Origin of the sequence: Pseudomonas sp. TMW22090, assembly GCF_022496665.1 — a bacterium.
Lineage (GTDB): Bacteria > Pseudomonadota > Gammaproteobacteria > Pseudomonadales > Pseudomonadaceae > Aquipseudomonas > Aquipseudomonas gregormendelii.
This window is the reverse complement of the sequence record NZ_SCFH01000007.1, coordinates 113,585-338,358: the sequence shown is the minus strand read 5'-3', so window position 1 is coordinate 338,358 and position 224,774 is coordinate 113,585. Positions and strand designations below refer to the sequence as shown.

The window sequence follows — 224,774 nt, the reverse complement described above, 5'->3', positions numbered from 1 at the left end:
CAGCTGCTGAGGCCGCTCTGGCTGCCGGCGCTGACCGTGTAGGTATGGACGACCTGGCTGCCGAAATGAAAGGCGGCGACCTGAACTATGACGTTGTTATCGCATCCCCGGATGCAATGCGCGTTGTTGGTCAGTTGGGTCAGATCCTCGGTCCACGTGGCCTGATGCCTAACCCTAAAGTCGGCACCGTGACGCCAGACGTAGCTACCGCGGTTAAAAACGCCAAGGCTGGTCAGGTTCGTTATCGCACCGACAAAAACGGCATCATCCACACTTCCGTTGGCAAAGTCGGCTTCGACGCCGTCAAGCTGAAGGAAAACGTTGAAGCCCTGATCGCTGATCTGAAGCGTATCAAGCCAGCTTCCTCGAAAGGCATTTACGTCAAGCGCGTTACCCTGAGCACCACTATGGGCCCAGGTCTGGTCATCGACCAAGGCTCGCTCGACGCGTAAGACACAGGTTGGCGCAAGTGATTGCGCCAATTGAAAGATTGGGGTCCCTGCCTGGCGGGGGCTATCCAAGACCGTAGGCGACGCAAGTCTTAAACCTCAAGCCTACGCAGATGGTGCTCCCGGTTCCTTACCGAATCAGACACCAAAACGACATCCGGCCTCGGTTGGATGAAACGGTAACAAGCAGGAGTTAAACCCGTGGCAATTAAACTCGAAGACAAGAAGGCCATCGTCGCTGAAGTCAACGAGGCTGCCCAAGTTGCCCTGTCTGCTGTTGTGGCTGATGCCCGCGGCGTGACAGTTGGCGCTATGACCGGACTCCGTAAAGAGGCTCGTGAAGCTGGCGTTTACGTACGTGTTGTACGTAACACCCTGCTCAAGCGCGCCGTTGCTGGCACTCCATATGACGTGCTCAACGACGTGTTCACTGGCCCGACCTTGATTGCATTCTCCAAAGATCATCCGGGCGCTGCTGCTCGTATTTTCAAGGAATTCGCAAAAGGTCAGGATAAGTTCGAGATCAAGGCAGCTGCGTTCGAGGGCAAGTTCCTCGCAGCTAATCAGATCGACGTACTGGCAAGCCTGCCGACCCGTGACGAAGCAATTTCTCAGCTGATGAGCGTGATTCAAGGCGCAACCAGCAAATTGGCTCGTACTCTGGCGGCACTTCGCGACCAGAAAGAAGCAGCTGCAGCCTAAGGCTAAGCGACTCCTTTCAGCGTTTATTGTTTATTTCGATGGCCGCGTAGGCTGTCACCCCAATACAGGAATTTATAGTCATGTCTCTGACTAACGACCAAATCATCGAAGCAATCGGCGAAAAATCCGTTCTGGAAATCGTTGAGCTGATCAAGGCCATGGAAGAGAAGTTCGGCGTTTCCGCTGCCGCTGCTTCCGCTGGTCCAGCTGCTGTTGCTGCCGTTGTTGAAGAACAAACTGAATTCAACGTCATGCTGCTGGAAGCTGGCGAGAAGAAAGTTAACGTGATCAAGGCAGTACGTGAACTGACCGGTCTGGGCCTGAAAGAAGCCAAGGCAGTAGTTGACGGCGCTCCTGGCGTAGTTCTGGAAGCCGTATCGAAAGATGCAGCTGACAAAGCTAAAGCCACTCTGGAAGAAGCAGGCGCTAAAGTCGAGCTGAAGTAAGCATCGACCTTGCGTCTCCAGCCCGAGCGTTAAGCGAAAGGCTGATGGCTGGTGGCTCTTGCCACCGGCCTTTTTCCGTTATTGGCAACCGACTGGGTCGGTGCTGGTAACGAGCTGTAACCACCCGATGCGGTGGCGCAAACCATGGGGTTTGCACGATTTTCTGGCTGCTCCCGTCGGGAGGGGCCAAACAAGCAGGTGACCAAGCTGGGGAACGCTGATGGCTTACTCATATACTGAGAAAAAACGTATCCGCAAGGACTTTAGCAAGTTGCCGGACGTCATGGATGTGCCGTATCTCCTGGCAATCCAGCTGGATTCGTATCGTGAATTCTTGCAGGCGGGAGCGACTAAAGATCAGTTCCGCGACGTGGGCCTGCATGCGGCCTTCAAATCCGTTTTCCCGATCATCAGCTACTCCGGCAATGCTGCGCTGGAGTACGTCGGTTATCGCCTGGGCGAACCGGCATTTGATGTCAAAGAATGCGTATTGCGCGGTGTAACTTACGCCGTACCTTTGCGGGTAAAAGTGCGCCTGATCATTTTCGACAAAGAATCGTCGAACAAAGCGATCAAGGACATCAAAGAGCAAGAAGTCTACATGGGTGAAATCCCCCTGATGACTGAAAACGGTACCTTCGTAATCAACGGTACCGAGCGTGTGATCGTTTCCCAGCTGCACCGTTCCCCGGGCGTGTTCTTCGACCACGACCGCGGCAAGACGCATAGCTCCGGCAAACTGCTGTACTCCGCGCGCATCATTCCTTACCGCGGTTCGTGGCTGGACTTCGAGTTCGACCCGAAAGACTGCGTATTCGTGCGTATCGACCGTCGTCGCAAGCTGCCTGCATCGGTACTGCTGCGCGCGCTCGGCTATACCACTGAAGAAGTGCTCGACGCGTTCTACACCACCAACGTTTTCCACCTGAGCGGCGAAACCCTCAGTCTGGAACTGATTGCTTCGCGTCTGCGTGGTGAAATCGCTGTTCTTGATATTCAGGACGAGAAGGGCAAGGTCATCGTTGAGGCGGGTCGCCGTATTACTGCGCGCCACATCAACCAGATCGAAAAAGCCGGTCTCAAGACCCTGGAAGTGCCTCTGGACTACGTCCTGGGTCGCACTACCGCCAAGGCCATCGTGCATCCGGCAACCGGCGAAATCCTGGCAGAGTGCAACACCGAGCTGAACACCGAGATCCTGGCAAAAATTGCCAAGGCCCAGGTTGTTCGCATCGAAACTCTGTACACCAACGATATCGACTGTGGTCCGTTCGTCTCCGACACCCTGAAGATCGACTCCACCAGCAACCAATTGGAAGCGCTGGTCGAGATCTATCGCATGATGCGTCCAGGCGAGCCGCCAACCAAGGATGCTGCCGAGACCCTGTTCAACAACCTGTTCTTCAGCCCTGAGCGCTATGACCTGTCTGCGGTCGGCCGGATGAAGTTCAACCGTCGTATCGGTCGTACCGAGATCGAAGGTTCGGGCGTGTTGTGCAAGGAAGATATCGTCGCGGTTCTGAAGACTCTGGTCGACATCCGTAACGGTAAAGGCATCGTCGATGACATCGACCACCTGGGTAACCGTCGTGTTCGCTGCGTAGGCGAAATGGCCGAGAACCAGTTCCGCGTTGGCCTGGTACGTGTTGAGCGTGCGGTCAAAGAGCGTCTGTCGATGGCTGAAAGCGAAGGCCTGATGCCGCAAGACCTGATCAACGCCAAGCCTGTGGCTGCGGCGGTGAAAGAGTTCTTCGGTTCCAGCCAGCTGTCCCAGTTCATGGACCAGAACAATCCGCTGTCCGAGATCACCCACAAGCGTCGTGTGTCTGCACTCGGCCCTGGCGGCCTGACTCGTGAGCGTGCCGGCTTTGAAGTTCGTGACGTACACCCGACTCACTACGGTCGTGTATGCCCGATTGAAACGCCGGAAGGTCCGAACATCGGTCTGATCAACTCCCTGGCTGCCTATGCGCGCACCAACCAGTATGGCTTCCTCGAGAGCCCGTACCGTGTGGTGAAAGACGCCCTGGTCACCGACGAGATCGTTTTCCTGTCCGCCATCGAAGAAGCTGATCACGTGATCGCTCAGGCTTCGGCCACGATGAACGACAAGAAAATCCTGATCGACGAGCTGGTAGCTGTTCGTCACTTGAACGAGTTCACCGTCAAGGCGCCGGAAGACGTCACCTTGATGGACGTATCGCCGAAGCAGGTAGTTTCGGTTGCAGCGTCGCTGATCCCGTTCCTCGAGCACGATGACGCCAACCGTGCGTTGATGGGTTCGAACATGCAGCGTCAAGCTGTACCAACCCTGCGCGCTGACAAGCCGCTGGTAGGTACCGGCATGGAGCGTAACGTAGCCCGTGACTCCGGCGTTTGCGTCGTGGCTCGTCGTGGCGGTGTGATCGACTCCGTCGACGCCAGCCGTATCGTGGTTCGTGTTGCTGATGATGAAGTTGAAACCGGCGAAGCTGGTGTCGACATCTACAACCTGACCAAATACACCCGCTCCAACCAGAACACCTGCATCAACCAGCGTCCGCTGGTGCGTAAAGGTGATCGGGTTCAGCGTAGCGACATCATGGCTGACGGCCCGTCCACCGACATGGGTGAACTGGCTCTGGGTCAGAACATGCGCATCGCGTTCATGGCATGGAACGGCTTCAACTTCGAAGACTCCATCTGCCTGTCCGAGCGTGTTGTTCAGGAAGACCGCTTCACCACGATCCACATCCAGGAACTGACCTGTGTGGCGCGTGACACCAAGCTTGGGCCTGAGGAAATCACTGCAGACATCCCGAACGTGGGTGAAGCTGCACTGAACAAGCTGGACGAAGCCGGTATCGTTTACGTAGGTGCTGAAGTAGGCGCAGGCGACATCCTGGTCGGTAAGGTCACTCCGAAGGGCGAGACCCAACTGACCCCGGAAGAAAAACTGCTGCGTGCCATCTTCGGTGAAAAAGCCAGCGACGTTAAAGACACCTCCCTGCGTGTGCCTACCGGCACCAAGGGTACCGTCATCGACGTACAGGTCTTCACTCGTGACGGCGTTGAGCGTGATGCTCGTGCACTGTCCATCGAGAAGACTCAGCTCGACGAGATCCGCAAGGATTTGAACGAAGAGTTCCGTATCGTTGAAGGCGCGACTTTCGAACGTCTGCGCTCCGCCCTGGTAGGCCACAAGGCTGAAGGCGGCGCTGGTCTGAAGAAAGGTCAGGACATCACCGACGAAGTGCTCGACGGTCTTGAGCATGGTCAGTGGTTCAAACTGCGCATGGCTGAAGATGCTCTGAACGAGCAGCTCGAGAAGGCTCAGGCCTACATCGTTGATCGTCGCCGTCTGCTGGACGACAAGTTCGAAGACAAGAAGCGCAAACTGCAGCAGGGCGATGACCTGGCTCCAGGCGTGCTGAAAATCGTCAAGGTTTACCTGGCAATCCGTCGCCGCATCCAGCCGGGCGACAAGATGGCCGGTCGTCACGGTAACAAAGGTGTGGTCTCCGTGATCATGCCGGTTGAAGACATGCCGCACGATGCCAATGGCACCCCGGTCGACGTCGTCCTCAACCCGTTGGGCGTACCTTCGCGTATGAACGTTGGTCAGATCCTCGAAACCCACCTGGGCCTCGCGGCCAAAGGTCTGGGCGAGAAGATCAACCGGATGATCGAAGAGCAGCGTAAAGTTGCTGAACTTCGCACCTTCCTCGACGAGATCTACAACCAGATCGGCGGTCGTAACGAAGACCTGGACAGCTTCTCCGACCAGGAAATCCTGGATCTGGCGAAGAACCTGCGCGGCGGCGTTCCAATGGCCACTCCAGTGTTCGACGGCGCCAAGGAAAGTGAAATCAAGGCCATGCTGAAACTGGCAGACCTGCCAGAAAGCGGCCAGATGCAGCTGACCGACGGCCGTACCGGCAACAAGTTCGAGCGCCCGGTTACTGTTGGCTACATGTACATGCTGAAGCTGAACCACTTGGTAGACGACAAGATGCACGCTCGTTCTACCGGTTCGTACAGCCTGGTTACCCAGCAGCCGCTGGGTGGTAAGGCACAGTTCGGTGGTCAGCGTTTCGGGGAGATGGAGGTCTGGGCACTGGAAGCATACGGTGCTGCTTACACTCTGCAAGAAATGCTCACAGTGAAGTCGGACGATGTGAACGGCCGTACCAAGATGTACAAAAACATCGTGGATGGCGATCACCGTATGGAGCCGGGCATGCCCGAGTCCTTCAACGTGTTGATCAAGGAAATTCGTTCCCTCGGCATCGATATCGATCTGGAAACCGAATAACACGTGACGCGAATCGAGAGCGGGGCAGGATTGCCCGCTCTCTGCTCCGCCAGGAGGAAAGGCCTTGAAAGACCTACTGAATTTGCTGAAAAACCAGGGTCAAGTCGAAGAGTTCGACGCCATCCGTATTGGATTGGCATCGCCTGAGATGATCCGTTCGTGGTCGTTCGGTGAAGTTAAAAAGCCGGAAACCATCAACTACCGTACGTTCAAACCTGAACGTGACGGCCTGTTCTGCGCCAAGATCTTTGGCCCGGTAAAGGATTACGAGTGCCTGTGCGGTAAGTACAAGCGCTTGAAGCACCGTGGTGTGATCTGCGAGAAGTGCGGCGTTGAAGTCGCGCTGGCCAAGGTTCGTCGTGAGCGCATGGCGCACATCGAGCTGGCTTCGCCAGTTGCCCACATCTGGTTCCTGAAATCGCTGCCGTCGCGTATCGGTTTGCTGATGGACATGACCCTGCGTGATATCGAACGCGTTCTCTACTTCGAGAGCTATGTCGTTATCGATCCAGGCATGACCACCCTTGAAAAAGGTCAGCTGCTCAACGACGAGCAGTACTTCGAAGCGCTGGAAGAGTTCGGCGACGATTTCGATGCCCGCATGGGTGCTGAAGCTGTCCGTGAACTGCTGCACGCTATCGACCTGGAGCACGAGATTGGCCGCCTGCGTGAAGAAATTCCGCAAACCAACTCCGAAACCAAGATCAAGAAACTGTCCAAGCGTCTGAAGTTGATGGAAGCCTTCCAGGGTTCCGGCAACCTTCCAGAATGGATGGTGCTGACCGTTCTGCCGGTTCTGCCGCCAGATCTGCGTCCACTGGTCCCGCTGGATGGCGGTCGCTTCGCGACTTCCGACCTCAACGATCTGTATCGTCGAGTGATCAACCGTAACAACCGCTTGAAGCGCCTGCTTGATCTGTCCGCTCCGGACATCATCGTGCGCAACGAAAAGCGTATGTTGCAGGAAGCTGTCGATGCTCTGCTCGACAACGGTCGTCGTGGCCGCGCTATCACCGGTTCCAACAAGCGTCCTCTGAAATCCCTGGCTGACATGATCAAGGGTAAGCAGGGTCGTTTCCGTCAGAACTTGCTCGGTAAGCGTGTTGACTACTCGGGTCGTTCGGTAATTACCGTAGGTCCGACCCTGCGTCTGCACCAGTGCGGTCTGCCGAAGAAAATGGCTCTCGAGCTGTTCAAGCCGTTCATTTTCGGCAAGCTGGAAATGCGTGGTCTCGCTACCACCATCAAAGCTGCCAAGAAGATGGTCGAGCGCGAGCTGCCTGAGGTTTGGGACGTTCTCGCTGAAGTGATCCGTGAACACCCGGTTCTCCTCAACCGTGCACCGACCCTTCACCGTCTGGGCATCCAGGCGTTTGAACCGGTACTGATCGAAGGTAAGGCTATCCAGCTGCACCCTCTGGTCTGTGCTGCGTACAACGCCGACTTCGACGGCGACCAAATGGCCGTGCACGTACCGCTGACGCTGGAAGCCCAGTTGGAAGCGCGTGCGTTGATGATGTCGACCAACAACATTCTGTCGCCAGCCAACGGTGAGCCAATCATCGTTCCGTCGCAGGACGTTGTATTGGGTCTGTACTACATGACCCGTGAAGCGATCAACGCCAAGGGCGAAGGTCGTGTGTTCGCGGATCTGCAGGAAGTTGACCGTGTGTTCCGTGCCGGCGAAGCCGCGCTGCACGCCAAGGTCAAAGTGCGGATCAACGAAACCGTCAACGATCGTGACGGTGGCAGCGTCAAGAACACCCGTATCGTCGACACCACTGTCGGCCGTGCGCTGTTGTTCCAGGTTGTTCCACCTGGCCTGTCGTACGACGTCGTCAACCAGCCGATGAAGAAAAAAGCGATCTCCAAGCTGATCAACCAGTGCTACCGCGTGGTTGGTTTGAAAGAGACCGTGATCTTCGCTGACCAGTTGATGTACACCGGTTTTGCCTATTCGACCATTTCCGGCGTTTCCATCGGTGTTAACGACTTTGTTATCCCGGATGAAAAAGCCCGCATCATCAATGCTGCTACTGATGAAGTGAAAGAGATCGAAAGTCAGTACGCCTCCGGCCTGGTAACCCAGGGCGAGAAGTACAACAAAGTGATCGACCTTTGGTCCAAGGCGAACGACGAAGTTTCCAAGGCGATGATGGCCAACCTCTCGAAAGAGAAAGTCATCGACCGTCATGGCGTCGAAGTCGACCAGGAATCTTTCAACTCGATGTACATGATGGCCGACTCGGGCGCACGGGGTTCTGCTGCGCAGATCCGTCAGCTCGCCGGTATGCGTGGCCTGATGGCCAAGCCGGATGGTTCCATCATCGAAACGCCGATTACTGCGAACTTCCGTGAAGGTTTGAGCGTACTTCAGTACTTCATCTCCACTCACGGTGCTCGTAAAGGTTTGGCGGATACCGCGTTGAAAACTGCGAACTCCGGTTACCTGACTCGTCGTCTGGTAGACGTGGCGCAGGATCTGGTTGTAACCGAGATCGATTGCGGCACCGAACATGGCCTGGTAATGACTCCGCACATTGAAGGCGGTGACGTTGTTGAGCCGTTGGGTGAACGCGTATTGGGTCGTGTCATTGCCCGTGACGTATTCAAGCCAGGTACCGAGGAAGTTATCGTTCCTGCCGGCACCCTGGTAGACGAGAAGTGGGTCGAGTTCATCGAGCTCAACAGCATCGACGAAGTGATCGTGCGTTCGCCGATCAGCTGCGAAACCCGCTATGGCATTTGCGCCAAGTGCTACGGCCGTGACCTGGCTCGTGGTCACCAGGTGAACATCGGTGAAGCGGTCGGCGTTATCGCTGCCCAGTCCATCGGTGAGCCGGGTACCCAGCTGACCATGCGTACGTTCCACATCGGTGGTGCGGCAAGCCGGACCTCCGCTGCTGACAGCGTTCAGGTGAAGAATGGCGGTACTGTCCGTCTGCACAACCTGAAGCACGTTGAGCGAGTGGATGGCTGCCTGGTAGCTGTTTCCCGTTCCGGTGAGCTGGCAATCGCTGATGACTTCGGTCGTGAGCGCGAGCGCTACAAGCTGCCGTACGGTGCCGTGATTTCGGTTAAAGAAGGTGACAAGGTCGACGCTGGCGCAATCGTGGCCAAGTGGGATCCGCACACTCACCCAATCGTTACCGAAATGAAAGGTACCGTGACCTACGTGGGCATGGAAGAAGGCATCACGATCAAGCGTCAGACTGACGAATTGACCGGTATGACCAACATTGAAGTACTCGACGCCAAAGACCGTCCAGCTGCCGGTAAAGATATCCGTCCTGCTGTGAAGATGGTTGATGACAACGGCAAGGACTTGTTGCTGCCAGGCACTGACGTTATCGCTCAGTACTTCCTGCCAGCCAACGCCCTGGTCGGTGTGGCGGATGGTGCGAAGATTGCGATCGGTGACGTTATCGCTCGTATCCCGCAAGAGACTTCGAAGACCCGTGACATCACCGGTGGTCTGCCACGTGTTGCCGACTTGTTCGAAGCACGTCGTCCGAAAGAAGCCTCGATCCTGGCTGAAGTCAGCGGCACCATCGCGTTCGGTAAAGAGACCAAAGGCAAGCGCCGTCTGGTCATTACCCCGAACGACGGTACCGATCCGTACGAAGAGCTGATTCCGAAGTGGCGTCACCTGAACGTCTTCGAAGGCGAACAGGTAAACCGCGGCGAAGTTATCTCCGACGGCCCGAGCGATCCACACGACATCCTGCGTCTGCTGGGTGTGAGTGCGCTGGCCAAGTACATCGTGAACGAGATCCAGGACGTTTATCGTCTGCAAGGCGTGAAGATCAACGATAAGCACATCGAGACCATCCTGCGTCAGATGCTGCGTAAAGTTGAAATCGCTGAATCTGGCGACTCGACTTTCATCAAGGGCGACCAGATGGAGTTGACTCACGTTCTGGTAGAGAACGAGCGTCTGGCTGGCGACGAGAAATTCGTTTCCAAGTTCACTCGTGTGTTGCTGGGTATCACCAAGGCGTCGTTGTCCACCGAATCGTTCATCTCGGCGGCTTCCTTCCAGGAAACCACTCGTGTACTGACCGAAGCGGCGGTAACCGGCAAGCGCGATTACCTGCGCGGCCTGAAAGAAAACGTGGTCGTGGGTCGTCTGATCCCGGCGGGTACCGGCCTGGCTTACCACAGCGAGCGCAAGCGTCGTCGTGAAGCTGACAAGCCGTTGCGCGTAAGCGCCAGTGAAGTGGAAGCTGCACTGACCGAAGCGCTGAACTCTAGCGGTAACTGAGTTCTGCGATAAATGAGCGTGAGGCCCTGGTCGCTCCGTTCGTCGAATCGAGACAAATTGTCGAGATTGGATGAGCGGGGAGGTCGGGGCCTTGCCTTGACTGGGGACAAGATCCTCTTTAGACTCTTGTACCCCTAAATTTGGCGGGAATTCGTTCCTGCCATTTTGCTTTTCTTGCAAGACAATAGCGTCGCAAGACAACAGTGGAGCTAGTAGATGGCAACTATCAACCAGCTGGTACGTCAGCCGCGTAAGCGTATCGTCGAGAAATCCGACGTGCCTGCGCTGCAGAACTGCCCGCAACGTCGTGGCGTATGCACCCGTGTGTATACCACCACGCCGAAAAAACCTAACTCGGCACTGCGTAAAGTATGCCGTGTGCGCCTGACCAACGGTTTCGAGGTTTCCTCGTACATCGGCGGTGAAGGCCACAACCTGCAAGAGCACAGCGTGGTACTGATCCGCGGCGGTCGTGTAAAAGACTTGCCAGGTGTTCGTTACCACACCGTACGCGGCTCTCTGGATACTTCCGGCGTTAAAGGTCGTAACCAGGGTCGTTCGAAGTACGGTACCAAGAAGCCTAAGTAGTAGCGGCTTTTTGTAAAACTGATTTTCTATTTTTCTGAGTCGATAAGAGTAAGGTCGGAGGCGTCCCGAAAGGGCACCGATTCCGAGCGAACCTGAAGACCGTTTGAGGGCTTATCCATGCCAAGAAGACGCGTAGCAGCCAAGCGCGAAGTGCTTGACGATCCAAAATACGGAAGCCAAATCCTGGCCAAGTTCATGAACCACGTTATGGAAAGCGGCAAGAAAGCCGTTGCCGAGCGTATCGTTTATGGCGCGCTGGAAAAGGTTAAAGAACGCAAGAACAGCGACCCCCTGGAAATCTTCGAGAAAGCTCTCGACGCCATCGCTCCGCTGGTCGAAGTGAAGTCGCGCCGTGTAGGCGGTGCTACTTACCAGGTTCCGGTTGAAGTTCGTCCGTCCCGTCGTAACGCCCTGGCAATGCGCTGGTTGGTAGACTTCGCCCGCAAGCGCGGCGAGAAGTCTATGGCTCTGCGTTTGGCTGGCGAACTGTTGGACGCTGCCGAAGGTAAAGGTGCTGCAGTTAAGAAGCGTGAAGACGTGCACCGTATGGCTGAAGCTAACAAAGCTTTCTCGCACTACCGCTTCTAATTTTAGCGTCACTAATTTTGCGAGGGCTTTATGGCTCGTACAACACCGATTAATCGCTACCGTAACATTGGTATCGTTGCTCACGTGGATGCTGGTAAAACCACCACCACCGAGCGCGTCCTTTTTTACACTGGCAAAAGTCACAAAATGGGCGAGGTGCATGACGGCGCCGCGACCACAGACTGGATGGTTCAGGAGCAGGAGCGTGGTATTACCATTACTTCTGCTGCCATTACCGCCTTCTGGCAGGGTTCCGAGAAGCAGCACAAGGACCAATACCGCTTCAACGTCATCGACACCCCGGGTCACGTGGACTTCACCATTGAAGTTGAACGTTCCCTGCGTGTTCTCGACGGCGCGGTCGTTGTGTTCTGCGGCACCTCGGGTGTTGAGCCTCAGTCGGAAACCGTATGGCGTCAAGCCAACAAATACGGCGTTCCACGTCTTGTTTACGTAAACAAGATGGACCGTGCTGGTGCCAACTTCCTGCGCGTGATCGGTCAGATCAAGCAGCGTCTGGGTCACACCCCGGTGCCAATCCAGTTGGCCATCGGTTCCGAAGACAACTTCCAGGGCCAGATCGATCTGTTGGCTATGGAAGCTGTTTACTGGAACGACGCTGACAAAGGCATGGTTCCAGTTCGTAAGCCTATCCCTGCTGAACTGCAGGAACTGGCTGACGAGTGGCGCGGCAACATGGTTGAGGCTGCGGCCGAAGCCAGCGAAGAGCTGATGAACAAGTACCTCGAAGGTGAAGAGCTCACCAACGCGGAAATCAAGGCCGCTCTGCGTCAGCGTACTATCGCTGGCGAAATCGTCCTGGCTGTTTGCGGTTCTTCCTTCAAGAACAAGGGCGTTCCCCTGGTTCTCGACGCCGTTATCGATTACCTGCCTGCTCCAACTGATATTCCTGCCATCAAGGGTACTGACCCTGATGACGAGGAAAAGCAGATGGAACGTCACGCAGATGACAGCGAGCCGTTCTCGGCTTTGGCTTTCAAAATCGCTACCGACCCATTCGTGGGTACCTTGACTTTCGTCCGTGTTTACTCGGGCGTGTTGGCATCCGGCGACGGCGTGATCAACTCGGTCAAGGGCAAGAAAGAGCGCGTGGGTCGTATGGTGCAAATGCACGCAAACGCCCGTGAAGAAATCAAGGAAGTACGCGCTGGTGACATCGCGGCCTTGATCGGCATGAAGGACGTCACCACTGGTGAAACCTTGTGCAGCGCTGACAAGCCAATCATCCTGGTTCGCATGGACTTCCCGGAGCCGGTTATTTCGGTTGCCGTTGAGCCTAAGACCAAGGATGACCAGGAAAAAATGGGTATCGCTCTGGGCAAGCTTGCTCAGGAAGATCCATCTTTCCGCGTCAAGACTGATGAAGAGACTGGTCAAACGATCATCTCCGGCATGGGCGAGTTGCACCTGGACATCCTGGTTGACCGGATGCGCCGTGAGTTCAACGTCGAAGCCAACATCGGTAAGCCTCAGGTTTCCTATCGTGAGCGCATCACGAAGAACTGTGAAATCGAAGGCAAGTTCGTTCGTCAGTCCGGCGGTCGTGGTCAGTTCGGCCACTGCTGGATCCGTTTTGCTCCTGCTGACGAAGGTCAGGAAGGTCTGCAATTCGTGAACGAAGTAGTGGGTGGTGTGGTTCCTAAGGAATACATCCCGGCTATCCAGAAGGGCATCGAAGAGCAGATGAAGAACGGCGTTGTTGCCGGCTATCCGCTGATCGGCCTGAAGGCTACTGTGTTTGATGGTTCCTACCACGACGTCGACTCCAACGAGATGGCGTTTAAGGTGGCTGCATCCATGGCGACCAAGCAACTGGCCCAGAAGGGCGGTGGTGAGCTGCTTGAGCCGATCATGGCGGTAGAGGTTGTTACACCTGAAGACTATATGGGTGACGTGATGGGCGACCTTAACCGTCGTCGCGGCATGATCCTGGGTATGGAAGATACGGTTTCCGGCAAAGTTATTCGTGCCGAGGTTCCGTTGGGTGAGATGTTCGGTTACGCAACCGACGTTCGCTCCATGTCCCAAGGTCGCGCAAGCTACTCTATGGAATTCAAAAAATACAATACGGCTCCGTCGCACATCGTCGAAACCGTTACCAAAAAACAAGGCTGATTCAGCCCCTTTAGGCTAGGAGTTAATTGTCGTGGCTAAAGAAAAATTTGACCGTACCCTCCCGCACGTCAACGTTGGCACCATCGGTCACGTCGACCACGGTAAAACCACGCTGACCGCTGCTCTGACTCGCGTCTGCTCCGAAGTTTTCGGTTCGGCCGTTGTTGCTTTCGACAAGATCGACAGCGCTCCGGAAGAAAAGGCTCGTGGTATCACCATCAACACCGCGCACGTTGAATACAACTCGCTGATCCGTCACTACGCTCACGTTGACTGCCCAGGTCACGCTGACTATGTGAAGAACATGATCACCGGTGCTGCGCAGATGGACGGCGCTATCCTGGTTTGCTCGGCCGCTGATGGTCCGATGCCACAAACCCGTGAGCACATCCTGCTGTCCCGTCAGGTTGGCGTTCCGTACATCGTTGTCTTCCTGAACAAGGCTGACATGGTAGACGACGCTGAGCTGCTGGAACTGGTTGAGATGGAAGTGCGCGATCTGCTGAGCACTTACGACTTCCCAGGCGACGACACCCCGATCATCATCGGTTCCGCTCTGATGGCTCTGAACGGCCAAGACGACAACGAAATGGGCACCACTGCCGTTCGTAAACTGGTTGAGACTCTGGACAGCTACATCCCAGATCCAGTCCGTGTTATCGACAAGCCGTTCCTGATGCCAATCGAAGACGTATTCTCGATCTCCGGTCGCGGTACTGTTGTAACTGGCCGTATCGAGCGTGGTATCGTCAAGGTTCAGGATCCACTGGAAATCGTTGGTCTGCGTGACACTACCGTCACCACCTGCACCGGTGTTGAAATGTTCCGTAAGCTGCTCGACGAAGGTCGTGCTGGCGAGAACTGCGGCGTGCTGCTGCGCGGCACCAAGCGTGACGACGTTGAGCGTGGCCAGGTTCTGGTCAAGCCAGGTTCGGTTAAGCCGCACACTACCTTCGAAGCTGAAGTGTACGTGTTGAGCAAAGAAGAAGGCGGTCGTCACACTCCGTTCTTCAAAGGCTACCGTCCACAGTTCTACTTCCGGACCACTGACGTGACCGGTAACTGCGAACTGCCGGAAGGCGTTGAAATGGTAATGCCAGGCGACAACATCAAAATGGTTGTCACCCTGATCAAAACCATCGCAATGGAAGATGGTCTGCGTTTCGCCATTCGTGAAGGCGGTCGTACCGTCGGCGCTGGCGTCGTAGCCAAAATCATCGCTTAATAAGTGATGACTTGAAAAAGCCCCCGCCTAGCGGGGGCTTTTTTATTGGGTTGACACTGTGGTAGCCCGTCTATAGAATTGCGCCTCCTTTTAACGGGCGTATTGCGCTCGCTGGGAATAGCAGCCGGAGTCTGAAATCCAATGCAAAATCAGCAAATCCGTATCAGGTTGAAGGCTTTTGACCATCGCCTGATCGACCAATCCACCCAGGAAATCGTGGAAACCGCGAAACGTACTGGTGCTCAAGTGCGTGGTCCAATTCCACTGCCTACCCGTAAAGAGCGGTTCACCGTTCTGGTCTCCCCGCACGTCAACAAAGACGCGCGTGACCAGTACGAGATCCGTACTCATAAGCGCGTACTGGACATCGTCCAGCCAACGGATAAAACCGTTGATGCTCTTATGAAGCTTGATCTTGCGGCCGGTGTGGAAGTGCAGATCAGCCTCGGCTAAGACTCGGTCTTAGTCGTGTAACGCTCTGAAATGGGCGGCCATAGCGGGTGAAAGCCCCGTACACTCATGAGGTTTACAACATGACTATTGGTGTAGTCGGTCGTAAATGCGGTATGACCCGTATTTTCACCGAAGAAGGTGTCTCCATTCCGGTCACGGTCATTGAGATCGAGCCGAATCGCGTCACCCAGTTCAAAACTGAAGAAACCGATGGCTATCGTGCAGTGCAAGTCACTGTAGGCGAGCGTCGTGCTTCGCGTGTTACAGCTGCTCAGGCTGGCCACTTCGCTAAAGCGAACGTTGCCGCTGGTCGTACCGTAATGGAATTCCGTCTTGAAGAAGGCGAGTACCAGGCCGGCGATCTGATCAACGCTGAAATCTTCGCCGCTGGTCAACTGGTTGATGTAACCGGTCAGTCCAAAGGTAAAGGCTTCCAGGGTACGATCAAGCGTTGGAACTTCCGCGGGCAAGATAATACCCACGGTAACTCCGTGTCCCACCGCGTTCCAGGCTCTATCGGCCAGTGCCAGACTCCTGGTCGTGTATTCAAGGGCAAAAAAATGTCCGGTCATATGGGCGCTGAGCGCGTGACCGTGCAGTCCCTCGAAGTAGTGCGCGTGGACGCTGAACGCAATCTGTTGTTGGTCAAGGGCGCTGTTCCTGGCGCTACTGGCGGCAACTTGGTTGTACGTCCAGCAGCCAAGGCTCGCGGTTAAGGGGAAGCTGACATGCAATTAAATGTAAATGACGCTCAAGCGATCGAAGTTTCCGAACTGACATTTGGCGGCGAATTCAACGAGACGCTGGTTCACCAAGCAGTCGTGGCCTACATGGCCGGCGGCCGTCAAGGTAGCAAGCAGCAAAAGACCCGTTCCGACGTTCGTGGTGGCGGTAAGCGCCCATGGCGTCAGAAAGGTACTGGCCGCGCGCGTGCCGGTACTATCCGTAGCCCAATCTGGCGTGGCGGCGGTACCACTTTCGCAGCTCGTCCTCAGGATCACACCCAGAAGCTGAACAAGAAGATGTATCGCGCAGCAATGCGTTCCATCCTTGCTGAGCTGGTGCGTACTGATCGTCTGGTTGTGGTTCAGGACTTCGCTGTTGATGCACCGAAGACCAAAGATCTGCTGAACAAACTGACCGGCATGGGCCTGACTGACGTCTTGATCGTGTCTGAAGTAGTTGATCAGAACCTGTACCTGGCTGCTCGCAACCTGCCACACGTTGATGTACGTGACGTGCAAGGTTCCGATCCAGTTAGTCTGATCGCATACGACAAGGTGTTGATCACCGTGTCGGCCGTGAAGAAATTCGAGGAGCTGCTGGGATGAACCAGGAACGCGTATTTAAAGTTCTGCTTGGCCCGCACGTTTCCGAGAAGGCTACGGTTCTGGCTGACAAAAAAGGCCAGTTCGTTTTCAAGGTTGCAACTGACGCAACCAAGCTGGAAATCAAGAAGGCCGTCGAAAGCCTGTTCAGCGTGAAAGTAGAGCGTGTTACTACCCTGAATGTTCTGGGTAAGAGCAAGCGCACTGCTCGCGGTCTGGGCAAGCGTAATGACTGGAAGAAGGCAGTTATCTCCCTTCAGCCAGGCCAAGATCTCGATTTCAGCAGCAGTGCTGAGTAAGGAAGGGGTGCATCATGGCAATCGTTAAATGCAAACCGACTTCCCCTGGCCGCCGTCATGTGGTCAAGGTGGTCAACCAGGAGCTGCATAAAGGCGCTCCTCACGCACCGCTGCTCGAGAAGAAATCGAAGTCTGGTGGTCGTAACAACAATGGTCGCATTACCACTCGTCACATCGGTGGTGGCCATAAGCAGCATTATCGTCTGGTCGATTTCCGTCGCAACGACAAAGATGGCATTCCAGCCACTGTCGAGCGTATCGAATACGATCCAAACCGTACTGCTCACATTGCTCTTATGTTGTACGCAGACGGCGAACGCCGTTACATCATCGCCCCTAAAGGCGTGAACGCTGGCGACCAGCTGATTTCGGGTGCTTTGGCTCCGATCAAGCCGGGCAACCAGTTGCAACTGCGCAGCATTCCAGTTGGTAGTACCGTACACGGCATCGAATTGAAGCCAGGTAAAGGCGCGCAAATCGCTCGTTCCGCTGGTGCTTCGGCTCAGCTGATCGCTCGTGAAGGTGTCTACGTGACCCTGCGTCTGCGTTCTGGTGAGATGCGTAAAGTGCTGGCTGAATGCCGCGCGACCCTGGGTGAAGTCTCGAACTCCGAGCACAGCCTGCGTTCGCTGGGTAAAGCTGGTGCCAAACGCTGGCGTGGCGTTCGCCCAACCGTTCGTGGTGTTGCCATGAACCCGGTTGACCACCCACATGGTGGTGGTGAAGGTCGTACCTCTGGTGGTCGTCATCCGGTATCGCCATGGGGCTTCCCGACTAAGGGCGCGAAGACTCGTGGTAATAAGCGTACCGACAAAATGATCGTCCGTCGTCGCAAGTAAATAGAGGGATACGACAGTGCCACGTTCTCTGAAAAAAGGTCCTTTTATTGATCTTCACCTACTGAAGAAGATCGAAGTGGCGGCGGAAAAGAACGATCGCAAACCAGTTAAAACCTGGTCGCGTCGTTCGATGATCCTGCCACAAATGGTCGGCTTGACCATTGCAGTGCATAACGGTCGTCAACATGTTCCAGTTCTCGTGAACGAAGACATGGTCGGCCACAAACTAGGCGAGTTTGCCGGTACCCGCACATATCGTGGGCACGTGGCAGACAAGAAAGCCAAGCGTTAAGGGGTAAGGAACGATGGAAGTAGCCGCTAAGTTGTCGGGCGCTCGAATCTCCGCCCAGAAAGCCCGCTTGGTCGCCGACCAGATCCGCGGGAAGAAGGTGGGCGAAGCGCTCAACCTGTTGGCTTTCAGCAGTAAGAAAGCCGCCGAGATCATGAAGAAAGTGCTGGAGTCGGCCGTAGCCAACGCCGAGCATAACGAAGGCGCAGACGTTGATGACCTTAAAGTCAGCACCGTTTTCGTCAACGAAGGGCGTTCGCTGAAGCGAATCATGCCACGTGCCAAAGGCCGTGCTGATCGCATCGTCAAGCGGTCTTGCCATATCACTGTCAAGGTTGCTGACAAGTAACGGAGTCGAAGAGATGGGTCAGAAAGTACATCCCATTGGCATTCGCCTGGGAATCGTCAAGGAGCACACCTCCGTCTGGTACGCAGACGGTCGGACTTATGCGGACTATTTGTTCGCTGATCTGAAGGTGCGTGAGTATCTCCAAGACAAACTAAAAAGCGCGTCCGTAAGCCGTATCGATATCCATCGTCCGGCTCAAACAGCACGTATCACCATCCACACCGCTCGTCCAGGTATCGTTATCGGGAAGAAAGGTGAAGATGTTGAGAAACTGCGTCAGGACCTGACCAAGCAAATGGGTGTGCCTGTGCACATCAATATCGAAGAAATCCGCAAGCCGGAACTCGACGGTATGTTGGTTGCGCAGAGCGTAGCTCAGCAGCTGGAGCGTCGCGTAATGTTCCGTCGCGCTATGAAGCGCGCTGTACAGAACGCCATGCGCATTGGTGCCAAAGGCATCAAAATCCAAGTGAGCGGTCGTCTCGGCGGTGCTGAAATCGCACGTACTGAATGGTATCGCGAAGGTCGTGTGCCACTGCACACCCTGCGTGCCGACATCGACTATGCCAACTACGAAGCTCACACCACTTACGGTGTGATCGGTGTAAAGGTTTGGATCTTCAAAGGCGAAGTAATTGGTGGTCGCCAAGAAGAACTGAAACCACAAGCACCAGCGCCTCGTAAAAAAGCTGCTAAGTAAGGGGTACGCCAAATGTTGCAACCAAAGCGTACGAAGTTCCGCAAGCAGATGACTGGCCACAACCGTGGCTTGGCTCTGCGCGGTAGCAAAGTCAGCTTCGGCGAATATGCGCTGAAGTCTGTAGCTCGTGGTCGTCTCACCGCTCGTCAGATCGAGTCAGCGCGTCGTGCACTGACCCGTCACGTTAAACGTGGCGGCAAGATCTGGATCCGTGTATTCCCGGACAAGCCGATCTCCAAAAAGCCCCTCGAAGTTCGGATGGGTAAAGGTAAGGGTTCTGTGGAGTACTGGGTTGCCCAGATTCAGCCAGGCAAAGTCCTGTATGAAATCGAGGGCGTTTCTGAAGAGCTGGCGCGTGAGGCTTTTGCCCTGGCTGCTGCAAAGCTGCCGCTCGCCACCGCTTTTGTTAAACGGACGGTGATGTGATGAAAGCGAACGAACTTCGTGAAAAAGACGCGCCGCAGCTTAACGAGCAACTGCTCGGCCTGCTGCGCGACCAGTTCAATCTGCGCATGCAGAAAGCAACTGGCCAGTTGGGGCAGTCTCACCTGCTCCGGCAAGTTAAGCGTGACATCGCTCGCGTGAAGACTGTGCTCAAACAGCAGGCAGGTAAGTAATCATGGCTGAAGCCGAAAAAACCGTCCGTACGCTGACTGGCCGTGTTGTCAGCGACAAAATGGACAAGACCATCACCGTTCTGATCGAGCGTCGCGTAAAGCACCCGATCTACGGTAAATACGTTAAGCGTTCGACTAAGCTGCACGCGCACGACGAAACCAATCAGTGCCACATCGGCGACAAAGTCACTATTCGTGAAACTCGTCCTTTGGCCAAGACCAAGTCTTGGGCGCTGGTTGATGTTCTCGAACGCGCTGTGGAAGTCTAAGGACTAGGGGTCGGAGAAATTATATGATTCAGACTCAATCCATGCTCGATGTGGCCGATAACAGCGGCGCACGCCGCGTTATGTGCATCAAGGTGCTGGGTGGCTCCCATCGTCGTTACGCTGGTATCGGTGACATCATCAAAGTTACCGTGAAGGAAGCAATTCCTCGCGGTAAGGTGAAAAAAGGCCAAGTGATGACTGCTGTTGTAGTCCGCACTCGTCACGGCGTACGCCGTGCTGATGGCTCCATTATCCGCTTTGATGGCAACGCTGCTGTTCTTCTGAACAACAAGCAAGAGCCGATCGGCACCCGTATCTTTGGGCCAGTGACCCGTGAACTTCGTACTGAGAAGTTCATGAAGATCGTCTCGCTCGCCCCAGAAGTGCTGTAAGGAGATCCGACATGCAAAAGATTCGTCGTGACGACGAGATCATCGTGATCGCCGGCAAAGACAAAGGTAAGCGCGGTAAGGTGCTTAAGGTTCTCGCTAACAACCGTCTGGTTATTGGTGGTCTGAACCTGGTTAAGCGTCATACCAAGCCTAACCCGATGTCGGGCGTGCAAGGCGGTATCGTCGAAAAAGAAGCTCCACTGGACGCTTCTAACGTCGCCATTTTCAACGGCGAAACCAACAAGGCTGATCGCGTTGGTTTCAAAGTAGAAGACGGCAAGAAAATTCGTGTCTTCAAGTCGACCCAAAAAGCGGTTGATGCTTGAACACTGCTAGGTAGATGAGACCATGGCACGACTAAAAGAGATTTACTGGAAAGAAATCGCACCGAAGCTTAAGGAAGAACTTAAGCTTTCGAACGTGATGGAAGTTCCACGCGTTACAAAAATCACCCTGAACATGGGTCTGGGCGAAGCGGTCGGTGACAAAAAAGTCATCGAGCACGCTGTTGCCGACCTGGAAAAGATCACCGGTCAGAAAGTCGTTGTGACTTACGCTCGGAAATCCATCGCTGGCTTTAAAGTCCGTGAAGGTTGGCCGATCGGCGTCAAAGTGACCCTGCGCCGTGAGCGTATGTACGAATTCCTGGATCGTCTGCTGTCGATCTCCCTGCCTCGGGTCCGCGACTTCCGCGGCCTGAATGCCAAGTCCTTCGATGGTCGTGGTAACTACAGCATGGGCGTTAAAGAGCAGATCATCTTCCCGGAAATCGACTACGACAAGATCGATGCTCTCCGCGGTCTGGACATTACCCTGACCACCACTGCCAAGAACGATGATGAAGGTCGCGCCCTGTTGCGTGCTTTCAAATTCCCGTTCCGCAACTGATTGGAGTAGGAAAATGGCCAAGATGAGCATGAAAAACCGCGAGCTGAAACGTCAGCTCACGGTTGCCAAGTACGCCAAAAAGCGTGCAGCACTGAAAGCTATCATCGTTGATCTGAACGCAAGTCCAGAAGCGCGTTGGGAAGCTACAGTAGCTCTGCAGAAGCAGCCACGTGACGCAAGCGCCTCGCGCATGCGTAACCGCTGCCGCCTGACCGGTCGTCCACACGGTGTTTACCGCAAGTTCGGCCTCGGCCGTAACAAACTGCGTGAAGCTGCAATGCGTGGTGACGTACCTGGTCTGGTTAAAGCCAGCTGGTAAGTACCTTCGAAGTCCAGGTGGCCAGAATCGCAAGAGACTGACCGCCGGTGACCTAGAATCTGGAACAAGCCCCTTTTGGGGCTTGTTTCATTTCCGGAGTATGTCTAAAATACGCGGCTCGCCTGAGCCCGTGTGTTTTAGGCCCGGAGATTCTCGGCGACATATGTAGCCGCAAGGCTAATTTTTTTGTATTAGGAGCGTCTAGCCCATGAGTATGCAGGACCCGTTAGCGGACATGCTAACTCGAATCCGTAATGCCCAGATGGCTGAAAAGTCCGTCGTAAGCATGCCTTCTTCCACGTTGAAGGTGGCTGTAGCTAAAGTCCTGAAGGACGAAGGTTACATCGCGGGTTATCAGATCAGCAGCGAAACAAAACCACTGCTGTCTATCGAGCTGAAATATTTCGAAGGCCGTCCGGTCATCGAAGAAGTGAAGCGCGTTAGCCGTCCAGGCCTGCGTCAGTACAAGTCCGTCGATGATCTGCCAAAAGTTCGTGGCGGTCTCGGTGTGTCTATCGTCTCCACCAACAAAGGTGTGATGACGGATCGTGCTGCGCGCGCTGCCGGTGTCGGCGGCGAAGTTCTTTGCACTGTGTTCTAAGGGGGGATAAGCATGTCACGCGTCGCTAAGAACCCCGTTAAGCTGCCAGCCGGTGTCGAAGTCAAATTCGCAGGCCAACAGCTTTCGGTGAAGGGTGCCAAGGGCACTCTCGAACTGAACATCCATTCGTCCGTTGAGATCGTTGAAGAAGCTGGTGAGCTGCGTTTCGCTGCTCGCAATGGCGATCAACAAACTCGCGCAATGGCTGGTACCACTCGTGCGTTGGTAAACAACATGGTCCAAGGCGTAAGCCAAGGCTTCGAGCGCAAGCTCCAGCTGGTCGGTGTTGGTTACAAAGCGCAAGCAAAAGGCACAGTGCTGAATCTGGCTCTTGGCTTCTCGCACCCAGTGGATTATGAACTGCCGGAAGGCATCACCGCTGAGACTCCTAGCCAGACCGATATCCTGATCAAGGGCATCGACAAGCAGCTGGTAGGTCAAGTGGCCGCCGAGATCCGCGACTTCCGTCCACCAGAGCCGTACAAAGGCAAAGGTGTGCGCTACGCGGACGAAGTCGTCCGTCGTAAAGAAGCCAAGAAGAAGTAGGGCATAGCAAATGACCGACAAAAAAGTTACTCGACTGCGTCGCGCTCGCAAAGCACGCCTGAAAATGCACGAACTCGAAGTCGTGCGTCTCTGCGTGTTCCGCTCGTCGCAGCACATCTACGCCCAGGTCATTTCGGCCGACGGCGCCAAAGTTCTGGCATCCGCCTCGACTTTGGATAAAGAACTGCGTGATGGTGCCACTGGCAACATCGACGCGGCCACTAAGGTTGGCCAGCTGGTCGCTACGCGTGCTAAGGCCGCTGGCGTCTCGCAAGTGGCTTTCGACCGCTCTGGCTTCAAGTACCACGGCCGCGTTAAAGCGCTGGCTGATGCTGCTCGTGAAGCTGGGCTGGAGTTCTAAGTTATGTCAAATAACGACCAAAAGCGCGACGAAGGCTACATCGAGAAGCTGGTTCAAGTTAACCGCGTAGCCAAAACCGTTAAAGGCGGCCGTATCTTCACTTTCACCGCGTTGACCGTGGTGGGTGATGGTAAAGGGCGCGTTGGCTTCGGCCGTGGCAAGTCGCGTGAAGTGCCTGCTGCGATCCAGAAGGCAATGGAAGCTGCTCGCCGCAACATGATCCAAGTTGACCTGAACGGCACCACTCTGCAGTACGCAATGAAGTCCGCTCACGGTGCTTCGAAGGTGTACATGCAGCCTGCTTCTGAAGGTACCGGTATCATCGCTGGCGGCGCTATGCGTGCTGTCCTCGAGGTTGCTGGCGTTCAGAACGTTCTGGCCAAGTGCTATGGCTCGACTAACCCGGTAAACGTGGTTCACGCCACTTTCAAAGGTTTGAAAGCTATGCAGTCTCCTGAATCCATTGCCGCCAAGCGTGGCAAAAGCGTCAAGGAGATCTTCTGATCATGGCTACCGTTAAAGTAACGCTGATCAAAAGCATGACCGGCCGCATCCCTAACCACAAACTGTGCGTTAAGGGTCTGGGTCTGCGTCGCATCGGTCACACTGTAGAAGTACTTGATACTCCCGAGAATCGCGGGATGATCAACAAGGCTTACTACATGCTGCGTGTCGAGGGTTAATCGATGAAACTCAATGATCTGAGTCCAGCGCCGGGTTCCCGTCGCGAAAAGCATCGTCCGGGCCGTGGTATCGGTAGTGGTTTGGGCAAGACCGGTGGCCGTGGCCACAAAGGTCAGTCCTCCCGCTCCGGTGGCACCATTGCTCCAGGCTTTGAAGGCGGTCAACAGCCGCTGCATCGTCGCCTGCCGAAGTTCGGTTTCGTTTCCCTGAAAGCCATGGACCGCGCAGAAGTGCGTCTGTCCGAGCTGGCTAAAGTGGAAGGCGACATCGTCACCGTGCAGTCCCTGAAAGATGCCAACGTGATCAACGTCAACGTTCAGCGTGTGAAAATCATGCTGTCCGGCGAAGTGACTCGCGCTGTTACCATCGGAAAGGGAATCGGCGCCACCAAAGGTGCGCGTGCGGCTATCGAAGCAGCTGGCGGCAAGTTCGAGGAATAAATGGCTAAGCAAGGTGCTCTCTCTGCGCTCGGCAAAGGCGGTATGTCTGAACTCTGGGCTCGTCTGCGTTTTCTGTTCCTGGCGATTATCGTCTACCGAATAGGCGCACACATCCCGGTTCCAGGTATCAACCCGGACCGACTCGCGGACCTGTTTCGACAGAATGAGGGGACCATTCTTAGCTTGTTCAACATGTTTTCCGGCGGCGCGCTGGAGCGGATGAGCATCTTTGCACTGGGGATCATGCCGTACATTTCGGCATCGATCATCATGCAACTGATGACAGCCGTCAGCCCGCAGCTGGAGCAGTTGAAGAAGGAAGGTGAAGCTGGGCGTCGCAAGATTGCCCAGTACACCCGCTACGGCACTGTCGTCCTCGCTCTCGTTCAGGCAATTGGCATGTCCATTGGTCTGGCGGGGCAGGGCGTATCGTTCACTGGTGACTTTGGCTTCCATTTCGTCGCAGTATCCACTTTTGTGGCTGGTGCGATGTTCATGATGTGGCTGGGTGAGCAGATTACTGAGCGTGGTGTTGGCAACGGTATCTCGATGTTGATTTTCGCAGGTATCGTCGCCGGTCTTCCGAGAGCGATCGGGCAGTCTTTCGAGTCTGCGCGTCAGGGTGATATCAACATTTTCGCCCTGGTTGCGATCGGTTTGCTGGCAGTAGCGATTATCGGTTTTGTGGTGTTCATTGAGCGTGGCCAGCGTCGTATTGCTGTTCACTACGCCAAGCGTCAGCAGGGCCGCAAGGTCTTTGCTGCGCAGACTAGCCACTTGCCGCTGAAGGTGAACATGGCCGGTGTTATTCCGGCTATTTTCGCGAGCAGCATTTTGCTGTTCCCGGCTTCGTTGGGTACCTGGTTCGGTCAGTCTGAAGGTATGGGCTGGTTGCAGGACATCTCGCAGTCGATCGCTCCTGGTCAGCCGTTGAATATTCTGCTGTTTAGTGCAGGGATTATTTTCTTCTGCTTCTTCTATACGGCGTTGATGTTCAATCCGAAAGACGTAGCGGAAAACCTGAAGAAGTCCGGTGCCTTTATTCCGGGCATCCGTCCAGGCGAGCAGTCGGCGCGCTACATTGATGGCGTTCTGACGCGTTTGACCCTGTTCGGTGCTCTATATATGACGGCCGTGTGCCTGCTGCCCCAGTTCCTGGTGGTTGCGGCAAACGTTCCGTTCTACCTTGGCGGGACCTCGTTGCTGATCGTCGTCGTGGTTGTGATGGACTTCATGTCCCAAGTACAATCGCACCTCGTTTCGCACCAGTACGAATCCCTGATGAAGAAAGCCAACCTGAAGGGTTACGGCAGCGGAATGTTGCGCTGAGTACCCATAAGGTTCGAGGAGTTGGTGATGAAAGTTCGTGCATCGGTGAAAAAGCTGTGCCGTAACTGCAAGATTATTCGCCGCGAAGGTGTTGTTCGAGTAATTTGCAGCGCGGAACCGCGTCACAAACAGCGCCAAGGCTGAGTGTGATTGTGCTTCAAGCCCGGTAGCTAGTGCGCTATCGGGTTGATTATTTGTTATTACAGCGATATTATCTCGCGCCCTATTTCTTGGCTTCCGGGGCGTAGGTAGCTGTCAATTGGAGTCCCACTGAATGGCCCGTATTGCAGGCGTTAACATTCCAGATAACAAGCATACTGTTATCTCGCTGACCTACATCTATGGTGTTGGTCGCACTACTGCGCAGAAAATTTGCGCAGTTGCTGGGGTAAACCCAGCCGCTAAGATCAAGGATCTGAGCGACGAGCAGATTGAATTGCTGCGTGGCGAAGTGGCGAAGTTCACCACTGAAGGTGACCTGCGTCGCGAAATCAACATGAAAATCAAGCGTTTGATGGACCTCGGTTGCTATCGCGGTCTGCGTCATCGTCGTGGTCTTCCAGTGCGCGGTCAGCGTACCAAGACTAACGCGCGTACCCGTAAAGGTCCGCGTAAGCCGATCCGCAAGTAATCGCCCCAGCGAATCGACAGGAAAATTATCATGGCAAAACCTGCTGCTCGTCCTCGTAAAAAAGTTAAAAAGACAGTGGTTGATGGCATCGCCCACATCCATGCTTCTTTTAACAACACAATCGTGACCATCACCGACCGTCAAGGTAACGCGCTTTCTTGGGCTACCTCCGGTGGTTCGGGTTTCCGCGGTTCCCGCAAGTCCACGCCGTTTGCTGCTCAAGTAGCTGCTGAACGTGCTGGTCAAGCTGCGCTGGAATACGGCCTGAAAAACCTCGACGTTAACGTCAAGGGTCCAGGTCCAGGTCGTGAGTCTGCTGTCCGTGCTTTGAACGGCTGTGGCTATAAGATCGCCAGCATCACCGACGTGACGCCAATCCCGCACAACGGGTGCCGTCCGCCGAAGAAGCGCCGCGTGTAATCCAGGAGATTGTAAAGAATGGCTCGTTACATTGGTCCAAAATGCAAACTCGCTCGTCGCGAAGGCACCGATCTCTTCCTGAAGAGCGGCGTGCGCGCGATCGAATCGAAGTGCAACATTGAAGCAGCACCTGGTATCCACGGCCAACGCCGCGGTCGCCAGTCCGATTACGGCACCCAACTGCGTGAAAAGCAGAAGGTCCGTCGTATCTACGGCGTTCTCGAGCGTCAATTCAGCGGCTACTACAAAGAAGCTGCTGGCAAGAAAGGTGCAACCGGTGAAAACCTGCTGCAACTGCTCGAATGCCGTCTGGACAACGTTGTATACCGTATGGGCTTTGGTTCGACTCGTGCCGAATCCCGTCAGCTGGTATCGCACAAATCCGTAAGCGTTAACGGTCAGACCGTAAACGTGCCGTCGTACCAGGTTCGTGCTGGTGACGTGGTCGCGATTCGCGAGAAAGCAAAGAACCAACTTCGCATTGTCCAAGCTCTCGATCTGTGTGCCCAACGTGGCCGCGTAGAATGGGTAGAAGTAGACACTGAGAAGAAGTCGGGCGTTTTCAAGAACGTTCCAGCTCGCAGTGATCTGTCCGCCGACATCAACGAAAGCCTGATTGTCGAGCTCTACTCCAAGTAAGGGCTAGAAAATAGGTGCATCCATGCAGATTTCGGTAAATGAGTTCCTGACACCCCGCCATATTGATGTGCAGGTTGTCAGTCCAACCCGCGCCAAGATCACTCTCGAGCCTCTCGAGCGTGGTTTCGGCCACACCCTGGGCAACGCGCTGCGACGCATCCTGTTGTCCTCAATGCCCGGCTGTGCAGTAGTCGAGGCCGAGATTGACGGTGTACTCCATGAGTACAGCGCCATCGAAGGCGTACAGGAAGACGTAATTGAAATCCTGTTGAACCTTAAAGGTCTGGCTATCAAGCTGCACGGTCGTGACGAAGTTACGCTGACCTTGTCGAAGAAGGGTTCGGGGGTGGTTACCGCTGCCGATATTCAGCTGGATCATGATGTCGAGATCGTTAACCCCGATCACGTAATCGCTAACCTGGCGTCTAACGGCGCCCTGAACATGAAGCTCACCGTAGCTCGTGGTCGTGGTTATGAACCGGCAGACTCGCGTCAGAGCGATGAAGACGAAAGCCGCAGCATCGGTCGCTTGCAGCTTGACTCTTCGTTCAGCCCGGTTCGCCGTATCGCATACGTGGTGGAAAACGCCCGTGTCGAGCAGCGTACTAACCTGGACAAGCTGGTTATTGATCTGGAAACCAACGGTACCCTGGATCCTGAAGAGGCTATCCGCCGTGCTGCAACCATCCTGCAACAGCAGTTGGCTGCGTTCGTCGATCTCAAAGGTGACAGTGAGCCAGTGGTTGTCGAGCAGGAAGACGAGATCGATCCGATCCTGCTTCGCCCGGTTGACGATCTGGAACTGACTGTACGTTCGGCTAACTGCCTTAAGGCGGAAAACATCTACTACATCGGTGACCTGATTCAGCGTACCGAAGTAGAGCTGTTGAAGACTCCGAACCTTGGCAAGAAATCCTTGACTGAAATCAAGGACGTTCTGGCCTCCCGCGGTCTGTCCCTCGGCATGCGCCTCGACAACTGGCCGCCTGCAAGTCTTAAGAAGGACGACAAGGCGACTGCCTGATCGTCGTAATCACCGAACGTTGTGTTTGGTAAGGAATGAACCATGCGTCATCGTAAAAGTGGTCGTCACCTGAGCCGCACCAGCTCGCACCGCAAGGCCATGTTTCAAAACATGGCGGTGTCGCTGTTCGAGCACGAGCTGATCAAAACTACACTGCCAAAAGCCAAAGAACTGCGTCGCGTTGCTGAGCCGCTGATCACTTTGGCCAAGACAGACAGCCTGGCTAACCGCCGTCTGGCTTTCGACCGTACTCGTTCGAAAGCTATCGTTGGTAAGCTCTTCAACGACCTGGGCAAGCGTTACGCTACCCGTGAGGGTGGCTACCTGCGCATCCTCAAGTGCGGTTTCCGCACTGGTGACAACGCGCCTATGGCGTACGTTGAGCTGGTTGATCGTCCAGTTGGCGGTGAAGCTGTATCCGCTGAGTAAGACGTCAGTCTGAAACGAAGAACCGGGCCTAGTGCCCGGTTTTTTGTGTCTGCAAGAAATGCATCGCTCGTACAAGCTCCCTGTGGTGGTTCCGGTCATCATTCGGTCGGGACTGTTGTTAGTATTTTTCTATTGATTGTCGCAAATTAATGAATTTGTAGATTAGGCGATCAATGGTAATACTCGTCTCAAGCCGATTAGCCGGCAAGATCCAGACCTGACAGAGGATGAACACCGCATGAGCCAAACCAAAACGCTAACCACCGCCAGTGGCGCTCCTGTCGCTGATAACCAGAATTCCCGCTCTGCAGGCCCTCGCGGCCCGCTGCTGCTCGACGATTTTCATCTGATCGAGAAGCTCGCACATTTCAACCGTGAAAACATTCCGGAACGCCGCGTCCACGCCAAGGGTTCAGGTGCCTATGGCACGTTCACGGTCACGCGTGACATTACCGAGTACACCAGCGCCAAGCTGTTCGAAGCGGTCGGCAAGCAAACCCCGACCTTCCTGCGATTCTCCACCGTAGGTGGTGAGCGTGGTTCGGCCGATACCGAGCGTGATCCACGGGGCTTCGCCCTGAAGTTCTATACCGAGGAAGGTAACTGGGACATCGTCGGTAACAACACGCCAGTGTTCTTCATCCGTGATCCGCTGAAATTTCCTGACTTCATCCACACGCAAAAACGTCTGCCCCAGAGCAATCTCAAAAGCGCGCAGATGATGTGGGACTTCTGGTCGCACTCGCCAGAGGCGCTGCACCAGGTCACCATCCTGTTCTCGGACCGGGGCATCCCTGACGGCTACCGTCACATGCACGGCTTCGGCAGCCACACCTACAGCCTGCTCAATGCCAAGGGCGAGCGTCACTGGGTGAAGTGGCATTACAAAACCCGACAAGGGATCAAGAACCTCGCGCCAGCAGATGCTGCACGCCTGGCCGGTACCGATCCAGATTACGCCCAGCGCGACCTGTTCGAAGCGATCGAGCGCGCAGACTTCCCGAAATGGCGCGTTTGCATTCAGATCATGACTGAAGCCCAAGCGGCTGCTCATTACGAGAATCCTTTCGACGTGACCAAGACCTGGTCGCAGAAAGAGTTTCCTCTGATCGAAGTGGGTGAGCTTGAGCTCAACCGTAATCCGCTGAACTACTTCGCTGAAGTCGAGCAAGCGGCATTCGGGCCAAGCAACATGGTCCCAGGTGTTGGCTTGTCGCCGGACCGCATGCTCCAGGGCCGTGTATTCGCTTATGCGGATGCCCACCGCTACCGCATAGGTACCAATCACCAGCATCTGCCGGTGAATGCACCTCGCAGCCCTGTGAACACTTACCAGCGCGACGGCTCTATGGCATTTGGCAGCAATGGTGGTGCGGCACCCAACTATGAGCCCAACAGCTACGTGGACGCTCCTAAGCAGGCGCCTCGATACGCCGAGCCAGCCCTGCAGCTGAGCGGCGCCGCTGACCGCTTTGATCATCGCGAAGACACCGACTACTACAGTCACGCCGGTGCGCTGTTTCGCCTGATGAGCGACGAGCAGAAGCATTTGCTGGTCAGCAACATTTGCGCGGCGATGTCGGGTGTTTCCAGCGACGTGGTTGATCGTCAGCTGCAACATTTCTTCAAGGCCGATCCGGCGTATGGAGAAGCAATCGCAAAGGCACTCAACGTACAGATTAACGAAGTCTAAACGAGAAGCAGAACCGCCCTCATTTGGGCGGTTTTTGCGTTATTTAAGCCGGTTTTCTCTGAATATCTTCGCTTTTATTGCGTCTGGCGAGTGACGTTCCGGGCATGTTGGTTCAAACTACAGACTTTCAAGCAGGGAGATGTAGGGCGATGCAAGGCCACCCAGATGTTATCGATTACCTCAACACGTTGCTGACCGGCGAACTCGCCGCGCGTGACCAGTATTTTGTTCACTCGCGGATGTATGAGGACTGGGGGTTCACCGAGCTCTACGAACGCATCAACCACGAGATGGAAGAAGAGGCGCAGCACGCTGACGCCCTGATGCGTCGCATCCTGATGCTCGAAGGTACGCCACGCATGCGTCCGGACGACCTGGATGTGGGCACCACCGTGCCTGACATGCTCGCCGCCGACCTGCGCCTGGAATACAAAGTCCGCGCCGCACTCTGCAAGGGCATCGAGCTCTGCGAGTTGCACAAGGACTACGTCAGCCGCGAGATCCTGCGTATTCAGTTGAATGACACCGAAGAAGATCACACCTACTGGCTCGAGAAGCAGTTGGGTCTGATCAAGTTGATCGGTCTGGAGAATTACCTGCAATCGCAGTTCTGATTGCAAAATCTAAAGATCGTCCATACAAAAAAGCCCCTGTCACCGACAAAGTGACAGGGGCTTTTTCATAGGCGCAGATCAGTCCCGGTCGCGAGCCAGCAACGGCTTGAGATAAAAACCGGTGTGAGACTGCTTCATCTCGGACACTTCTTCGGGTGTGCCCACTGCGATGATCTGCCCACCCTTGGAGCCACCCTCGGGGCCAAGATCCACCAGCCAGTCAGCCGTCTTGATCACATCCAGGTTGTGCTCGATCACTACCACGGTATTGCCGTGGTCGCGCAGACGGTGCAACACATCGAGCAGTTGCTGGATATCCGCAAAGTGCAAGCCGGTGGTCGGCTCATCGAGGATGTACAGGGTCTTGCCCGTGTCACGTTTCGACAGCTCGCGGGACAGTTTGACCCGCTGGGCTTCACCGCCGGACAAGGTAGTCGCCGACTGTCCGAGCTTGATGTAGGACAAGCCCACGTCCATCAGGGTCTGAAGCTTTCGCGCCAGAGCCGGAACCGCATCGAAGAATACCCGGGCTTCCTCGATGGTCATCTCGAGGGTTTCGTGAATGTTCTTGCCCTTGTACTTGATCTCCAGGGTTTCGCGGTTGTAGCGCTTGCTCTTGCAGACGTCGCACGGCACGTAGATGTCCGGCAGGAAGTGCATCTCTACCTTGATCAGGCCATCACCCTGGCACGCTTCGCAGCGGCCGCCCTTTACGTTGAAGGAGAAGCGACCCGGGCCGTAACCACGGGATCGGGACTCCGGTACGCCGGCAAACAATTCGCGAATCGGCGTGAACAGTCCGGTGTAGGTCGCCGGGTTGGAGCGCGGCGTACGACCGATCGGGCTCTGATCGATGTCGACAACCTTGTCCAGATGCTCCAGCCCCTTGATGCTGTCGTGTGCGGCAGCTTCGAGTGTGGTTGCACCGTTCAGCGCAGTGGCGCTCAGGGGAAACAGGGTGTTGTTGATCAGCGTCGACTTGCCCGAGCCGGACACGCCGGTCACGCAGGTCAACAGGCCGATCGGAATCTCCAGGTCGACATTGCGCAGGTTGTTGCCGCGAGCGCCCTTGAGAGACAACGACAGCTTCTTGTTGCGTGGGGTGCGCTTGGCGGGCACCGCGATCTTCACTCGTCCGGACAAATACTTGCCGGTCAATGAATCCGGGTGGGCCATGACCTCGGCGGGCGTGCCCTCGGCAACGATATGTCCGCCGTGTACACCGGCGCCTGGGCCGATATCCACTACGTAATCCGCCAGGCGGATCGCGTCTTCATCATGCTCGACCACGATCACCGTGTTACCGATGTCGCGCAGGTGCTTGAGGGTGCCCAGCAGACGGTCGTTGTCACGTTGATGCAGGCCGATTGAAGGCTCGTCGAGGATGTACAGCACGCCCACCAGGCCGGCGCCAATCTGGCTGGCCAGGCGGATTCGCTGGGCTTCACCGCCGGACAAGGTGTCAGCACTACGGTCCAGCGAGAGGTAGTCGAGACCCACGTTAACCAGGAACTGCAGGCGCTCGCGTATTTCCTTGAGGATTTTGTCGGCAATTTCACCGCGACGACCGGTAAGCTTCAGCCCACCGAAATATTCACAGGCGTCGCCAATCGGCAGGTTGGTCACTGCCGGCAGCGTCTTCTCGCCCACCCAGACGTGCCGCGCTTCGCGACGCAGTCGGGTGCCGCGGCAGTCCGGGCAAGGCTGGGTACTCAGGAACTTGGCCAGCTCTTCGCGTACCGACGCCGACTCGGTTTCGCGATAGCGACGTTCCAGGTTAGGCACGATGCCTTCGAATGGGTGCGAGCGTTTGACGATATCGCCACGGTCGTTCAGGTATTTGAAGTCGACGTTCTGCGAGCCACTGCCATGCAGAATGAATTTCTGCTGATCGGCGGGCAATTCGTTGAACGGCACTTCAAGGCTGAATTTGTAATGCGAGGCCAACGACCCGAGCATCTGGAAGTAATAGACGTTGCGCCGATCCCAGCCGCGTATGGCGCCCTCTGCGAGTGTCAGCTCGCCATTGACCAGTCGCTTGATATCGAAAAACTGTTTCACCCCCAGGCCGTCGCAGGTGGGGCAAGCGCCAGCCGGGTTGTTGAAAGAAAACAGCTTTGGCTCAAGCTCGCTGATCGCATGGCCGCAGATCGGGCAGGCAAAGCGCGCGGAGAAGATGATCTCTTCACCAGGCTCGTCGTCCATCGGCGCTATCAGGGCAATGCCGTCGGCCAGTTTCAAGGCGGTCTCGAAAGACTCGGCCAGGCGCTGTTGCAGATCGGCGCGAACCTTGAAGCGGTCGACCACGACATCAATCGAATGCTTTTTCTGCTTGTCCAGCTTCGGCAGTTCATCCAGCTCGCACAGCCGGCCGTTCACCCGGGCGCGCACGAAGCCCTGGGCGCGCAGCTCTTCGAAGACCGAAAGGTGTTCGCCTTTGCGCTCGCGAATGACCGGGGCCAGCAGCATCAGCTTGCTGCCCTCCGGTTGGGCGAGGACCAGGTCGACCATCTGGCTGACGGTTTGCGCTTCCAGCGGGATATCGTGGTCCGGGCAGCGCGGGATACCAACGCGGGCGTACAGCAGGCGCAGGTAATCGTAGATTTCGGTGATGGTGCCGACGGTCGAGCGCGGGTTGTGCGACGTCGACTTCTGCTCGATGGAAATCGCTGGCGACAAGCCTTCAATGGTGTCGACGTCAGGTTTTTCCATCATCGACAGGAACTGCCGCGCATAGGCCGACAGCGATTCGACGTAGCGGCGCTGGCCCTCGGCGTACAAGGTGTCAAAAGCCAGGGAAGACTTGCCGGATCCGGACAGGCCGGTGATGACGATCAGTTTGTCCCGTGGCAGGGTCAGGTCGATGTTCTTCAGGTTGTGGGTTCGGGCCCCACGAATCAGGATCTTGTCCAAAGTGGCCTCGCTTGGCGGGCGTCGAAAACGTAGGAGTATACGGCCAAATACTGGATGGATGCACACTATCAAACGAGCGGGTTATTCTCTTACATGAAGAGTCTGTCAGGTGAGCGCGGCAAAGCGTCGCGATATACCCTGTCAATCGATGGGACTGGTAGAATCGCCGCCGGTTCACATGAGGTTTTTCCATGCACGATCCCCACAGCGAACGCATGAGTGGCAGTGAGACCCGTGCAGCAAGCGGTCTGGCCCTGGTGTTCGCCTTCCGTATGCTTGGCATGTTCATGGTGTTGCCCGTGTTGGCGACCTATGGCATGGACCTGGCTGGCGCCACCCCGGCCCTCATCGGACTGGCGATTGGCGCTTACGGCCTGACCCAGGCGCTCTTCCAGATTCCGTTCGGCTTCATTTCCGATCGCATCGGCCGTCGCCCGGTGATCTACCTGGGGCTGATCATCTTTGCCCTGGGTAGCGTATTGGCCGCCAATGCCGATTCGATCTGGGGTGTGATTGCCGGGCGGATCCTGCAGGGTGCAGGCGCGATTTCCGCTGCGGTGATGGCACTGCTGTCCGACCTGACCCGCGAGCAGCACCGCACGAAAGCCATGGCCATGATCGGCATGACCATCGGTTTGTCATTCGCCGTCGCAATGGTCGTGGGCCCTCTGCTGACACGCGCCTTCGGCCTCTCCGGGTTGTTCCTGGCCACTGGCGCCATGGCGCTGCTTGGCATCGTCATCGTGATGTTCATGGTGCCCCGTGCCACCGGTCCGCTGCAGCATCGAGAATCCGGTGTGGCCCGCCAGGCGCTGCTGCCAACGCTCAAGCATCCGGACCTGTTGCGCCTGGACCTGGGCATTTTTGTGTTGCACGCCATGTTGATGTCCAGCTTCGTCGCCTTGCCCCTGGCACTGGTCGAAAAAGCCGGCCTGCCCAAGGAGCAGCACTGGTGGGTTTACCTCACTGCGCTGCTGATTTCCTTCTTCGCCATGATCCCGTTCATTATCTACGGCGAGAAGAAACGCAAAATGAAACGAGTTTTATTGGGCGCGGTGCTGACGCTGATGCTCACTGAGCTATTCTTCTGGCAGTTCGGCGATAGCTTGCGGGCTCTGGTAATCGGCACGGTGGTGTTCTTTACCGCGTTCAATCTGCTGGAAGCTTCGTTGCCATCGCTGATCAGCAAGGTTTCACCGGCAGGCGGCAAGGGCACGGCCATGGGGGTTTATTCCACCAGTCAGTTCCTCGGTTCGGCGTTGGGCGGGATCATGGGCGGGTGGATGTTCCAGCATGGCGGTTTGTCGGCTGTGTTCCTTGGATGCGCCGGGCTGGCTGCCCTCTGGTTGGCCTTTGCTGTTACCATGCGCGAACCACCCTACGTGACGAGCCTGCGCTTGCCGCTGTCGCCCGAGGCGATCCGCGAAGCGGGTCTGGTCGAGCGCCTGATGGCCGTCGTAGGGGTAACAGACGCAGTCGTGGTTGCTGATGAAGCAGCCATTTACATCAAATTGGACACCGAACTATTGGATCGCACCACCCTCGAGCGCCTGGTGAACAACCCGGCCCCGACAGCGTGCGAAGCCTAGGAGAACGTTATGGCCCGTGGGGTTAACAAAGTCATATTGGTCGGCACTTGCGGCCAGGATCCCGAAGTTCGCTACCTGCCTAACGGTAACGCCGTGACTAACCTGAGTCTGGCGACCAGCGAACAGTGGACCGACAAGCAAACCGGTCAGAAGGTCGAGAAGACCGAATGGCACCGTGTATCGATGTTCGGCAAGGTTGCCGAGATCGCCGGCGAATACCTGCGTAAGGGTTCGCAGGTGTACATCGAAGGCAAGCTGCAGACCCGCGAATGGGAAAAAGACGGTATCAAGCGTTACACCACTGAAATCGTGGTCGACATGCAAGGCACCATGCAGTTGCTGGGCGGCCGTCCACAGCAGGGCGACCAGCAAGGCGGGGGCAACAACTACCAGCAGTCCGCCCCGGCTCCACGCCAGCAGGCTCCGCGCCCGCAATCGGCACCGCAACAGTCTGCACCGCAGCAGTCGCGTCCAGCCCCTCAGCAGGCCGCTGCGCAGCCGGCTCCGGATTTCGACAGCTTTGATGACGATATCCCGTTCTGATCCGCAGCTTGTTCAGAACCGCAAAATAAAAAAAGCGAAGCCATAGGGCTTCGCTTTTTTGTGGGCGCCGTTAAAAGGTTAACGTGACAGAGCAGTCACATTGGCCCGCGCCGAGTGCAGTTTCTTGTAACTGTCGATCAGCCGCAGGTGCCGGTCCAGCCCCTCCAGCTTCATGCTGGTCGGCGTCAAGCCATGGAAGCGCACGCTGCCGTCCACCGAACCAATCGCCGCATCCGTTCGCTCGTCGCCAAACATCCGGCGGAAATTAGCCTCGTAGTCTTCCAGTTCCAGGTCTTCGTCGAGCTTCATTTCCAGCACGACGTTGACTGCCTGATAGAACAGGCCGCGTTCAACGGTGTTGTCGTTGTACTGCAGGAACATTTCCACGGCCTCTTTCGCCTCTTCATATTGCTGCAGGGCGAGATAAATCAGCAGCTTCAACTCCAGGATCGTCAACTGACCCCAAGCGGTGTTGTCATCAAATTCGATGCCGATCAACGAAGTGATGTCGGTGTAGTCGTCCAGCTCACTTTCCACCAGGCGCTCAACCAGTGCCTGCAGTTCCTCGTCGTCCAGGCGATGCAGGTTGAGGATGTCGGCGCGGAAGAACAGCGCTTTGTTGGTATTGTCCCAGATCAGGTCGTCCGCCGGATAGATTTCCGAGTAGTCCGGCACCAGGATGCGGCATGCCTTGGCGCCGATATGCTCGTAAACCGCCATGTACACCTGCTTGCCCATGCCGTCGAGAATGCCGAACAAGGTTTCGGCTTCTTCGGCATTCGAGTTTTCGCCCTGGCCGGAGAAGTCCCACTCGACGAATTCGTAATCCGATTTGGAACTGAAGAAGCGCCACGACACCACGCCGCTCGAGTCGATGAAGTGTTCGACGAAGTTGTTCGGCTCGGTGACCGCGTGCCCTTCAAAAGTCGGCTGGGGCAAGTCGTTGAGGCCTTCGAAGCTGCGACCCTGGAGCAATTCGGTCAGGCTGCGTTCCAGTGCCACTTCCAGGCTTGGGTGGGCGCCGAACGAGGCGAATACGCCGCCGGTGCGCGGGTTCATCAGGGTCACGCACATCACCGGGAATTCACCTCCCAGGGATGCATCCTTGACCAAAACGGGGAACCCTTGCTCTTCCAGGGCCTGAATGCCGGCCAGGATACCCGGGTACTTCGCCAGCACGTCGGCCGGCACATCAGGCAAGGCAAATTCGCCTTCGATGATTTCGCGTTTGACCGCGCGCTCGAAGATCTCCGACAGGCATTGCACCTGGGCTTCGGCCAGGGTGTTGCCGGCGCTCATGCCGTTGCTCAGGAACAGGTTCTCAATCAGGTTGGAAGGGAAGTACACCACTTCACCGTCCGAACGCCGCACGTAAGGCAGCGAGCAGATGCCCCGTTCTTCATTGCCCGAGTTGGTATCGATCAGATGGGAGCCGCGCAGCTCGCCGTCGCGGTTGTAAATCTTCAGACAGTATTCGTCGAGAATTTCAGTCGGCAGCGCGTCTTTGCGGCCAGGCTTGAACCAGCGCTCGTCCGGGTAGTGCACAAACGCGGCGTTGGCGATGTCTTCGCCCCAGAACTGATCGTTGTAGAAGAAGTTGCAGTTGAGTCGCTCGATAAACTCGCCCAGCGCCGACGCCAGCGCGCCTTCCTTGGTCGCACCCTTGCCGTTGGTAAAGCACATTGGCGAGTGCGCATCGCGGATATGCAGCGACCACACATTGGGCACGATATTGCGCCACGAGGCGATTTCGATCTTCATGCCCAGGTTCGCCAGAATGGCCGACATGTTGGCGATGGTTTGCTCCAGCGGCAGGTCCTTGCCGGCAATATAGGTGCTTGCCTGGGCGTTGGAAGCCGGCATCAGCAGCGCCTGGGCATCGGCGTCGAGGTTGTCCACTTCCTCGATCACAAACTCGGGGCCGGCCTGCACCACTTTTTTCACGGTGCAACGGTCGATGGACCGCAGGATGCCCTGGCGGTCTTTGTCGGAAATGTCGGCGGGCAGTTCGACCTGGATCTTGAAGATCTGGTTGTAACGGTTTTCCGGGTCGACAATGTTGTTCTGTGACAGCCGGATGTTGTCGGTAGGGATATTGCGGGTGCTGCAGTACAACTTTACGAAGTACGCCGCGCACAGCGCCGATGAAGCCAGGAAGTAGTCGAACGGGCCCGGTGCCGAGCCATCGCCCTTGTAGCGGATAGGTTGATCGGCCACCACCGTGAAGTCATCGAACTTGGCTTCAAGTCGAAGGTTGTCGAGAAAGTTGACCTTGATTTCCATGGGGGTTACCAGAATAGCGGGCTAGTCGATTTGGCCGCCATTATCCGGCATTTCAACGGTAAGTCTCCCCCGTCGGGCTGTTTTAGCCGGCAAAGCAAGGGCCGGCCGGAGGACTCGGCCTGGCCCTTTTCACGGTCAGCGGCTGGCTGCGAGGAATTCGTCAGTCGAGATCACGCTGGCGTAAGCAAAGCCCAAGGCCGACATGAACGCGGCGTGAACCTGGGCGGCTGGCACTGTCACGCCATTGAACTCCAGGTCGCGTGAGGCGCAAGCGTCGTGAATCACGGTGACGGTGTAGCCGAAGTCGGCAGCGGCGCGGGTAATGCCGTCGATGCACATGTGGCTCATGCTGCCGACCACGACCAGTTCCCTGATACCTTGCTCGTCGAGGATCGACTGCAGTTCGGTTTCACGGAACGAGTTGACGAAGTGCTTGAGCACCACCGGTTCATCGGCGCGGTTCAGAACCTTGGGGTGCAATTTCGCGCCGTCGGAGCCTGGAGTGAAGAAGGGCGCTTCGTCGGAAGTGAACTCATGGCGAATATGCACCACCGAGTCACCGGCATCGCGAAAGGCCTTGAGCAGCCTTACGGCGTTGTCGGCAGCAGCGTCGGCGCCGACCAGCGGCCACTTGCCCTGGGGAAAGTAGTCGTTTTGGATATCGACTACGATGAGTGCTTGCTTGGCCATGACTGTTTCCTCTTGAAGTGTTTGGGTGTGCAATGGAGTATCGGGTGTGGCAGGCATTCCGAGGATTGGCCGCACCGACAATAGAAGGGGGAAAACTGACAATGAGTCTGCAAAGGACCGTCGCCGAGCTGGGTGTGCTGATCTATCCAGGCGCACAGATGGCAGCGGTACATGGCTTGACGGATCTATTCGGGGTGGCCAACCGCATTGCTGCCGAGCATCAGGCTGCACAACTGCCGCTGTTGCGGGTCAGTCATTGGCAGGTGGCCGGCGATCTGCCCCCGACCCGGGTATACGACAGCCATCCCGGACCCGAACAATCCCTGGTGGCGATTTTGATCCCGCCGTCGATTGCCGGTTTTACCGAGGGCCAGGCCCCGCCGTCGTTGTTCCACTGGTTGCGTGAGCAACACGCCAGTGGTGCGACCCTGGGTGGCGTTTGCGTGGGTTCGATTCTGCTGGCCGAGAGCGGTTTGCTCGACGGCCGCAGCGCCACCACACACTGGACCTCCGCCAAGGGTTTCGCCGAGCGCTATCCTGCGATCAAGCTCAAGGCCGACACGCCGATTGTCGATGATGGCGACCTGATTACCACGGCCGGGTTGATGGCCTGGTCAGAGCTGGGCCTGCGGCTCGTCGACCGCCTGCTCGGGCCGAGCATCGCTACCGGCACCGCACGCTTTCTGGTGGTCGAGCACAGCGACAGTGCCAGCGAGTGCGGCAGCAACTTCTCACCTATTCTCAGTCATGGCGACGCGGCGATCCTCAAGGTTCAGCATTGGCTGCAAAGCACAGGCGCGACCGAGGTATCCCTGAGCGTAATGGCGCAACGCGCGGGCCTGGAAGAACGCACTTTCCTGCGTCGTTTTCGTGCCGCTACCGGGCTCAAACCGACCGAGTACTGCCAGCATCTGCGCGTCGGCAAGGCGCGGGAAATGCTTGAATTCACCAACGGCACGATCGATCACATTGCCTGGACGGTGGGGTATCAAGACCCGAGTGCGTTCCGGGCCACGTTCAGGAAAATTACCGGCCTGGCGCCGAGTGATTACCGCAGTCGCTTCGGCGTCGGCGCTGGCCAGAGTTGAACGCTCGAACAGGGGGAATGTCGGAGTGATTAACCGCAAGATTCACTGGCGGCATCCAGCAGGTGGCACCAGGCTTGATCAGAAGCCCTGACCTGCGACATCCACCAAGCGCAGATTGAAGGGGGATACATGACCCCAACAAACCGCAAGAAACTGGTCGTCGCGCACTCCGTGCGGGCCCAGGCACCTCAGCATGAGGTGGAGACCAACCGCGCGCTGGCTCGTTGGCTGGCGCAGATTCTCGGGCTCAAGTTCGGTGGCAGTTACGACGCGAGCGTACACGGCGGTCGCGAGCTGTATCTATTGCCAACCCAGACGCTGGTAGGCGTGGCGGCCGCTCGGGAACTGGGGGTGAGGGGACCGGAGGATTTGTGGGGCGGCTATGTCGACCACGATTTCATCTGCACCAAGGCCATCAGCCATGGTTTATTCAGTCGCGATGCCTATGCGCCTGAAGGCTGGTCACCGTTGTTTTCCGAGCGGGTGCGTAACGTGGTGCTGGACGGTCTGAGTGTCTTTTCCCTGGAAGACGCCCGTCCCGCAGCGGAGCATCTGTTGCAAAGCGGCCCGATCCGGTTAAAACCGGTGCACGCCTGCGCCGGTCGTGGCCAGGAGGTCGTTAAAACCCTCCAGCAATTTGACGCCATTCTCGCCAGACCCGATGCCCAGTCCTTGTTCAGCGAAGGTGTGGTGCTGGAGCAGGATCTGCAAAATGTCATCACCCACAGCGTCGGCCAGAGCTTCATCGGCGACCAGGTGCTCAGCTACTGCGGTGATCAGTACCTGACCGAGGATGCTCACGGCGAGCAGGTCTACGGCGGTTCAAACCTGCTGGTCGTCCGGGGATACTACGAAGACCTGCTCGAGTTGCCGTTGGCAGAAGATGTGCGGCTGGCGATTCGCCAGGCCCAGGTGTTCGATAGCGCCGCCGACGAGGCCTACCCCGGTTTCTACGCTTCGCGGCGCAATTACGATATCGCCCAAGGCCTGGACAGCGAAGGGCAGGTGCGCAGCGGGGTGCTGGAGCAGTCCTGGCGCATGGGCGGCGCCAGCAGCGCCGAGGTGGCGGCCCTGCAGTCCTTCGTCAACGATCCGGGGATGCGCGCGATACGCGTGTCGTCGGTGGAAACCTACGTTGATCAGCCGTTGCCGGCGGACGCTATCGAGGTGTACCGCGGACCCGCGGAAAACAGTGACTTTCTTCTCAAGTACGTAACGGTCAAATCCTATGACGGCTAGAAGCGAAACCATTCAGATCGACATCGACGATGAACAGATGAGCGGGACTTTCCTTAGCCCCAAGTCGAAAGTGCCAGGCGTGCTGTTTGTGCACGGCTGGGGCGGTAGCCAGGAGCGCGACCTGGAAAGGGCCATGGGCATTGCCGGGTTGGGTTGCGTGTGCCTGACCTTTGATTTGCGGGGGCACACCGGCGGCACTGGCATTCCTCTGAGCCGGGTCACCCGTGAGGACAATTTGCGCGACTTGCTGGCCGCCTACGACCGGCTGCTGGCCCATCCGGCCCTGGATACTTCGGCGATTGCGGTGGTCGGCACCAGTTACGGTGGTTACCTGGCGTCGATCCTGACGTCATTGCGCCCAGTGCGCTGGTTGGCCTTGCGAGTGCCGGCGCTGTATCGCGATGAGCAGTGGCACACGCCCAAGCGCGAGCTGGACAAGACTGATTTACGCGACTATCGCAGCACGCTGATCCGCGCCGACAGTAATCGCGCGCTGCACGCGTGTTCACAGTTCACCGGGGATGTCTTGCTGGTGGAGTCGGAGACTGATGATTTTGTCCCCCATGCGACCATCATGAGTTACCGCGCGGCGTGCCAGCAGACTCACTCGTTGACGCATCGGATCATCGATGGTGCGGACCATGCCTTGAGCGAGCCGGTGTCGCAGCAGGCGTACACCTCGATCCTGGTGGACTGGATTACCGAGATGGTGGTGGGTGAGCGTTTGAGTATTATTCAGTCGAAGTGAGAGGTGTGGAGAGGCTTAGATGCCATCGCGGGCAAGCCTTGCACGCGATGGCGTCCGTGATAACGCCATCCAGATCAACCTGGCTTCTTGGCAATGCGCAGCGATTTGGCCTTGGCTTCCACCACCAGGTACATCACCAGCGTAATCAGCAGCGGCAAAATAAAGTAGATCGCCCGATACGCCAGCAACCCCGCCACCAGGCTGCCGCGCGAAGCTTCATGCTGCAGCAGCGCGACAAACACCGCCTCCAGCACCCCAAGACCGGCAGGTATGTGGGTAATCACCCCGGCGATGGCGCTGATCAGCAGTACACCCAGCACCAGTGGATAATCCAGCTTGCTGGGGAGCAAGGTGAAGATCACGGCTGCCATCAGCGACCAGTTCAGCGCGCCCAACGCCAGTTGCAGGACGGCCATGCGCAGCGACGGTAGATTGATTTCCACTCCGCGAATCGACCACTCGCGACGTTTGGAAAACTGACACGCCGCCAGATACCCAGCACTCACCAGCAACAGCAGCACCCCGACGCCCTGCAGGGCCGTGCTGCTCAGCTTCCAGCCCGGCGGCATGCGCACCAGTCCACTGCTGAACACCGCACCGGCAATCACCATATAGCCGAACCAGTTGGTCGCCAGGCTGAGGCCGAGGATCTTGGCAATGTTCGCCTTGCTCACGCCCAGACGCGAATACAGGCGATAGCGCATGGCGATGCCGCCGACCCAGGCGCTGAGATTGAGGTTAAAGGCATAGCTGATGATGCCCACCGGAAGGATCTGTTTCCAGGTCAGGTCCTGGCGTATGTAGGTGCGACCAATCAGGTCGAAACAGGCGTATACCAGAAAGCTCACCAGCGTCAGCCCTGCAGCGATGATCAAGGTGCGTACCTTGAAGTCCGCCAGGGTGTCGAACACTTCATTCCATTCGATGCGGCGGGCGAGCATCGTGAACAGCACGATCAGCGCCAGGAAAAACAGCATCGTCAGTGGTCGTTTCCAGCGACTCCAGCGGGATTTTCCCGGGCTCTCGGCGTGCGGCGCCGACTGTGTTTCAGCGCTGCTCATGGCGATCACTCCCGGTTGAATGGGTAAACAATTTCAGGCGCGGCTTATGGGCCGGTAACCAACCGGCCCATGCAGGGAAGTGGCGCAGAAAGTGGAACACCAGAAAGCCCACGGTCATGTGCCAAACCCGCCCGCGTGGAGATTTCTCTGCGGACATGGCCTTGCAGTGATTGTTGCTCAGGTCTTCAAGACGCTCGAACAGTTGACGATTGAAGGTGCGATCGCGAATCAGCACATTGGCTTCAAGATTCATCGACAGGCTCAGCGGGTCCAGGTTGCTCGAGCCAACGGTGCTCCAGTCCTCATCCACCAGCGCCACTTTGCCGTGCAACGGGCGCTGGCAGTACTCGTGAATCTGCACGCCGGATTTGAGCAGGTAGTCGTACGTCATGCGTGCAGCCAGCTTGGCGACCAGCATGTCCGGCTGGCCTTGCAGGATCAGTTTGACCTCCACGCCCCGGCGGGCCGCATTGCGGATCTCGCGCAGCAGGCGATAGCCCGGGAAAAAATAGGCGTTGGCGATCACCACCCGGCGCTGAGCACTGCGCAGTACCTGCCGATAGACCTCTTCGATATCGGTGCGATGGTCACCGTTATCGCGATACACCAGGCGCACCTGGCCATCGTGGTCGGTGAACGCCAGTTCCGAGCGCCGCTGCCGACGACGCTGCCACCAATACTTGGCGCGGCCAGGGCGACCACTTTGCAGCAGGGCAAAGTGATGGATGTCCGCCACCGCCGGCCCCTGGATCTCCACGGAATAGTCCTGCTTGGCTTCAGGGCCGAAATCGAGCAGGTGATCGCCGGAGAAGTTGATGCCGCCGATAAATGCAACCGTACCGTCCACCACCACGATCTTGCGGTGCAACCGGCGGAACCAGTTGGTGCGCACGCCCAGGCGCTTGGGGGCCGGGTCGAATATCTGCAGGTGCACTCCGGCTTCGCTCAGCGCCGTGAGATAGCCCGTGCTGAGTTCGCCGCAGCCAAAACCATCGAGGCTGGCAGTGACGCGCACCCCGCGTCTGGCGGCGTCGATCAGCACTTCCTGCAACTCGTTACCGACCTTGTCTTCGAAGACGATGAACGTTTCCAGGAGGATTTCCGTCTTGGCCTGGCGCATGGCCTCGAACACCCTGGGGAAATACTCCTCACCGTTTTCCAGCAGTTCCACACGATTATTGCCTTGCCAGCCGTACTCGACATCAACGGCTGCAGGCTCGCGCACCGGGGGGACGGAAACGCTGTCCAGAGTGGTTTTATCCATCGACGGGATACTCATAGCTCGATCTCCACCGATAGCGGTGCGTGGTCGGAAAGATGGGACCAGGGCCGTGCAGCCAATACCTGCGGACGGCTGGCCTTGAGGTTGCGGACATAAATGCGGTCCAGGCGCAGGACCGGCAGGCGAGCCGGAAAGCTGCGCGCGGGCTTGCCATGGTGCTCGGCGAACACTTCGCGCAAACCGCACGGCTTGAGCAGCGCATCGGCGCGCTGGCGCCAGTCATTGAAATCGCCGGCGACTATCACCGGCGCATCCTTGGGCAGCTCCTCCAGACGCCGGGCCAGCAGGCGCAGTTGTTCGTTGCGGTGGGCCTCGTGCAGGCCCAGGTGGACGCAGATCGCATGCACCTCGGGACCTTCGCCCGGCAGGCGTAGCACGCAGTGCAAAATCCCGCGGTTTTCATGGCCGCTGATGGACACGTCGAGATTGTCATGGCGGATGATCTGAAATTTCGACAGCAGCGCATTACCGTGATCGCCCGCCGGGTAGACCGCGTTACGGCCATAGGCAAATTGTGGCCACAGGCTGTCGGCGAGGAATTCGTACTGCGGCATCGTCGGCCAGTTGTCGTAGCGCTGGGGATGTTGCTCGTGGGTGCCGTGTACTTCCTGTAAAAACACCACGTCGGCGGACACGGCGCGCACCGCTTCGCGTAACTCGGGCAGGATGAAACGCCGGTTGAGCGCGGTGAAACCCTTGTGAGTGTTCACCGTCAGCACGGTGAAACGCCGCACGGCCGCGAGGGTTTGCAATTGTTCTGGTGCCTCGGGCTGTTCAGACATGCTCATGACAGCACTCCTTCGGCTGCGGGCTCGCCGGGGGTAGTGGCCAGACTGTCTTCAAGATGGAAGCGCTCCAGCAGCCGGCGCGCATCAAACGGCGCGCGCACCTTGATGTCGTTATCGAAATAGCAGAACACTTCACGGGACTTGCGCGGCTGGGGCTTGAGCCGTGGAGCGATCAGCTGTGGATCCGCGGGTTGCTGGCCATGGTTCCAGGCATCGATCCGGTCGCCCCAGCGTTTCAGCGCCTGGGTGGTGTAGCCGCTGGCATACAGCTCTTCGGCGCCGTGCAGGCGCAAGTAGACAAAATTGCTGGTGATGTCTTCGCGATAGGGCCACTTTCCCGCAGTGTCAGCGATTACCAGTGCCACGTTGTAGCGCTTGAGCAAGCGCACGAACGCCGGGTCGACGAAGCTATCGTTGCGGATTTCCACGGCATGGCGCAGGGGCCGTTTCCTGTAGGCCTTGATACTGGCATGCCCCGGTACATGGGAGTCGTGCTGGCGGGCGAGAGCAGCGGCCTGCTGGGTGTTGTGGGGTAGCTGTTCAAGAAAGCTCTCGAACAGCTCGGCATTAAATGTGAAGTTGGGCGGGAATTGCCAGAGGATCGGCCCCAGCTTTTCCTTGAGTTCCAGCACCCCGGAGGCGAAGAAATTGGCCAGGGGCTTGTGCACGTCGCGCAAGCGTTTGACGTGGGTGATGAACCGTGGAGCTTTGACGCTGAAGACGAAATCCGCCGGGGTTTGGGCGTACCACTCGGCATACCGCTGCGGACGTTGCAACGCGTAGAACGATCCATTGATTTCGATGCTGTTGACCGCCCTCGACGCGAACTGCAACTCGCGTTTCTGGGTCAACCCCTTTGGGTAGAAATCCCCCCTCCAGGGCAAGTAGCGCCAGCCTGAAATACCAATATGAATCCCCGCCATGTCGCCTCCCGTCTTGTGGTCCTCGGTTTACCCCGCTCCATTGCTGACTGCGGGGCGATAGAGAAAGTTTCGAGCGGGCTACGGACGGTATCACCCGTGGATAAGCGGCGAGGAGAGGGTTTTGCCAGTTGTTGATGGGGCACTGCTGCCGTTATCTCGCGGCCAAAACCGAACTTGCACGGGATTTGTCGATCAGTTCCTCACAGATGCGTTTTCGAGGAGCTCCGCGTTTTGCTCAAGTTCAAGACCGCGATACTACTGGGGGCGTTGCTGATTTTTGCCAGCAACGCGTTACAAGCCGCCGCATTGCCAGGCCTTCCAGCCGCTGCTGAAGAGCCGGCCACGCCGGAGCCGCTGGTGCAGGGCGGTTTGCTCGGTGCCATCAGTTCCAGCATCGACAACGTGCAGGACAAACTCGACCTCAACGAAGACCTGGTGGACGCCTGGCGTTTGCGAGCTGATCGGGCTGCGGACGAGGTCGACAAGCTGGTGAACCAGCCTTCGGCGCGCTCGCCCATGAGCGTCGTGGGTGACTTCCTGTTGTTGTCCGGGGTCTGGCTGGGGGCCTTTGCCTTGCTCACGGTGCTCGGTGGCCTGCTGGCCAAGCGGCTGAACCAGGGTCGCTGGCTGGGTACCCGCCAGCGCAGTCAGGACCTGCTCAGCTACGTATTGCCCTACACATTGCCCGCGATTATGTGTCTGCCGCTGACGCTGTCCATCAGCCATTTCCTGCCGGCTTCGGTCGGCCGGGCATTGGCGTTGTGCTTTGCCTACGCCACCAGCAGCGGGATATTTTCCACTTCGATGCTGCTGTGTGTGATCGTCATGTTCAACACCGGGCACAAGCGTGCGGCGGTGCAGATCATCCGCGACTACTGTCCCAAGCCTCTATTCCTGATCGGCTTCCTCGCCGCGCTGAGTGACGCACTGACCAGCCCGCAGATCGCCCGGCAACTGGGCGGCAATATCACCAGCAGCATCGCGGTGTTCACCGGTCTGTTTGCGTCGATCATCTTTGGCTTGCTGGTGATCCGCCTGCGTCGTCCGGTGGCTCACCTGATTCGCAACCGACCCCTGGCGCAACGGCTCAAGCAACCATCGCTGCAGGAGTCCCTGCGAATTTTCTCCGGACTCTGGTACTGGCCGATCCTGCTGATGGTCATGGTGTCGGCGATCAATTTGATCGGGGTGGGGGAGGATAATCAGAAAGCCCTGCGTTGTGCGTTGTTCACCACCATCCTGCTGATCGCCACGGTATTTCTCAGCACGGTATTCCAGCACCTGTTCAAGTCGCGAAAAGCCGAGGCGCTGCAGCGCAGCAGCGCTTACAAGGAGCGTTTTCTCAGCCTGCTGCACGCACTGGTGCGGATTGTGATGGCGGTGGCCTTTATCGAGATTCTGGGCCGGATCTGGGGTGTTTCGCTGTTCGAATTTGCCGAACGCAACTCGATCGGGCGGGCAATCAGTGACTCGCTGAGCCGCATTGGCCTGATTTTCCTGGTGACCTGGCTGTTCTGGGTGGTGCTCGACACGGCCATTCAGGAGGCCCTGAAGCCGCCCGTCAACAAGCGCTCATCGGCGCGTCAGCCCAGCACCCGGGTGAAAACCATCCTGCCGCTGCTGCGCAATGCGATGAAGATCATTCTGGTAGTGATCTGCGCGATTACCACCATGGCCAACCTGGGGATCAACGTGGCGCCACTGCTTGCCGGTGCCGGGGTGGTCGGTCTGGCGATCGGTTTCGGCTCCCAGCAGCTGGTTCAAGACGTGATCACGGGCCTGTTCATTATCATTGAAGACACGCTATCGATCGGCGACTGGGTGGTGCTCGACTCGGGCCACGCCGGCACGGTCGAGGGCCTGACCATCCGCACCTTGCGCCTGCGCGATGGCAAAGGCTTCGTGCACTCGGTGCCGTTCGGCCAGATCAAGGCGGTTACCAATCAATCACGGCAGTTCGCCTATGCGTTTTTCTCGGTGCAGTTCACTTATGACACCGATGTTGATAAGGCCATCGAGCTGATCCGCGAGGCCGGGGAATCAATCCGCGAAGACGCGTTCCTCAAGTACAACCTGCAGGGGCCGCTGGACGTGTTCGGTGTCGACAAGATGGACCTCAATGGTGTGGTGCTGACCGCACAGTTCCGCACGGTATCGGGTGGGCAATATGCGGTGAGCCGGGCGTTCAACCAACGCTTGAAAAAGCTTGTGGATAACAGCCCTTGGGTGCATTTCGCGCAGACTTATCCACAGCAGGTTTTGTTGCCCAAGCGGCAGGGCGATGAGGTTCTGGAGGATGGGCAGGCTCCAGAGCATGGGGCTGTTTTGCTGCCGGATCCGCCGCGTAGTCAGTGATTTGTATGAGGGCTGCTGGCCCCTTCGCGGGCTTGCCCGCGAAGGGGCCAGCAGCCAGCCTCAATGCTGGATCAACCTGCTCCGTACCTCAGCACCCGCCTGGGGATCCAGCTCCAGCCAGATCTGCTGTTTGCCCGCAATCACCGCAGCAGCCGGCACCCCGTCGCGATACACCAGCCGATTGCTCGCCAGTGCCGGCACCTTCGCGCCGGGTAACAGGGTGCCGGCGAGGTTCAGCGGGTCAACCCCGCACACCGCCACCAGGCTCCCGTCATGCGGCCGTCGGCGTACCTCGCGCAACAAGGGTATGGCCTCGGGCAGGGCGAACTGTTCCCCGGCCAATCCGCTGACGAACCGTCCACCGCGAATCTCCCCGCGAGCCTCCAGTCGATGAAAAGTGCGCAGCAACTCACGCCACCCTGGCAACCAGTCTGCCTCTCGTTCCAGCAAGCGCCAGAACACCACCCCGTAGCGTCGAAGCAGCGTCATGGCAATGTGTTCCAGGGTGTCGACGGGTGTCGGCGCCGGACGTTTGTTATCCACAACCGGCGCGGCCAACCCTCGCTTCAGCAACGCCCAGCGCCCGGCATCATCCATGCCGCCAATAAAAGCCCCGCGCCCGCGCCGGCTGCTGCGAGCCTGGCGTCTGCTGGCCGGAGCGATCAGCGCCCGCAGGCCGGCAAAGCTGTCGGCGTTCACCAGGCCCGCGCCCACCAATTCCTGCAGGGCGATTTCCAGCTCGGCGCGCAGAAGATGGGCCTCATGAATCAGCTCATCAAAAAACAACGCGCCGTGTTGGCTGAGGGCGTCGTGGACCTTGCGCGCCTTGGGCGACAGTTGCTCTATTGGCGTCTGCTCTGCGAGGCTGCTCCACAACCCGACGCGGGTGCGCGGCAACAACAGGATCGGCGTGCTGCGCAACGCCGTGCTGGCGCCCTTGCCGCGTGTTGTCAGGCGCGTCCACACCCACTTGCCACTGCGACACAGATCATCCAGCCAACTCGGCGAATAACCCTTGATGCGTGCCGGCAGCAGGTCACTGTCCCAGGCGGAAGCGGCGGCGGGGTAGCCTTCAAACTGACCTACAATCGCGGACAACACGGCGCTGCCCTGGCCTTGAGCGGCGGGGGACAGGTGTTGCCAGTCAAACAGGAACCGCATGAAATCCTGCAAAGCCACCGGCTCGATTTCCCGGCGCAGACGCTTGACCGTGTAGCGATGGATTCGCGCCAGAAGATGGCGTTCGCACCATTCTTCCTCGCAGGCGCCGCTGGAAAAATGCCCGCGCAGAACATAGCCTTCCCGCTCAAGGTGCGCCAGCGCCCCGGTGACCTCAGTGGCGGGCAGGCCGAGGGGGCCGGCAATCGCCGGCAAGGGCAGCGGGCCGAACGCGCCCAGGCGTGCCCGCACCACTTCCAGCACGGCGTCATCGCGGTCCCAGGCTTCATCGAACCCGGGCAATGCGACCATCGGCGGCTGCACGGACGCCTGTGGATAAATCGCCTGCACACAGGTCAGGCGCTCCAGCGCGAACCACAGCGAATCGCCGATCCGGCTGGCCCGGCCGCCTTCGGCCAGTGCATTCAACCATTCTGACCACTGCGGGTTGGCCTGGGCTTCCTCTTCAGTGATACAGGCAAGACTCATCAGCGCCTCATGCATCTCATCGATGCGGGTGGGCGCCGGCCAGGCTTGCTCACGCACGGCCTGAATCGCGTCGGCGTCGAGGGCGCCAAGATCGTCGGTGGATTGCGCCTCGGTCCAGCGTCGATTGAGCACCGCCTGGGTGCGGCGTTCTTCCAGCGGCGCATCGTCGAGAAAACTGTAGGGCCGCGCACTAAGGATTTCCGCCGCCAAGGGCGAGGGCGCAGGCAGGTCGCGGCTGATCAGGCGCACCTCGCCACGCTCCATGCGCCGCAACAGGTTGAGCCAGCCTTCGCTGTCCATGGCCTCATGCAGGCAGTCGTCGAGGGTCTGCTCCACTAGCGGGTGTTCGGGCACTTCACGTTCACCGGCGAGATTTTCCACGCAGGCAATCTGGTCGGGAAACACGCTGGCGATCAGGTCTTCGCTTTTCATGCGCTGGATCTGTGGCGCGACCTTGCGCCCGCCGGTGTAGCGCGGCAATGCCAGCGCGACTCCGGCATTCCAGCGCCAGCGCACACCAAACAGCGGCGCCTCGAGAACGGCTTGAATCAGCAGGTGCTCGGCGCTGTTGCTGTGCAGGTAGCGCCAGACTTCATCGAGTTCGAAACTGTGGCTGCTGGATAGAGAAAGGACGATGGCGTCCTCGCTGGCGGCGGCCTGCAACTCGAAGTTGAACGTACGGCAGAACCGCTTGCGCAGTGCCATGCCCCAGGCACGATTGATCCGACTGCCAAAGGGCGTGTGAATGATCAGCTGGGTGCCGCCGGACTCGTCGAAGAACCGCTCCATCAGCAGCGTGTCCTGGGACGGCAGTGCGCCCAGGGCCAGGCGTGCACGGGCCAGGTAGTCCACCACCTGTTCGGCGCTGGCGAGGTTCAGGCCAAGGGTGTCGGTCAGACAGTCCAGGGCCGGTTGCAGGTTGCCGGGTGTGGCACCCAGCAGGTCGTCGAGTCGGGCTTGCAGGCGAGCCACCGCGAATGACAATTCGGCACTGCGCCCTGGCGCCTCGCCGAGCCAGAACGGGATGGTCGGCGGCTGGCCCTGGGCATCTTCAACCCGGACCTTGCCGGCCTCGACCCGCAGGATTCGATAGGACGTATTGCCCAGCTGGAAGACGTCGCCGGCGATGCTCTCGACCGCGAAGTCTTCGTTGACGCTGCCGATGTTCAGCGCCTGGGGTTCGAGCAACACGCTGTAGTCGGCATTGTCGGGAATCGTCCCGCCGCTGGTGACCGCAGTCAGTTTGCTGCCTCGGCGACCGCGTAATGTGCGGGTCAGAGCGTCGCGGTGCAGGTAGGCACTGCGCATGCCCTGGCTTGAGTTGTAGCCTTCGGCGAGCATTTGCAGCAATGCCTGGTAATGCTTTTCGTCGAGTTCGGCGTAGGGCGACGCTTGGCGGAACAGGTCCAGCAGTGCCTGTTCCTGCCATTCCCGGCAACTGACCTCGGCGATGATCTGCTGCGCCAGCACATCCAGCGGCGCCTTGGGAATGTGCAGGGTATCGAGTTCACCCCGGCGTACACAGTCGAGCAGGGCGGTGCATTCGATCAGGTCATCGCGGGTGGTGGCGAACAGGCGACCCTTGGGTGTGCCGCCGACCTGGTGCCCGGAGCGGCCAACCCGTTGCAGAAAACCGGCGATCGAACGCGGCGAGGCAATCTGGCAGACCAGGTCGACGTCGCCGATATCAATCCCCAATTCCAGAGAAGCGGTGGCGATCAGCACTTGCAGCTCGCCGCGCTTGAGACGTTGCTCGGCATCCAGGCGAAACTCCTTGGCCAGGCTGCCATGGTGCGCAGCTACCGCATCCTTGCCCAGGCGTTCGCTCAAGTGGCGGCTGAGGCGTTCGGCGAGGCGTCGGGTGTTGACGAAGATCAAGGTGGTGCGGTGCTCGCGGGCGAGGGCCGCGAGGCGGTCATAGACCAGTTGCCAGACGTCGTTGGCCATCACAGCCGACAACGGCACTGGCGGCACTTCGATGCCCAGGTCCCGCGGACGGGCATGGCCGATGTCGATGATTTCACAGGGGCGATCACGCCCTGCCAGGTAGCGTGACACCGCCTCGATGGGTTTCTGCGTGGCCGACAGGCCGATACGCGTCAGCGGCTCGCTACACAGGGCCTGCAGACGCTCAAGGCTCAGGGCCAGGTGGCTGCCGCGCTTGCTGGCGGCGATGGCGTGAATTTCATCGACGATCACTGTACGCGTGGAGCCCAGCATCTGCCGGCCCGAGTCTGAACCCAGCAGCACATAAAGGGATTCCGGGGTGGTGACCAGAATATGCGGCGGGGTCCTGCGCATTGCCGCACGGTCTTTTTGCGCGGTATCGCCGGTGCGTACGGCAGTGTTGATCTGCAAGGCCGGCAGCCCCATGAGCTGCAGCTGTTCGGTGATACCGGCCAGCGGGTTTTGCAGGTTGATCCGGATATCGTTGGACAGCGCCTTGAGCGGCGAAACGTAGACCACCAGGGTTTCGTCAGGCAAACCGCCTGGGGTCTCCAACCCTCGATGCACCAGGTCATCGATCACCGCCAGAAAAGCGGTGAGGGTCTTACCCGAGCCGGTGGGCGCCGCGATCAAGGTCGAACGGCGCTGGCGAATCAGCGGCCACGCCCGGGCCTGGGCGGCAGTCACCGTCGCGAACGTGTTACGGAACCAGGCACTGACCGCAGGGTGGAAGCCCGCCAGGGCAGCGTCCGGAGGGATTGGCAAGTTCATACGGCAATTTACACTTTACGGGTGACGGTTGCGTACTAAACCCGCAAAATGCAACGATTCCGGCAATTATCAATGACATCACCCCGGGTGCTGTCTAACAGCCATCGTTCCAATCAGACTGGGCCTGCTGACTCTATGCGAATGCGCCTTATGTTACTGGGCGGCGGAAATGCCCTTGGGCAGGCGCTGATTCGCCTCGGTGCGGAGGAAGACATCGGTTTCCTCGCCCCCCGCCCGCCGCAAGACGGCTGGGATGCCGCGAGCCTGACGCAATTGCTCGACGACACCCGCCCGGACGCGCTAATCAACCTTGCGTACTACTTCGACTGGTTCCAGGCCGAGGCAGTGAGCGAACAGCGTCTGGCCGGGCAGGAGCGCGCAGTCGAGCGCCTGGCCGAATTGTGCCAGCACCACAATATCGTCCTGCTGCAACCGTCGAGCTATCGGGTGTTCGACGGTTCCCGCGCGACGGCCTACAGCGAAAAAGACGAGCCGGTGCCCTTGGGCCTGCGTGGTCAGGCCCTGTGGCGCATCGAGCAAAGCGTGCGGGCCACTTGCCCGCAGCATGTGCTGCTGCGCTTCGGCTGGCTGCTCGATGACAGCGCCGATGGCGCCCTGGGGCGTTTCCTGGCTCGTGCCGAGCAGCCTGAAGAACTGCTGATGGCTGATGATCGCCGAGGCAATCCGACGCCGGTCGACGATGCCGCCCGGGTGATTATTTCGGTGCTCAAGCAACTTGATTGTGCAGCGCCGCTGTGGGGCACCTACCATTACGCAGGACATGAGGCCACTACGCCGCTGGCACTGGGGCAGGCTATCCTGACCGAAGCGCGCAACCTGCACCCGCTGGCCATCGAAGCACCCACCGCCCAGGCTCACGCCGCGCGCCCTGACGCTGCCGACGAGCCGCAGCATGCAGTGCTGGCCTGTAAGAAAATTCTGCACACGTTCGGGATCAAGCCGCGTGCCTGGCGCGCGGCACTCCCGAGCCTACTGGACAGGTTCTATCGCCATGGCTGACGGCCCAATTCTCATCACCGGCGGTGCCGGTTTCATCGGCTCGCACCTGACCGATGCCTTGCTCGCCAAGGGCCATTCGGTGCGCATTCTCGACGACCTGTCCACCGGCAAGCGCAGCAACCTGCCGCTGGACAACCCCAAGGTTGAACTGATTCTCGGTGATGTCGCCGATGCAGCGCTGGTGGCGCGCACGATGGTCGGCTGCAGCGCCGTGGCACACCTGGCGGCGGTCGCTTCGGTCCAGGCCTCGGTGGATGATCCGGTCAGAACCCACCAGAGTAATTTCGTAGCTTCGTTGAATGTGTGCGAAGCCATGCGCCTGGCCGGAGTCAAACGCGTGTTGTTTGCCTCCAGCGCGGCGGTCTACGGCAACAACGGTGAAGGCGAGTCGATCGACGAAGAAACGCCCAAATCGCCGTTGACGCCCTATGCCTCGGACAAACTGGCCAGCGAGCATTATTTTGACTTCTATCGGCGACAGCATGGCCTGGAACCGGTGGTCTTCCGTTTCTTCAACATCTACGGCCCGCGCCAGGATCCGTCCTCGCCGTACTCCGGGGTGATCAGCATCTTCAGCGAGCGGGCGCACAAAGGCCTGCCGATCACCGTGTTTGGCGATGGCGAGCAGACTCGGGATTTTGTTTACGTTGAAGACCTCGTCGACCTGCTGGTGCAGGCCATCGAGAAGCCGCAGGTCGAGGTGGGCGCGATCAATGTTGGCTGGAACCAGGCGACTACACTCAAGCAGATGCTGCAGGCGCTGGAAGTGGTCGTGGGTCAGTTGCCGCCGGTGAGCTACGGACCGGCGCGCTCCGGAGATATTCGTCATTCACGGGCGAACAATCGACGGCTGCTGGAGCGGTTTACCTACCCTGAGCAGACGCCGATGAGCGTGGGGTTGGCGCGGTTGTTGGGGCGCTGAGTCCTGCCGCAATGAAAAAGGCGCCTCAAAGGCGCCTTTATCGTTTCTGGACGGTGTTGACCTTGCTCGCGAAAGCGTTCCAACCCAAGCGGTTTAGAACTTGTAACCCAGGCCAACCATGTAGATGAACGGATCCACATCCACGTCGACCTTGGCCCGGGTGCCTGGTGCCACTGCGTTGTTTTCCACAGTCGCGGTGGTGTCGATGTCGATGTAGCGCACCTGCGCGTTGAGCATGATGTTGTCGGTGATCATGTAGTCGGCACCCACCTGGAACGCCATGCCCCAGGAGTTTTCCGCCTTGAAGTTGCTGAAACCGTTGGCGCTGGCTTCACTGCCCACGTGTTCGTCGTAGATCCAGGTGTAGTTGATGCCGGCACCCACATACGGCTGGAATAGCGACTTGTGATCCAGCGGGTAGTACACCACGCTCAGGGTCGGCGGCAGGTGTTTGAGCGAACCGAGTTTGCCGTTGGCCGCGCCCAGGGCGGTGCCTTTGATCTTCACGTCGTGCTCGAACGGGGAGGCGGCGAGCAATTCGATACCCCAGTGGCTGTCGATCATGTACGCGAAGTTCAAGCCCAGCTGCGTGTCGCTGCTCATGGTCGCCTTGCCACCCAGGTCGGCCCCGGCCAGTGGGCCCTGGTCGACCTTGACGCTGGAGCTGTCGGCTTTCGGGTTGACGGTGATAGCGCCAGCGCGAACGATGATATCGCCAGCGTCGTGGGCATGGGCGAGCGGGGCTGCGAGCGCGAGGGCAAACAGCGAAGCGCAGAGCGCGGACTTGTGCATGAGGGCTCCAAAGGACGTTAAAAGTTTTCGATGTCCAATGGTAAGGCGGCTAACAATCTGCTCTGTTGACTCAGCTCAATGAAACAGCGAAGGGGTGGTTTTTCGTGGAACCTTTGCGGGCCCCATCGCTGGCAAGCAGCTCCCACAGGTTCCGTCGGTGATACAAATAGTGTGAACGACTCGATCACTGTGGGAGCTGGCTTGCCAGCGATGGGGCCATTACAAAAGGCCTAAAATTACCGGGGTTCACTCCGGCAGCTCATACGCATAAATCTTGTCCGCCTCCATCTGATACCCCGCATCCGCCAGTTCGCTGGTTGACGCCTTCACCTGCATCGCACCCTCGATCCAGTAAGGCTGATACAGCTCGTCCAGTTTCACGCCCAACTCGCTTTTCACGTGCACGATCTGGTTCGACGGCGGTGGCGGTACGTGGATGCAGGCGCCGAAATACGGCACCAGCAGAAACTCCGTGGTGCGCCCTTCCTCACTCACTTCCAGTGGCACGATATACCCCGGCAGGCGAATGTTCTGGCCGTCGAGTCCCTGCACCACGGGGGCATTGGGCATGTCCTGCTTCGCCGCTGGTGCCGATTCGGCCGACAGCGCACTGCTCATCTGCGACAGGTCATGCAGCGGCGTCATGTTCGGCACTTCCGGTGCTGCGTCCGGGGGGATCATCTCCGACCAGGTCAGATCCTTGGGCTCGGCTGCCCACAGCGGCAGGGCGAACAGCATCAACAGCGCGAGCAGGACGCGGGGCATCTTCGACTTCCTCATAAACGGATCGACAGGCCATCGGCAAGGGATTGGCGATACGCACGCCAGGCCGGCACGCTGCCCATCAGTAACGCAGCGCACAGGATGCCACCGAGCAGCGTCCATTCATATTCACTTGGCCACGCCAACGGTAAATACAACCCGTAGTTGGCCTGCACGTAACCCTGGGCGCCTGCGATACACACGTACAACAGGGCCACGCCGGCAATCACCCCGGACAACGCCAGGGCAAACGCTTCCAGCACCAGCAACGAGGCTATATGCCACGGACGAGCGCCGACCGAACGCAGAATCGCCATTTCCCGCCGGCGTTCGTTGAGGCTGGTGAGAATCGCCGTGAGCATGCCGATCAACCCGGTCAGCACCACGAACAGCGACACCACGAACAAGGCTTTTTCCGCCGTGCTCATCAGGCTCCACAATTCCTGCAGGGCGACGCCGGGCAGGATGGCAAGCATCGGCTCGCCGCGAAATTCATTGATCTCACGCTGCAGGGCGAAGGTGGAAATCTTGCTGTTCAGGCCCAGCATGAAGGCGGTGATCGCTTGCGGCGTCAGGTCCATGTTGCGTGCCTGATCGGCACTGATGCGCCCATTACCCCGGGCCGGTACGCCGTCGTGCCAGTCCACGTGAATCGCTTCCATGCCACCCAGGCTGATGTGCAGCGTGCGGTCCACGGGCGTACCCGTGCGTTTGAGGATGCCGACCACGGTGAATGGCTTGTCGTCGTGCTTGACCAGGCTGATCACCGCGACGCCGTGGGCCAGGACCAGTTTGTCGCCGAGTTTGTAGTGCAGCGCATCGGCCACCTCGGCGCCGAGCACCACTTCGAACGGATCGGTGGCGAATGGGCGACCGTCGACCAGTTCCAGGTGCTGCTGGCGTGCGTATTGATAGTGCTCGAAATACGCCTCGGTGGTGCCCATCACCCGGTATCCGCGATGGGAGTCGCCGAGGGACATCGGGATGGCCCACTTCACTTTCGGGTTGTTGGCGAAGTGCTCGAAGCTGTCCCAGCGGATGTTGTTGGTGGCATTGCCGATGCGAAACACAGAGTACAGCAGCAGATTCACCGAACCGGAGCGTGCGCCGACGATGAGGTCGGTGCCACTGATGGTGCTGGCGAAACTGGCCTTGGCTTCGGTACGAACGCGTTCCACGGCCAGCAGCAGGCAGACCGACAAGGCGATGGCGAATGCAGTCAGGATCGCAGTAAAGCGACGATTAGCCAGGCTGGCCATGGCTAGACGAAACAGATACATCTCAAACCTCTTCGGACGTGGCGGCGCGGTTGAGTTCGGCCAGGGACAGATGGCGGTCGAACAGCGGCGCCAGGCTCTGGTCGTGGCTGACGAACAACAGGCTCGATCCAGCTTCGCGGCATTCGGCAAACAGCAGGCGGATGAAGTTTTCCCGGGCGTCGTAGTCCAGCGCCGAAGTCGGCTCGTCGGCGATCACCAGTTCAGGCTGGCCGATCAGCGCTCGGGCGGCGGCTACTCGCTGTTGCTGACCGATGGAAAGGGAGTCGGCGCGTCGGCTCAACAGGTTCTGATCTTTCAGGCCCAAGTGGGCAAGCAGGGTGACGGCAGCCTGGTCGACGCTGCCGTGACGCTGGACAGCCCGTTCGGCGCGCAACCTGGAGAAATGGCAGGGCAACTCGACGTTCTCGCGCACCGAGAGGAATGGCAGCAGGTTGAACTGCTGGAAAATGTAGCCGGTGTGATCGACGCGAAACGTGTCGCGCGCACCGGCGGACAGCTCGGTCAGCTCCTGGCCAAGCAGGCGGATGCTGCCGCGATCGGGCTTCTGCACGCCGCCGAGCAGCCCCAGCAGAGTGGTCTTGCCGCTGCCACTGGGCCCCTTGAGAAACAGGCTCTCGCCGGCTTCCAGGCGAAACGCCGGGATGTCGAGCAAGGGCGGATGACCGGGCCAGCTGAAGCCCAGGTTGGACAGTTCGATGAGAGGTTGAGTCATAACACCGGTTTCGTAAGTGAACGCCCCCGTAGGAGCTGCCGAGTGCAACGAGGCTGCGATCTTTTGCTTTTTCAAAGCAAGATCAAAAGATCGCAGCCTCGTTGCACTCGTCAGCGCCTACAGGACTCAGGGTGGATTCAGAATTTCAGGGCAGCCGCCTTGGCCGTCACTTCAACGCCCTGCTGGCCACCAGGGCCGATCAGTTGTACCTGAATTTTCTGGGTGGCCGGGAAGGCATTGAAGATATTCGCCAGGTCCAGGGACTTCAGCGCTGCCGGTGTCGAACAGGTGAAGTGGTAATGGGCGTGAATTTCGCTGTGATCGTGGTGATGCTCGCCCTTGGACGTCGCTTCGTGATCATCATCGGCGTCCGGTTTGTCACCGAACAGCGGGCTTTCCAGCGCTTGACTGGTTGCCACGCAGCCGGCAGCGGTCGGCAGGCTGAACAGGGACAGGGGCTTTTCCAGCTGGGCCCGGGCAGCGGCGACCCTGGCTTTGTCGGCATCGGTGGTGGCCTGGTGTTCGAAACCCACCAGGTTCATTGCCGGGCTTTGCAGTTCCAGCTCCAGCGTCTGACCGTCCAGGGCCGCGTTCAAGCGGCCGACGCCATGCTCATGGGCCTCCAGGCTGACATGCTCTTCGTTATGTTCATGGTCGTGATCATGTTCATGGGCTTGAGCGGCGTAAGCATCGGCCAGCGGCAACAGGGCGAATGGCAAAGCGAGCAACAGACGACGCATGGGGACTCTCCAGGCGGAAGGTAACGAAATGTTATGTGATCTTATAACGTGCGCAGAGTTTGACTGCCTGCTTGGCGTTGCACAAGTCCCGTGGGAGCATGCGCAGAAGAAAAATGCGGGAGCAGACTCATGTTGCGTATACGCGGAAGCATCGGCGCCTGGCCGGTGGATTTGACATTGGAGATGGACGACGCGGATTGGGCGCGGCTTGGCGCGCAGTTGCAGGTCGCTCCGGCTGACGCCAGCGCGACGCCTGTGGCGAAACCGGTCACCCAGGACGATGCGCTGTGGCAGGTCGCCAAGGATCTGTTGCGCCAGGCCGGGCAGTTGAGCGGGCCGGATTTGCTCGAGCAGCTGGAAGGGCTGACTGGCAGCGCGGCAGCGGGCAAGCGCTTGCTGGTGCGCTTGCGCCATTGTGCGGACGTGAAGGTGGTCAGCGGCGCAGATACGCCGATTTACAGCTGGGTCGATTGAAGATCGCCGCCTCCCTTCGCTCGACCGCCCCTGCAAGGAGTCACGTGCACCCCGTAGGCGCTATCGAGTGAAACAAGGCGGCGATCTTTTGCTCTTTTAATAAAGAGCAGCAAACAACTTGCGACGGTACGTGGTCACCAGCGGGTGATCGTTGCCCAGCAGCTCGAAGACTTGCAACAAGGTCTTGTGCGGCAGGCCTTCGTTGTAGCTGCGATTGCGGATGAACAGCTTGAGCAATCCGTCCAGCGCCGCATCGTATTGCTGACGGGCCAATTGCTGGACGGCCAGTTGATAGACGGCCTCATCGTCCAGAGGGTTCTTCGCCAGGCGCGCCTTCAGGTCTGCGGCATCCGGCAGGTCCTTGGCCTGGCCGAGGAACTGGATCTGCGCCTTGGCACCGGCCAGGGCGGCCTTGTGTTCGTCGCTCTTGACCGAGTCGAGTACCGATTGCGCATCAGCCAGCTCGCCGCGCTCAGTCAGGCAGCGGGCGTAGAGAATCAGCGCCTTGGCGTTGGTATTGTCCTCACCCAGCAGCACCTTGAGCACGGCTTCGGCATCGGCGAAGCGGCTGTCGTCGAACAACGCCTGAGCCTGTTCGAACGGATCGGCGGCGGCCGGCGGTGGCATCTGCACATGCGGCTCGAGCATGGTGCGTACGGCTGACTCCGGCTGCGCGCCGGCAAAGCCGTCGACCGGCTGGCCGTCCTTGAACAGCACCACGGTCGGCAGGCTGCGAATGCCAAAGCGGGCGACGATGTCCTGCTCCAGATCGCAGTTGACCTTGGCCAGCAACAGCTCGCCCTGATAGCTCTCGGCGATGGTCTGCAGCATCGGCATCAGCACTTTGCAAGGCGCGCACCATTCGGCCCAGAAGTCCACCAGGACGGGTTTGTGGAATGAGTTCTCGATCACCGACTGGTCGAAATCGGCGGTGGTGGCGTCGAAGATGTACGGCGTTTCCTGACTCATGGGGGATCTCGTAAAAGCGTGAATGGGGCCACTATAAGGCTTGGCGGGGGGTGGCCGGAAGCGGGGTGTGACCGGGAGAGTCGTATCGCCTGATCTGACGCTTCGCCAGCAGGCTGGCTCCCACCATGGAATGCGGTCAACTGTGGGAGCCCGCCTGCTGGCGATGGCGTCAGCCAGGGCGCCGCGCGTGGTAGAGACTCACATGCCGAAACTCTTCCGGTTCGGCCAGATCCGGCAAGGTCATCGCCTCCAGCATCTCGATGCGCCTATACAGCGGATGGCGAAAATCCCTCACCCGCGAATCCGCCACCAGCGCCTCGCGCCCGCGACTCAGGAATTGATCGAGTAACGGCAGGTTCGCCCGGTCGTACAGGACGTCGGCCACCAGGATCAGGTCGAACCGGTCTGCTTCGGCGAAGAAATCTGTCGAGTAGGCAAGTTGCACAGCATTGAGCTCGGCATTCGCCCGGCACGCTGCGATCGCCAGCGGGTCGAGATCGCAGGCCACCACTTCCAGAGCGCCGGCCTTGACCGCAGCAATGCCCGCCACCCCGGAGCCGGCGCCGAAGTCCAGCACCCGTTTGCCGGCGACCCACTGCGGGTGTTCGGCGAGGTAGCGTGCCACCGCCAGGCCACTGGCCCAGCAGAAACTCCAGTACGGCGGCTCATGCAGGATCCGCCGGGTTTCCTCCGGGCTGAAGGCGCGGTCCATGTTGTCGCCGTCGATCAGCCAGAGCTTTAGCTGTGTTCCGGGCAACGCGACAGGCACCAGCTGCGCATCACCCAGCAATTGCCCCAGCGACTGCTGCAGGTCGAGCGGTGCAGTCATGGTGCTTTGACGAATTGCAGCTGACCCATGGCCTGGGTCGTCGGTTGGGTAATGACCTGCGACGGCAGATGCAGTATCAGCTGCCCCGACTGGCTGGCGCGGCCACGCAGTTCAACCCGCTGGCCCGCCGGAAAGGATTCCGGATTGAACCGCAGGTGGAACGGCAGGACCTGATTGGTACCAATCAGGCTGGAACTGGCGAGCAACTGCTGCGGGCGGTCCTTGTCGTCGATTACCAGCAAAGCCAGTTCGACTTCGGCGCCGGCCGGCACGCCTTGCAGCGTGCCGCTCAGTTCGCGCTGGTAAGCGGGCAGTGGACCAAGCTGGGCCGACTCCCGGGCTTTCTTCTGCGCCTGTTGCGGTGCGGGGCCCGGGGTCGGCGGTTGCGGCTTGGGCGCATCAGTGCCGCAGGCCACCAGCAGGCTGAGAAGGCTGAGTAAAACGAGCGGTTTTAGTGGCATTTGCGGCTCCAGCAGGGTGAAATCCATGGATCGTTCGATATAGCCAGTCTGTATACCGCAAACCCTATGGCTTGTCTTGCGACGGGGATGCGCTACCATGGCCCTCCCTTTTTTTGTTGCCTGCCACCATGCACTGTCCCTTCTGCGGTGCCAACGACACCAAGGTCATCGACTCGCGTCTGGTCGCCGAGGGCGAACAGGTGCGCCGCCGGCGTGAATGCCTGGCCTGCGGCGAACGTTTCACGACGTTCGAGACGGCTGAACTGGTGTTGCCGCGCCTGATCAAAACCGACGGCAGTCGTCAGCCGTTCGACGAAGAAAAACTCCGCGCCGGCATGCAGCGTGCCCTCGAAAAGCGTCCGGTGAGTGTCGAACGCCTCGAATCGTCGCTGGTGCACATCAAACACAAATTGCGAGCCACCGGCGAACGTGAGGTCAAGTCTCTCGTGGTCGGTGAACTGGTGATGGCCGAGCTGCAAAAGCTCGACGAAGTCGCCTACATTCGTTTCGCCTCCGTGTATCGACGCTTCCAGGACCTTAATGAGTTCCGTGAAGAGATCGATCGCCTGGCCCGTGAGCCGGTGAAAGAATGAGCACATCCGCAGAGCAAACCGTCCTCGACGCCCACTACATGGCCCGCGCTCTTGAACTGGCGCGCAAAGGTCACTACACCACCCACCCCAACCCGCGGGTCGGCTGTGTGATCGTGCGCGACGGGCAAATTGTCGGCGAAGGCTGGCACGAACGCACCGGCGAGCCTCACGCCGAAGTCCACGCCTTGCGCGCCGCAGGCGACAAGGCCCGAGGCGCCACGGCCTACGTCACGCTCGAACCGTGCAGCCACCACGGCCGTACGCCGCCCTGCGCCGATGCGCTGGTGCATGCAGGCCTGGCCAGGGTCGTTGCGGCCATGCAGGACCCGAACCCGGCGGTTGCCGGTCGCGGCATGCAGCGTCTGTCTCAAGCCGGTATTGCCACTGAAAGCGGCGTGCTCGAAGGCGAGGCGCGCAAGCTCAACGAAGGCTTTCTCAAACGCATGGAACACGGGTTGCCGTTCGTGCGGGTCAAGCTGGCGATGAGCCTCGACGGTCGCACGGCGATGGAAAGCGGCGAAAGCCAATGGATTACCGGCCCGGCAGCGCGTTCGGCGGTACAACGCCTGCGTGCACAGGCCAGCGTGGTGCTGACTGGCGCCGACACGGTGCTGGCCGATAATGCCCGCTTGACCGTGCGCGCCGATGAGCTGGGCCTGGATGCCGAGCAAACCGCGCTGGCCATGAGCCGGCCGCCGTTGCGCGTGTTGATCGACGGGCGGCTGCGAGTGCCGCTGGACGCGCCATTCTTCAAGGCCGGCCCGGCGCTGGTCGCTACGTGCATGGCGATCGAAGAGCAATATGCCAATGGCCCGGAGTGCTTGATCGTCGCGGGCGAGGATGGCTTGGTCGACCTGCGCAAGCTGCTGGTCGAGCTGGCTGCCCGCGGGGTCAACGAAGTGCTGGTCGAAGCGGGGCCGCGTCTGGCCGGTGCTTTCGCGCAACAAGGGCTGGTGGACGAGTTCCAGATTTTCATCGCTGGCAAGTTCCTTGGTTCCTCGGCACGCCCCCTGCTGGATTGGCCACTGGCGCAGATGAAAGACGCGCCAGCACTCAAAATCACCGAAATTCGTGCGGTTGGCGATGACTGGCGGGTCACTGCCATTCCTGTGCCAGCAGCGAGCGTATAATTTCCGGCCATCGCCACAGCGCTGGCCCGTTCTCGAGGAGGACTCCATGTTTACCGGCATCATCGAATCCATCGGCAGTATTCGTGCATTGACCCCAAAAGGCGGAGATGTGCGGGTTCACGTAGAAACCGGCAAGCTCGATCTGAGCGACGTCAAGCTGGGTGACAGCATCGCGGTCAATGGCGTGTGCCTGACCGCGGTTGAATTGCCAGGCAATGGTTTTGCCGCCGACGTCAGTCGCGAAACACTCGACTGCACCGCCATGAACGACCTCAAAAGCGGCAGCCCGGTCAATCTGGAAAAAGCCCTGACCCCGACCACCCGCCTTGGCGGTCATCTGGTCAGCGGTCACGTCGACGGCGTCGGCGAAGTGGTTGCACGCACCGAAAACGCCCGTGCCGTGGAGTTTCGCATCCGCGCCCCGAAGGAGCTGGCCAAGTACATCGCCCATAAAGGCTCGATCACCGTCGACGGCACCAGCCTGACCGTGAACGCGGTCGATGGCGCCGAGTTCATGTTGACGATCATCCCCCACACCCTGAGCGAAACCATCATGGCGTCGTATCAGCCAGGTCGCCGGGTGAACCTGGAAGTGGACTTGCTGGCCCGTTACCTGGAGCGCTTGCTGCTGGGCGACAAGGCCGCGGAGCCAGCCGCCGGCAGCACCATTACTGAAAGCTTCCTGGCCCAAAACGGCTACCTCAAATCCTGAGCTCTAATTTCGAAAGAAGGGGGGTGCCTTGTGGCGCTCAATAGCATCGAAGAACTGGTTGAAGACATCCGCCAAGGCAAGATGGTCATCCTCATGGATGACGAAGACCGCGAGAACGAAGGCGACCTGATCATGGCCGCCGAGTGCTGCCAGCCAGAACACATCAACTTCATGGCCAAGCACGCTCGCGGCCTCATCTGCATGCCGATGAGCCGCGAACGCTGCGAACTGTTGAAGCTGCCCTTGATGGCCCCGCGCAACGGTTCCGGTTTTGGCACCAAGTTCACCGTGTCCATCGAAGCGGCCACCGGCGTGACCACCGGCATCTCTGCCGCAGACCGTGCTCGCACCGTGCAGGCGGCTGCAGCGAAAGACGCCAGGGCTGAAGACATTGTCAGCCCCGGCCACATCTTCCCGCTGATGGCCCAGGCCGGTGGCACCCTGGCCCGTGCTGGCCACACCGAGGCGGCGTGTGATCTGGCGCGCATGGCCGGTTTCGAGCCGAGCGGGGTGATCTGCGAAGTGATGAACGATGACGGCACCATGTCCCGTCGCGCCGAGCTGGAAGCCTTCGCTGCCGAACACAACATCAAGATCGGTACCATCGCCGACCTGATCCACTACCGGATGATCCACGAACGTACCGTTCAGCGGATTGCCGAGCAGCCGCTGGACAGCGAACTGGGCCAATTCAACCTGGTGACCTATCGTGATTCCGTGGAAGGCGACGTGCACATGGCGCTGACCCTGGGCACCGTGTGCGCCGACGAGCCGACGCTGGTTCGCGTGCATAACATGGACCCGCTGCGTGACCTGCTGATGGTCAAGCAACCGGGCCGCTGGAGCCTGCGCGCTGCGATGGCGGCGGTTGCCGAGGCCGGCAGCGGGGTGGTGCTGCTGCTCGGTCATCCGCTCGATGGCGACGTTTTGCTGGCGCACATCCGCGAGACGGCGGACCAGACGCCTGTGAAAAAACCGACCACCTACAGCATCGTCGGTGCCGGTTCGCAGATCCTTCGGGACCTTGGCGTGCGCAAAATGCGCCTGATGAGTGCGCCAATGAAATTTAATGCGATATCCGGTTTCGATCTGGAAGTTGTAGAATACGTGCCCTCCGAATAAAGACCGGTTGTTTCCAGTCCTTGATTCGCGGTTAACACATCACTGAGGGACGCGTAGAAAACGCGTCCCGGCTCTTTAAGAGATCTAACGAATGACCCTGAAGACCATCGAAGGTACCTTCATCGCCCCTAAAGGCCGCTACGCTCTGGTAGTCGGCCGTTTCAACAGCTTTGTCGTTGAAAGCCTGGTCAGCGGTGCAGTTGATGCCCTGGTTCGCCATGGCGTGAGCGAAAGCGACATCACCATCATCCGCGCTCCTGGCGCCTTCGAAATTCCGCTGGTTGCACAGAAAGTCGCCCAGAAGGGTGAGTACGCTGCAATCATCGCACTGGGCGCAGTCATTCGTGGCGGTACCCCGCATTTCGAATACGTCGCTGGCGAATGCACCAAAGGCCTGGCCCAGGTGTCCATGGAGTTCGGCGTACCGGTCGCTTTCGGCGTCCTGACCGTTGATTCCATCGAACAAGCCATCGAGCGTTCCGGCACCAAGGCCGGTAACAAAGGTGCTGAAGCTGCCCTGTCCGCCCTGGAAATGGTCAGCCTGCTGGCGCAGTTGGAGGCCAAGTGATTAGCGACGAAAGCGATCGTTTCAACCCGCGCGATCCAAAGCCTGCGGATGCCGGCAAGCCATCGAAAAGCGTCAAGCGTCGCGAAGCCCGTCAGCTCGCAACCCAGGCGCTGTACCAATGGCACATGGCCAGACAGTCGCTGAACGAGATCGAAGCGCAGTTCCGGGTCGATAACGATTTCAGTGATGTCGACGGTGCCTACTTCCGTGAAATCCTGCACGGCGTTCCGGCACAAAGAGACCGCATCGATGCCGCACTGGCGCCATGCCTGGACATCACCATCGAAGAGCTGGACCCGGTTGAACTGGCCGTGCTGCGCCTGTCCACCTGGGAGCTGCTCGAGCGCGTCGACGTGCCGTACCGCGTTGTGATCAACGAAGGTATCGAGCTGGCGAAAGTCTTCGGTTCCACCGACGGCCACAAGTTCGTCAACGGCGTACTCGACAAGCTGGCTCCGCGTCTGCGTGAAGCTGAAGTGAAGGCGTTCAAGCGCTAACCGGCGTTTGGTATCGCTATGGGCGAGTTTGAGCTGATCCGCAATTTCTTCGCCGCCGCGCCTTGTGCGCAAGGCGGCGAAGGCGTTGCTCTGGGAATCGGCGACGATTGTGCCTTGCTGGCTGTTCCCCCCGGGGAGCAGCTGGCCATTTCCACCGACACCCTGGTTGCAGGTGTGCATTTCGCAGATCCTTGCGACCCTTTTCTGCTCGGCCAGCGTTCGCTGGCGGTGGCTGTGAGTGATCTGGCCGCCATGGGCGCCACGCCGGTTGCCTTTACCCTTGCCCTGACCTTGCCGACGGTGACTGCCGATTGGCTGCAAAGCTATGCCCGTGGGTTGAACCTCATGGCCCAGGGCTGCGGCGTGGCGCTGGTGGGCGGGGATACCACCCGCGGACCGCTGAGCCTGACCATGACCGTGTTTGGCCGAGTGCCCAGCGGTCAGGCCCTGGTGCGAAGCGGCGCGCAGCCAGGTGACCTGGTGTGCGTTGGCGGTGAGCTGGGCAACGCTGCCGGGGCCTTGCCGCTGGTACTCGGCCAGCGAACGGCCGAACCGTCGATTGCCGATCCGTTGCTGGCACATTACTGGTCGCCGCAGCCTCAGCTGGCCCTGGGTCGAGCGCTACGGGGCAAGGCGACCTCGGCGCTGGATATCTCCGACGGCCTGCTGGCGGACTGCGGGCACCTGGCGCTCGCCTCGAAGGTAGGCGTTCAGGTCGAGCAGAGTAAGCTGCCGGTCTCTGCGCCCCTGGTGGCCTTCCTCGGCCAGGCGGGCGCGCAAGAGGCGGCCTTGAGCGGTGGCGACGATTACGTGCTGGCCTTTACCCTACCGTCCGTCGAGTTGCCCGGCCTGTTGGCCGACGGCTGGCCGATCCATGTGGTCGGACGTGTAGTCAGTGGTCAGGGCGTGACCCTGCTGGATGCCGACGGACGAGATATCACCCCGCAAACCCGGGGCTACCAACATTTTCGGGAGACAACGTGACAGATCATCCCAAGCAGGTTCCGGCGGAATTCGTACCGCCGTCGGTCTGGCGCAATCCATGGCATTTCCTGGCGTTCGGCTTTGGCTCGGGCACCTTGCCAAAGGCACCGGGCACCTGGGGGTCATTAGTTGCGCTACCCTTCATCCCCTTATGGCAGATGCTGCCCGATTGGGGTTACTGGCTGATGCTGGGCATCACCATGCTGTTCGGCTTCTGGCTGTGCGGCAAGGTGGCCGATGATTTACGCGTGCACGACCACGAAGGTATCGTCTGGGACGAGATGGTCGGAATGTGGATCACCCTGTGGCTGGTGCCGGAGGGCTGGTACTGGTTACTGGCGGGCTTCCTGGTGTTCCGCTTCTTCGACATTCTCAAGCCGTGGCCGATTCGCTGGATCGACCGGCACGTGCATGGCGGCGTCGGGATCATGCTTGATGACGTACTGGCCGGTGTATTTGCCTGGCTGGCGATGCAGGGGTTGGTGTGGTTATTGGCTTGAGGGACTGACCAGGGGGACAGGGAATGGCTCGGCGTGGTTTGGCGGTAATGATTTTGGCGATGCTGTGCTCGTGGGTGCAAGCGGGTGACCTGGCGCCACCCTCGGTGATTCATCTGGCCAGCGAAGAGTGGGAAGACTATACCGCTGCCGATGGCCATGGCCTGGCCTGGGACGTCTTGCGCGAAGTGTTCGAGCCGGCGGGCGTCAAGCTGGATATCCGTACCGAACCCTATACCCGCTCCATCGGCCTGGCCCAGCGCGGTGAAGTGGATGCCTGTGTCGGCGGCTATCGTGACGAAGTCAGCGACCTGCTTTATCCAAGGTGGAGCTACGACACCGATCACATCTATGCCTTGGGGCTGGCCAGTAATCCCGCGCCTACCCTCGATACCCTGGGCAACTACCGGCTGGCCTGGGTGCGTGGCTACCAGTATCAACTCTACCTGCCCAATATCAGCCGCTACAACGAAGTGGTCCGGCGCACAGGCATCCTGTCGATGCTGCTGCACAACCGTGCCGACTACTACATCGATGCCCTCACCGAGGTGGATTACGTGGTCAGCCGGGCCAAGGATCCTGCGCAGTTTCGCCGTACCCATGTCGCCGAGTTGCCGTTGTACCTGTGCTTTGCCGACAACCCCAGGGCGCGCGGGCTGATGGCGTTGTTTGATCAGCGCATGGAAGTGCTGGTGAAGAACGGCCAGTTGAAGCCGATCTTCGAACGCTGGAAGCAACCCTACCCCTTCTAACGTCCAGCTCCTACGGGGCTGATCGCACGACCGTTGATCAAACATTTTGATTGTTATGCCCCATAATTCTGCCTAAGCGTCCGCTGGAACCTGCTGTTACAATGCCGCGTCTGCGAATCTCCAGTACCTATAGATCAGGAGCACACCGGTGCCTGTCGTTTTTGTCGCCGCTTCCAAGCTGCCAACGCCTTTTGCGCAATTCACCATGCACGGCTTTCTCGACGAAGAGAACGGGCGCGAGCACGTAGTCCTGAGCCTGGGTGAGTTCGATGACGGTGCCCCGGTACTGGGTCGCTTGCATTCCGAATGCCTGACCGGCGATGCCTTGTTCAGTCAGCGCTGCGACTGTGGTTCACAGCTTGAGGCAGCCTTGCAGGCCATCGCCCGTGAAGGCCGTGGCGTGTTGCTGTACCTGCGCCAGGAAGGTCGCGGCATTGGCCTGTTGAACAAGATCCGGGCCTATGAATTGCAGGACGGGGGCGCCGACACCGTCGAAGCCAACGAGCGCCTGGGCTTCGCCGCTGACCAGCGTGACTACGCCATGTGCCTGCCGATGCTGGAACATCTGGGAGTGAAATCCCTGCGCCTGATGACCAACAACCCACGCAAGGTCAAAGCCTTGACCGACATGGGCATCGTGGTCGCCGAGCGCGTGCCGCTGCACACCGGGCATAACCCTCACAACAAACTGTACCTGGCCACCAAGGCCAGCAAGCTCGACCACATGATGGGCAACGAGCATCAGGGCGAGGCGGATCGAGCGTGACCCGAGGTCAGGTGCGGCGGCGACTGTCCGTCAACTGGTGGCAATACCTGGCGCTGGCGCTGGTGCCATTGTTCGTGATCAACGGCGTGTTCGGCCAAATGGAGCCCATCCTGCCGGTGTTGGCGATGCCTTTGTTCATTGCCGGCGTGGCCTCGATGTTTGTCAGCCTGAAATTCTTCGGTGCCTACAAGCACGCGCTGATCGCCACGCAAAAAGCCCTCGATACCCCTGAGGAGCCCGCCGCCTGGATCGCCCTGGCCGCCAAGCGACGCACGGCGTTCCTGGTCGCCGGTTTGCCTGCCTGGATCGGCGCCCTGGCGGTGTTTGTGGGGCTGGAAGCGGTGCCGCTGTTTCTGCTGGCGCTGTCGACCGCCGTGTTGTTCTACCTCTACCGCATCCCGCGTCAGCTTGGCTGATGTGGCGTAATTGGCTGGCGGTGCTGCTGCTGGCCGTGAGCGGCAACGCTGCGGCGGTGGAGCGGGTTGTCAGCCTGGCGCCATCCCTGACTGAAATCGTCGTTGAGTTGAATTGCGCAGATCTCCTCGTGGGCGTTCTGGATGCCGGCGAGCGCCCCGCTGCACTTGATCATCTGGCTTCGGTCGGCCGCTACGGCCAGCTGGACATGGAGCGCCTGCTCAGTCTCAAGCCGGATTTGCTGTTGTTATGGCCCGGCAGCGTCGGCCCGGCCCAGCGCGAACAGCTCAAGCGCCTGAATATCCCCACTTATGTCGCCGAACCGCATGACCTGCAACAACTTGCGGCACAGATCGAAGCGATAGCTCGCCAGCTCGGGCGACCGGAGCGGGGTCTGGCGCTGGCTGCAAGTCTGCGGGCTCGCCTGGCTGAGCTGCGCCAGCGATACCGAAGGGATGAACCGTTGCGGGTGTTTTATCAGGTCTGGGATCGACCGCTGTATACCGTGGGTGGCGGGCAGATCATCAGTGATGCTCTTGAGGTGTGTGGGGCGCGCAATGTGTTTGCCGACCTGCAGCTGCCGGCGCCGCAGGTGAGCGTGGAGGCGGTGCTGCAGCGCAATCCCGAGGTCATTCTGGCCGGGGATCAGGCACAGCTTGAGTCATGGAGGGCCTGGCCCCAGGTCGCGGCCGTGGCGCACGGGCGGTTGTTGCGCGTGGTGGATAAGGGGCTGGAGCGGCCTAGCGGGCAGATGGTCGAGGCGACGGCCGCATTGTGTCGGTTAATTGCGCCGGACCGCTAAACCGAGTCGCCTGCATCGCGGGCAAGCCACGCTCCCACAGGTTTTGTGCATTACCTGAAACCTCTGGGAGCGGCGGTTCGACGGTTCGGCTTGCCCGCGACGAGGCCAATCCAGGCAACGTTGGGTCAGGGCTCTGGGTCAGAGCTCCGGCGTCCAGCTCACCCCGAACATCCACGCTCGGCCTTCCTCGCGATACCCGTATTGACTGCCGTCATAGCTGTACAGCACCCGGCTGTAACCCTTGTCCAGCAGGTTATCCACCTTCAGTTCTAGCCTGATCTCGCGATTCAACTCCCAGCTGCTGCGCAATCCCAGCAGCGCATAACCGCCTAAGGGCTGCTGGTTAGTCTCGTCGTCGTAACTGCTGCTCACGGCCTGCCAGCTGGCGCCGACGCCCAGCCGGTCAAACTGTCGATCCAGGTCCAGGCTCAGGGTGCGTCGAGCGCGGCGGGCCAGGGTATGGCCGGTGTCGCGATCCTGCGGATCAATGATCGCTACGCCCAGGTTGCCTTGCCAGCCGAACAGCTCCTGCTTCAACGCAGCCTCGAACCCGTTGATGCGCGCCGATGCGACGTTCTGCGGGCGTGAATTGCTGCCGAAAATGATCGCGTCTTCCAGGTCGGTGCGATACAGCGACGCCTCCAGGCGACTGGTGTCGCTTAACTGGCTGCGCCACTGCAGTTCGTAGCTCTTCGAGGTTTCCGGCTTGAGATCCGGGTTGCTGAAATCCGGGTAATACAGGTCGTTGAAGGTCGGTGCGCGGAAACCTTCGCTGTAGCTCAGCAACAGGTCATTGTCCGGATTCAGCGGCAAGGTAAAAGTGCCACTCCAACTGTTCTGGCCGCCAAACTGCTGGTTCTGGTCCCGGCGCAAGCCCAGCTCCGTGGAAAAACTCTCCGCCTGGTAGCGGTGCTGAATGAACGCAGCACGGTTCCAGCGACTGTCTTGATCGAACGGCGTGCTGCTGTTGATCCGGTCTTCATACCAGTCGCCCCCAAGGATCAGGCTGTTGCGGTCGTTGAGCGTCAGGTCGTTCTGCCAGTTCACCGAATCGCGGTAGGTGTTGAAGACGCTGCGCTCGTCGCTGAGCTTGTCGAGCGTCTTCTCGCGGTTCTCGCTGTGCCCCAGTTCGACCCGGGTTTTCCAGCGGTCGTTGACCCGGGCATCGACGTAGCTGCTGAAGCTGCTGACGGCAAAGTCGCTGTAGGGTTGCTGTTGAAATGATTCAAACGTGTCCAGGTCGAAGCGGCCAAACGGGTTGTCAAACGCGCTTTTGCCGCGGTTATCCAACAGGTTGGCGCCGACTTCGATGTCATCGGTCAGCGCATGGCTGAGGCTCATGCTCACCGACTTGTTACGGTACTCATCATGGTCGCCATCGCTGGGGTACGACTCGTGGGTGCGATCGATGCCGGCGGTCTCATCAAGACTGGCCCCCAGGTCGAAACGGGTTTTCTCGTCACCGCCAGACAAGCCAAGACTGCGTTCCCAGGTCTGGTTGCTGCCAAAGCCGGCGTGAATGCGTGCCTTCAGGCCCGGCTCGGCGCCGCGGCGGGTGAAAATCTGGATCACCCCGCCAATGGCATCGCTGCCGTAAATCACCGACCGGGAGCCACGCAACACCTCCACTCGCTCAACCTGCTCGATGTTGATGTGCTGCAGGTTGCTGTCGCCGGAAGTCGAGTTGCCGATGCGCTGGCCATCCACCAGCACCAGGCTCTGCGCCGACCGGGTGCCGCGAATGTAGATCCCCGGCAGGCTGCCGCGCCCGCCGGTTTGTCCGACCTGTACCCCCGGCACGCGCCGCAGCAGGTCGGTGACACTGGCCGGTTGCAGGCGGTCGATATCTTCGCGGGTGAACACAGTGTTGGCGGCGCTGCTGTCGTTGCGCGCTTCGACCTGGCGGTTGGCGCTGATCAGCACGTCGGGAAGCTTCAGGGCCTGGTCGCGTTCAAAGGTGTCGGCCAGCAGTTGACCGGCAGGCAGGAGGGTCAGCGCCAGGGCGAGCGGGGAGAGTTTCATGGAGGATCCGAGGTGATGCGGCACAACGCCCTGTAGAAGCTGCCGAAGGCTGCGATCTTTTGATTGTGTTTTGGCAGATCAGGAGCTGGCGAAGGGCAAGATCAAAAGATCGCAGCCTTCGGCAGCTCCTGCGCGGGATGGTTACAAATTGAACAATTGCAGGCGCTCGCGAATCGAAGCTTCGATCCCGGCCTCATCCAGTCCACACTCAGCCAGCATCTGCGCCGGCTTCGCGTGCTCGACGTAAAGGTCCGGCAAGCCCAGGTGCAGCATGGACTTGAGGATATTTTCCCGAGCCAGAAATTCGCTGACCGCGCCGCCAGCGCCGCCCATGATCGCGTTTTCCTCGACGGTCACCAGCAAGTCGTGACGGCCGGCAATTTCACGGACCAGGGCTTCATCCAGTGGCTTGACGAAACGCATGTCGACCACGGTTGCATCCAGCGTCTCGGCGACCTTTAACGCTTCGGCCAGTTGCACGCCAAACACCAGCAGGGCGACCTTGCTGCCCTGGCGGCGAACGATGCCCTTGCCGATGTCGATCGGCTCCAGGGTTTTTTCTATCGCAGCATTCGGGCCAGTGCCGCGTGGGTAGCGCACTGCTGCCGGACCGTTGTACAGGTGGCCGGTGGTGAGCATCTTGCGCAGTTCGTTTTCGTCGCTTGGTGTCATCACCAGCATGCCGGGGATGCAGCGCAGGAACGACAGGTCGAAGCTGCCCGCGTGGGTCGGACCGTCTTCGCCCACCAGGCCGGCACGGTCGATAGCAAACAGTACGTCGAGGTTCTGCACCGCCACATCATGCACGAGCTGGTCGTAGCCACGTTGCAGGAAAGTCGAGTAGATCGCCACCACTGGTTTTGAACCTTCGCAAGCCATGCCTGCCGCCAAGGTCACGGCGTGCTGTTCGGCAATCGCCACGTCGAAATAGCGCTCCGGGAACCGTTCGCTGAACGCCACCAGGTCCGAGCCTTCCTTCATGGCCGGAGTGATGCCGACCAGTCGCGGGTCTTCGGCGGCCATATCGCACAGCCACTCGCCGAATACACCCGAATACTTGGGGCCGCCGGCTTTCTTCGGGGCCGCCGCCGGTGCGTCGACCGGCTCCAGCTTGGTGATCGCGTGATAGCCGATCGGGTCGACTTCTGCCGGAGCGAAGCCTTTGCCTTTCTTGGTGACCACGTGCAGGAACTGCGGGCCCTTGAGGTCGCGCATGTTGCGCAGGGTCGCGATCAGGGTCGGCAGGTCGTGGCCGTCGATCGGTCCGATGTAGTTCCAGCCCAATTCCTCGAACAACGTTCCGGGGACCAGCATGCCCTTGGCATATTCTTCAGTACGACGAGCGATTTCCCAGGCACCGGGCAGGCGCGACAAGACCTTCTTGCTGCCTTCACGCATGCTCGCGTAAGTGCGGCTCGACAGGATCTTCGCCAGGTAATTCGACAGGCCGCCGACGTTGCGCGAAATCGACATGTCGTTGTCGTTAAGAATCACCAGCATGTCGGCGTTCACTTCCGGTGCGTGGTTCAGCGCTTCGAAGGCCATGCCGGCGGTCAGTGCGCCGTCGCCGATCACCGCGATCGCCTTGCGATCACTGTTCTGCAGGCGGGCGGCAATGGCCATGCCCAGCGCGGCACTGATCGAGGTGCTGGAGTGGCCGACGCCAAAGGTGTCGTACTCGCTTTCGGAGCGACGCGGGAACGCAGCAACGCCGTCCTTCTGGCGCAAGGTGGCCATGCGCTCGCGACGGCCGGTGAGGATCTTGTGCGGATAAGCCTGATGACCCACGTCCCACACCAGCCGGTCATCCGGGGTGTCGAATACGTAATGCAACGCGATGGTCAGCTCGATGACGCCCAGGCCGGCACCGAAATGCCCACCGGTCTGTCCGACCGTATAGAGCAATTCCAGGCGCAACTCATCGGCCAGGGTTTCCAGCTCGGCTTCGCCTAACCGGCGCAGGCCGTCCGGCGTGTTGGCACGGTCGAGCAGGGGCGTGGTCGGGCGCTTGCGGGGAATCTCATGAAACGTCGTGGGCATCAGGCGAATCGTTATAGGTATAAAAGATGCGGCAGTTTACCTGATGCATCGCCCCCTGCCCACGCGTTGGTTTTAACTTGGCGGATACGCCGTCAGCTGCGGCGCTCGACAATATAGCGGGCCAGGTCGCGTAACGGCTCCGCGGCCGCGTCAAACGGTCGCAGGGCGTGCAGGGCCTGATCGCGCAATTCCAGGGCGTAGGTCTTGGCTTCATCGAGACCGAGCAGGGCGGGATAGGTCGGCTTGTCGCGGGCGATGTCCGCACCTTGGCGTTTGCCCAGGGTTTCGGTATCGCTTTCGACGTCGAGAATGTCGTCCTGCACCTGGAATGCCAGGCCGATGGCCTGTGCATAAGTCTGCAGGGACTTCAGTTCGTCCTTTTCGGCACGGCCGCTGGCCAGGGCGCCAAGCTTGACGCTGGCTTCGATCAACGCGCCGGTCTTGTGCCGGTGCATGTATTCGAGCGCCTTCTGATCGAGCTTCAGGCCCACCGAGCCGAGGTCGATAGCCTGGCCGCCCACCATGCCGGCCGGGCCTGCGGCCAACGCCAGGGCGCTGACCATCTGCAGGCGGATGTCAGCATCGGCGCTGCTCAGCTGCGGATCGAGCAGGGCGCTGAACGCCAGGCTCTGCAAGCCATCACCGGCCAGAATGGCGCACGCTTCATCGAATTTTTTGTGCGTAGTTGGCTGGCCGCGACGCAGATCGTCGTCGTCCATGGCCGGCAAATCGTCGTGCACCAGGGAGTAGGCGTGGATCAGCTCAACCGCACAGGCCGCACCATTGGCCTGCTCGACCTTGCCACCCAGTGCTTCGCAGGCGGCATAGGCCAGCAATGGGCGAACGCGTTTGCCGCCGTTCATCACGCTGTAACGCATGGCTTCGTACAAACGCCCGAGTTCGGGGCTTGGGGCGATAAACAAGGTCTCCAGTGCCGCGTTGACACGCGCCTGGCTATTGGCCGAATAGGCGGCAATCATTCCGGTTGTTCCGCGTCGAAGGGTTCCTCGGCGAGTTCGCCATCGCGCTCAAGCAGCACCTGAACCTTTTGCTCGGCCTGAGCCAGCGCCGCCTGGCAATCGCGAGTCAGCCCGATGCCCTGCTCGAAAGCCGTCAGCGAATCCTCCAGCGACAACTCGCCGTTCTCCAGTCGCTCGACCAGTGTTTGCAGGTCAGCGAGGGATTGTTCGAAATCCAGTGCAGCTTTTTTGCGGGCCATGGCGGCTATTTCCGGTTGACGTTAAACCGGCGCGACACTAGCAGACATGGGGGTTATGGGCAAATGGACGGGGGTTTTATGACCTGTTTCAGGGGCATTGACACACTCCCACAGGAGTGTGTTGCAACAGGTCATGGTGTTGAAGGGTCTGGAAAATTGATTTGATAGCGAGTGTTACGCCCACCGCCGGGCAGTCGCCTTGGACACCTTCGCCACAGCCTGATTCTGCGCCGCGCTAATCCCGCCTCAACTGTCCTTGCGCCTGAACGCAATCGCGCAGCAAAGGTGCGAGGCGTTCGGATTGCCACTTGAAGTCAGGCCAATCCGACTGTTGCCAGATCCAGTTCGGGGCCATAGTCCGGTCCTTTTAAGATGTGTGAGCCGATTAGAACGTCTATTCGGCTCATCTGATGAGCCGAATATGGCGTTTATTCGGCTCACCGTCCGCCCCTTGGGCGCGATGCCTACTGCAAATCAGCCAGACCTGATTGTTAAAAACCGCCCGACTGTCTAACCTCGCGCCATCCTTGACCCGATATTCGCGGGTCTTTTTTGACGAAACGCAGTATCTGGATCTGTCACGCGCCGAGGATCAGGCGCAAGGTTTCGTTGTGCATGGCAGGAGGCGTTACATGCGTTCATTTCTTCTGGTGATGCTGGGGTGGGTCTGCGCGACTGCCGCCTTGGCCGAGCCGACGGCGCAATTGTCAGAACCGGTCGGTGGCTGGCGCTACAACGGCTTGCTCGATCGCAGCGAATACTCTCAGGTTGCCTATCCGACGCCACCCATCGACCGGGGCGTGCAGCGCAATCGCACCATGATCCAGGGCCAGCTCAAGGCCATCGGCACCCAGCGCGGGCCGCATACCCTGGCGGTCAACGGCAATCCCCTGAATCTGTATACCGACGACCAGGGTCGCTTCGCCCGGCCCTATGCGTTCGGTGCCGGCTCCAACAGTGTCGAAGTGCGCAGCGCCGAAGGCAAATCCCTCAAACGCGTTCAATTCTATGAAGCCAACAGCCTGCGCACCCCGGCGCAGATTCGCGTGGTGCTGGGCTGGGACGATCCGAAAGCCGAGCTCGACCTGCACATCGTCACACCCGATGGCCAGCATGCATTCTGGTCGCATCCGGCGTTATCCAACGGGGGCGGCCTGGACCCGGATGGGGTGGACGGTCCCGGCCCGGAAATGTTCACCATGACCGCGCCGATGCGTGGCACCTATCTGGTTTACGTCAACTATTGGGGCAACTTCGGTAGCGGCGGCTATAACTTCGATGAGGCCAGTAACCAGAACGAGGTCATCACCTCGCAAATCAACCTGGTGCTGAATGAGAACACTGTCAACGAAAAACGCGAAACCTTCATCGTGCCCCTGCGCGCGATTGGTGACCTGCTGCTGGTCAAGACTTTCAACTATTAAGCATCCCGCTCCACGGATGAACAGCTGAGCCTCGGGAACATGAGCGTGAATATGAGCGATAACACCGTACCTGCGTCAGCCAACCTCCCGCGTCGCTGGCCGGCATTGTTGATCGGCCTGTGCGTAGTGGCTGGCGTGGCCGGCGCCATGGGTTGGTTCATGTACAAACCCAAGGCACCCATGGCACTGCTGGCCAGCGACAAGCTGGGAATGAGCCGGCCGGACGGCCTGCTCGAAACCCATTCCCTGAGTCAGTTGCCCAAAGACCTGCTGGCCGTGCCGTTCCTCAAGGAAACCCTGACTGAGGATTTCGTCTTCTATTACGAGACCCATGCCGATCGCCTGGGCTTGATCGGCAGCCTGCGACGGATCATCTACGAGCATGACCTGAAATTACAGGACAGCCTCATCGAGCAGCTGTTCGATCAGCCGGCAGACGTTGCACTGTGGCGCGGGGCAGATGGTCGCCTGAAGGATTTTCTGCTGGTGATGGATCGTGGAGGCCTGGCCAAAGTGCTGGAGCCGCTGGCCAAAGTGGCGCTGGATGATACCCAGTTGAGCAAGGTCGCTGAGGTGAAAGTCGGCGCCGACGACGTCGCGCTGTACCAGCTGACCTATAACGCTACCAAGGCGTTGCTGTTCGCTTCTCATGGCGACAAATTGGTGGTGCTGTCCAATCCGATCCGCCTGCACGACCCCGAAGATGGCGCAGCGCCAGAGCCGGGGAGTGTTTCCAGCCAGGCCATCGCGGCCTTGCTCAATGGCGAAAAACTGTTTCCCGAGGCCTTTGGCCTGCCACCCCGAGCCCCGGGGGTGAAACAGCGGTTGTCGGTGAATTCCAGTGTTTTGGCCATGGGCTACCAGCGATTCATCCCCAGCTTTGCCGGGCTTCGTTTCGACATGGACGACCAGGGCTGGCACGGCTTCCTCGCCATGGACGAACTGGACAATCAGCCAGACTTCGATTTCAAGCCGATCTGGCAGGCCATGCCCATGGGCGCCAGCGCTTGCGTGGCCTTGCCGCTGGCCGCCGAGCAACAGCAACCTTTACTGGTGAAGCTCGGCGCCGATGACAAGGTGGCCCAGGCGCTGACCGGACACATGGCAGGTGCTGCCGGCCTGTGCTGGTACGCCGATTCGCGGCTGTACACACCGTTGATGGTGGCGAGCCTGGACGATGATGACAGTGCCAGGCTCGACGGCGACCTGGGCACTTTGTTCGGCTCGATGGTCGGTGCCTATGAAGGCAAGGTCGATGAGCATGCTTTCCCTGTGGTGGAGAAACAGCAGGGTGACACCCGTCAGTGGCAGCGTCAGGTCAGCTCCAGTTTCGGCCCCTATGCTGCCAGCGAGGCCGAGCAACCGGCGGCGATCACCGGCAAGGCGTTCATGCGCGTGAGTCTGGCGCGCCATGGCTCGACGCTGCTGTTCTCCCTCGACGACAAACTCGTCGACAAAGCCCTCGACACCCTCGACAAGCGTTTTCCGCCGATGGCCGACCTGGTGCCGAAAGACCTGTTGATGCCGGTGTATTTCGGCCCCGATGCCATGGCGCAACTGATGCAGCGCGAAACCCTCGACAGCCTGCCACAGGACATGGAACCGGTGTTTTACAACGCCGCCCAGACTTACCTGATGCCCAAACTGCGCACGCTGGGCGGCTATGGTAAATACGCCCTGACCTTGCCCGAAGGCAGTGAGCCCAACGGCCATTGGCAGTGGCTGCCGTTGCAGTGGAAAGCCCTGTGACCTTGCTTGTCCGCAGCCTTGGCCTGGTGGCGATGCTCTTGGGCACTCGCGTGTTCGCCAGCGACGCGGCCTCGCTCGATCCACAGCAATCCCAAGTGTTTCGCGCCTGGTTCGTACGCATCGCCCAGGAACAGTTGGTGCAGGGCCCAAGCCCGCGCTGGTATCAGCAGGACTGCGCCGGGCTGGTTCGATTTGCCGCCAACGAAGCCCTGAAGGTGCATGACGACAAATGGCTGCGCAGCAATGGCATGTCCAATCGCTACCTGCCGCCGCAATTGCAACTGAGTGAGGCGCAACGTGGCCTGGCCCGGCAGTGGCAGCAAGGTGGCGGCAAGGTCGGGCCCTACGTCAACGCGATCAAGCTGATCCAGTTCAACAGTCATCTGGTTGGCCGTGACGTGGCTCAGGCCCGGCCCGGCGACCTGATGTTTTTTGATCAGGGTGACGACCAGCACTTGATGATCTGGATGGGCCGCAACATTGCCTATCACACTGGCACCACCACCCCCACTGACAACGGCATGCGCTCCGCGAGCCTGCAGCAACTCATGACATGGAAGGACACCCGATGGATACCCGACGCAGCCAATCCCAACTTCATCGGCGTCTATCGACTGAATTTTCTCTCCCAATGATCGGTGCCCGCATGCTGCGTTTTCTGCCTTTGCTGTTGGTTCTGATGCTGCCTTTCTCGGCGGCTGATGCTGAAGACAGCGTCGAGCCAAGTGGCTACACGCCGGTGCCCGGCGAGAGTTTTTTCCTGCTGGCCGACAGCAGCTTTGCCAGCGACGAACCCGCAGTGGTTCGGCTCGAAGCCCCCGGGCGCGATTACCGCCGGTTTCGCATGGAGCCCTATGGCGGCGCGGATATCCGGGTGTATCGCATCGACAAGCCGCTGGACTTTCTCAAGCGCCAGAAGAACCTGCACCGGGTGGTCAGCGATGGCCAGTTCAAGGGCGAAGGCCTGTCGAACACCCTCGCGTACCTGTGGGACAACTGGTACCGCAAGTCCCGTCGAGTGATGCAGCGAGCGTTTTCCTACGAGTCGCGTAAACAGGTCACCGAGCAAGTACCGGAGCTGAAGATGGGCGCCGCCATGGCTGCGCCCACGCCCTACGATGCCCAGCCGCAGTTCGCCCTGATTCCGGGCTTGCCGGTGGTCAGCCAGTTCCGCTATCCGCTGTGGGAGGCCAAGCCGATCCAGCCGCCGCCAGGCGTGAACCTGGCCGGTTCCTCCAGCGATTTTGTCAGCGTCGCTGCGGGCAACGTCTACATCCCGCTGGGTCATTTGAAGCCGGGTCTTTATCTGGTGGAGGCGCTGATCGGCAAGTACCGCGCAACCACCATGGTGTTCGTCTCCAACACCGTGGCGGTGAGCAAAATTGCCGGTGATGAATTGGTGGTCTGGGCGGCGCGCAAACACGAAGGCAGCTCGGTGCCGAAGGTTAATGTGCTGTGGACCGATGGCCTCGGCGTGATGAGCAGCGGCGCTACCGACACGGACGGTTTGCTGCGGCTGAAACACGTCAGCCCCGAGCGTTCGTTCGTGATCGGCGAGGACGAGGAGGGCGGTGTTTTCGTCTCCGAAAACTTCTATTACGACAGCGAAATCTACGACACCAAACTCTACGCGTTCACCGACCGGCCGCTGTACCGGCCAGGGGATTGGGTGTCGCTGAAAATCGTCGGCCGCGAGTTCAAGAACGCGCGGGAATCGATGGCGCCGACTGCTGCCGACGTCAACGTGACCGTGCTCGATGCCACCGGCACGGCGCTGCAATCGCTGGCTCTGAAGCTCGACTCCAAAGCCGGTACCCAGGGCCGTTTCCAGCTGCCGGACAACGCGGTGGCGGGCGGTTATGAAATGCGTTTCAGCTACAAGGATCAGGCCTACAGCAGTGCCTTCCGCGTCGCCGAATACATCAAGCCGCACTTCGAAATTTCGCTGAACCTGGCCAAGCAGGATTTCCGCACGGGCGAGCCGGTGAAGGGCAGCCTCGTGCTGTTGTACCCGGACGGCAAACCGGTGGCCAACGCCAAGTTGACCCTGAGCCTGCGCGCCCAGCAGCTGTCGATGGTCGACAACGAGCTGCAATACCTCGGGCAATTCCCGATCGAGCTGACCAGCACCGAACTGACCACCGATGCCAAGGGCAACGCGCCCCTCGACCTGCCGGCCGCCGACAAACCGAGCCGCTACATGCTGACGGTGTTCGCCAGTGATGGCGCGGCGTATCGGGTCAGGACCACCAAGGAAATCCTCATCGATCGTGGTGCTGCAAGTTTCAGCTTGCGTGCACCGCAGCGCTTCAGCGCAGTCGGCGACAAGGTTGCCTTCGGCTACGCCAACGAAAGTGCTGGCGAGCAAAGCAAAGCCGTGACCCCGAGCAGCTACAGCTGGGTGCGTCTGGAAGACCAGAGCACCGGCGAGGGCAAACTCGGCGCGAAAGACCAAGGCTTCACTATCGCTTTCGACCGTCCGGGCACTTACAACCTGACGCTGAAGGATGAACATGGCCGCGTCGTCGGCGCCACCGGTCATTCGGTCACCGGCGAGGGGGTCAAAGCCGTGCCGGGCACTGTGGAAATTGTCCTCGATAAACCCGAGTACGCGACCGGCGATGAAGCCCTCGCCTTGATCACCTTCCCGGAACCGGTCAGCGATGCACTGCTGTCCCTGGAGCGTGACAAGGTCGAGGCCACCGCGTTGCTGTCCAGGGGCGGTGACTGGCTGAAGATGGAAAAACTCAGCGAGACCCAGTACCGCGCGCGCATCCCGGTGAAGGATAACTTTGCACCGAACCTGACATTCTCCGTGCTCTACACCAAGGGCGGTCAGTACAGCTTCCAGAACGCCGGCATCAAAGTGGTGACGCCGCAAATCGACGTGGCGATTGCCACCGATAAAGAGGCGTACCAGCCGGGCGATACCGTGTCGGTTGACCTGACCACCCAGTTCGCCGGCAAGCCAATTGCGGCGCACCTGACGGTCAGCGTCGTCGATGAAATGATCTACGCGCTGCAACCGGAAGTTGCGCCGACCATCGACCAGTTCTTCTACCACCCGCGCCGCAACAACGTGCGTACCAGCGCCAGCCTGTCGTTCATCAGCTACGACGTGGCATTGCCCGGCAGCCCAGGCGCGCCGGGCAAAGCCAACCGCAGCGAGCGCGGGGTGAAAGTACTGGAGCGCCCGCGTCGTGAAGACGTCGACACTGCCGCCTGGCAGCCGGAATTGGTGACCGATGCCAGCGGCAAAACCCGTTTCACCTTCAAGATGCCGGACTCGCTGACTCGCTGGCGTATCACTGCCCGGGCCATCGCTGATGACGGGCAGGTCGGGCAAAAGAAACAATTCGTGCGCTCGGAAAAACCGCTGTACCTGAAGTGGAGCGGCCCTACCCGATTCCGTACCGGCGACAAACCCGATCTCGGTGTGTTCGCCTTCAGCCAGGCCGAAAAACCGGTCAAGGCTGAGCTGGTGATTCATTACGGCGGCGCCGACCAGCGCGTGCCGGTGACCCTGAACAACGGCATCAACTACATCGCGTTGCCAGCGTTTGCTTTGGCGAGTGGGGACTGGACGGCTGAACTTGTGCAGGACGGTAAGACCGCCGACGCCCTGGCCGTGCGCCTGACTGCGACCGGTGAAGGCTGGCAGGTGACTCAAAGCCAGGTGGTGGATGCGCCCAGCGGTGATACAGCGCTGAACTTGCCGGCGGACGCGACGGATATTCGCCTGCGCCTGGATGACAGTCCGCAAGCGTTGTTCCGCTCGGCGCTCGATGATTTGTTGAGTGACCCGTATGGTGGCGTCGAGCAAACCGCCAGCCAGTTGTTGCCATTGAGCATCGCCTATCCATCGCTGTCGTCGAACCCTCAGGTCCGCGATCGCTTGCGCCTGATCATGCAAAACAGCCGCCTGCGCCTGGTGCATATGGCCGGTCCTACGGCGAGTTTCACCTGGTGGGGCCAGGACGGGGAGCCGGACGCCTTCCTCACCGCTTACGCCTATTACGCCGACTGGTACGCCAGTAAAGCGCTGGAACTGACCCTGCCGCCGGAGCATTGGCAGCGGGTGCTTGAGGTATACGCCAAGCAAGCGAAAAACACGCCACTGCTGCAGCGGGCACTGATTCTGGCTTTCGCCAAGCAGATGCAATTGCCGGTAAACACCTTGCTCAGCGGCTTGCTGGAAGACCTGACACAAGCAGGCGAGGGGCCGGCAGCGAACATGCTCGACGACGCGCAAGACAGCCTGGTCATGGGCGATCCGGATTCGGCGTTGGGCCTGTCGGTGGCCCGCGTGCTGGCGGCGTCCCTGGCCAACCCGTTGAGGGTCAGCCTGCCGGAGGCGTTCAATCGTCAGCTGGCGGACGCCCGGCAGCGCCTGGAGGTCAGTTCACACCCCTTTGTCGAAGCATTAAATCTGTCGCTGCAACCCTTCGAACAGGCCCGGGCGCAAGCCTTGCTGCAACGCCTGCTGCCGCAACAATCCACCCTGGAACGCGCCTTGGCGCTGACCTGGCTGGCGCGCAGCATTGAACAGGCCTCGCCCACCATCGCGCTGGCACCGGGAGACGGCTGGAAGAAACAGCATGGCGCTACCGGTGAGCTGTACTGGACGTGGCAGGGCGCTACGCCAGTGCCGACAGTGCTGGCCTTGTCCGGGGCACAGGAGCGGCCGTTAAAAGCCGCGCTGAGTTTCCAGACACGGCAGCCGCCAGCCGAGCCGTTGGCCGTGACCGTTACCCGCCGTTTGTCACGACTGGTGCCCGGTGACGAAGCCTTCACCTTCAAGCTCGAGCCGGTGAACGGCAAGCCGTTGTCCAGCGACAGCCTGTACCTGGACGAAGTGGTCATCACCAGCAAAGCGCCGAAACCGCTGCGCTACGGCATGATCGAAGTGCCGCTGCCACCGGGCGCCGATGTCGAGCGCACCACCTGGGGCATCAAGTTGATGGGCAAGGCCGGCACCGAACCGACTTCGCTGGAGAAGGCGCGTTTCGAACCGGGGCAAATGGCTTACGCCATTCCAGTGGATGCCTTGAGCGGCGAATTGCGCGTGCGTCACCTGGTGCGCTTCTCGCACAAAGGCCAGTTCAACCTGCCGCCAGTGCGGTTCACCCAGATCTACGCGCCACAGCACCAGGCCCAGGAACAGAAACCGGCGCTTGGCCAGGTCATGGTCCACTGACATGACCCGGCGTCTGGCCTGGCTACTGCTGTGTTTGCTCCCTGCGCTGGCGACAGCGCAGGACGACCCGCTGCGGCTGGGCTTCAAGGGTGAATTGCTGTCGTTGAACCGGACGCAATTGATCTCCCGCGAGCCGTTGCCTTCAGATCTGCAGACGCCGTTAGGCAGTATGTGGAAGCTGTTTGTCTACGCATGGCTGGTGGATACCGGCGCCCATGAACCACCTTATGAATGTCGCGGGCAGTCGAAGGAAGAAGTGTATTGCTGTACGACTGGCGGCAAGATCGGGCGTGATCAGGCGCTGGTAAATTCCTGCGGGTTGTACTTTGAGCCTGCGCGGTTGGGCATTGCGGGCGCTCAATGGCGCACGTATTGGCAGGCACGGCAGGCACCGCAGTGGTTGCTGAACTTGCCGTCGTTGCAGCCTTCGACCCGGGTGCAGGTCGTTGACTTGCTGCGGATGCTGGCCGTAATGCCCGCGCAGGATCAGGCGCGGCAGGTGTTGCTCGATGTGGTGTTGAACGCGGCGGATGGCAATGTCGTCGGTGAACTCGGCGGCCGGCTGCGGGTGAAAACCTGGAGCTGGCTGGGGGATCAGGACCCTGCGTCGCGTCAGGGCGGGTTTGCCGGTTGGACGGTGGATGGCACGCCGATCTGGGCCGGTGGGCGCGGCACCAGTCAGATGGTTCTGCGCAAACATGGCCAGGCCCTGGCGGCAGTGTTGCCGGTGGGTTGGCCGTTGGATGCGGGACGTTGCATTGAGGTTGGTCTGTTTTCACGCTATCCGGTTGAACGGGTTCTGGCGGGGGATCGGGTGGTTGCCGATGGGCCATTGCAGGGCGACTATCGCGTGGAGTTCGCTAATGGCAATCAGCTGGCTATCCACAGCGACGGTGAGCTGTTTCTGCTCAAGGACAAACTCGTTGCGCGCCTGGACCGCGAAGAATACGTCGCCCGTGTCCTGCAGCGAGAAGCCAAATCCGAACCGGTTGAAGCGGCCAAAGCCCTGGCCATCGCGATCCGTACCTACCTGCTGCAAAACGCCACCCGCAGCGGCGACTGCCTGAGCATCGACGACAGCAGCACCCGCCAACGCGTCGCCCCACGCCCGGCCATCGCCCAATCGCGCAACATTGCCGCGTGGACCAGCGACCTGGTCCTGGCCGGCAGCACCGTCACCTATCACTCCGACCAGCCCGGCCCGGACAAACTCTCCTGGCAACACGCCGTCGAACAAGCCAACGCCGGTCAGCGCTACGACGCCATCCTGCTGCATGCCTATCCACGCGCCAGCCTCAGCCGCTGGGACAACCCTGTGGCGTCCTGCGAAGCACTGCCCGCCGCCCAGGACTGGCTGCAAAAACAGCGCCGCAGCTGGCGTGGGCGTTTGGACAGCGAGGTCGGCTACAACGAAGTCAGCACCTTCGCCGTCTGCCGCCTGGCGTTCGGCCGCCCCTATGTCGACCGCGAACGCCAGCGGCTCTATGTGCGCGGCGTGCTGTCGCTGCAGGATCGTCTCGACCTGACCCATGAATACTTGCACCTGGCCTTTGAAGCACATCCCAACGGCCAGGACGAAACCTACATCGAAGGGCTTGCCCGTCACCTGCTGCTGGAATAGGCCATGAAACTCCGTTATTCACCGATCATCCTGTTCCTTTGCCTGTTGCCGACAATGGTGGCGGCCCAGAGCGCCGTGAAACTCGACACCCCCGTCGGCGGCTGGCGCACCGGTGCGCCCGAGGGGGAGGGCGAGCGTTTCCGCCAGACCGTCAACTACCCGGCTTCGTCGGTCAACACGCCAGCCGGGCAGGCCAACACCGCCCGCATCAGCGGCCAGATCAAGGCCACCCCCAAATCCACCGAGCCAGGCCGCCTGATCGTCAACGGCGTCAGCATGCCCCTGAAGATCGACGACGCCGGCCGCTTCGATCGCCCGTTCTCTTTCCCCAACGGCAGCAACAGCGTCGAAGTCCGCAGCCCCGACGGCCAGCAGCGCCACCGCAGCCAATTCCTCAACACCAGCGGCGGCGCCACCCCGGCCAAGCTGCGGGTACTGCTGGCATGGGACAGCGACAACACCGACCTGGACCTGCACCTCATCACCCCGGACGGCGCCCACATCTGGTACGGCGACCGCGCCGTCCCGAACGGCGCGGCGCTCGACGTCGACGTGACCACCGGCTACGGCCCGGAAATCTTCGCCATGCCGGCACCGATCAAGGGGCAATACCTGGTGTACGTGAATTATTTCGGCGGCGGGTACCGCAGCGATGACGAAGGCCAGGAAGATGCCGTGCAGCCGCTGACCACGGCGCAGGTGACGGTGATTACGCAGGAAGGCACGCCGAACGAGAAGATGGAGACGTTTGTGGTGCCGATGCGGGCGGTGGGGGAGTTGACGCTGGTTAAAGGGTTTAGTTATCCGTGAGGGAATTTCGGCAGCATTGCTGGAAGTATTACCTTGACGACGCGGCCGGGTGCACATCTCAAGAAGTAAGCAAAATCCTATAGGTATAAAGAATGTTTACGCTAATGCTCGTCAGGTTTTGCGGGTGCGCAACTCTGCATGGAAATTAAAATACCATCCAGATGTTCGCCACATTTTTTCTACCATCGTTCTAAAAACGTTCCCTATTTGCTTGGAGATTCTCTGATGCTATCGCGCGTCATAACCCTATCATTGCTCGCCGGTCTGGCGTCTCAGGTCAATGCCAGCTGTGACATGCCGGATTCACTGGTCAATCAGACCATGATCAATGTGGCCGATCCACTTTATTCGCCGAGTAATCCCAACGCCGGTAATCAAGTTCGGTTAACGCTCAACGATGGAAGTTATCAACTGGAGGTGCTCGGGACGCCGATCGTGTCCACAGGCGAATATGAATACCGTAAACATGCACGCGACCTGGGGCAGTTGGTCATGCGAGAAACTTATCAGGGTGAGCCGGTGAACTACACATGGACCCTGGTGTGTGAATCCAACCAGCGTGGAACTTTTGTCTTCAGCCAGCAGAACGGCCCCATCAAACCGGATGTTCGTCAAAACACCGGGCGCTATACGCTGGGTGCGGCGAGTCGCTGACACCTTGCCGACAGGCTAAGGGTTGGCTTGTTGTACGCGTTCCCCTGCAGGAGCCAGCTTGCTGGCGATGGTCGTTAACGATAACGCGTGTGGGCTGGCTGAATGCGGCGTACCTGAGTCCATCGCCAGCAAGCTGGCTTCTACAGGTTTTGGGTGAGTTGTGTTTCCCGCGATGGCGTGAACACGTTCCGCGTGCGCACGGTCCCCTGTGGAAGCTGGCTTGCCAGCGAAGGCGGCCTGACTGCCCCCCCCCATTGTCTTTCTGATGTACCCATTCATTACTGCGATCACGGCCGTCTACATGCTTATCAGTGCAGTAGGCCGGTTGGGCATCATTTACATTTAAAAACTGTGTAAGTTTCGGGGTTAAGAATAATCTTATAGATGCAAGTGATATTCTGCGGTAGTCGTCGTTATATTCAGTGCGAGTAAAGCAATAAATATAAAGTAATATGTAATCACTTGCTGTGTTGGTTTCTTCTGTTTTAGTTGTGTATCGTGTTTGGCTGTAGCCACTCCTGTTTTTTTACTGAAAGAGTTTCTGCCTGGGAGCAATGTGATGATCGTCCTGGAACCCATGTCCGCCGCTTCATTCGAGCGCTTCAAGGCTTACAGCGTTGCCGATTTCGCCGCGCAGATGCAGCGCACCGGCGAGTGGGAAACTGATCGGGCGCCGGCACTGGCCGAGGCGTCCTTTGCCCGGTTGCTGCCCGAGGGGTTGCTGACTCCGGACAACTATCTGTTCGATATCAAGGACAGTGCCCTGGGTGAGTGTGTAGGCGCCATCTGGGCTGGGGTGGTCGAAGAGGAACGGCGTGAAGGTTTCATATTCGACCTGATGATCCATGAATCCTGTCGGCGCAAAGGCTATGCAAGATTGGCAATGCAGGAAATCGAAGCATTTTTTGTGACCCTGAACGTGCGCTCCATTGCGCTGGAGGTTTACTTTGATAATGCGGGTGCGCGGCGCCTTTACGATGAGTCGGGCTATCAGGTGACCAGCCAAAGCATGCGTAAAATGTTATGACTTTTTAAGTCTTGATCAAATGTTGTCAATGATAGTGCAGGTGTCCGTGTGAGATTTTTATCCCTATGCTGTTTGCTGTTTGGCCTCTCGGGGTGCGGGACTATCAACAGTGTCTTTGTTCCTGACCCTGTAGTGGTCTCTACGCTCAAATGGTCACAGACCCATTGTGGCGCCTTGCCTCGCGTATTCAGTGGCCTTATTTATGATTTATGTGTGTTGAATGGCCCTCCGCGCGCTGAAGCCAGTGGGCATGCACCACATGTCAATAACACGCCCTTTATACTGCTCGATATCATGGCTTCGACCGTATTTGATGTTGTCTTGTTGCCTTATACGGCTTATTACCAGGTTGCTCATGGCAATCTTGAGCTTGATTAGTTGTTCTGAGTCAGGCGCGCAATTGGCACGGCAGGCCATTCCCCCGGCCGGGCTACCCGGTCGTTCTCTCAGGGTGTTCGTTCCGACTCGGTTACCTCTGCGCGCTGCGCGGTTAGACCTGAATTCCCAACGGTGGTGCAAATCACCCTCGTCCTATAGTCGACGTGATTGTTGGTTTTGTATAAACGCTCTAATTTGTATAAATGCTCTATTTTGTCGCTGTGCTAGCGGATAATAGACGCAGTCTGGATAAGACAAGTACTGGATTTGGTGGGTGTGTAGTACGAGTCTGTCAGACTTAATTGTAAGTAAAAGATCATTTTATTTATTGGTCTGTTTTCTAGGAGTTTTCCTAGAGGCACGATGGTGTGCTCTGATTATCTTGATGGCGTCAAACAGTCAATAGGGCATTTTCGTTATGTCTGCGGTCTGAAATTTTTATATGTCGTGATTACCATCTTGAACATTTTGAAGTTTGCCGTGGATCCGACGTGTCCGTTTCACTTGGCTGGATCGTTTTGACTTGACTAACGATTCTCTCAATCACAGGTAGTGAAAAATGTTAAGAAAACTTGCGTTCTCCCTTTCCTCGGTTGCTGTGCTGATGAGTTCTTCCCTGGCCATGGCCGCGACGGAAGAAGCGATCACCATTCAGCTCAAGGCCAATGTGCCGGGTCCGACTTTCCATGTCCGTCCGCCAGCGAGTGAAGACTGGAGCTCCGTACAGGAAATCCGCTGGGATACCCAGCGCAAGCAACTGATTGACTGGAGCAAAAGACTCGAGGTCCTGAGTACCACGGCCGGCATCAATGCCAAGCTGGTCTCTGAGCCGGAGCTGATCAGCGGCGCCAACAAGATTAAGTTGGACGTGTTTGTTCACGGTAAAAAAGTAGAGACCACTAGCAATGAAGTGGTTAACGCTGCAGAGGCCCAGGCGGGCCGCCAGGTCGCGTTTGAAATCAAGCCAGAGCAGACCACGGGCTCGGCTCGTCATCCCGAAGGCAACTACACCGGCACCGTGGCGCTGATCTTCGAGCCCGCTGCCGTCAATCCTTGAGACGCCGCTAACCAAGCAGTTGTTTAACGGCGGCCTTACGCGGCTGGCGAGTCACCAGGACCCACCAGCCCGTTTTTAACTTTATTTTCGCCAAGAGAATTCCCTGCATGTTCCCGATGACGCCCATCGCGGCGGCGCTTGCATTTTTTTTCTGTGCCAGTGCGCTCGCGGCCCCCACTGCCATCGGCACCACGCCTCGCAGTTTAATGGCCCAGGCCAAGGGCCTGCCCAGTGAATTCGAGGAACACTTTTTCGATGTGCCGCTGGCGGTTCGCGTCGAAGTCGATCAACAATTTCTCGGTGAGGCAATGATCGTGCTGTCGCGCGACGATCGCATCACCCTGCTGGAATTTACCGACGTCGCGGACAGTCGTGTCCCGGCCTATGAACGCGACACCTGGGCCGCCTACCTGCAACAGGGCGTACCGCTGGGGGCCTGTGCCGGCAGTTGCCCGGAGCAGATGCTCGCGGTCCACTACAGCCTGGAAAACTCGCTGGTGTCGATTGCCACCGAGCGCGCCGAACGTGACAGCCAGACGCCGCGTTTCTACGACCAGCCGCGCGCTGGCAGTACCGGCCTGATCGTGCGCAACCAGTTGAACCTCAACGGCGGTCAGCAGCAGGACCTGGGTGGGCGCTACGGCCTGGAGGCCAGCAGCAGCCTGGGCAACTGGACCCAGAGCTTCAACATGCAACTGGCGCGCATGGGCGGTGGCGATGACCAGCTCTATCATTCGGTGCACGAGCTCTACAGCCAGCGTGAGCTGCAGGGCAACTTCCTGCGCCTGGGCTATTTCACCCCCGCCTCCGAAGGCTTGAGCCGCCAGCCGCGGACCTTTGGCAACAGCCCGGACACCGCCCTGGGCGTGATGTACGGCAGTTCCGACAGCCTGGCCATCGACAGCGCGACACCCAGCGTCTACCCGATCTACGTTACCGCCAATCGCCTGGGTTCGGTGGAGATCTACCGCGACGGCCTGTTGATCAACACCCAGCCGGTGCCCGCCGGGTTGCAGACCCTCGATACCCGGCCACTGCCCGGCGGTATCTACGAAGTCGAAGTGCGCCTGATCGAAGACGGGCAGATCACCTCGACCAGCCAGGAACTGGTGTACAAGCCCAACAACTGGCGCAACCCTGACGAACGCTGGCGCTACAACCTGTTCGCCGGGCGCGAGACCAAGCTGCTGAGCAACTGGGAAGACGACAAGAACAACGCCATGACCGCCGGTGTCGCGTTGAACTACCTGCTGCACCCGCGGGTGGTGGTCGGCCTGTCCGGCCGCCAGGTCCGCGACACCCTGCAATATGGCACCTCGGTCGACTGGAGCCTGGCCGACAGCGTCAGCCTCTATGCCAACCTCTATCAAACCCAGGACTACGGCACCGGGGTCGATCTGCAAGGCCTCTACAGCTACGGTTCCGGCAGTCTCATCGCCAGCCATACCCGCAGTTGGCTGGACACCCGCAATACCTACGAGACCCTGCCCGACGGCACGCGCATCCGCCAGCGCAACGTGTTCACCGGCCAGACCAGCAACTCGTCGCTGTCGGTCAACCACCGCGTCAGCCAGAAAAGCTCGCTCAATGCACGGATCTCCCACAGCGACGGCTACACCGAAGGCGTCGGCCTCGATCTGGGCTGGAACCAACGCACTTTTTTGTTCGGCAGCGACGGTAACTGGCGGCTGTCGCTGTTCGACCGCCCCGGCAGTTCCAGCAGCGGCAACCAGCGCAACCGCGGGGTTGACCTGAGCCTCAACCTGTCCCTGGGTGGCCCCGGCCAGCAGATCAGCGGCAGCATCGGCTCACGCACGGCCCGTGACGGCGGCCGCGACAACAATGCTTCGGTCACCTATCGCAAGACCCTGCAGGATCACCTGCTGCAAAGCGTTTCCGCGACCGCCACCCACGATACCTACGGCGTCGGCGTCTCCGGCACCGCCAGCTTCCTCACCGAGGCGGTCAGTGGCGATGCCTTCGCCCAACGCTCGTCTTACAACGGCAACCTCACCGGTGGCCTGAACCTGGACAGCACCTTTGCCTTCAGCGGCGAACAGATGACCCTGACCAGCCAGTCCCGGGGCGATGGCGCCGGCATGATCATCGACGTCGAGTCCGACCTCGAAGGCATCGCCCTGCGCGCCGACGACTTGAGCGGCGGCAGCACCCGGCTGCACACCGGGCGTAATTTCGTGCCGATCACTGCCTACCGTAACAGCACGGTCAGCTTCGACTTCGAGGGCAACCACGTGCCGGCCGCCAATATCCAGCCGGTGCGCACCCGTTATCACCTGAACAAGGGCGGCGTCGAGTACCGCAAGATCACCGTCAGCAAGACCCTGACCGTGCTCGGTCGCCTGCTCGACCCGCAAGGCCGACCGCTCAAGGGCCACCACGTGATCAACCACGCCAGCCGTGGGGTCAGCGAAGTGGATGGCTTCTTCTCGATGGAAATGAGCGCCAGCGCGCCGACCCTGGAAGTGCGTCACAACGACCAGTTGCTGTGCCAGTTCCGCCTCGACCCGGCGGCACAACCGACCGAGCAGGATGTGTTGATGATCGGTGATTTGCGCTGTTCGCCGGATACCCTGGCGGATGCGACTTACAAAGCCGAGAAGGCCGGTTAATGGCGTTCCTCAGTGCTCATGGGCTTGGTCACTACGCAGGCACTGCCCAGGCAACGGTCACGGTTGGCAAGGACCCGACAGTCTGGTCTGGCGACACCTTATGTCTCAAGCAACAAACGAGGTTTTAACCGATGAAACACCTGATGACGCTCTTCGGTCTTTGCTGTTTGCCATTACTCGCGCAAGCCGGCCCCCAAATCAATGTCGGGGTGGTCTACGACTACCTCGACGGCGAAAAAAGCACCTACCTCAAGCGGGTGTTCAATGGCGGCGACGCCACGGCGTTCGTCAAGGTCAATATCCTGGAAATCGTCTACGACGCCGATGGCAAGCCCCAGGAAGTCCCGGTCAAGAACCAGGCCGAGGTGGTGGCCCGCGATGGCCTGATGGCCAGCCCGGCGCGCCTGATCGTGCCGGCCAATGGCATGCAGGGCACGCGCTTGCTGTATATGGGCGAGCGTGAGCACGAGCGTTATTTCCGTGTGCGCTTCCTTCCGGTGGTGCCGGAGCAGGAAGACCAGTTCGCGGTGTCGAGTGAAGAGCGCGAAGAGTACAAAAAGGAGCTGTCGGCCGGGGTCAATATATTGGCCGGCTACGGCACGATCTTTTTCGTACGGCCCAAGCACACACGTTTTGATACCAAGATCGACAACAGCAAGGAGCACTACACCCTGCGCAATAACGGCAACAGCGTGGTGATCGTCGATCAGTTCAAGGACTGTTCGAGCAAGAACGAACGGGAATGCAACCCGGTGACCAAGCACCACATCCTCGCCGGGCGTGAGTTCAAGTTCGACAAACAGGCGGGTCGCGAATACCGCTTCAAGCTGGTGGAAGGCGAGAAGAAAAAGACCATCGAGGTCAAGGGTTGATCCCGGCGCCCCGCACTGGCGAGGGCGCCCTGAAGCCACAGGTATTTGCCATGTTCAAGACACTGACCACCACCGTGCTGCTGTTGACCAGCACCTGGGCGCTGGCCGCTCGCGAGGAACACGTGTTCGAGGTCTCGGTGCGCATCCCGACCCTGCAGTTCTACGTGACTCCCACCGACCCCGGCTGGATGCACAAGGAGCAGGAACTGCAGTGGGACGTGCGCACGTCGACCCTGGGCAGTTTGCGCAAGGAGTTTGACGTGCTTAATGACGGCGGCGCGGTGAGCGCGAAGTTGGTGGCCCCGCCGTATTTATCCAATGGCAATGCGCCGGACAACATCCAGTTGAAAGTGAAGTTCAACGGGGTGGTGCTTGATGCGCAAGCGTACCATCAAGTTGTCTCGGCTCAGGAGGCCAAGGTGGGCAGTCGGGTGCCGCTGGAAATTGTTCCGCAGATGACGGCTGGGGGGTACAAGCCGGGGGCTTATAACGGCAATGTTAATATGATTTTTAATGCGGCTGCGCCGGGTGGGTAAGTTGGATATTTTAAGGTTGGATAGGGGTATTTTAAAGTGCCTGATACAGGTTGTCGTCTGTGTTTGGGTTCCGATGGTCAGCGCAGTTACACAAGAGATTACGGCCATATATCGGCCAGACTCTGCTAAGCCCCTGGAAAACAAGTTCGTCAATACCACGCCGGTGAGTGGTATCTGTGCTGATTATCCTGCGGGGTGTTTGGGGGATATACAGTTCAGTCTCCTGTTGCCCGTGACGTTCGATTCCCGTGCTGCCATTAAACCTGGCCATGGCCTGCGTGAGGGTGCTGTATTCAAGATTCCGTCCGATTGGCGCCGACTTGATGTAGTTGATCCGGGCACGGGGCATCGGGCAACTGTGGAAGTACGCATTTCAGGTTTTGGGGGGTGGTACAGGTTTGATCGGCCGGTTTGGGAACTTACCGGTGGTGATCCAGGCGGCAGCGCTGGCTATGCTGAAATCTGGGGGGGACACCCTTGGGACCCGCCGTCACCGTGTTACGGGTCTCTTGGCGGAGGCTATGATGATGCGGGCTTTGGCGAGGGTTTTATCTGGAGTTTTCCTGTCGGCGCGGTTTGTGCCAAACAAGCCAAATACTTGATACCCGTGCTGAGTTACGACACGTTGAGCTATGTATACGAGTTGCGTACCCCCAAACCATTGTCCATGAAAGCTGGGCAATACACAGGGTCCTTAACTTACAGCATCGGCCCGGGTGGTGATTTCGACATGGGCGATATCATGCAGTCAAGTGACGGAGCCCTGACGTTGAATTTCAACCTTGATGTCGAACATGTCTTGAAAGTCGATATTCCGCCGGGTGGCAATCGTGTGGCGTTGCTCCCCGAAGGTGGCTGGCAAGCCTGGCTGCAAAACCCGGCACGCATACCGAAAAAACTGTTTCGTGACCAGACCTTCCAGATCTCGGCGTCGGGACCTTTTAGCATGCGATTGATTTGCAGCAACATGTATGGACGATGGTGCGGAATAAAAAATGAAAACAACCACCTCATACCCGTAGCGGCCCGGGTCAGTTTGCCGGGCGGGATTGTTGATGGTACGGGACGTCCGGTCGTTCGCCAGGAACTCAGACATGATCTGGAGGTGAAATTTCAGCCAGGCCATTACGTGGACACTAAAGCCGCCACCTTGCACTTCGACGTCGATCGCTTCGTCGACGAGATGTTGCGTGATCATGCGGGCAGCACCTACTCGGGTACGGTCACGGTTGTCTGGGATTCAGATGTTTAACGCCGCGTGGCCCCCATACCGATTTAGGGAATTGTAGGCGCGTACTTGTTGTTCGGTGATTCTGTTAATGGGCGGTGCTGGCTTATGTGTTTATCTAAGAAAATACTCGGTTCGCTGGGTTTGTCTGTTTTTCTATTGGCGCCGCTGGCGGGCGCGCAGGCCTCTGCGGCGAAGGATCAACAGGTCAGTCAGTACCTCGCCTCGCAAAAAGCCGAACAACTCTCACTGCTGGAACGTCTGGTCAACACCCACAGTGGCACCCTGAATATCGAAGGCGTACTCAAGGTCGGCAAGTGGCTGGAGCCCGAGTTCCAGGCTGCCGGTTTCACCACCCGCTGGATCGAGCTGCCAGCGGCGATGCAGCGCGCCGGCACACTGGTGGCGGAGCGCAAGGGCCCCTGGTGGCACAAACCGCCATCGCCAGTGGCGATGTGCGCTACTTGACCACCGAGCAAAAACAACAGGTCGAAGCGCGCATGGCCGCTATCGTCAAAGACAGCCTGCCCGGCACCACCTCGACCCTGCATCTGGAGCAGGTGCTGCCGCCAATGCCGAGCACCGCCAGCAGCCTGCAACTCTTAGAACGTTACAGCCAGATCAGCCAGCGCCTGGGCCATGGCCCTGTGACGTTGCTGCCCGCCGAGTTGCGTGGCGGCGGTGATATTTCCTATGTCGCACTCTATGTCTCAACTGCGCTGGTGGGCATCGGCGCCAGCGGCGATGGCGAGCATTCGGCGCGCGAACGCCTGGACGTCGAGTCGTTGTTCAGCCGTGCGCAACTCGCCGCGTTGCTGATGCTGGAGCTGGTCAAGCCAGCGCCCTGACTAACTGCCAGACAACTGCAGCTGTGCCCTGGCCCGGGCATCCGGGCTGACTTCCAGCGACAGCGACAGGACCTTGACCTGTTGCTGTTCGAGCTCCGCCAGCCAACCGATAAACGGAGCCAAAGGGCCTTCCAGGCTCAGGTCGATGTGCCCCGAGGGCGAGTTGTCCATGCGCTCGAGGTTGAGCTGCGCCTGGCGGCTGGTGCGGGTAATCAGCCCCGGCAGCGCTTCGCCGCTGATGGCCTTGCTGCTGACACGCGGTTGCGCGGGCAGGCTGTGCAGTTGCTGTTGCAAACGGCTCTGTTGATTAAACGCCTGCTCGGCGCGGGCCAGGGCCTGTTGCGGCGGTTGCCAGAGCAGCAGGTAAGCGGCCATCACGCCTATGAACACAGCCAGGCCGCGCACGGCCTGTTGCTCGCGGGTGGCCAGGGCTTGCCAGCGCTGGCGTAAAACGGCAACGGCTGACGGTGCTGCGGTCGGGGTCACGGGGGCGTCGCTCATAGGGCTTGTTCCTTGATCTTGAGGCGCGTGCTGACGCCCTGGCTGTCGCGTACAGACGCCTCGGCGCTGACGCTCAGACCCTGGCTGACCAGGCGTTCACGCAGTTGTTGCAGGTCGGCGAAGTCCGGGGCGCTGACTTGCAGGCTCCAGCCTTCGCCCTGCTGAAAGTTAAGGCGATGGACCACTGCCAGTCCACCGCCGCTGGCGCCCCATTGTTCGGCCAGTTGCGACAGCTGGTGGGTCATCCCGACCTGGCTTTGGCCTTGCTGGCGTAGCTTGGCTTGCACTTGGCGTGGCAGGTCGATGACCGGGCCGTCGTCCGCAAAGCGTTGTTGCCACAGGGCCAGGTTTTCCTGCTTGAGTGCTGTCGTGCGTTGCTCGATCAGCAATCGATGGCCGACAGTCTGCGCCAGGTGTGCGGCGCCACCGATCACCAGCACCAGGGCCAGGGCACGCCACGGCCAGCGGCGTGTGCCAGGGCGCGCGAACGCGCCCTGGCACAGGTCGATGGCACCCGCCGAGCCTTGACTTAACACGGCCCAGGGGGCGTCTTGCGCTTGCCAATGCCCCTGGACGCCGGTCGGTGCCTGCGGGCCGAGCCATTGCAGCGTCGCGGGCAGTAGTGGGGCGAGCTGTGACAGTTCTGCGTCGCCGAGCGCCAGGCGCGCCGGCGCCGCCCCGCCGATCAGCCAGCGATGGTCCCAGGCCAGTGCGCAGGGCTGGTCGGCGGGCAGGCAGTCGGCGTCGATGTGCACGCGAACCGGGTGCAGGCCCTGTTCGGCCAACGTTGCCAGGCACTGGCGCAAGCGCTCGCGGTCGATGGCAAACAGTGCGCAGTGCTTTTTGTCGCGCATTGGGCCGTGGGCCAGATGCAAGTCGTCGAGGTCGTCGACCACCTGCTCTTCCAGGGCTGACTGCAGCGCCTGGCGCAGCCAGCGACCGCTGCGGGCGGGCACGCTGACCTGGTGATAACTGGCCATTTCCATCGGCAGCAGCAGGTTCAGCGGCTGGCCGCGCAGTTGTGCGGCGGCCTGTGCCAGGCTGCCGTGCTGCGCCGGGGTATTGGCCTGCCACCAGGTCAAGGACCACTCGGCGTCGGCGCTTGCAGGGGGGGAAAGGTACAGCCAGTGGCTCATGATCATTACTCGTTTGGCCGGTCGGCTTTGGCGGGGTTGGGGAGCAGGTGGCGTTGCTCGACGCGCAGGGTCTTGCCGTCGATGCTGTGCAGGTCGCTGACCAGGCGCAGGCGTCGTCCGTCGAGTTCGACGTCGATGGTGGCGCGAAACTGCTGGCTGCCCACCGCCAGTCCACGGGCCTTGATGTCGCGGCCGGCGAGCAGGGGGTTGTCGAGGAAGACCTGGACACTGGGGTAGCCGGCCTCGGGTCGGGTTTTCACCAGGTTGCTTGCGGTGGCCAGGTCCAGCCCTTCGAGGCTGGCCAGGACCAGGGCGCTGGCGGTGTTGATGTTCAAGGCACTGGCCGGGCCGCTGGTCAGCACTGGCCGCAGTTTTTCCAGGGTCGGGGCGTCCACTGACGGCAATTGGCGCAATTGGCTGATATCGCTGATAGGCAGGGGTTTGCCGTCGCGCCCGGGCCGGCTTGAGAGTAACGCCGGGTCGTGGGCACGCACCCCCAGCAGCGCCAGCAGGCGCTGGTAGCGGGCGCTGGCGAGCAGGTCATTGGGGCGGCGCAGGCTGTTGAGATTTAGCCGGGCGCCGAGGTCTTCGAGTTCGATGTGGATGCGCCCGCCTTCGATGTCCATGATCGGCGCCGGCTCTGCCCAGGGCTGGCCGGGGTGCACCACTTGCAAGCCGTTTTCGCGGCGTGCCTGCGCCAGTATTTGCTGGCGAGCCCAGCTTTCACCACTGAGCGCCAGTTGCCAGAGTTGCTGGTGCTGCACCAGGTTGGCGCTGCTGTGCAGGCTCAGGCGCTGGCGGGCGAGCATATGGCTGACGATCACCGTCACCAGGGCGGTGATCAGCAGCACACTGAGCAAGGCGACGCCGCGCTGGCGCCCGGGACTACGCATGGGGTGGGGCCGCGCGGCTGTCGCCGACCGGCACACCGCCGGGCATCAGGATCACCCGGCGGATGTCCGGGAAGCCGGGCGCATCGATGACGATTTCCAGGGCTCCCGGCAGACCCAGGGTTTGCCCGTCCGCCGGCCAGCCGGTGTGGGCCTGGCCATGCCCGTCTATGTAGCGCAGGCGGGTCAGGCTTACCCCCTCGAGCAAGACCTGGCGCTGGGGCTGGGCACCGCCCTGCAGCGGCAGGGTCTCGCGCAGCCATTGCTCGTCGCGCCACAGGTGGCGTACCTGCAGCAACTCGCTGCGCGGCTGGTCCAGTGGGTTGCGCCAGCCGCCACGCACCAGGCGCAGTTCGCCGGGTTGGCCGATCATGGCCTGGCTGGCGCTGGTATCGTCGCTCAAGGCGCGGCGGCTGGCCAGTTGCAGGTCACGCTCGAGCAGGCTCATGGCCCGTTGCAGATGCCGCAAGTGCTGTTCGTGACTGGCGATACGCCGGTCACTGTGCAGCACTCGGTCGAGCAACTGCCAGGTGGCCAGGCCCAGCAGGCTGAAAATGGCGATGGCCACCAGCACCTCGAGCAGGGTAAAACCGCGCTGCGTCATGGTTGTGCCTCGATAAAACCGACCAGGTGCGCGCGGCTGTATTGCCGGGCGTCATCCAGGCTGGCCTGGGGGGAAACCCGCACGCTGACTTTGAGCAGGCGCGAGTCGGGCGCCGGTTCGCTATCGGTCAGCAACCACCATTCGCGCCCGCCGAATGCCACCCGTTGTTCCTGGCGTTCCTTGCCGGGCGCGAGCATGCCGGCGCGCAGTTCATTGAGGCGGTTATCGGCGATCCACAGGGCCTGGGTGCGCTCCGACAGCCCGGCACTGTTGCGCGTTATGTGTTGCACGGCGCTGTAGAGGGCGATGGAGGCGGTGGCGAAAATCGCCAGCGCCACCATCACTTCCAGCAGGGTAAAGCCGCGTTCACTCGACAGGTTCAAGGAGCGGCTCCTGGATACCGTCGCTGGACAGGCTTAGCAGCGGCTGGCCGCGGTATTCCAGCCATAGGGTGAAAGGCGTGGTTTCATCGCTGGACAACACCAATAGCTGTGGCAGGTCGCGGCCTTGATACGGCGGGTCGAGCAGGTCGGTGGTCTCCAGGCGCAGGCGGAGGTTCGGCGCCAGGGTCTGGCGCGCAAACTCCTGATTCGGCGCCCAGCGCCCGTGTTCCTCCAGACGCTGCACGGCGTAACCGTCGGGCTCGAAGCGCACGCCATATTCGCTGTTGGTCAGCACCGCTTGCTGGCGCAGCAGTTGCAGCAGGCCGCGCAGGCGCTCGCCTTCACGGCGCACCTGTTGCGTCCCGGAGTCGGGGTTGAGCATGCCGATTAGGCCACTGAACAGGGCAATCACCAGAATCACCAGCAGCACTTCCAGCAGGGTGAAACCCCTGGCGCGTGAAGGGCCCACCGCCTAGCGCTCCCAGTTGCCTATGTCGGCATTCAGGCCTTCGCCGCCGCTCTGGCCGTCGGCGCCAAAGGAAAACAGGTCGTAGCCATCGTTGTAGCTGCCCGGCATCAGGTACTGGTACGGATTGCCCCAGGGGTCCATCGGCAGGCGCTTGAGGTAACCGTCGGGGTTCCAGCTGCGCGCCGGCGGGTAGCCGTCGGGTTTGCTGACCAGTGCCTGCAGGCCCTGCTGGCCGGTGGGGTAGTTGTGATTGTCGAGTTTGTAGATGTCCAGGGCCATGGCGATGGCCTTGATGTCGCTCTGGGCCGCCGTGGCCTTGGCCTGGTCGGGGCGGCTCATGATCTGTGGCACCACCAGGGCGGCGAGCACCCCGAGGATGACCACCACCACCATGATTTCGATCAGGGTAAAACCGCGTTGTCGCTGGATGTTTTGCACGTTCAAGTGTTCCGGATTCAGGTGATCAGTTGGTTGAGGCTGAGGATCGGCATCAGGATCGCCAGGACGATGATCAGTACCGAGGCGCCCATGAACACCAGCATCGCCGGCTCGAACAGGCCGACCAGCAAGGCAATGCGGTTGGCCAGTTGTTCTTCCTGCTGCCGGGCCGCGCGTTCGAGCATGTTGTCCAGCTCGCCGGAGCGTTCGCCGCTGGCGATCATGTACAGCATCATGGGCGGGAAACTGCCGTTGAGTTCCAGCGCCCGCGTCAGGCTCACACCTTCGCGGACCCCGCGAGCGATGTCTTTAAGACCCGTACGAATTTGCTCGTTGGCCACCACTTCGCAGGCGATTTCCAAAGCGTCGACCAGGGGCACGCCACTGCGCCCGAGAATCGCCAGGGTGCTGACAAAACGCGTGCAGTCGCTGGCCCGCAGCAGGCGTCCGATCAGCGGCAATTGCAGCAGCGTGGCATGCCAGCGCTCACGGTGGCGCGGCTGGCGCAGGGCTACCCGCGTGGCCAGCACCAGCAGGCCCAGCAACCCCAGCACCGGCAGGCCGAAATCGCGCAGCAGCGCGCTGCTGGCGATCAGGCCACGGGTCAGCAGCGGCAGCGTTTGTCCGCTGTCGATAAACACTTGCACCACATCCGGGACCACAAAGCCGAGCAGGAAGCCGACGATGCTGAAGGCGGCGACCATCAGGATGCTCGGGTAGAGCATCGCCAGCTGGATCTGCTGGCGTGCGGCCTGGCGCGCCTCGGTGTAATCCGCCAGTTTCAGCAGCACTTGGCCCAGGTGCCCGGAACGCTCGCCGGCGGCGACCGTGGCGCGGTACAGCTGTGGGAAGGCTTTGGGGTAGCCGCCCAGGGCGCTGGCCAGGCTGTAGCCTTCGAGCACCCGCGCCCGTACCGCCAGCAGCATGCTTTTGATCCGTTGTTTTTCGCACTGCGCCGCCACCGCCGCCAGGGTTTCTTCCAGCGGCAGCGCCGCCTGCACCAGGGTCGCCAGTTGCCGGGTCAACAGCGCCAGCTCGGCGCTGTTCAGGCCGCCACCCGAGGAGCGCGCCGGGCCTTCGCCGCGCACGCGCCGGCGTTGGGTGGCGGTGACTTTGAGCGGCACCAGCTGGCGCTCACGCAACAGTTGGCGCACCTGGCGCTCGCTGTCGGCCTCGATCACCCCGCCGGACTTGCGACCGGCGCTGCACATGGCCAGGTATTCGTAGGCGGCCATGCTCAGTCCTCCTGGGTCACGCGCAGCAGTTCTTCAAGGCTGGTCAGGCCTTGCAGCACCAGGGCGCAGCCATCGCCGAACAGGCTCGGGCTGTGCTGCCGGGCCTGGGCCAGCAGCTCGTGCTCGCCGGCGCCGGCATGGATCAACTGGCGCAGGCTGTCGTCGAGCAATACCAGTTCATAGATACCCTGGCGCCCGCGATAGCCGCTCTGTTGGCAGGCGCTGCAACCCTGTGGCTGATACAGCAGCGGCGCGCTGGCCGGGTTTACGCCGAGGCGCTCGCAGGCCGCGGCATCGGCTACGCCGCTGCGCTTGCATTCGGCGCACAGCAGGCGCACCAGGCGCTGGGCCAACACCCCCAGCAGCGAGGTGCAGAGCAGGAAGCGTTCGACGCCCATGTCCGCCAGGCGCGTGACGGCGCCGACGGCGCTGTTGGTGTGCAGGGTCGAGAGCACCAGGTGCCCGGTCAGGGAGGCCTGCACGGCAATTTCGGCGGTCTCGCGGTCGCGGATCTCGCCGACCATCACCACGTCCGGGTCCTGGCGCAGAATCGCCCGCAAGCCACGGGCAAAGGTCATTTCGGCCTTGGCATTGACCTGGGTCTGGCCGATGCCGGTGAGGTGATACTCCACCGGGTCCTCGATGGTCAGGATGTTGCGCTGCGGGCTGTTGAGGCTGGCCAGCCCGGCGTACAGCGTAGTGGTCTTGCCGGAGCCGGTGGGGCCGGTGACCAGCAGGATGCCGTGGGGTTTGTGCAGGGCGCCTTCCAGGCGCTGGCGCACCTCGGCGTTCATCCCCAGGCGGCTCAAATCCAGGCGCCCGGCCTGTTTGTCGAGCAGGCGCATCACCACCCGCTCGCCGTGGCTGGAGGGCAGGGTCGAGACACGTACGTCAACTTCGTGGCCGGCAATGCGCAGGGCGATGCGGCCGTCTTGCGGGACGCGTTTTTCGGCGATGTCGAGCTTGGCCATGACCTTGATCCGCGACACCAGCAGGGTGGCCAGTTCACGCCGTGGCCTGAGCACTTCGCGCAGCAGGCCGTCGACCCGCAGGCGCACCGACAGGTGTTCTTCGAAGGCTTCCAGGTGCACGTCCGAGGCTTTGTTCTTCACCGCTTCGCTGAGGATCGCATTGATCAGGCGGATAATCGGCGCGTCGTCTTCCTGCTCCATCAGGTCGGTGGTGCGGGGCAGTTGCTCGGCCAGGCTGGCCAGGTCGAACTCCTCGATGAACTGTTCGCCCAGGCCCTCGGCCACCAGCTGCGCGCCATCCTGGCCGTCGCGGTAGTGCGCGGCCATCTGCAGGGCGAAGGCGTCGTCGTCCAGTACCTGGCTGAGTAGCGCGGCGCCATGATGACGGCGCACTTCGGCGATGATCGCCAGTGGTGTGTCGGCCCGGCAATACAGGCGCGCACCCTGCTCGCCGGGCTCCAGCAGCACGCCGTGGCGGCGTGCGTAGGCAAAACTCAGGCGCGACATCGCCGGCGCCGTCATGGGCGCTGCAACCTGGCCGGGGTACGGATATCGACCGCGCCCGGGACGTCAATCGGTGCGGCGTCGAACAACTGGTGCGGGCTGTCCGGCAGCACGGCGCGGGCCTTGCCGTCGGGGCTGCGCAGCTCACGCAGGCTGCGGTATTTGCGTGAGCTCAAGGCCTCGGCACTGGCTTCGCTGCGCAGCAGGGTCGGGCGCAGGAACACCATCAGGTTGGTCTTCTCGTTGACTTCCTTGGTGCTGGTGAACAGCTTGCCGATCCAGGGAATGCTGCCGAGCAAGGGCACCTTGCTGACCTGCACCTTGACGTTGTCCTTGATCAACCCGCCGAGCACGATGATCTGCCCGTCGTTGGCCAGGATGGTGGTCTTGACCGAGCGCTTGTTGGTGATGATGTCGCTGGTGCTGATGCCCGCGGGTGCGGCGGCCAGTTCCGAACTTTCCTGCTCGACCTTCAGACGCAGGGAGTTGCCTTCGTTGATGTGCGGGGTGACCTTGAGGGTGATCCCGACATCCTTGCGCTCCACGGTGGTGAACGGGTTGCTCGCACCATCGGTGTTGGTGGTGTAGGAGCCGGTCTGGAACGGCACGTTCTGGCCCACCAGGATCTCTGCTTCCTGGTTATCCAGGGTCAACAGGCTGGGGGTCGACAGCAGGTTGTTGTTGGAATCGCTGGACAAGGCGTTGATCAGGGCGCCGAAATGACGGCTGCCCAGGCCGATGATCGCGCCGTCCGGCAGGGTCGGGGTCTTGCCGTCCTGCAGGCTGCCCAGCAGGGTGCCGATGGCCAGACCGGTACCGCTGAAGTTGGCCGCGCCGCCAAAGTGTGCGCCGCTGCCGGCCCATTGCACGCCCAGGGCTTCGTTGATATCGCCGCTGACTTCGACGATGGCCGCCTCGACCAGCACCTGGGCCCGGGGTTGGTCGAGTTCGTCGATCACGCTGTCGAACATCGCCAGTTGGGCCGGGGAGGCCATCAGCACCAATGCGTTCTGGCTTTCATCGGCGCTGATCAGGATCGGCGCGTTCTGCTTCTGACTGGACCTGCCACTGCCGCCGCCACCATCGCTTCCATTGGCCGACTCCAGGCGTTTGCCGATGCCGCCGAGCAGGGTTTCCAGTTCCTTGGCGTCGCTGTGGTTAAGACGGCGCACGCGGGTGTTGTCGCCGGCGTTTTTCGGTACGTCCAGCACCTGTGCCAGGCGCTGCATCTGTTGGCGCACCGGCGCCGAACCGACCAGGATCAACTGGTTGCTGCGGCTATCGCCGATGGCCTTGGCGCTTTGCTGGGCGCCACCGCCCTGGTTCAGGCTGTCGGTCAGGGTCTTGGCCACATCGGCGGCCCAGGCATGGCGCAGCTGCAGGGTGCTGAAGGCCTTGTTGCCGGGGGAATCGAGCTCGCCGATGACTTCGCGCAGGCGTTTGACGTTGTTGGCGCTGTCGGAGATCACCAGGGCGTTGGCGGTGGTCGACGGCGCCAGGTAGGCATCGGTAGCCACCAGCGGGCGCAGCGCTACGGCCACTTCGTTGGCGGCGGCATGGTGCAGCTCGACCACCTGGGTGACGATTTCCTCACTGCTGCCGGTACGGCTGGAGGTGGCTTTGGTCTTGGCTTCGGCCACCGGCAGGATCAATACCCGATCGCCCTGGTCCAGGGCCGCGAAACCCTGGCTGCGCAACGCGGAAAGGAACAGTGAGTAGATGCCTTGCTGATCCATCGAGGTCGTCGATTGCACCGTGACCTTGCCGTTCAGGCGGGGGTCCAGGACCATGGTCTTGCCGGTGATCTGCCCGACTTCGTTGACCAGGTCGCGCAGTTCGGCGTCCTTCATGTTCAGGGTCCATTGTTGCGCCGCAGGGGGCTTGTCGGCGGCCTGCACGGGGGAGAACACGGTGCCGAGGGTCAGCAGGGACGCGGCCAGTAACGCTAGGTTCATTATTTTTGGCTTCACAAGGACGGTTGAATGAGGGGGCCGGCCGGCGCGGCGGCGATGGTGGTGCCGGCAGGCGTTGCGGGGGTCAGTAGCGAGGGCTTGGCGGTTGCCAGGGTCAGCGTCTGCTGCACCCCATTGCGCAGGATCACCACCTGCGTTGCCCCGATCTGCCGCAGGCTGCCACCGCCCGGAAGGGGCTGGCCGATCTGGTAGAAACGGCTGCCCTGGGGACTGCCGATCAGCGCCCTGGACAGTTGCGGATCGGTTTCCAGCAGGCTGCCCAGCAGGTCCAGCGGCACACGCGGGGTGTTCAGCGTGTCGACGGCGGGCACGGCGCCGAACAGCCGGGCGATGGCTGTGTTGTTCAAGGCCGTCGCGGCGACCGGCGGGGCGCTGGCCGGGTGGTCGGCTGTGCCGGGCGGCGTGGCTTTGCTGAACACCCAACTGCCATGACCCAGCCAGCTCAACCAGGCACATAACAGCAAACAGGCAGCGACGCCCAGCCAGGTATCCACGGCAGCGGTTTTCAGCCAGTGGTGCAAGCGTCTTTCAAGGTCTTTCACGGCGGCTCCCTGGGTGGCCAACAGCAGCGCGCGGGTTCAAGCCCGGCGCAGCGACATGCGCCGAAGCAGCGGTTGCCCGCTGCGGTGATGTACCGCCACGGCGGCGACGTGGCCCATCACCAGCAGGGCCAGGAGTACGCAGCAGGCCTTGTGCACGGTGTTGAAAAAACTGGTCAGCAACGGTTCTGTCAGAGGCTGGGGAATGAGCGCTACGGCAAACACGTTGATCGGGCGTTCCATCATCAGCACCCCGGTGACCAGCACCAACCCGGTCATGACGTACAGGCCCAGGTGGCCGGCCTTGACCAGCACCGGGTGACCGTCCTCCGGCGCATGCGCCATGGGTTGGGCCAGGGCGAAATAGATCCGCAGCGCAAACAGCGGGATCAGCACCGCCGTCAGCGATACGTTAATGAAATTGATGCCATCGCCCAGGGCGGTGGGCAGGTCGAGCATCGCGTTGCCGAAACCACTGACAGTGGCCCAGATGATCACCAGCGCGAAGATCCAGTGGAGCAGCACACGAGGGGTTGAATAAGCGGTTGAGCGCATTGGTCGTACTTCAGAGAAAGGCTTTACGGGACAGGAGGCGTGGCGCTTGCGCGCCACGCCTGGTTCAACTCCAGGATCGCTTATTTGCGGATCCAGGCGTCTTGCCAGTTGGAACCGACGCCGGGTTCAAAACCGGTGGCGGTAGGGCTCCACTGCACGCACCAGCCTGCGACCTGGCCAGGCTTGCACTCATAGGTGTTGCCGTCTTTGGGTTGCAGCACGGTGGTACCAGCCTTGTAGTCTTTCACGCCGTCAGGGAAGACGAAGTCATACGAGCCATCACTTTCTGCCTGCACGGTGAAAGAAACGGTTTCCTGTTTGCTCTCGCCTTTCTTCGGTGCCGCTTCGACCACCAGGTCGAACTTGCCGGCCTCGATGTCCTTCAGGTTGATGGAGAAGTGCGGAGTGTTATCGCCGGCCGCGGCTTGCTGGTGTGCGACGCTTTCCTGCTTGGCGTTGAACACCGTGGCCTTGATGGTGAAATCACCGCCCTTGGCAATCGCGTTGAAGTGCAGGTCGACCTTGCCGTCCTTCAGGGTGTAGCTCGGTTGCATGCCGGTGATGTTCAATTCGATCGGCTGGTTGACCAGCTGTTTTTCCAGCTGGAAGCTGAGGATGTCGCTGCCTTTCTTCACGAAAACGCTGTTCTTGCCGAAGTTCGGCACGATCTCGCCATCGGTGTTGAGCTCGCCCATAACGACGCCCACATTGGCGGCATTGACTTTCTCAGCCAGCGCGTGCGGCCAGATATCGGCCTTGGCTTGTTCGTCCGAGGCGATGGTCAGGCTGATGTTCTTGTCTTGCATTTCGCCGCTTGCACCGAACAGGCGCGCGATGACTTTATCGCCGACTTCCAGGGCTTGCGGTTGCACCACGCCGAGGTTATTCCACGGCGAAGGCACCACTTCCTCACCGTCGATGTTGACGTCGACTACCTGGTAGAAAGTGGCAGAGGTGTCGTCGACTTTCCAGGTGCCCAGCACCACGTGGTAACCGGTGCGGTCGGCTGGGATATTCACCTCATGGGAGGTCTTTTCACCGGTCATCTGCCCGCCCATATCGACGCGCAGCAGAGGCGTCGATTCGAACGATTCGCGAGTCAGCGGCTGGTTGGGATTCCAGTCTTTTTTGGTGATGTAGAACTCCTGGTAGCGGATTGGATGCGCGGCCGAGTAATGCCAGGTGAAGGTATTCACGCCGGGTTGGATGTCGGTTTTTTCCCAGCGAACAGCGTTCTGGGTGTCGATCGTGCCGAAATTGGCCACCATGCCGCCGCTGGCGATGTTGCCGTCAGCAGGGCCGCATTTGGTGAACTCACCTTCACATGCGTTGCCCTTATAGTTTGTGCGGCCGTTAGTGGTGTATTCAACACTCTGTGGTTCGTACGTCACGCTGCCGCAGTCTTTGTTCACATCGGTGCGGCACATGTAGGCACGGGATTTCGGGCTTTCGATGTAGCCGTGCGCACTGGCTTGCTGGATGGCCATGGAGGCCAGGGATGCCATGCCGATGGCGGCAACCAATGGCAGTTTGCGGAACAGACGCGATTGTTTATTGCGGATCATCTATTGACCTTAAATCAGATGAAAATCATGGGGTTCATGCCTCCTGAGAGGTGGGACCGGCACGCCAGTAACCTTTGTCGATACCTGCCACCGGGCCAACTCAGGAAGCAACGACAGGCTACGGCGGGCGTGCAGGGGCGGGTATGGGAGGAGTACGAGAGTGCGTCGGACGTTGATCTTTAGCGGGGGGGCGTTCAGCACAATACGCTTGAGTGCATCGGAGGGAGGTTTTCGAGATTGATGGGGCAGGACAGGGCAGGAGGCGTGGCACTTGCGCGCCACGCCTGGTTCAACGACGGGATCGCTTACTTGCGGATCCAGGCTTCTTGCCAGTGGGCACCGATGCCCGGCTCATAGGCGTTGGCGTGTTCCTTCCACTGCACGCAGTAGCCGGCCGCCTGGCCCTGTTTGCACTCGTAGGTGTGGCCATCTTTTGGTTGCAGTACGGTGGTACCGGCTTTGTATTGTTCAAGGCCTTCTGGAAAGACGAAGTCGGCGTCAGCATGGACGGTGAAAGGCACGTTTTTTTGCAGGAGCTGACCGGTCACCGGTGTCGCAACCACTCTCACGTACCATTCGCCGGGAGTAATTTTAGTTTGTGTCCAAGTAAAGTGCGGGTTTTTTTGCCCCATTTCTGCTTCCCCGCCCTGGCCAACGGACCAGGGCTTTCCGACTTTCCACGTCGAGTACCTGATTTGGTAATCGGTGCGCTCTGTATCGAGAAGGACGTCGATGTCCAGCTCCATTTTGCCGTCTTTCAGGGTGTAGCTCGGCTGCACGCCCGTGACACTCAGTTCGCGAGCAGGAACGTCGAACATCTTCTTTTCGAGGTACACGGTGCGGATTTCACTGTCTTTCTCGACGTAGACGTTGGTCCTGCCGGAGGACGGAACCACCTCGTCATCGCTGTTGAGTACGCCCATCTTGAAACCTAGATCGGCCGCGTTGGCTTTTTCTGCTAGCACACTTGGCCAGGTATCAGGCTTGCCCTGCTCATTGGAGGCAATTGTGATGCTGATCTCTTTATCTTTGACATACCCCTGCGCCCCGTACGGCCGAGCGGTGACCTGATCACCGACTTGCAGCAACCACCTGTCATCCGCCCTATTTACGGCAGTCCATTTGGACGATACTTCGTCGGCGTCAATATTCACGTCAACCACCTGGTAGAACGTTGCATCGGTGTCGGCCGTTCGCCAGGTTGCCAGTACGACGTGGTAACCGCTGCGATCAGCCGGGATATTGACCTGGTGCTTGGAATTTCCCTTGTACGGCACCTTTACGCCGTTGCCTTGCTCGTGAAGCAGCGGCTCGAGTTCAAAGGAGTCCCGGCTCAATGGTTCGTTCGGGTTCCAGTCTTTTTTGGTGATGTAGAATTCCCAATAAGCTGTGGGATGAACGGCGTCATAGCGCCACTCGAAGGTATTCATGCCGGGCTTGATGGTGTTCTTTTCCCAGCGAAAATCCGCTTGCATGTCCAGCTCGGAATAAATGTCTGTCCGGCCGCCGCTGGCGATGGCGCCATCACCCGGGCCACATTGGCTAAAGGCTTCTTTGCAACTTGAGAACTGAGAGGCCACTTCAGGCGTCCATTCGATGCTGAACGGCTCTTTCTCTGCAGCACCGCAATCCTGGTTCATCAAACCCCCGGGCTGGCTACACATGAAAGCCCGGGATTTCGGGCTTTCGATATAGCCATGGGCACTGACTTGCTGGGCGGCCAGGGACGCCAGGCCGATGGCTACGACCATGGGCAGTTTGCGGAACAGGCGGGTGTGTTTGTTACGGATCATCACAAAACCTTGATCAGATAAATAGGAGTTGGGGTTCATTACCTCCCGGGGCGCACCTGAGTGCCCAGACTGGGGGCTGGGCGTGTGAGCGGCACGCAGTGGGAAGCCGTCGCAGGTTAGGCGGCGCGGATGGGGGCGAGTATGGGAGGAGTACGAGAGTGCGGCGGACGTCGATCCCGTCCGCCAGCGTGCCGATCAGGCCACGGTTTCAAGTGCGTGGTGGACGTCGTCGTGCAGCGTTGCCAGGCTCTCGCGCAGTGCCGGCAGGCCGTTGGCAATACCTGACGGATCACCTTCGGCCAACTGTTTGAGGGCATGGCAGGCCCGGGCCAGGTCCTCGGCATCGATCAGGCAGGCGACACCGTTAAGGCGATGCACGAGGTCGTCGACGGCCTTGGTTGTCGCCGGGAGCCGGCACAGTTGCGCGATCTCCTCGCTCAGGTTGTTGCTCAGTTCCAATAGCACGCGCCGGCGCAGATCGGGGCTGTCGGCGAGGGTCTCCAGGTGCTGGAGGTTGAAGCTGCAGGCGCGCTCCTCGCAGGAGGTCGGCGCAGAGGCTAAGCGATGGGTGCTGAGCACCTCCTGCAAACGCTCCAGGGTCACCGGCTTGATCATCAACTGGTTCATGCCGGCTTCCAGGCAGCGCGTCGCTTCGTTGGTCAGGGCGCTGGCGGTGTAGCCGATGATCGTAAGGGGCCAGGCCTGGTGGTTTTTTTCTGCGGTGCGCACCGTGCGGGTGAGCGCGTACCCGTCCATGTCGGGCATGTTGCAGTCGCTGATCAGCACGTCGTACGCCTCGCGCTGCAAGGCCAGCAATGCATCGGCGCCGCTGCACACGTGTGCGGCCTGATGGCCCAGGCGCTCCAGCTGCAAGGCCATGACCAGGCCGTTGGTCGAGACATCGTCGACCACCAGCACGTGCAGCGCGCGGCTCGCCTGCGGGGTGGGCGCCCGGCGCCGGGCGCTCGGTGGGCTTGCGGCCTGCCAGGTCAGTGGCAGTTCGAGACTGACAGCGCAGCCCTGTCCGGCGTGGCTGTCGAGCCAGATCCTGCCTCCCATGAGCTGGACCAGTTGATGGCAAATGCTCAGGCCCAGTCCTGATCCACCGTAGAGGTGCGCGATGCTGGCGTGGGCCTGGCGATAGGGCTCGAAAATTTCGGCCTGCTGTTCTTGTGGAATGCCGATGCCACTGTCGCTGACCGTTAGCTTCAGCAGGCTGGTGTCAGGCCCGGTATCGGTTTCCTGGACACGGATTCGGATGCTCCCGCGATGGGTGAACTTCAGGGCGTTGCTGATCAGGTTGTGCACGATCTGTTGCAGGCGCAGGGCATCCAGATGATGTTGCCGTTGCGGGGGCGCGCAATAGTCGAGGCTTAACTCCAGGTGTTTTTCATGGGCCTGGGCGGCGAACAGGCGCAGGCTGCTCCTGAGCAGCGGCTCCAACGCCGTCGGCGCCGGAGTGAGCTGCATCAGGCCGCTTTCGATCTTGTCGAGATCAAGGATATTCCCAATCAGGTCGATCATCGACATCGCTGATTGCTGGGCGATGCGCAAATTCATGGACGGGGTCGCCTCGGCGCTGGCTTCCAGCTCCAGCAAACCGACCAGGGCATTCAGCGGGGTACGCAGTTCATGGCTCATGGTGGCAAGAAATTCGCTCTTCGCCGCGCTGGCTTTCTGGGCGATCTGCTTGGACTCACGCAGCTTGAGTTCAAGCTGCTTGCGCTCGGATATGTCCAGCCAGCCGCCGAGCAGGCCCTCCAACTCGCCCCGGGCATTATAGAAGGGCACCAGCCATTGATAGAGTTGGCGCAGTTCTCCTTTGAGCTCAAGGCTGGTGTCGACAAAGTGTGGCTGATGGGCCCTTAGCAGGCGACGGTGTTCGTGTTGCAGGTCTTGGGAAAAAACATCCGGCAGGCAGTGCTGCTCGGTGGGTAAACGGCCTTGAATATCTTCCAGTGCCGTGCCGAACAATTGTTCGTAGGCGCGGTTGCAGGTGTTGAGGCGGCCCTGCAGGTCGCAGACATAGAGGGGGGTCGGCAGGCTGTTGATCAGGGAAAACTGAAAGGCCAGCTTGTCCTGCAGTTCGGCTTGCGCCGATTTGCGCTGGCGAACCTGAATCTGCAGGCGCCAGTTCCAGTACAGCGACGACAGGAAGATCACCAGAATCACCAGCGCGATGGCCCAGGCCTGGTCCGACACCAGGGCCCAAGGTGAATGGAGCGGAGCTGGAACACTGGCAGGCAGGTCATCGCAGGCTTGAACCGGGCACCAGGCCCCCTGTCCTGAAAGCAGGAAAATAGCCAATAACAGGCGCAGCAGCCAGCGCCCCATGCGGTAATGGAAAGCGGGAGTTAAAGCGAGCATTGAATAACCGGAATCAGTGAGTGACGGGTGCGGCTCAAGCCAGCCCGCAGGCCTTGATGTGGGTGAACAGACCGGCAGCCGTGTCCACCCCAAGCTTGCGCATGGCACTGATTTTCTGGGTACTGATGGTCTGCTTGCTGCGACACAGGTGCTGGGCAATCATGCTGACGCTGAGCCCCGAACCGATCAGGCGAAGCACTTCCACTTCCCGGGCTGTCAGTTGATTGAGTCGTCGCGAACTGTCGTGGCCAACGCTGAGCAATTGCTGGATCGAGGGCGACATGAATGGTTGCTCGTCACGGTGGTTGATGGCCTTTGGCAAGTCATTGAGCAAGCCGCGCTTGCTCACCAGGCCACTAATGTTCAGTTTCAGCAATTGGGCGGTCAATGTCGGGTTGTCGAGCATGGTGACCACGACTATTGCCATGTCGGGGTAATACCTGCGCACTCGCTGGATCAGTCGCAACCCATCCATCTGGCCGTCGCAAGGCATGTTCAGGTCAGTGACCAACAGCTCGCAGGGTTGCTGGTGCAGCAGGTCAAGCAGCGTTTCCACGCTGTGCGCCTCGCCGACTATCTTGAGTGCACATTGGTTTTTCAGTACGCCGCGAATACCCATCAGGGTGATCGGGTGGTCATCGGCTATCACTACGCGCAGGGGCATGGTCGGGGTGTGCTCTCGGATTCGGGATGGCTGCACACAGGTATAACCGGTGAAGGTTGACGACCTGAAAACAGCGGTAGAAACATTGAGCCGAAAACCTACAGCGATTTTTTGCCGGAGGATGCAAGAAAAGCCTTAAAAAAAGGTGTGGCTCGCGCCATCCATGCCTTGAAAGTGGGGCCGGGCAAGCGGCGTGTATTTGAGAAAATGCCCAAAGTGAATGGACTCAATACCTTGGTTTTTTCGGCTGTTTGGAAGGCTGGCTATCGAGTATGTGTCGTTGTATTTAGGAGTATTCCTATATGCATGCTGCTGAGGGGCGAATATATAGTGATAAGTCCTGCGAGGGTGAACCTGTGCGGGTCGAAGATTGACTGGTTTAATAGTTTATCAAACAGTGAAATATAATAATGATGATAAATCTGCAGTCCCTGATTCTTCCATTTATACGTTCTTTTTATGGCGAGGTGATTTGCTCGCCAAAAAGGCTGGCCGGATTATATTGCGAGGGGTCAGTTTACTATGCGGCCGGCAATGCCCTAAAAGGAACGCCTGAAATCGTTCAGGGGCTCGAGTGGCGAAGCCAGATGACCCACCAGATTCACTCAAGTAATATTCTACCCTATGGAGATGCCCTTCTTGTTGTAGTGATCGGTGAACTGATCGGTGCAGACACAGGGGCAAGGCAATGCTTTTATGAAACATTTGTAATCGTTCAGCAGAGTGAGGGCAGGGTTAATGTCTCGTGTCAGTCATTTCTCGTGGGCGGTGACAAACTCTTGTAAGTTTTTGTGTTCCAGAATTCTCGTTTTTTCATCAGCCAGATGGCCGAACTTCATAAGAATAATCATGAGTTTTTCCGTAGAGAGTGAGTGCATGCATGTTTGATGTTTTTAAACTGAAGGCAGTCCGGATTGTCTGTGGCGTCAGCTTGTCGTTGTTGGCGGGTTTGGTGGGTGCACACAATCAATCCATCGTTGAGTCGCAGACGTTACTTCGTAGTGGTGCATCCTGGGATGGGCTCCCCTATGTGGCATACCCGAGCGGATCACCCGAGCTTACGGTACTCAAAATCACCATCCCGGCACACTCGGCGTTGCCTTGGCATACACATCCAATGCCGAATGCAGCCTATGTTTTGTCCGGAGAGCTCACCGTTGAAAAAAAGGACAGCGGTGAGAAAAAGACGCTGGTAGCGGGGCAGGTGCTGCCGGAGATGGTAGGGGCCTTGCATCGTGGCCAGACGGGCGACTCGCCGGCGGTGTTGATCGTGTTTTATGCCGGGGCCAAAGGTATGCCGTTGTCCCAACCTTGACTCGCTGCATGGCTGACAATCAACAGGTGGTTGTTCGGGCGCGATTGCGCTGTTTGTCATTGCGCTGGCGGCGCTATTCCAACCCCGTACTCATTACAATTTCGCAAACATATTTCATGAAGTGTCTGAATTAAAGAGTCTTACAATAAGTTCCACCCATCGATTCCTATTGGTGGCGGTGTATGAGTCTTTATGACAGGGAATGATGGATGAAGTGGTCAGGTGCGGCCGGTTTGTGGCGCAATCTCGAGGCGCCATGGGCTCATTGTAAACCGGCGTCGGACGAGGGATTGTTGCATGGTTTCCTGCGTGCACTGGTGTTGACGATCGCCGGATTCCAAGGGGAAGCCTGGGGCCAGGCCAGCGACTTGTTTACCGAGCAGGAGCTGGCCTGGATAGCGGCGCATCCGGTGCTCAATATTGGCATCGACCCCGATTGGCGCCCCATCGAATACATCGGGGACGGGGTCTTCAAGGGGCTCAGCGCCGAGTACATGAAGGCGGTCGCCAGAGTGTCCGGGCTGGAATTTCGCCTGGCCCCGCCGGTAGGCTGGGCGAGTGCTACCGAGGCGCTGCTTGAGGGACGTGTCGATCTGCTTCCGGCTGTTTCCGAATGGCTGGCGTCTGCGAAGCTGCGGCAACGGATCGCCTACAGCGAACCGTACTTTGTCGGCTCCACCCTGATCGTCACCCAGGCGAGTTCGCCGGTTATCTTTGATCCGCGCCAACTCAGCGGTAAACGGGTTGCCGTCAAGGGCGGGGGCAGTTACGAACAAAGCTTGCGCGCGAGTTACCCCGACATCGACCTGGTGGTGGTCGATAGCCCTGCTCAAGCGCTGGAACAGGTCGCCATAGGCCACGCATACGCGGCGGTCGATATCGAAGCGGCACTGATTCCGATCCTGCAGAAACGCTACTTCGATACCCTGCACGTGGCGGGCTCTCTTCCGGATATGCTCGCGGTGGTCAGGATTGGTACGCGCATTGAAGATCAGTTGTTGATCTCCATCATCGACAAGTCGCTGGCCTCGCTGACCGCGAAGGAGACCGACCTGATGCTGGCGCAATGGGTAAGCACCACCAATTACAAGCTGCCTTCGTGGTCGACGATGCTGCATTACTACGTGTGGGAGCTGGCACTCGCCGTCATCTTGTTGCTCGCCTTCGTTTTCCTGCTGTTGCGAGCGTACAGGGCGCGACGCCGTGCCGAGCGCAGCGAGCGCGACAAGGCTATGTTCCTTGCGGTCATGAGCCATGAAATCCGTACGCCGATGAATGCCGTCCTGTCGTCCGTGGAGTTACTGGGGCGCAGCAAGTTGTCGCCTGACGACGCATTGCTGGCCAAGGTCGCCGTGACCAGCGCCAATTCCCTGCTGGGTTTGCTGGACGATGTGCTGGACTTTTCCAAGCTCGAAGCCGACAAGCTGGAGTTGCGCTGTCTGCCGACGGATTTGCAGGCTCTGATTCAGGACGCGTTGAGTATCGTCGAGTCGCGGGCCCAGGAAAAACGCCTGCGGTTGAGCATGTCGGTGCGGCTCGAATCGCCACTGTGGCTGGTCATCGACGCCCAGCGGGTGCGTCAGGTGCTGATCAATCTGTTGTCTAATGCGATCAAGTTTACCGAGGCGGGCTTGGTCAACGTCGAGGCTGAAGTGACGGTCGACCCGCTTATCCGCGGAACCGGTCGGCTGCGTTTAGTGGTGTCGGACACCGGGATGGGTATCACCAGGCGCCAACAGCAGCGGCTGTTCCAGGCGTTTTCCCAAGTGGATGAATCCGTCACGCGCAAGTTTGGCGGTTCCGGTTTGGGGCTGACGATCTGTGCCAGCCTGCTGAAGTTGATGGGTGGTTCCATTCGACTGGAGAGTCAGTTCGGGCGTGGTACCCAGGTAGAGGTGCTGTTGAGTGCGCCCTTGGTCCCGCCTTTGAACAACCCGATACACGAGGGGCATACCGCTCCGTTGTCAACGGGGAAGCGACGAGCGCTAAGTGTGCTGGTGGTAGAGGATCATCCGGAAAACCAGTTTGTCATCAAGCGCCAGTTGCAGGCACTGGGGCACTGCGTTACACAGGCAGAAACCGGTGAACTGGGGCTCAGCCTGCATGCCCGTTCGACGTTCGACATCATCCTGCTGGACTGCAATTTGCCAGACATTGATGGCTACGCATTTGCCGCGCGTGTTCGTCGGCGGGAGGTCGAGACCAGGGAGCGTGTACCGATCATAGCGATCTCGGCGCTGGTCGGCCCCGAGCACATGAGTGTTTGTTTCGAGGCTGGTATGGATGGCGTACTGGCCAAGCCATTGAGAATCGACCAGCTGGGGCAAATCATTGACCTGTGGTGTGATGTCACGCCGCTGGCGACGGTCGATGCAGACGAGCCGCCAGGCGTTGAAGTTGATTTGCAACAGGCATTTATTGCGACCTCCAGGGTGGACCTTGGGTATATGTTCCAGGCCCTTGGCGCCGGTGACTGGCTTCAGGTGGCCCGCCTGGCCCATCGTATTTCCGGGGCCGCCATGATGCTCGGGGTAACCGATGTGGCTGCTGCCGCGCGGAAGGTCGAGTACCTGGCAGCAGAGGCAGGGGACCCCACGGGCATTGCCGCGGCTATCGAACACCTGCGAGCAACAGTTGACTGTTTGTCACGCTTCGAGACTGGGTGATTCGCCGTGGCCGGCAAACCAGTGTTGTTGATAACGGCCCTCTGTTCTCCCTTGGGCTCTTTCCCTGAGTGTGATGAAGGTCTTCCATTTGCAGGCGCGGTCTGCAGGTCGGCTTGCACGAATGACAGCACGGCAGTTATTCGTCCTGTCATTCGGGTTTTATTTGAAGCAGATGAGCATGAAGCTTTGAGAGGTATCGCCTGAAGGGCCTGCTTTGCCCATGTGCGATGTGATTACGGTGACGCGATCCTGCCGTGGTGCCGCACCCAGCTTCGCTACCCCATAGAGCAGATCATCTTCGCCTTCGCTGGCGGTCGTGGATGCAGAGCAAAAAGCCGGTGCCTGTTTATAGGTGTCGGGCTTGAAGTTAATTTCGTAGTCTGCAAACCAATCCTGTTGGGAAACGTATTTCACGCTGTCGATCCATTCCGACGACTGACTGATTACCTTTCCTTCTTTGCTGATCGACGCGGTAAAGTACTCATTTCCTGCATGAGCTGACAGTGCTGCGCAACTGATGCTTAGCGCGGCCAGCATGCCCGAATTTCGCAATATTTTACTTGGGTTCATAGTGTGCCTCCAAAAAAATGGGTGCCTGTTAATAATCCACAGGTCAAAGCAAACTAAGTTGGCACGGTTTGGGCGTCAATTGCTGTAAAGTATCTGGATATAACAGTGGTGCATGTTTAGATTCTGTTGGAAGTGCTTTAGTCATGTTTTGCGGTTGATGATGTTTTACAGGGAGGAGTTTTCTGAGTTTGTGGCGCGTTGATTTTTTTAAAGGTAATTACCGCATTTTTCCGACCATGGGATTAATCTGAAATTATGAAAATTTAGGAATTTTCCTATATTGTTTGGGTGCAGGTTCTCTGTATTATTGACTCTGCTTGTTTTAGTCATAGTAACCTTGGGAAACGTATGGGCTTGTGCTCAAGCAATGAGCGGCCATTTTGCTTGTCCCGAGGCAAAGGAATTTTTCATGGTTTCATTGTTTCGTCCCATTCGCCTGATGGTGCTTGATGACCATGCACTTATTCTGCAAGGCATCTCCGAGAATGTCAGGGAAGAGCGGGATATCACTGTGCTTGGGTATTTTACCCAGAGCCAGAAATTGATCGACGCATTGAGTCAACAGGAGGTGGATGTGGTCCTCATGGACTATTCCCTGAGTCCGGGCGAAGTGGACGGACTGAACCTGATTCGCGGCTTGCGGATCAAGTTTCCCAAAGTGAGCCTTCTGGTGATTTCCGCATTGCATGCCCCGGCTACGGTGGCCATGGCGATGCGCTGTGGTGCAAAGGGGTTTCTGGGCAAGGAAACGGCAAAGGAGCAGTTGCTGATAGCGATCCGTCGTGTCGCCAGCGGGCGTGATTACCTGCATCCCATGATGGAAAACGAACTGCGGGAAAATCAGGTGTCAATCGCCAAGGAGAGCCAGGAAGATCTGGCGAACCCTTTGGGGTTGAACACGTTGATCACATCCAGCGAGCTTTCCGTTCGAGAGCGGGAAGTATTGCGTTGTTGCTTGGATGGCTTGTCGGTGACGCAAATCGCCCAGAAATTCACGCGCAGCGTCAAGACCATCAGCACCCAAAAGCATTCTGCCTATCGAAAGCTCGGGATTCGCAACGACAACGAACTGTTCAAGGTGCGTTCGCAGTTTGAGGGTTGGTAGTGCAGCGGGTCATTGTTGTTCAGTCTGCCGGCTTGTCACTGCGGCCTGCGCCATGTATTGACTGATCTGCCTCCACACCAAGTAACTGACGTCTATGTCCTCATGCCTGCATCGGTTTCTCAAAGTCTCACTGGATGGCTGAACGCATACCGAACAATCACATCGTCACATGATTTAAAGATTTGTTTAAATCCAGAAACAACTCCGGCGCACCTGAACTCGTAAACTCAGGCCTCCCCAAAAAGTTGTGGAGAATAAATAATGAAAATGAATTTTATGGGATGGATGTTCTTGACCGTCAGTATCCCGGCCCTGGCAACTCCCACGGCACCGACAATCGACGTCGCGTTCGGTAAACCCACGCATATCCACCACCTCAACTATCAGAAGCTGTACGACGCCAAACCATTCAGAGAGGCGACGCTCTATTACTACGAAAACGGGTTGTACAAAATCATTTCTCCGGGCGAAGAACACTATGGCGTTTATGTAGTGAAAGGCGCCTTCACTGATCAACACTACGCTATCAGTTATATCTCGCTACCCTCAGATGACTGGTATGGAAATGTGGCGTTGCATGACCTGACATTCGACGCCAAGGCCGGCATCTTCGGACAGCAAGCCCACATCCCCAGCGACCAGAACATCCCCAGTCAGGATGGCACGTTCGTGCTTGAGAAAAATCATGAGGCTGACCCTCGCCCCATCAAGTGGCCCGCCACCGCTCAGAGATAAAGGTCATCCTGCGTGCGACCGGGTAGTTGATTTGGCCTCCCGCTTACAAGTCATCTAGCCGGTCCTGGGTCAGCACCCAGATTCGTAGAGACCTCAAGAAACTCAATCACGTCGAGCCTGCGCTCCCCACGCTCATATTTCGACACGTAGGACTGAGGTCGGCCCAGCTTTTCGGACAGCTCTTGCTGAGTCAGCTGCGAGGTCTTGCGTGCCTCGACCAAAAGCGAGAGAAGGTGTTGATAAGGTGCTGTGTGGATCGTCTTCATGCTGATCTGCCGATTTTTTACCAACAGATCAAATAAACCTTTTCAGGTTTATCCCAAATCAGGTTTATTTCAGGCATTAAAAAGCCGGCTTGTGGCCGGCTTCTCGGGGACTGGCTTGATTCATTTTTGGTAAACCGCGCCAGCCTTCAAAACGTACACCCGGCTCTTGCGTCCGGCTGTGGGACCTGGGGAGAAAATCATCTGCCAGGTCGGTGCGATCTGGGCCTCGGAAGGGTCGATGCGCAAATGTGGGGCGCAGCATACTGATTTTTGTGGGGAATTCCCAGTGTGATGTGGCCGGTCGAGCGTTTCGGTGAGTAGCAGCTAACTGCGCAGCTGCTACAGGTCAGTTCGTCAGGTTTACAGGAACGGCACGATCGGCCGGCGTTTGTTGAGGGTGGACCACCAGAAGACCCAGCCGAGCACGCGGATGTTTTCTTCTTCGATTTGCGCCGGGCGAAAGACTTCGTCGGGGTATTGGGCGTTGTTGTGACTGCGCATGCGAATGGCGTTGCCGGGTACGCGGTGCAGGTATTTGATCAGGAGCATGCCATCGTGTTCGACGGCGTAGATCTCGCCGTCGATGATTTGAGTGAGACCGCGATCGATTGCGAGCAGGGAGCCGTCTTCGATTTTCTCGGCCATGCTGTTGCCCATCATTCGTGCGCAAATGGCGTCGGAATATTTGATTTCCAGGGAGTCGAGGTCGCAGCGCGGCAGGCGGATGAAGTTTTCCGGGTCTTTGCCGACGTGAGTTTTGCTGGAGCCGGGTGTAATTAGCATTTCCTTGTAGAAGGGCACTTCGACATCCGTCGGCTCGATCACCTGGTAGGTGCCGCGGATGGCATGGGCGTCGAGGATGTTGCCGGTGTTTTCGATCAGGCGCGCTTCCGCGGCGTCCTTGGGCCCTTCGCCGATTTTCAGCCAGGCGCTGTTGATGGACAGAATCCTGGCGACTTCTTCCATACGGTACTCGGGCACGCCTCGGGTGTACCAGTTATGCACGTTTTGCGCATTGGAGATCTGCAGGAAGTCGGCGAATGCCGTCGTCGTGATCTTCGCTTCCTTGAGGGCTGCCTTGAATCGCTTGCCGCAGGTTTTGTTCTTTTTCATAAACGCGAGTTTAATGCGGCGGGCCAAGGCTTTGAATCAACGAGCCGTTCAAATATCGCGTGATTTTTGCCACGGGATGTAAGACGCTTTGTAGGAAAATTAAACAAAGAAAAACCAATTCGGCTTGTTGTTAAACACATCGTTTAAGGCGCTTTTTCAGCGCCCACAAAAAACCCCGGATCTCCGGGGTTTTTCTTGAAGCTGCAAGCTTGAGGCTTGAAGCGGCTTCTTTAGCCTTTATAGGCCGCAACCGACTTCATGATCTCGGTGCGGGCTGCTTCTGCGTCGCCCCAACCTTCGATCTTCACCCATTTGCCTTTTTCGAGGTCTTTGTAGTTCTCGAAGAAGTGCTTGATCTGTTCCAGCAGCAGGGCTGGCAGATCGGTGTATTCCTTCACGTCGACGTACAGCTGGGACAGCTTGTCGTGCGGGACTGCGATGACTTTGGCATCGCCGCCGCCGTCGTCGGTCATGTGCAGGATGCCGACCGGACGCGCGCGGATCACCGAGCCTGGGGCAACCGGGTAAGGGGTCACGACCAGCACGTCGAGGGGATCACCGTCGTCAGCCAGGGTGTTCGGGATGAAACCGTAGTTGGCCGGGTAGAACATCGGGGTGGCCATGAAACGGTCAACGAACAGGCAATCGCTGTCTTTGTCGATTTCGTACTTGATCGGCGCGTGGTTGGCCGGAATCTCGATCGCGACGTAGATGTCGTTCGGCAGGTCTTTGCCAGCCGGAATCTTGCTGTAGCTCATTGGGCGGTGCCCCCGTTAGTTGACCAAAAACACTTGGCCGGATTGACCAAAAAGTGGCGGCGATTATAGGCATATTCCGCCGTCGATGCCACGTACCAAGGGTCGTAGAGACCTTAGTCGTGTGCCTGATAGACCGGGTCTTCGGCCTGAAGTTGCCGCAGCCGGGCGAGCGGGTCCTGCCGGTAAAACAGCTTCAGCTGCTCGTAGACCTGAGGATACGCCTCGTGCAGCAAATCCGGGGCGCTGAAGAAGTATTCGCTGGTGACGGCAAAAAACTCCGCAGGATTCTCTGCGGCGTACGGGTCAATGGCGGTCTGGGCGTCGGGATCGTGGTCCAGTTGCTGGTCGAGGTCGTCGTACGCCTGCTGCATGACCCGGGCCCAGTCGCTGACCCGCATGTCGGCATGCAGCGGCGGCAGGCCGTTGGCGTCGCCGTTGAGCATGTCGAGTTTGTGCGCGAGTTCGTGGATGACCAGGTTGTAGCCTTCCCAGCCGCCGCTGGCCATCACGCCCGGCCAGGCGAGGATGATCGGGCCTTGCTGCCAGGCTTCACCGCTGTGTTCGCCATCCCATTCGTGCTCGACGCCGCTCGCGTCGCGATGGCGCTGAGGGCTGAGGAAGTCATCCGGGTAGAGAACGATCTCGTGAAAACCCTGATACCAGTTCAGGTCACCCAGGTGCAGCAACGGCAATTGCGCCTGGACGGCCAGCAGCAGGCGCTGTTCCTGGTGCAGTTCGACGCCGGGCAGGGCGCTCAGGTGTTTATCGTCGAGGAACAGCACGCTGGCTTCACGCAGCCACTGGTCTTCCTCGGCGCTGATGCCGTCGAGGAAGCTCAAATGCTGGCGCACCCGTTGCCACAGGTCGTCGGCAATCGGGTGCTTGGCCAGGATGCGCTGGCGCCGCCAGGCGCTCAGGGACCACATGACCGGTCAGTGTTGGGCGGTTTTGGAGCTGGAGCCGCCCATGCGGCTGCGCACGATGCCGATGATCATCGGAATCAGCGACAGCAGGATGATGCCGACCACCAGCAACGACAGGTTGGTCTTGATGAACGGTACGTTGCCGAAGAAGTAGCCCAGCGTCACCAGCCCGCCGACCCAGAGGATGGTGCCCAGTACGCTGAAAAAGAAGAAACGCGGGTAAGGCATCCGGGCAACGCCGGCGACGAACGGAGCGAAGGTGCGGATGATCGGCAGGAAGCGCGCCAGGGTCACCGTTTTGCCACCGTGCTTGTCGTAGAAGTCGTGGGTCTGCTGCAGGTAGTCGCGACGAAAGATTTTCGAGTTCGGGTTGCTGAACAAGCGCTCGCCCGCCGTTCGTCCGATCACGTAGTTGGTGCTGTCGCCGAGGATGGCCGCCAGCATCAACAGGCCTCCCAGCAGTACCGGGTCCATGCCGCCACCGGCGGCTACGGCACCGGCGATGAACAACAGGGAGTCGCCCGGCAGGAACGGCATGACCACCAGGCCGGTCTCGCAGAAGATCACCAGGAACAGAATGGCGTAGATCCATGGCCCGTAGTTGTTGACCAGCAAATCGAGGTAGACGTCGAGATGCAGGATAAGGTCGAGCGGGTTGAAATCCATGGAAAGCACCTGTGGTGACGGCCCGACTCAGCAAGCCTGTGCGAATGACTGCGCGAAAAGGCCTACAGGGGGATGTAGTTTTTCTTACTAGCCGAAAAGGTCGGCATTATACGAGCTGACAACTGAAAAGCCCGTTGAGTTTGTAGCGGGGGATGTCGGGGAGACCGGCGGTGTATTCGGGAGGCTTTTGTGTGGGCTGCTCGCGATCGGGTGTGTCATGCAGCACCTGCGGTATATGCGCCACCGCTATCGCGAGCAAGCTTTGCTCCCACAGTATGAGCTGACCCCCACAGTAGAGGGTGAGCTTGCACCCTCAGTCGCGAGCTCCGGGTGTACCGCTCAGAGTTCGTCGCTGATCGGCAGCACGTAGTTCTTGAACTCGGTGTCTTCCTTGAAGCCAATGGACTCGTAGGTTTTCTGCGCGACTTCGTTATCACTGCTGGTGGAAACGCGCATGCGCACGGCGTTGGTGTCCTTGGCCATCTTCTTCGCAGTGCGGATCAGATTGTCGGCCACCAGTTGGCGCCGGGCATCTTCGGCGACGTAGATGTCGTTAAGGATCCACACGCGTTTGAGCGACAGCGAAGAAAAACTTGGGTACAGCTGGCAAAAGCCCATCAGCTTGGTGCTGTCGTCATCGGACACCGCCAGGTAAATCACCGACTCCTTGCGACGCAGGCGTTTTTCGAGGAACGCCCGGGATGAGTCCGGATAAGGCAGGGAGCCATAGAACTCGCGGTATTTGACGAATAACGGGGTCAGCATGTCCAGGTGTTCGAGGGTCGCTTGGATAATCCGCATCGATAGGTCTCGTCTTCAATTGGCTGTCTTCACGTGCTCTGACGGCGAACGGTTCTCACTCGGCAGCCGTGCGTCGATCCTGCCTGAAACCGCAGGCCAAACGCAATGCGGAAACGGTTCAGGCTTCTGGTGGACCGAGCAGGAAGTTGCCTTTCATTTCAACGCCCGGGTGCGCTTCGAGCGTTTGCACCTGGGCTTCATCCTTCAGATTGACCCCGGACAACTGCCGCCGACAGGCCTCGCGCATCAGGTACAGCAAGCGATGTGCCGCCATGCCGTAGCTCAAGCCCTCGAGACGAACGTTGGAAATACAGTTGCGGTAGGCATCGGTCAGTCCGACCTTGGGGTTGTAGGTAAAGTACACCCCAAGGCTGTCCGGCGAACTGAGGCCGGGGCGTTCACCAATCAGGATGACCACCATCTTTGCGCCCAGCAGCTCGCCGATTTCGTCACCCACCGCGACTCGACCCTGTTCCACCAGGATCACCGGCGACACTGACCAGCCTTCGGCCTGGATCTGTTCTTCCATGCGCTCCAGCAATGGCAGGGTGTGCCGATGCACGGCCAGCGCCGACAGGCCGTCGGCCACCACGATGACCAGGTCAACTCCGCCGGGGTTGGCTTGGGCGTGTTCGCGCAGGCTCTGGGCCGACTCGTCGCTCAATTTCCGGCCCAGATCGGGGCGTTGCAGATAGCTGTGGCGATCAGTGGCGGCACTGCGCAGCAGCAGGCTTTGACGTGCGCGTTGATCGAGTTGTGCGCTGATAGCGGCGTGATCAAACGGCAGATGCACGGCGTCCCGCGCCTGGGCGTGGGCCAGTTGGAAGTCCAACTGGGCACTGGTGGGCATGCTGGTGCCGGTTCGTCCGAGGGCGATCCGCGCCGGCGTCAGGCGGCGCAGTTCCAGCCAGGGGTTTTGCGGATCAACAGGTGGTTTGTCCATATCAACACTCATCCCAATTGCGCCAAGGCCTGGCGGAAGGCCGGGGGCAGGTTGTTGCCGAAGAGGACCTTGCCGTCCGCCTGGGTAAAGATGCCCATCCTGGCCAGCCACTGTTCGAATTCCGGCGCGGGTTTCAGGCCCAGGGTCTGCCGGGCATAGAGCGCGTCATGGAACGAGGTGGTCTGGTAGTTGAGCATGATGTCGTCGGAGCCGGGGATGCCCATGATGAAATTGATCCCGGCCACGCCCAGCAAGGTCAGCAGGGTGTCCATGTCGTCCTGGTCGGCTTCGGCGTGGTTGGTGTAGCAGATGTCGCAGCCCATGGGCACGCCCAGCAGCTTGCCGCAGAAGTGATCCTCGAGGCCGGCGCGGATGATTTGCTTGCCGTTGTACAGGTATTCGGGCCCGATGAACCCGACCACCGTGTTCACCAGAAACGGTTTGAAATGTCGCGCAACGGCGTAGGCCCGGGTTTCACAGGTCTGTTGATCGACCCCGTGGTGGGCGTTGGCGGACAACGCACTGCCCTGGCCGGTCTCGAAATACATCAGGTTCTGCCCCAGAGTGCCGCGATTCAGGCTTAGCCCGGCGTCGTAGCCTTCCTGCAGGACATTGAGGTTGATGCCGAAACTGGCATTGGCCGCTTCGGTGCCGGCGATGGACTGGAACACCAGGTCCAGGGGAACGCCGCGATTGACCGCTTCGATGGAGGTGGTGACATGGGTCAGCACACAAGCCTGGGTCGGGATGTCATAGCGCTGGATGATGGCATCGAGCATTTCCAGCATCGCGCAGATGGAGGCGATGCTGTCGGTGGCCGGGTTGATCCCGATCATGGCATCGCCGTTGCCATACAGCAGGCCATCGAGAATGCTCGCGGCAATGCCGGCGGGTTCGTCGGTGGGGTGATTGGGCTGCAAGCGCGTGGACAGCCGGCCGCGCAAGCCCATCGTGCCGCGGAACCGGGTGACCACGCGGATTTTCTGCGCGACCAGCACCAGGTCCTGGACGCGCATGATCTTCGACACGGCGGCGACCATTTCCGGGATCAGGCCAGGTGCAAGGGCGCGCAGGCTCTGTTCGTCGGCATGGTCGCTGAGCAGCCAGTCGCGGAAACCGCCGACGGTTAAGTGGCTGACCACCGCGAAGGCCTGTTTGTCGTGGGTGTCGATGATCAGCCGGGTGACTTCATCGGCTTCGTAGGGGATCAGTACTTCCTGCAGGAAGTGGGTCAGCGGGATGTCGGCCAGCGCCATTTGCGCGGCCACCCGCTCGCCGTCGTTGAGCGCGGCAACGCCGGCCAGGAAGTCCCCGGAGCGCGCCGGGCTGGCCTTGGCCATGACGTCCTTGAGGCTTTCGAACCGATAGACCTGGGCGCCGACGGTGTGAGCAAAACTAGCCATACAGATTCTCCGTGACGGCGCAGGCCGGGCCTGCGCCGTGGTTTGCGGCGGTCAGTGCAAGGCTTTTTCAGCGGCCTGAATCGCCGCGAACTCTTCTTCGGGCGTGCCTGCTACCAAGTGATGCCGACTGTAGAACGCAAAGTAAGCAATTAACACTCCATAGATGATCGCGGCCCCGATGACCACCCGCGGATCCACCAGGAAGCCCGCCACTACTGCGATGCAGGCCAGTACCAGGGCCACGCCGGAGGTGAAGATACCGCCCGGCGTACGGTATGGCCGATCCATTTTGGGGCGGCGAATGCGCAGGGTGATGTGGGCGGCCATCATCAGGACGTAGGAAATGGTCGCGCCGAACACTGCCACGAGGATGAGCAGGTCACCCTGGCCGGTCAGCGACAGGCCAAAACCGATAATCCCTGGAATGATCAGCGCCAGCACCGGTGCTTTGCTTTTATTGGTTTCAGACAGTTTGCGCGGCAGGTAGCCGGCGCGGGACAGGGCGAAAATCTGCCGCGAATAGGCATAGATGATCGAGAAAAAGCTGGCGATCAGGCCTGCAAGGCCCACCAGGTTGACGAAGCCGCCCATCCAGGTCGAACCGCCATACGCCTTGCTCAAGGCTTCGACCAGCGGGTTGCCCGAGGTCAGCAGCGCGTTGGCACCTGCACCACCGGGCCCGATGACCAGGATCAGCAGGGCAAAGCTCACCAGCACCAGCATCGCGCCGATCAGGCCGCGGGGCAGGTCGCGTTTCGGGTTTTTGGTTTCTTCTGCCGCGAGCGGCACACCTTCGACCGCGAGGAAGAACCAGATCGCGTAGGGAATCGCCGCCCACACGCCGACATAGCCAAAGGGCAAGAAGCTGCTGGCGCCCTTGGCGTCCGTTACGGGAATGTCCAGCAGGTTGGCGACGTTGAAGTGCGGCACCATCGCTACCAGAAATACGCCCAGGGCCAGCGCGGCAACGGCGGTGATGATAAACATCAGTTTCAGGGCCTCACCGACACCGAAGATGTGGATCGCGATGAAGATAATGTAGAACGCCAGGTAGATCATCCAGCCGCCAATGCCGAACAATGACTCGCAATAGGCGCCGATAAACACCGCGATCGCTGCGGGTGCGATGGCGTACTCGATCAGAATCGCTGTCCCGGTCAGGAATCCGCCCCAGGGGCCGAATGCGCTGCGGGCAAAACCGTAACCGCCACCAGCGGTAGGAATCATGGAAGACAGTTCGGCCAGTGAAAAGCACATGCACAGGTACATGGTGGCCATCAGCAATGTGGCGAGGAACATGCCACCCCAGCCACCTTGGGCGAGGCCGAAGTTCCACCCGGCGTAATCGCCGGAAATGACGTAGGCCACGCCGAGGCCGACCAGCAGGACCCAGCCGGCGGCGCCTTTTTTCAGTTCCCGTTGCTGGAAGTATTGCGAGTCGACTTTTTCAAAGTCCACGGAAGAGCCGGTCGCCGGGACGCCCGAAGGGGATTCGCTAGGCATAGGGTTCACCATTGTTATTGTTTTGGGTGGGCCTTGTGGGGTGTGAGCCTGCTCGCGATGGCGGTGGATCATTCAACTGATGCGTTGAAAGGGTGAACCGCTATCGCGAGCAGGCTCGCTCCCACAGGGGGAGCAAGTGCTGCGAGTTTTAGAAGAAGCCCAGCGGATTGATGTCGTAGCTCACCAACAGGTTTTTGGTCTGCTGGTAGTGGTCGAGCATCATTTTGTGGGTTTCACGACCGACGCCGGATTTTTTGTAACCGCCAAACGCGGCGTGCGCCGGGTACAGGTGGTAGCAGTTGGTCCATACGCGACCGGCCTTGATGGCGCGGCCCATGCGGTAGGCGCGATTGATGTCGCGGGTCCAAAGTCCCGCACCCAGGCCGAACTCGGTGTCGTTGGCGATGGCCAGGGCTTCGGCTTCGTCCTTGAAGGTGGTGATGCTCACCACCGGGCCAAAGATTTCTTCCTGGAACACGCGCATTTTGTTGGTGCCCTTGAGCAGGGTCGGCTGGATGTAATAGCCGGTCGCCAGGTTGCCCTCGAGTTTTTCCACCTTGCCGCCGGTCAGCAGCTCCGCGCCTTCGCCCTTGGCAATTTCCAGGTACGACAGAATCTTGTCGAACTGCTGCTCGGACGCCTGTGCGCCGACCATGGTGTCGGTGTCCAGCGGGTCGCCTCGCTTGATCTGCAGGACTTTTTTCATCACCACTTTCATGAAGTCGTCGTAGATCGACTCCTGCACCAGTGCGCGGGACGGGCAGGTGCAGACTTCGCCCTGGTTGAAGAACGCCAGCACCAGGCCCTCAGCGGCCTTTTCAATGAAGGTTTCTTCAGCGTCCATGATGTCGGCGAAGAAGATGTTCGGCGACTTGCCGCCCAGCTCCACGGTGGACGGGATGATATTTTCGGCGGCGCATTTCATGATGTGCGAGCCGACCGGAGTCGAGCCGGTGAAGGCGATCTTGGCGATGCGTTTGCTGGTGGCCAGGGCTTCGCCGGCTTCTTTGCCGAAGCCTTGCACGACGTTCAACACACCGGGCGGCAGCAGATCGCCGATCAGTTCCATCAGCACGGTGATGCCCAGTGGCGTTTGCTCGGCTGGCTTGAGCACTACGCAGTTACCGGCGGCAAGCGCCGGGGCGAGTTTCCAGGCGGCCATCAGGATCGGGAAGTTCCACGGGATGATTTGCCCGACCACGCCCAGGGGCTCATGGATGTGATAAGCCACGGTGTTACCGTCGATCTCGGCAGCGCTGCCTTCCTGGGCGCGCAGGCAACCGGCGAAGTAGCGGAAATGGTCGGCCGCCAGCGGGATGTCGGCATTCAGGGTTTCGCGCACGGCCTTGCCGTTGTCCCACGACTCGGTGATCGCCAGGACTTCCAGGTTCTGCTCGATACGATCGGCAATTTTCAGCAGTACCAGCGAACGGGCCTGGGCAGAAGTGCTGCCCCAGGCGTCAGCGGCGGCGTGTGCAGCGTCCAGCGCCTTGTCGATATCTTCGGCGGTGGAACGCGGGAATTCGGCGATGGGTTGGCCATTGACTGGCGAGGTATTGGTGAAGTACTGACCTTTGACAGGCGCGACGAACTCGCCGCCGATGTAGTTACCGTATTTGCTTTTGAACGAAACGATAGCGCCTTCAGTACCGGGGTGAGCGTAACGCATGATGGTTCTCCTTGGCTTTTATGCTTATTGAGGGAGTGGCGCATGTGCGCTTGCTATAAGCGTAGAGCAAAGGTTGGGCCACTGCCTTGCAGGGCCGGGGAATCAAGGGGTTGCGCGGTTTTTCTCGGACGGGTGGGCGGGCGCTGTGACGGTATCGGTACAGCGTGGGTGACAGTTTGTGCCGGATTTGCCACACCCTGTGACTGGGCGGTCTTGCCAGCATTGCAATGCGCTGGAGCCTGGAGGATGCTCAGTGGGCGTGATGGACCGCGTAGGACCTCTCGGGAGAATAATAAGAGATGCAAGACAACCATTTGAGCCGTCATGCCCAGCAGGTCATGACCGTCACCCAGGGCAAATCACACTTGCATGGCCCTGGCAGTGATCCGTCCATCGCCCGTTCGTGGCTGCGTTGTCTTGAGGACTATCACCTTGACCCTTCGCTGACGATGGCGCCCACGGTGCTGGAGCACGGCCGCGTGCTGGAAAGTCGCGAGCGCTTGCAGCAAGTGCTGCATATCGCCGGTACTGAAATGACCAGCCTGCACCAGCAATTGTCCGGCGCCGGTCATGCCGTGCTGCTGACCGATGCCCGGGGGGTGATTCTCAACTGTGTCACGGCGCCTGCCGAACGCAAGATCTTCGAGCGTGCCGGCCTCTGGCTGGGCGCGGACTGGAGCGAAGCCTGCGAAGGCACTAATGGCATAGGCACATGCCTGGTGGAGCGTCAGTCGCTGACCATCCACCAGGATGAACATTTTCGCGGGCGTCACACCGGCCTGACCTGTTCGGCGAGCCCCGTGTTCGATCCGCATGGCGAGCTGCTGGCGGTGCTCGACGTGTCCTCGGCGCGCCACGATGTATCGCGCCAGAGCCAATTCCACACCATGGCCCTGGTGAACCTATCGGCGAAGATGATCGAGAGCTGTTACTTCCTGCGCTATTTCGACAATCAATGGCTGCTGCGCTTTCACCTGCAGGCCGAATCCGTCGGACTGTTCAGCGAAGGCTTGCTGGCATTTGACGGGGAAGGGCGGATCAGCGCGGTCAACCAGAGCGCCCTGAATCTGTTGGGGCACATTCGCGGCGGGCTGCTGGGCAAGCCCGTCGAGGCATTTTTCGATTGTTCACTGGACGAGCTGCTTGGTCGTGCAAGTATCAATGCCAGCGCCAGTTGGCCACTTCGCACCCGTGACGGGCGCAACCTATTCGCCTTGTTGCGCGGGCAATCGCGCAGTATTGCGGCACCCATAATAAAGAGCCCGGTAACGCCGCAGCAATCGCGTCCTGCCGGCATTTGCCTGGGTGATACGTCGCTGCAGGAGGATTTTCGCAAGGCCTTGCGAGTCTTCGAGCGTGACGTGCCGCTGCTGATCAACGGCGAGACAGGCTCGGGCAAGGAGGCCTTTGCCAAAGCCGTGCACAATGCCAGCCAGCGCTGCGAAAAAGCATTCGTCGCGCTCAATTGTGCGGCCATCCCCGAAAGCCTGATCGAAAGTGAGTTGTTCGGCTATCGCGGCGGCAGTTTCACCGGGGCGCGCAAGGAAGGCATGCGAGGCAAACTACAGCAGGCGGATGGCGGCACCCTGTTCCTGGATGAGATCGGTGACATGCCCCTGGCATTGCAAACCCGTCTGCTCAGGGTGCTGGAAGACCGCCAGGTGGTGCCGATCGGCGGTGAACCGGAGGCGGTGGATGTACGCATCATCAGTGCAACTCACCGTAACTTGCTGGGGCGGGTGCAGGACGGCAGTTTCCGCGAAGACTTGTATTACCGGCTCAATGGACTCGAAGTGGCCTTGCCGGCGCTGCGCGAACGCACCGATAAATCGCAGCTGCTCGATTTCCTGCTGGCCGAGGAGGCCGGCTCGGACGCTGTGCTGATTGAAGAGCCTGCGCGCCAGGCGCTGCTCGGGTTTGCCTGGCCGGGTAATGTGCGCCAACTGCGCAATGTGCTGCGCACCTTGGCGGCGTTGTGCGACGGCGGGCGGATCGGTCTTGCGGACTTGCCGGCAATGATTCGCCAGGCGCTGCCGCAAACGGATATGGCCCCCGCACCATCGGAGCATCCGCTGGAGGATGCCGAGCGGTTGGCCTTGCTCAATGCGCTGGAGCAAACGCGCTGGCACATGACTCACACGGCCGAGCAGCTGGGTGTCAGCCGAAATACCCTGTATCGCAAACTTCGCAAGCACGGCCTAAGCCGATCCCTGTAGGAGCGAGCTTGCTCGCGAAAAACCTGAGAACAATGGGGGCATTCAGAAAACACGCGTCATCGTTGACGTTTTTCGCGAGCAAGCTCGCTCCTGCAGGGCAGGCGGTGATCTTGAAACACAGGGTGCGAATTTTGCCTCCCTAGGCTAACCTGCGGCCATGTTTTACGAGGTCGACTATGCACATTCATATTCTTGGTATCTGCGGCACTTTCATGGGTTCGATGGCGGTCCTGGCCAAAGAGCTGGGCCATCGCGTCACGGGCTCCGATGCCAACGTCTACCCGCCAATGAGCACTCAGCTTGAGGCTCAGGGCATTGAGTTGACCCAGGGTTACGATCCCGCGCAACTGGACCCGGCTCCGGACCTGGTGGTGATTGGCAACGCCATGTCCCGCGGTAACCCGGCAGTCGAATACGTCCTGAACAAAGGCCTGCCGTATGTCTCCGGCCCGCAGTGGCTGGCGGACCATGTGCTGCAAGGCCGCTGGGTGCTGGCTGTCGCCGGGACCCATGGCAAAACCACTACCAGCAGCATGCTCGCCTGGGTGCTGGAACACGCGGGCATGAGCCCGGGCTTCCTGATCGGCGGCGTGCCGCAGAATTTCTCGGTGTCGGCGCGTCTGGGTGATACGCCGTTCTTCGTCATCGAAGCAGACGAATACGACAGTGCCTTTTTCGACAAGCGCTCCAAATTCGTTCATTACCGTCCGCGCACCGCGATCCTGAATAACCTTGAGTTCGATCATGCGGACATCTTCCCGGATCTGCCGGCTATCGAACGGCAGTTTCACCATTTGGTCCGAACCATCCCGAGTGAAGGCCTGGTGATCCATCCGACCACCGAGCCTGCCCTGCACCGGGTGATCGACATGGGTTGCTGGACACCTGTGCAGACCACCGGTGCCGGCGGCCAGTGGCAGGCCAGGCTGCTCAGCGAAGACGGCTCGAAATTCGAAGTGATGTTCGAAGGCAAGGTCCAGGGCGTGGTGGAGTGGGACATGACCGGTCAGCACAACGTTGCCAATGCCTTGGCAACCTTGGCGGCGGCGCGACATGTCGGCGTGGTGCCGTCCATGGGCATCGCAGCCCTGAGCGCCTTCAAAAGCGTGAAGCGGCGAATGGAGAAAGTGGCGGAAGTTCGCGGCATCACCATCTATGACGACTTCGCTCACCACCCGACAGCTATCGCCACGACGCTCGACGGCCTGCGCAAGCGCATCGGTGACGCACCGCTGATTGCGATCATCGAACCGCGTTCCAACTCCATGAAACTTGGCGCACACCGTGATGGCCTTCCGGAAAGCGTGGTCGATGCCGACCAGGTGATCTGGTATGCCCCGGCCAATCTCGGCTGGGACCTGGGCGCCACCGCCGCGCTGTGCACGGTACCGTCGATTGTCAGTGATTCCCTCGAAGGCATCATCGAACGCGTGAAGAGCCAGGCCCGGCCCGGCACTCACGTGGTGATCATGAGCAACGGCGGCTTTGGCGGCCTGCACGGCAAACTCGCCGAGGCGCTGCAATGAACAACGGGCCGGAACGCATCACGCTGGCGATGACCGGCGCTTCGGGCGCCCAATACGGCTTGCGCCTGCTGGACTGCCTGGTGCGCGAAGACCGCGAGGTGCACTTTCTGATCTCGAAGGCGGCGCAATTGGTGATGGCCACCGAGACTGATGTTTCGCTGCCGCCGAAAACCCAGATGATGCAGGCGTTCCTGACCGAATACACCGGCGCTGCCGCCGGGCAGATTCGCGTCTATGGCAAGGAAGACTGGATGTCGCCGGTCGCTTCGGGCTCCGGGGCTCCGGCGGCGATGGTGGTGGTGCCCTGTTCCACCGGGACTTTGTCGGCCATCGCCACCGGGGCCTGCAACAACCTGATCGAACGGGCTGCGGACGTGACCTTGAAAGAGCGTCGCCAGCTGATCCTGGTGCCCCGTGAAGCGCCTTATTCGAGCATTCATCTGGAGCACATGCTCAAGCTGTCGAACATGGGCGTGACCATTCTGCCGGCATCGCCGGGCTTCTATCATCAGCCGCAGACGATTGATGACCTGATCGATTTTGTCGTGGCGCGGATTCTCAACCTGCTGAACATTCCCCAGGACATGCTGCCGCGTTGGGGCGAACACCACCTGACCAGCGATGAATAAGCTGCTGGTGATCGTCCTCGCGCTGCAATTGGCCGGCTGCGCTACTGCACGCACGCTGGATGCTGCCAAGCCTGGGGCCCCCGTGGTTTATGCAGGGACTCGGCTGGATTTGTATGCCCTGAACGGCGGGTGCTGCGCCATGGATCGCTTCGGTGCCGAGGCGCCTGGTTACCCCGGCGCGGACCTGCCGGCGAGTGCGTTGCTGGATACGCTGTTGTTGCCGTTGTCGTTGTTGACGGTGATTGGCGTGGGGTTTCAGGCGACCGGGGGATTGTGAAAGTCAAAAGATCGTCCGATCGGACGATCTTTTGATCTTATTTACCTAACTTACGTAATTCATCCGACTCTACCACCCGAACCCCGTCCTGCTCCTCCAGTGCCAGGCGCCACATCGCCCGCGCCAGTTGGCAGGCTTCAATCCCGTGGTACTTGCCCGGAATCAGCCGGGATAACGGCCCGGCGACTTTTTCAGCCAGGCGTGGCTCAACCCGATCACCCAGCAGTAGAGAAGGGCGGCAGATAGTCAATTGCGGCCAGTCCTGCGCGCGCAAGGCTTGTTCCATCTCGCCTTTGACCCGGTTATAGAACACCGACGACTTTGGATCCGCCCCCAGCGCGCTGACCACGATCAGGTGCCGAGCGCCCATTTCCCGGGCGCATTTGGCGAATGCCACCACCATGTCCAGGTCCACGGCGCGGAACGCCTGTTCCGAGCCGGCCTGCTTGATGGTGGTGCCGAGGCAGCAGTAGGCAATGTCCACGCGGCCGTTGAGTTGGGGTAGAAATACCGCCGGGTCGCCGACAGGGTTTTCCAGGTGGGGATGCTCGGCCAATGGCCGGCGTGAGGGCGCCAATACCCGGGTAATCGTGGGTTCATTAAGCAGGCGGTCAAGCAAGTGTTCACCGGTCAAACCGGTAGCTCCGGCAAGCAATACGTGCTGAGGCGTCAAGTACATAGTGTTTCTCCCTTGATACTGTTCAGCTTAGTTGCTCTTTGCATCCTTGCTGTCGACAGACACACTTTGCAGCGCTTTGCGTGCCTGCTGCTTGCGCAATAATTGCCAGTGCGACAGGACGGTTTTGGGCGCCCAGATCTGCGGTTCGGATGCTTCAAAGTTGTCAGCCAGCTCGCGCTCGGCCACGGTCGCCCTGGCCAGCTTGAAGGCTTGTTCCAGGTCATCGGTCTGGTTCAGCGCCTGGGCGAACAGGGCATCGCCGAAATAGGTGAAGTTGGCTTCCTCGGAGCAGCCGAACGACACGCGATCAGCCCGTGAGGCGGTCATGATCAGGGTGCGTTCATCCTTGAGGGTCGGGATGAAACCACCGGAGTAGCACGCGGAAATCACGATGACCTTGTCGCGATTTTTCAGCGGGGCCAGCACTGCGGCAAGCTCGTCTGCCGGCAGGTCTGACAACTCCATGCGCGGCTGGTCCAGGACCAATTCATGCTCGCTGGTGCCGTGGCTGGTCAGGTAAATGAAAATAAGGTCTTCCGGCCCGCTGCGCTCGGCCAGGGTCGCCGCGGCGCGACGCAGGTTTTCCCGGGTGGCCATCGGTCGATCCACCAGATGGTCGCGATGATTGACCAGGCGGATCTGGCCAAACGCACCGAAACGGCTGCTGAGCATGTTGCTGACATAATCGGACTCGCGCAGGAACACGCTCTGCTTGCCATCACCCCCGAGGGTCAGGGTGTAGAGCTCGACGGCTGGCGTCGAGGCGGGCACGCTTGCCAGCGCGTCGTCCAGTAACCGCCCCTGGGCCAGCAGGCCAAGCTCAAGGCTGTCAGGCAGCAGCTTGCCTTCGGCATCGCGAACCCGCTGGCCAGCGATCCAGGTACCGCTTTGCACGGTGCCGTCAGTCAACACCAGCGTGCCGCGACCCGAGTAGCTGTCATTGTCGAACTGGCCAATATAGAAACTGCCGTCCGCAAGGTTCAATCGCCCCGCGCCGCTGAAGCGCCAATCGCTGAACTGACCCACGTAATGGCTGCCATCGGCGCCAATCAGTTCGCCTTTGCCATTGAGCGACCCTTCCTTGAACTGCCCGAGCCAGACATCGCCATCGGCATTCTCGTAGCGACCCTTGCCGTGCAGCTGGTTGTTCTTGAAGCTGCCGACATAGATATCGCCATCGGCACTGTTGAAGGTCCCGTTACCTTCCAGCTGACCGTCGACGAAATTACCGGTGAACTGGTTGCCACTGGCGTCGCCGCGCTGGCCTTCACCATTAGGTTTGCCATGGGCGAACTGGCCCTGATACGAACTGCCGTCCTCGAGCTCGAGGCGACCCAGTCCTGAATATTGATCGGCCTTGAACTCGCCGCGATAGGTCATGCCGTTTTCTTTGAGGGTGCCTTCGCCGTCCCGTCGACCGGCCTTGAAACCGCCGGTGTAGCTGCTGCCATTGGTGGTCAGCGTCCCCTGGTCGTCGAACAGGCCCTGGTTGAATTGTCCGCGATACACTTCGCCATTGCTGCCGTGCCACTCGCCCTGGCCATGCCATTGGCCTTTGTCGAACTGGCCTGCGTACCAGCTGCCGTTCGGATAATCGACGCGGCCCTGGCCTTGCAGCAATCCGTCTACCAGTTCGCCGCGATAGCGTCCGCCGTCCGGCAGGCGCGCGTCAGGGGGCAGCAGCGATTCGCCGTCTCCGCAAGCGGTCAGCAACAGGGTCAACGCGAGGAGGGCAATCGAGCGCATAGCGGGATCCGGGCAATTAGGCGACCGAGTATGCCGCAGCTCCATGACCTTATATAGCCAGGAAAGCACCAGAAGGCGCGAAACAGCATGAGCTGCTTCGCATCCAGGATCATTTACACGAAGCAGAGCGACAGGGGTTCGGCAATGTAGGCCGGTTTCTCTGAGCCTTCGATTTCCAGCGTGGCGGTGGCCTTGAGGAGCCATTGGCCGGGCTTTTTCTCGGTGACTTCGGCCAGGTCGACCTTGAGGCGGACCCTGGAATTGACCTTGACCGGCTGAATGAACCGCACGCTGTCGAGGCCATAATTGACCACCATCTTCAGGCCTTCAGGCAGTATGAGGATGTCTTCCATCAGCTTCGGGATCAGCGACAGCGACAGGAAGCCGTGGGCGATGGTGCTCCCGAATGGCGTTTGCGCGGCTTTGACCGGGTCGACGTGGATGAACTGGTAATCCCCGGTGGCTTCGGCGAACAGGTTGATGCGCTCCTGGTCGATGGTGAGCCATTCGGAACTTCCAAGTTCCTTGCCGACATAATCTTTGAGCTCTGCAACTGGAACATAGGGCATTGAGACTCTCCTTGGGTTCATCGGTTTTATAGTTTTGAGGTGGGGGGGCTCAGGCCTCCCGAATTACCACTTTAGATCACCATGGCCGTTTACTGCGGTCAACTGACCATGCTTTTGGCGAATGCCGGTCCATAGCGTGGGCATGCTTATAATGCTCGGCCCGCCATTGCGGGTGACGGGATTGGCGGGAGGCCAGGATGTTGCTACGAGGTTTGACATGGCTGGTGCTGTTCCAATTGCTGGGGACAGCGATCAATCACCTGTTTCTGCCAGTGTTGCCGGGGCCCATCGTCGGGCTGCTGCTGTTGCTGGCGTATCTGATCAGTCGCGGGCAAGTGGGCGAGCCACTGAACCTGGCAGCGGGCAGTCTGCTGCGTTACCTGCCGCTGTTGCTGGTGCCGCCAGCCGTGGGCGTGATGGTGTACGCCAAGGATATTGCCGCAGACTTCTGGGCCATTGTTGGCGCGCTGGTGCTGTCGCTGCTGCTGTCGATGGCGTTCGCCGGTGTGCTGATGCAGCGTTTGGTCAAGCGTCATGCGCCGCCTGAGGACAGCCAATGATCTTTGACTGGCAGGGCGCGTGGACGTCCGTGATCCACCATCCATTGTTCGGCATCGGCATTACGCTGGGCGCCTACCAGCTGGTGCTGGCGGCATTCGAGAAAACCCGCTGGGTCTTTTTACAACCGGTGCTGGTCTCCATGCTGTTGGTGATCGCAGTGTTGGCAGGTTGCGGCATCACTTATGCCGAGTATCGCAAGAGCACCGAGATCCTCAGCATCCTCCTGGGGCCGGCGACTGTGGCGCTGGCCGTGCCGCTTTACCTGAACCTGCGACGCATTCGGCAGTTGTTCTGGCCGATATTTACTACGCTGGTGATAGGCGGCGTGGTCGCCACCGGTCTTGGAGTGTTGCTGGGCTGGTCGTTCGGCGCAGAGCACATGATCCTGATGACCATGGCGCCCAAGTCCGTGACCTCGCCGATTGCGATGCTGGTCGCGGAGCAGATTGGTGGGGTGGCCGCGCTGGCGGCGGTATTCGTGCTGATAACCGGCGTGATCGGGGCGATTTTCGGGCCTGGCCTGTTGAATAGGCTGGGCGTGCACAGCCCCGAGGCGCGGGGCATGGCGTTGGGCATGACGGCCCATGCGGTGGGCACTTCGGTAGCCCTGCAGGAAAGTGAAGAGTGCGGCGCCTTTGCGGCGCTGGCAATGAGTCTGATGGGCGTGGCCACGGCGGTGTTCCTGCCGTTGGCGGTGTCGATGGTGGTGTAAGGAAAATGTCTATGAGCTTGCCGCTTTTTCCACTGAACACAGTGCTGTTTCCTGGCTGCATCCTCGACTTGCAGATTTTTGAGGCGCGCTATCTGGACATGATCGGCCGTTGCATGAAGCAGGGCGGCGGGTTCGGCGTGGTGTGCATCCTTGATGGCGAAGAGGTCGGCCTTGCTCCGCAGGGTTATGCGCTGGTGGGCTGTGAAGCGCTGATCACCGACTTCAAGCAGCAGGCCAATGGTTTGCTGGGCATCCGCGTCCAGGGCGGCAGGCGCTTCAATGTGCTGCGCACCGAGGTCCAGCGCGATCAGTTGACGGTGGCCGAGGTCGAGTGGCTGGAAGACGAGCCGGAGCAACCGCTGCAGGACGAAGACGCGGACCTGGTGGCCTTGCTCAAGGCATTGGCCGAGCACCCGATGGTCGAGGCCTTGAACATGGGTACCGAAGCGACCGGGCAGCAGTCGTTGGCCAATCAGCTGGCGTATCTGTTGCCTTTCGCCGAAGTGGACAAGATCGATTTGCTGCAACTCGATGATCCGCAGCAGCGCCTGGATGCCATCCAGGCACTGCTCGATGAACTGCAAGGCGAGTTGTTCGCCTGATCAACACGCCAATGCGCGCTGCGCCTCAGTAGGCGTAGCGCAGCATGGCATGCGGCAAGTGGCGCAGGGCGAAGAAGCCGAACAGCGCCACCATTGCGGGCAATACCAGCCACCAGACCCTGGGTGGCATGGCCTTCAATTCTTCACCGCGCTGTATTGTCCACAGGCTTGCCGCACAGACGCAGGCCGCCAGCATGGCCCCTGCCGTAATGTCGGTCGGCCAGTGCGCACCCAGGTAGACCCGTGATAACGCAATCGCCAGCGCCGGCAGGCATCCCACCAGCAGCCAGGTCAGGCGCATGCGTGGGGGTTGCCCGCGACCGGCCAGCACCGCCAGGGTCAGGAACAGCGCAAACGCCCCGGAGGCATGGCCGCTGGGCATGCTGTAGCTGGTCAGTGGGTCGCTGAGAACTTCCGGACGTACCCGGGCGAAGAACTGTTTGGTCCCGGTATTGGCCAGTGCCGTGATCAACAAGGTTGCGCAGGCGAATATTGCCTGGCGCCACTGACGCATCACCAGCAGCAAGGTCACAAGCAGTGCGCTGAACAACAGCATGTTGCGGAATTCGCCGATAATCGTCAGCGTCACGGCGACTTCATCGAGTGTCGGGCTGCGATGTTCCTGCACCAGCGTCATCACCCCCTGGTCGAGTGCGGTCAGGTGCGGATAGCCGATGAACAACCCGGCCAGAATCAGCAGGCTCATGCTGGCAATCAACACCGTCGCCTTGCGATGGCGACGCATGCTGCTGGTGATGCTCAAGCCGACCATCACCGCAATGCTGCCCGCCACGATGCCGGCTTCCGGCCAGAAACCTTCCGGCAAAGGCAGGCGAATCGCCGCGCCGGTGGCCCAGCCAGGCAGCAGGTAGGCGACGCTCCAGCCAGCCGCAGCCAACAGGCTTACGGCGGCAAAGCGCGGGAAGGGCATGTCGAACATTCCTGCGACCATGGGCAGCATGGGACGTAGCGGGCCGATGAAGCGGCCGACCAGCAAACTGGCAATGCCATAACGCTGGAAGTACGACTCTGCGCCGGCAATCCATTCCGGATGATGGCGCAAGCCGGGCAGGCGGCGGATGTTCTGGTGAAAATGTCGCCCGATGAAGTAGGAAACACAGTCACCCATCACGCCGGCGACGAATCCCAGCAGCAACGTCTCGCTCAGCGACAGGGCGCCGCTGCCCGCCAGCACCGCGACGGCAAACAACAGCACCGTGCCGGGGACGATCAACCCTGCAATCGCCAGGCACTCGACGAAGGCCACGACGAATACAGCCGCGGCCAGCCACTGCGGGTTTGCCGCGAGCCATCCGGTCACGCTATCGAGCCATGGGCCCATAAAAACTACTCCATCGAATTTTTATAAGCGTCCGCAGTGGGCGAACGCAGGCTTCAATACACCAACGAACCCTGTAGGAGCGAGCGTGCTCGCGATGGTCGCTAACGATAGCGAGTGCTGTCTGGATCGACGCGGCGCTCGGGAAAGCATCGCGAGCAAGCTCGCGCCTACAGGGGCTCGATTATTCAATTCAGCAAAATATAATCCCGCCCTTCGACCTGACCGCGTCGCAGCGGGTTCCGCGTGCAATAGGGCGCATAAGCCGCATCGACGAAGCGGTACATCAGGTGTTCATCCCGTCCTTGGGGAATTCCCAGTCGAGTGGTCTGGATCACATGGGCCGGTGCCGCTCCCACGTCTTCCACCAGCAACATCTCGTGGTCAAAGCGCTTGGCGTCCCACATGGGCACTTTCAGGCCCAGCGCCTTGCACAGCAAGGTCTGCCCGGCGCAGAGCTTTTGCGACGGGCGAGGGCGTCCCTGGCCATCGGGGTTGTTCAACAGCATTTGCGCCAGGCTGGCCGGTCCGCTCAGTTCGTCGACCCAGGGATAGGCCGACTTGATCAACACGGCATTGCCCGGCCCCAGAGCGCTGAAATTCAGGGAGTCACCGCCGCGGGCGTAATACATATAGATGTGGCCGCCATCCAGAAACAAAGCCTTACGCTTTTCTGTATAGCCGAGGGAGGCGTGGCTGCCTTTTTCTTCGAAATAATAGGCTTCGGTCTCGATGATCCTGGCGCTGAGCCACAAATTACCGACCCGGTGCCGGATAACTTTGCCCAGCAGATCCCGCGCCAGCGTCTGTGCGTCGCGGTCGAAGAAGGCGTCCGCAAGCCCGTGGGGCTTGAGGTCGGCGGCGGATGGGGCAGTCAGGTTAGTCATGATGAACAGCGTTTGTCAGGGCTGATTGAGCCGTGATGATAACAATGTGCACCTTAATTACGGCTGAACGTCGGCAAATTGAAGTCCATTTCGACCATCCGCCCGTCACCGCTGTTAGTCACGGGTCGCGACAGCTATAATCTGCCGCTTTACTCTTTAACAAGACCAAGCAAAGACCACTCCAGACCATGACCGAGTCCGTTCTTGACTACATGACCCGCCTGGGTCGCGCTGCCCGCGAAGCTTCTCGCGTCATTGGCCGTGCCAGCACCGCGCAGAAAAACCGCGCCCTGCAGGCTGCTGCCAATGCGCTGGACGCGGCACGCGTCGAGCTTGCCGCTGCCAATGAGCTGGATCTGGCGGCCGGTCGTGCCAATGGTCTGGAGCCTGCGCTGCTGGAGCGCCTGGCCCTGACGCCGGAGCGTATCGACGGGATGATCGTCGGCCTGCGGCAGGTCGCCGCCTTGCCCGACCCTGTGGGCGCCATTCGCGACATGAGCTTTCGGCCTTCCGGTATTCAGGTCGGCAAGATGCGTGTGCCCCTGGGGGTGATCGGGATCATCTACGAGTCGCGTCCCAATGTGACCATCGACGCCGCCAGCCTTTGCCTCAAGTCGGGTAATGCGACCATTTTGCGTGGCGGCTCCGAGGCGATTCACTCCAATCGCGCCATCGCTGCGTGCATCCAGCGCGGCCTGGCCGAGGCCGAGTTGCCTGCCGCCGTGGTGCAAGTGGTCGAAACCACCGACCGTGCAGCAGTCGGCGCCCTGATTACCATGCCCGAGTACGTCGATGTCATCGTGCCCCGTGGTGGCCGTGGCCTGATCGAGCGGGTCAGCCGCGATGCGCGGGTGCCCGTGATCAAGCATCTTGACGGTATTTGCCACGTTTACGTCAGCGCTCACGCCGACCTGGCGAAAGCACAGCGCATCGCCTTCAACGCCAAGACCTACCGGTATGGCATCTGTGGTGCGATGGAAACCCTGCTGGTGGATGAAACCGTTGCCAGGGATTTCCTGCCGTCGATGGCCGCCCAGTTCCGCGAGAAAGGCGTTGAACTGCGCGGCTGCGCCCGGACCCGGGCGATCATCGATGCGGCCGTGGCAACCGAAGACGACTGGAACACCGAATACCTGGCGCCGATCCTGTCGATCCGCGTAGTCGATGGGCTGGACCAGGCCATCGAGCATATCAACCAGCACGGTTCCCATCACACCGACTCGATTGTCAGCGAAAGCCTCGCCGACACGCGACGTTTCGTCGCCGAAGTCGATTCGGCATCGGTGATGATCAACACCCCGACCTGCTTCGCCGACGGGTTTGAATATGGATTAGGTGCCGAGATCGGCATTTCTACTGATAAGCTGCACGCCCGCGGACCTGTGGGTCTGGAAGGCCTGACCTGCGAGAAATATATCGTGGTCGGCGATGGCCAGTTGCGCGGCCAGGCGTCGGTCTGACTTGGGCGACCTCGACCTGACAGCGCCGGCCACTCCCGACGAGCCTGCCCCGAGACGCATAGGCGTACTGGGCGGCACGTTCGATCCGGTGCACATCGGCCACTTGCGCGGTGGGCTGGAAGTCGCCGAGTCCCTGGCACTGGACGAATTGCGCCTGACGCCCAGCGCCCGACCGCCTCATCGCGGTACGCCGCAGGTGTCGGCGAAGGACCGGTTGGCAATGGTCGAATGCGCGGTGGCCGGTGTGGCACCGTTGGTGGTGGACGCTCGCGAATTGCAGCGGGACAAACCGTCCTACACTATCGACACCCTGGAGCTGATGCGTGCCGAACTGGCCGCTGAGGACCAGGTTTTTCTACTTTTGGGCTGGGACGCATTTTGCGGCCTGCCCACTTGGCATCGCTGGGAAGAGTTACTCCAGCATTGCCACATCCTGGTGCTGCAACGCCCGGATGCCGACAGCGAACCGCCGGATGCCTTGCGCAACCTGCTGGCAGCGCGCTCGGTGAGCGACCCGCTGGCCCTGAAAGGGCCGAGCGGACAGATTGCATTCGTCTGGCAGACGCCGCTCGCGGTATCCGCCACCCAGATCCGTCAACTGCTGGCCAGCGGTAAGTCGGTACGTTTCCTGGTGCCCGACGCGGTCCTGGCCTACATCGATGCGCACGGACTCTACCGTGCGTCGAACTGAAAAACGGCGAGCTTCAAGGCACGTGATCACGTGTAGCGAAGCGCCCGAACATACGAGCAAAACGAGTTTTATATGACTGACAAAGACGTAGCTAAAGTAAAGCGCAAAGGCACATTCAAGAGCGCCCCTCTGCCAGTAGAGGCGCCAACCGGGCCGGAGTTGCGCGGTGAAGAGCTGGTCAAGGTTGCCGTTGCAGCCCTGGAAGACGTGAAGGGCCAGGACATCCAGGTCATCGACGTTCGTGAAAAGCAGAGCATCACCGATTTCATGATCATCGCCACCGGTACTTCGAACCGCCAGATCGGCGCGATGCTGGACAAGGTCCGCGAAGCCGTCAAAGCCCTGGGCGTCAAGCCGTTGGGTGAAGAAGGCAAGGGCGACAGCGACTGGGTATTGCTGGACATGGACGACGTCATCGTACACATGATGACTGCCTCGGCACGTCAGTTCTATGACCTGGAACGCCTGTGGGCCGGTGCCGAGCAAAGCCGTTCGGCCAGCGCTGCACACCACAGCCCAGAGAACACCCATGAGCACTTCACCAAGCTCAACAAAGACCAGCAATAATAAGGGACCGCTGTGCGACTGCGACTGATCGCCGTCGGTTCACGCATGCCCAAATGGGTGGAAGAAGGCTGGCATGAATATGCCAAGCGTCTTCCATCCGAGCTGGCGCTGGAACTGGTGGAAATACCGCTCAATACCCGTGGCAAGAACGCCGACGTGGCACGCTTCATCCGACAGGAAGGCGAAGCCATGCTGGCTAAAGTCGGCCCGAACGAGCGGATTGTCACTCTCGAAGTCCACGGCAAGCCCTGGAGTACAGAGCAGTTGGCGGTCGAACTCGATCGCTGGCGGCTGGACTCGCGCACGGTGAACTTCATGGTCGGTGGCCCCGAAGGGCTGGCGCCGGAAGTCTGTGCCCGGGCAGATCAGCGCTGGTCGCTCTCGCCGTTGACCCTGCCGCACCCCCTGGTGCGGATCCTGATCGGCGAACAGCTGTACCGTGCCTGGACAGTGCTGTCCGGCCACCCTTACCACAAGTAGCTTTACCCTCATGCCCCAGCCGATCCGCATCAAGGACCACGAAAAAGACGCCCGTCTGGTGCGTGGCCGCGTCGTGTTCGGGGCAATTGCGGTGGTGACGCTGATTTGTGTGCTGATTGCGCGGCTGTATTTCCTGCAGGTGATTCAGTACGAGTATCACTCGACCCTGTCGGAAAACAACCGGGTGCATGTGCAGCCGATCCCTCCGACTCGCGGGTTGATCTTCGACCGCAATGGGGTCGTTGTCGCCGACAACCGACCCAGTTTCAGTCTGAGCATGACCCGCGAGCGTTCCGGCGACTGGCAGCAGGTGCTCGATGTGATCGTCGAAGTCCTGGAGCTGACGCCGGACGATCGGGTGATATTTGAAAAGCGCATGAAACAGGGGCGTCGGCCGTTCGAGCCGGTGCCGATCCTGTTTGAACTCTCGGAAGAACAGATCGCCCGGATCGCGGTCAACCAGTTCCGCCTGGCCGGGGTGGAAGTGGTCGCGCAACTGGTGCGCCACTACCCGCAGGGCGCGCACTTCGCGCACTCGGTGGGATACATGGGGCGAATCAACGAGAAAGAGTTGAAATCCCTCGATCCGGTCAATTACAGCGGCACCCATCACATCGGCAAGACCGGTATCGAACGATTCTACGAACCCGAACTGCACGGCCAGGTGGGTTACGAAGAGGTCGAAACCAACGCGCGAGGCCGTGTACTGCGGGTGCTCAAGCGTACCGATCCGATTCCCGGCAAGGACATTGTCCTGAGCCTGGACATCAAATTGCAGGAAGCTGCCGAAGCGGCACTTGGCGGGCGGCGTGGCGCCGTGGTGGCATTGGACCCGGCCACCGGCGAAGTGCTGGCGATGGTCAGCCAGCCGAGTTTCGACCCTAACCTGTTCGTCACCGGCATCAGCTTCAAGGCCTATGCCGAGTTGCGCGATTCCATTGACCGGCCGCTGTTCAACCGCGTGTTGCGCGGCCTGTACCCGCCGGGCTCGACCATCAAGCCTGCCGTGGCCATTGCCGGCCTGGATTCAGGGGTCGTGACCGCATCGAGCCGTGTGTTCGATCCGGGTTACTACCAGCTGCCGAACTACGACCACAAGTACCGCAACTGGAACCGTTCCGGTGACGGCTTCGTCGATCTGGACACGGCAATCATGCGCTCCAACGACACCTATTTCTACGATCTGGCCCATAAGCTGGGAATTGATCGGCTGTCGGCCTATATGGGCAAGTTCGGCATCGGCCAGAAGGTCTCGCTGGACATGTTCGAAGAATCGCCGGGGCTGATGCCGTCCCGGGAGTGGAAGCGCGCCACCCGACGTCAGGCGTGGTTCCCTGGCGAGACATTGATCCTGGGAATCGGCCAGGGGTACATGCAGTCGACACCGCTGCAACTGGCGCAGGCCACGGCACTGGTGGCGAACAAGGGCGTCTGGAATCGTCCGCACCTGGCCAAGACGGTCGAAGGCGAGAGACCCAAGGACGAAAACCCGATGCCGGATATCATCCTGCGCGATCCGTCGGACTGGGCCAAGGTCAACCACGGCATGCAGCAGGTGATGCACGGTGCCCGGGGCACCGCGCGCAAGGCAGCCATCGGTGCGCAATACCGCATCGCCGGCAAAAGTGGTACGGCCCAGGTGGTCGCGATCAAGCAGGGCGAGAAGTACGACCGCTCCAAGGTTCAGGAACGTCACCGCGACCACGCCCTGTTCGTCGGCTTCGCGCCGGCCGAGAACCCGAAAATCGTCGTGTCGGTAATGGTCGAGAACGGCGAGTCCGGTTCCGGCGTAGCGGCACCAGTGGTCCGTCAGATCATGGATGCCTGGCTCCTTGGCCAGGACGGTCGGCTGAAAGCCGAGTACGCCAGCCCTACCAGTGCGGAGGCTACGGCCCGTGAAGAGTAATTTCGATCGCATCCTCTCCAGTGAAGATGTGATGCGTCGCCGTGCGACGCTGCTGCAACGCATGCATATCGACGGTCCGTTGCTGATCCTGCTGTTGACCCTCGCGGCCGGCAGCCTGTTCGTGCTGTATTCGGCCAGCGGCAAGAGCTGGGATCTGCTGGCCAAGCAGGCCACCTCGTTCGGCATCGGCCTGGTGTCGATGGTCGTCATCGCCCAGTTCGAGCCGCGCTTCATGGCCCGTTGGGTGCCGGTGGGTTACGTGCTGGGCGTGCTGTTGCTGGTGGTGGTTGACATCATGGGCCACAACGCCATGGGTGCCACGCGCTGGATCAACATTCCGGGGGTCATCCGCTTCCAGCCTTCGGAGTTCATGAAGATCCTGATGCCGGCGACCATCGCCTGGTACCTGTCCAAGCGCACCTTGCCGCCGCAGCTCAAGCACGTGGGGGTAAGCCTGTTCCTGATCGGTTTGCCGTTCATCCTGATCGTGCGCCAGCCCGACCTCGGCACTTCGCTGCTGATTCTGGCGGGGGGCGCCTTTGTATTGTTCATGGGTGGCCTGCGCTGGCGCTGGATCCTCAGCGTGCTTGCGGCCGCGGTGCCGGTATCCGTCGCCATGTGGTACTTCGTGATGCACGATTACCAGAAACAGCGCGTGCTGACCTTCCTCGACCCTGAGAGCGATCCACTGGGCACCGGCTGGAACATCATTCAATCCAAAGCCGCCATTGGTTCCGGCGGGGTGTTCGGCAAGGGCTGGCTGTTGGGTACCCAGTCGCACCTGGACTTCCTGCCGGAAAGCCACACCGACTTCATTATTGCGGTGTTGGGCGAAGAGTTTGGCCTGGTGGGCATCTGTGCGCTGCTGCTGATCTACCTGTTGCTGATCGGCCGTGGCCTGGTCATTACCGCCCAGGCCCAGACATTGTTCGGAAAATTGCTCGCCGGTGCCCTGACCATGACGTTTTTTGTTTACGTTTTCGTCAACATCGGTATGGTCAGTGGCCTGTTGCCGGTTGTGGGGGTGCCGTTGCCGTTCATTAGCTACGGAGGAACTTCGCTGGTGACACTGCTGTCAGCGTTTGGGGTTTTGATGTCGATCCATACCCATCGTAAGTGGATCGCGCAAGTTTGAATAAGGTGAAGATGTCAATGCAAGAAATGCGTGGCTGGGCGACTCGATACGCGCCGTGGGTCGGCCTGGTAGGCATCCTTGGCACAGCGCAGCAAGCGCTGGCCGGCGATTACGAAGGCACTGCGCAGGTGGCCGAATTCGTCGGTGAAATGACCCGCGACTACGGTTTCGCCGGTGAGCAGCTGATGGGCGTGTTCCGCGAAGCCGAGCGCAAGCAGTCGATTCTGGACGCGATCTCGAAACCTGCCGAGCGGGTCAAGCAGTGGAATGAGTATCGCCCGATGTTCATCACCGACGCGCGCATTGCCCGCGGTGTGGACTTCTGGCGCCAGCACGAAGCCGTATTGGCGCGTGCCGAACAGGAATACGGGGTGCCGGCCCAGGTGATTGTGTCGATTATCGGCGTTGAGACCTTTTTCGGCCGTAATACCGGTAATTTCCGGGTGATCGACGCCTTGTCCACCCTCGGTTTCGACTATCCTCCCCGTGCCGAATTTTTCCGCAAGGAATTGCGCGAGTTTCTGCTGCTGGCCCGGGAAGAACAGGTCGATCCATTGACCCTCAAGGGTTCATACGCCGGGGCCATGGGCCTGCCGCAGTTCATGCCCAGCAGTTTTCGCGCCTATGCAGTGGATTTCGACGGTGATGGCCACATTAATATCTGGACCAACCCGGACGATGCAATCGGCAGTGTCGCCAGTTATTTCAAGCGTCACGGCTGGGTGGCCGGAGAACCCGTGGTCAGTCGCGCCGATGCGCGTGGCGACCAGGTGGACGAGGGTTTGACCACGGGCATCGAGCCGACTAAAACCGTCGGGGAGTTGCGAGCGTTGGGGTGGTCGAGTCATGATGCGCTGCGCGATGATATGCCGGTCACAGCTTTCCGCCTGGAAGGTGACCAAGGTCCTGAATACTGGATGGGCCTGAAGAATTTTTACGCGATCACGCGTTATAACCGCAGCGTGATGTATGCCATGGCCGTACATCAACTGTCTGAACAGCTGGTCCAAGCACGGGGCGTCAAGTAATGCGGGCATTGCCTATGAATAAACCCCTGAAGCTGATGGCATTCGGTGCCTTGGCGGTGCTGGTCGCCAGTTGTTCGACCAGCCGCTCTCCTACGCAAAAACCTGCGACCACGGCCGTGCGCACCATGCCGGGCCTGGACATCAACCGCGCTCACAAAGACGGCGCGCCGTGGTGGGATGTCGACGTATCGCGCATTCCGGATGCCACGCCAACCCTGCATACCGGTCCTTACAAAGCCAACCCCTACACCGTACTGGGCAAGACCTACTTCCCGATTCAGGAATCGAAGAGCTACGTGGCATCGGGCACGGCGTCCTGGTATGGCACCAAGTTCCATGGCCAGAACACCGCCAACGGCGAAGTCTATGACTTGTACGGCATGAGTGCTGCCCACAAGACCTTGCCACTGCCAAGTTACGTTCGGGTGACCAACCTGGACAACAACAAATCAGTGGTGCTGCGAGTCAACGATCGTGGGCCGTTCTACTCCGACCGGATCATCGACCTGTCCTATGCCGCCGCCAAGAAGCTCGGCTACGCCGAAACCGGGACCGCGCGCGTCAAGGTCGAGGGTATCGACCCGCAACAATGGTGGGCCGCCAAGGGGCGTCCGGCGCCGTTGATGCTCAATGAACCGCAGATCGCCCAGAACAAGGCACCGGTCATCACGGCTTCGGCCGGTACGGTGGAGCAATGGACTCCGCCGCCACAGCAGCACGCGGCGGCCGTAGTGCCAGTGCAGATCGATGCAAAAAAAAACGCTTCTGCACCAGCCTCTGGCCAGTATCTGCAGGTGGGCGCGTTCGCCAACCCGGACGCTGCAGAGCTCCTGAGATCGAAGCTGAGCGGAATGGTGAGCGCTCCGGTGTTCATCAGTTCGATAGTGCGCAATCAGCAAACCCTGCACCGGGTGCGCCTGGGGCCAATGGGCTCGCCGGGTGAAATCCAGCAGGTGCAGAACAGCGTGCGACTGGCCAATCTCGGTTCGCCGAGCCTGGTCACCGCCGAGTAATACGTAGTACTTGATTGAAGGCTCGCTTGCGATTTGGGGGTGAGCCTGGTTGTTGGCTCGATGAAGAACAAAAGCCCGGCAAGGGTTATGAGTGAACAACTGAACACGCGACAGCTCGTTAGAGTGCTGTCTGATTAGTTTTGCCTTTGGGCAGTTCCCATTAGCGATTTCGAGAGACGGATGAACATCACCACCTTTGCCAAACGCCTTTGCCTGCTAGTCCCGCTGCTCATCTCGCCTGCCGCTTTCGCGGTCGAGATGATGCCGTCGCCACCTCAACTGGCGGCTAAATCCTATGTACTCATGGACGCCAGCAGCGGCAACGTGCTGGTCGAGAACAACGGTGACCAGCGTCTGCCTCCGGCCAGCCTGACCAAGCTGATGACCGCGTACATCGCGACCCTGGAAATTCGTCGTGGCCAGATCGGCGAAAACGATCCGGTGACCGTCAGCGAAAACGCCTGGCGCACCGGCGGTTCGCGGATGTTCATCAAGGTCGGCTCCCAGGTAACGGTCAGTGACCTGCTGCACGGCATCATCATCCAGTCGGGTAACGACGCCAGTGTTGCGCTCTCCGAGCACATCGCCGGCAGCGAAGATGCCTTCGCCGACATGATGAACAAAACCGTGGCCGACCTTGGCATGACCAACAGCCACTTCATGAATCCGACTGGCCTGCCGAACCCGGAGCACTACTCGTCGGCTCACGACATGGCCGTGCTGGCTCGCGCAATCATCCACGAAGACCCTGCCCACTATGCGATCTACTCGCAGAAAGAGTTCTTCTGGAACGGCATCAAGCAACCTAACCGCAACCTGCTGCTGTGGCGCGACAAGACCGTGGACGGCCTGAAAACCGGTCACACCGACGAAGCCGGCTACTGCATGGTGTCTTCGGCTGTACGTGACGGCATGCGCCTGATCGCCGTGGTCTTCGGCACCAACAGCGAAGTGGCTCGCGCCTCTGAGACCCAGAAGCTGCTGACTTACGGTTTCCGCTTCTTCGAAACCCAGACCTTCTATCAGAAAGGCGCCGAGCTGGCCCAGGCTCCAGTCTGGAAAGGCACCACCAACCAGGTCAAGGCCGGCCTGGCTCAAGACCTGACCATGACCCTGCCAAAAGGTCAGCTGAAGAAGCTCGCCGCCAGCATGACCATGAACCCGCAACTGATTGCGCCAATCGCCAAAGGCGACGTGATCGGTAAAGCCGAAGTGAAACTGGACGACAAGGTTGTGCACAGCGCAGACCTGATCGCACTGGACGCGGTCGACGAGGGTGGTATCTTCCGTCGCATGTGGGATAGCATCCGTCTATTCTTCTACGGCTTGTTCAACTGATTTAGTGTGGACCTGCATGGCCCCCTTCCAATCCGGTGCGGGGCCATGTTCGTTACCACGGCTTACGCTCACGAGGCCGTTACGCCATGACCGATACCGAAGTAAAGGCGCCAAAGATCGAATTCCCCTGCGCGGATTATCCTATCAAGGTGATCGGCGATACCGGCGTAGGTTTCAAGGACAGGATCATCGCGATCCTTGAGAAGCACGCCACTGTTGACCTCAAGACGTTCGCCGAACGCCAGAGCACCAACGGCAAGTACACGACCATCCAGTTGCACATCATCGCTACCGGTCAAGAGCAGCTGTACGACATCAACAGCGAATTGCGCGCTACCGGTTTTGTGCACATGGTGCTGTGATGTCTGGCACGCTGGGCTTTCGCGAGCTTGGCCAGATGGCTTACGAGCCGGTCTGGCATGCCATGCAACGCTTTACCAACGAACGTGGCAGCAATGCCGCGGACGAGATCTGGCTGGTCGAGCACCCACCGGTGTTCACCCAGGGCCAGGCCGGCAAGGCTGAACATCTGCTGTTGCCGGGTGATATCCCGGTGGTGCAGGTCGACCGTGGTGGCCAGGTGACTTATCACGGCCCCGGCCAGTTGGTCGCCTACCTGTTGCTCGATGTACGCAAACTCGGTTTTGGTGTGCGTGACCTGGTCACCCGCATGGAGCATTGCCTGATCGAGCTGCTGGCGAGCTACGGCGTTACCGCTGCCGCCAAGCCGGATGCACCGGGTGTGTATGTAAACGGGGCAAAAATTGCCTCCCTGGGTTTGCGCATTCGCCATGGCTGTTCCTTTCATGGCCTGGCCCTGAACGTGGACATGAACCTGGAACCGTTTCGACGGATTAATCCCTGCGGCTACGCCGGGCTGGCGATGACCCAGCTGAGCGATCACGCAGGATCGATTGAATTTGCCGAGGTAAGTGCCCGGCTGCGCGCGCAGCTCGTCAAACACCTCGACTATGCTGAGCAGACGACCCTAACGGGCGGAATCGACTGATATGACTACTGATGCAGTGCAAACCATGATCCCGACGCTGGATGTTACCGAGCGTCCGGCCCCGCGTGCCAAGGTTGAAGCCGGCGTCAAGCTGCGCGGCGCCGAGAAGGTTGCACGCATCCCGGTAAAGATCATTCCGACCACCGAACTGCCAAAAAAGCCGGACTGGATCCGTGTGCGCATCCCGGTTTCCCCGGAAGTCGACCGCATCAAGGCGCTGCTGCGTAAACACAAGCTGCACAGCGTGTGCGAAGAGGCATCCTGCCCGAACCTGGGCGAGTGCTTCTCCGGCGGCACGGCGACCTTCATGATCATGGGTGACATCTGCACCCGTCGTTGCCCGTTCTGCGACGTGGGCCACGGTCGTCCGAAGCCACTGGACGTCAATGAGCCGCAAAGCCTGGCCATCGCCATCGCTGATCTGAAACTCAAGTACGTGGTGATCACCTCCGTTGACCGCGATGACCTGCGTGACGGCGGTGCCCAGCACTTCGCCGACTGCATCCGCGAAATTCGCAAGCTGTCGCCAAATGTGCAGCTCGAAACCCTGGTCCCGGATTACCGTGGACGCATGGACGTGGCCCTGGAAATCACTGCGGCCGAGCCGCCTGATGTGTTCAACCACAACCTGGAAACCGTGCCTCGCCTTTACAAGGCTGCGCGTCCGGGCTCGGACTACCAGTGGTCGCTGACCCTGCTGCAACGCTTCAAGCAGATGATGCCGCACATTCCGACCAAGTCCGGCCTGATGCTGGGGCTGGGTGAAACCGATGAAGAAGTCATCGAAGTGATGAAGCGCATGCGCGAACATGACATCGACATGCTGACCCTGGGCCAGTACCTGCAACCTTCGCGCAGCCACTTGCCAGTCCAGCGCTTCGTGCACCCGGACACCTTCGCCTGGTTCGCCGAGGAAGGTTACAAGATGGGCTTCAAGAACGTCGCATCCGGCCCGCTGGTTCGCTCTTCGTATCACGCTGACGAGCAGGCCAAGCTGGTCAAGGCCGAGCTGATGTCGTCCTGATCAACTGCTGGTAAAACAGCCCGCAAGGCCTGTCCGGCTTGCGGGCTGTTTTTTGCCTGGCCTGAGGCACACCGCGATTTTGTCCTGCAGTTGGAGGGCGCTGTCCCTCTTCTGTTTGTGCCCGTTCCTGACTACTGTGGTGCAAGACGCCTTCACACCGGGAGATTCATGGATGACCGTTAAACCAACCCACGTTCTCAGCCCGCACGTTCCTGTGCCGGCGCTGCCTGCCGAGGGCCTGATCGGCGTCATCGCTCCCGCCGGCCCTGCGCCTCTGGACACCGACAAAGCCACCGCCTGGATGCGTGCTCGCGGGTATGCGCTGCGGATTTTTCCCGGGGTCTACGAGAAGGAGGGTTACCTTGCCGGCAGCGACGAAAGGCGGCTGGCAGATTTGCACGCCGCGTTTGCCGATCCGCAAGTCGATGCGATCATTTGCTTGCGTGGCGGTTACGGCACCCCGCGCTTGCTCGATCGCATTGATTTCGACCTGTTGCGCAACAATGCCAAGCCATTCATTGGCTATAGCGACATCACCGCGCTGCATCTGGCGATCAGTCGATATGCGGGGTTTGTGACCTTTCACGGGCCGCTGCTCAATGCCGACCTGCTGGGTGACCGGAAGCGGCCGACCGAGTCCTCGTTTTTCAACATGCTCAGAGGGCAGGTGAAGGCGGGGAGTGTACTGACTCACCCGGTGGCCTACCCCTTGATCACGATCGAGCCAGGTATTGCCCACGGGCGCTTGCTCGGCGGTAACCTGTCGATGATCGCGGCCGTCATGGGCACGCCCTATGCGCTCGATGCCGAGGGCGTCATCCTGTTTATCGAGGACATCAACGAGCCGCTGTACCGTATTGACCGCCTGCTGACCCACCTGCGCCTGGCGGGCACGCTGGGCCAGCTGCGCGGGGTATTGGTAGGCGATGTGGCGGGGGTGGAGACGGCTGCGCTTGAGCGGCTGCTCAAGCAGACTTTCGAGCCTTTACGCATCCCGGTACTGGCCGGTTGGCGCAGCGGGCATTGTGATCCGAACCTGACGCTGCCGATGGGGGCGTTGGTGAAGCTCGATGCGGGGGGCAAGGCGTTGGTGTTGGAGCAGGATGTCGTAATCAAGTCTTAGATCATCACGGACTGATAGTCAGTCATCGCGGGCAAGCCCGCTCCCACAAGTTCCAGGTTGAATGCGATGTTGCGTACGCCCTGGATCCTGTGGGAGCGGCTTGCCCGCGATGCTTTTAGCGGTTACGCAGGCCTTCCAGCAACTTGTGCGTCGGATACCCATCCGCCGGCCAGCCAAACGACTGTTGGGCACTGCGTATCGCCTTGCGCGTGTTGGCGCCTATGATCCCGTCGGCGGTACCGGCGTCGTAGTTCTGTGCGCTCAGCAGGCTTTGCAATTCAATGCGCTCGGTACGACTGAGCGGCATGTCATCTTTGGGCCAGGTACCACTGATCAGGCCGCCACCGCTGAACCGTTCCGACAGCAGGCTGACGGCCAGGGCGTAGGACGACGAGTTGTTGTACTTGAGAATCGCGCGGAAGTTATCCAGCACCAGAAAGGCCGGGCCCCGGTAGCCTGCCGGCAGCAGCAGGGCGGCAGACAGCTGCTCTGACCCTGCTGGAACCTGGGCACCACCGGGCAGTGTTACGCCCAGCTGCCGCCATTCGGCGACACTCTTGCGCAGCGTACCGTCTGCCAGGACGTAGTTAAAACCGTTCGGCAGCTGCACTTCAAAGCCCCAGGGCTGGCCTTTCTGCCATCCCGAGCTTTGCAGGTAGTGCGCGGTGGAGGCCAACGCGTCGGCGGAACTGCCCCAGATGTCACGGCGCCCGTCGCCATCGAAGTCCACGGCGTGGGTGTTGTAGGTCGTCGGGATGAACTGGGTCTGGCCCATGGCCCCGGCCCAGGAGCCGAGCATTTTCTCGGGTTCGATATCACCCTGTTGCAGGATTTGCAGCGCGGCGATCAACTGCGCCTGGGCGAAGCCCGGACGGCGGCCTTCGTAGGCCAGGGTTGCCAGGGAGTTGATGACCGATTTACTGCCCTGGAACTGCCCAAAGTTGCTCTCCATGCCCCAGACCGACACCAGTACCTGCCGGTCAACTCCATAGCGCTGCTCGATGCTTTGCAGGATGTCGGCGTACTGGTTGACCAGCGCCTGGCCCTTGCGCACCCGCAGGGGCGAAAGCGCGCCATCAAGGTATTCCCACACCGGGCGGGAAAACTCCGGCTGGCTGCGGTCGGCGCGAATGACGCTGGGGTCCAGGCTGACATTGGCGAACGCGCGATCGAACAGATCGGCACGGATCCCGGCGGCGAGTGCTTCCTTGCGGAAACCTGCCTGCCAGTCGGCAAACGTCTGCGTGGGCTGGAGATCAAGATTTTCACCGGTCGGGACCACCGGCGGTATGACCGCAGGGGCTGTTGCGACTGGGAGGGTCTGGAGCGGTTGAGCGTCGGCGGCGGTGGGTTTTTCCGCGCAAGCGACAAGCATAACGAGGCTGGAGGCAGCTAGCAGTTGGCGCAGGGGCCAACGACGGGAAAGACTAAGGGGCATGCACAGGTCCAGGGAAAAACGAGTCAGGTGCAGACCTTAACATGTTGAGCGGTTGGTTGCCTTTCAGGGCGCCAGAAAGTAAGCAGCCACTGTAGGCGCTGCCGAAGGCTGCGACCTGTTGATCTTATTCAGCCGGCAACATCAATCGCTGGCCAGCCATTAACAACGACAGGCGGCTCAGGCTCATCCATGGCGAACCCGCTGCCTGACCTTTGATCTGCGCATCAATACGCTGCGCTTCCAGCAACAACTGCGCCCAGCGTTGCGCCGAGTAGCGTTGCAGGGCCTTGCTCATCAGCGGTTTGCGCTTGTCCCAGACCGGTGGTCGGGCCGAGCTGAATGCCTTGTCCAGCGGTACGCCCTGGCTGTATTGCAGCGACAGGTTGGCCAGCAAACGCAGCTCCCGCGCCAGAGCCCAGAGAATGACCGGTGGCTCGACGCCTTCACCGCGCAGGCCTTCAAGCATTCGCAGTGCGTGGGCCGCTTCGCCGTTGAGAATCGCATCGGTCAGGCCAAAAACGTCGAAACGCGCGCTGTCGGCCACCGCCGCTTGCACGGTTTCCACCGTGATCTGCCCACCTTCAGCCATCAGCTTGAGCTTTTCGATTTCCTGGGCGGCAGCCAGCAGGTTGCCTTCGACCCGTGCGGCAATCAGTTCGACCGCGTCCTGGCTGGCGGAGAGCCCGGCCTGCGACAGACGCTGGCGGATCCAGCTGGGCAGCTGGTTGGCATCCACCGGCCAGATCTGCACGAACTGGGTGTGCTGGCCTTCGACCAACGCCTTGCCCCACTTGGTTTTCTGCGCGCTGCCGTCCAGCTTGGGCAGGCTGATCAGCAATACCGTGTCTTCGGCAGGTCGCGAGCAATATTCGATGAAAGCGGCAGCACCCTTGTCGCCGGGTTTGCCCGACGGCAGGCGCAGTTCCAGCAAGCGTTTTTCAGCGAATAACGACATGCTGGCACCCGCTTGCAGCAAGGTGCCCCAGTCGAAACTGGCGTCGGCGGCGAATACCTGGCGCTCGTCAAACCCTTGTTGGCGAGCCGCAGCGCGGATGGCGTCGGCGGCTTCCTGGCACAGCAGCGGGTCGTCGCCGCTGATGATGTAGACCGGCGCGAGGTTGCCTTGCAGGTGTTTGGCGAGTTGGGCGGGGGCGAGTTTCATGGCAAAGGGCGAGCGGGGCGCCTGGGCGCCCCGCAGGTCTTACTGCTGCGGCAGTTCAACGGGCGACTGACGTGGCGTCTCCGCCTCGGCTTTCTGCGCCGCTTCCATGGCGGCGGCCTCAGCCTGGGCCTTGGCGTCAGCAGTCTGCTGCATCTGATCCAGCTGTGCCGGGGTGAGTTGTTGCAGACGCAACATCATGCGCTGGACCAGGTCGCGACGGATTTCCTTGCGTGCATCATCGGCTTCCAGTTCGGAGCCCACCAGGTTGTTGCCGTCGTGGATGAACACCTTCTGCACTTCGATTTTGTCGCTCAGCAGCTCGCGATCACGCTGGCCACGGATATCGTACTCAAGCACGGTCGTCAGCTGGTACTCGCCAGTACGGCCGGCACCTGCATAGCTGAGAATGCGCTGGCTCTCCTGCTCGTTGGTCAGGATCAGCTTGTACGGCGCGCCGGCGATAACCTTGACGCCGCTGCTTTCGAGCACCTGGCGCATCTGGGTCACGGTAGGGCCGTAGGCATTACGTGCGCTCAAGTCGAGTTCCTTGATCGCCAGCTCGGTCGTACCAGTACCACGCAGCTGGAAACCGCAGGCGCTCAACAGGACCGCAAGGCCCATCACCAGCAAATTGCGTTTGATCATCTTGTTGTTCCCCTTGAAACCAGGTGGGCCGACTGTGCGGCCCGAAAGGTTTTACTCGGCGCCAGGCTCACCTGGCGCCTGGTCCAATTAGCTGGCGACGATATTGACCAGTTTCCCGGGCACTACGATCACTTTACGAATAGTCAGGCCGTCAACGAAGCGCAGCACGTTCTCGTTGGTGCGGGCAGCGGCTTCGACTTCTTCGCGAGTCGCGCTGGCCGGCATTTCGATCTGCCCACGCAATTTGCCGTTGACCTGGATAACCAGCGTCAGGCTGTCCTGCACCAGCGCGGTTTCGTCCAGCACCGGCCAGCCGGCGTCGATCACCGCATCCGGGTGGCCGAGCTGATTCCACAGCTCGTGGCAGATGTGCGGAGTGATCGGAGCCAGCAGCAGGGTCACGGCCTCCAGGCCTTCCTGCACCAGCGCGCGATCCTGTTCGGTCACTTGCGGTGCTTTTTCCAACACGTTCATCAGCGTCATCACCTGGGCGATGGCGGTGTTGAATTTGTGGTTCTGGCCGACGTCGTGGCTGGCCTGCTTGATAGCCAGGTGGATCGAGCGGCGAATGGCCTTCTGCTCGTCGTTCAGGCCGGCGACGTCCAGTTTCCCCGGCAAGCCTTGAATGACATGGCCTTGAGCCAGGCGCCAGACGCGCTTGAGGAAGCGATGCGAGCCTTCCACGCCAGAGTCGGACCATTCCGCGCTCATGTCGGGTGGCGAAGCGAACATCATGAACAGACGGCAGGTGTCTGCGCCGAACTGGTCGATCATCGACTGTGGGTCGACGCCGTTGTTCTTCGACTTGGCCATCTTCTCGGTGCCACCGATTTCCACCGGCAGGCCATCGGCGATCAGCTTGGCGCTGACCACCTTGGCCTTGCTGTCGCGCTCGAGTTCGACGTCCGCCGGGTTGAACCAGGTGTAGGCACCATTGGCTTCGCGACGATAGTAAGTCTCGGCGATCACCATGCCCTGGGTCAGCAGGTTCTTGAACGGTTCGTTGGAGCTCACCAGGCCTTCATCACGCATCAACTTGTGGAAGAAGCGCGCGTACAGCAGGTGAAGGATGGCGTGCTCGATGCCGCCGATGTACTGATCCACCGGCAACCAGTGGTCAGCGGCGGATTTCTCCACCAGGCCGCCTTCATAGTGCGGTGAGGCGTAACGGGCGTAGTACCACGAGGACTCGACGAAGGTGTCCATGGTGTCGGTTTCACGCTTGGCCGGCTGGCCGCATTTCGGGCAGTTGCACTCGTAGAACTCGGGCATGCGCGCCAGAGGTGAACCTGCACCATCCGGGACCACGTCTTCGGGCAATACGACAGGCAGTTGATCTTCCGGAACCGGCACGTCACCACAAGACTGGCAGTGGATGATCGGGATCGGGCAGCCCCAGTAGCGCTGACGGCTGATGCCCCAGTCGCGCAGGCGGAACTGGGTGCGCGAGGCGCCAAGGTTTTTCTTGATCAGCGCGACTTCGATGGCGTCAAACGCGCCCGGGAAGTCCAGGCCGTCGAACTCGCCGGAGTTGATCAGCGTGCCGTGCTCGCCGTAGGCGTCCTGCCATGGCGCCGGGTTGGTGTCGCCGGAACTGGTGCGCACCACGGACTTGATAGGCAGGTTGTACTTGGTTGCGAACTCGAAATCACGTTCGTCGTGGGCCGGAACAGCCATGACCGCACCGTCGCCGTAGTGCATCAGCACGTAGTTGGCGACCCATACCGGAAGTTTCTCACCGGTCAGCGGGTGCTCGACGAACAACGAGGTCGGCAGGCCTTTTTTCTCCTGGGTGGCGACGTCGGCTTCAGCCACGCTGCCGCCTTTGCATTCGGCGATGAACGCCTGCAGCTCAGGGTTGTTCTGTGCCGCCAGGGTCGCCAACGGGTGTTCGGCGGCCACGGCCACGTAGGTGGCGCCCATCAGGGTGTCCGGACGGGTGGTGAAGACTTTCAACGCGCCGGTTTCGCCGATGGAGTCGACGTTGTAGGGGAACTGCACTTCCATGCCGCGGGATTTGCCGATCCAGTTGCGCTGCATGGTCTTGACCTGTTCAGGCCAGCCAGTCAGCTCGTCGAGGCTCTCGAGCAGTTCATCCGCGTAGGCGGTGATCTTGAAGTAATACATCGGAATTTCGCGCTTTTCGATCAGCGCGCCGGAACGCCAGCCGCGACCGTCGATCACCTGTTCGTTGGCCAGGACGGTCTGGTCGACCGGGTCCCAGTTCACGGTGCCGCTTTTCTTGTAGATCACGCCTTTTTCGAACAGGCGGGTGAACAGCCATTGTTCCCAGCGGTAGTAATCGGGCTTGCAGGTGGTCACTTCACGCGACCAGTCCACCGCCAGGCCCAGGCTGCGCAACTGGTTCTTCATGTAGGCGATGTTTTCGTAGGTCCACTTGGCGGGAGCCACGTTGTTCTTCATCGCGGCGTTTTCCGCCGGCATGCCGAAGGCGTCCCATCCCATGGGTTGCAGGACGTTCTTGCCTTGCATGCGCTGGTAGCGGGAGATCACGTCGCCGATGGTGTAGTTGCGCACGTGCCCCATGTGTAGCTTGCCGCTAGGGTAAGGGAACATCGACAGGCAGTAGAAAGTCTCCTTGCCTGGCTGTTCACTGACTTCAAAGGACTTTTGCTCGTCCCAGAATGACTGGGCGGCGGCTTCAATTTCACGGGGCTGATATTGTTCGTGCATGGCTACTTTTGAACTGAATAGGGGTGGCCTAATCCTCTTCGTTGCAATGCTGGACGGTGAACGCGCCAATTCGACGTTTCGCTGTCCAGGCGAGCTGGAAGTGGAGTTACAGGAAGCGCCGTAGCATACATGACCGCGCTCTGCCGAGGGAAACCCTGATTGCACGCAGGCGCCGCCCGATTTGCCCGGCGAGGGCCGTTGGTCGCGGCGCTTAGCCGGTTTGGTGATGGAAGCTAAGCTCTAAATGGGGAGCAAGACTTATCTTCAATGAGGTGAGGGATGGTTGAGTCACAGCAAAAAGTCACGAAACCGCAGCTTTATGAACGACTGATCGATCGTCTGGGGATCGCCCTGGACGCTGCTAAAACCGCTGACCGGCTGCGCGATGAGCGCCCCCTCGAGTTGGAACTGCGTGGCCTGAGCCCCGCAGAATTTGCCTTGGTAAAAGCGTATCTGGACCGCAGTGAACGTGAAACACACGGATGCCTGTCAGAAGCAGTGAAGCAGCTTGACGCACCGCGCTCGGCCAAAATCATCTGGCTCAAGGACAAGGTACCTGGCAGGGACGCGGTAAAGGTCCGGTCGCTGCAATTCAAATAAATAAGGCTCCGGCCGCATTTCAGGCAATGAAACAGTTTAGTCCTTTCGATTTAGTTGTCGCATTGCATCAACCCTCTTAGGCTTCGGGCATCTCTGGAGATGCTCGATGCCTTTTCGTTATTTCGTGAAACAACTTCTCTTGCCGCCCGGCATCCTGTTGCTTTTGCTGGCCCTTGGCTGGTGGCTGCGCCGCACCCGGCCACGACTGGCCGGCCTGTGCTTTGCGTTGGGCCTGGGGGGCTTCTGGCTGATGAGCCTGCCGATTGTCGTGCAATGGAGTGCCAATGCCCTGGAGCGCGTGCCGCCGTTGACACGTGAAGAGTGGGCGACACTCGGCCAGCGTGCCGATGCCATCGTGGTGCTGGGTTCAGGGCGCGAACATGGTGACCCGGCATGGGGCGCCGATCAGCCGACAGGTATCGGGCTGGAGCGGCAACGTTATGCCGCGCGCCTGGCCAAGGCGTCGGGGTTGCCGGTGCTCACCAGTGGCGGCTTGCATTACGGTACGCCACCTTCCGAAGCCAGGTTGATGGCGGATTCGATGCTGGACGATTTCGGGGTGACCGTACGCTGGCAGGAAGGACTCAGCCGCACGACCTGGGAGAACGCGCAGATGAGCGCCAGCATGTTGCTGCCCCAGGGGATCAAGCGCGTGGTAGTGGTAACCCAGGCGGCCCACATGCCGCGGGCTGTCTGGAGTTTCCAGAAAGCCGGATTCGAGGTGGTGCCTGCGCCGGTGGGGTTTCTCGGTGGGGATAACGCGCGACCGCTGGGTGGCTGGATGCCCGAGTTCAAGTCGATCTGGCAGAGCGGGCAGTTGATGAACGAGGCGGTAGGACAGGTGGGGTATTCGTTGTTTTACCGTTGAAGATCAAAAGATCGCAGCGGCGTGTCACCCGGTAGGAGCTGTCGAGTGAAACGAGGCTGCGATCTTTTAAGGCATCACAATTAAATTAAACGGTCTTGGCCATCCTGTTCGCCACCAGCGCCCAGCCAAACAACAACACACACACCACGATCAACGGCCACGAACGCCATTGCAGGTAGGGCGTCAGGTTATGCATCGGCACCACTTCCCCATACAAAATGCCGCGCTCGAACTGCGGAATCTGTGCGGTGATCTGGCCGAACGGGTTAATTAGCCCGGTGACGCCATTGTTGGTCGCGCGAATCATCCAGCGACCGGCCTCCAGTGCGCGCATCTGCGCCATCTGCAAGTGTTGCAGCGGGCCGATGGACGTACCAAACCAGGTGTCGTTGCTGATCGTCAGCAACAGGTCGCTGCGCGCCGACAGGTCGGCGGCGAAGTCTGGATACACCACTTCGTAGCAAATGAATGGCGCAATCTGATAACCCTTGGCTTGCAGCAGTGGCTGATCGGCCGGGCCGCGGGCGAAGTCGGACATCGGCAGGTCGAAGAACGCGATCAACCCGCGCAGGATGTCCTGCAGCGGCACGTACTCGCCGAACGGGACGAGTTTCTGCTTGAGGTAGGTCCCGTCGCCTTCACCGACCACGGTAATGCCGTTGTAAAAGCGTTTCTGGTGGTGAACTTCCTGACGGATCGGCACGCCGGTGATCAGCGCAGAATCACGCTCGGCCGCGAACTTGCCCATCATGTTCAGGTAGCCTTCGGCGGATTCCTTGAGCACCGGTACTGCGGTTTCCGGCCAGATCAGCAGGTCGACCCGTTTGGAACTGAGGCTCATGTCGCGATACAGGGCAAGCTGAGCGTTCAACTGCGCCGGGTCCCACTTCATGCTCTGTTCGACGTTGCCCTGGATCGCGGCAACACTCAGTGGCGCGCCTGAGGGGCTGGTCCAGGCGTGTTCCTTCAGCGCGATGCCTGCCACCCATGGGCCGGCCAGCAGTAATACGCCCATCGCCATGAAACCTTTGCGCCCAGTGCGGACCAGGCGCAGGCCGTTACAGATAAGCGCCGCGGTGAGGGCGAGGGCAAAGGAGATCAGCCACATCCCGCCCACAGGCGCGAGCCCGGCCAGAGGCCCGTCGAGCTGGCTGTAACCGGAGTAGAGCCACGGGAAACCGGTAAGGAACCAGCCCCGGAAGGCTTCCTGGGCGACCCACAACGCGGCGAATGCCAGTGCGTCAGCCAACGGCGCCTCATTACGGCGCAGCCAGCGCGCCCAGATCCACGCGGGCAGGGCGAAGAACCAGGCAATCGCCGCCGTGAAGATCAGCATGAGGAAACCGGCGAGCAGCACCGAGGCGCCACCGAAGTGGTGGATGCTGTAATAGATCCAGCTGGTACCGGCACCAAACAGGCCGAAACCGAAACACCAGCCACGGCCCAAGGCCTGGCGTGGAGTCAGTTGGCGTAAGCCGGCGTAGAAAAAACCGACCGCCAGCAATGCCAGCGGCCAGATATCGAACGGCGCCAGGGCCAGGGTGGTGAGTGCACCGGCCGCCACGGCCAGCAGGTTACCGGGCCAGCCGGGGGCGGTCAGACGGCGCATTTCAATCCTTAGCGAGCAATGGGTGTCAGGCGCAGCAAGTGAATTCGACGGCTGTCGGCGTTCAGGATGCGGAAGCGGTAAGGGCCGATTTCAGTGATTTCGTTGCGTTTTGGCAAGTGCCCGAACGCGCTCATCACCAGGCCGCCGACGGTGTCGAACTCGTCATCGGAGAACTCGCTGTCGAAGAACTCGTTGAAGTTCTCGATCGGCGTCAGGGCCTTGATCAGGAAGTCACCGCTGGGCAGTGGCTTGATGTAGCTGTCTTCTTCGACGTCGTGCTCGTCTTCGATGTCGCCAACGATCTGTTCCAGCACGTCTTCGATGGTCACCAGGCCAGCGACACCGCCGTATTCGTCGATCACGATGGCCATGTGATTGTGGTTGGCGCGGAATTCGCGCAGCAGCACATTAAGGCGCTTGGACTCCGGTACGAAAGTGGCCGGGCGCAGCAGATCCTTGATGTTGAAGCTGTCGCCGTTCTCCTTGAGGATCAACGGCAGCAGGTCCTTGGCCAGCAACACGCCCATCACGTCATCGTGGCTTTCGCCGATCACCGGGTAGCGGGAGTGGGCCGAGTCGACCACGGCAGGCAGGAACTCGCGAGGTGTCTGGGTCGCCTTGATGCTGATCATCTGCGAGCGCGGGACCATGATGTCCCGTACCTGCAGGTCAGCGACCTGGATGGCGCCTTCGACAATGGCCAGCGCTTCGCTGTCCAGCAACTTGTTCTGATGGGCATCACGCAGCAGCTCCATGAGCTCCTGGCGGTTTTTCGGCTCGTGGGCAAAAGCCTGGGTGAGCTTACCCAGCCATGACTTCTGCCCGTTGCTCGATCGATCTTCGCTCATAGCGATTACTCTGAATCCTTTGTTGTAACGATAGGGGATGTTTGTGTTTCGTCGTCTGCGTACGGGTCCGGATGACCCAGCTCGGCAAGCAACGTTCGTTCCAGCGCTTCCATTTCTTCGGCTTCGTCGTCATCTATATGGTCGTAACCCAACAGATGCAAGCAGCCATGAATCACCAGATGCGCCCAGTGGGCCTTTAGTTCCTTGCCTTGTTCAGCGGCCTCGCGCTCGACCACCGCCACGCAGATCACCAGATCGCCCAGCAGCGGTATATCGAGGAACTCGTCAGGCACGTCAGCCGGAAACGACAGCACGTTGGTGGCATAGTCTTTCTGCCGCCAGGTGTGGTTCAGCTCGCGCGCTTCATCCTGGTCAACCAGGCGAATGGTCATTTCGGAATCGGCGGTGCGTTGGCGCAGGGCGAGCTCGCACCATTGGCGGAACTCGGCTTCGCTGGGAACAGGCGCCTGGGTAGCCAGTTGCAGATCAAGCTCAAGCATCGCGGCGGCTGTCCTTCGGTGCTTCGTCGGCCACACGGTTTTCAAAGCGCTCGTAGGCTTCGACGATGCGTTGCACCAGCGGATGGCGCACGACGTCCTTGGGCATGAAATGGGTAAAACTGATGCCTGGCACGTCCTTGAGCACCTCGATCACGTGGTGCAGCCCGGACTTGGTGCCCTTTGGCAGGTCGACCTGGGTGATGTCACCGGTGATGACTGCCGTGGAGCCAAAGCCGATCCGGGTCAGGAACATCTTCATCTGCTCGACGGTGGTGTTCTGGCTTTCGTCGAGGATGATGAAGCTGTTATTGAGCGTGCGGCCACGCATGTAGGCCAGCGGTGCGACTTCGATTACCTGGCGTTCGATCAGCTTGGCCACGTATTCGAAGCCGAGCATTTCGTACAGCGCGTCGTACAGCGGGCGCAGGTAGGGGTCGATCTTCTGCGACAGGTCGCCGGGCAGGAAGCCGAGCTTTTCGCCCGCTTCAACCGCCGGACGAACCAGCAGGATGCGGCGGATCTGCTCCCGTTCCAGCGCATCTACTGCGCAGGCAACGGCCAGATAGGTCTTGCCGGTACCGGCGGGGCCGATGCCGAAGTTGATGTCGTTGCCGAGGATTTCCTTCACGTAGCGCAATTGATTCAAGCCGCGAGGGCGAATCATGCCTTTCTTGGTGCGCAGGGCGACGGACGGTTCGGATGGGGACACGTTGTCCAGCTCTGCGACGGCCGATTCCTGCAGGAACAGGTGGACCATGTCCGGCGACAGCTCGGTACCCTTGGTTTCCCGGTACAGGCGGCGCAGCAGGTTTTCCGCTGAGCTGGTGTGTTTAGGGTCGCCGATCAGCTCGAACTGGTTCCCGCGGTTGCGGATCTCGATTGTCAGGCGCTGTTCGATCAAGCGCAGGTGCTCGTCGAATTGCCCGCACAGATTGGCGAAGCGGCGAGCCTCAAAGGGCTCGAGGATAAAGCGATGTGGTTCGATGGGTGCGTTCAAGGTCGTATTTAGCCGCCCTGGGGCAATTAGGATGAAATCAAGGATAACGCCAGTGGGCTGGGTGCGAAAGCTCTTAAATGGATGAGCTCATTCTTATGATCAACTCGGTCCACTGTGGGAGCTGGCTTGCCAGCGGTGAGGCCATCAAGTCCAGCGAAGATGTTGCCAGTTACGCCGCTATCGCTGGCAAGCCAGCTCCCACAAAGTCGTCATTGCCCCGGGTATTTGCTACTGGATCAGCGAGCCCCGCAGCGAGTGCGGCTGGGCGGCATCGATGTGCACGTCGGCAAACTGGCCAATCAGGGTTGGATTGTCGCAACGGAAGTTGACGATACGATTATTCTCGGTGCGGCCTTGCAGTTCGCCAGGGTCCTTTTTCGAATAATCGGTGACCAGGATCCGCTGGATCGAACCGACCATTTGTCGGCTGATTTCGAAACCTTGCTGGTTCAGGCGATGTTGCAAAGCATTCAGGCGCTCTTTTTTCAACGCTTCCGGCGTCTCGTCCGCCAGGTCGGCTGCCGGGGTGCCCGGGCGCTGGCTATAGACGAACGAGTAGGAAAAGTCGAAACCGACGTCCTCGATCAGTTTCATGGTCTGCTCGAAATCTTTTTCGGTTTCGCCCGGGAAACCGACAATAAAGTCCGAACTGATGCAAATTCCCGGAACGGCTGCACGCAGTTTGCGCAGCTTGGATTTGTACTCCAGCGCCGTGTGGTTGCGCTTCATCGCCGAGAGAATCCGATCGGAACCCGACTGCACCGGCAAATGCAGGTGTTTGACCAGTTCCGGTACTTCGGCGTGGGCCTGGATCAGGCTGTCGGAGAACTCCAGCGGGTGTGAAGTGGTGTAGCGGATGCGGTCGATGCCATCGACAGCCGCAACTACGCGGATCAGCTCGGCCAGGTCGGCCAGGCGTCCGTCGTGAGTGGCGCCACGATAGCCGTTGACGTTCTGGCCCAGCAGGGTCACCTCACGCACGCCATTTTCGGCCAGGTGGATGATCTCGGCGATCACGTCGTCGAACGGGCGGCTGACTTCTTCGCCGCGGGTGTAAGGCACCACGCAGAAAGTGCAGTACTTGCTGCACCCTTCCATGACCGACACGTAGGCGCTTGGGCCGTCGATGCGCGGCTCGGGCAGGTGGTCGAATTTTTCGATTTCCGGAAACGAGACGTCGACTTGCGGCAACTTGGTGGCACGCGCGGCGTCGATCATTTCCGGCAGGCGGTGCAGGGTCTGTGGTCCGAATACCACGTCGACATAGGGCGCGCGGTCGCGGATGGCCGCCCCTTCCTGGCTCGCCACGCAACCGCCCACGGCGATCACCATGTCCGGGTTGGCCAGTTTCAATTCGCGCCAGCGGCCGAGCTGGGAGTACACCCGGTCCTGGGCACGTTCGCGGATCGAGCAGGTATTGAGCAGGATCACGTCGGCATCTTCAGCGCGAGCGGTGACTTCCAGGGCCTGGTGTTCACCCAGCAAGTCGACCATGCGCGAGCTGTCGTACTCGTTCATCTGGCAACCGTGGGTTTCGATGTAAAGTTTCTTGGCCATGGACAGAGTCATCACGTGATTCAAAGAACCGCGCATTATAGGGAACATGGCCCCATGTTCCTACCGCTGTGCGTCCGGCGGCTATGCTATAGTTCGCGCCCTCATTTTTATCCCCCGATGTGTTGCTCGCCCACCATGACCAAACGTGAAGCTCCAATCTACAAGGTGATTTTCCTCAACCAGGGCCAGGTGTACGAAATGTATGCCAAACAGATCTATCAAAGTGATCTGTGGGGTTTCCTGGAAGTGGAAGAATTCGTCTTTGGCGAGCGCACGCAAGTGGTCGTCGATCCGAGCGAAGAGAAGCTCAAGGCTCAGTTCGAGGGTGTGGTACGCAGTTTTGTGCCGATGCATTCGATTGTGCGCATCGATGAAGTCGAGCGCCTGGGTACGCCAAAAATCAGCGAAGCCCGTGGCGCGGTCGGCAATGTGATGCCGTTTCCGATGCCGATGCCTGACAAGTAAGCCTTCGAGACCGCGTCGACCCTATCGCTGGCAAGCCAGCTGCCACAGTAGATCTGCGGTGTTCACATTATTTGTGAACGACAGCGCCCCTGTGGGAGCTGGCTTGCCAGCGATGGGGTCGTCAGATCGAAGCAAAAACTAGGGAAGTGGCGAAAACGGCGTACGCCCATCCGCGCTTTGCAATTCCATCAAATACTTGCGGAAAATCTGCCCGAGCACCTGAGTGGCCACCTCAAGTTCTTCACGCGGCATCTTCTCGGCCACCTCGTCGGCAGTGTCCAGCGCATCCTCCGCGCCATTGACCGCCGCCATCTTCAGCACGATATATGCCTGGACATTGTTGGCCGGCACGCCTTCGCCGTGGAAGAACATGGTGCCGAGCTTGAATTGCGCCTGGGCGTGGCCTTGCAGTGAGGCTTTTTCGAAGTAGCTCAGGGCTTGATTGAGGTCGCGCGGCGCATTTTTGCCGTCGTAGTAGAACTCACCCAACTCGTATTGCGCCTGTGCATCCCCTTCATCCGAGGCTTTCTGGCAGGCAGCAAGCGCCTGGGCCAAGTCCTGCGGCTGAGTATTGAGGGTGCAGCGACCCATCGCTGGGATTAACAACGAGTTGCCGCCTGCTTGTACAAGCAAGGGCTGAAGGAGCAACAGGCAGCCCAGTGCAAGGGCGCGGCCGGTGCGGTTCATGGGAATCGACTTACCTCTGAAGGGCGCGCGGACCCATCGAGGGGATCCAATAAGCGCGCATTATGAAATAAGCAGGGCCATCCTTACAAAGTCTTTACTCGTTTTTCTGCTGCGAGGGAAATATATAACCCACTTTGCGGGAAAAACCTGGCAGATGAGCAGGAAAGGGGGCGCGGATGCAGGGATTACTGACGCTGGCAATCGCCAGCGTCAGCGGCACGGCATTACTTCAAGGCAGCGAATGCACGTTCAGCGGCATCCAGCGTCAGTTTCAACTCGGCTTCGCCATGGGCGATCGAGGTGAAACCGGCTTCGAATGCGCTTGGCGCCAGGTACACGCCGCCTTCGAGCATCAGGTGGAAGAAACGCCCGAACAGCTTGGCATCGCTGGCCATCACGTCGTCGAAGGTCACGATGTCATCGGCACCACTGAAGTACAGGCCGAACATGCCGCCGGCCTGGGTGGTCACGAACGGGATACCGGCTGCATCGGCGCGTTGTTGCAGGCCATCGAGCAGGCGACTGGTGTAGTCGGTCAACTCGGCATGGAAGCCAGGACGGCTGATCAGGCGCAAGGTGGTCAGGCCCGCCGCCATTGCCAGCGGGTTACCCGACAGCGTACCAGCCTGGTAAACAGGCCCCAGTGGTGCAATGTGCGACATGATTTCACGCTTGCCGCCGAAGCAGCCAACCGGCATGCCACCACCAATGATCTTGCCGAAGGTGGTCAGGTCCGGGGTCACGCCGTAATGCGCTTGTGCACCGCCCAGTGCCACACGGAAACCGGTCATCACTTCGTCGAAAATCAGCACCACGCCGTGCTTGTCGCACAGGGTCCGCAGGCCTTCGAGAAAGCCCGGTGCCGGAGGAACGCAGTTCATGTTGCCGGCCACCGGCTCGACGATGATGCACGCGACTTCCTGGCCCACTTCAGCCAGCATGGTTTCGACCGCGTCGATGTCGTTGAAGGGCAAAGTCAGCGTGTGTCTGGCGAATGCCGCCGGTACACCTGCCGAACTCGGCACGCCTTGGGTCAGGGCGCCGGAACCGGCCTTGACCAGCAGGCTGTCGGAGTGACCGTGATAGCAGCCTTCGAACTTGATGATGCTGTCGCGCCCGGTAAACCCGCGGGCCAGGCGAATGGCACTCATGGTCGCTTCGGTGCCGGAGCTGACCATGCGCACCATTTCCATTGAAGGCACGAGCGAGCACACCAGATCCGCCATCTGGGTTTCCATCTCGGTCGGTGCGCCGTAGGACAGGCCGTGCTCAAGCTGCTTGCGCACGGCGTCCAGAACGTCCGGGTGGCTGTGGCCGAGGATCATCGGGCCCCACGAGCCGACGTAATCAACGTAGCGCTTATTGTCTTCGTCGGTGACGTAGGCCCCTTCAGCGTGTTTGAAAAACAGCGGCGTACCGCCAACGCTCTTGAACGCGCGCACTGGCGAGTTCACACCGCCGGGGATGTGTTTCTGGGCATTGGCAAATAGCGTTTCGGAACGGGACATGATCGGACTCTCAAATCAGATTTTAAGCGACTTAAATGGAAAGCAGTTCGTTGAACGCGCGGGCGCGGCGTGTGACTTCAGCCGTGCTTTCGGCGCCAAACAGGCCGTGGACCACCGCCAGCAGATCGACCCCGTGGGCCACCAGCGGCTCCGCGTTTTCCAGGGTGATGCCACCGATTGCGCAGATCGGCAAATGCAATGTGCTGCGAGCCCGATCCAGCAGTTCGAGGCTGCAGGTCGGCGCGCCGGGTTTGGTGGTGGAATTGAAGAAGCGACCGAAGGCAACGTAACTGGCGCCTTCTTTGGCGGCCTGCTCGGCAAGGTTGATCTGCGCGTGGCAGGTCGAACCGATGATTGCCTGGCGGCCCAGTAATGCGCGGGCCGGGGTCAACGGGCCGTCGGTCTGGCCGAGGTGTACGCCAACGTTCAGGCGCGCAGCCAGCTCGGCATCGTCATTGATGATCAGCCGGGTCTTGTACCGGTCGCACAGATCCCGCAGGGTTTCGGCCTCGCGCAGGCGCCGGGCTTCGTCCGTACTCTTGTCGCGGTACTGCAGCAGGGTGACGCCACCTTCCAGCGCCGCCTCCACGTACGAGAGGAATTTACCGGCCAGCAACTGGCTGTCGGTGATGGCGTAAAGGCCACGTAGTTTCATCGGACAAGCCTCACCGCATGACTAATGGGAAGTTACGAACAGAAATCCAGCGGCAGGCGGCGTGGCACAAATTGACCTTTACCCAGCTGCTCCGCATCACGCAAGGTGCGCCATGTGTAGTTAAGCGCGGTCTGCACGGCACTGACGAGGTTTTCACCCTGCGCCAGACGACCGGCCAGGGCGCTGGCCAGGGTGCAGCCGGAACCGTGATAACTGCCGGGCAAACGCTGGCAGGTGAAGGTTTCGCGGCGACCGTCGCGGGTGTACAGGCGGTTGTGAATTTCCTGCTCGTCGCCGTGACCGCCGGTGATCAGCAGATGCTTGACGTAGGGCAGCAGTTTTTCCGCGCATTGGTCTGCCGTGCCTTCGGGGAGCTCGGCGAGGATGCGCGCTTCGGGCAGGTTGGGGGTGGCAATGATCGCCAGTGGGAGCAGGCGTTCGCGCATCGCGTAGCCGACTTCGTCCTTGCCCAGGCGTCCGCCGCCGCCCGCGCGCAATACCGGGTCGCAAACCATCGGCAAGTGCGGATGCGCCTGCAGCAGCTCGACCACGGTGTCGACCATTTCCAGCGAACCGAGCATGCCCAGCTTGACGGCGGCGACTTCGGAATCGTTGAGCACGGCGTTGGCCTGGGCCAGCACCCATGCTCGGTCGAGTACGCGGAAATCAGTGACGTTGACCGTGTCTTGCACAGTCAGCGCGGTGACGGCCGGAGCCGCATGACAACCCTGGGCGAGCAGGGCTTCGATATCTGCCTGCAAGCCGGCGCCACCACTGGGGTCGTGGCCGGAGAGACAGAGGACAACGGGGCGGGAGCTGTAGATATTCATGGTGCGCGAGCTTACCACCAGTCACTCGACTCATGACAGTGGACTCTGTAGCAGCAGGGTCGCTCCCACAGTCGGCATGAGGGGGGCAACCGCTCTAGCTCAATAGATAGCGCTGCAAAGCCCGTACTAGAGCCTTTCGAGTATATTTTTCAATGGTGTTCATTGGCCACTAACGGCTATGCTAGAGTGGATCCAAATCAATAACAGGTAATACCGGTTTTACGTCTACTCAAAGGGAATGAGGGGCTTCCTGAGATAACCGGACCGGCCACGCTGGGGCTTAGATGCGCTATTTGCTGATGTTGCTGCTCTGCTTTCCCCTTTTGGCGAGCGCAGTCGAATTCGACGAGAACACTCAAAGCCTGCCATTGGGCCGAACCCTGCAAGTGTTCGAAGACGCGGGCGGGCAAGCGACCATTGCCGACGTCCGTGCCGAGGATGCCGCAGGACGGTTCAAACCCCACGATAATGCCACCCTCAACGCCGGCTATTCGCGTTCAGCGTTCTGGCTGAAAATCGACCTGCACTATCGTCCGAAGAATCCAGCGACGCAAAGAACCTGGCTGCTGGAACTGGCCTATCCGCCCCTCGATCATCTGGATCTGTATTTACCCGACGCTGCGGGCGAATACCGACTGGTGCGCCAGACCGGCGATGCCTTGCCTTTCTCCACCCGCGAAATTCGCCAGAACAATTACCTGTTCGATCTCGATTTCACCCCCGACCAGGCGCAAACCCTGTACCTGCGCCTGCAAAGCGAGGGGTCGATCCAGGCGCCGGTGACCTTGTGGTCCAGTACCGCGTTTCTCGAAGAGCAACCGCTACGCCTGTATGTGCTGGGCCTGATCTACGGTGTGTTGCTGGGGATGCTGGTCTATAACCTGTTCATCTACCTGAGCGTGCGGGACACCAGCTACCTCTATTACATCTTCTATATTGCCTCGTTCGGCCTGTACCAACTGTCGGTGAACGGTGCGGCCGTGCAATATTTCTGGCCGGACAATCCCTGGTGGGCCAACGCCGCCACACCGTTCTTCATCGGCTGTGCCGGGTTGTTTGGCAGTCAGTTCGCCCGCAGCTTCCTGCAGACGGCCACCTACAGTCGCTGGCTCGATCGCTTGCTGCTGGCGCTGGTTGTGTTTGGCGCAGTGGTCATCGGTTTGTCCCTCATGACCAGCTACGCCCTGGCCTTGCGCCTGGCCACGGCCCTGGCGCTGATTTTTACCGTGGTGATTTTTGCCGCAGGGATCTTCGCCTGGCTGCGCGGTTTGCGCGTGGCGCGGTATTTCATCATTGCCTGGTCGGCCTTTTTGCTCGGCGGCATCATCAACACACTGATGGTCCTGGGTTACCTGCCAAACGTATTCCTGACCATGTATTCCAGCCAGATCGGTTCGGCCATCGAAGTGGCACTTCTGTCCCTGGCGCTGGCCGACCGCATCAATGCCATGCGCGAGCAGCAGGCGCAGACCCTGTTTGATGCCGGGCAGAAGCTCGAAGTGCTGAACCAGCAACTGGCGCACAGCAACCGGCTCAAGGACGAATTCCTCGCCACCCTGACCCACGAGTTGCGCACGCCCATGAACGGGGTCATCGGTTCGCTGGAGCTGATGCAAACCGTCGCGATGGATCCGGAGCTGGAGCAGTACCAGCAAACGGCGGCAGGATCTGCCCGGGACATGATGCGCATGGTCAACGGCATCCTCACGTTGACCGAGTTGCAGGCCGGCAGGCTTACGGCCAGCGCGGCGACGTTCAGTCTGCGCAGCGTGATCGAAGCCTTGCGCGTGCAGTTCGAGAGCAATGCCCTGAGCAAGTCGCTGGACTTCAAGGTCGACGTGACACCCGGCCTTCCAGACCGCCTGCACGGTGACAGCGCCAAGCTGATGCAATGCCTGGAATGCCTGCTGGACAATGCGATCAAGTTCACCCGGGTCGGTGGGCTGGCGCTGCGCGTCACAGGCAAACCTGCGCAACCTGGAAGAATGGCGCTGTGTTTTGCGGTGATCGATACCGGTATCGGTTTTACCGACCTGGGGGAGGCGACCATGTATCAGCGCTTCTTCCAGCTCGATGGCTCAATGACCCGCGAGTATGGCGGGCTGGGCGTGGGTCTGGCCATTTGTCGGCAGCTGGTCGAGTTGCTTGGGGGGCGACTGACGCACCGCTCCGAGCCAGGTCGCGGCAGTCGTTTCCAGCTGGACGTCGAATTTGAACTGTCAATAACGCAATCCCCGCCCCGCACTTCACAGCATTACTCGCGCCTGCGCCAGCCGCGAGATTGCAAGGTGCTGCTGGTGGACGGGAACACCGTCAACCAACTGGTTATCCGCGGCATGCTGCTCAAGCTCGGGTACCAGGTGCGCACGGCCGACAGCGGGTCGGCGGCACTCGATTACCTGCAGCGGGAGGCGTTTGATGCGGTATTGCTCGACTGCCAATTGCCGCCATTCAATGGCATGCCTGTCAGTAGCCAGATCCGTACGCTGGCGGGCTGCGCCGAGCTTGCGGTCTTCATGATTGCCTTGAGCATTGATCGCGAGCACTGCACCGGCGCCAGTTTCACCGACTACTTGAGCAAGCCGGTGAAGTTCGAGGATTTGCAGGCGGCACTGCAACGCCGGGTGCTGGGTTTTGAGCAGGGCGAAAGCGCCGCCAATTAGGCAGGTATGACACTTTGAACGCTCAGGGGGCAGTGCTTAACTGAAAACCCCTTGGCCGACCAAAGGAGCCCCGTCATGAACCTGCATCAGTTCGCCGAAACCCACGAAGTCACTAACCAGCCACCGTCGCTGGATGGCGCCAACCTGTACCGCGTCGATTTGCCGCTGCAGCAATGGTCGCGGCATTTTGGCGCCGGCTGGGCCGAATCGCGCATTGATGCCTACGGTGCGCTGGCCGGTGGGCCGCTGATGGCAGCCGGGTTCCTGGCCAACGAGAACAAGCCGGTATTTTCCAGCCACGACCGATACGGCCATCGCATCGACCTGGTGGAATTTCACCCGGCCTATCATGAGTTGATGCGCACGGCGGTCGAGCATGGCCTGACGTCGTTGCCCTGGGCGCAGCCGCAGCCGGGAGCGCACGTTGCCCGCGCCGCCATGACCTATCTGCATAGCCAGGCCGAAGCCGGTAGCGGTTGCCCGCTGACCATGACGTTTGCCAGCGTGCCGGCCCTGCGCCTGCAGCCAAATCTGGCTGACATTTGGCTGCCGAAAATCCTCGCCACCGAATACGATCCGCGCAACATCGGCATGGCGCACAAGGCGGGCGTCACCATCGGCATGGCCATGACCGAGAAACAGGGCGGCACCGATGTTCGGGCCAATACCACCAAGGCTTATCCGGTTGGCGCCAGTGGACCGGGCCAGGCGTACGAACTGGTGGGTCACAAGTGGTTCTGCTCGGCGCCGATGTGCGATGCCTTCCTGACGCTGGCCCAGACCGACAAAGGCTTGACCTGCTTCCTGTTGCCGCGCCATCGCCCGGACGACACTCGCAACCAGTTCTACATCCAGCGCCTCAAAAACAAGCTCGGCAACTGCTCCAATGCCTCCAGCGAAGTAGAGTTTCGCGGCGCGCTGGCGTGGATGGTCGGCGAGGAAGGGCGCGGGGTGCCGACCATCATCGAGATGGTGGCCATGACTCGCTTTGATTGCATGGTCGGTTCCAGTTCGCTGATGCGCCAGGCCTTGACCCAGGCGAGCCATCACTGCGCGCACCGCAGCGTCGGGGGCAGGCTGCTGAGTGAGCAACCGCTGATGCAGAATGTGCTGGCGGACCTGGCCCTGGAAAGCGAAGCCGCCCTGGCCTTGAGCCTGCGCATGGGCCGCGCCCTGGATCATTTGGCTGACGATCATGAAGCAAAATTCGCCCGGCTGGTGACCGCCGTGGGCAAGTACTGGATCTGCAAACGTGCACCGGCCATGATCAACGAAGCCGCCGAATGCATGGGCGGTGCGGGGTATGTCGAGGACAGCATCCTGCCGCGCCTGTACCGCGAGGCGCCGGTGAACTCAACGTGGGAAGGCTCCGGCAACGTGCAGTGCCTGGACGTGCTGCGGGCGTTGTCGAAAGAGCCCGGCGTGCTCGATGTGCTGTTCAGTGAACTGGGCGATGGCCATGGCGACAAGCGCCTGGCGGCGCATATCCACCAGCTGCAGGCAGCATTCAGGGACACGGGCGATATCCAGTACCGAGCCCGCCAGCTCACCGAGGACATCGCCCTGGGTTTGCAGGCCAGGTTGTTGCTGGAGGCGGGTAATGCTGCCGTCAGTGATGCGTTCATCGCCAGCCGACTCGGCTCGAACGGCCGCGTGTATGGTGCGCTGCCACGCGGCCTGGAGGTAGAAGCGATCGTCGCCCGATCAACCCCGCAGATGATTTGAAGGGCAAAAGATCGTCCGAACGCGGCCCGGGCCTTCGGACGATCTTTTTTTCACTGTTCCCGTCCGACGACGATGCAGGCAAGATGAAGCTCTGCAAGTCAGAACACAGGATGCTGATCGTGACCGAAGCTTTTATTGTCGTTCAAACCGCCGAGCAAGCCGTGGATCGGCTTGCGCTCTTGCACGAACGTGCAACCACTGCGCTGAATCAGGCGCTCAAGCGTTACCTCAAGGATCGTATAGAACCGGACGCCGAACAGCGTGCGATGTTTCGTTATCCCGAACTGCGTCTGACCTATCACTGCCAGGGCGAAGTGCCGCAGACCACCCGCGCCTACGCCAAGGTTCAACTGCCGGGCACTTACAGTGTCACCGTCACTCACCCTGCGGCGTTTCGCAAATACCTGCTCGAACAGCTGGTGCCGCTGATGCATGACTTCACCGTGACCGTGGAAGTCGGGATCAGCCAGCAGAACATTCCCTATCCGTACGTGGTCGAGCAAGGCGACGAGCTGGCGGGTTCCGGGGTAACGGCTGCTGTCCTGGCACGCGTCTTCCCCAGTACCGACCTGTCCGCCGCCACCGATGGCATTGCCGACGGCCTGTACGACTGGGAAAACACTGACCCGCTGCCACTGGCCCTGTTCGACGCCGCACGGGTGGATTTCTCCCTGCGTCGCCTGGTGCACTACACCGGCAGCGACTGGCGCCATGTGCAGCCGTGGATCCTGCTGACCAACTACCACCGCTACGTCGACCAGTTCATCGTGCATGGCCTTGAGCAGTTGCGCAGCGACCCGCGTTTCGTGCGCATGGTACTGCCGGGCAACGTGATCATTGAAAAGAGCATGGACCACGGCGAGGCATCGGCCATTGCCGCAGGCGTGGTGTGGCATCGCTACCAGATGCCGGCCTATCACCTGATCGCCAGCGATGGTCATGGCGTGACCCTGGTGAATATCGGCGTCGGCCCCTCCAACGCCAAGAACATCACCGATCACCTGGCGGTACTGCGCCCGCATTGCTGGCTGATGATCGGCCACTGTGGCGGCCTGCGTCAGTCCCAGACCATCGGCGACTACGTGCTGGCTCACGCCTACATGCGGCGCGACGGCATTCTCGACCGGGTGGTGCCACCCAATATCCCGATTCCGGCCCTGGCAGAAGTGCAGATGGCCTTGCAGCAGGCGGCGGCGAACATCACTGGCGAGAAGGGCGACGAGCTGAAGAAGCGCCTGCGCACCGGTACCGTACTGACCTATGACGACCGTAACTGGGAACTGCGCTGGGCCCAGGAGCGTCCGCTGATCAACCTGTCCCGCGCCGTGGCGGTGGACATGGAAAGCGGCACCATTGCCGCCCAGGGCTATCGCTTGCGGGTGCCGTACGGCACGTTGCTGTGCGTTTCGGACAAGCCGCTGCACAGTGAAATCAAGCTGCCGGGCTCGGCGAACGCGTTCTACGAGCGTGCGGTCAGCCAGCACTTGAAGATTGGCATCGAAGCGGTGGACCTGTTGCGCACGGAACTCAACTCGCTGCACTCGCGCAAATTGCGCAGCTTCGACGAACCGCCGTTCCGCTGATTGTTCTCATGGTCATTTGGCGGTCAGGGCACTAGCATTAGCAGCCCTGACCGTTAGATGTTCTCTTCGCCATGTCCCGTCCCCCACGTCCTGCTTCCCGCCGCCCCGGTGCGAACCTTGCGCCATCCGCCTCGGCCCCGCGCCGGGTCGCCAAAGCGCCGCCTGCCGAACCCCGGCTGATCCTGTTCAACAAGCCATTCGATGTGCTGACTCAATTCAGCGACGGCGAAGGGCGGGCGACGCTCAAGGATTACATCGAGATACCCGGCATCTACCCGGCAGGACGTCTGGATCGCGACAGCGAAGGCTTGCTGTTGCTGACCAATGACGGACAGCTGCAGGCGCGCATCGCCGACCCGAAACACAAGCTGGCCAAGACCTACTGGGTGCAAGTGGAAGGCGAGCCGAACGCTGTGCAGCTGCAGCGCTTGCGCGACGGCGTCGAGCTCAATGACGGCATGACCTTGCCCGCCGAGGCGCGGCAGCTGGAAGAACCGCAGCTTTGGCCGCGCAATCCTCCCGTGCGTTTTCGCAAGAGTGTGCCCACCAGTTGGCTGGAACTGGTGATTCGCGAGGGCCGCAACCGCCAGGTGCGGCGCATGACGGCTGCGGTGGGTTTGCCGACCTTGCGTCTGGTGCGCGTCAGAATTGGCGACTGGTCGATCGAAGGGCTCGATCAAGGCCAGTGGAAGGAAGTGCCGGCGCGTTTATAAGGCGCCGGACTCGATCAGGCCGATCACCACGCTCTTGATGATGAACGCGGCCACGCCCAGGCCCAGCACGAAGAACAGAATCATTGAACCGAAGCGACCGGCCTTGGATTTCTTCGCCAGATCCCAGACGATGAAACCCATGAATATGATCAGGATGGTGACCAGTCCGGTCATCATCCACTCTTCGAATACGGCAGGATCCATCGAAACTCTCCGGCGTGGGCGCGGCTAAAATTGCGGGGGGCGAGTATACGCCACGCAAGGTTCGCGCAGCATTGACCTGCGTCGGTGTGCCGCAGTCATTGGTCGCCTTCGCCGACCCTATCGCTGACAAGCCAGCTCCCACAGGGTTTGTGCTCGCTCACAATCGTGAGTTCAACACAAAACCTGTGGGAGCGTGGCTTGCCCGCGATGGCGTCTTCAGCTGCGCAGATGTGTAAGCGGCAACTCGGTACTGTTCAAAACCTGGTTCAATACAAAACTCGAGCGCACACTCGTCACCCCGTCAATCCGGGTCAAGTGCCCCAGCAGCAGCTTCTGGTAGTGATCCATATCCGGCACCACTACCTTGAGCTGATAGTCGGCGTCCATCCCCGTCACCAGGCTGCATTCGAGCACCTGGGGCAAAGTGCGGATCGCCGCCTCGAAGTTCTCGAAGCGTTCCGGCGTGTGCCGGTCCATACCGATCAGCACGTACGCGGTCAGGCTCAGTCCGAGCATCTTGCGATCCAGCAGGGCCACCTGGCGGGTGATGTAGCCGTCGTCCTCCAATTGCTTGACCCGACGTGAGCAAGGGGAAGGCGACAGGCCTATGCGTTCGGCCAGCTCCTGATTGGAGATGCGCGCATCACGCTGCAATTCCGCCAAAATGCTCAAGTCGTATCGGTCGAGTTTGCTCATCATTCAGGCCTTTATCATAACTATTGCGGCAGATTATCTATCCAGGGTTAAAAATTGCGCAAGTGATGTTTAATTCAGCAATCTTCGCAATCCTCTGCCGCAGCCTCAAGCCTATTCTTATTACCAGAATCACTGCTCGGACAAACAGTCCACTGCAGCTCGCCCAATCAGGTCAGCTGCGGCCGCCACCCCCACCGGGGATGTGCCGGCCTCCGAGCTGCACACTGTCCAGAAGACGGCGTGAGGTGAGCCGACGTCATAAGCGTCGAGCACGGACGAAGTTCTCAAGGGGAGGCCGACGGGTCTCCCTTTTTTAATGCCTGCGAAAAATACTGCGCGACTGATAACCTGTTGCAGAACCGGCCTGTGCTTTCCCAGTCTTATGTACAAGCCCTGAGCTCCTGTGAGGAAAAGCATGAAGTCGCGCATCTGGCGTTTGGCCGGTGTTGGTTTGCTGTGCATCAGCGTCACGACCCAGGCGCTGGCTGACGAGCCGCAAAATCGGGGGCCTGGTGGTGGCCCGCAAGGTGATGCTCGCCAGGGCAATAATCCGGGGCGCGGTGGCAACGATCATTCGCAACGCCCGCAGAATGCGCCCCAGCAGAGTAATCAGCCCCGTGGGCAGGGCAACGACATCATTCGCGGTGACAACAGTCGACAGTTCGAGCAGAACGGACCCAATCGCAACGGGCAAAGTCGCCCGCCACCGGATTACAACAGCCCGGTGCGACCACCGCCGCCTCCACCCCAGTTACCCGCCAATGACCTGCCGATCCAGGGTCGCCCCGACAGCGTGCACCAGACCCAGCAACCTCAGCGGGGCTATTATCAGGATGTGCCACGGCGCAACGATGCTAACCCGCAGTGGCAAGTCGGCGGGCCGGGGGCGCGTCCCGATGACCATCGTAATGACAATCGCTGGCCCGGTCGCCCGCCTGGGCACGGTAATGGCTGGGGACCTGGGCCGCAATATCGTCCAGGGCATGTGATCGACCGCTTCCCGGACCGTGATTATCGTGTGCCCTACGGTGGCCGCGATTACTTCTACTCGGGCGGCTACTGGTACCGTCCACAGGGGCCACGTTATGTGGTGGTGCAACCGCCGCGCGGGATCCGGGTGGGCTACCTGCCCGATTACGCACGCGAGGTGTGGATCGGCGGTTCGCTGCTGTTCCTGGCGGCCGGTTCGTACTATGCCTATCAGGAAAGCACCCGGGATTACGTGGTGGTCGAGCCACCGGGACAACCGCTGCCACAGTCGGCCAGCAACGGCTACGACGTTGAAGCTTACCCGGCCAATGGACAGTCGCCGGAGCAGGTCAATCAGGACGGCTACGACTGCTACCGCTATGCAGTCGAGCAGAGTGGTTTCGATCCACGTGCCGACACTTATCAGCCGGACCCCTCGGTGGTGCAGATCTACCGGCAGGCCCAGGGCAACTGCCTTGGCAGTCGCGGTTATCAGGTCAAATTCTGAGCGCGGGCCGCTTGCACCACTTCTTGCGGGTCGGCGTGCACCAACACCTCGGCCCGTGGGTAGGCGGCGTGGATGGCATCGGCGGCCTGGTCGCTGATGCCGTGGGCCACTGCCAGGGTCAGGTCGCCTGGCAGCTCCAGGTGTAACTGCACAAACCACTGGTTGCCCGAGACCCGGGTGCGCAAGTCATGCGCACCCAGCACGCCCGGTACACTGCAGGCCAGTTCAAGCATGTGCTGGCTGACATCCGGTGGCAGCTCTTCATCCATCAGCACGGTAAAACTCTCCCGGGCGATGTGGATTGCGCTCCACAGGATGTAGGCGGCGATGCCCAGCCCGAACCACGCATCTAGCTGATGCCAGCCGAACGCCGCCAGCACCAGTGCCACCAGGATGCTGCCATTGAGCAGCATGTCCGAGCGATAGTGCAGCGAGTCGGCGCGCACTGCATTGGAGCCGGTGGCCTTGACCACACGATGCTGCAGCATCAGCAGCGCCAGGGTCAGTGCCAGGGAGAACAGGATCACCCCGATGCTGATCCAGGCTGCGCCTATCGGTTCCGGATGCTGCAGCCTGTCAAACGCCTGCAGGGCGATCAGCACCGCACTCCCGCCAATGAACAACGCCTGGGCCATACCGGCCAGCGACTCGGCCTTGCCATGGCCGTAGCGGTGATCGTCATCGGCCGGGCGCAGGGCGTAATGCACCGCCAGCAGGTTGAGCATCGAAGTGACGCCGTCCAGCGCCGAATCGGTCAGCCCGGCGAGCATGCTGACCGAGCCGCTCAACCACCAGGCAATGGCTTTGGCGACGATCAGCGTACAGGCCACCGCCACCGAGGCACGGGTCGCCAGCCGCAGCAGGCGGGCGTGTTCGGAGCTTGAGATCATAGGTGCGGCGGTTCCTTGCAACAGGTTTATGCAGCGGGTTGCAGGCCGAACATGGCCAACTGCTGGGTGCTGCCCTTGTGCTGGATCAGGCGTGGATCATCCAGCGGGAAGCTGCGGCCCAGTTCGGTTTCCAGAATGGTCTGCAATTTGCGGTTGTCGACCTTGCCGTCGGCGCCAATCGCTTCCTGGAGTTTTTCCGGAGCCACTTGGGCGGTCTTCCCGGGTTCGAAGTAGATCGCGCCAGTGGCGAAGTCCACGGCGAAGGCGATCAGGCCCGGGACGATGTAGAACAGCAGGCCCACGGCATCGAGCACGGCAATGGCCGGATCGATCTTGCCATCGATCTGACCGCGGCGATCAGGGTAGAAGATCGATCCGCAGGCGGTCACTTGAGTCAGCAGGGTCGCAACTAGAACACCACCAATCAGGCGAAAGGGAGCACGCATTTGAATCTCCTTGAGTCATCTGGAAAACGAAGCGTCGTCGGTATGAATTAGGACCGTGAGAAACGCCAGGCAGTTCGCCGTTATACTCGCGCCTCTGTTTGGGAGCCAGCATGATTTCTTTACCGATCGATGAAGTTTTACCCGCCCTGCGTGAAGCCTTGGCCGCACGTCATGAAGCGGTGCTCGAAGCACCGCCCGGCGCGGGCAAGACCACTCGGGTACCGCTGGCCTTGCTCGACGAGCCCTGGCTGGCCGGGCAGACCATCCTCATGCTCGAACCACGACGTCTGGCCGCGCGAGCGGCGGCGGAGCGCCTGGCCAGTGAGTTGGGCGAGAAGGTCGGGGAAACCGTGGGCTATCGGATTCGCCTGGACAGCCGGGTGGGGCCCAACACCCGTATCGAAGTGGTCACCGAAGGTATCCTCACTCGACGCCTGCAGGATGACCCGGCCCTGGAAGGCGTGGGCCTGTTGATCTTCGACGAATTCCACGAGCGCAGCCTGGATGCCGACCTGGCCCTGGCCCTGAGCCTCAACGGCCGGGAACTGTTCCGGGAAGACCAGCCGCTGAAAATCCTGCTGATGTCGGCCACCCTCGAAGGCGAGCGCCTGGCCGGGTTGCTCGATGATGCGCCGATACTGCGCAGCGAGGGGCGCATGTACCCGGTGGAGATGCGCTGGGGCAGGCCTTTCCAGGCGGGTGAATTCATCGAACCGAGACTGGTGCAGACAATACTTGAAGCCTTGAACGATGAAGCCGGCAGCGTTCTGGTGTTCCTGCCCGGGCAGGCGGAAATTCGGCGGGTGCATCAACAGCTGGCCGATGCGCTGGGCGACAGTTCCCAGGTTCTGCTCTGCCCGCTGCACGGCGAGCTGGACCTTGGCGCCCAGCGCGCGGCTATTGAGCCGGCTCCTGCGGGCAAGCGCAAAGTAGTGCTGGCCACCAACATCGCCGAGACCAGCCTGACCATCGACGGTGTGCGTGTGGTGATCGATGCCGGGCTGGCGCGGGTGCCGCGCTTCGACCCCGGCAGTGGCATGACCCGCCTCGACACCCAGCGAATTTCCCGTGCCAGTGCCACCCAGCGTGCGGGCCGGGCCGGGCGCCTGGAGCCGGGGGTGTGTTATCGCCTGTGGTCCCAGGATCAGCACGAACAGCTGGCGGCCTATGCCAGTGCGGAAATCCTCTCGGCTGACCTTGCCAGCCTGGCCTTGCAACTCGGTCGCTGGGGTGTAACGCCCGGGCAACTGGTCTGGCTCGACATCCCGCCGGCCGCCGCTTATGCGCAGGCGCAGGATCTGCTGCAACGCCTGGGCGCTCTGGATGGCGAGACGCTGACCCGCCACGGCCAGGCCATGGCCGAGCTGCCGGCGCATCCACGTATTGGTCATTTACTGTTGCGCGGCCAGGACCTGGGGTTGGCAGACATGGCCTGCGACGTCGCGGCTCTGCTGGGGGAGCGCGATATCCTGCGCGGCGCCGGTGCCGATCTGCATAGCCGGTTGGTCCTGTTGTCCGGCGCGGAACGCCCCGCGCGTGGCGCCCAGGGCGGCGTCCAGCGTGCGCGGCAACTGGCACGGCAGTATCGCGGCTACCTGCGGGGCAAGGCGACGCAGGCGGTCAGTGATCCCGAACATCCACGCTGGCTGGGCGCGCTGTTAGCGCTGGCCTATCCCGACCGCGTGGCGCAGCAACGCCGTGCCGGTGGCGCCGAGTATCGCCTGGCCAACGGCCGGGCGGCGCTGTTCGCCGAAGCGGACAGCCTGATGAAGCAAGCGTGGCTGGTGATTGCCGACCTGGGCAGTCGCCAGGGCCAGCGAGAGGAACGGATTTACCTGGCGACGGATTTTGATCCGGCGCTGTTCGACTCCGTGCTGTGCGAGCAAGTGCGCGTAGTCGACCAGCTTGACTGGGATGAGCGCGAGGGCGTGTTGCGCGCCGAGCGCCAACGCAAGGTTGGGGAACTGATCCTCAGCCGCGAGCCGTTGACCGGCCTGGATGAAAGCGCCCGGAGTCAGGCGCTGGTCAATCTGGTGCGGCGCAAGGGCCTGGAGCTATTGCCGTGGACCCCGGAGCTGCGCCAGTGGCAAGCCCGAGTGGCGCTGTTGCGCCAGCTGGATCTGGCGGGGAAGGGCCAGAGCGAATGGCCGGACGTCAGCGACGCCGCGTTGCTAAAAAGCCTTGAACACTGGCTGATGCCGTATCTGGGCAAGGTTTCGCGGCTGAGCCATTTCAGCAACCTGGACCTGTCGAGCATCGTCCACAACCTGTTGCCCTGGCCGCTGCCGCAACGCCTGGACGAGCAGGCGCCGCATCACCTGAGCGTGCCGTCGGGCTCTTCGATCCGCCTGGATTACAGCGAGCAGCCACCGATCCTGGCGGTACGCTTGCAGGAACTGTTCGGCCTGTCGGACACCCCGCGCATCGCCGGCGGCAGGCAGGTGGTGAAACTGCACCTGCTATCCCCGGCGCGTCGGCCGGTGCAGGTGACCCAGGACCTGGCGAACTTCTGGCGCAGTACCTACGCCGAGGTGAAGAAGGACTTGAAAGGACGATACCCCAAGCATTACTGGCCGGATGATCCATTGGTGGCGGAGGCGACGGCGCGCATAAAACCGCGCAAAAGCTGAAGATCAACAGATCGCAGGCTATGCCAGCGCCTACGTTGGCTCGCATTCAAATGCAGGAGCCTGCGATCTTTTGACGGTCAAGCGGCCGCCCTGGCCGTCAGCTGCTCCCGACAGTAATCGGCAAACAACTGCGCCGGCTTGGTCAACTGGCCACGCTTTAACCACGCAGCCACCAGCCCGGAGCCGGTGACTGCCTCGGCGATGTCCACGCACACCACCTTCTTGCCGTCATAAGTGCATTCCGAGTGCGGCCGGGTTACCAGGATCGAGAAGCCGAATCCTTGCCCGACCATGCCCCGGACCATCTCGATCGACGGTGAGCTGAAAGCGATGTGCGGTGCCAGGTCGAGCTCTTCGAACAGGCTGACGAAGTAAGTTCGACTGGGCTGCACGTCCAGCAGAATCATCGGCTCCAGGCACAGGTCCCGCAGCGACACCTGCTTGAGCCGGGCGAATCGATGATCCTCGGGCAGCAATGCGTAAGGCCGTTGCGCCGGCATCAGCGGTTCGGTTTCGATGGTCGCATCCAGGTCGTGTTCGTACAGGATCGCCAGGTCGAAAGCGCCCGAGGTCAGACCCTGCACCAGCTCTTGCTGCTCGCCGTCGCGAATGCGGATTTTCACTCCGGGGTACAGTGCCGAGAAGCCGGCGATCAACTGCGGCAGGTACAGCGGTGCAACTGTTTCAAAGCAGCCGATATCGATTTGCCCGGCCACCACGTCGTTGTCGGCCAGGGCGTTCTGTTCGAACTCCTTGGCCATGCGCAGCAGTTCCTGGGCCTTGCGATAGAAGCGTCCACCGCTGGGCGTCAATGACACGCCCTGGGCGTGATGGCGAATCAGCAACTGCACGCCGAAGCTGTCTTCCAGGCCTTTGATCGCGGTGGAAATCGCGGGCTGGGCGATATACAGCTTGCGTGAAGCCTCGGCGACGCTGCCGCATTCGACGGTGGTGATGAAGTATTTCAGTTGACGCAGATTGTACGCAGCCACGGCAAACCTCGGATTGGATGGGTACGACATCCAGGCAATTTTGCGCCGACGGCTTCCGTTCTGACGACGGTGTTGTTGTGCCCGAACAATAACCACATAGGGCGTCACCGGGGAGATGGGTTGCCCAGTTTTTTCATGGTCTGCGAAGACATTTTTACTATTTTGGCTCGACACCGGCCTGGGCCACCATCCAAAGCGCTGGAAAAGCCCATGGAGCATCTGAACCTGCTCCAGACAGCCGCTCATAAGAAAACGGAGAACTGGCGATGACCACACCACGTGAAACCCGCGACTACCAGGCCGCCGACGCTGCGCACCACATCCACGCATTCGTTGATCAGAAGGCGCTCAACGAAGAGGGCCCGCGGGTGATGGTCCGTGGCGAACGCCTGCATCTGTGGGACAACGACGGTCGGCGTTACCTTGATGGCATGTCCGGGTTGTGGTGTACCAACCTTGGGTATGGACGCAAAGATCTGGCGGCTGCCGCATCCCGTCAGCTTGAACAGTTGCCTTACTACAACATGTTTTTCCACACCACCCACCCTCAGGTGATCGAACTCTCCGAGCTGCTGTTCAGCCTGCTGCCCGGGCAGTACAGCCATGCGATCTATACCAACTCCGGCTCCGAAGCCAACGAGGTGCTGATCCGCACCGTTCGCCGTTATTGGCAGGTGCTTGGCAAACCCGAGAAGAAGATCATGATCGGTCGCTGGAACGGCTACCACGGTTCGACCCTGGCGGCGACGGCGCTGGGCGGCATGAAGTTCATGCACGAGATGGGCGGCATGCTCCCGGACATCGAGCACATCGATGAACCGTACTTCTTCGCCCACGAAGGCAACTTGACCCCCGCTGAATTCGGCCTGCGGGCGGCGCAGCAACTGGAAGCGAAAATTCTCGAGCTCGGCGCCGACAAGGTGGCGGGTTTTATTGCCGAGCCGTTCCAGGGCGCGGGCGGCATGATCTTTCCGCCAGAAAGCTACTGGCCAGAGATCCAGCGGATTTGCCGCAAGTACGACGTGCTCTTGTGTGCCGACGAAGTGATCGGCGGCTTTGGCCGCACCGGTGAATGGTTCGCCCATGAGCACTTCGGTTCCGAACCGGACACGCTGTCGATCGCCAAGGGTTTGACCTCGGGTTACATCCCCATGGGCGCTTTGATCCTGTCGAGGAAAATGGCCCGGGTGCTGGTGGAGGAGGGCGGAGTGTTTGCCCACGGCCTGACCTATTCCGGGCACCCGGTAGCGGCGGCGGTGGCGATCGCCAATCTCAAGGCGCTGCGCGATGAAGGCGTGGTGACGCGGGTCAAGGATGACATCGGCCCCTACCTGCAACAGTGCTTGCGTGAAGTATTCGGCAATCATCCGCTGGTGGGGGATATCCAGGGCGTGGGCATGGTGGCGGCATTGCAACTGGCCGAGGACAGAACCAGCCGCAAGCGTTTTGCCAACGAGAACGATATTGCCTGGCGTTGCCGCACCCTTGGCTTTGAGGAAGGGGTCATTATCCGTTCGACCCTGGGCCGGATGATCATGGCGCCGGCGTTGATTGCCAGTCGCGAAGAGGTGGATGAACTGGTGGGCAAAACCCTCAAGGCAGTGGATCGGACTGCCCGGGAGTACGGTGTGCTCTGATACTCCAGGCAGGTCCTGCGAGAGCTATCGCGGGCAAGCCTTGCTCCCACAGAGTCTGTGGTGGTCAGACAATTTTTGGCCGGCACCCCCCTGTGGGGCATGGCTTGCCCGCGATGGCTTAATGCCATTCTGTATCCAGGTTGGATTACGGCGAAGCGGGCAACAGAAACCGCGCAATCACCGGCAAGTGATCGGAGATGCGCAACGTGTCGTCCTGCCTCACCATCGCTTCGACCCGTTTGATTCGTGGGCTGTAGAACAGGTAATCAACCGTGCGGTCCGGCCCGTTCAGGCCCGGATCATTCGGGTAGTGGGTCAGCCAGAGCGCCCGGTCGGCCCCACTGGCTTCATTGTTGGTCGGGATCATCGGGTACTTGTCCCACAGCACGTGCAGGGCGCTGTCGGCTGAGTAGGGGGTACGTTGCTCGTTGGGCAGGCGCTGGAATTGACCCAGCGGCAGCAGGTTGAAATCACCGCCCAACAGCCACGGCGTGCCTCGGCCTTCGTAGCGGTCTAGCACCTTGCCCACGGCGCTGACTTGATTCTGCAGGGTTTCGTCAGGCTGGTTGGCGCGGTCCAGGTGCGTGTTGAGCAGGGCGATCTGACCACCGTCGCTCAGCGGTAGATAAGTGACCAGCAGGGCGTTTTTCGGCTCGAACTGGCGGCTGATGAAATTGGCTGGCGCGATGGGCAGTTGCAGGCGTTCGGCGTGCTCGATCTGATAACGGCTCAGGGTCGCGAGTTGGCGGCCAACGCTGCCGTAAATATGCGGGTCGGGAACAAATTCGGCTTTCCAGTCGAAGGCGTGGGCGCTGCAGGGGTACAAATCGGCAAGTCGTTCCTGCAACAGTTTGAGCTGGTTCTGGTAGTCGCTGGCTTTGGCGCCATCGTCCAGCTCTTGCAGAAGCACCACATCCGGGAGCTCGTCGCGGATCACCCGGGCCACCTCGTCCAGGCTGAAGGCCATGTCTTCCGGCGTCGGGCCTTCGTCCTCGCCTTGGGCCAGGTCGTTCCAGAACACGTAGCGTTTACCTGCCAGGTATTGCACGTTCCACGTCATCACCTTCAGCGCCTGACCGGGCACCAGCGTGGGGGCCTGGGCGTTGCAGCTGACCGGCAACACTTCCTTGGCATCGGGGCGCCAGGTCAGGTTGGCAATCAGGGCGGCCAGGCCAATCAACAGTAGCAGGCCCAGCAGGGTGTAGCGCAGTAGACGGGTCATGGCTCGGCTTTTATCGCGTTACATAAGTTGAGCCCGAGCATAACCGAGCGCAGCAGGTAACCCCAAGGGCCGCGACCGTCAAAGCGGCCCATCGATTTTGTCGGGGGCATCGCTGATCAACATGAACAGGCGGAACAGCACCACGCTGGTGAACAGTTGCAGGAAGCTGTGGGCACTGTCGATCAGCAGTGAGAGCACCGGGTTCTGCGGCTCGGGATAAACCGCCAGGGTCGCGCCCTTGAGGATCCACAACGGGCCCATCACACACAGGATGCACACCAGGATGCGCAGGAAATTGCCGCGGGTCAGGCGCAGGCTTTCCTTCATCGCGGCCAGCGGCGCCAGGCCGCGCAGCACCAGCAGGTACTCGCCGAACGCCAGGGTCACCATCAGCCAGATGCCCGGCAGGAAATACAGCGACAGGCCGAGCAGGATCAACAGGGTGTTTAGTGCGGTGAGCAACGCAAAGCGCGGCCACAAGGTTGCCGACATGGCCAGCAGGTCGCGGGTGCGGGGTGATTCGCCCCGGCTGCGCGCGTCCAGAAACAGGATCAGGGCCGCAGTGTAGAGCGGGTAGATCAACAGGCCGACAATCACGCTGATGCCCGGGAAACTGTCCGGCTCGGTGGAGTGGTCGACCACTTGCTGCAGCAGCGCCTCGAAAATTACCAGGGGCAGGCACAGCTGCACGATCTGGCCCAGATTGCGTTTGAAGAAGTACAGGGAGTCACGCAGTACATCGAAGGCATTCATCAGTCGGTATCGCAGGTTGAAAGCAGTGGCACACTTTAACCGATGATGCGCTTTGCGGCGCAAACGTAAACGTTCGGTAAAGGTCATTGAAACATCCTGCATCAGCCTCCATTACCGTCAGGCACCCCATCCACGGCGGATGAGGACGATGAAATTCCCGGCAATCTACGAGGTCGCCATGAACAACGAAGAACAAACCCTGATCGATGGCCTGTTTTCCCGGCTGCAAGAGGCCCAGGCGCAATCTGCCCCGCGTGATGCCCAGGCCGAGGCGCGGATCAACGAGCACCTGGTTCGCCAGCCTGCGGCGGGTTATTACATGGCCCAGTCGATTCTGGTGCAGGAGGCTGCGATCAAAAGCCTTGACCTGCAGAACAAGGAGTTGACCCGGCAAGTGCAGCAATTGCAGGCTGAACTGCAGTCGGCCAAAGCGCAGCCTCCGGCTCCGGCCAGCGGTGGCTTTTTGTCGAGCATCTTTGGCGGCGGTTCCCGTGATGCGCAGCCGGCGCAATCGGCACCTGCCTCCAGCGGTGGCGGCTGGCGCGAGCCCGCCCGGCCGTCGTTCAACGCGCAACCGCCACAGCAGAACTTCGGTGCGGCCCCGCCCCAGCAGAACTATGGCGCGCAGCAGCCTGCCGGCAACAGTTTTCTCGGCGGCGCCCTGAAAACGGCGGCGGGAGTGGCGGGCGGTGTCATGCTGGCGCAGGGTATCAGCAGCCTGTTTCATCACAACCAGCAGCCTGAAGTGGTTGAAGTGATCAAGGAAGAACCGGCCCAGGTCAACGATCAGGGCGACAGCGGCAATGGCTGGGGCGATGAACAGCGGGTGGCTGACAACAACGACCAGGGCGGCTTCAGCGACGCCGACTACAGTGACGACAGCTCGTCGTTCTTCGGCGACGACGACTCCTTCGTCTGACCCTGCGGTGAGGGGCCGGCTCGCGCTTGACTGCGCAGCCGCCCCCCAAACCAGCCCGAGCGCGACCCTGCACCTTCGCCACATGGCCGATTATTCGCGGAATACGCCTGCGGGCTGGCATACTGGGCCACTTTTCGGGCCAGCTGCCCGATCCAGCCCGCGCCCTTGTGCGCGAACGAGGATGCCCGGTGAAAAAAATCGCAGTGTTCGCCGATGTCCAGAACCTCTACTACACCGTGCGTCAGGCCTATGGTTGCCATTTCAACTACGCCGCGTTGTGGGCTGATATCAGCAAGCAGGGCGAGATCGTCGAAGCCTATGCCTACGCCATCGATCGTGGCGACAGCAAGCAGCAGCAGTTCCAGCAGATCCTGCGCAACCTGGGCTTCACCGTGAAACTAAAGCCTTATATCCAGCGCAGCGATGGCTCTGCCAAGGGCGACTGGGACGTGGGGATCACGCTGGACATCATGGACGCTGCCGATCATGTCGACGAGGTGGTGCTGGCGTCCGGGGACGGTGATTTCGACATGCTGCTGGAGCGCATCATCAGCAAACATGGGGTAAAAGCGGTGGCTTACGGCGTACCGGGACTGACCGCCAACTCGCTGATCCGCGCCGCCAGCCGCTACGTGCCGATCGAAGGCGCGTTGCTGCTCAAGAATTGATTTTTACGGAGTTGAAACAGGTTTGGAACGCATAGCAGTCATCGACTTTGAAACCACCGGGATCTCCCCGAGCAGCAGCTGCCGGGCCACGGAAATTGCCGTGGTGATCCTTGAACAGGGGCGCATCGTCGAGCGTTACCAGAGCCTGATGAATGCCGGCGTACGAGTGCCGCCCTTCATCGAACAACTGACCGGCATCAGCAACGCCATGTTGCGCACTGCGCCCTCGGCGGAAAAAGTGATGAACGAGGTCAACGAGTTCGTTGGCATCACGCCGTTGCTGGCGCACAACGCCGCGTTCGACCAGAAGTTCTGGGATTTCGAGCTGGGGCGCATCAAGCGCACCCGCCTGCAGAACTTCGCCTGCTCGCTGTTGCTGGCCCGCCGCCTGATGCCCGCTGCGCCGAATCATAAGCTGGGCACGCTGACCACCTTCGCCCAACTGCCCCACACCGGCCAGGCTCACCGGGCCATGGCCGACGCCGAGATGGCCGCCAACCTGACGGCGCATCTGGCGCAGGAGTTGCGGCAAAAGCATGGGTTGCGAGAGTTGTCCCATGATTTGCTGGTGAGCTTGCAGAAAGTACCGGCGGCGAAGATCAATGAGCATCTCAAGCGTCATCGCGGGTTCTAGGAACAGAAAGTGTACCGGCGCTAAAAATCGCTTTTGTAACTTATTTTTACCTGCTCGCTTTCCTAGAATGCCTGTTCTCCTGTCCTGCCCGCGAGCCTCCCAATGTCTGCTCCACGTCGCTTTCCCTTACCGTTGATCGCCGCTTTTTTTGCGTTGTACGTGATTTGGGGCTCGACCTACCTGGTGATTCGCATCGGGGTGGAATACTGGCCACCGCTTCTGCTCGCCGGGATCCGCTTCGTCATCGCGGGCTCCTTGATGTACGCCTTTCTACGCTGGCGCGGGGCGCCAGCGCCGACGTGGGCACAGTGGAAGGCGGCGGGAATCATCGGGATTTTGCTGCTGACCTGCGGTAATGGCGCGGTCAGTGTGGCCGAGCACACCGGGGTCGCTTCGGGCGTGGCGGCCCTGGCAGTGGCGACGGTGCCGTTGTTTACCTTGCTCTGCGGCTATTTCTGGGGCGCGCGTAACACGCGTCTCGAATGGGCCGGAATCGTGCTCGGGTTGATCGGCATCGCCATGTTGAATCTGGGTTCCAACCTGCAATCGAGCCCGCTGGGCGCCGCCCTGCTGATCTTCGCGGCAGCGGCCTGGGCCTTCGGCTCGGTGTGGAGCAAGCATCTGCCGCTGCCCCAGGGCGCGATGGCCAGCGCCGTGGAAATGCTGGTCGGCGGCGTGGCGTTGTTAATCGCCAGTGCACTCAGCGGTGAACACCTGGACAGCCTGCCACCGATCGAGGGCTGGGCCGCGCTGGCCTACCTGACGTTCTTCGGCTCGATCATCGCTTTTAACGCCTACATGTACCTGTTGAAAAACGTCCGTCCCGCTGCCGCGACCAGTTATGCCTACGTCAACCCGGCCGTCGCGGTGTTGCTGGGCATCGTGTTTGTCGGCGAGACCATCGGAATAGAGGAGGCGCTGGCGATGGCGGTGATCATCAGTGCGGTGGTATTGATCGGCTTGCCGCAGTGGCGCCGCCCGCCAGTCAAACCCACTGCAGCGGTGCCGACAGAATCCCGAGTGAATTAGGGTAAACTGCGCGGTATTGCACACTCGTTTTGCACAACCGCGCTGAATTTTCCTACGGTAATCCCATGACTTTCGCCTCCCTTGGCCTGATCGAACCCTTGCTGCGCTCTTTAGAGACGCTCGGCTACCAGACTCCTACGCCGGTTCAGGCGCAAGCCATTCCGGCGGTGCTGGCCGGTCGCGACCTGATGGCTGCGGCCCAGACCGGCACTGGCAAAACGGCCGGTTTCGCCCTGCCGCTCCTGCAACTGCTGGCCATGGAAGGGCCGAAAGTCACGGCCAACTCGGTACGCGCGCTGATCCTGGTGCCGACTCGCGAGCTGGCGGAGCAGGTTCACGAGGCCGTGCGTCAGTACGCCGAAAACCTGCCGTTGAGTACGTATGCCGTGTACGGCGGCGTCAGTATCAACCCGCAGATGATGAAGCTGCGCAAAGGCGTGGACCTGTTGGTCGCAACACCGGGCCGTTTGCTGGACCTGTTCCGCCAGAACGCGCTCAAGTTCAACCAGCTGCAAACCCTGGTGCTGGACGAAGCCGATCGCATGCTCGACCTCGGCTTTTCCGAGGAACTGGGCAACATCTACAAAGCGTTGCCGAAGAAGCGCCAGACCCTGCTGTTCTCCGCGACCTTCTCGGATGCAATTCGCACACTGGCCGGGCAAATGCTCAACGACCCGCTGCTCATCGAAGTCAGCCCGCGCAACGTAGCGGCCAACACGGTCAAGCAGTGGGTGGTGACGGTCGACAAGAAGCGCAAGCCGGAGCTGTTCATTCATCTGCTGCGCAAGGGCAAGTGGAAACAGGTGCTGGTGTTCGCCAAGACCCGTAACGGTGTGGACGCGCTGGTGGAGAAACTCCAGGGCCTGGGCGTCAACGCCGACGGTATCCACGGCGACAAGCCGCAAGCGACCCGCCAGCGTGCGCTGGACCGCTTCAAGGCCAGCGAAGTGCAGATCCTGGTGGCCACTGACGTCGCGGCTCGTGGCCTGGACATCGAAGACCTGCCGCTGGTGGTCAACTTCGACCTGCCCATCGTTGCTGAAGACTATATTCACCGCATCGGTCGTACCGGCCGTGCGGGTGCGACCGGGCAGGCTATTTCCCTGGTCTGCGCCGATGAAGTGAATTTGCTGTCGGCCATCGAGACGTTGACGCGTCAGACGCTGCCCCGGCAGATGGAGCATGATTTCGAGCCGGAGCATCGCGTGCCGGACACCGATGCCAGCGGCCAGGTGGTCAAGAAGCCGAAAAAGCCGAAGAAACCCAAGACTTCCGGCGGCGGCAAACGCAATCTGGGCAAGTGGGTCGAGAGCGCAGAAGCATCGACGCCAGAGCCTTCGATCAAGCCTGTGCGCAAGGTGCCGGTGTTTAATACCGGGCCGCGCAAGAAGAAACCTTAACGGGTGCGGTGGTAGCCAGGCCGCCATCGCGAGCAGGCTCGCGATGGACCGCCTCGGTCTTCAATCTTTGCGCTGCAACCACTCCAGCATCCCCAGCCCCGCGGCCCGACCACTGGCGAAGCACGCGGTCAGCAGGTAGCCGCCAGTCGGCGCCTCCCAGTCCAGCATCTCACCGGCGCAAAACACTCCGGGGAGTTGCTTGAGCATCAGTCGCTCATCCATCGCTTCGAATCGCACGCCACCGGCGCTGCTGATCGCCTCGTCCAGCGGACGCGTTTTCACCAGGGTCACGGGCAGCGCCTTGATTGCCCGGGCCAGCCGCACGGTATCGGCAAAATCCGCCGCTGCAACCCGCTCTCGCAGCAACGCCGCTTTCACCCCATCGATCCCCAATTGATTGTGCAAGTGCTTGGACATGGAGCGCGAGCCACGGGGTTTATCCAGTGCTGCCTGGATTTTATCCACAGGCCGTCCCGGCAGCAGATCGATATGCACAGTGGCCGCGCCATCGCGATTGATGGCCTGGCGAATCGGCGCTGACAGGGCGTAGATCAGGCTGCCTTCAATTCCGGTGGCCGTGATCACGCATTCGCCCAGGCGCGGCACGTCGTCATCCAGGCCAATGGCGATGTTTTTCAGCGGCGCGCCGGCGAATTTACTGACCATCAAATCGCTCCAGGCCTGCACCTCGAAGCCGCAATTGCTCGGTTGCAACGGTGCCAGCTGCACCCCGCACTGTTCCAGGGGCAGCATCCAGGCGCCATCCGAGCCGAGTCGCGCCCAGCTGCCACCGCCCATGGCGAGCAGCGTAGCGTCTGGCGTAATGGTTATTTCGCCCTCGGGGCTGTCGATGCGCGATCCACCCTGCGAATCCCAGCCGAGCCAGCGGTGGCGGGTGTGGATAACTACGCCGGCTTCGCGCAGACGTTTGAGCCAGGCGCGCAGCAGCGGGGCGGCTTTCATGTCTGTGGGAAATACTCGGCCGGAGCTGCCGACAAAGGTCTCAATGCCCAGGTCATGTATCCATTGGCACAGCGCGTCGGCGCCAAATGCCCGCAGCAGTGGTGCGATTTGCGGGGCGCGTTCGGCATAGCGCGAGAGAAAGGCCGGATAGGCTTCGGAATGGGTGATGTTCATGCCCCCGACCCCGGCCAGCAGGAATTTGCGCCCCACCGACGGCATGCCGTCGTACAGGTCGACCTTGCAACCGGCCCGGCTCAACACTTCGGCGGCCATCAAGCCGGCGGGGCCGCCGCCGATGATGGCGACTTGCGGGGGGAGGGTGGTCGAGGGTTGGGTCATCTTCAACGCTGCGCAGTGACGGAATAGGGCGGGCATTCTACCAGCCCGACACACTCTCTTGTGGGCCCCGACCAAGCCCGCTTGCACGGACGATTAGTTGTGTGTTCGAGAGTGGTCAAAAAACAACCAGTGCTTCGCACGCCATAGCCAGTATGGCTTGCAGCGCCTTTCTCTCAGGTTATCCACAGGCAGTTCCACAGGCATTGTGGGTAACCAGCCATACCTCAGTGACAACCTGATGACTGCCAGACCCGCTGAGCGCTGTGATGCAGAATCCCGTGGCGCCGCGCCAGGGCCTTGCGGTCTTTGCTGTAGCCCCCACCAATGACTCCGACCACGGGAATGTCCCGGCCAAGGCAGTGGCGCATCACGCTTTCATCGCGGGCGGCGACGCCTTCGTCCGTCAGCTTCAGGTAGCCGAGGGCGTCGTCCTTGTGCACGTCGACCCCGGCGTCATACAGCACCAGGTCCGGCTGGTAGAGCGGCAGCAGATAATTGAGCGCATCGTCCACGACCTTCAGGTAAGCGGCATCGCCCATGCCCATCGGTAATGGAATGTCCCAGTCACTTTCGGCTTTGCGTGCAGGAAAATTCTTTTCGCAGTGCAAGGAAACAGTGACCGCGTCCGGGGTGTTGTGCAGGATGCGTGCAGTCCCGTCGCCCTGGTGTACGTCGCAATCGAAGATTAGCACCCGATTCACCCGGCCACTTTCCAGCAAATAGCGGCTGATAACCGCCAGATCGTTAAAAATGCAGAATCCGGCTGGATAATCGTAATGCGCATGGTGGGTGCCACCGGCCAGGTGGCAGGCGAGCCCGTGTTCCAGCGCTTGCTCCGCTGCCAGCAGCGAGCCGCCGACTGCCCGCACGGTGCGCCGGGCCAGGGCTTCGCTCCAGGGCAGGCCAAGGCGGCGCTGGTCTTCGCGGGACAACTCGCCTTCCATGTAGCGCGCGATGTATCCGGGGTCATGTGCCAGGGCGAGAATCTGCGACGGGCACAGTGGCGGGCGCAGCAGGTCGGCGTCCCGGGTCAGGCCGCTGTCCACCAGGTGGTCACGCAGCAAGCGGAACTTGTCCATGGGGAAGCGGTGGTCCGCCGGGAAGTCGGGACTGTAGTCTTCGTGGTAGATCAACGGCAGCGGCATGGCGGTTTTATCTGGAAGGAACGCAGGAAAGAATCAGGGATCCTACCAGCGATCTAGACTTGCGACATGGAAAGGGGAGCACGATGGAGCCGATACTGGAACTCGAGAGCGCGCGACTGTTGTTGCGACAATGGAGCGATGCGGATTTGCCTGAATTTGCGGCCATGTGCGCCGATCCGCAGGTGATGCGCTATTTTCCGGCGCCGTTGAGCCGCCTGGAAAGCGCGTCGCTGATCGGGCGCATTCGTGGCCACTTTGCCGAGCACGGATTCGGCCTGTGGGCGCTGGAGCGCAAGGACACCGGTGCGTTTATCGGCTTTACCGGCCTGGGCGTGGTGGGTTTTGATGCGCCTTTTACCCCGGCGGTCGAAATCGGCTGGCGCCTGGCGCGTGAGCATTGGGGACTGGGTTACGCCAGCGAAGCGGCCTGGACCGCTCTGCGCTGCGGCTTTGACCGCCTCGGGCTGAACGAGGTGGTGGCGTTTACCGCGCAAGCCAATCTGCCGTCGGAGAAAGTCATGCAAGCCATCGGAATGCACCATGATTCAGCCGATGACTTCGATCATCCCAAGCTCGCCGCCGGACATCCACTGGAGCACCATGTGTTGTATCGCATCAGCCGTGAACAATGGCTGCAAACCCTGCATGGCTAAGCCGGCGCGGACGTTTACAATGGCTCCCATGATGGCGCTGGCCAGAAATTGAATTGTTCGTCGCAGCCAAGACTGCGCGGCATTGTGTTGTGTTAGGAGAGTCTGAATGAGCCAAGTGTTGGATGATCTGGTCGACCTGTTGACCCTGGAACCGATCGAAGAAAACCTGTTTCGCGGCCGCAGCCAGGATTTGGGTTTTCGCCAGTTGTTCGGCGGCCAGGTCATCGGGCAGTCCCTTTCGGCAGCCAGTCAGACAGTGGAAGAGGCGCGCCATGTGCACTCGATGCACGGTTACTTCCTGCGTCCGGGGGACTCTGCGCTGCCGGTGGTGTATCAGGTCGATCGAGTGCGTGATGGCGGCAGTTTCAGCACCCGCCGGGTGACGGCAATCCAGAAGGGCAACCCGATCTTCACCTGCAGCGCTTCGTTCCAGTACGACGAAAAGGGCTTCGAGCACCAGGCACAGATGCCGGTGGTGGTCGGCCCGGAAAACCTGCCGTCGGAGCTCGAACTCACCCAGCAGCGTGCCCACCTGATTCCGCAACACATGCGCGAAAAGCTGCTGTGCCCCAAGCCCATCGAATTCCGTCCGGTGACCGAGGAAGACCCCTACAACCCGCAACCCTCAGATCCCGTCAAGTACGTCTGGTTTCGCGCCGACGGCGCCTTGGCCGATACCCCGGCGCTGCATAAATATCTGATGGCCTATGCTTCGGATTTCGGCCTGTTGACCACCTCGATGCAGCCCCATGGCAAGTCGGTGTGGCATCAGGACATGCAGGTGGCCAGCCTTGATCACGCGCTGTGGTTCCACGCCGACCTGCGTGCCGATGACTGGCTGCTGTACGCGATGGACAGCCCTTGGGCGGGCAATTCCCGCGGTTTCTCCCGGGGCAGCGTGTTCAATCGCGCCGGGCAACTGGTGGCCTCGGTGACCCAAGAAGGCCTGATCCGTCACCGCAAGGACTGGGCATGAGCCTGGCGGCGGTGCGGCACTGGGTGTTCGACATGGACGGCACCCTGACGGTGGCCGTGCATGACTTCGCGGCTATCCGCGTGGCATTGGCCATCCCCGCCGAAGACGACATCCTGACTCATCTCGCGGCCCTGCCGGCGCAGGAAGCCGCCGCCAAGCATGCGTGGTTGCTGGAGCACGAGCGTGACCTGGCCCTGGGTTCGAAACCCGCACCGGGTGCCGTGGAACTGGTGCGCGAGTTGGCCGGACGCGGCTATCGCCTGGGTATCCTGACGCGCAATGCCCGCGAGCTGGCGCACGTCACGCTGGAGGCGATCGGCCTGGCCGACTGCTTTGCGGTCGAGGATGTGCTGGGGCGCGACGAAGCGCCGCCGAAGCCTCATCCAGGAGGCCTGCTCAAATTAGCCGATGCGTGGAAGGTCCCGACAAGCGATATGGTGATGGTTGGCGATTACCGGTTTGACCTGGATTGTGGGAGAGCGGCCGGAGCGCGCACGGTGCTGGTGAACTTGCCGGATAATCCGTGGCCGGAGTTGACCGATTGGCATGCGGTGGATTGTGTGGCGTTGCGCGAAATGCTTTCGGCTTGAGGGCCCCATCGCGGGCAAGCCTTGCTCCCACAGAGTAAGCGGTGCCGCTATTGAAAGGTGGATACGCCAAATCTTGGGAGCAGGCTTGCCCGCGATGGCTGCATTCGCCGCACTGCAAGTGCTACTGACCAAAGAGCGCCCTGCGCCCCTCAGGTGAGGTAAACATCCCATCCCCATCATGCCCGACCCCGGGCACTTCGATCAGTTGCTGATTCAAACCCTGGGGATGGTCGCGCTTCAAATACTCAAAATAATTGCGCCCGCGCGCCAAACGATTCGCACCCTGGGCTTTCGCTTCGCAGCTTTTGTCCAGGGCAGGATGATTCGGATCGATATCCTGCTGGCCCAGCAAGTAAACGACATCGCGTTTGACGTAACTGGCCTCCAGCGCCGCGGGCGTCTGGCCCTCGGCATACGCAGGCAGATCCGCCAGCCCGTATTTCCAGCGATTGTAATCCGCACAGCCGGCATGGCTGAACGCCACCGGCCGACGTTCATCGAAATAGGCGTAGGAGGACGGGTTGGCAATCACATAACGCACCCGAACTCCGGCGGCGTCGAGTTCCGGTTGATCATGACCCAGCAGCGCATAACGCTGGACCACCTGAGCGCCGCCAGAGTGTCCGGCGATCACCACTTCCTTGAGCGCCGGGAACTGTTGCCGGTCAGCGAACCGGCCAATGATCTGGTCCATTGCCCCGTACGAACTGAGGGCAAAAGGCGCCGTGGACAATCCACCGGCCATCCATTCATTGCCTTGCCAACGCAAAACCGTGTCGGCCAATGGATGCAGCGCGACGTCGGTTTCATTGAGAAATTGCGGGGCGATCACCAGCGTGGTCGACGCCTGTCCCGCTTGCTCGGCCGCGTGTTCGGCGGTTTTGCGGTAGGTTTCGGCGTTGCGTAGCCGGCCATGGATAATGATCAGCACCCGTTCGATGGTCGCCGGTGCCGGGCCGATACCGACGGCCATTTCGCCTTCCTTCAACAACAGGCGACCGGGGCTGATGTCCCGCACACCGTGGTCGGCAGCCTGGGAACTGGTGCAGGTGATCAACAGGACCAGCCACCACTTGTTCATCTACAGGTTTTTCGCGGCGAAGGTGTCGCACTGGCTGATCTGGCCCTGGGCGAACCCGGTTTTGAACCAGCGTACCCGTTGCGCCGAAGTGCCATGGGTGAACGAGTCCGGAACCACGCGCCCCTGGCCGCGCTGTTGCAGGCGATCGTCGCCAATGGCGTTGGCCGCATTCAAGGCTTCTTCGATGTCGCCGGGTTCGAGCCAGTTCAGCCGTTGCTGGGCATTATTGGCCCACACGCCGGCCAGGCAATCAGCCTGAAGTTCCTGGCGTACCAGCAAACCGCCATCGCCTTCCATTTGCCGCCCTTGCTGGCGAGCAGCCTGGATTTTTGCCGAGACGCCGAGCAGGGTTTGCACATGGTGGCCAACTTCGTGAGCGATCACATAGGCCTGCGCGAAGTCACCGGCTGCGGAAAAGCGCTGCGACATTTCCTGGAAGAAGCTGGTGTCCAGGTAGACCTTCTGATCCGCCGGGCAGTAGAACGGCCCGGTGGCCGAGGTGGCCATCCCGCAGGCGGAGTTGACCCTGCCGCTGAACATCACCAGGGTCGGGTCCTTGTACTGCCGGCCGGCCTGCTGAAAAATCTGGCCCCAGGTGTCTTCGGTATCTCCGAGAATCGAGCGCACGAATTCTGCGCCTTCGTCATTGGCCGGTGGCGCCTTGCGGCTCTGGGTGGTGGCCGGTGCCGACTGTTCGCTCATCTGCCCGGTCAATTGCCCGAGAATCTGCAGTGGGTCCTGGCCGGTGATCCAGCCTATGCCGACAATCAGAATGATCGCCGTCAGGCTCAACCCTTTGCCGCCACCGAAGCGCATCCCGCCGCCACCACCGCCCACGTCATCTCCACGGGCGTCGACCACGTTGTCGCTGCGTCGGCCTTTTTTCCATAGCATGGGTGAGCCCTCTTTCCTTAATCTGGTGAAGATGCGTGGTGATGAGTGTTGCTGGTGTGCAGGAGCCACGCCAGTCCGGTCGTCTGACAGCTGCGGGGCAGACCGGTTCCAGATTTCGCATTTCCAGCATTGTCTTTTAGAATCGATAAAACCTTTCTCGTGGACCCTCTCATGGCCGGCAGTCAGATTGAACGCGTTTTCAGCGTGCTGGAAACCCTTACCGGTGAACCCAGGGGCGTACCGATGCAGGTATTGTCCGAACAGCTGGGGATTCCCAAGAGTGCCACCCACCGTTTGCTGACCGAGCTGATCCGCCTGGGTTATGTGCGGCAGAATCCGGATAATCTGCGCTATCACTTATCGACCAGGCTGGTCGCCATGGGCTTTCGCTACCTGTCTCGCAGCGGCGGGGATATCGTCCAGCCGGTACTCGATCGGCTGGCCGAGGAAACGGGCGAACTGGTTCGCCTGGGGGTGATCTCGGGGGAGCGACTGACTTGGATCGCCAAATCCCAGGGCGCGCGTTCCGGCTTGCGTTATGACCCCGACATGGGGCGCGATGCCCCGCTGTTCTATACCGCCTCGGGGCATGCGTGGCTGGCGAGCCTGTCCGATGCCGAAGCCTTGGCGCTGGTTGAACGCCAGGCCGGCGACACATTGCCAGCACCCGGGCCGAATGCGCCGCGTTCGAACATTGAACTGCTGGAGCATCTGCGCCAGGGACGCGAACAGGGTTATGCCTGGGTAGAGGAGAGTTCGGCGGTGGGGACCTCGGCCATTGCCGCAGTGGTGCGCCATCCGCTGGATGCACGGGTGATAGGCGTGCTGAGTATTGCCGGCCCCAGCGCTCGGTTGCCGGGTGCGCGGTTACACGATCTGGCGCCGCTGCTGTTGCAGTTCACCGAAGAGCTGTCGGCGGCCAGCCAGGCGTCGGAGTTTTTCAACGGTTGATTGTTCCAGGCGAGCGCAATGGCCGTGATGGAAAATCTGTACGCTGTTCGCACGCTTTCTCGGCTTGTTGGTTTGAAAAAATGGAACAACGTTCTAAAATATTGATCCGTTGGCTTGTTATTCCTTTCAGAGAGCATCGCCTTGACGTCACGTATCAGCACTCCGCTCTCCGGCGTCAACCAACCCTTCAAGGGCATCTTGCTGATCGTTGTCGCGACCTTCCTGTTTTCCAGTCACGACGCGTTGTCAAAATACCTGTCGGGGTTCTATCCAATCGTCATGGTGGTGTGGGCCCGTTATGTGGTGCACACCTTGCTGATGGCGGGGATCTTCCTGCCGCAGTCGGGCTTGCGCGTGCTGCGTACCAAACGCCCGCTGCTGCAGCTGGTCAGGGCCTTGTGCCTGCTCGGCACCAGTCTGTTTTTTACCACCGGCCTGCAGTACATCCCCCTGGCGGAAGCTACGGCAGTCAACTTTCTGGCCCCGGTGCTGGTCACGGCTCTGTCGGTGCCACTGCTGCGCGAGCACGTGACCCGCGGCCAGTGGATCGCGGTGATTTGCGGATTCATCGGCGTGTTGATCATCGTTCACCCGGGTGGTGAGCTGTTCACGCCGGCGGTGCTGCTGCCCTTGTGCTCGGCGCTGTTTTTCTGTTTTTACCAGTTGTTGACCCGCAAGCTCAGCGAGATCGACAGCCCGACCACCAGCAACTTCTTCGCCGGTTTGTGCAACACACTGGTGATGAGCGCGCTGGTACCGTTTTTCTGGCAGGTACCGACCCTGGGTCATGGGTTGCTCATGGTGGCGCTGGGGGCTTGCGGGATGACTGCGCACTTGTTCCTGACCCAGGCATTCCGCTACGCGGCCCCGGCGTTGCTGGCGCCTTTCGGTTATTGCCAGATCGTCTTCGCCGGGTTGCTGGGCTGGCTGCTGTTCTCCCACACGCCGACCCTGACCACGATCATCGGGATTGCGGTGATCTGTTGCAGCGGGTTGGCAGCGGTGTGGCAGCAGAGTCGCCGCTAGAGAGCGTGGGCAGGCCTGGAATCAGGCCTGCCGCAGGAGATTTCAGTCGATAACGGAAGGGATCTTGCGCGGCGCCATGAAGTACATCCAGATCAGCGCGATGAAGTACATCGCCGGAATCATGGTGAACAGTACGGTGTAGTTGTTATTGGTGATGGTCAGGATATGGCCGACCAGCTGGGTCATGAACATCCCGCCAATCGCGGCGCACATGCCGCCGAAACCGAACACGGTACTCATCATGTGCTTGGGCGTGTAGTCCATCACCAGGCTCCAGATATTCGCCGTCCAGGCCTGGTGCGCGCCGATGGCCAGCGAGATCGCGGCTACGGCAACCCACAAACTGCTGGAACCTGCCGCCATGACCACGCCGACGATGCAGCAGGCAAACAGGAACATGGACATCAGTCGCGCCTTGATCGGATTGATCCCGCGGCCAATCAGGAACGAAGACAGGATCCCGCCGCCGACGCTGCCGAAGTCAGCCGTCACATAGATGATGATCAGCGGGATGCCCATCTGGGTCACGTTGATCCCCAGGTTGTATTGCTGGTTAAGGAACGGCGGCAGCCAGTACAGGTAGAACCAGAACACCGGCGCGGTCATCGAGTAAGCGAGGGCGAAGGCCCACGTGCCGCGCATGCGCAGGATTTTCGAGAAAGGCACGCGGGTTTGTTCCGGCTCGACCTCCTGCTGGATGTAGTCCAGTTCCGATTGTCTGACGCTTGGGTGATCTTCCGGGTTGAAGTACTTCAAACCCCAGAACAACAGCCAGATCCCGCCCAGTGCCGACATGCACAGGAATGCGGCCTGCCAGCCCCATACGTGCAGAATCAGCGGCAGCAGCATTGGGGTGAACATCGCGCCGACGTTGGTCCCGGCATTGAAGATCCCGGTGGCCACGGCGCGTTCGCCGGCGGGGAACCACAGCCGGGTGGTCTTGACGCAGGCCGGATAGTTGGCCGCTTCGGTTAGCCCGAGGATGAACCGGCAGACCATGAAACCGACCGCCGAAGTCGCCAGGCCATGCGCGCCGGTCGCCAGGCTCCACAACAGGACGGCGCAGAAAAACACCCGCTTTACGCCGACCCGATCAATCAACCGGCCCTGCAGGACAAAGCCGATGGCGTAGCCGACCTGGAACCAGAAGTTGATGTTGGCGTAATCCATCGCCGTCCAGCTCATCTCCTTGGCCAGGATCGGCTGCATGACGCCCAGCGCGGCGCGGTCGATATAGTTCAGCGTTGTAGCGAAAAACACCAGTGCCAGCATGCCCCAACGGGTCTTGCCGACTGCCATGGCGCCTCGAACTTTGTCGCCAATGCCACCGGTGGCAGGAATCATGGAGGAACGCTCCACGGAAGAGCTTTGAGAAGGAGTCATTTAAGCCACCGATTATTTTTATGTGGTGTTTTGAATCTATGTTCATCGGGCCGACCTGTGACCGCACCCAATGTGGAGTTGATGGTGGGCAGTGGACGAAAAATCGTCAATTCGCCAAGCGGCATTTTGTTCGATAATCGCACATAAAACTAACCGGATAGTACACTTTGAATTGCTGTGCGAGACTGCCAGCCTAATAATTCCCCCAACAGAAAATGCGGTCCCCCTGTAGGAGCTGCCGAGTGAAACGAGGCTGCGATGTTTTGACTTTGTTTTGATCGCAAGATCAAAACATCGCAGCCTCGTGTCAATCGACAGCTCCTACGCTGGGAGCATGCAATACCCCCAATAAGATCTCCACCACCGGGAGTCGAAAGATGCAGCGTTCCATTGCCACCGTTTCCTTGAGCGGTACCCTGCCGGAAAAACTCGAAGCCATTGCCGCCGCCGGCTTTGACGGGGTGGAGATTTTCGAGAACGACCTTCTCTACTACGACGGCAGTCCGCGGGAAATTAAACAGATGTGTGCCGATCTCGGCATCGCCATCACACTGTTCCAGCCTTTTCGCGACTTCGAAGGATGCCGCCGCGACCGCCTGCCGCGCAACCTGGAGCGGGCCGAGCGCAAATTCGACCTGATGCAGGAGCTGGGTACCGACCTGGTGCTGGTGTGCAGCAACGCCTCGGCCGACTCCCTGGGGGATGAACAGATTCTGGTCGACGACTTACGCCTGCTGGCCGAGCGCGCAGGTGCCCGAGGCCTGCGCATCGGCTACGAAGCGCTCGCCTGGGGACGGCACGTCAACACCTGGCAGCAGGTCTGGAACATTGTGCGTCAGGCCGATCATCCGAGTCTCGGCGTGCTGCTCGACAGCTTCCACACCTTGTCACTCAAGGGTGACCCCGCGGCGATCGCCGAGATTCCCGGCGACAAGATCTTCTTTGTGCAGATGGCCGACGCGCCGATCCTGGCCATGGATGTGCTGGAATGGAGCCGGCACTTCCGTTGCTTCCCAGGCCAGGGTGAATTCGATCTTCCCGGCTTCCTCGCACCGATCATCAAGAGCGGTTACACCGGGCCACTCTCGCTGGAGATTTTCAACGACGGCTTCCGCGCCGCGCCACCTCGGGCCAACGCCGCCGATGGCCTGCGCTCGCTGCTGTATCTTGAGGAGAAAACCCGCGAGCGCCTCGCGCAGGAGGCCAAGCCGGTGGCCAGCCCTGAAATTCTGTTCGAAACGCCCAAGGCCAGCGAGTACAACGGCATCGAATTTCTCGAATTCGCCGTTGACGAAAGCCTTGGCGCCAAGCTTTCCCATTGGCTGGAGCGGCTGGGCTTCGTCAAGGCCGGGCAGCATCGCTCCAAGAGCGTGAGCCTGTTGCGTCAAGGCGACATCAACCTGATCCTCAACTCCGAGCCTTACTCCTTCGCCCACAGTTTTTTTGAAGCCCACGGTCCTTCGCTGTGCGCCACCGCCGTGCGGGTGAAAGACAGCGGCAGTGCCCTGGCTCGCGCGGTCGCCTACAAGGGCCAGCCCTATCGTGGGCTGGTAGGCCCCAACGAGCTTGAACTGGCCGCAGTGCGCGCGCCGGATGGCAGCCTGATCTATCTGGTCGACCAGCATGCCGACGTCTATGGCACCGACTTCAACCTGCAACCGGTCGCCCAGGCGAGCGGCGGGCTCAAGCGAATCGACCATATGGCCATGGCGCTGCCGGCTGACAGCCTCGACAGCTGGGTGCTGTTCTACAAGAGCCTGCTGGATTTTGAAGCGGACGACGAAGTGGTGCTGCCCGATCCTTATGGCCTGGTGAAAAGCCGGGCATTGCGCAGCCGCGACAGCTCGATCCGTCTGCCGCTCAATATCTCCGAGAACCGCAACACCGCGATCTCCCACGCGTTGTCGAGTTATCGCGGTTCCGGTGTGCATCACATCGCGTTTGACTGCGATGATATTTTTGCTGAGGTCAGTCGTGCAAAAGAGGCCGGAGTGCCGCTGCTGGATATTCCGCTCAACTATTACGACGACCTGGCTGCGCGCTTCGATTTCGACGACGAATTCCTCAGCGAACTGGCGTACTTCAACGTGCTGTACGACCGTGATGCCCAGGGTGGCGAGCTGTTTCATGTTTACACCGAGCCGTTTGAAGGGCGATTTTTCTTCGAAATCATCCAGCGCAAAAACGGCTATGCCGGATACGGCGCGGCCAACGTCGCCGTGCGCTTGGCGGCCATGGCCAAGTCTCGAAGCGGGGCCGTGCGTCAGGCAAAGTTGTAGGAAATTGGTAAGCTCCTGTGCAAACCCATGCCGCGCGGCTTCCTTCGCCGTGCGGCGCGGCCCATAATCGCCGCCTGTGCAGTGATGGCCGTGAGCCCGCGATGACAATAATTTCAGAACTCTCCGCAGCGCCTGACAAATCCCTTGCCGAGCCGCGCAAGAGCCGCAAGAACAACCCGGAAAAGACCCGCGAGAACATTCTTCAAGAGGCCATTGTCGAGTTCGTGCAGCAGGGGCTTTCCGGTGCGCGGGTCGATGCGATCGCCGAGCGCATCCACACCTCCAAGCGCATGATCTACTACTACTTCGGCAGTAAGGAACAGCTCTACGTCGAGGTGCTGGAAAAGTTGTACGGCGACATCCGCACCACTGAAAACCGCCTGCACCTGACCGAACTGCCCCCGGTGGAAGCGATCCGACGCCTGGTGGAGTTCACGTTCGACCACCATGACCGCAACGTCGATTTCGTGCGCATCGTGTGCATCGAGAACATTCACAACGCCGAATACGTGAAGCGCTCCGATGCGATCAAGACCATGAACACCACGGTGCTCGATTCACTGGGCGTCATTCTGCGTCGTGGTGCCGAGGAGGGGGTGTTCCGTGCGGGTCTCGACCCGCTGGACGTGCATCTGCTGATGAGTTCGTTCTGCTTCTACCGAGTGTCGAACCGCCATACCTTTGGCGAGATTTTCCAGATCGACCTGCCGGATGAAGGCATCAAGCAGCGCCATCGGGAAATGATCTGCGAGTCGGTCCTGCGCTACCTCAAGGCATGAACCCAGGATCGCAGCCCCTGCCGAACGCTGCGATCTGATTTTTCTGTGTTTACCCGACCATCCCCTGGAAATGCGCCAGCATCCGCTGCGCATCGGGCGCCACGCCACTGAACAGCTCAAACGCCTTCACCGCCTGAAACACCGCCATGTTGCCGCCGTCCAGGGTCCGGCATCCCAGGGCGCGGGCCTGGCGCAGCAGTTCAGTCTCCAGCGGGAAGTACACGATCTCCGCCACCCACAATTCCCGGCGCAGCAATTCCACCGGCACCGGCGTGCCCGGCAGTTTTTTCATGCCCATGGGCGTGGTGTTCACCAGGCCGTCGGCCACGGCCAGTGCGCCAGGTAAATCTTGCCCGGCAACCGCGCGGCCAGCACCGAAATGCTGGTTGAGATTATCTGCCAGGGCTTGGGCGCGACGGATCTCCACATCAAAAATGCTCAGCAGCTGTGTGCCTTCGCTCAGCAGCGCGTGGGCCACCGCCGCACCGGCTCCGCCAGCACCCATCTGCACCACGCGTGCCACGCCAACGCCCGGCAAGCCGCGGCGAAAACCTTCGGCAAATCCCAGGCAGTCGGTGTTATGGCCGATGCGTTTACCTTCCTTCAGCACCACTGTATTTACCGCGCCAATTCCCCGGGCTTCCGGCGACAGTTCGTCAAGCAGGGGAATGATGGTTTGCTTGCAGGGGAAGGTGATGTTTAGCCCCGTGAAGTTCATGCGCTCGGCGGCCAGCAGCAAGTCGGGCAGGGCGCCGCTGTCGAGTTGCAACTGGTCGAGATCGATCAGGCGATAGAGGTAGCGCAAGCCTTGGGCATCGCCCTCGTGTTCGTGCAGCGCCGGGGTGCGCGACGCCTGGATGCCAGCGCCGATCAGGCCGGCCAGTACCACGTTATGCGGGTCCATGGTGCTCACCCTTTCAACTGCTGGCGAAAGTGGTCCAGTGCCAGGCGATAACCATGGCTGCCGAAACCGGCCATCACCGCCATGGCCACCGCAGAGACGAACGAGTGGTGACGAAAGGGTTCACGGGCATGAACGTTGGACAGATGAACCTCGATCACTGGCAATTCACTGGCTACCAGGGCATCACGGATCGCGACCGAGGTATGGGTCCAGGCTGCCGGATTGATCACGATGCCTGCGCAGCGCCCGCGGGCGGCGTGAATCCAGTCCAGCAATTCACCTTCATGATTGGTCTGGCGGAATTCCACGCGCAGTCCGAATTCTTCTGCGGCGCGACCGCACAGCGCGGAAATGTCCGCCAGGGTTTCATGGCCATAGTTGGCCGGTTCGCGGGTGCCGAGCAGATTCAGGTTTGGGCCGTTAAGCACCAGGACAATAGGGTCCATGGGTATCTCCACTTATTATTGTTGGCGTTGGCCGATGGTCTCAGCCTGTGGAGATAAAATGTACTAGTTGGTTAATTTGGTCAATTGACGAGGTGCGCCCGTCAGCATTTGTGTGCGGTGATCGGACGATTTTTCATCGCGGCAGCTGCTCCACCAGGAAATCGATGAACGCCCGCAGCCGCAGTGGTACATGGCGACTCTGGGGATAGAGCAGGGTAAACGGCCTTGAACGTCCACCGTAGGGTTTGAGCACTTCCACCAGCGAACCGTCGGCCAACTCCTTTTCAACGATAAAGCGATAAGTCTGAAACAACCCCGCGCCGTGCTTTGCCAGGGTCACGCCGCCCAGCACGTCGTCGGAGCAACTGAGATTGCCTTGGGCCAGAAGCTCGACAGGCGTGCCACCGTCATTGAACAACCAGGCAATGCGCCGGCCGCTGCTGGGTAATTCGTACTGAATGCATTCGTGCCGTGACAGGTCGTCCAGGGTCTGCGGCACGCCCGCCTGCTTGAGGTAGTCGGGGCTGGCAATCATCACCAGGGCGGCATCTTCAAGTGGTCGGGCGATCAGGCCGGAGTCCGGGATGGCCCGCACGCGAATCGCCATGTCATAACCTTCGCCAACGAAATCGATATTGCGGTTACTGATGTGCACTTGCACCTTCACATCGGGAAAGCGCGCCCTGAAGGCTGGCAGTAACGGCAGGATGCGGTGATGGCCATACGTGGTGGGAATGCTGATGCGCAAGGTGCCTGAAGGTTGCTGCTGCTGGCCCATGACCTCGCGCTGCGCCTCCACCAACTGTGCCAGCGCCTGGCGACATTCTTCGTAATAACGCCGGCCGCTGTCGGTGAGCTTGACGCTGCGGGTGGTACGCGCGAACAGCCGCACCCCAAGGCGCTCTTCCATGCGGGACACCGAGCGACTCACCGCCGCCGGCGTGACCCCCGCCACCAGCGCCGCCGCGGTAAAACTGCCAGCCTCGGCAGCCAGGCAAAACAGCTCAATGCTGCCCAACTGAAGATCGTCGAAGAGTCGCTGCATGGTTGATTACACCGTGGATCAAGTGAAGCTGATTCTGTACCGATCATGCAGGGAGGTAAAAGGACTGGCACAAAAAAGCCGTCACAATGACGGCTTGTTTTGATGTTGGCTGTTGAACTCAGCGCCGGGTCAGCATGACGCCGGATTCCATGTGATGGGTCCATGGGAACTGGTCGAACATTGCGCAACGGGTGATGCGGTGCGTGTCATGCAACTGGGCGATGTTGGCTGCCAGGGTTTCCGGGTTGCAGGAAATGTACAGAATGTTGTCGAAACGCCGGGTCAGTTCGCAGGTGTCCGGGTCCATGCCGGCGCGCGGCGGGTCGACGAAGACGCTGCCAAATTCGTAACTCTTGAGGTCAATGCCTTGCAGGCGACGGAATGGCCGCACTTCGTTCAAGGCTTCGGTCAGCTCTTCGGCAGACAGGCGCACCAGGGTGACGTTATCCACCGCATTTTCGCTGAGATTGCTCAGGGCTGCATTGACTGAAGACTTGCTGATTTCGGTCGCCAGTGCCTTGCGCACGCGGGTTGCGAGCGGCAGGGTGAAGTTGCCGTTGCCGCAATACAGCTCGAGCAAATCGTCCGGGCGATCGCCCAGGGATTCATACGCCCAGTTGAGCATCTTCTGGTTCACGGTGCCGTTGGGCTGGGTGAATGCGCCTTCGGGCTGGCGGTAGCTGAAGGTGCGACCGCCCACTTCGAGCTTCTCCACCACGTAGTCGCGACCGATAACTTCGCGCTTACCCTTTGAGCGGCCAATCACACTGACATTCAGGTCGGCTGCCAACTTCGACGCAGCAACGTGCCAGTGCTCGTCCAGCGGACGGTGGTAACACAGGGTGACCATTGCGTCGCCGGCCAGGGTGGTCAAAAACTCCACCTGGAACAACTTGTTACTCAAGGGCGCGCTGGCTTGCCAGGCGGCCTTGAGTTGCGGCATCAGTTGATTGATCCGCAGGCTGGCGATTGGAAAGGCTTCGATCAGGATCGGCGTGCGTTTGTCTTCCGGGGAGAACATGGCGTAATGACGTTCGCCACCTTCGCGCCACAAGCGAAATTCGGCACGCAGCCGGAAGTTTTGCAGCGGCGAGTCGAACACCGTCGGTTCGGGTGCATCGAACGGGGCCAGCAGCTCACGCAGGCGTGTGACCTTGTCTTCGAGCTGAGCGGCGTAGGCCTGGGAATCAAAAGTCATGCGTTGAACCAACCCAACTTGATCACGAACAGAATCGACAGAATCACCAGCGCCGGATTGAGCTCACGGGCGCGGCCGGACAGCAACTTGATCGCGGTCCAGGAGATGAAACCGAAGGCGATGCCGTTGGCGATGGAATAAGTGAACGGCATGGCCAGGGTAGTCACCACGACCGGTGCCGCTACGGTGATGTCGTCCCAGTCTATTTCGGCCAGGCCGGAAGTCATCAGGACTGCGACGAACAGCAGTGCCGGAGCGGTTGCGAACGCCGGAACGCTGGCGGCCAGTGGCGAGAAGAACAGCGCCAGCAGGAACAGGATCGCCACCACCACGGCCGTCAGGCCAGTACGGCCACCAGCACTCACACCGGCTGCGGATTCGATGTAGCTGGTGGTCGTCGAGGTGCCCAGCAGCGAACCGGCCATGGCCGCGGTGCTGTCGGCGATGAGCGCACGGCCCATCTTCGGCATGTGGCCGTCCTTGCCCATCAGGCCGGCGCGCTTGGCGACGCCGATCAGGGTGCCGGAGTTGTCGAACAGATCGACGAACAGGAAGGCGAAAATAACGCTGACCAGACCGATGTCCAGCGCGCCTTTGATATCCAGTTGCAGGAAGGTTGGCGCCAGGGATGGCGGCATCGACATCACGCCACCAAAGGGCGTGAACCCCAGGGCAATGGAGGCGATGGTGACCACCAGGATACCGATCAGCACCGCACCACGGATTTTCAGGGCTTCGAGGGCGACGATCAGGGCAAAGCCCAGGGTCGCGAGAATCGGTGCCGGCTGCTTCAGGTCGCCAAGGCCGACCATGGTCGCCGGGTTGCTGACCACGATGCCGGCGTTATGCAGGGCAATCAACGCCAGGAACAGGCCGATGCCGGCTGCAATAGCCGAACGCAGTGGCAACGGGATGCTGTTGATGATCCATTCGCGGATGCGAAAGATCGACAGCAGGAAGAACAGCACTGCCGAGATGAATACCGCGCCCAACGCCACTTGCCAGGTGTGGCCCATGTGCAGCACGACGGTGTAGGTGAAGAAGGCATTCAGGCCCATGCCTGGTGCCAGTGCGATCGGGTAGTTGGCGATCAGGCCCATCACGGTGGAGCCGATGGCTGCTGCCAGGCAGGTCGCGACGAACACCGCGCCCTTGTCCATGCCGGTCTCGCCGAGAATGCTCGGGTTGACGAACAGGATGTAGGCCATGGCCAGGAAGGTCGTGATGCCCGCAAGAATCTCGGTCCGCACGTTGGTGTTGTGTGCCTTGAGTTGAAACAGCCTTTCCAGCATGTCTGCTCCCCGTGGCGCGCCGGGCGCCGTGAATGTATCGACCTCAACAGCAAAGCACAGACCGTGAAAGGGGCCGTTAATTTTCTGTGGGTCGGAAAAAGCCGCGCATCATACCAGCAGCGTGGGGCTGTGGCTGCTTATGGCTGCGATCGTCGTCGATGTTTTGCGTTCAGGCCAAGTGCGCCATACTGCGTGCTGGCATTCGGGGCAACATGGGACATGCATGAACAGGCGTCTGGTTGGGGTATTTGCGATGGTCATCGCCTCTTTGGCGGGGGGGCAGGCGGTGTGGGCTGCATCGGCACCGGCGCTGAGCCAGGTCAAAGTGGTCAAGGTCGAGTCGCCGGCCTGTGGCTTTGAAGACATCACGCCTGGCCAGGAACAGACCCGCTGTAATCACAGCGGGCCGGGCATCAAGGTGTATGTGCTGGAAGTCGGCTACGGACGCGCGGCGCGGGTCGGTCTGGACGGGTTCGATCTCAACGGTACCCGTACGCCGGTCTGTGCCTTTGATAACGGCAACCTGACAGAATGCACCGTCGGCAGGAAAACCGTCGGCTACCTCTACGTCTTCGATCTGGCGGGCAAGCAGGAGGGAACGTTCACCTTCAGCAATACCTCAATCAACGCGCCGGGCAATACGCTGGCGACGCAGCTTTACATCAAGTAACCGCCCGCCCAGACAACAGGCGCGAAAGCTGACTACGCTCTAAAGATCATTCAGTGGATGTCGCCCATGACCTTTAGAGCCCTGATTACCCTCGCCGAGGGCATCGATGATCTGCAAGCAGTGACGTTGGTCGATGTACTGCGCCGCGCCAAGGTGGAAGTGGTAGTGGCCAGTATCGAAGGCCGGCGCATGTTGACCTGTGCCCGTGGTACCCGCTTGACCGCCGATGCCATGCTGGTGGATTTGCTCGCGCAACCCTTCGACCTCATCGCACTGCCCGGCGGTGCGGTGGGCGCGCAGCATCTGGCAGCCCATCAACCCCTGCAACAACTGATCAAGGATCAGGCGGCCGCCGGTCGCCTGTTCGCCGCGATTGCCGAGTCTCCGGCGCTGGCGCTGCAAAACGCGGGGGTGTTGCGTCAGCGCCGTATGACTTGCCTGCCCTCAGCCAGCCATCAATTGTCGGGCTGCAATTTTGTCGATCAGCCGGTGGTGGTCGACGGTAACTGCATCACCGCCCAGGGGTCGAGCGCGGCGCTGGCATTTGCCCTGGCCCTGGTGGAACAGCTCTGTGGCAAGGCCATACGCACGGCGGTGGCGGCACAATTGCTGGTCTGACACCGCGGATCAATCCCCTTGAACGCTGTTCGCCACGCGAAGTCGTACCCCTTATGACGGCGGTTTGCCAAAACGCCGCGACTAGACGACCAATCGTGAGGTGTACATGAGCGCAACCAATGACGACGCCACGCCAGCGTCATATGCCCGCCATCCACTGGGTTTGACGCTCAATGGCCGGGCGCGTCAGCTTGAGGTCCTGCCCTGGACCACCTTGCTGGATCTGCTGCGGGAACAGCTGGACCTGATCGGCACGAAGAAAGGCTGTGACCACGGCCAATGCGGTGCCTGCACCGTGTTGCTCAACGGCAAGCGGGTGAATGCCTGCCTGACGTTGGCGGTGATGTGCGACGGTGCCGAGTTGACCACTATCGAAGGCCTTGCCGAGGGTGAACAGTTGCATCCGATGCAACAGGCGTTCATCAAGCACGATGCCTTCCAGTGCGGGTATTGCACGCCAGGGCAGATCTGCTCTGCCGTCGGGCTGGCCAACGAAGGACGGGCCAACAGCCAGGCAGACATCAAGGAGTTGATGAGCGGCAACCTGTGCCGCTGCGGTGCCTACAGTAATATTCGCGATGCCATCGAAGAGGCGCTTCCTGCCTGCCGCGCCAACGCCGGGCAAGGGGGTGGCCAATGAATCCCTTTCAGTACAGCAAGCCTGAATCGGTGCAGGACGCGGTGCATCTGGCCGGTCCCGCATCCCGCTTCATTGCCGGCGGCACCAACCTGCTGGACCTGATGAAGGAAAACGTCACTCGTCCCGAGCACCTGATCGACATCACCGGCCTGCCACTGCGCGAAGTGCGCGAAACTGCTGGAGGCGGGCTGATGATTGGCGCGCTGGTCAGCAATGCCGACCTGGCCTGGCACCCGTTGATCGAACAACGTTACCCGCTGTTGTCCCAGGCGATACTGGCCGGCGCATCGCCGCAGTTGCGCAACATGGCCAGCACGGGTGGCAACCTGCTGCAGCGCACGCGCTGTTATTACTTCTACGACGCCAGCGTGCCATGCAACAAGCGCGACCCCGGCAGCGGCTGTCCGGCGCGGGACGGGTTGAACCGTATCCATGCGATCTTCGGTGCCAGTGCCCAGTGCGTCGCTACTCACCCGTCGGATATGTGCGTGGCATTGGCGGCACTGGAAGCCGTGGTGCATGTGCAGGGTCGTGGCGGGCCGCGCACGATCGAATTTGCCGACTTCCACCGCCTGCCAGGTGATGCGCCCGAGCGCGACAATCAACTGGCCGACGATGAATTGATCACGAGCATTGAACTGCCTGCCACCGGATTCGCCGACTGCAGCCATTACCTCAAGATTCGCGATCGCGCCTCCTATGCTTTCGCCCTGGTTTCGGTGGCCGCTGCGCTGGAGCTGGACGGGCCGGTCATTCGTCAGGCACGCCTGGTGCTGGGCGGCGTGGCGCACAAGCCGTGGCGCGACAAGTCAGTGGAAAACGCCCTGGTGGGCAAGACCGTCAGCCGCGAAACCTTCACCGCTGCCGCCGATACGCTGCTGCGAAACGCCGAGCCGCTTGAGCACAACGCTTTCAAAGTCAAACTGGCGCGTCGGGCGATTGTCCGTGCGCTGAGCGACGCCGCGCTGGGAGGGCAAGCCTGATGAATACTTTCACTCAACCGATGGGCCAGCCGCTGGATCGTGTCGATGGCCACCTCAAGGTCACCGGCCAGGCGCGGTATGCCGGGGAGTTTCCCGAGCAGGGCCTGCTGCATGGCAGCGTGGTCTCGAGCCCTGTCGCTTGCGGGCGCGTGCTGACGATTGATGCCTCGGCAGCCCTGGCATTGCCCGGCGTCGTTGCCGTGATCGATCATACGAACCGCCCGCAAATAGCCAGCTATGACAAAGATTATGAGGACGCGGACTCTGCTGAAGGTTCACCGTTTCGTCCGCTCTACAACGATCAAATCCTTTACAGCGGCCAGCCGCTCGCGCTGGTGATAGCCGACAATCTGGAGCTGGCGCGACATGCCGGTTCGCTGGTGCGGATCGAATATGAAAGCGCGGGCCATCAAACCGATCTGCTGTCGATGCAGGGTGAAGCTCATCCTGCGCCCGCCGAGTTGCCCAAGCCCCGCGGGAATTTCCAGGCGGAGTTCGCCGGTGCGGCTCTGAGTCTCGACCTGCACTACAGCACGCCGATAGAGCATCACAACCCGATGGAGCCGCACGCCAGTACCGTGCTCTATCAGGCCGATGGCACCCTGCACATTCACGACAAGACCCAGGGGCCGCAGAACTGTCAGTCCTATGTACAAAAAGTCTTTGGCCTGGACAAAGAGCAGGTGCGGATTTTCGCCGCCTTTGTCGGTGGTGCCTTCGGTTCCGGCTTGCGTCCGCAATACCAATTGCCACTGGCTGTGATGGCCGCGCTCAAACTCAAGCGTTCGGTACGCGTGACCCTGACACGCCAGCAGATGTTCACCTTTGGCTACCGGCCTCGCACCTTGCAGCGCCTGCAACTGGGTGCTGCGGCTAACGGCCGTTTGCTGGCAGTCGGGCACACGGCGATCGGCCAGACCTCGCGCTTTGAAGACTTCACCGAGCACGTAGTGGAGTGGAGCGGCATGCTTTATCACTGCGACAACGTGCAGCTGACTTACCAGCTGGTGCCACTGGATGTCTTCACGCCGCTGGACATGCGCGCCCCAGGCGCGGCACTCGGCTTGATCGGCCTGGAGTGCGCCATGGACGAGCTGGCCTGCGCGCTGGCGATCGACCCGGTACAGCTGCGGTTGATCAACTATGCAGAGCGCAACCAGAACGAAGATAAGCCGTACTCGAGCAAGGAGCTACGGGCCTGCTACGAGCAGGGTGCCGAACGCTTCGGCTGGAACCAGCGCAACCCCGAACCGCGCAGCATGCGTCACGATCGGCAACTGGTCGGCTGGGGCATGGCTGGGGGTGTCTGGGAAGCCATGCAACAGAAAGCCAGCGCCAAGGCCAGTATCGACCAGAACGGCAAGCTGACTGTCAGCAGCGCAACCACTGACATCGGCACCGGGACCTACACCGTCATGACCCAAATCGCCGCCCAGGCCTCAGGTGTGGCGGTGCAGGACGTCACCTTTGTACTCGGTGACTCGTCATTGCCCACCGCGCCACTGCAGGGCGGCTCCTTTACCGTGTCCTCGGTCGGCACAGCGGTCCAGCAGGCGTGCGCTGCACTGCAGGAAAAACTGCTGGCGGTTGCCCGGCAGACCCATCCGGCATTCGCTGCCGTCACTTCGGAACAGGCCGTGTTCGAAGCCGGGCAGTTGCGTTATGGGGACTCGCACACGTCCCTGGCCGAGCTGGTGCGCAGCAGCGGCGAAGCGACTCTGGAGGTCCAGGTGGATGCCGAGCCGGACAAGAAGCGCGAAGCGTACGCCACGGCCACGCATTCGGCGGTGTTCGTCGAAGTACTGGTCGATGAAGACCTGGGTACCGTGAAGGTCAATCGCGTGGTCAGTGCCATCGCCGCCGGCCGGGTGGTGAACCCGAAAATGGCCCGCAGCCAGATCCTCGGCGGCGTGGTCTGGGGGATCGGCATGGCGCTGCACGAGGAAACCCAGACTGATCATGCACTGGGTCGGCACATGAACCACAGCCTCGCCGAATACCACATTCCGGTGAATGCCGACATCGGTGACATCGAAGTACTGTTCGTTGAAGAGCACGACGAGATCGTCAATGCCCTGGGTTCCAAGGGCGTGGGGGAAATCGGCATTGTGGGTGTCGCGGCAGCGGTGGCCAACGCGATTTACCATGCCACGGGCAAAAGGGTGCGGGACTTTCCCATCACCCTCGACAAGCTGCTCTAAACCCTGGCCTCTTGCGCCGGTACATGCATGCGGTCGCGGTTGGCCAGGGTCGGGAACAGTTTGATCCAGACCCCGGTCACCACCAGCGTGCCGATTCCGCCCATGACCACGGCGGGAACGGTGCCGAACCAGTGAGCGGTGAGGCCGGATTCGAACTCGCCCAACTGATTCGAAGCGCCGATGAACAATCCGTTCACGGCGCTCACCCGGCCCCGCATTTCGTCAGGGGTTTCAAGCTGTACGAAGGACGCGCGGATGACCATGCTGATCATGTCCGCTGCGCCGAGCACCACCAGTACAGCCAGGGAAAACCAGAATGACGTCGACAGGCCGAAGGCTATGGTGGCGACGCCAAACACGCCCACCGCCGTAAACATCACCCGGCCAACCTGGCGATCCACGGAAAACCGTGCGAGCCACAGCGACATCAGCAGCGCGCCGACCGCCGGCGCAGAGCGCAACAGGCCCAGGCCCCAGGGCCCGGTCAGCAGGATGTCCTTGGCAAATACCGGTAGCAGGGCGGTCGCACCTCCAAGCAGCACGGCAAACAGATCCAGGGAAATCGCCCCGAGGATGTCCGGTCGACTGCGAATGAAACGAATACCCGCCAACAACGAGTCGAGGGTCGCCTTGCCCTTGTTCAGTGGAGTCTGCCGGGCCGGCAGGTTGAGCATCAGGGCGCAGGCAATGATGTACAGGACGACCGTGGGGCCATAGACCCAGACGCTGCCGAACGCATACAGCAAGCCCCCCAGCGCGGGAGCGACGATGGTTGCCGATTGCTGTGCCGACTGGGCGGCGGCCACCGCGCGGGGAAACAGCGCGCTGGGCACGATGCTTGGCAGCAGCGCCTGGGTCGTGGGCATCTCGAAGGAGCGGGCGGCGCCCAGCAGGAACGCCAGGATGAAGATCATTTCCCGGGTGACATGCCCGGTCGCACTGCTGATCGCCAGCGCCAGGGCGATCATCGCCTGCAACGACTGACAGATTGCGGCCACCTTGCGTCGGTCGTAGCGATCGGCGACGTGCCCGGTGTGCAACATAAACAGCACTCGCGGGGCAAACTCCACCAGGCCCACGAGGCCGAGGTCAAGTACGTTGCCGGTGAGCTGGTAGAGATTCCAGCCGATGGCCACGGTCAGCATCTGGAAGCCGCTGGCGGTGAAGATCCGGGCCAGCCAGAACGCGATGAACGGGCGATGGTGACGTAGCAGCAAGGGCGGTTGGCTGGGCATATGGCGGCGGATCTTGAACGGGGATAACGTCGAGACTACCACCAACCTGTAACCAGAAGTTGCAGGCCCGGAAAAATTAGTTAGCTAGACACCAATCCCTCAGGCAGTCCCATTCATGTGGGGGCGAGCCTGCTCGCGATGACTGTGTGTCAGTAGAAGACAAAGTGCCCTGGCTAACCGCTATCGCGAGCAGGCTCACTCCCACACACGAATGTGTTACGGCAGATTGCCATGCCCGTGAGGCAACCTGTCACGCGGCAAAAGACCACACCGGTTACCTGCAAAAATGGGACTACTCTTTCAATCATGCTTGATCCAGATCAAAACCTTTCGTGGAGATGATCCGGCGGCCAATTGGCCAGACTCCCTACGTGTGATGCAGGTAAAAAAAGAACGAATTTGAATTCGCCACACTCCATATCCGTGGGGGCAGTGGGTGCAGGCCGCAGGCCTTCAGCCGGAATTACCTGACAGAGGAAGACTTATGTTCGGTTTGGAGGCGCTTGATCTCGCCCGAATTCAGTTCGCGTTCACCATTTCATTCCACATCCTGTTCCCGGCCATCACCATCGGCCTGGCGAGTTACCTGGCGGTGCTTGAAGGCTTGTGGCTGAAAACCAAAAACGACACTTACCGCGATCTGTACCACTTCTGGTCGAAGATCTTTGCCGTCAACTTCGGTATGGGCGTGGTCTCCGGGCTGGTCATGGCTTATCAGTTCGGCACCAACTGGAGTCGTTTCTCGGACTTCGCCGGTGCCGTGACGGGCCCGTTGCTGACGTACGAAGTGCTCACCGCGTTCTTTCTGGAAGCCGGCTTCCTCGGGGTCATGCTGTTCGGCTGGAACAAGGTCGGACGCAACCTGCACTTCTTTTCAACGGTGATGGTGGCCATCGGCACGCTGATCTCAACATTCTGGATCCTCGCATCCAACAGCTGGATGCAGACCCCCCAGGGCTTTGAAATCATCAACGGCCAGGTGATTCCCACTGACTGGTTTGCGGTCATCTTCAACCCGTCTTTCCCGTACCGCCTGATGCACATGGCAACGGCAGCGTTCGTCGCGACGGCGTTTTTCGTAGGTTCCTCGGCTGCCTGGCACTTGCTGCGGGGCAAGGACAACCCGGCCATTCGCACCATGCTGTCGATGGCCATGTGGATGGCGTTGATCGTTGCGCCCATCCAGGCCGTGATCGGCGATTTCCATGGCCTGAATACGCTCAAGCACCAGCCGGCGAAAATTGCGGCAATTGAAGGTCACTGGGAAAACCATGGCGATGAGCCGACCCCGCTGATCCTGTTCGGCTGGCCGGACATGAAAGCTGAAAAAACCAAATATGCGGTCGAGATTCCGTATCTGGGCAGCCTGATCCTCACCCATTCGCTGGACAAACAGGTCCCGGCGCTCAAGGATTTTCCGCCTGAAGACCGGCCCAATTCAACCATCGTGTTCTGGTCGTTCCGGATCATGGTTGGCCTGGGTTTCCTGATGATCTTCACCGGTTTGTGGAGCCTGTGGCTGCGCAAGCGCGACAGGCTGTACACCTCGCGTCCGTTCCTCTATTTGGCACTGTGGATGGGGCCTTCGGGTCTGGTCGCGATCCTTGCAGGATGGTTCACCACGGAAATCGGCCGCCAGCCTTGGGTGGTCTACGGATTGATGCGCACGGCGGATGCTTCCTCAAACCACAGTTTCATGCAGATGAGCATTACCCTGATCATGTTCGTCGTGGTGTATTTCGCCCTGTTCGGTGCCGGCCTTGGCTACATGATGCGCCTGGTGCGCAAAGGGCCGAAGATCGACGAAGGCAAGGAAACCAATGACGGTGGTCCTGGCAAGCAGCGCACCCCGGCACGTCCGCTGTCGGCAGCTGACGACAGTGCCGACAACGACCACAGCCTGACCAAGGAGATTTGAGTCATGGGTATTGATCTTCCGCTGATCTGGGCCGTGATCATCATCTTCGGCATCATGATGTACGTGGTCATGGACGGGTTTGACCTGGGAATCGGCATTCTCTTCCCCTTTATCCCGGGCAAGACCGACCGCGATGTCATGATGAACACCGTTGCACCGGTCTGGGACGGCAACGAAACATGGCTGGTCCTGGGCGGGGCCGCCTTGTTCGGCGCCTTTCCGCTGGCGTACTCAGTGGTGTTGTCGGCGCTGTACCTGCCGCTGATGTTCATGTTGATCGGCCTGATCTTCCGCGGCGTGGCGTTCGAGTTTCGCTTCAAGGCCAAGGATGACAAGCGCCACCTGTGGGACAAGGCGTTCATCGGCGGTTCGGTGGCGGCCACATTCTTCCAGGGGGTGGCACTCGGCGCGTTCATTGACGGGTTACCGGTGGTTAACCGGCAATTCGCCGGTGGCTCGCTGGACTGGCTGACTCCGTTCACCCTTTTCTGTGGCGCCGCACTGGTCGTGGCTTATGCGTTGCTCGGTTGCACCTGGCTGATCATGAAGACCGAAGGCAAGTTGCAGGAGCAGATGCATAACCTTGCGCGCCCCTTGGCTTTCGTGCTGCTGGCGGTGATCGGTATCGTCAGTATCTGGACGCCGCTGGCGCATCCGGAAATTGCCTCGCGCTGGTTCACGTTGCCAAACCTGTTCTGGTTCCTGCCGGTGCCGATCCTGGTACTGGTGACGATGTACGGACTGATTCGTGCCGTGGCGCGCAATGCCAACTACATGCCCTTCCTGCTGACGCTGGTCCTGATTTTCCTGGGCTACAGCGGTCTTGGGATCAGCCTGTGGCCGAACATCGTGCCACCGTCGATCTCGATCTGGGACGCTGCCGCACCGCCGCAGAGCCAGGGCTTCATGCTGGTGGGTACGCTGTTCATTATCCCGTTCATCCTGGGGTACACCTTCTGGAGCTATTACGTGTTCCGCGGCAAGGTCACCCACGAGGATGGCTATCACTAGCAGCAGTTGCAAAGACTACTGCAGAGCTTGATGCACAGCCTGTGGGAGCAAAGCTTGCTCGCGATGGCGTCGACACAGGCGCCATCAACCTTGAATAGGAGGGTAGAAGTTCATGGCCAGTAAACGCTCGTTGCAGGAAATCGAGGCCGCAGAGAAGAAACCACTGTGGCAACGCCTTGGCTGGCTGGCAATGATCTGGGTCGGCAGCGTCGGCGCATTGTTCATCGTCGCCAGCCTGATGCGCATGTTCATGAACGCAGCAGGCCTGAGCACGCATTGAGATGGGCGGATAAAAAAACCTCCTGGAAGGGAGGTTTTTTTCGTCTGGATTATTTTCGCGCTTTGAGAATCACGAACTTCGGCGTCGCCGCCACCTGTTCGACGCCGCGGAATAGCCGCGCCAGTTTGCTGTGATAGCCCAGGTGACGGTTGCCCACGATGTACAGCGCACCACCGACCACCAGCGCTTCACGGGCCTGTTGGAACATGCGCCAGGCGAGGAAGTCGCCGACGACTTGCTGCTGGTGGAACGGTGGGTTGCACAGCACCACATCCAGCGACTGCGCGGCCTGTTCGGCCAGGCCATCACCGGCGCGCACCTGGACTTCCCGGTCACCTAGCGCTGCGCGCCAGTTTTCGCTCGCCGATTGCACCGCCATGAACGACTCGTCGACCAGCGTGTAGTGCGCCTCAGGATTCTGCAGCGCGCTGGCGATTGCCAGCACGCCATTGCCACAGCCAAGGTCCGCGACCCGCGCCGTGCCGAGATTGTTGGGCAAGTGCGCCAGAAAAGCCCGGGTGCCGATGTCCAGGCCTTCGCGGCAGAACACGTTGGCGTGGTTGAGCAACTCGATGGCCGGTGCATCCAGCTGATAACGGGTCGGGTAGGGCGACACCGCCGCAGGCTTGGGTTCGGCAGTGGCGATCAGCAACCGGGCCTTTTTGACCGCCAGCGAGGCCTGTACCGGGCCAATGTAACGTTCGAGCAGATCACCCGCAGCGCGGGGCAGATGCTTGATCATGGCGGCGGCCACCACCTGGGCGCCGGGCGCCAGTTGCCCTTGCAGGCGGATCAGTTGCTCTTCCAGCAGGGCCAGGGTTTTCGGGACCCGGATCAACACCTGATCGAACGGGCCGGCAAAAGACTGATGGGCGGGTACTGTCGGCACCGCATCGAAGGCATGGCCATTGCGGACCAGATTTTTTTCCAGGCCCTGGAACGCCAGGAACGAGTCGCCGCTGCTGGTGACCTGAACGTTACTGGCCAGGCTCGCAGCCAGTGCCCCAAAGCTGTCATTAAGCACCAGAACCCGCGTCTGAGCGGCCGGTTGCAGCTGCGCCAGGTGATTGAGCAGGTACTCGTCGGCGGCATCAAATGCCTGCAGCGGTTCATTCGACTGTTCGGGCTGGCGGATCAGGTCGAGCTGGGCGAAGGGTGTTTCGAGCAAAGGCATGGAGTGTGGCTCTTGTTAATCAACGGGGTTCCCGCCGCCAAGGGCCTGTTGCGGGCTAATCCGGCCGAGTGCACTGCGTCATGCGGGAGGGCATGTCATCACTCAGGAAGGACCGTAAATGGTACTTTTTTTTCTTAAGGATTACTCGCGGCATTTTTCAACGAACAGCTCAAGGCGCGAGAGAACCCGCAGTGCTCCCTGCAATCAGTGTCCCATGACCATGGCCTGCGGGAATTATATCGGCGCAATCAGGCATTAATTCAAAACGGTTGGTTCTAAACAATTTGGATTGTGCAGGGGAGGTTTAGATGCTGCGTTTAATACGAGGCGTGACTAACGAACTGGTTAAACATTCTGTTGGTGCTCCGTTTAAAGCCATTACCAATCGTCGGTGTTTAATTCTGCGTTTTTGCGGGAAACTGCAAGCCTCTGTTTAATGGAGCGACCCATGACTGCCAGTGCAGAAAAATTTACCCGCCAGACCTTGCTCGACGTTCAGCCCCTGACGCCGAACCTGTTCACCTTGCGCACTACAAGGGATCCCGGGTTCCGCTTTCGCGCGGGCCAGTTTGCTCGCCTGGGCGTTACCAAAGCCGACGGCAGCACGGTGTGGCGTGCGTATTCGATGGTCTCCTCGCCCCATGACGAGTTTCTCGAATTCTTTTCCATCGTGGTGCCCAATGGCGAATTCACCAGCGAGCTGAGCCGCCTGGTCAAAGGAGACTCGCTGCTGATAGATCGCCAGGCATTCGGTTACCTCACACTCGATCGTTTTGTCGACGGCCGTGACCTTTGGTTACTGGCGACCGGTACCGGCGTCGCGCCGTTCCTGTCGATCCTCCAGGACTTTGAAGTGTGGGAGCGGTTCGAACGCATCATCCTGGTCTACAGCGTGCGAGAAGCTGCAGAGCTGGCCTATCAGGAGCTGATCGCCGGGCTGGCACAGCGAGACTACCTGGCCGAATATGCGCACAAACTGCAATTCATCCCCATTGTCACGCGCGAGTCTCACGCGGGTGCCCTGAATGGACGAATCACCACACTGATGGAAAACGGCGACCTGGAGGGCGCGGCGGGGCTGACTCTCACGCCGGAATATTCGAGGGTGATGCTGTGCGGCAACCCGCAAATGATCGATGACACGCGTCAATTGCTGAAGCGCAGGGACATGCACCTGAGTCTCAGCCGCCGCCCGGGGCAAGTAGCGGTGGAAACCTACTGGTGAGAAAACGGCGCCGAAAAGGCGCCGTTTTTCTGGTTATTCCAGGTTCCGCGGCCGCTCGTTCTGCACCTTCAGGAGGTCACGAATTTCCCCCAGCAACACTTCTTCCTTGGTCGGAACAGGCGGCACGGTCGGGGCAACGGCTTCTTCGCGCTTGAGGCGGTTGATGGCTTTCACACCCATGAAGATCGCGAAGGCGACGATGATGAAGTCGATCACGCTCTGAATGAACTTGCCGTAGGCCAGCATCACGGCGGGGGTGGTCCCCTCTCCAGCCTTCAGGGTGACGGCCAGGTCACTGAAATCAACACCCCCGATCAACAGGCCGAGCGGCGGCATGATCACGTCGCCAACGAACGACGAAACGATCTTGCCAAAGGCCGCACCGATGATGATGCCGACCGCCATGTCGACCACATTTCCCTTGACCGCGAAGGCCTTGAACTCACTGATCACGCCCATTGGTTGATTCCTTGTACGGATTGGTTGGTAGCCGCAGTGTAATTCAGCAATACGGTTCTTGCTCGAAACGGCTGCTTTAAAGCTTGCCAGCAGTCGACCCGGCCGCCGGCGAAAAGTTTACAAAAAACCTCATGATTGTTGGGCGCTCAGCGTGTTTTGGCGAACTACTTTTTCAGTGCGCTACTTCTGAAAGTGCATGTTTGGTTAATGAATTGCCATTTGCTTCGTTGACGGTGGTGCTGATGTTTCGAGTATTAATTTGGAGGCGACAGATAGTAACCAGGAGGTCGGGTACAAGTTAATGGGTTGCAGTTGGATGGCAGTTGGGTAACTTATCCAAAGGCAACTAAGGCTCTCCACTGTTCCGTATTGCTGCGCGCTTATCCGTTCCAGCTGCGCTATCATCCCGGTTTTTGCCGGGAGTCAAGATGGCCAAGGCCAAACGCATGTACGGCTGCACCGAGTGCGGCTCAACTTTCCCCAAGTGGGCCGGACAGTGCGGCGAGTGCGGCGCTTGGAACACCCTGACTGAAACCATGGTCGAGAGCGGTGGGGCGGCACCTCCCAGCGGTCGCACCGGCTGGACTGGCCAGCAAGCGCAAATCAAGACGCTGGCCGAAGTCAGCGTTGAAGAAATCCCGCGGTTCTCCACGGCCTCCAGTGAACTCGATCGAGTCCTGGGCGGTGGTCTGGTCGACGGTTCGGTGGTGCTGATCGGCGGTGACCCGGGGATCGGCAAGTCGACCATCCTCCTGCAGACCCTGTGCAATCTGGCCAAGAGCATGCCGGCGCTGTATGTCACCGGTGAGGAATCGCAGCAGCAAGTGGCCATGCGTGCCCGGCGCCTGGGATTGCCCCAGGACCAGCTACGCGTGATGACCGAGACCTGCATCGAAACCATCATCGCCACGGCGCGGGTGGAAAAGCCCAAGGTCATGGTAATCGACTCGATCCAGACGATTTTCACCGAGCAGCTGCAGTCGGCCCCGGGGGGTGTGTCCCAGGTGCGGGAGAGCGCGGCGTTGCTGGTGCGTTATGCCAAGCAGAGCGGGACGGCTATCTTCCTGGTCGGCCACGTCACCAAGGAAGGCGCTCTGGCGGGTCCGCGGGTGCTTGAGCACATGGTCGACACCGTGCTGTATTTCGAGGGCGAGTCCGATGGCCGCCTGCGGCTGTTGCGTGCAGTGAAGAACCGCTTTGGCGCGGTCAATGAACTGGGCGTGTTCGGCATGACGGACAAAGGGCTCAAGGAAGTCTCCAACCCTTCGGCAATTTTTCTCACCCGTGCCCAGGAAGAAGTGCCAGGCAGCGTGGTCATGGCGACGTGGGAAGGCACTCGGCCGATGCTGGTGGAAGTTCAGGCGCTGGTAGACGACAGCCATCTGGCTAACCCGCGCCGTGTGACCCTGGGCCTGGATCAGAACAGGCTCGCAATGTTGCTCGCCGTGCTGCACCGCCATGGTGGCATTCCAACCCACGACCAGGATGTGTTCCTCAACGTGGTAGGCGGCGTGAAAGTGCTGGAAACCGCGTCGGACCTGGCGCTGATGGCGGCGGTGATGTCCAGCTTGCGCAATCGACCCTTGCCCCATGACCTGCTGGTGTTCGGTGAAGTCGGGTTGTCCGGTGAAGTACGTCCGGTGCCCAGCGGTCAGGAACGCTTGAAGGAAGCGGCCAAGCATGGCTTCAAACGCGCCATCGTGCCCAAGG

At 60.3% G+C, this 224,774-nt stretch carries 216 protein-coding genes and 2 pseudogenes (2 of these 218 running past the window's edge); 132 read left to right on the top strand and 86 right to left on the bottom strand.

The genetic code is table 11. The annotated features are described in order from the left end of the window. The 39 genes from rplA to bfr all read left to right on the top strand — a co-directional run. Nucleotides 1-452: the 3' portion of a 50S ribosomal protein L1 gene (gene rplA / locus EQV97_RS21190; RefSeq protein WP_007896626.1), read on the top strand. It extends 244 nt beyond the left edge of the window; 452 of the gene's 696 nt are visible here — the last part of the coding sequence; its start codon lies beyond the left edge, outside the window; the stop codon is at nt 450-452. Nucleotides 453-650: 198 nt separating this feature from the next. Continuing rightward, nucleotides 651-1,151: a 50S ribosomal protein L10 gene (gene rplJ / locus EQV97_RS21185; protein WP_045057462.1), complete on the top strand. Its 501-nt coding sequence runs from the start codon at nt 651-653 to the stop codon at nt 1,149-1,151. A gap of 80 nt (nt 1,152-1,231) precedes the next feature. Next, complete coding sequence (rplL, locus tag EQV97_RS21180; RefSeq protein ID WP_008145490.1) at nt 1,232-1,597, top strand: 50S ribosomal protein L7/L12; 366 nt, start codon at nt 1,232-1,234, stop codon at nt 1,595-1,597. 220 nt (nt 1,598-1,817) lie between these two features. After that, nucleotides 1,818-5,891: a DNA-directed RNA polymerase subunit beta gene (rpoB, locus tag EQV97_RS21175; protein ID WP_122838842.1), complete on the top strand. Its 4,074-nt coding sequence runs from the start codon at nt 1,818-1,820 to the stop codon at nt 5,889-5,891. Nucleotides 5,892-5,955: 64 nt separating this feature from the next. Continuing rightward, nucleotides 5,956-10,155, top strand: coding sequence for a DNA-directed RNA polymerase subunit beta' (gene rpoC, locus EQV97_RS21170; protein WP_225569703.1), 4,200 nt, complete (start codon nt 5,956-5,958; stop codon nt 10,153-10,155). 216 nt (nt 10,156-10,371) lie between these two features. Further along, nucleotides 10,372-10,743, top strand: coding sequence for a 30S ribosomal protein S12 (gene rpsL, locus EQV97_RS21165; RefSeq protein WP_002555494.1), 372 nt, complete (start codon nt 10,372-10,374; stop codon nt 10,741-10,743). 117 nt (nt 10,744-10,860) lie between these two features. Continuing rightward, nucleotides 10,861-11,331: a 30S ribosomal protein S7 gene (rpsG, locus tag EQV97_RS21160; protein ID WP_002555493.1), complete on the top strand. Its 471-nt coding sequence runs from the start codon at nt 10,861-10,863 to the stop codon at nt 11,329-11,331. Nucleotides 11,332-11,361: 30 nt separating this feature from the next. Then, nucleotides 11,362-13,467: an elongation factor G gene (gene fusA, locus EQV97_RS21155; protein ID WP_122838844.1), complete on the top strand. Its 2,106-nt coding sequence runs from the start codon at nt 11,362-11,364 to the stop codon at nt 13,465-13,467. A gap of 31 nt (nt 13,468-13,498) precedes the next feature. Then, nucleotides 13,499-14,692 carry an elongation factor Tu gene (gene tuf, locus EQV97_RS21150; RefSeq protein ID WP_008145495.1) on the top strand — a complete coding sequence of 398 codons (1,194 nt, stop codon included), beginning with the start codon at nt 13,499-13,501 and terminating at the stop codon, nt 14,690-14,692. A gap of 141 nt (nt 14,693-14,833) precedes the next feature. After that, nucleotides 14,834-15,145: a 30S ribosomal protein S10 gene (gene rpsJ / locus EQV97_RS21145; RefSeq protein ID WP_003186070.1), complete on the top strand. Its 312-nt coding sequence runs from the start codon at nt 14,834-14,836 to the stop codon at nt 15,143-15,145. Nucleotides 15,146-15,225: 80 nt separating this feature from the next. Next, nucleotides 15,226-15,861: a 50S ribosomal protein L3 gene (gene rplC, locus EQV97_RS21140; protein WP_003186059.1), complete on the top strand. Its 636-nt coding sequence runs from the start codon at nt 15,226-15,228 to the stop codon at nt 15,859-15,861. A gap of 12 nt (nt 15,862-15,873) precedes the next feature. Further along, nucleotides 15,874-16,476, top strand: coding sequence for a 50S ribosomal protein L4 (gene rplD / locus EQV97_RS21135; RefSeq protein WP_007896707.1), 603 nt, complete (start codon nt 15,874-15,876; stop codon nt 16,474-16,476). Further along, a complete protein-coding gene (rplW, locus tag EQV97_RS21130; protein ID WP_002555488.1) occupies nt 16,473-16,772 on the top strand; it encodes a 50S ribosomal protein L23 in 300 nt (99 codons plus the stop codon). The genes rplD and rplW overlap by 4 nt, the downstream gene beginning before the upstream one ends. Before the next feature lie 14 nt (nt 16,773-16,786). Then, nucleotides 16,787-17,611 (top strand): 50S ribosomal protein L2, encoded by an 825-nt coding sequence (gene rplB / locus EQV97_RS21125; RefSeq protein WP_008030897.1) that lies wholly within the window; start codon nt 16,787-16,789, stop codon nt 17,609-17,611. Between the two features lie 16 nt (nt 17,612-17,627). Next, complete coding sequence (gene rpsS / locus EQV97_RS21120) at nt 17,628-17,903, top strand: 30S ribosomal protein S19 (RefSeq protein ID WP_002555486.1); 276 nt, start codon at nt 17,628-17,630, stop codon at nt 17,901-17,903. A gap of 13 nt (nt 17,904-17,916) precedes the next feature. Continuing rightward, entirely contained in the window at nt 17,917-18,249 is a 333-nt protein-coding gene (rplV, locus tag EQV97_RS21115; RefSeq protein ID WP_003103908.1) for a 50S ribosomal protein L22, read from the top strand. A 13-nt stretch (nt 18,250-18,262) separates the two neighbouring features. Then, nucleotides 18,263-18,949: a 30S ribosomal protein S3 gene (gene rpsC, locus EQV97_RS21110; protein ID WP_003176422.1), complete on the top strand. Its 687-nt coding sequence runs from the start codon at nt 18,263-18,265 to the stop codon at nt 18,947-18,949. A gap of 12 nt (nt 18,950-18,961) precedes the next feature. Then, nucleotides 18,962-19,375 (top strand): 50S ribosomal protein L16, encoded by a 414-nt coding sequence (gene rplP, locus EQV97_RS21105; RefSeq protein WP_122838845.1) that lies wholly within the window; start codon nt 18,962-18,964, stop codon nt 19,373-19,375. After that, nucleotides 19,375-19,566, top strand: coding sequence for a 50S ribosomal protein L29 (rpmC, locus tag EQV97_RS21100; protein WP_008030901.1), 192 nt, complete (start codon nt 19,375-19,377; stop codon nt 19,564-19,566). The genes rplP and rpmC overlap by 1 nt, the downstream gene beginning before the upstream one ends. A 2-nt stretch (nt 19,567-19,568) precedes the next feature. Then, a complete protein-coding gene (rpsQ, locus tag EQV97_RS21095; protein WP_003176419.1) occupies nt 19,569-19,835 on the top strand; it encodes a 30S ribosomal protein S17 in 267 nt (88 codons plus the stop codon). Nucleotides 19,836-19,858: 23 nt separating this feature from the next. After that, entirely contained in the window at nt 19,859-20,227 is a 369-nt protein-coding gene (rplN, locus tag EQV97_RS21090; protein WP_002555479.1) for a 50S ribosomal protein L14, read from the top strand. An 11-nt stretch (nt 20,228-20,238) separates the two neighbouring features. Further along, nucleotides 20,239-20,553 (top strand): 50S ribosomal protein L24, encoded by a 315-nt coding sequence (gene rplX, locus EQV97_RS21085; RefSeq protein ID WP_003176416.1) that lies wholly within the window; start codon nt 20,239-20,241, stop codon nt 20,551-20,553. Between the two features lie 22 nt (nt 20,554-20,575). Continuing rightward, nucleotides 20,576-21,115: a 50S ribosomal protein L5 gene (gene rplE, locus EQV97_RS21080; protein WP_003176415.1), complete on the top strand. Its 540-nt coding sequence runs from the start codon at nt 20,576-20,578 to the stop codon at nt 21,113-21,115. A gap of 13 nt (nt 21,116-21,128) precedes the next feature. Next, the gene (gene rpsN / locus EQV97_RS21075) at nt 21,129-21,434 is read left to right on the top strand and encodes a 30S ribosomal protein S14 (RefSeq protein WP_003176414.1); all 306 of its coding nucleotides are present in this window, start codon (nt 21,129-21,131) and stop codon (nt 21,432-21,434) included. A 208-nt stretch (nt 21,435-21,642) separates the two neighbouring features. Beyond that, nucleotides 21,643-22,035, top strand: coding sequence for a 30S ribosomal protein S8 (gene rpsH / locus EQV97_RS21070; RefSeq protein ID WP_008065722.1), 393 nt, complete (start codon nt 21,643-21,645; stop codon nt 22,033-22,035). Nucleotides 22,036-22,047: 12 nt separating this feature from the next. Then, on the top strand, nt 22,048-22,581 hold the full coding sequence (gene rplF / locus EQV97_RS21065) for a 50S ribosomal protein L6 (protein WP_003176412.1): 534 nt from the start codon (nt 22,048-22,050) through the stop codon (nt 22,579-22,581). Nucleotides 22,582-22,591: 10 nt separating this feature from the next. Continuing rightward, nucleotides 22,592-22,942: a 50S ribosomal protein L18 gene (rplR, locus tag EQV97_RS21060; protein WP_017341069.1), complete on the top strand. Its 351-nt coding sequence runs from the start codon at nt 22,592-22,594 to the stop codon at nt 22,940-22,942. A gap of 3 nt (nt 22,943-22,945) precedes the next feature. Further along, nucleotides 22,946-23,446 carry a 30S ribosomal protein S5 gene (gene rpsE, locus EQV97_RS21055; protein WP_003186035.1) on the top strand — a complete coding sequence of 167 codons (501 nt, stop codon included), beginning with the start codon at nt 22,946-22,948 and terminating at the stop codon, nt 23,444-23,446. Nucleotides 23,447-23,448: 2 nt separating this feature from the next. Further along, the gene (gene rpmD, locus EQV97_RS21050) at nt 23,449-23,625 is read left to right on the top strand and encodes a 50S ribosomal protein L30 (RefSeq protein WP_003186033.1); all 177 of its coding nucleotides are present in this window, start codon (nt 23,449-23,451) and stop codon (nt 23,623-23,625) included. Between the two features lie 3 nt (nt 23,626-23,628). Continuing rightward, the gene (gene rplO / locus EQV97_RS21045) at nt 23,629-24,066 is read left to right on the top strand and encodes a 50S ribosomal protein L15 (protein WP_007896782.1); all 438 of its coding nucleotides are present in this window, start codon (nt 23,629-23,631) and stop codon (nt 24,064-24,066) included. Beyond that, a complete protein-coding gene (secY, locus tag EQV97_RS21040) occupies nt 24,067-25,395 on the top strand; it encodes a preprotein translocase subunit SecY (RefSeq protein ID WP_008073883.1) in 1,329 nt (442 codons plus the stop codon). A gap of 27 nt (nt 25,396-25,422) precedes the next feature. Beyond that, nucleotides 25,423-25,539: a 50S ribosomal protein L36 gene (gene rpmJ / locus EQV97_RS21035; protein WP_002555468.1), complete on the top strand. Its 117-nt coding sequence runs from the start codon at nt 25,423-25,425 to the stop codon at nt 25,537-25,539. Nucleotides 25,540-25,669: 130 nt separating this feature from the next. After that, nucleotides 25,670-26,026: a 30S ribosomal protein S13 gene (gene rpsM / locus EQV97_RS21030; RefSeq protein WP_024077676.1), complete on the top strand. Its 357-nt coding sequence runs from the start codon at nt 25,670-25,672 to the stop codon at nt 26,024-26,026. Nucleotides 26,027-26,056: 30 nt separating this feature from the next. Further along, nucleotides 26,057-26,446, top strand: a complete 390-nt coding sequence (gene rpsK, locus EQV97_RS21025; protein WP_002555466.1) for a 30S ribosomal protein S11 — start codon at nt 26,057-26,059, stop codon at nt 26,444-26,446. 18 nt (nt 26,447-26,464) lie between these two features. Further along, complete coding sequence (rpsD, locus tag EQV97_RS21020; protein WP_003210056.1) at nt 26,465-27,085, top strand: 30S ribosomal protein S4; 621 nt, start codon at nt 26,465-26,467, stop codon at nt 27,083-27,085. 22 nt (nt 27,086-27,107) lie between these two features. Beyond that, on the top strand, nt 27,108-28,109 hold the full coding sequence (gene rpoA / locus EQV97_RS21015) for a DNA-directed RNA polymerase subunit alpha (protein WP_003186012.1): 1,002 nt from the start codon (nt 27,108-27,110) through the stop codon (nt 28,107-28,109). Nucleotides 28,110-28,151: 42 nt separating this feature from the next. Then, the gene (gene rplQ / locus EQV97_RS21010) at nt 28,152-28,538 is read left to right on the top strand and encodes a 50S ribosomal protein L17 (RefSeq protein WP_007896790.1); all 387 of its coding nucleotides are present in this window, start codon (nt 28,152-28,154) and stop codon (nt 28,536-28,538) included. A gap of 238 nt (nt 28,539-28,776) precedes the next feature. Beyond that, on the top strand, nt 28,777-30,231 hold the full coding sequence (locus tag EQV97_RS21005; RefSeq protein WP_240889728.1) for a catalase: 1,455 nt from the start codon (nt 28,777-28,779) through the stop codon (nt 30,229-30,231). A gap of 149 nt (nt 30,232-30,380) precedes the next feature. Continuing rightward, nucleotides 30,381-30,845, top strand: coding sequence for a bacterioferritin (gene bfr, locus EQV97_RS21000; RefSeq protein WP_045057470.1), 465 nt, complete (start codon nt 30,381-30,383; stop codon nt 30,843-30,845). Nucleotides 30,846-30,923: 78 nt separating this feature from the next. Here the strand turns inward: bfr and uvrA are convergent, their stop codons facing one another. Further along, nucleotides 30,924-33,758 carry an excinuclease ABC subunit UvrA gene (gene uvrA, locus EQV97_RS20995; RefSeq protein WP_240889725.1) on the bottom strand — a complete coding sequence of 945 codons (2,835 nt, stop codon included), beginning with the start codon at nt 33,756-33,758 and terminating at the stop codon, nt 30,924-30,926. A 191-nt stretch (nt 33,759-33,949) separates the two neighbouring features. Between uvrA and EQV97_RS20990 the strand changes: the two genes are divergently transcribed. Both EQV97_RS20990 and EQV97_RS20985 read left to right on the top strand, forming a co-directional pair. Beyond that, complete coding sequence (locus tag EQV97_RS20990) at nt 33,950-35,347, top strand: MFS transporter (RefSeq protein WP_045057472.1); 1,398 nt, start codon at nt 33,950-33,952, stop codon at nt 35,345-35,347. A 9-nt stretch (nt 35,348-35,356) separates the two neighbouring features. Continuing rightward, nucleotides 35,357-35,890, top strand: coding sequence for a single-stranded DNA-binding protein (locus tag EQV97_RS20985; RefSeq protein WP_045057473.1), 534 nt, complete (start codon nt 35,357-35,359; stop codon nt 35,888-35,890). A gap of 78 nt (nt 35,891-35,968) precedes the next feature. Here EQV97_RS20985 and EQV97_RS20980 read toward each other — a convergent pair whose 3' ends face one another. Together EQV97_RS20980 and EQV97_RS20975 are read right to left on the bottom strand one after the other, a co-directional pair. Next, nucleotides 35,969-38,173 carry an OsmC domain/YcaO domain-containing protein gene (locus EQV97_RS20980; protein ID WP_122838847.1) on the bottom strand — a complete coding sequence of 735 codons (2,205 nt, stop codon included), beginning with the start codon at nt 38,171-38,173 and terminating at the stop codon, nt 35,969-35,971. Nucleotides 38,174-38,308: 135 nt separating this feature from the next. Then, complete coding sequence (locus tag EQV97_RS20975; RefSeq protein WP_122838848.1) at nt 38,309-38,863, bottom strand: cysteine hydrolase family protein; 555 nt, start codon at nt 38,861-38,863, stop codon at nt 38,309-38,311. Nucleotides 38,864-38,964: 101 nt separating this feature from the next. Between EQV97_RS20975 and EQV97_RS20970 the strand changes: the two genes are divergently transcribed. From EQV97_RS20970 to EQV97_RS20960, 3 genes are all read left to right on the top strand, one after another. After that, nucleotides 38,965-39,951, top strand: a complete 987-nt coding sequence (locus tag EQV97_RS20970) for a GlxA family transcriptional regulator (protein ID WP_122838849.1) — start codon at nt 38,965-38,967, stop codon at nt 39,949-39,951. Nucleotides 39,952-40,080: 129 nt separating this feature from the next. Then, nucleotides 40,081-41,190: a DUF3182 family protein gene (locus EQV97_RS20965; protein ID WP_122838850.1), complete on the top strand. Its 1,110-nt coding sequence runs from the start codon at nt 40,081-40,083 to the stop codon at nt 41,188-41,190. Continuing rightward, the gene (locus tag EQV97_RS20960; RefSeq protein WP_122838851.1) at nt 41,180-41,938 is read left to right on the top strand and encodes an alpha/beta fold hydrolase; all 759 of its coding nucleotides are present in this window, start codon (nt 41,180-41,182) and stop codon (nt 41,936-41,938) included. The genes EQV97_RS20965 and EQV97_RS20960 overlap by 11 nt, the downstream gene beginning before the upstream one ends. A gap of 74 nt (nt 41,939-42,012) precedes the next feature. Here EQV97_RS20960 and EQV97_RS20955 read toward each other — a convergent pair whose 3' ends face one another. The 4 genes from EQV97_RS20955 to EQV97_RS20940 are packed head-to-tail and all read right to left on the bottom strand — an operon-like array spanning nt 42,013 to nt 45,992. Continuing rightward, nucleotides 42,013-42,999 (bottom strand): lysylphosphatidylglycerol synthase domain-containing protein, encoded by a 987-nt coding sequence (locus tag EQV97_RS20955; RefSeq protein WP_122838852.1) that lies wholly within the window; start codon nt 42,997-42,999, stop codon nt 42,013-42,015. Next, nucleotides 42,986-44,278, bottom strand: a complete 1,293-nt coding sequence (clsB, locus tag EQV97_RS20950) for a cardiolipin synthase ClsB (RefSeq protein ID WP_122838853.1) — start codon at nt 44,276-44,278, stop codon at nt 42,986-42,988. Before clsB ends, EQV97_RS20955 begins: the two co-directional genes overlap by 14 nt. Further along, nucleotides 44,275-45,063, bottom strand: coding sequence for an endonuclease/exonuclease/phosphatase family protein (locus tag EQV97_RS20945; protein ID WP_240889742.1), 789 nt, complete (start codon nt 45,061-45,063; stop codon nt 44,275-44,277). The genes clsB and EQV97_RS20945 overlap by 4 nt, the downstream gene beginning before the upstream one ends. A 2-nt stretch (nt 45,064-45,065) precedes the next feature. Beyond that, nucleotides 45,066-45,992, bottom strand: a complete 927-nt coding sequence (locus EQV97_RS20940; protein ID WP_122838855.1) for a DUF72 domain-containing protein — start codon at nt 45,990-45,992, stop codon at nt 45,066-45,068. Nucleotides 45,993-46,223: 231 nt separating this feature from the next. On the opposite strand from EQV97_RS20940, the gene EQV97_RS20935 reads away from it, so the two are divergent. Then, nucleotides 46,224-48,347 (top strand): mechanosensitive ion channel domain-containing protein, encoded by a 2,124-nt coding sequence (locus tag EQV97_RS20935; RefSeq protein ID WP_122838856.1) that lies wholly within the window; start codon nt 46,224-46,226, stop codon nt 48,345-48,347. 60 nt (nt 48,348-48,407) lie between these two features. Here the strand turns inward: EQV97_RS20935 and EQV97_RS20930 are convergent, their stop codons facing one another. Then, nucleotides 48,408-52,712 (bottom strand): DEAD/DEAH box helicase, encoded by a 4,305-nt coding sequence (locus EQV97_RS20930; RefSeq protein WP_240889723.1) that lies wholly within the window; start codon nt 52,710-52,712, stop codon nt 48,408-48,410. Nucleotides 52,713-52,847: 135 nt separating this feature from the next. Here EQV97_RS20930 and EQV97_RS20925 point away from each other — a divergent pair, with 135 nt between their 5' ends. Then, the gene (locus EQV97_RS20925) at nt 52,848-53,732 is read left to right on the top strand and encodes a sugar nucleotide-binding protein (protein WP_122838858.1); all 885 of its coding nucleotides are present in this window, start codon (nt 52,848-52,850) and stop codon (nt 53,730-53,732) included. Next, nucleotides 53,725-54,654 (top strand): NAD-dependent epimerase/dehydratase family protein, encoded by a 930-nt coding sequence (locus EQV97_RS20920; RefSeq protein ID WP_240889721.1) that lies wholly within the window; start codon nt 53,725-53,727, stop codon nt 54,652-54,654. The genes EQV97_RS20925 and EQV97_RS20920 overlap by 8 nt, the downstream gene beginning before the upstream one ends. A gap of 93 nt (nt 54,655-54,747) precedes the next feature. Here the strand turns inward: EQV97_RS20920 and EQV97_RS20915 are convergent, their stop codons facing one another. The 5 genes from EQV97_RS20915 to EQV97_RS20895 all read right to left on the bottom strand — a co-directional run bounded on the left by EQV97_RS20915 (nt 54,748) and on the right by EQV97_RS20895 (nt 58,940). Then, nucleotides 54,748-55,446 (bottom strand): OmpW family outer membrane protein, encoded by a 699-nt coding sequence (locus EQV97_RS20915; protein ID WP_122838860.1) that lies wholly within the window; start codon nt 55,444-55,446, stop codon nt 54,748-54,750. 246 nt (nt 55,447-55,692) lie between these two features. Further along, nucleotides 55,693-56,211 carry a DUF3299 domain-containing protein gene (locus EQV97_RS20910; RefSeq protein WP_122838861.1) on the bottom strand — a complete coding sequence of 173 codons (519 nt, stop codon included), beginning with the start codon at nt 56,209-56,211 and terminating at the stop codon, nt 55,693-55,695. An 11-nt stretch (nt 56,212-56,222) separates the two neighbouring features. After that, complete coding sequence (locus EQV97_RS20905; RefSeq protein WP_240889719.1) at nt 56,223-57,488, bottom strand: ABC transporter permease; 1,266 nt, start codon at nt 57,486-57,488, stop codon at nt 56,223-56,225. A gap of 1 nt (nt 57,489) precedes the next feature. Further along, a complete protein-coding gene (locus EQV97_RS20900; RefSeq protein ID WP_240889717.1) occupies nt 57,490-58,200 on the bottom strand; it encodes an ABC transporter ATP-binding protein in 711 nt (236 codons plus the stop codon). A 137-nt stretch (nt 58,201-58,337) separates the two neighbouring features. After that, nucleotides 58,338-58,940, bottom strand: a complete 603-nt coding sequence (locus tag EQV97_RS20895) for a DUF2796 domain-containing protein (RefSeq protein ID WP_240889715.1) — start codon at nt 58,938-58,940, stop codon at nt 58,338-58,340. Between the two features lie 129 nt (nt 58,941-59,069). Between EQV97_RS20895 and EQV97_RS20890 the strand changes: the two genes are divergently transcribed. Next, nucleotides 59,070-59,414, top strand: coding sequence for a hypothetical protein (locus tag EQV97_RS20890; RefSeq protein ID WP_122838865.1), 345 nt, complete (start codon nt 59,070-59,072; stop codon nt 59,412-59,414). A gap of 96 nt (nt 59,415-59,510) precedes the next feature. On the opposite strand, the gene trxA is transcribed toward EQV97_RS20890, so the two are convergent. From trxA to EQV97_RS20875, 3 genes are all read right to left on the bottom strand, one after another. Beyond that, the gene (gene trxA, locus EQV97_RS20885; RefSeq protein ID WP_122838866.1) at nt 59,511-60,383 is read right to left on the bottom strand and encodes a thioredoxin; all 873 of its coding nucleotides are present in this window, start codon (nt 60,381-60,383) and stop codon (nt 59,511-59,513) included. 169 nt (nt 60,384-60,552) lie between these two features. After that, nucleotides 60,553-61,212: a 50S ribosomal protein L11 methyltransferase gene (locus tag EQV97_RS20880; protein ID WP_225569684.1), complete on the bottom strand. Its 660-nt coding sequence runs from the start codon at nt 61,210-61,212 to the stop codon at nt 60,553-60,555. Further along, nucleotides 61,209-61,673 carry a YbaY family lipoprotein gene (locus EQV97_RS20875; RefSeq protein WP_122839054.1) on the bottom strand — a complete coding sequence of 155 codons (465 nt, stop codon included), beginning with the start codon at nt 61,671-61,673 and terminating at the stop codon, nt 61,209-61,211. The genes EQV97_RS20880 and EQV97_RS20875 overlap by 4 nt, the downstream gene beginning before the upstream one ends. A gap of 128 nt (nt 61,674-61,801) precedes the next feature. Between EQV97_RS20875 and nrdR the strand changes: the two genes are divergently transcribed. From nrdR to EQV97_RS20815, 12 genes are all read left to right on the top strand, one after another. Continuing rightward, complete coding sequence (nrdR, locus tag EQV97_RS20870; RefSeq protein ID WP_003228656.1) at nt 61,802-62,266, top strand: transcriptional regulator NrdR; 465 nt, start codon at nt 61,802-61,804, stop codon at nt 62,264-62,266. Further along, nucleotides 62,263-63,396 carry a bifunctional diaminohydroxyphosphoribosylaminopyrimidine deaminase/5-amino-6-(5-phosphoribosylamino)uracil reductase RibD gene (ribD, locus tag EQV97_RS20865; protein ID WP_045057494.1) on the top strand — a complete coding sequence of 378 codons (1,134 nt, stop codon included), beginning with the start codon at nt 62,263-62,265 and terminating at the stop codon, nt 63,394-63,396. Before nrdR ends, ribD begins: the two co-directional genes overlap by 4 nt. A gap of 46 nt (nt 63,397-63,442) precedes the next feature. Beyond that, entirely contained in the window at nt 63,443-64,108 is a 666-nt protein-coding gene (locus EQV97_RS20860; RefSeq protein ID WP_045057495.1) for a riboflavin synthase, read from the top strand. Between the two features lie 30 nt (nt 64,109-64,138). Further along, on the top strand, nt 64,139-65,230 hold the full coding sequence (gene ribBA / locus EQV97_RS20855; protein ID WP_045057496.1) for a bifunctional 3,4-dihydroxy-2-butanone-4-phosphate synthase/GTP cyclohydrolase II: 1,092 nt from the start codon (nt 64,139-64,141) through the stop codon (nt 65,228-65,230). Between the two features lie 91 nt (nt 65,231-65,321). Then, nucleotides 65,322-65,798, top strand: coding sequence for a 6,7-dimethyl-8-ribityllumazine synthase (gene ribE / locus EQV97_RS20850; RefSeq protein WP_003185938.1), 477 nt, complete (start codon nt 65,322-65,324; stop codon nt 65,796-65,798). Beyond that, nucleotides 65,795-66,295: a transcription antitermination factor NusB gene (gene nusB / locus EQV97_RS20845; RefSeq protein WP_045057497.1), complete on the top strand. Its 501-nt coding sequence runs from the start codon at nt 65,795-65,797 to the stop codon at nt 66,293-66,295. The genes ribE and nusB overlap by 4 nt, the downstream gene beginning before the upstream one ends. An 18-nt stretch (nt 66,296-66,313) precedes the next feature. After that, entirely contained in the window at nt 66,314-67,279 is a 966-nt protein-coding gene (gene thiL, locus EQV97_RS20840; RefSeq protein WP_240889713.1) for a thiamine-phosphate kinase, read from the top strand. Beyond that, entirely contained in the window at nt 67,276-67,779 is a 504-nt protein-coding gene (locus tag EQV97_RS20835; RefSeq protein WP_045057499.1) for a phosphatidylglycerophosphatase A, read from the top strand. The genes thiL and EQV97_RS20835 overlap by 4 nt, the downstream gene beginning before the upstream one ends. A 23-nt stretch (nt 67,780-67,802) precedes the next feature. Beyond that, entirely contained in the window at nt 67,803-68,528 is a 726-nt protein-coding gene (locus tag EQV97_RS20830) for a transporter substrate-binding domain-containing protein (protein ID WP_122838871.1), read from the top strand. A gap of 148 nt (nt 68,529-68,676) precedes the next feature. Beyond that, nucleotides 68,677-69,294: a GTP cyclohydrolase II gene (gene ribA / locus EQV97_RS20825; RefSeq protein WP_045057501.1), complete on the top strand. Its 618-nt coding sequence runs from the start codon at nt 68,677-68,679 to the stop codon at nt 69,292-69,294. Further along, entirely contained in the window at nt 69,291-69,710 is a 420-nt protein-coding gene (locus EQV97_RS20820) for an MFS transporter (RefSeq protein WP_122838872.1), read from the top strand. The genes ribA and EQV97_RS20820 overlap by 4 nt, the downstream gene beginning before the upstream one ends. Continuing rightward, entirely contained in the window at nt 69,710-70,510 is an 801-nt protein-coding gene (locus EQV97_RS20815; protein ID WP_240889710.1) for a cobalamin-binding protein, read from the top strand. The genes EQV97_RS20820 and EQV97_RS20815 overlap by 1 nt, the downstream gene beginning before the upstream one ends. Nucleotides 70,511-70,648: 138 nt before the next feature. On the opposite strand, the gene EQV97_RS20810 is transcribed toward EQV97_RS20815, so the two are convergent. From EQV97_RS20810 to EQV97_RS20790, 5 genes and pseudogenes are all read right to left on the bottom strand, one after another. Further along, the gene (locus tag EQV97_RS20810) at nt 70,649-72,532 is read right to left on the bottom strand and encodes a TonB-dependent receptor (RefSeq protein WP_122838874.1); all 1,884 of its coding nucleotides are present in this window, start codon (nt 72,530-72,532) and stop codon (nt 70,649-70,651) included. A gap of 141 nt (nt 72,533-72,673) precedes the next feature. Next, on the bottom strand, nt 72,674-74,572 hold the full coding sequence (dxs, locus tag EQV97_RS20805; protein WP_122838875.1) for a 1-deoxy-D-xylulose-5-phosphate synthase: 1,899 nt from the start codon (nt 74,570-74,572) through the stop codon (nt 72,674-72,676). Nucleotides 74,573-74,664: 92 nt separating this feature from the next. Next, the gene (ispA, locus tag EQV97_RS20800; protein ID WP_122838876.1) at nt 74,665-75,552 is read right to left on the bottom strand and encodes a (2E,6E)-farnesyl diphosphate synthase; all 888 of its coding nucleotides are present in this window, start codon (nt 75,550-75,552) and stop codon (nt 74,665-74,667) included. Beyond that, a complete protein-coding gene (locus tag EQV97_RS20795) occupies nt 75,549-75,791 on the bottom strand; it encodes an exodeoxyribonuclease VII small subunit (RefSeq protein WP_003228627.1) in 243 nt (80 codons plus the stop codon). The genes ispA and EQV97_RS20795 overlap by 4 nt, the downstream gene beginning before the upstream one ends. 247 nt (nt 75,792-76,038) lie before the next feature. Then, a pseudogene (locus EQV97_RS20790) lies at nt 76,039-76,146 on the bottom strand (DUF4172 domain-containing protein); the annotation flags it as partial. 277 nt (nt 76,147-76,423) lie between these two features. Between EQV97_RS20790 and EQV97_RS20785 the strand changes: the two are divergent. The 15 genes from EQV97_RS20785 to EQV97_RS20715 all read left to right on the top strand — a co-directional run bounded on the left by EQV97_RS20785 (nt 76,424) and on the right by EQV97_RS20715 (nt 95,822). Beyond that, complete coding sequence (locus EQV97_RS20785; RefSeq protein WP_240889708.1) at nt 76,424-77,215, top strand: DUF2135 domain-containing protein; 792 nt, start codon at nt 76,424-76,426, stop codon at nt 77,213-77,215. 51 nt (nt 77,216-77,266) lie between these two features. Then, the gene (locus EQV97_RS20780) at nt 77,267-78,964 is read left to right on the top strand and encodes a DUF2138 domain-containing protein (RefSeq protein WP_240889706.1); all 1,698 of its coding nucleotides are present in this window, start codon (nt 77,267-77,269) and stop codon (nt 78,962-78,964) included. Between the two features lie 32 nt (nt 78,965-78,996). After that, a complete protein-coding gene (locus tag EQV97_RS20775; RefSeq protein ID WP_163019400.1) occupies nt 78,997-79,599 on the top strand; it encodes a DUF1175 family protein in 603 nt (200 codons plus the stop codon). Then, nucleotides 79,596-84,161, top strand: coding sequence for an alpha-2-macroglobulin (locus tag EQV97_RS20770; RefSeq protein WP_240889705.1), 4,566 nt, complete (start codon nt 79,596-79,598; stop codon nt 84,159-84,161). The genes EQV97_RS20775 and EQV97_RS20770 overlap by 4 nt, the downstream gene beginning before the upstream one ends. Before the next feature lies 1 nt (nt 84,162). Further along, a complete protein-coding gene (locus tag EQV97_RS20765) occupies nt 84,163-85,782 on the top strand; it encodes a DUF2300 domain-containing protein (protein WP_240889703.1) in 1,620 nt (539 codons plus the stop codon). Between the two features lie 3 nt (nt 85,783-85,785). Next, nucleotides 85,786-86,592, top strand: a complete 807-nt coding sequence (locus EQV97_RS20760; protein ID WP_240889701.1) for a DUF2135 domain-containing protein — start codon at nt 85,786-85,788, stop codon at nt 86,590-86,592. A gap of 225 nt (nt 86,593-86,817) precedes the next feature. After that, a complete protein-coding gene (locus EQV97_RS20755) occupies nt 86,818-87,246 on the top strand; it encodes a hypothetical protein (protein ID WP_122838884.1) in 429 nt (142 codons plus the stop codon). 559 nt (nt 87,247-87,805) lie between these two features. Further along, a complete protein-coding gene (locus tag EQV97_RS20750) occupies nt 87,806-88,273 on the top strand; it encodes a GNAT family N-acetyltransferase (RefSeq protein ID WP_240889699.1) in 468 nt (155 codons plus the stop codon). A 982-nt stretch (nt 88,274-89,255) separates the two neighbouring features. Then, complete coding sequence (locus EQV97_RS20745) at nt 89,256-89,708, top strand: CS1 type fimbrial major subunit (RefSeq protein WP_163019391.1); 453 nt, start codon at nt 89,256-89,258, stop codon at nt 89,706-89,708. A 107-nt stretch (nt 89,709-89,815) separates the two neighbouring features. Beyond that, a complete protein-coding gene (locus EQV97_RS20740; protein ID WP_122838888.1) occupies nt 89,816-92,338 on the top strand; it encodes a TcfC E-set like domain-containing protein in 2,523 nt (840 codons plus the stop codon). A 131-nt stretch (nt 92,339-92,469) separates the two neighbouring features. Continuing rightward, nucleotides 92,470-93,210: a molecular chaperone gene (locus tag EQV97_RS20735; RefSeq protein ID WP_240889697.1), complete on the top strand. Its 741-nt coding sequence runs from the start codon at nt 92,470-92,472 to the stop codon at nt 93,208-93,210. 50 nt (nt 93,211-93,260) lie between these two features. Then, on the top strand, nt 93,261-93,746 hold the full coding sequence (locus EQV97_RS20730) for a CS1 type fimbrial major subunit (protein WP_240889695.1): 486 nt from the start codon (nt 93,261-93,263) through the stop codon (nt 93,744-93,746). Next, entirely contained in the window at nt 93,724-94,998 is a 1,275-nt protein-coding gene (locus tag EQV97_RS20725; protein WP_240889693.1) for a hypothetical protein, read from the top strand. The genes EQV97_RS20730 and EQV97_RS20725 overlap by 23 nt, the downstream gene beginning before the upstream one ends. A gap of 84 nt (nt 94,999-95,082) precedes the next feature. Then, the gene (locus tag EQV97_RS20720; RefSeq protein WP_163019392.1) at nt 95,083-95,442 is read left to right on the top strand and encodes a M20 family metallopeptidase; all 360 of its coding nucleotides are present in this window, start codon (nt 95,083-95,085) and stop codon (nt 95,440-95,442) included. Next, a complete protein-coding gene (locus EQV97_RS20715) occupies nt 95,400-95,822 on the top strand; it encodes a hypothetical protein (protein ID WP_122855755.1) in 423 nt (140 codons plus the stop codon). Before EQV97_RS20720 ends, EQV97_RS20715 begins: the two co-directional genes overlap by 43 nt. On the opposite strand, the gene gspM is transcribed toward EQV97_RS20715, so the two are convergent. The 16 genes from gspM to EQV97_RS20635 form a co-directional block, all read right to left on the bottom strand. Continuing rightward, a complete protein-coding gene (gene gspM, locus EQV97_RS20710) occupies nt 95,823-96,323 on the bottom strand; it encodes a type II secretion system protein GspM (protein WP_122838893.1) in 501 nt (166 codons plus the stop codon). It lies immediately after the preceding gene. Next, nucleotides 96,320-97,459 carry a type II secretion system protein GspL gene (gspL, locus tag EQV97_RS20705; RefSeq protein WP_122839056.1) on the bottom strand — a complete coding sequence of 380 codons (1,140 nt, stop codon included), beginning with the start codon at nt 97,457-97,459 and terminating at the stop codon, nt 96,320-96,322. Before gspL ends, gspM begins: the two co-directional genes overlap by 4 nt. Before the next feature lie 5 nt (nt 97,460-97,464). Beyond that, nucleotides 97,465-98,352 carry a type II secretion system minor pseudopilin GspK gene (gene gspK / locus EQV97_RS20700; RefSeq protein WP_122838894.1) on the bottom strand — a complete coding sequence of 296 codons (888 nt, stop codon included), beginning with the start codon at nt 98,350-98,352 and terminating at the stop codon, nt 97,465-97,467. Next, nucleotides 98,345-98,953, bottom strand: a complete 609-nt coding sequence (gene gspJ, locus EQV97_RS20695) for a type II secretion system minor pseudopilin GspJ (protein WP_122838895.1) — start codon at nt 98,951-98,953, stop codon at nt 98,345-98,347. Before gspJ ends, gspK begins: the two co-directional genes overlap by 8 nt. Further along, nucleotides 98,950-99,336, bottom strand: a complete 387-nt coding sequence (gene gspI / locus EQV97_RS20690) for a type II secretion system minor pseudopilin GspI (protein ID WP_240889691.1) — start codon at nt 99,334-99,336, stop codon at nt 98,950-98,952. The genes gspJ and gspI overlap by 4 nt, the downstream gene beginning before the upstream one ends. After that, on the bottom strand, nt 99,320-99,805 hold the full coding sequence (gene gspH, locus EQV97_RS20685; RefSeq protein WP_240889689.1) for a type II secretion system minor pseudopilin GspH: 486 nt from the start codon (nt 99,803-99,805) through the stop codon (nt 99,320-99,322). The genes gspI and gspH overlap by 17 nt, the downstream gene beginning before the upstream one ends. 3 nt (nt 99,806-99,808) lie before the next feature. Continuing rightward, on the bottom strand, nt 99,809-100,243 hold the full coding sequence (gene gspG / locus EQV97_RS20680; protein WP_122838897.1) for a type II secretion system major pseudopilin GspG: 435 nt from the start codon (nt 100,241-100,243) through the stop codon (nt 99,809-99,811). A 17-nt stretch (nt 100,244-100,260) separates the two neighbouring features. Next, nucleotides 100,261-101,478 carry a type II secretion system inner membrane protein GspF gene (gene gspF / locus EQV97_RS20675; RefSeq protein WP_240889687.1) on the bottom strand — a complete coding sequence of 406 codons (1,218 nt, stop codon included), beginning with the start codon at nt 101,476-101,478 and terminating at the stop codon, nt 100,261-100,263. Between the two features lie 2 nt (nt 101,479-101,480). After that, a complete protein-coding gene (gene gspE, locus EQV97_RS20670) occupies nt 101,481-102,971 on the bottom strand; it encodes a type II secretion system ATPase GspE (protein ID WP_240889684.1) in 1,491 nt (496 codons plus the stop codon). Further along, nucleotides 102,968-104,908, bottom strand: a complete 1,941-nt coding sequence (gene gspD / locus EQV97_RS20665; protein WP_240889682.1) for a type II secretion system secretin GspD — start codon at nt 104,906-104,908, stop codon at nt 102,968-102,970. Before gspD ends, gspE begins: the two co-directional genes overlap by 4 nt. 11 nt (nt 104,909-104,919) lie before the next feature. Continuing rightward, nucleotides 104,920-105,468, bottom strand: coding sequence for a type II secretion system protein N (locus EQV97_RS20660; RefSeq protein ID WP_163019393.1), 549 nt, complete (start codon nt 105,466-105,468; stop codon nt 104,920-104,922). A 36-nt stretch (nt 105,469-105,504) separates the two neighbouring features. Beyond that, nucleotides 105,505-106,020, bottom strand: a complete 516-nt coding sequence (locus tag EQV97_RS20655) for a cytochrome b/b6 domain-containing protein (RefSeq protein WP_122838901.1) — start codon at nt 106,018-106,020, stop codon at nt 105,505-105,507. 80 nt (nt 106,021-106,100) lie between these two features. Then, nucleotides 106,101-107,585 (bottom strand): N-acetylglucosamine-binding protein GbpA, encoded by a 1,485-nt coding sequence (gene gbpA / locus EQV97_RS20650; RefSeq protein WP_122838902.1) that lies wholly within the window; start codon nt 107,583-107,585, stop codon nt 106,101-106,103. A gap of 305 nt (nt 107,586-107,890) precedes the next feature. Next, nucleotides 107,891-109,417 (bottom strand): lytic polysaccharide monooxygenase, encoded by a 1,527-nt coding sequence (locus EQV97_RS20645; RefSeq protein WP_240889680.1) that lies wholly within the window; start codon nt 109,415-109,417, stop codon nt 107,891-107,893. Between the two features lie 156 nt (nt 109,418-109,573). After that, complete coding sequence (locus tag EQV97_RS20640) at nt 109,574-111,745, bottom strand: ATP-binding protein (RefSeq protein ID WP_240889678.1); 2,172 nt, start codon at nt 111,743-111,745, stop codon at nt 109,574-109,576. A 34-nt stretch (nt 111,746-111,779) separates the two neighbouring features. Continuing rightward, complete coding sequence (locus tag EQV97_RS20635) at nt 111,780-112,409, bottom strand: response regulator (RefSeq protein WP_122838905.1); 630 nt, start codon at nt 112,407-112,409, stop codon at nt 111,780-111,782. 410 nt (nt 112,410-112,819) lie between these two features. On the opposite strand from EQV97_RS20635, the gene EQV97_RS20630 reads away from it, so the two are divergent. The 3 genes from EQV97_RS20630 to EQV97_RS20620 all read left to right on the top strand — a co-directional run bounded on the left by EQV97_RS20630 (nt 112,820) and on the right by EQV97_RS20620 (nt 116,390). Further along, nucleotides 112,820-113,194: a ketosteroid isomerase family protein gene (locus tag EQV97_RS20630; protein ID WP_240889676.1), complete on the top strand. Its 375-nt coding sequence runs from the start codon at nt 112,820-112,822 to the stop codon at nt 113,192-113,194. Between the two features lie 95 nt (nt 113,195-113,289). Then, nucleotides 113,290-113,724 (top strand): cupin domain-containing protein, encoded by a 435-nt coding sequence (locus EQV97_RS20625; protein ID WP_122838907.1) that lies wholly within the window; start codon nt 113,290-113,292, stop codon nt 113,722-113,724. A gap of 209 nt (nt 113,725-113,933) precedes the next feature. Further along, on the top strand, nt 113,934-116,390 hold the full coding sequence (locus EQV97_RS20620; protein ID WP_122838908.1) for a transporter substrate-binding domain-containing protein: 2,457 nt from the start codon (nt 113,934-113,936) through the stop codon (nt 116,388-116,390). A 159-nt stretch (nt 116,391-116,549) separates the two neighbouring features. On the opposite strand, the gene EQV97_RS20615 is transcribed toward EQV97_RS20620, so the two are convergent. Continuing rightward, complete coding sequence (locus tag EQV97_RS20615) at nt 116,550-116,960, bottom strand: hypothetical protein (protein WP_240889674.1); 411 nt, start codon at nt 116,958-116,960, stop codon at nt 116,550-116,552. Between the two features lie 409 nt (nt 116,961-117,369). On the opposite strand from EQV97_RS20615, the gene EQV97_RS20610 reads away from it, so the two are divergent. Together EQV97_RS20610 and EQV97_RS20605 are read left to right on the top strand one after the other, a co-directional pair. Then, on the top strand, nt 117,370-118,065 hold the full coding sequence (locus tag EQV97_RS20610) for a response regulator transcription factor (protein ID WP_240889672.1): 696 nt from the start codon (nt 117,370-117,372) through the stop codon (nt 118,063-118,065). Nucleotides 118,066-118,326: 261 nt separating this feature from the next. Next, on the top strand, nt 118,327-118,800 hold the full coding sequence (locus tag EQV97_RS20605; protein WP_122838911.1) for a hypothetical protein: 474 nt from the start codon (nt 118,327-118,329) through the stop codon (nt 118,798-118,800). 50 nt (nt 118,801-118,850) lie between these two features. Here the strand turns inward: EQV97_RS20605 and EQV97_RS20600 are convergent, their stop codons facing one another. From EQV97_RS20600 to EQV97_RS20555, 10 genes are all read right to left on the bottom strand, one after another. Further along, nucleotides 118,851-119,066, bottom strand: a complete 216-nt coding sequence (locus EQV97_RS20600) for a helix-turn-helix transcriptional regulator (RefSeq protein ID WP_122838912.1) — start codon at nt 119,064-119,066, stop codon at nt 118,851-118,853. 360 nt (nt 119,067-119,426) lie between these two features. Next, nucleotides 119,427-120,179, bottom strand: coding sequence for a S24 family peptidase (locus EQV97_RS20595; RefSeq protein ID WP_240889669.1), 753 nt, complete (start codon nt 120,177-120,179; stop codon nt 119,427-119,429). Nucleotides 120,180-120,409: 230 nt separating this feature from the next. Beyond that, nucleotides 120,410-120,937: an inorganic diphosphatase gene (gene ppa, locus EQV97_RS20590; protein WP_045061525.1), complete on the bottom strand. Its 528-nt coding sequence runs from the start codon at nt 120,935-120,937 to the stop codon at nt 120,410-120,412. A gap of 113 nt (nt 120,938-121,050) precedes the next feature. Continuing rightward, a complete protein-coding gene (locus tag EQV97_RS20585) occupies nt 121,051-121,863 on the bottom strand; it encodes a zinc-dependent peptidase (RefSeq protein WP_240889667.1) in 813 nt (270 codons plus the stop codon). Nucleotides 121,864-121,869: 6 nt separating this feature from the next. Next, nucleotides 121,870-122,526 carry a DedA family protein gene (locus EQV97_RS20580; protein WP_045061523.1) on the bottom strand — a complete coding sequence of 219 codons (657 nt, stop codon included), beginning with the start codon at nt 122,524-122,526 and terminating at the stop codon, nt 121,870-121,872. Between the two features lie 339 nt (nt 122,527-122,865). Continuing rightward, nucleotides 122,866-123,327, bottom strand: a complete 462-nt coding sequence (locus tag EQV97_RS20575) for a GNAT family N-acetyltransferase (RefSeq protein ID WP_122838915.1) — start codon at nt 123,325-123,327, stop codon at nt 122,866-122,868. Between the two features lie 118 nt (nt 123,328-123,445). After that, complete coding sequence (gene eutC, locus EQV97_RS20570) at nt 123,446-124,270, bottom strand: ethanolamine ammonia-lyase subunit EutC (RefSeq protein WP_240889665.1); 825 nt, start codon at nt 124,268-124,270, stop codon at nt 123,446-123,448. Between the two features lie 8 nt (nt 124,271-124,278). Continuing rightward, nucleotides 124,279-125,673: an ethanolamine ammonia-lyase subunit EutB gene (locus EQV97_RS20565; protein ID WP_122838917.1), complete on the bottom strand. Its 1,395-nt coding sequence runs from the start codon at nt 125,671-125,673 to the stop codon at nt 124,279-124,281. Between the two features lie 51 nt (nt 125,674-125,724). Continuing rightward, nucleotides 125,725-127,176, bottom strand: a complete 1,452-nt coding sequence (eat, locus tag EQV97_RS20560) for an ethanolamine permease (protein ID WP_045061519.1) — start codon at nt 127,174-127,176, stop codon at nt 125,725-125,727. Between the two features lie 148 nt (nt 127,177-127,324). Beyond that, nucleotides 127,325-128,845 carry an aldehyde dehydrogenase family protein gene (locus EQV97_RS20555; RefSeq protein ID WP_045061518.1) on the bottom strand — a complete coding sequence of 507 codons (1,521 nt, stop codon included), beginning with the start codon at nt 128,843-128,845 and terminating at the stop codon, nt 127,325-127,327. 299 nt (nt 128,846-129,144) lie between these two features. On the opposite strand from EQV97_RS20555, the gene EQV97_RS20550 reads away from it, so the two are divergent. The 4 genes from EQV97_RS20550 to EQV97_RS20535 all read left to right on the top strand — a co-directional run bounded on the left by EQV97_RS20550 (nt 129,145) and on the right by EQV97_RS20535 (nt 133,493). Beyond that, nucleotides 129,145-131,061 (top strand): sigma-54-dependent Fis family transcriptional regulator, encoded by a 1,917-nt coding sequence (locus EQV97_RS20550; RefSeq protein ID WP_122838918.1) that lies wholly within the window; start codon nt 129,145-129,147, stop codon nt 131,059-131,061. Nucleotides 131,062-131,237: 176 nt separating this feature from the next. Further along, nucleotides 131,238-132,587, top strand: coding sequence for a UDP-N-acetylmuramate:L-alanyl-gamma-D-glutamyl-meso-diaminopimelate ligase (mpl, locus tag EQV97_RS20545; protein WP_122838919.1), 1,350 nt, complete (start codon nt 131,238-131,240; stop codon nt 132,585-132,587). Further along, the gene (ubiX, locus tag EQV97_RS20540; protein ID WP_045061515.1) at nt 132,584-133,216 is read left to right on the top strand and encodes a flavin prenyltransferase UbiX; all 633 of its coding nucleotides are present in this window, start codon (nt 132,584-132,586) and stop codon (nt 133,214-133,216) included. The genes mpl and ubiX overlap by 4 nt, the downstream gene beginning before the upstream one ends. Beyond that, the gene (locus EQV97_RS20535; protein ID WP_122838920.1) at nt 133,209-133,493 is read left to right on the top strand and encodes a YceK/YidQ family lipoprotein; all 285 of its coding nucleotides are present in this window, start codon (nt 133,209-133,211) and stop codon (nt 133,491-133,493) included. The genes ubiX and EQV97_RS20535 overlap by 8 nt, the downstream gene beginning before the upstream one ends. A 37-nt stretch (nt 133,494-133,530) precedes the next feature. Here EQV97_RS20535 and EQV97_RS20530 read toward each other — a convergent pair whose 3' ends face one another. The 3 genes from EQV97_RS20530 to EQV97_RS20520 all read right to left on the bottom strand — a co-directional run bounded on the left by EQV97_RS20530 (nt 133,531) and on the right by EQV97_RS20520 (nt 136,487). Further along, a complete protein-coding gene (locus tag EQV97_RS20530) occupies nt 133,531-134,172 on the bottom strand; it encodes an oxidoreductase (protein WP_240889663.1) in 642 nt (213 codons plus the stop codon). 27 nt (nt 134,173-134,199) lie between these two features. Then, complete coding sequence (locus EQV97_RS20525) at nt 134,200-135,918, bottom strand: C13 family peptidase (RefSeq protein WP_240889661.1); 1,719 nt, start codon at nt 135,916-135,918, stop codon at nt 134,200-134,202. A gap of 113 nt (nt 135,919-136,031) precedes the next feature. Further along, nucleotides 136,032-136,487, bottom strand: a complete 456-nt coding sequence (locus tag EQV97_RS20520) for a MaoC family dehydratase (protein WP_045061511.1) — start codon at nt 136,485-136,487, stop codon at nt 136,032-136,034. A 197-nt stretch (nt 136,488-136,684) separates the two neighbouring features. On the opposite strand from EQV97_RS20520, the gene EQV97_RS20515 reads away from it, so the two are divergent. The 3 genes from EQV97_RS20515 to EQV97_RS20505 are packed head-to-tail and all read left to right on the top strand — an operon-like array spanning nt 136,685 to nt 138,362. Beyond that, on the top strand, nt 136,685-137,047 hold the full coding sequence (locus EQV97_RS20515; protein ID WP_122838923.1) for a CidA/LrgA family protein: 363 nt from the start codon (nt 136,685-136,687) through the stop codon (nt 137,045-137,047). Beyond that, nucleotides 137,044-137,760 (top strand): LrgB family protein, encoded by a 717-nt coding sequence (locus tag EQV97_RS20510; RefSeq protein ID WP_045061509.1) that lies wholly within the window; start codon nt 137,044-137,046, stop codon nt 137,758-137,760. The genes EQV97_RS20515 and EQV97_RS20510 overlap by 4 nt, the downstream gene beginning before the upstream one ends. An 11-nt stretch (nt 137,761-137,771) precedes the next feature. Continuing rightward, nucleotides 137,772-138,362, top strand: coding sequence for an LON peptidase substrate-binding domain-containing protein (locus tag EQV97_RS20505; RefSeq protein WP_122838924.1), 591 nt, complete (start codon nt 137,772-137,774; stop codon nt 138,360-138,362). 25 nt (nt 138,363-138,387) lie between these two features. On the opposite strand, the gene EQV97_RS20500 is transcribed toward EQV97_RS20505, so the two are convergent. After that, complete coding sequence (locus EQV97_RS20500) at nt 138,388-139,704, bottom strand: bifunctional DedA family/phosphatase PAP2 family protein (protein WP_122838925.1); 1,317 nt, start codon at nt 139,702-139,704, stop codon at nt 138,388-138,390. A 185-nt stretch (nt 139,705-139,889) separates the two neighbouring features. Next, entirely contained in the window at nt 139,890-140,588 is a 699-nt protein-coding gene (locus EQV97_RS20495; RefSeq protein ID WP_122838926.1) for a DNA-3-methyladenine glycosylase, read from the bottom strand. A gap of 170 nt (nt 140,589-140,758) precedes the next feature. Between EQV97_RS20495 and EQV97_RS20490 the strand changes: the two are divergent. From EQV97_RS20490 to EQV97_RS20430, 13 genes and pseudogenes are all read left to right on the top strand, one after another. Next, a pseudogene (locus EQV97_RS20490) lies at nt 140,759-142,048 on the top strand (glutamate-5-semialdehyde dehydrogenase); the annotation flags it as partial. Between the two features lies 1 nt (nt 142,049). Beyond that, entirely contained in the window at nt 142,050-142,739 is a 690-nt protein-coding gene (gene nadD, locus EQV97_RS20485) for a nicotinate-nucleotide adenylyltransferase (protein WP_163019394.1), read from the top strand. A gap of 72 nt (nt 142,740-142,811) precedes the next feature. Next, nucleotides 142,812-143,306, top strand: a complete 495-nt coding sequence (gene rsfS / locus EQV97_RS20480; protein WP_045062095.1) for a ribosome silencing factor — start codon at nt 142,812-142,814, stop codon at nt 143,304-143,306. A gap of 12 nt (nt 143,307-143,318) precedes the next feature. Continuing rightward, nucleotides 143,319-143,786 carry a 23S rRNA (pseudouridine(1915)-N(3))-methyltransferase RlmH gene (gene rlmH / locus EQV97_RS20475; protein WP_003185785.1) on the top strand — a complete coding sequence of 156 codons (468 nt, stop codon included), beginning with the start codon at nt 143,319-143,321 and terminating at the stop codon, nt 143,784-143,786. 10 nt (nt 143,787-143,796) lie between these two features. Beyond that, on the top strand, nt 143,797-145,692 hold the full coding sequence (gene mrdA, locus EQV97_RS20470; RefSeq protein ID WP_240889656.1) for a penicillin-binding protein 2: 1,896 nt from the start codon (nt 143,797-143,799) through the stop codon (nt 145,690-145,692). Nucleotides 145,693-145,723: 31 nt separating this feature from the next. Further along, nucleotides 145,724-146,827: a rod shape-determining protein RodA gene (rodA, locus tag EQV97_RS20465; protein WP_163019402.1), complete on the top strand. Its 1,104-nt coding sequence runs from the start codon at nt 145,724-145,726 to the stop codon at nt 146,825-146,827. A 17-nt stretch (nt 146,828-146,844) separates the two neighbouring features. Beyond that, the gene (gene mltB / locus EQV97_RS20460; RefSeq protein ID WP_122838931.1) at nt 146,845-147,855 is read left to right on the top strand and encodes a lytic murein transglycosylase B; all 1,011 of its coding nucleotides are present in this window, start codon (nt 146,845-146,847) and stop codon (nt 147,853-147,855) included. After that, nucleotides 147,855-148,868 carry a septal ring lytic transglycosylase RlpA family protein gene (locus EQV97_RS20455; RefSeq protein ID WP_045062092.1) on the top strand — a complete coding sequence of 338 codons (1,014 nt, stop codon included), beginning with the start codon at nt 147,855-147,857 and terminating at the stop codon, nt 148,866-148,868. The genes mltB and EQV97_RS20455 overlap by 1 nt, the downstream gene beginning before the upstream one ends. Nucleotides 148,869-149,048: 180 nt before the next feature. Further along, nucleotides 149,049-150,206: a D-alanyl-D-alanine carboxypeptidase family protein gene (locus EQV97_RS20450; protein WP_240889655.1), complete on the top strand. Its 1,158-nt coding sequence runs from the start codon at nt 149,049-149,051 to the stop codon at nt 150,204-150,206. Nucleotides 150,207-150,292: 86 nt separating this feature from the next. Continuing rightward, a complete protein-coding gene (locus EQV97_RS20445) occupies nt 150,293-150,568 on the top strand; it encodes a DUF493 domain-containing protein (RefSeq protein WP_045062090.1) in 276 nt (91 codons plus the stop codon). Further along, nucleotides 150,568-151,215 (top strand): lipoyl(octanoyl) transferase LipB, encoded by a 648-nt coding sequence (gene lipB / locus EQV97_RS20440; RefSeq protein WP_010467370.1) that lies wholly within the window; start codon nt 150,568-150,570, stop codon nt 151,213-151,215. Before EQV97_RS20445 ends, lipB begins: the two co-directional genes overlap by 1 nt. 25 nt (nt 151,216-151,240) lie before the next feature. Next, the gene (gene lipA / locus EQV97_RS20435; RefSeq protein ID WP_162130606.1) at nt 151,241-152,239 is read left to right on the top strand and encodes a lipoyl synthase; all 999 of its coding nucleotides are present in this window, start codon (nt 151,241-151,243) and stop codon (nt 152,237-152,239) included. Between the two features lie 172 nt (nt 152,240-152,411). Then, nucleotides 152,412-153,362: an LD-carboxypeptidase gene (locus EQV97_RS20430; RefSeq protein WP_225569637.1), complete on the top strand. Its 951-nt coding sequence runs from the start codon at nt 152,412-152,414 to the stop codon at nt 153,360-153,362. Nucleotides 153,363-153,477: 115 nt separating this feature from the next. On the opposite strand, the gene EQV97_RS20425 is transcribed toward EQV97_RS20430, so the two are convergent. The 4 genes from EQV97_RS20425 to leuS all read right to left on the bottom strand — a co-directional run bounded on the left by EQV97_RS20425 (nt 153,478) and on the right by leuS (nt 159,301). Beyond that, nucleotides 153,478-154,800 carry a lytic murein transglycosylase gene (locus EQV97_RS20425; protein WP_122838933.1) on the bottom strand — a complete coding sequence of 441 codons (1,323 nt, stop codon included), beginning with the start codon at nt 154,798-154,800 and terminating at the stop codon, nt 153,478-153,480. A gap of 124 nt (nt 154,801-154,924) precedes the next feature. Next, complete coding sequence (gene holA / locus EQV97_RS20420) at nt 154,925-155,962, bottom strand: DNA polymerase III subunit delta (RefSeq protein WP_122838934.1); 1,038 nt, start codon at nt 155,960-155,962, stop codon at nt 154,925-154,927. A 39-nt stretch (nt 155,963-156,001) separates the two neighbouring features. Further along, nucleotides 156,002-156,607, bottom strand: coding sequence for an LPS assembly lipoprotein LptE (gene lptE / locus EQV97_RS20415; protein WP_122838935.1), 606 nt, complete (start codon nt 156,605-156,607; stop codon nt 156,002-156,004). Nucleotides 156,608-156,694: 87 nt separating this feature from the next. Beyond that, nucleotides 156,695-159,301, bottom strand: coding sequence for a leucine--tRNA ligase (gene leuS / locus EQV97_RS20410; protein ID WP_122838936.1), 2,607 nt, complete (start codon nt 159,299-159,301; stop codon nt 156,695-156,697). Between the two features lie 279 nt (nt 159,302-159,580). On the opposite strand from leuS, the gene EQV97_RS20405 reads away from it, so the two are divergent. Together EQV97_RS20405 and EQV97_RS20400 are read left to right on the top strand one after the other, a co-directional pair. Beyond that, on the top strand, nt 159,581-159,901 hold the full coding sequence (locus tag EQV97_RS20405) for a hypothetical protein (RefSeq protein WP_045062082.1): 321 nt from the start codon (nt 159,581-159,583) through the stop codon (nt 159,899-159,901). A gap of 106 nt (nt 159,902-160,007) precedes the next feature. Then, nucleotides 160,008-160,769, top strand: coding sequence for a YdcF family protein (locus EQV97_RS20400; protein WP_240889652.1), 762 nt, complete (start codon nt 160,008-160,010; stop codon nt 160,767-160,769). Between the two features lie 85 nt (nt 160,770-160,854). Here the strand turns inward: EQV97_RS20400 and lnt are convergent, their stop codons facing one another. From lnt to miaB, 5 genes are all read right to left on the bottom strand, one after another. Continuing rightward, nucleotides 160,855-162,378, bottom strand: a complete 1,524-nt coding sequence (lnt, locus tag EQV97_RS20395) for an apolipoprotein N-acyltransferase (protein WP_122838938.1) — start codon at nt 162,376-162,378, stop codon at nt 160,855-160,857. An 8-nt stretch (nt 162,379-162,386) separates the two neighbouring features. Further along, nucleotides 162,387-163,226, bottom strand: coding sequence for an HlyC/CorC family transporter (locus EQV97_RS20390; protein WP_240889651.1), 840 nt, complete (start codon nt 163,224-163,226; stop codon nt 162,387-162,389). A gap of 5 nt (nt 163,227-163,231) precedes the next feature. Continuing rightward, a complete protein-coding gene (gene ybeY / locus EQV97_RS20385; RefSeq protein ID WP_122838939.1) occupies nt 163,232-163,726 on the bottom strand; it encodes an rRNA maturation RNase YbeY in 495 nt (164 codons plus the stop codon). Next, nucleotides 163,719-164,723: a PhoH family protein gene (locus tag EQV97_RS20380; RefSeq protein ID WP_122838940.1), complete on the bottom strand. Its 1,005-nt coding sequence runs from the start codon at nt 164,721-164,723 to the stop codon at nt 163,719-163,721. Before EQV97_RS20380 ends, ybeY begins: the two co-directional genes overlap by 8 nt. A 228-nt stretch (nt 164,724-164,951) precedes the next feature. Next, complete coding sequence (gene miaB / locus EQV97_RS20375; RefSeq protein ID WP_163019395.1) at nt 164,952-166,280, bottom strand: tRNA (N6-isopentenyl adenosine(37)-C2)-methylthiotransferase MiaB; 1,329 nt, start codon at nt 166,278-166,280, stop codon at nt 164,952-164,954. A 135-nt stretch (nt 166,281-166,415) separates the two neighbouring features. On the opposite strand from miaB, the gene EQV97_RS20370 reads away from it, so the two are divergent. Continuing rightward, the gene (locus EQV97_RS20370; RefSeq protein ID WP_045062075.1) at nt 166,416-166,745 is read left to right on the top strand and encodes a DUF1820 family protein; all 330 of its coding nucleotides are present in this window, start codon (nt 166,416-166,418) and stop codon (nt 166,743-166,745) included. Nucleotides 166,746-166,883: 138 nt separating this feature from the next. Here the strand turns inward: EQV97_RS20370 and EQV97_RS20365 are convergent, their stop codons facing one another. From EQV97_RS20365 to EQV97_RS20350, 4 genes are all read right to left on the bottom strand, one after another. Next, a complete protein-coding gene (locus EQV97_RS20365; protein ID WP_045062074.1) occupies nt 166,884-167,432 on the bottom strand; it encodes a tetratricopeptide repeat protein in 549 nt (182 codons plus the stop codon). A 224-nt stretch (nt 167,433-167,656) separates the two neighbouring features. Continuing rightward, the gene (gene hemL / locus EQV97_RS20360; RefSeq protein ID WP_240889649.1) at nt 167,657-168,940 is read right to left on the bottom strand and encodes a glutamate-1-semialdehyde 2,1-aminomutase; all 1,284 of its coding nucleotides are present in this window, start codon (nt 168,938-168,940) and stop codon (nt 167,657-167,659) included. Nucleotides 168,941-168,971: 31 nt separating this feature from the next. Further along, a complete protein-coding gene (thiE, locus tag EQV97_RS20355; RefSeq protein WP_122838943.1) occupies nt 168,972-169,595 on the bottom strand; it encodes a thiamine phosphate synthase in 624 nt (207 codons plus the stop codon). A gap of 32 nt (nt 169,596-169,627) precedes the next feature. Beyond that, on the bottom strand, nt 169,628-170,425 hold the full coding sequence (locus EQV97_RS20350; protein ID WP_045062071.1) for a hydroxymethylpyrimidine/phosphomethylpyrimidine kinase: 798 nt from the start codon (nt 170,423-170,425) through the stop codon (nt 169,628-169,630). Nucleotides 170,426-170,709: 284 nt separating this feature from the next. On the opposite strand from EQV97_RS20350, the gene EQV97_RS20345 reads away from it, so the two are divergent. The 4 genes from EQV97_RS20345 to EQV97_RS20330 all read left to right on the top strand — a co-directional run bounded on the left by EQV97_RS20345 (nt 170,710) and on the right by EQV97_RS20330 (nt 177,109). Further along, nucleotides 170,710-173,088 carry a hybrid sensor histidine kinase/response regulator gene (locus EQV97_RS20345; RefSeq protein WP_240889647.1) on the top strand — a complete coding sequence of 793 codons (2,379 nt, stop codon included), beginning with the start codon at nt 170,710-170,712 and terminating at the stop codon, nt 173,086-173,088. Between the two features lie 75 nt (nt 173,089-173,163). Then, complete coding sequence (locus EQV97_RS20340; protein ID WP_240889645.1) at nt 173,164-174,813, top strand: acyl-CoA dehydrogenase family protein; 1,650 nt, start codon at nt 173,164-173,166, stop codon at nt 174,811-174,813. Between the two features lie 83 nt (nt 174,814-174,896). After that, nucleotides 174,897-176,396: an AMP nucleosidase gene (amn, locus tag EQV97_RS20335; protein WP_177328595.1), complete on the top strand. Its 1,500-nt coding sequence runs from the start codon at nt 174,897-174,899 to the stop codon at nt 176,394-176,396. A gap of 71 nt (nt 176,397-176,467) precedes the next feature. Further along, nucleotides 176,468-177,109 carry a pseudouridine synthase gene (locus EQV97_RS20330; RefSeq protein ID WP_122838946.1) on the top strand — a complete coding sequence of 214 codons (642 nt, stop codon included), beginning with the start codon at nt 176,468-176,470 and terminating at the stop codon, nt 177,107-177,109. On the opposite strand, the gene EQV97_RS20325 is transcribed toward EQV97_RS20330, so the two are convergent. Continuing rightward, nucleotides 177,104-177,313, bottom strand: a complete 210-nt coding sequence (locus EQV97_RS20325) for a DUF2788 domain-containing protein (RefSeq protein WP_122838947.1) — start codon at nt 177,311-177,313, stop codon at nt 177,104-177,106. The genes EQV97_RS20330 and EQV97_RS20325 overlap by 6 nt on opposite strands. Before the next feature lie 216 nt (nt 177,314-177,529). Beyond that, on the bottom strand, nt 177,530-178,009 hold the full coding sequence (locus EQV97_RS20320; RefSeq protein WP_045062103.1) for an Lrp/AsnC family transcriptional regulator: 480 nt from the start codon (nt 178,007-178,009) through the stop codon (nt 177,530-177,532). Nucleotides 178,010-178,424: 415 nt separating this feature from the next. Here EQV97_RS20320 and EQV97_RS20315 point away from each other — a divergent pair, with 415 nt between their 5' ends. Then, nucleotides 178,425-179,486 carry a DUF6515 family protein gene (locus EQV97_RS20315; RefSeq protein WP_240889643.1) on the top strand — a complete coding sequence of 354 codons (1,062 nt, stop codon included), beginning with the start codon at nt 178,425-178,427 and terminating at the stop codon, nt 179,484-179,486. On the opposite strand, the gene EQV97_RS20310 is transcribed toward EQV97_RS20315, so the two are convergent. Then, nucleotides 179,471-180,376, bottom strand: coding sequence for a cation diffusion facilitator family transporter (locus EQV97_RS20310; RefSeq protein WP_122838950.1), 906 nt, complete (start codon nt 180,374-180,376; stop codon nt 179,471-179,473). The two genes, EQV97_RS20315 and EQV97_RS20310, sit on opposite strands and share 16 nt — an antisense overlap. Before the next feature lie 26 nt (nt 180,377-180,402). Next, a complete protein-coding gene (locus EQV97_RS20305) occupies nt 180,403-180,822 on the bottom strand; it encodes a hypothetical protein (RefSeq protein WP_045062063.1) in 420 nt (139 codons plus the stop codon). 110 nt (nt 180,823-180,932) lie between these two features. Here EQV97_RS20305 and hrpB point away from each other — a divergent pair, with 110 nt between their 5' ends. Next, on the top strand, nt 180,933-183,452 hold the full coding sequence (gene hrpB / locus EQV97_RS20300; protein ID WP_240889641.1) for an ATP-dependent helicase HrpB: 2,520 nt from the start codon (nt 180,933-180,935) through the stop codon (nt 183,450-183,452). A 77-nt stretch (nt 183,453-183,529) separates the two neighbouring features. Here hrpB and EQV97_RS20295 read toward each other — a convergent pair whose 3' ends face one another. Continuing rightward, nucleotides 183,530-184,444, bottom strand: a complete 915-nt coding sequence (locus EQV97_RS20295) for a LysR substrate-binding domain-containing protein (protein WP_240889639.1) — start codon at nt 184,442-184,444, stop codon at nt 183,530-183,532. Nucleotides 184,445-184,710: 266 nt separating this feature from the next. Here EQV97_RS20295 and EQV97_RS20290 point away from each other — a divergent pair, with 266 nt between their 5' ends. Further along, nucleotides 184,711-186,081 carry an aspartate aminotransferase family protein gene (locus EQV97_RS20290; protein WP_240889637.1) on the top strand — a complete coding sequence of 457 codons (1,371 nt, stop codon included), beginning with the start codon at nt 184,711-184,713 and terminating at the stop codon, nt 186,079-186,081. Nucleotides 186,082-186,226: 145 nt separating this feature from the next. Here the strand turns inward: EQV97_RS20290 and EQV97_RS20285 are convergent, their stop codons facing one another. Both EQV97_RS20285 and EQV97_RS20280 read right to left on the bottom strand, forming a co-directional pair. After that, entirely contained in the window at nt 186,227-187,303 is a 1,077-nt protein-coding gene (locus EQV97_RS20285; protein WP_240889635.1) for an endonuclease/exonuclease/phosphatase family protein, read from the bottom strand. Nucleotides 187,304-187,381: 78 nt separating this feature from the next. Further along, entirely contained in the window at nt 187,382-188,056 is a 675-nt protein-coding gene (locus EQV97_RS20280; RefSeq protein WP_122839060.1) for a YciC family protein, read from the bottom strand. Between the two features lie 178 nt (nt 188,057-188,234). On the opposite strand from EQV97_RS20280, the gene EQV97_RS20275 reads away from it, so the two are divergent. The 5 genes from EQV97_RS20275 to EQV97_RS20255 all read left to right on the top strand — a co-directional run bounded on the left by EQV97_RS20275 (nt 188,235) and on the right by EQV97_RS20255 (nt 192,706). Continuing rightward, on the top strand, nt 188,235-188,975 hold the full coding sequence (locus EQV97_RS20275; protein ID WP_240889738.1) for a DUF2076 domain-containing protein: 741 nt from the start codon (nt 188,235-188,237) through the stop codon (nt 188,973-188,975). Between the two features lie 188 nt (nt 188,976-189,163). After that, nucleotides 189,164-189,643, top strand: coding sequence for an NYN domain-containing protein (locus EQV97_RS20270; protein ID WP_240889633.1), 480 nt, complete (start codon nt 189,164-189,166; stop codon nt 189,641-189,643). Between the two features lie 22 nt (nt 189,644-189,665). Continuing rightward, on the top strand, nt 189,666-190,277 hold the full coding sequence (locus tag EQV97_RS20265; protein WP_122838954.1) for a 3'-5' exonuclease: 612 nt from the start codon (nt 189,666-189,668) through the stop codon (nt 190,275-190,277). Between the two features lie 102 nt (nt 190,278-190,379). Beyond that, a complete protein-coding gene (yedA, locus tag EQV97_RS20260; RefSeq protein ID WP_240889631.1) occupies nt 190,380-191,306 on the top strand; it encodes a drug/metabolite exporter YedA in 927 nt (308 codons plus the stop codon). Nucleotides 191,307-191,371: 65 nt separating this feature from the next. Continuing rightward, a complete protein-coding gene (locus tag EQV97_RS20255; RefSeq protein WP_122838956.1) occupies nt 191,372-192,706 on the top strand; it encodes a DEAD/DEAH box helicase in 1,335 nt (444 codons plus the stop codon). A gap of 60 nt (nt 192,707-192,766) precedes the next feature. On the opposite strand, the gene EQV97_RS20250 is transcribed toward EQV97_RS20255, so the two are convergent. Together EQV97_RS20250 and EQV97_RS20245 are read right to left on the bottom strand one after the other, a co-directional pair. After that, nucleotides 192,767-194,008 carry a TIGR03862 family flavoprotein gene (locus tag EQV97_RS20250; protein ID WP_240889735.1) on the bottom strand — a complete coding sequence of 414 codons (1,242 nt, stop codon included), beginning with the start codon at nt 194,006-194,008 and terminating at the stop codon, nt 192,767-192,769. A gap of 224 nt (nt 194,009-194,232) precedes the next feature. Then, nucleotides 194,233-195,153, bottom strand: coding sequence for a histone deacetylase (locus EQV97_RS20245; RefSeq protein ID WP_240889629.1), 921 nt, complete (start codon nt 195,151-195,153; stop codon nt 194,233-194,235). Between the two features lie 83 nt (nt 195,154-195,236). Here EQV97_RS20245 and EQV97_RS20240 point away from each other — a divergent pair, with 83 nt between their 5' ends. The 3 genes from EQV97_RS20240 to EQV97_RS20230 all read left to right on the top strand — a co-directional run bounded on the left by EQV97_RS20240 (nt 195,237) and on the right by EQV97_RS20230 (nt 197,372). Next, complete coding sequence (locus EQV97_RS20240) at nt 195,237-195,806, top strand: GNAT family N-acetyltransferase (protein WP_045062055.1); 570 nt, start codon at nt 195,237-195,239, stop codon at nt 195,804-195,806. A 106-nt stretch (nt 195,807-195,912) separates the two neighbouring features. After that, nucleotides 195,913-196,782: an acyl-CoA thioesterase II gene (gene tesB, locus EQV97_RS20235; RefSeq protein ID WP_122838959.1), complete on the top strand. Its 870-nt coding sequence runs from the start codon at nt 195,913-195,915 to the stop codon at nt 196,780-196,782. After that, complete coding sequence (locus EQV97_RS20230) at nt 196,779-197,372, top strand: HAD family hydrolase (RefSeq protein WP_122838960.1); 594 nt, start codon at nt 196,779-196,781, stop codon at nt 197,370-197,372. Before tesB ends, EQV97_RS20230 begins: the two co-directional genes overlap by 4 nt. 121 nt (nt 197,373-197,493) lie before the next feature. On the opposite strand, the gene EQV97_RS20225 is transcribed toward EQV97_RS20230, so the two are convergent. Next, nucleotides 197,494-198,453, bottom strand: coding sequence for an alpha/beta hydrolase (locus tag EQV97_RS20225; protein ID WP_201149333.1), 960 nt, complete (start codon nt 198,451-198,453; stop codon nt 197,494-197,496). After that, the gene (locus EQV97_RS20220) at nt 198,454-199,347 is read right to left on the bottom strand and encodes a neutral zinc metallopeptidase (protein WP_122838962.1); all 894 of its coding nucleotides are present in this window, start codon (nt 199,345-199,347) and stop codon (nt 198,454-198,456) included. Nucleotides 199,348-199,518: 171 nt separating this feature from the next. Between EQV97_RS20220 and EQV97_RS20215 the strand changes: the two genes are divergently transcribed. Both EQV97_RS20215 and EQV97_RS20210 read left to right on the top strand, forming a co-directional pair. Continuing rightward, nucleotides 199,519-200,298, top strand: a complete 780-nt coding sequence (locus tag EQV97_RS20215; RefSeq protein ID WP_122838963.1) for an IclR family transcriptional regulator — start codon at nt 199,519-199,521, stop codon at nt 200,296-200,298. A 141-nt stretch (nt 200,299-200,439) separates the two neighbouring features. After that, entirely contained in the window at nt 200,440-201,324 is an 885-nt protein-coding gene (locus EQV97_RS20210; protein WP_122838964.1) for a DMT family transporter, read from the top strand. Nucleotides 201,325-201,366: 42 nt separating this feature from the next. Here EQV97_RS20210 and EQV97_RS20205 read toward each other — a convergent pair whose 3' ends face one another. Then, nucleotides 201,367-202,668 (bottom strand): MFS transporter, encoded by a 1,302-nt coding sequence (locus EQV97_RS20205; RefSeq protein ID WP_225569618.1) that lies wholly within the window; start codon nt 202,666-202,668, stop codon nt 201,367-201,369. A gap of 416 nt (nt 202,669-203,084) precedes the next feature. Between EQV97_RS20205 and quiC the strand changes: the two genes are divergently transcribed. Beyond that, nucleotides 203,085-204,986 (top strand): 3-dehydroshikimate dehydratase QuiC, encoded by a 1,902-nt coding sequence (gene quiC, locus EQV97_RS20200; RefSeq protein WP_122838966.1) that lies wholly within the window; start codon nt 203,085-203,087, stop codon nt 204,984-204,986. Between the two features lie 101 nt (nt 204,987-205,087). Then, a complete protein-coding gene (locus tag EQV97_RS20195) occupies nt 205,088-205,765 on the top strand; it encodes a TetR family transcriptional regulator (protein WP_122838967.1) in 678 nt (225 codons plus the stop codon). 49 nt (nt 205,766-205,814) lie between these two features. On the opposite strand, the gene EQV97_RS20190 is transcribed toward EQV97_RS20195, so the two are convergent. The 5 genes from EQV97_RS20190 to EQV97_RS20170 all read right to left on the bottom strand — a co-directional run bounded on the left by EQV97_RS20190 (nt 205,815) and on the right by EQV97_RS20170 (nt 210,650). Then, complete coding sequence (locus tag EQV97_RS20190; RefSeq protein WP_225569616.1) at nt 205,815-206,669, bottom strand: shikimate dehydrogenase; 855 nt, start codon at nt 206,667-206,669, stop codon at nt 205,815-205,817. A gap of 5 nt (nt 206,670-206,674) precedes the next feature. Further along, nucleotides 206,675-207,115, bottom strand: a complete 441-nt coding sequence (gene aroQ, locus EQV97_RS20185; protein WP_240889627.1) for a type II 3-dehydroquinate dehydratase — start codon at nt 207,113-207,115, stop codon at nt 206,675-206,677. 133 nt (nt 207,116-207,248) lie between these two features. Next, nucleotides 207,249-208,160, bottom strand: coding sequence for a LysR family transcriptional regulator (locus EQV97_RS20180; RefSeq protein ID WP_045062043.1), 912 nt, complete (start codon nt 208,158-208,160; stop codon nt 207,249-207,251). A gap of 118 nt (nt 208,161-208,278) precedes the next feature. Next, entirely contained in the window at nt 208,279-209,358 is a 1,080-nt protein-coding gene (trmA, locus tag EQV97_RS20175; protein ID WP_240889625.1) for a tRNA (uridine(54)-C5)-methyltransferase TrmA, read from the bottom strand. Beyond that, nucleotides 209,355-210,650, bottom strand: coding sequence for an NCS2 family permease (locus EQV97_RS20170; protein WP_045062040.1), 1,296 nt, complete (start codon nt 210,648-210,650; stop codon nt 209,355-209,357). The genes trmA and EQV97_RS20170 overlap by 4 nt, the downstream gene beginning before the upstream one ends. Before the next feature lie 223 nt (nt 210,651-210,873). Here EQV97_RS20170 and EQV97_RS20165 point away from each other — a divergent pair, with 223 nt between their 5' ends. From EQV97_RS20165 to EQV97_RS20145, 5 genes are all read left to right on the top strand, one after another. Continuing rightward, nucleotides 210,874-211,320 (top strand): DUF4879 domain-containing protein, encoded by a 447-nt coding sequence (locus EQV97_RS20165; protein WP_122838972.1) that lies wholly within the window; start codon nt 210,874-210,876, stop codon nt 211,318-211,320. Nucleotides 211,321-211,386: 66 nt separating this feature from the next. Continuing rightward, on the top strand, nt 211,387-211,938 hold the full coding sequence (locus EQV97_RS20160) for a DJ-1 family glyoxalase III (protein ID WP_122838973.1): 552 nt from the start codon (nt 211,387-211,389) through the stop codon (nt 211,936-211,938). A gap of 106 nt (nt 211,939-212,044) precedes the next feature. Next, on the top strand, nt 212,045-212,578 hold the full coding sequence (locus EQV97_RS20155) for a (2Fe-2S)-binding protein (RefSeq protein WP_201148931.1): 534 nt from the start codon (nt 212,045-212,047) through the stop codon (nt 212,576-212,578). Further along, the gene (locus tag EQV97_RS20150; RefSeq protein ID WP_122838975.1) at nt 212,575-213,561 is read left to right on the top strand and encodes a xanthine dehydrogenase family protein subunit M; all 987 of its coding nucleotides are present in this window, start codon (nt 212,575-212,577) and stop codon (nt 213,559-213,561) included. Before EQV97_RS20155 ends, EQV97_RS20150 begins: the two co-directional genes overlap by 4 nt. Then, on the top strand, nt 213,561-215,762 hold the full coding sequence (locus EQV97_RS20145; protein WP_240889623.1) for a xanthine dehydrogenase family protein molybdopterin-binding subunit: 2,202 nt from the start codon (nt 213,561-213,563) through the stop codon (nt 215,760-215,762). The genes EQV97_RS20150 and EQV97_RS20145 overlap by 1 nt, the downstream gene beginning before the upstream one ends. On the opposite strand, the gene EQV97_RS20140 is transcribed toward EQV97_RS20145, so the two are convergent. Continuing rightward, nucleotides 215,759-216,997 (bottom strand): MFS transporter, encoded by a 1,239-nt coding sequence (locus tag EQV97_RS20140; RefSeq protein ID WP_122838977.1) that lies wholly within the window; start codon nt 216,995-216,997, stop codon nt 215,759-215,761. The two genes, EQV97_RS20145 and EQV97_RS20140, sit on opposite strands and share 4 nt — an antisense overlap. A gap of 484 nt (nt 216,998-217,481) precedes the next feature. Between EQV97_RS20140 and EQV97_RS20135 the strand changes: the two genes are divergently transcribed. The 3 genes from EQV97_RS20135 to EQV97_RS20125 all read left to right on the top strand — a co-directional run bounded on the left by EQV97_RS20135 (nt 217,482) and on the right by EQV97_RS20125 (nt 220,206). Beyond that, the gene (locus EQV97_RS20135) at nt 217,482-218,915 is read left to right on the top strand and encodes a cytochrome ubiquinol oxidase subunit I (RefSeq protein WP_122838978.1); all 1,434 of its coding nucleotides are present in this window, start codon (nt 217,482-217,484) and stop codon (nt 218,913-218,915) included. A 3-nt stretch (nt 218,916-218,918) separates the two neighbouring features. Next, nucleotides 218,919-219,926 carry a cytochrome d ubiquinol oxidase subunit II gene (gene cydB, locus EQV97_RS20130; RefSeq protein WP_122838979.1) on the top strand — a complete coding sequence of 336 codons (1,008 nt, stop codon included), beginning with the start codon at nt 218,919-218,921 and terminating at the stop codon, nt 219,924-219,926. A 112-nt stretch (nt 219,927-220,038) separates the two neighbouring features. Then, nucleotides 220,039-220,206 (top strand): DUF2474 domain-containing protein, encoded by a 168-nt coding sequence (locus EQV97_RS20125; RefSeq protein ID WP_122838980.1) that lies wholly within the window; start codon nt 220,039-220,041, stop codon nt 220,204-220,206. A 49-nt stretch (nt 220,207-220,255) separates the two neighbouring features. Here EQV97_RS20125 and EQV97_RS20120 read toward each other — a convergent pair whose 3' ends face one another. Next, nucleotides 220,256-221,380 carry a class I SAM-dependent methyltransferase gene (locus tag EQV97_RS20120; protein ID WP_240889620.1) on the bottom strand — a complete coding sequence of 375 codons (1,125 nt, stop codon included), beginning with the start codon at nt 221,378-221,380 and terminating at the stop codon, nt 220,256-220,258. Between the two features lie 448 nt (nt 221,381-221,828). Here EQV97_RS20120 and EQV97_RS20115 point away from each other — a divergent pair, with 448 nt between their 5' ends. Further along, on the top strand, nt 221,829-222,605 hold the full coding sequence (locus EQV97_RS20115) for a ferredoxin--NADP reductase (protein ID WP_122838982.1): 777 nt from the start codon (nt 221,829-221,831) through the stop codon (nt 222,603-222,605). Between the two features lie 33 nt (nt 222,606-222,638). On the opposite strand, the gene mscL is transcribed toward EQV97_RS20115, so the two are convergent. Beyond that, entirely contained in the window at nt 222,639-223,064 is a 426-nt protein-coding gene (gene mscL / locus EQV97_RS20110) for a large-conductance mechanosensitive channel protein MscL (protein WP_045059326.1), read from the bottom strand. A gap of 428 nt (nt 223,065-223,492) precedes the next feature. Between mscL and radA the strand changes: the two genes are divergently transcribed. Further along, nucleotides 223,493-224,774 carry the 5' portion of a DNA repair protein RadA gene (gene radA / locus EQV97_RS20105; RefSeq protein ID WP_045059327.1) on the top strand. It continues 86 nt past the right edge of the window, so only the first 1,282 of its 1,368 coding nucleotides appear in the window; the start codon lies at nt 223,493-223,495; the stop codon falls past the right edge of the window.

Excerpts from the sequence above, each read along its gene's own strand:
- rplL (WP_008145490.1), top strand. The coding sequence starts at position 1,232 with ATGTCTCTGACTAACGACCAAATCATCGAAGCAATCGGCGAAAAATCC.
- rpoB (WP_122838842.1), top strand. The coding sequence starts at position 1,818 with ATGGCTTACTCATATACTGAGAAAAAACGTATCCGCAAGGACTTTAGC.
- rpsL (WP_002555494.1), top strand. The coding sequence starts at position 10,372 with ATGGCAACTATCAACCAGCTGGTACGTCAGCCGCGTAAGCGTATCGTC.
- rpsG (WP_002555493.1), top strand. The coding sequence starts at position 10,861 with ATGCCAAGAAGACGCGTAGCAGCCAAGCGCGAAGTGCTTGACGATCCA.
- fusA (WP_122838844.1), top strand. The coding sequence starts at position 11,362 with ATGGCTCGTACAACACCGATTAATCGCTACCGTAACATTGGTATCGTT.
- rpsJ (WP_003186070.1), top strand. The coding sequence starts at position 14,834 with ATGCAAAATCAGCAAATCCGTATCAGGTTGAAGGCTTTTGACCATCGC.
- rplC (WP_003186059.1), top strand. The coding sequence starts at position 15,226 with ATGACTATTGGTGTAGTCGGTCGTAAATGCGGTATGACCCGTATTTTC.
- rplD (WP_007896707.1), top strand. The coding sequence starts at position 15,874 with ATGCAATTAAATGTAAATGACGCTCAAGCGATCGAAGTTTCCGAACTG.
- rplW (WP_002555488.1), top strand. The coding sequence starts at position 16,473 with ATGAACCAGGAACGCGTATTTAAAGTTCTGCTTGGCCCGCACGTTTCC.
- rplB (WP_008030897.1), top strand. The coding sequence starts at position 16,787 with ATGGCAATCGTTAAATGCAAACCGACTTCCCCTGGCCGCCGTCATGTG.
- rplV (WP_003103908.1), top strand. The coding sequence starts at position 17,917 with ATGGAAGTAGCCGCTAAGTTGTCGGGCGCTCGAATCTCCGCCCAGAAA.
- rpsC (WP_003176422.1), top strand. The coding sequence starts at position 18,263 with ATGGGTCAGAAAGTACATCCCATTGGCATTCGCCTGGGAATCGTCAAG.
- rplP (WP_122838845.1), top strand. The coding sequence starts at position 18,962 with ATGTTGCAACCAAAGCGTACGAAGTTCCGCAAGCAGATGACTGGCCAC.
- rpmC (WP_008030901.1), top strand. The coding sequence starts at position 19,375 with ATGAAAGCGAACGAACTTCGTGAAAAAGACGCGCCGCAGCTTAACGAG.
- rpsQ (WP_003176419.1), top strand. The coding sequence starts at position 19,569 with ATGGCTGAAGCCGAAAAAACCGTCCGTACGCTGACTGGCCGTGTTGTC.
- rplN (WP_002555479.1), top strand. The coding sequence starts at position 19,859 with ATGATTCAGACTCAATCCATGCTCGATGTGGCCGATAACAGCGGCGCA.
- rplX (WP_003176416.1), top strand. The coding sequence starts at position 20,239 with ATGCAAAAGATTCGTCGTGACGACGAGATCATCGTGATCGCCGGCAAA.
- rplE (WP_003176415.1), top strand. The coding sequence starts at position 20,576 with ATGGCACGACTAAAAGAGATTTACTGGAAAGAAATCGCACCGAAGCTT.
- rpsN (WP_003176414.1), top strand. The coding sequence starts at position 21,129 with ATGGCCAAGATGAGCATGAAAAACCGCGAGCTGAAACGTCAGCTCACG.
- rpsH (WP_008065722.1), top strand. The coding sequence starts at position 21,643 with ATGAGTATGCAGGACCCGTTAGCGGACATGCTAACTCGAATCCGTAAT.
- rplF (WP_003176412.1), top strand. The coding sequence starts at position 22,048 with ATGTCACGCGTCGCTAAGAACCCCGTTAAGCTGCCAGCCGGTGTCGAA.
- rplR (WP_017341069.1), top strand. The coding sequence starts at position 22,592 with ATGACCGACAAAAAAGTTACTCGACTGCGTCGCGCTCGCAAAGCACGC.
- rpsE (WP_003186035.1), top strand. The coding sequence starts at position 22,946 with ATGTCAAATAACGACCAAAAGCGCGACGAAGGCTACATCGAGAAGCTG.
- rpmD (WP_003186033.1), top strand. The coding sequence starts at position 23,449 with ATGGCTACCGTTAAAGTAACGCTGATCAAAAGCATGACCGGCCGCATC.
- rplO (WP_007896782.1), top strand. The coding sequence starts at position 23,629 with ATGAAACTCAATGATCTGAGTCCAGCGCCGGGTTCCCGTCGCGAAAAG.
- secY (WP_008073883.1), top strand. The coding sequence starts at position 24,067 with ATGGCTAAGCAAGGTGCTCTCTCTGCGCTCGGCAAAGGCGGTATGTCT.
- rpmJ (WP_002555468.1), top strand. The coding sequence starts at position 25,423 with ATGAAAGTTCGTGCATCGGTGAAAAAGCTGTGCCGTAACTGCAAGATT.
- rpsM (WP_024077676.1), top strand. The coding sequence starts at position 25,670 with ATGGCCCGTATTGCAGGCGTTAACATTCCAGATAACAAGCATACTGTT.
- rpsK (WP_002555466.1), top strand. The coding sequence starts at position 26,057 with ATGGCAAAACCTGCTGCTCGTCCTCGTAAAAAAGTTAAAAAGACAGTG.
- rpsD (WP_003210056.1), top strand. The coding sequence starts at position 26,465 with ATGGCTCGTTACATTGGTCCAAAATGCAAACTCGCTCGTCGCGAAGGC.
- rpoA (WP_003186012.1), top strand. The coding sequence starts at position 27,108 with ATGCAGATTTCGGTAAATGAGTTCCTGACACCCCGCCATATTGATGTG.
- rplQ (WP_007896790.1), top strand. The coding sequence starts at position 28,152 with ATGCGTCATCGTAAAAGTGGTCGTCACCTGAGCCGCACCAGCTCGCAC.
- EQV97_RS21005 (WP_240889728.1), top strand. The coding sequence starts at position 28,777 with ATGAGCCAAACCAAAACGCTAACCACCGCCAGTGGCGCTCCTGTCGCT.
- bfr (WP_045057470.1), top strand. The coding sequence starts at position 30,381 with ATGCAAGGCCACCCAGATGTTATCGATTACCTCAACACGTTGCTGACC.
- EQV97_RS20990 (WP_045057472.1), top strand. The coding sequence starts at position 33,950 with ATGCACGATCCCCACAGCGAACGCATGAGTGGCAGTGAGACCCGTGCA.
- EQV97_RS20985 (WP_045057473.1), top strand. The coding sequence starts at position 35,357 with ATGGCCCGTGGGGTTAACAAAGTCATATTGGTCGGCACTTGCGGCCAG.
- EQV97_RS20980 (WP_122838847.1), bottom strand. The coding sequence starts at position 38,173 with ATGGAAATCAAGGTCAACTTTCTCGACAACCTTCGACTTGAAGCCAAG.
- EQV97_RS20975 (WP_122838848.1), bottom strand. The coding sequence starts at position 38,863 with ATGGCCAAGCAAGCACTCATCGTAGTCGATATCCAAAACGACTACTTT.
- EQV97_RS20970 (WP_122838849.1), top strand. The coding sequence starts at position 38,965 with ATGAGTCTGCAAAGGACCGTCGCCGAGCTGGGTGTGCTGATCTATCCA.
- EQV97_RS20965 (WP_122838850.1), top strand. The coding sequence starts at position 40,081 with ATGACCCCAACAAACCGCAAGAAACTGGTCGTCGCGCACTCCGTGCGG.
- EQV97_RS20960 (WP_122838851.1), top strand. The coding sequence starts at position 41,180 with ATGACGGCTAGAAGCGAAACCATTCAGATCGACATCGACGATGAACAG.
- EQV97_RS20955 (WP_122838852.1), bottom strand. The coding sequence starts at position 42,999 with ATGAGCAGCGCTGAAACACAGTCGGCGCCGCACGCCGAGAGCCCGGGA.
- clsB (WP_122838853.1), bottom strand. The coding sequence starts at position 44,278 with ATGAGTATCCCGTCGATGGATAAAACCACTCTGGACAGCGTTTCCGTC.
- EQV97_RS20945 (WP_240889742.1), bottom strand. The coding sequence starts at position 45,063 with ATGTCTGAACAGCCCGAGGCACCAGAACAATTGCAAACCCTCGCGGCC.
- EQV97_RS20940 (WP_122838855.1), bottom strand. The coding sequence starts at position 45,992 with ATGGCGGGGATTCATATTGGTATTTCAGGCTGGCGCTACTTGCCCTGG.
- EQV97_RS20930 (WP_240889723.1), bottom strand. The coding sequence starts at position 52,712 with ATGAACTTGCCAATCCCTCCGGACGCTGCCCTGGCGGGCTTCCACCCT.
- EQV97_RS20925 (WP_122838858.1), top strand. The coding sequence starts at position 52,848 with ATGCGAATGCGCCTTATGTTACTGGGCGGCGGAAATGCCCTTGGGCAG.
- EQV97_RS20920 (WP_240889721.1), top strand. The coding sequence starts at position 53,725 with ATGGCTGACGGCCCAATTCTCATCACCGGCGGTGCCGGTTTCATCGGC.
- EQV97_RS20915 (WP_122838860.1), bottom strand. The coding sequence starts at position 55,446 with ATGCACAAGTCCGCGCTCTGCGCTTCGCTGTTTGCCCTCGCGCTCGCA.
- EQV97_RS20910 (WP_122838861.1), bottom strand. The coding sequence starts at position 56,211 with ATGCCCCGCGTCCTGCTCGCGCTGTTGATGCTGTTCGCCCTGCCGCTG.
- EQV97_RS20905 (WP_240889719.1), bottom strand. The coding sequence starts at position 57,488 with ATGTATCTGTTTCGTCTAGCCATGGCCAGCCTGGCTAATCGTCGCTTT.
- EQV97_RS20900 (WP_240889717.1), bottom strand. The coding sequence starts at position 58,200 with ATGACTCAACCTCTCATCGAACTGTCCAACCTGGGCTTCAGCTGGCCC.
- EQV97_RS20895 (WP_240889715.1), bottom strand. The coding sequence starts at position 58,940 with ATGCGTCGTCTGTTGCTCGCTTTGCCATTCGCCCTGTTGCCGCTGGCC.
- EQV97_RS20890 (WP_122838865.1), top strand. The coding sequence starts at position 59,070 with ATGTTGCGTATACGCGGAAGCATCGGCGCCTGGCCGGTGGATTTGACA.
- trxA (WP_122838866.1), bottom strand. The coding sequence starts at position 60,383 with ATGAGTCAGGAAACGCCGTACATCTTCGACGCCACCACCGCCGATTTC.
- EQV97_RS20880 (WP_225569684.1), bottom strand. The coding sequence starts at position 61,212 with ATGACTGCACCGCTCGACCTGCAGCAGTCGCTGGGGCAATTGCTGGGT.
- EQV97_RS20875 (WP_122839054.1), bottom strand. The coding sequence starts at position 61,673 with ATGCCACTAAAACCGCTCGTTTTACTCAGCCTTCTCAGCCTGCTGGTG.
- nrdR (WP_003228656.1), top strand. The coding sequence starts at position 61,802 with ATGCACTGTCCCTTCTGCGGTGCCAACGACACCAAGGTCATCGACTCG.
- ribD (WP_045057494.1), top strand. The coding sequence starts at position 62,263 with ATGAGCACATCCGCAGAGCAAACCGTCCTCGACGCCCACTACATGGCC.
- EQV97_RS20860 (WP_045057495.1), top strand. The coding sequence starts at position 63,443 with ATGTTTACCGGCATCATCGAATCCATCGGCAGTATTCGTGCATTGACC.
- ribE (WP_003185938.1), top strand. The coding sequence starts at position 65,322 with ATGACCCTGAAGACCATCGAAGGTACCTTCATCGCCCCTAAAGGCCGC.
- thiL (WP_240889713.1), top strand. The coding sequence starts at position 66,314 with ATGGGCGAGTTTGAGCTGATCCGCAATTTCTTCGCCGCCGCGCCTTGT.
- EQV97_RS20830 (WP_122838871.1), top strand. The coding sequence starts at position 67,803 with ATGGCTCGGCGTGGTTTGGCGGTAATGATTTTGGCGATGCTGTGCTCG.
- EQV97_RS20815 (WP_240889710.1), top strand. The coding sequence starts at position 69,710 with ATGTGGCGTAATTGGCTGGCGGTGCTGCTGCTGGCCGTGAGCGGCAAC.
- EQV97_RS20810 (WP_122838874.1), bottom strand. The coding sequence starts at position 72,532 with ATGAAACTCTCCCCGCTCGCCCTGGCGCTGACCCTCCTGCCTGCCGGT.
- dxs (WP_122838875.1), bottom strand. The coding sequence starts at position 74,572 with ATGCCCACGACGTTTCATGAGATTCCCCGCAAGCGCCCGACCACGCCC.
- ispA (WP_122838876.1), bottom strand. The coding sequence starts at position 75,552 with ATGATTGCCGCCTATTCGGCCAATAGCCAGGCGCGTGTCAACGCGGCA.
- EQV97_RS20795 (WP_003228627.1), bottom strand. The coding sequence starts at position 75,791 with ATGGCCCGCAAAAAAGCTGCACTGGATTTCGAACAATCCCTCGCTGAC.
- EQV97_RS20785 (WP_240889708.1), top strand. The coding sequence starts at position 76,424 with ATGCGTTCATTTCTTCTGGTGATGCTGGGGTGGGTCTGCGCGACTGCC.
- EQV97_RS20780 (WP_240889706.1), top strand. The coding sequence starts at position 77,267 with ATGAGCGATAACACCGTACCTGCGTCAGCCAACCTCCCGCGTCGCTGG.
- EQV97_RS20775 (WP_163019400.1), top strand. The coding sequence starts at position 78,997 with ATGCTCTTGGGCACTCGCGTGTTCGCCAGCGACGCGGCCTCGCTCGAT.
- EQV97_RS20770 (WP_240889705.1), top strand. The coding sequence starts at position 79,596 with ATGATCGGTGCCCGCATGCTGCGTTTTCTGCCTTTGCTGTTGGTTCTG.
- EQV97_RS20765 (WP_240889703.1), top strand. The coding sequence starts at position 84,163 with ATGACCCGGCGTCTGGCCTGGCTACTGCTGTGTTTGCTCCCTGCGCTG.
- EQV97_RS20760 (WP_240889701.1), top strand. The coding sequence starts at position 85,786 with ATGAAACTCCGTTATTCACCGATCATCCTGTTCCTTTGCCTGTTGCCG.
- EQV97_RS20755 (WP_122838884.1), top strand. The coding sequence starts at position 86,818 with ATGCTATCGCGCGTCATAACCCTATCATTGCTCGCCGGTCTGGCGTCT.
- EQV97_RS20750 (WP_240889699.1), top strand. The coding sequence starts at position 87,806 with ATGATCGTCCTGGAACCCATGTCCGCCGCTTCATTCGAGCGCTTCAAG.
- EQV97_RS20745 (WP_163019391.1), top strand. The coding sequence starts at position 89,256 with ATGAGTTCTTCCCTGGCCATGGCCGCGACGGAAGAAGCGATCACCATT.
- EQV97_RS20740 (WP_122838888.1), top strand. The coding sequence starts at position 89,816 with ATGTTCCCGATGACGCCCATCGCGGCGGCGCTTGCATTTTTTTTCTGT.
- EQV97_RS20735 (WP_240889697.1), top strand. The coding sequence starts at position 92,470 with ATGAAACACCTGATGACGCTCTTCGGTCTTTGCTGTTTGCCATTACTC.
- EQV97_RS20730 (WP_240889695.1), top strand. The coding sequence starts at position 93,261 with ATGTTCAAGACACTGACCACCACCGTGCTGCTGTTGACCAGCACCTGG.
- EQV97_RS20725 (WP_240889693.1), top strand. The coding sequence starts at position 93,724 with ATGCGGCTGCGCCGGGTGGGTAAGTTGGATATTTTAAGGTTGGATAGG.
- EQV97_RS20720 (WP_163019392.1), top strand. The coding sequence starts at position 95,083 with ATGTGTTTATCTAAGAAAATACTCGGTTCGCTGGGTTTGTCTGTTTTT.
- gspM (WP_122838893.1), bottom strand. The coding sequence starts at position 96,323 with ATGAGCGACGCCCCCGTGACCCCGACCGCAGCACCGTCAGCCGTTGCC.
- gspL (WP_122839056.1), bottom strand. The coding sequence starts at position 97,459 with ATGAGCCACTGGCTGTACCTTTCCCCCCCTGCAAGCGCCGACGCCGAG.
- gspK (WP_122838894.1), bottom strand. The coding sequence starts at position 98,352 with ATGCGTAGTCCCGGGCGCCAGCGCGGCGTCGCCTTGCTCAGTGTGCTG.
- gspJ (WP_122838895.1), bottom strand. The coding sequence starts at position 98,953 with ATGACGCAGCGCGGTTTTACCCTGCTCGAGGTGCTGGTGGCCATCGCC.
- gspF (WP_240889687.1), bottom strand. The coding sequence starts at position 101,478 with ATGGCCGCCTACGAATACCTGGCCATGTGCAGCGCCGGTCGCAAGTCC.
- gspE (WP_240889684.1), bottom strand. The coding sequence starts at position 102,971 with ATGACGGCGCCGGCGATGTCGCGCCTGAGTTTTGCCTACGCACGCCGC.
- gspD (WP_240889682.1), bottom strand. The coding sequence starts at position 104,908 with ATGAACCTAGCGTTACTGGCCGCGTCCCTGCTGACCCTCGGCACCGTG.
- EQV97_RS20655 (WP_122838901.1), bottom strand. The coding sequence starts at position 106,020 with ATGCGCTCAACCGCTTATTCAACCCCTCGTGTGCTGCTCCACTGGATC.
- gbpA (WP_122838902.1), bottom strand. The coding sequence starts at position 107,585 with ATGATCCGCAATAAACAATCGCGTCTGTTCCGCAAACTGCCATTGGTT.
- EQV97_RS20645 (WP_240889680.1), bottom strand. The coding sequence starts at position 109,417 with ATGAACCCCAACTCCTATTTATCTGATCAAGGTTTTGTGATGATCCGT.
- EQV97_RS20640 (WP_240889678.1), bottom strand. The coding sequence starts at position 111,745 with ATGCTCGCTTTAACTCCCGCTTTCCATTACCGCATGGGGCGCTGGCTG.
- EQV97_RS20635 (WP_122838905.1), bottom strand. The coding sequence starts at position 112,409 with ATGCCCCTGCGCGTAGTGATAGCCGATGACCACCCGATCACCCTGATG.
- EQV97_RS20630 (WP_240889676.1), top strand. The coding sequence starts at position 112,820 with ATGATGATAAATCTGCAGTCCCTGATTCTTCCATTTATACGTTCTTTT.
- EQV97_RS20625 (WP_122838907.1), top strand. The coding sequence starts at position 113,290 with ATGTTTGATGTTTTTAAACTGAAGGCAGTCCGGATTGTCTGTGGCGTC.
- EQV97_RS20620 (WP_122838908.1), top strand. The coding sequence starts at position 113,934 with ATGAAGTGGTCAGGTGCGGCCGGTTTGTGGCGCAATCTCGAGGCGCCA.
- EQV97_RS20615 (WP_240889674.1), bottom strand. The coding sequence starts at position 116,960 with ATGAACCCAAGTAAAATATTGCGAAATTCGGGCATGCTGGCCGCGCTA.
- EQV97_RS20610 (WP_240889672.1), top strand. The coding sequence starts at position 117,370 with ATGGTTTCATTGTTTCGTCCCATTCGCCTGATGGTGCTTGATGACCAT.
- EQV97_RS20605 (WP_122838911.1), top strand. The coding sequence starts at position 118,327 with ATGAAAATGAATTTTATGGGATGGATGTTCTTGACCGTCAGTATCCCG.
- EQV97_RS20600 (WP_122838912.1), bottom strand. The coding sequence starts at position 119,066 with ATGAAGACGATCCACACAGCACCTTATCAACACCTTCTCTCGCTTTTG.
- EQV97_RS20595 (WP_240889669.1), bottom strand. The coding sequence starts at position 120,179 with ATGAAAAAGAACAAAACCTGCGGCAAGCGATTCAAGGCAGCCCTCAAG.
- ppa (WP_045061525.1), bottom strand. The coding sequence starts at position 120,937 with ATGAGCTACAGCAAGATTCCGGCTGGCAAAGACCTGCCGAACGACATC.
- EQV97_RS20585 (WP_240889667.1), bottom strand. The coding sequence starts at position 121,863 with ATGTGGTCCCTGAGCGCCTGGCGGCGCCAGCGCATCCTGGCCAAGCAC.
- EQV97_RS20580 (WP_045061523.1), bottom strand. The coding sequence starts at position 122,526 with ATGGATTTCAACCCGCTCGACCTTATCCTGCATCTCGACGTCTACCTC.
- EQV97_RS20575 (WP_122838915.1), bottom strand. The coding sequence starts at position 123,327 with ATGCGGATTATCCAAGCGACCCTCGAACACCTGGACATGCTGACCCCG.
- eutC (WP_240889665.1), bottom strand. The coding sequence starts at position 124,270 with ATGGACAAACCACCTGTTGATCCGCAAAACCCCTGGCTGGAACTGCGC.
- EQV97_RS20565 (WP_122838917.1), bottom strand. The coding sequence starts at position 125,673 with ATGGCTAGTTTTGCTCACACCGTCGGCGCCCAGGTCTATCGGTTCGAA.
- eat (WP_045061519.1), bottom strand. The coding sequence starts at position 127,176 with ATGCCTAGCGAATCCCCTTCGGGCGTCCCGGCGACCGGCTCTTCCGTG.
- EQV97_RS20555 (WP_045061518.1), bottom strand. The coding sequence starts at position 128,845 with ATGCGTTACGCTCACCCCGGTACTGAAGGCGCTATCGTTTCGTTCAAA.
- EQV97_RS20550 (WP_122838918.1), top strand. The coding sequence starts at position 129,145 with ATGCAAGACAACCATTTGAGCCGTCATGCCCAGCAGGTCATGACCGTC.
- mpl (WP_122838919.1), top strand. The coding sequence starts at position 131,238 with ATGCACATTCATATTCTTGGTATCTGCGGCACTTTCATGGGTTCGATG.
- ubiX (WP_045061515.1), top strand. The coding sequence starts at position 132,584 with ATGAACAACGGGCCGGAACGCATCACGCTGGCGATGACCGGCGCTTCG.
- EQV97_RS20535 (WP_122838920.1), top strand. The coding sequence starts at position 133,209 with ATGAATAAGCTGCTGGTGATCGTCCTCGCGCTGCAATTGGCCGGCTGC.
- EQV97_RS20530 (WP_240889663.1), bottom strand. The coding sequence starts at position 134,172 with ATGTACTTGACGCCTCAGCACGTATTGCTTGCCGGAGCTACCGGTTTG.
- EQV97_RS20525 (WP_240889661.1), bottom strand. The coding sequence starts at position 135,918 with ATGCGCTCGATTGCCCTCCTCGCGTTGACCCTGTTGCTGACCGCTTGC.
- EQV97_RS20520 (WP_045061511.1), bottom strand. The coding sequence starts at position 136,487 with ATGCCCTATGTTCCAGTTGCAGAGCTCAAAGATTATGTCGGCAAGGAA.
- EQV97_RS20515 (WP_122838923.1), top strand. The coding sequence starts at position 136,685 with ATGTTGCTACGAGGTTTGACATGGCTGGTGCTGTTCCAATTGCTGGGG.
- EQV97_RS20510 (WP_045061509.1), top strand. The coding sequence starts at position 137,044 with ATGATCTTTGACTGGCAGGGCGCGTGGACGTCCGTGATCCACCATCCA.
- EQV97_RS20505 (WP_122838924.1), top strand. The coding sequence starts at position 137,772 with ATGAGCTTGCCGCTTTTTCCACTGAACACAGTGCTGTTTCCTGGCTGC.
- EQV97_RS20500 (WP_122838925.1), bottom strand. The coding sequence starts at position 139,704 with ATGGGCCCATGGCTCGATAGCGTGACCGGATGGCTCGCGGCAAACCCG.
- EQV97_RS20495 (WP_122838926.1), bottom strand. The coding sequence starts at position 140,588 with ATGACTAACCTGACTGCCCCATCCGCCGCCGACCTCAAGCCCCACGGG.
- rsfS (WP_045062095.1), top strand. The coding sequence starts at position 142,812 with ATGACTGACAAAGACGTAGCTAAAGTAAAGCGCAAAGGCACATTCAAG.
- mrdA (WP_240889656.1), top strand. The coding sequence starts at position 143,797 with ATGCCCCAGCCGATCCGCATCAAGGACCACGAAAAAGACGCCCGTCTG.
- rodA (WP_163019402.1), top strand. The coding sequence starts at position 145,724 with ATGCGTCGCCGTGCGACGCTGCTGCAACGCATGCATATCGACGGTCCG.
- mltB (WP_122838931.1), top strand. The coding sequence starts at position 146,845 with ATGCAAGAAATGCGTGGCTGGGCGACTCGATACGCGCCGTGGGTCGGC.
- EQV97_RS20455 (WP_045062092.1), top strand. The coding sequence starts at position 147,855 with ATGCGGGCATTGCCTATGAATAAACCCCTGAAGCTGATGGCATTCGGT.
- EQV97_RS20450 (WP_240889655.1), top strand. The coding sequence starts at position 149,049 with ATGAACATCACCACCTTTGCCAAACGCCTTTGCCTGCTAGTCCCGCTG.
- EQV97_RS20445 (WP_045062090.1), top strand. The coding sequence starts at position 150,293 with ATGACCGATACCGAAGTAAAGGCGCCAAAGATCGAATTCCCCTGCGCG.
- lipB (WP_010467370.1), top strand. The coding sequence starts at position 150,568 with ATGTCTGGCACGCTGGGCTTTCGCGAGCTTGGCCAGATGGCTTACGAG.
- lipA (WP_162130606.1), top strand. The coding sequence starts at position 151,241 with ATGATCCCGACGCTGGATGTTACCGAGCGTCCGGCCCCGCGTGCCAAG.
- EQV97_RS20430 (WP_225569637.1), top strand. The coding sequence starts at position 152,412 with ATGACCGTTAAACCAACCCACGTTCTCAGCCCGCACGTTCCTGTGCCG.
- EQV97_RS20425 (WP_122838933.1), bottom strand. The coding sequence starts at position 154,800 with ATGCCCCTTAGTCTTTCCCGTCGTTGGCCCCTGCGCCAACTGCTAGCT.
- holA (WP_122838934.1), bottom strand. The coding sequence starts at position 155,962 with ATGAAACTCGCCCCCGCCCAACTCGCCAAACACCTGCAAGGCAACCTC.
- lptE (WP_122838935.1), bottom strand. The coding sequence starts at position 156,607 with ATGATCAAACGCAATTTGCTGGTGATGGGCCTTGCGGTCCTGTTGAGC.
- leuS (WP_122838936.1), bottom strand. The coding sequence starts at position 159,301 with ATGCACGAACAATATCAGCCCCGTGAAATTGAAGCCGCCGCCCAGTCA.
- EQV97_RS20405 (WP_045062082.1), top strand. The coding sequence starts at position 159,581 with ATGGTTGAGTCACAGCAAAAAGTCACGAAACCGCAGCTTTATGAACGA.
- EQV97_RS20400 (WP_240889652.1), top strand. The coding sequence starts at position 160,008 with ATGCCTTTTCGTTATTTCGTGAAACAACTTCTCTTGCCGCCCGGCATC.
- lnt (WP_122838938.1), bottom strand. The coding sequence starts at position 162,378 with ATGCGCCGTCTGACCGCCCCCGGCTGGCCCGGTAACCTGCTGGCCGTG.
- EQV97_RS20390 (WP_240889651.1), bottom strand. The coding sequence starts at position 163,226 with ATGAGCGAAGATCGATCGAGCAACGGGCAGAAGTCATGGCTGGGTAAG.
- ybeY (WP_122838939.1), bottom strand. The coding sequence starts at position 163,726 with ATGCTTGAGCTTGATCTGCAACTGGCTACCCAGGCGCCTGTTCCCAGC.
- miaB (WP_163019395.1), bottom strand. The coding sequence starts at position 166,280 with ATGGCCAAGAAACTTTACATCGAAACCCACGGTTGCCAGATGAACGAG.
- EQV97_RS20370 (WP_045062075.1), top strand. The coding sequence starts at position 166,416 with ATGACCAAACGTGAAGCTCCAATCTACAAGGTGATTTTCCTCAACCAG.
- EQV97_RS20365 (WP_045062074.1), bottom strand. The coding sequence starts at position 167,432 with ATGAACCGCACCGGCCGCGCCCTTGCACTGGGCTGCCTGTTGCTCCTT.
- hemL (WP_240889649.1), bottom strand. The coding sequence starts at position 168,940 with ATGTCCCGTTCCGAAACGCTATTTGCCAATGCCCAGAAACACATCCCC.
- thiE (WP_122838943.1), bottom strand. The coding sequence starts at position 169,595 with ATGAAACTACGTGGCCTTTACGCCATCACCGACAGCCAGTTGCTGGCC.
- EQV97_RS20350 (WP_045062071.1), bottom strand. The coding sequence starts at position 170,425 with ATGAATATCTACAGCTCCCGCCCCGTTGTCCTCTGTCTCTCCGGCCAC.
- EQV97_RS20345 (WP_240889647.1), top strand. The coding sequence starts at position 170,710 with ATGCGCTATTTGCTGATGTTGCTGCTCTGCTTTCCCCTTTTGGCGAGC.
- EQV97_RS20340 (WP_240889645.1), top strand. The coding sequence starts at position 173,164 with ATGAACCTGCATCAGTTCGCCGAAACCCACGAAGTCACTAACCAGCCA.
- amn (WP_177328595.1), top strand. The coding sequence starts at position 174,897 with ATGAAGCTCTGCAAGTCAGAACACAGGATGCTGATCGTGACCGAAGCT.
- EQV97_RS20330 (WP_122838946.1), top strand. The coding sequence starts at position 176,468 with ATGTCCCGTCCCCCACGTCCTGCTTCCCGCCGCCCCGGTGCGAACCTT.
- EQV97_RS20325 (WP_122838947.1), bottom strand. The coding sequence starts at position 177,313 with ATGGATCCTGCCGTATTCGAAGAGTGGATGATGACCGGACTGGTCACC.
- EQV97_RS20320 (WP_045062103.1), bottom strand. The coding sequence starts at position 178,009 with ATGAGCAAACTCGACCGATACGACTTGAGCATTTTGGCGGAATTGCAG.
- EQV97_RS20315 (WP_240889643.1), top strand. The coding sequence starts at position 178,425 with ATGAAGTCGCGCATCTGGCGTTTGGCCGGTGTTGGTTTGCTGTGCATC.
- EQV97_RS20310 (WP_122838950.1), bottom strand. The coding sequence starts at position 180,376 with ATGATCTCAAGCTCCGAACACGCCCGCCTGCTGCGGCTGGCGACCCGT.
- EQV97_RS20305 (WP_045062063.1), bottom strand. The coding sequence starts at position 180,822 with ATGCGTGCTCCCTTTCGCCTGATTGGTGGTGTTCTAGTTGCGACCCTG.
- hrpB (WP_240889641.1), top strand. The coding sequence starts at position 180,933 with ATGATTTCTTTACCGATCGATGAAGTTTTACCCGCCCTGCGTGAAGCC.
- EQV97_RS20290 (WP_240889637.1), top strand. The coding sequence starts at position 184,711 with ATGACCACACCACGTGAAACCCGCGACTACCAGGCCGCCGACGCTGCG.
- EQV97_RS20285 (WP_240889635.1), bottom strand. The coding sequence starts at position 187,303 with ATGACCCGTCTACTGCGCTACACCCTGCTGGGCCTGCTACTGTTGATT.
- EQV97_RS20280 (WP_122839060.1), bottom strand. The coding sequence starts at position 188,056 with ATGAATGCCTTCGATGTACTGCGTGACTCCCTGTACTTCTTCAAACGC.
- EQV97_RS20275 (WP_240889738.1), top strand. The coding sequence starts at position 188,235 with ATGAACAACGAAGAACAAACCCTGATCGATGGCCTGTTTTCCCGGCTG.
- yedA (WP_240889631.1), top strand. The coding sequence starts at position 190,380 with ATGTCTGCTCCACGTCGCTTTCCCTTACCGTTGATCGCCGCTTTTTTT.
- EQV97_RS20255 (WP_122838956.1), top strand. The coding sequence starts at position 191,372 with ATGACTTTCGCCTCCCTTGGCCTGATCGAACCCTTGCTGCGCTCTTTA.
- EQV97_RS20250 (WP_240889735.1), bottom strand. The coding sequence starts at position 194,008 with ATGACCCAACCCTCGACCACCCTCCCCCCGCAAGTCGCCATCATCGGC.
- EQV97_RS20245 (WP_240889629.1), bottom strand. The coding sequence starts at position 195,153 with ATGCCGCTGCCGTTGATCTACCACGAAGACTACAGTCCCGACTTCCCG.
- EQV97_RS20240 (WP_045062055.1), top strand. The coding sequence starts at position 195,237 with ATGGAGCCGATACTGGAACTCGAGAGCGCGCGACTGTTGTTGCGACAA.
- tesB (WP_122838959.1), top strand. The coding sequence starts at position 195,913 with ATGAGCCAAGTGTTGGATGATCTGGTCGACCTGTTGACCCTGGAACCG.
- EQV97_RS20230 (WP_122838960.1), top strand. The coding sequence starts at position 196,779 with ATGAGCCTGGCGGCGGTGCGGCACTGGGTGTTCGACATGGACGGCACC.
- EQV97_RS20225 (WP_201149333.1), bottom strand. The coding sequence starts at position 198,453 with ATGAACAAGTGGTGGCTGGTCCTGTTGATCACCTGCACCAGTTCCCAG.
- EQV97_RS20220 (WP_122838962.1), bottom strand. The coding sequence starts at position 199,347 with ATGCTATGGAAAAAAGGCCGACGCAGCGACAACGTGGTCGACGCCCGT.
- EQV97_RS20215 (WP_122838963.1), top strand. The coding sequence starts at position 199,519 with ATGGCCGGCAGTCAGATTGAACGCGTTTTCAGCGTGCTGGAAACCCTT.
- EQV97_RS20205 (WP_225569618.1), bottom strand. The coding sequence starts at position 202,668 with ATGATTCCTGCCACCGGTGGCATTGGCGACAAAGTTCGAGGCGCCATG.
- quiC (WP_122838966.1), top strand. The coding sequence starts at position 203,085 with ATGCAGCGTTCCATTGCCACCGTTTCCTTGAGCGGTACCCTGCCGGAA.
- EQV97_RS20195 (WP_122838967.1), top strand. The coding sequence starts at position 205,088 with ATGACAATAATTTCAGAACTCTCCGCAGCGCCTGACAAATCCCTTGCC.
- EQV97_RS20190 (WP_225569616.1), bottom strand. The coding sequence starts at position 206,669 with ATGGACCCGCATAACGTGGTACTGGCCGGCCTGATCGGCGCTGGCATC.
- aroQ (WP_240889627.1), bottom strand. The coding sequence starts at position 207,115 with ATGGACCCTATTGTCCTGGTGCTTAACGGCCCAAACCTGAATCTGCTC.
- EQV97_RS20180 (WP_045062043.1), bottom strand. The coding sequence starts at position 208,160 with ATGCAGCGACTCTTCGACGATCTTCAGTTGGGCAGCATTGAGCTGTTT.
- trmA (WP_240889625.1), bottom strand. The coding sequence starts at position 209,358 with ATGACTTTTGATTCCCAGGCCTACGCCGCTCAGCTCGAAGACAAGGTC.
- EQV97_RS20170 (WP_045062040.1), bottom strand. The coding sequence starts at position 210,650 with ATGCTGGAAAGGCTGTTTCAACTCAAGGCACACAACACCAACGTGCGG.
- EQV97_RS20165 (WP_122838972.1), top strand. The coding sequence starts at position 210,874 with ATGAACAGGCGTCTGGTTGGGGTATTTGCGATGGTCATCGCCTCTTTG.
- EQV97_RS20160 (WP_122838973.1), top strand. The coding sequence starts at position 211,387 with ATGACCTTTAGAGCCCTGATTACCCTCGCCGAGGGCATCGATGATCTG.
- EQV97_RS20155 (WP_201148931.1), top strand. The coding sequence starts at position 212,045 with ATGAGCGCAACCAATGACGACGCCACGCCAGCGTCATATGCCCGCCAT.
- EQV97_RS20150 (WP_122838975.1), top strand. The coding sequence starts at position 212,575 with ATGAATCCCTTTCAGTACAGCAAGCCTGAATCGGTGCAGGACGCGGTG.
- EQV97_RS20145 (WP_240889623.1), top strand. The coding sequence starts at position 213,561 with ATGAATACTTTCACTCAACCGATGGGCCAGCCGCTGGATCGTGTCGAT.
- EQV97_RS20140 (WP_122838977.1), bottom strand. The coding sequence starts at position 216,997 with ATGCCCAGCCAACCGCCCTTGCTGCTACGTCACCATCGCCCGTTCATC.
- EQV97_RS20135 (WP_122838978.1), top strand. The coding sequence starts at position 217,482 with ATGTTCGGTTTGGAGGCGCTTGATCTCGCCCGAATTCAGTTCGCGTTC.
- cydB (WP_122838979.1), top strand. The coding sequence starts at position 218,919 with ATGGGTATTGATCTTCCGCTGATCTGGGCCGTGATCATCATCTTCGGC.
- EQV97_RS20125 (WP_122838980.1), top strand. The coding sequence starts at position 220,039 with ATGGCCAGTAAACGCTCGTTGCAGGAAATCGAGGCCGCAGAGAAGAAA.
- EQV97_RS20120 (WP_240889620.1), bottom strand. The coding sequence starts at position 221,380 with ATGCCTTTGCTCGAAACACCCTTCGCCCAGCTCGACCTGATCCGCCAG.
- EQV97_RS20115 (WP_122838982.1), top strand. The coding sequence starts at position 221,829 with ATGACTGCCAGTGCAGAAAAATTTACCCGCCAGACCTTGCTCGACGTT.
- mscL (WP_045059326.1), bottom strand. The coding sequence starts at position 223,064 with ATGGGCGTGATCAGTGAGTTCAAGGCCTTCGCGGTCAAGGGAAATGTG.